The organism is Streptomyces thermodiastaticus (assembly GCF_014656135.1).
GTDB classification, from domain to species: Bacteria; Actinomycetota; Actinomycetes; order Streptomycetales; family Streptomycetaceae; genus Streptomyces; species Streptomyces thermodiastaticus.
Genome location: NZ_BNBV01000009.1, coordinates 1 through 215,942 on the forward strand (window position 1 = coordinate 1; position 215,942 = coordinate 215,942).

Annotated in this window: 188 protein-coding genes, 1 tRNA gene, 1 rRNA gene, 3 pseudogenes and 1 riboswitch; of the genes and pseudogenes, 95 read left to right on the plus strand and 98 right to left on the minus strand. The window is 72.3% G+C overall.

The genetic code is table 11. The features are described 5' to 3' along the window. From rrf to IE286_RS10995, 3 genes are all read left to right on the plus strand, one after another. Nucleotides 1-75 (plus strand): 5S ribosomal RNA (gene rrf, locus IE286_RS10985); the annotation flags it as partial. Nucleotides 76-189: 114 nt separating this feature from the next. Continuing rightward, nucleotides 190-870, plus strand: a complete 681-nt coding sequence (locus IE286_RS10990) for a DegT/DnrJ/EryC1/StrS family aminotransferase (protein ID WP_189796633.1) — start codon at nt 190-192, stop codon at nt 868-870. A gap of 41 nt (nt 871-911) precedes the next feature. Next, nucleotides 912-987, plus strand: a tRNA-Thr gene (locus tag IE286_RS10995). Nucleotides 988-1,090: 103 nt separating this feature from the next. Here IE286_RS10995 and IE286_RS11000 read toward each other — a convergent pair. After that, nucleotides 1,091-3,826, minus strand: a complete 2,736-nt coding sequence (locus IE286_RS11000) for a SpoIIE family protein phosphatase (protein ID WP_189796468.1) — start codon at nt 3,824-3,826, stop codon at nt 1,091-1,093. Between the two features lie 372 nt (nt 3,827-4,198). Here IE286_RS11000 and IE286_RS11005 point away from each other — a divergent pair, with 372 nt between their 5' ends. From IE286_RS11005 to IE286_RS11045, 9 genes are all read left to right on the plus strand, one after another. Further along, the gene (locus IE286_RS11005; RefSeq protein WP_189796469.1) at nt 4,199-9,706 is read left to right on the plus strand and encodes a HAMP domain-containing protein; all 5,508 of its coding nucleotides are present in this window, start codon (nt 4,199-4,201) and stop codon (nt 9,704-9,706) included. A 325-nt stretch (nt 9,707-10,031) separates the two neighbouring features. Beyond that, complete coding sequence (locus tag IE286_RS11010) at nt 10,032-10,709, plus strand: response regulator (protein ID WP_189796470.1); 678 nt, start codon at nt 10,032-10,034, stop codon at nt 10,707-10,709. Nucleotides 10,710-10,913: 204 nt separating this feature from the next. Beyond that, nucleotides 10,914-13,802 carry a DNA translocase FtsK gene (locus IE286_RS11015; RefSeq protein WP_189796471.1) on the plus strand — a complete coding sequence of 963 codons (2,889 nt, stop codon included), beginning with the start codon at nt 10,914-10,916 and terminating at the stop codon, nt 13,800-13,802. Nucleotides 13,803-14,128: 326 nt separating this feature from the next. Continuing rightward, nucleotides 14,129-14,974 (plus strand): helix-turn-helix domain-containing protein, encoded by an 846-nt coding sequence (locus IE286_RS11020; protein ID WP_189796472.1) that lies wholly within the window; start codon nt 14,129-14,131, stop codon nt 14,972-14,974. A 102-nt stretch (nt 14,975-15,076) separates the two neighbouring features. Next, a complete protein-coding gene (gene rimO, locus IE286_RS11025; protein ID WP_189796473.1) occupies nt 15,077-16,546 on the plus strand; it encodes a 30S ribosomal protein S12 methylthiotransferase RimO in 1,470 nt (489 codons plus the stop codon). After that, nucleotides 16,543-17,310 (plus strand): CDP-diacylglycerol--glycerol-3-phosphate 3-phosphatidyltransferase, encoded by a 768-nt coding sequence (gene pgsA, locus IE286_RS11030; protein WP_189796474.1) that lies wholly within the window; start codon nt 16,543-16,545, stop codon nt 17,308-17,310. The genes rimO and pgsA overlap by 4 nt, the downstream gene beginning before the upstream one ends. Beyond that, nucleotides 17,307-17,852 (plus strand): CinA family protein, encoded by a 546-nt coding sequence (locus tag IE286_RS11035; RefSeq protein ID WP_189796475.1) that lies wholly within the window; start codon nt 17,307-17,309, stop codon nt 17,850-17,852. The genes pgsA and IE286_RS11035 overlap by 4 nt, the downstream gene beginning before the upstream one ends. 109 nt (nt 17,853-17,961) lie before the next feature. Further along, nucleotides 17,962-18,342 (plus strand): helix-turn-helix domain-containing protein, encoded by a 381-nt coding sequence (locus tag IE286_RS11040; protein WP_189796476.1) that lies wholly within the window; start codon nt 17,962-17,964, stop codon nt 18,340-18,342. A gap of 341 nt (nt 18,343-18,683) precedes the next feature. Beyond that, entirely contained in the window at nt 18,684-19,193 is a 510-nt protein-coding gene (locus tag IE286_RS11045; protein ID WP_189796646.1) for a hypothetical protein, read from the plus strand. A 19-nt stretch (nt 19,194-19,212) separates the two neighbouring features. Here IE286_RS11045 and IE286_RS11050 read toward each other — a convergent pair whose 3' ends face one another. Beyond that, nucleotides 19,213-20,058, minus strand: coding sequence for a DNA-formamidopyrimidine glycosylase family protein (locus IE286_RS11050; RefSeq protein WP_189796477.1), 846 nt, complete (start codon nt 20,056-20,058; stop codon nt 19,213-19,215). Nucleotides 20,059-20,097: 39 nt separating this feature from the next. Continuing rightward, nucleotides 20,098-25,032 carry an ATP-dependent helicase gene (locus tag IE286_RS11055; protein ID WP_189796478.1) on the minus strand — a complete coding sequence of 1,645 codons (4,935 nt, stop codon included), beginning with the start codon at nt 25,030-25,032 and terminating at the stop codon, nt 20,098-20,100. Nucleotides 25,033-25,175: 143 nt separating this feature from the next. Here IE286_RS11055 and IE286_RS11060 point away from each other — a divergent pair, with 143 nt between their 5' ends. From IE286_RS11060 to IE286_RS11070, 3 genes are read left to right on the plus strand one after another with little or no spacing between them, the layout of a single operon-like run. Further along, nucleotides 25,176-26,045 (plus strand): AraC family transcriptional regulator, encoded by an 870-nt coding sequence (locus IE286_RS11060; RefSeq protein ID WP_189796479.1) that lies wholly within the window; start codon nt 25,176-25,178, stop codon nt 26,043-26,045. Continuing rightward, nucleotides 26,042-26,875: an AzlC family ABC transporter permease gene (locus IE286_RS11065; RefSeq protein WP_229862336.1), complete on the plus strand. Its 834-nt coding sequence runs from the start codon at nt 26,042-26,044 to the stop codon at nt 26,873-26,875. Before IE286_RS11060 ends, IE286_RS11065 begins: the two co-directional genes overlap by 4 nt. Continuing rightward, nucleotides 26,872-27,180, plus strand: a complete 309-nt coding sequence (locus tag IE286_RS11070) for an AzlD domain-containing protein (RefSeq protein ID WP_189796480.1) — start codon at nt 26,872-26,874, stop codon at nt 27,178-27,180. The genes IE286_RS11065 and IE286_RS11070 overlap by 4 nt, the downstream gene beginning before the upstream one ends. Nucleotides 27,181-27,380: 200 nt before the next feature. Here IE286_RS11070 and IE286_RS11075 read toward each other — a convergent pair whose 3' ends face one another. After that, nucleotides 27,381-28,325 (minus strand): hypothetical protein, encoded by a 945-nt coding sequence (locus IE286_RS11075; RefSeq protein WP_189796481.1) that lies wholly within the window; start codon nt 28,323-28,325, stop codon nt 27,381-27,383. Nucleotides 28,326-28,405: 80 nt separating this feature from the next. Between IE286_RS11075 and IE286_RS11080 the strand changes: the two genes are divergently transcribed. The 4 genes from IE286_RS11080 to recX all read left to right on the plus strand — a co-directional run bounded on the left by IE286_RS11080 (nt 28,406) and on the right by recX (nt 32,370). After that, nucleotides 28,406-28,600, plus strand: a complete 195-nt coding sequence (locus IE286_RS11080) for a DUF3046 domain-containing protein (protein WP_189796482.1) — start codon at nt 28,406-28,408, stop codon at nt 28,598-28,600. Nucleotides 28,601-28,678: 78 nt separating this feature from the next. Then, nucleotides 28,679-30,007 carry an AI-2E family transporter gene (locus IE286_RS11085; RefSeq protein WP_372462528.1) on the plus strand — a complete coding sequence of 443 codons (1,329 nt, stop codon included), beginning with the start codon at nt 28,679-28,681 and terminating at the stop codon, nt 30,005-30,007. 377 nt (nt 30,008-30,384) lie between these two features. After that, a complete protein-coding gene (recA, locus tag IE286_RS11090; protein WP_189796484.1) occupies nt 30,385-31,518 on the plus strand; it encodes a recombinase RecA in 1,134 nt (377 codons plus the stop codon). Between the two features lie 3 nt (nt 31,519-31,521). Beyond that, a complete protein-coding gene (gene recX, locus IE286_RS11095; protein ID WP_189796485.1) occupies nt 31,522-32,370 on the plus strand; it encodes a recombination regulator RecX in 849 nt (282 codons plus the stop codon). Nucleotides 32,371-32,414: 44 nt separating this feature from the next. On the opposite strand, the gene IE286_RS11100 is transcribed toward recX, so the two are convergent. The 8 genes from IE286_RS11100 to IE286_RS11130 all read right to left on the minus strand — a co-directional run bounded on the left by IE286_RS11100 (nt 32,415) and on the right by IE286_RS11130 (nt 39,048). Continuing rightward, complete coding sequence (locus IE286_RS11100) at nt 32,415-32,840, minus strand: rhodanese-like domain-containing protein (RefSeq protein ID WP_372462530.1); 426 nt, start codon at nt 32,838-32,840, stop codon at nt 32,415-32,417. After that, complete coding sequence (locus IE286_RS11105; RefSeq protein WP_189796487.1) at nt 32,831-33,403, minus strand: cupin domain-containing protein; 573 nt, start codon at nt 33,401-33,403, stop codon at nt 32,831-32,833. Before IE286_RS11105 ends, IE286_RS11100 begins: the two co-directional genes overlap by 10 nt. An 88-nt stretch (nt 33,404-33,491) precedes the next feature. Continuing rightward, nucleotides 33,492-33,578 carry a putative leader peptide gene (locus tag IE286_RS27885; protein WP_372462529.1) on the minus strand — a complete coding sequence of 29 codons (87 nt, stop codon included), beginning with the start codon at nt 33,576-33,578 and terminating at the stop codon, nt 33,492-33,494. 187 nt (nt 33,579-33,765) lie between these two features. After that, nucleotides 33,766-35,499, minus strand: coding sequence for an FAD-dependent monooxygenase (locus tag IE286_RS11110; RefSeq protein WP_189796488.1), 1,734 nt, complete (start codon nt 35,497-35,499; stop codon nt 33,766-33,768). A gap of 197 nt (nt 35,500-35,696) precedes the next feature. Further along, nucleotides 35,697-36,587 (minus strand): amino acid ABC transporter permease, encoded by an 891-nt coding sequence (locus tag IE286_RS11115; protein ID WP_189796489.1) that lies wholly within the window; start codon nt 36,585-36,587, stop codon nt 35,697-35,699. Then, on the minus strand, nt 36,584-37,249 hold the full coding sequence (locus IE286_RS11120; RefSeq protein WP_189796490.1) for an amino acid ABC transporter permease: 666 nt from the start codon (nt 37,247-37,249) through the stop codon (nt 36,584-36,586). Before IE286_RS11120 ends, IE286_RS11115 begins: the two co-directional genes overlap by 4 nt. Nucleotides 37,250-37,331: 82 nt before the next feature. After that, nucleotides 37,332-38,168, minus strand: coding sequence for a glutamate ABC transporter substrate-binding protein (locus IE286_RS11125; RefSeq protein WP_189796491.1), 837 nt, complete (start codon nt 38,166-38,168; stop codon nt 37,332-37,334). Nucleotides 38,169-38,271: 103 nt separating this feature from the next. Continuing rightward, nucleotides 38,272-39,048 (minus strand): amino acid ABC transporter ATP-binding protein, encoded by a 777-nt coding sequence (locus IE286_RS11130; RefSeq protein ID WP_189796492.1) that lies wholly within the window; start codon nt 39,046-39,048, stop codon nt 38,272-38,274. A 317-nt stretch (nt 39,049-39,365) separates the two neighbouring features. On the opposite strand from IE286_RS11130, the gene IE286_RS11135 reads away from it, so the two are divergent. Further along, on the plus strand, nt 39,366-40,052 hold the full coding sequence (locus IE286_RS11135; RefSeq protein ID WP_189796493.1) for a response regulator transcription factor: 687 nt from the start codon (nt 39,366-39,368) through the stop codon (nt 40,050-40,052). A 9-nt stretch (nt 40,053-40,061) separates the two neighbouring features. Further along, the gene (locus tag IE286_RS11140) at nt 40,062-41,477 is read left to right on the plus strand and encodes a sensor histidine kinase (protein ID WP_189796494.1); all 1,416 of its coding nucleotides are present in this window, start codon (nt 40,062-40,064) and stop codon (nt 41,475-41,477) included. A 57-nt stretch (nt 41,478-41,534) separates the two neighbouring features. On the opposite strand, the gene IE286_RS11145 is transcribed toward IE286_RS11140, so the two are convergent. Continuing rightward, entirely contained in the window at nt 41,535-42,533 is a 999-nt protein-coding gene (locus tag IE286_RS11145; protein WP_189796495.1) for a TAXI family TRAP transporter solute-binding subunit, read from the minus strand. Between the two features lie 84 nt (nt 42,534-42,617). Here IE286_RS11145 and IE286_RS11150 point away from each other — a divergent pair, with 84 nt between their 5' ends. After that, entirely contained in the window at nt 42,618-43,064 is a 447-nt protein-coding gene (locus tag IE286_RS11150) for a pyrophosphohydrolase domain-containing protein (protein WP_189796496.1), read from the plus strand. 18 nt (nt 43,065-43,082) lie between these two features. Here IE286_RS11150 and IE286_RS11155 read toward each other — a convergent pair whose 3' ends face one another. Further along, nucleotides 43,083-44,309 (minus strand): glycosyltransferase family 87 protein, encoded by a 1,227-nt coding sequence (locus IE286_RS11155; RefSeq protein WP_189796497.1) that lies wholly within the window; start codon nt 44,307-44,309, stop codon nt 43,083-43,085. Nucleotides 44,310-44,572: 263 nt separating this feature from the next. Between IE286_RS11155 and miaB the strand changes: the two genes are divergently transcribed. Continuing rightward, nucleotides 44,573-46,090, plus strand: a complete 1,518-nt coding sequence (gene miaB / locus IE286_RS11160; RefSeq protein WP_189796498.1) for a tRNA (N6-isopentenyl adenosine(37)-C2)-methylthiotransferase MiaB — start codon at nt 44,573-44,575, stop codon at nt 46,088-46,090. 32 nt (nt 46,091-46,122) lie between these two features. Then, nucleotides 46,123-46,839 carry a class III extradiol dioxygenase subunit B-like domain-containing protein gene (locus IE286_RS11165; RefSeq protein ID WP_189796499.1) on the plus strand — a complete coding sequence of 239 codons (717 nt, stop codon included), beginning with the start codon at nt 46,123-46,125 and terminating at the stop codon, nt 46,837-46,839. A gap of 96 nt (nt 46,840-46,935) precedes the next feature. Here IE286_RS11165 and IE286_RS11170 read toward each other — a convergent pair whose 3' ends face one another. Beyond that, a complete protein-coding gene (locus IE286_RS11170) occupies nt 46,936-47,259 on the minus strand; it encodes an antitoxin (RefSeq protein ID WP_189796500.1) in 324 nt (107 codons plus the stop codon). A 510-nt stretch (nt 47,260-47,769) separates the two neighbouring features. Here IE286_RS11170 and miaA point away from each other — a divergent pair. From miaA to hflX, 6 genes are all read left to right on the plus strand, one after another. Beyond that, nucleotides 47,770-48,708 (plus strand): tRNA (adenosine(37)-N6)-dimethylallyltransferase MiaA, encoded by a 939-nt coding sequence (gene miaA / locus IE286_RS11175; protein ID WP_189796501.1) that lies wholly within the window; start codon nt 47,770-47,772, stop codon nt 48,706-48,708. 108 nt (nt 48,709-48,816) lie between these two features. Further along, nucleotides 48,817-49,365 (plus strand): hypothetical protein, encoded by a 549-nt coding sequence (locus IE286_RS11180; protein WP_189796634.1) that lies wholly within the window; start codon nt 48,817-48,819, stop codon nt 49,363-49,365. A gap of 118 nt (nt 49,366-49,483) precedes the next feature. Further along, a complete protein-coding gene (dapF, locus tag IE286_RS11185) occupies nt 49,484-50,353 on the plus strand; it encodes a diaminopimelate epimerase (RefSeq protein ID WP_189796502.1) in 870 nt (289 codons plus the stop codon). A 276-nt stretch (nt 50,354-50,629) separates the two neighbouring features. Then, a complete protein-coding gene (locus IE286_RS11190) occupies nt 50,630-52,864 on the plus strand; it encodes a RelA/SpoT family protein (protein WP_189796503.1) in 2,235 nt (744 codons plus the stop codon). A 131-nt stretch (nt 52,865-52,995) separates the two neighbouring features. Continuing rightward, on the plus strand, nt 52,996-54,588 hold the full coding sequence (locus tag IE286_RS11195; protein WP_189796504.1) for a M1 family metallopeptidase: 1,593 nt from the start codon (nt 52,996-52,998) through the stop codon (nt 54,586-54,588). Between the two features lie 204 nt (nt 54,589-54,792). Beyond that, the gene (hflX, locus tag IE286_RS11200) at nt 54,793-56,283 is read left to right on the plus strand and encodes a GTPase HflX (RefSeq protein WP_189796505.1); all 1,491 of its coding nucleotides are present in this window, start codon (nt 54,793-54,795) and stop codon (nt 56,281-56,283) included. A 142-nt stretch (nt 56,284-56,425) separates the two neighbouring features. On the opposite strand, the gene IE286_RS11205 is transcribed toward hflX, so the two are convergent. Further along, nucleotides 56,426-57,652 carry a trypsin-like serine peptidase gene (locus IE286_RS11205; protein WP_189796506.1) on the minus strand — a complete coding sequence of 409 codons (1,227 nt, stop codon included), beginning with the start codon at nt 57,650-57,652 and terminating at the stop codon, nt 56,426-56,428. Between the two features lie 355 nt (nt 57,653-58,007). Between IE286_RS11205 and IE286_RS11210 the strand changes: the two genes are divergently transcribed. The 4 genes from IE286_RS11210 to IE286_RS11225 all read left to right on the plus strand — a co-directional run bounded on the left by IE286_RS11210 (nt 58,008) and on the right by IE286_RS11225 (nt 64,573). Further along, nucleotides 58,008-59,477: a diaminobutyrate--2-oxoglutarate transaminase family protein gene (locus IE286_RS11210; RefSeq protein WP_189796507.1), complete on the plus strand. Its 1,470-nt coding sequence runs from the start codon at nt 58,008-58,010 to the stop codon at nt 59,475-59,477. Between the two features lie 286 nt (nt 59,478-59,763). Then, a complete protein-coding gene (locus tag IE286_RS11215) occupies nt 59,764-61,707 on the plus strand; it encodes an IucA/IucC family protein (RefSeq protein ID WP_189796508.1) in 1,944 nt (647 codons plus the stop codon). 138 nt (nt 61,708-61,845) lie between these two features. Then, nucleotides 61,846-62,487 carry a GNAT family N-acetyltransferase gene (locus IE286_RS11220; protein WP_189796509.1) on the plus strand — a complete coding sequence of 214 codons (642 nt, stop codon included), beginning with the start codon at nt 61,846-61,848 and terminating at the stop codon, nt 62,485-62,487. A 91-nt stretch (nt 62,488-62,578) separates the two neighbouring features. Then, nucleotides 62,579-64,573 carry an ATP-dependent DNA helicase gene (locus IE286_RS11225; protein ID WP_189796510.1) on the plus strand — a complete coding sequence of 665 codons (1,995 nt, stop codon included), beginning with the start codon at nt 62,579-62,581 and terminating at the stop codon, nt 64,571-64,573. A 250-nt stretch (nt 64,574-64,823) separates the two neighbouring features. Here the strand turns inward: IE286_RS11225 and lexA are convergent, their stop codons facing one another. Further along, entirely contained in the window at nt 64,824-65,600 is a 777-nt protein-coding gene (lexA, locus tag IE286_RS11230; protein WP_189796511.1) for a transcriptional repressor LexA, read from the minus strand. Nucleotides 65,601-66,354: 754 nt separating this feature from the next. Between lexA and nrdR the strand changes: the two genes are divergently transcribed. Together nrdR and IE286_RS11240 are read left to right on the plus strand one after the other, a co-directional pair. Continuing rightward, nucleotides 66,355-66,915: a transcriptional regulator NrdR gene (gene nrdR / locus IE286_RS11235; protein WP_189796512.1), complete on the plus strand. Its 561-nt coding sequence runs from the start codon at nt 66,355-66,357 to the stop codon at nt 66,913-66,915. Between the two features lie 161 nt (nt 66,916-67,076). Beyond that, a complete protein-coding gene (locus IE286_RS11240) occupies nt 67,077-69,959 on the plus strand; it encodes a vitamin B12-dependent ribonucleotide reductase (RefSeq protein ID WP_189796513.1) in 2,883 nt (960 codons plus the stop codon). A 125-nt stretch (nt 69,960-70,084) separates the two neighbouring features. Here the strand turns inward: IE286_RS11240 and IE286_RS11245 are convergent, their stop codons facing one another. Next, complete coding sequence (locus tag IE286_RS11245; protein ID WP_189796514.1) at nt 70,085-70,618, minus strand: TerD family protein; 534 nt, start codon at nt 70,616-70,618, stop codon at nt 70,085-70,087. 154 nt (nt 70,619-70,772) lie between these two features. Here IE286_RS11245 and IE286_RS11250 point away from each other — a divergent pair, with 154 nt between their 5' ends. The 5 genes from IE286_RS11250 (at nt 70,773) to IE286_RS11270 (ending at nt 75,217) form a co-directional block, all read left to right on the plus strand. Next, nucleotides 70,773-71,378, plus strand: a complete 606-nt coding sequence (locus IE286_RS11250; protein ID WP_189796515.1) for a YdbC family protein — start codon at nt 70,773-70,775, stop codon at nt 71,376-71,378. A gap of 135 nt (nt 71,379-71,513) precedes the next feature. Next, on the plus strand, nt 71,514-72,182 hold the full coding sequence (locus IE286_RS11255; protein WP_189796516.1) for a histidine phosphatase family protein: 669 nt from the start codon (nt 71,514-71,516) through the stop codon (nt 72,180-72,182). Nucleotides 72,183-72,184: 2 nt separating this feature from the next. After that, nucleotides 72,185-73,093, plus strand: a complete 909-nt coding sequence (locus tag IE286_RS11260) for an ADP-ribosylglycohydrolase family protein (RefSeq protein WP_189796635.1) — start codon at nt 72,185-72,187, stop codon at nt 73,091-73,093. 727 nt (nt 73,094-73,820) lie between these two features. Continuing rightward, complete coding sequence (gene rnhB / locus IE286_RS11265; protein WP_189796517.1) at nt 73,821-74,522, plus strand: ribonuclease HII; 702 nt, start codon at nt 73,821-73,823, stop codon at nt 74,520-74,522. A 68-nt stretch (nt 74,523-74,590) separates the two neighbouring features. Continuing rightward, nucleotides 74,591-75,217 (plus strand): hypothetical protein, encoded by a 627-nt coding sequence (locus tag IE286_RS11270; RefSeq protein ID WP_189796518.1) that lies wholly within the window; start codon nt 74,591-74,593, stop codon nt 75,215-75,217. Nucleotides 75,218-75,447: 230 nt separating this feature from the next. Here the strand turns inward: IE286_RS11270 and IE286_RS11275 are convergent, their stop codons facing one another. Then, on the minus strand, nt 75,448-76,083 hold the full coding sequence (locus tag IE286_RS11275; RefSeq protein ID WP_308115058.1) for a hypothetical protein: 636 nt from the start codon (nt 76,081-76,083) through the stop codon (nt 75,448-75,450). A gap of 280 nt (nt 76,084-76,363) precedes the next feature. Here IE286_RS11275 and IE286_RS11280 point away from each other — a divergent pair, with 280 nt between their 5' ends. Together IE286_RS11280 and IE286_RS11285 are read left to right on the plus strand one after the other, a co-directional pair. Further along, complete coding sequence (locus IE286_RS11280; RefSeq protein ID WP_189796519.1) at nt 76,364-78,517, plus strand: RecQ family ATP-dependent DNA helicase; 2,154 nt, start codon at nt 76,364-76,366, stop codon at nt 78,515-78,517. Nucleotides 78,518-78,692: 175 nt separating this feature from the next. Then, a pseudogene (locus tag IE286_RS11285) lies at nt 78,693-79,013 on the plus strand (DUF4192 family protein); the annotation flags it as partial. Nucleotides 79,014-79,349: 336 nt separating this feature from the next. On the opposite strand, the gene IE286_RS11290 reads toward IE286_RS11285, so the two are convergent. From IE286_RS11290 to IE286_RS11535, 50 genes are all read right to left on the minus strand, one after another. Further along, on the minus strand, nt 79,350-79,538 hold the full coding sequence (locus IE286_RS11290; protein ID WP_189796647.1) for a hypothetical protein: 189 nt from the start codon (nt 79,536-79,538) through the stop codon (nt 79,350-79,352). Between the two features lie 14 nt (nt 79,539-79,552). Then, nucleotides 79,553-79,960: a hypothetical protein gene (locus tag IE286_RS11295; RefSeq protein WP_189796520.1), complete on the minus strand. Its 408-nt coding sequence runs from the start codon at nt 79,958-79,960 to the stop codon at nt 79,553-79,555. Continuing rightward, nucleotides 79,957-80,409 carry a hypothetical protein gene (locus IE286_RS11300; RefSeq protein WP_189796521.1) on the minus strand — a complete coding sequence of 151 codons (453 nt, stop codon included), beginning with the start codon at nt 80,407-80,409 and terminating at the stop codon, nt 79,957-79,959. Before IE286_RS11300 ends, IE286_RS11295 begins: the two co-directional genes overlap by 4 nt. Before the next feature lie 87 nt (nt 80,410-80,496). Next, nucleotides 80,497-81,336 (minus strand): helix-turn-helix domain-containing protein, encoded by an 840-nt coding sequence (locus tag IE286_RS11305; protein WP_189796522.1) that lies wholly within the window; start codon nt 81,334-81,336, stop codon nt 80,497-80,499. Continuing rightward, nucleotides 81,333-82,076 carry a DUF6879 family protein gene (locus IE286_RS11310; protein WP_189796523.1) on the minus strand — a complete coding sequence of 248 codons (744 nt, stop codon included), beginning with the start codon at nt 82,074-82,076 and terminating at the stop codon, nt 81,333-81,335. Before IE286_RS11310 ends, IE286_RS11305 begins: the two co-directional genes overlap by 4 nt. 120 nt (nt 82,077-82,196) lie before the next feature. Then, on the minus strand, nt 82,197-82,451 hold the full coding sequence (locus tag IE286_RS11315) for a hypothetical protein (protein ID WP_189796524.1): 255 nt from the start codon (nt 82,449-82,451) through the stop codon (nt 82,197-82,199). After that, nucleotides 82,448-82,711 carry a hypothetical protein gene (locus tag IE286_RS11320; RefSeq protein WP_189796525.1) on the minus strand — a complete coding sequence of 88 codons (264 nt, stop codon included), beginning with the start codon at nt 82,709-82,711 and terminating at the stop codon, nt 82,448-82,450. The genes IE286_RS11315 and IE286_RS11320 overlap by 4 nt, the downstream gene beginning before the upstream one ends. 2 nt (nt 82,712-82,713) lie before the next feature. After that, on the minus strand, nt 82,714-83,622 hold the full coding sequence (locus IE286_RS11325; protein ID WP_229862338.1) for a glycoside hydrolase family 25 protein: 909 nt from the start codon (nt 83,620-83,622) through the stop codon (nt 82,714-82,716). Nucleotides 83,623-83,683: 61 nt separating this feature from the next. Then, nucleotides 83,684-84,106: a hypothetical protein gene (locus IE286_RS11330; RefSeq protein ID WP_189796526.1), complete on the minus strand. Its 423-nt coding sequence runs from the start codon at nt 84,104-84,106 to the stop codon at nt 83,684-83,686. 16 nt (nt 84,107-84,122) lie between these two features. Beyond that, on the minus strand, nt 84,123-87,884 hold the full coding sequence (locus IE286_RS11335; protein WP_189796527.1) for a hypothetical protein: 3,762 nt from the start codon (nt 87,882-87,884) through the stop codon (nt 84,123-84,125). Between the two features lie 12 nt (nt 87,885-87,896). Continuing rightward, nucleotides 87,897-90,044, minus strand: coding sequence for a phage tail protein (locus IE286_RS11340; protein ID WP_189796528.1), 2,148 nt, complete (start codon nt 90,042-90,044; stop codon nt 87,897-87,899). A gap of 21 nt (nt 90,045-90,065) precedes the next feature. Continuing rightward, on the minus strand, nt 90,066-90,353 hold the full coding sequence (locus IE286_RS11345; RefSeq protein WP_189796529.1) for a phage tail assembly protein T: 288 nt from the start codon (nt 90,351-90,353) through the stop codon (nt 90,066-90,068). A 50-nt stretch (nt 90,354-90,403) separates the two neighbouring features. After that, nucleotides 90,404-90,781: a phage tail assembly chaperone gene (locus IE286_RS11350; protein WP_229862340.1), complete on the minus strand. Its 378-nt coding sequence runs from the start codon at nt 90,779-90,781 to the stop codon at nt 90,404-90,406. Beyond that, nucleotides 90,778-91,197: a phage tail tube protein gene (locus IE286_RS11355; RefSeq protein WP_189796530.1), complete on the minus strand. Its 420-nt coding sequence runs from the start codon at nt 91,195-91,197 to the stop codon at nt 90,778-90,780. The genes IE286_RS11350 and IE286_RS11355 overlap by 4 nt, the downstream gene beginning before the upstream one ends. A gap of 3 nt (nt 91,198-91,200) precedes the next feature. Further along, on the minus strand, nt 91,201-91,620 hold the full coding sequence (locus IE286_RS11360) for a DUF3168 domain-containing protein (RefSeq protein ID WP_189796531.1): 420 nt from the start codon (nt 91,618-91,620) through the stop codon (nt 91,201-91,203). After that, entirely contained in the window at nt 91,620-91,997 is a 378-nt protein-coding gene (locus tag IE286_RS11365; RefSeq protein ID WP_189796532.1) for an HK97-gp10 family putative phage morphogenesis protein, read from the minus strand. The genes IE286_RS11360 and IE286_RS11365 overlap by 1 nt, the downstream gene beginning before the upstream one ends. Nucleotides 91,998-92,010: 13 nt before the next feature. Next, on the minus strand, nt 92,011-92,352 hold the full coding sequence (locus IE286_RS11370) for a phage head completion protein (RefSeq protein WP_189796533.1): 342 nt from the start codon (nt 92,350-92,352) through the stop codon (nt 92,011-92,013). Then, the gene (locus IE286_RS11375; RefSeq protein ID WP_189796534.1) at nt 92,349-92,945 is read right to left on the minus strand and encodes a head-tail connector protein; all 597 of its coding nucleotides are present in this window, start codon (nt 92,943-92,945) and stop codon (nt 92,349-92,351) included. The genes IE286_RS11370 and IE286_RS11375 overlap by 4 nt, the downstream gene beginning before the upstream one ends. Nucleotides 92,946-92,957: 12 nt before the next feature. Further along, entirely contained in the window at nt 92,958-93,155 is a 198-nt protein-coding gene (locus IE286_RS11380; RefSeq protein ID WP_189796535.1) for a hypothetical protein, read from the minus strand. After that, on the minus strand, nt 93,155-94,012 hold the full coding sequence (locus tag IE286_RS11385) for a phage major capsid protein (RefSeq protein WP_189796536.1): 858 nt from the start codon (nt 94,010-94,012) through the stop codon (nt 93,155-93,157). The genes IE286_RS11380 and IE286_RS11385 overlap by 1 nt, the downstream gene beginning before the upstream one ends. 23 nt (nt 94,013-94,035) lie before the next feature. Further along, complete coding sequence (locus tag IE286_RS11390; protein ID WP_189796537.1) at nt 94,036-94,830, minus strand: hypothetical protein; 795 nt, start codon at nt 94,828-94,830, stop codon at nt 94,036-94,038. A gap of 43 nt (nt 94,831-94,873) precedes the next feature. Beyond that, nucleotides 94,874-95,818, minus strand: coding sequence for a VG15 protein (locus tag IE286_RS11395; protein ID WP_189796538.1), 945 nt, complete (start codon nt 95,816-95,818; stop codon nt 94,874-94,876). Beyond that, entirely contained in the window at nt 95,815-97,287 is a 1,473-nt protein-coding gene (locus IE286_RS11400; RefSeq protein ID WP_189796539.1) for a phage portal protein, read from the minus strand. Before IE286_RS11400 ends, IE286_RS11395 begins: the two co-directional genes overlap by 4 nt. 13 nt (nt 97,288-97,300) lie before the next feature. Then, entirely contained in the window at nt 97,301-98,920 is a 1,620-nt protein-coding gene (locus tag IE286_RS11405; RefSeq protein ID WP_189796540.1) for a terminase large subunit domain-containing protein, read from the minus strand. Continuing rightward, a complete protein-coding gene (locus IE286_RS11410; RefSeq protein WP_229862342.1) occupies nt 98,904-99,380 on the minus strand; it encodes a hypothetical protein in 477 nt (158 codons plus the stop codon). The genes IE286_RS11405 and IE286_RS11410 overlap by 17 nt, the downstream gene beginning before the upstream one ends. A 207-nt stretch (nt 99,381-99,587) precedes the next feature. Continuing rightward, nucleotides 99,588-99,968: an HNH endonuclease gene (locus IE286_RS11415; RefSeq protein ID WP_189796541.1), complete on the minus strand. Its 381-nt coding sequence runs from the start codon at nt 99,966-99,968 to the stop codon at nt 99,588-99,590. 70 nt (nt 99,969-100,038) lie between these two features. After that, nucleotides 100,039-100,218, minus strand: a complete 180-nt coding sequence (locus IE286_RS11420; protein ID WP_189796542.1) for a hypothetical protein — start codon at nt 100,216-100,218, stop codon at nt 100,039-100,041. Between the two features lie 223 nt (nt 100,219-100,441). After that, the gene (locus IE286_RS11425) at nt 100,442-100,642 is read right to left on the minus strand and encodes a hypothetical protein (protein ID WP_189796543.1); all 201 of its coding nucleotides are present in this window, start codon (nt 100,640-100,642) and stop codon (nt 100,442-100,444) included. Nucleotides 100,643-100,737: 95 nt separating this feature from the next. Then, complete coding sequence (locus IE286_RS11430; RefSeq protein ID WP_189796544.1) at nt 100,738-101,064, minus strand: hypothetical protein; 327 nt, start codon at nt 101,062-101,064, stop codon at nt 100,738-100,740. Then, a complete protein-coding gene (locus tag IE286_RS11435; RefSeq protein WP_189796545.1) occupies nt 101,061-101,570 on the minus strand; it encodes a hypothetical protein in 510 nt (169 codons plus the stop codon). The genes IE286_RS11430 and IE286_RS11435 overlap by 4 nt, the downstream gene beginning before the upstream one ends. An 11-nt stretch (nt 101,571-101,581) precedes the next feature. After that, complete coding sequence (locus tag IE286_RS11440; protein ID WP_189796546.1) at nt 101,582-101,737, minus strand: hypothetical protein; 156 nt, start codon at nt 101,735-101,737, stop codon at nt 101,582-101,584. Then, the gene (locus IE286_RS11445) at nt 101,737-102,873 is read right to left on the minus strand and encodes a hypothetical protein (RefSeq protein ID WP_189796547.1); all 1,137 of its coding nucleotides are present in this window, start codon (nt 102,871-102,873) and stop codon (nt 101,737-101,739) included. The genes IE286_RS11440 and IE286_RS11445 overlap by 1 nt, the downstream gene beginning before the upstream one ends. Then, nucleotides 102,870-103,289: a hypothetical protein gene (locus IE286_RS11450; protein WP_189796548.1), complete on the minus strand. Its 420-nt coding sequence runs from the start codon at nt 103,287-103,289 to the stop codon at nt 102,870-102,872. The genes IE286_RS11445 and IE286_RS11450 overlap by 4 nt, the downstream gene beginning before the upstream one ends. Before the next feature lie 99 nt (nt 103,290-103,388). Then, nucleotides 103,389-103,625 carry a hypothetical protein gene (locus IE286_RS11455; protein ID WP_189796549.1) on the minus strand — a complete coding sequence of 79 codons (237 nt, stop codon included), beginning with the start codon at nt 103,623-103,625 and terminating at the stop codon, nt 103,389-103,391. Nucleotides 103,626-103,634: 9 nt separating this feature from the next. After that, on the minus strand, nt 103,635-104,312 hold the full coding sequence (locus IE286_RS11460) for a hypothetical protein (RefSeq protein WP_189796550.1): 678 nt from the start codon (nt 104,310-104,312) through the stop codon (nt 103,635-103,637). 85 nt (nt 104,313-104,397) lie between these two features. Next, nucleotides 104,398-105,066, minus strand: a complete 669-nt coding sequence (locus IE286_RS11465) for a hypothetical protein (RefSeq protein WP_189796551.1) — start codon at nt 105,064-105,066, stop codon at nt 104,398-104,400. Between the two features lie 38 nt (nt 105,067-105,104). After that, nucleotides 105,105-105,248 carry a hypothetical protein gene (locus IE286_RS11470; RefSeq protein ID WP_189796552.1) on the minus strand — a complete coding sequence of 48 codons (144 nt, stop codon included), beginning with the start codon at nt 105,246-105,248 and terminating at the stop codon, nt 105,105-105,107. Then, a complete protein-coding gene (locus tag IE286_RS11475; RefSeq protein ID WP_189796553.1) occupies nt 105,245-105,445 on the minus strand; it encodes a hypothetical protein in 201 nt (66 codons plus the stop codon). The genes IE286_RS11470 and IE286_RS11475 overlap by 4 nt, the downstream gene beginning before the upstream one ends. Further along, complete coding sequence (locus IE286_RS11480; protein WP_229862344.1) at nt 105,442-105,870, minus strand: PDDEXK family nuclease; 429 nt, start codon at nt 105,868-105,870, stop codon at nt 105,442-105,444. Before IE286_RS11480 ends, IE286_RS11475 begins: the two co-directional genes overlap by 4 nt. Next, nucleotides 105,867-106,193, minus strand: a complete 327-nt coding sequence (locus IE286_RS11485; RefSeq protein WP_189796554.1) for a hypothetical protein — start codon at nt 106,191-106,193, stop codon at nt 105,867-105,869. The genes IE286_RS11480 and IE286_RS11485 overlap by 4 nt, the downstream gene beginning before the upstream one ends. Nucleotides 106,194-106,461: 268 nt before the next feature. Further along, the gene (locus IE286_RS11490; RefSeq protein ID WP_189796555.1) at nt 106,462-108,906 is read right to left on the minus strand and encodes a phage/plasmid primase, P4 family; all 2,445 of its coding nucleotides are present in this window, start codon (nt 108,904-108,906) and stop codon (nt 106,462-106,464) included. 173 nt (nt 108,907-109,079) lie between these two features. Further along, on the minus strand, nt 109,080-109,610 hold the full coding sequence (locus IE286_RS11495; protein ID WP_189796556.1) for a hypothetical protein: 531 nt from the start codon (nt 109,608-109,610) through the stop codon (nt 109,080-109,082). Nucleotides 109,611-109,685: 75 nt separating this feature from the next. Next, nucleotides 109,686-110,477 carry a PD-(D/E)XK nuclease family protein gene (locus IE286_RS11500; RefSeq protein ID WP_229862349.1) on the minus strand — a complete coding sequence of 264 codons (792 nt, stop codon included), beginning with the start codon at nt 110,475-110,477 and terminating at the stop codon, nt 109,686-109,688. A gap of 86 nt (nt 110,478-110,563) precedes the next feature. Beyond that, the gene (locus IE286_RS11505; protein WP_189796557.1) at nt 110,564-111,028 is read right to left on the minus strand and encodes a hypothetical protein; all 465 of its coding nucleotides are present in this window, start codon (nt 111,026-111,028) and stop codon (nt 110,564-110,566) included. Next, nucleotides 111,006-111,197 (minus strand): hypothetical protein, encoded by a 192-nt coding sequence (locus IE286_RS11510; protein ID WP_229862352.1) that lies wholly within the window; start codon nt 111,195-111,197, stop codon nt 111,006-111,008. Before IE286_RS11510 ends, IE286_RS11505 begins: the two co-directional genes overlap by 23 nt. Then, complete coding sequence (locus IE286_RS11515) at nt 111,194-111,475, minus strand: hypothetical protein (RefSeq protein ID WP_189796558.1); 282 nt, start codon at nt 111,473-111,475, stop codon at nt 111,194-111,196. Before IE286_RS11515 ends, IE286_RS11510 begins: the two co-directional genes overlap by 4 nt. Then, on the minus strand, nt 111,472-111,828 hold the full coding sequence (locus IE286_RS11520) for a hypothetical protein (protein WP_189796559.1): 357 nt from the start codon (nt 111,826-111,828) through the stop codon (nt 111,472-111,474). Before IE286_RS11520 ends, IE286_RS11515 begins: the two co-directional genes overlap by 4 nt. Continuing rightward, entirely contained in the window at nt 111,828-112,430 is a 603-nt protein-coding gene (locus tag IE286_RS11525; protein ID WP_189796560.1) for a hypothetical protein, read from the minus strand. The genes IE286_RS11520 and IE286_RS11525 overlap by 1 nt, the downstream gene beginning before the upstream one ends. Nucleotides 112,431-112,529: 99 nt before the next feature. Further along, entirely contained in the window at nt 112,530-112,715 is a 186-nt protein-coding gene (locus tag IE286_RS11530; RefSeq protein WP_189796561.1) for a helix-turn-helix domain-containing protein, read from the minus strand. Next, entirely contained in the window at nt 112,672-112,956 is a 285-nt protein-coding gene (locus IE286_RS11535; protein ID WP_189796562.1) for a helix-turn-helix domain-containing protein, read from the minus strand. The genes IE286_RS11530 and IE286_RS11535 overlap by 44 nt, the downstream gene beginning before the upstream one ends. A gap of 215 nt (nt 112,957-113,171) precedes the next feature. On the opposite strand from IE286_RS11535, the gene IE286_RS11540 reads away from it, so the two are divergent. The 9 genes from IE286_RS11540 to IE286_RS11580 all read left to right on the plus strand — a co-directional run bounded on the left by IE286_RS11540 (nt 113,172) and on the right by IE286_RS11580 (nt 126,848). After that, complete coding sequence (locus IE286_RS11540; RefSeq protein WP_189796563.1) at nt 113,172-113,579, plus strand: helix-turn-helix domain-containing protein; 408 nt, start codon at nt 113,172-113,174, stop codon at nt 113,577-113,579. Between the two features lie 429 nt (nt 113,580-114,008). After that, a complete protein-coding gene (locus IE286_RS11545) occupies nt 114,009-115,244 on the plus strand; it encodes a tyrosine-type recombinase/integrase (protein ID WP_189796564.1) in 1,236 nt (411 codons plus the stop codon). A 19-nt stretch (nt 115,245-115,263) separates the two neighbouring features. Then, nucleotides 115,264-116,862: a DUF4192 family protein gene (locus tag IE286_RS27145; protein ID WP_229862355.1), complete on the plus strand. Its 1,599-nt coding sequence runs from the start codon at nt 115,264-115,266 to the stop codon at nt 116,860-116,862. Nucleotides 116,863-117,087: 225 nt separating this feature from the next. Further along, a complete protein-coding gene (locus IE286_RS11555) occupies nt 117,088-119,205 on the plus strand; it encodes a glycogen debranching N-terminal domain-containing protein (protein WP_189796565.1) in 2,118 nt (705 codons plus the stop codon). A 132-nt stretch (nt 119,206-119,337) separates the two neighbouring features. Beyond that, nucleotides 119,338-120,087, plus strand: a complete 750-nt coding sequence (locus IE286_RS11560) for an NUDIX hydrolase (RefSeq protein WP_189796566.1) — start codon at nt 119,338-119,340, stop codon at nt 120,085-120,087. 138 nt (nt 120,088-120,225) lie between these two features. Next, entirely contained in the window at nt 120,226-122,817 is a 2,592-nt protein-coding gene (locus IE286_RS11565) for an ABC transporter ATP-binding protein (RefSeq protein ID WP_189796567.1), read from the plus strand. Nucleotides 122,818-123,002: 185 nt separating this feature from the next. Beyond that, nucleotides 123,003-123,890: a FadR/GntR family transcriptional regulator gene (locus tag IE286_RS11570; protein ID WP_189796568.1), complete on the plus strand. Its 888-nt coding sequence runs from the start codon at nt 123,003-123,005 to the stop codon at nt 123,888-123,890. Nucleotides 123,891-124,338: 448 nt separating this feature from the next. Continuing rightward, complete coding sequence (locus IE286_RS11575; protein WP_189796569.1) at nt 124,339-125,865, plus strand: RNA polymerase sigma factor; 1,527 nt, start codon at nt 124,339-124,341, stop codon at nt 125,863-125,865. A 122-nt stretch (nt 125,866-125,987) separates the two neighbouring features. Then, a complete protein-coding gene (locus IE286_RS11580; protein WP_189796570.1) occupies nt 125,988-126,848 on the plus strand; it encodes a S1 family peptidase in 861 nt (286 codons plus the stop codon). Between the two features lie 120 nt (nt 126,849-126,968). Here IE286_RS11580 and IE286_RS11585 read toward each other — a convergent pair whose 3' ends face one another. Then, nucleotides 126,969-127,196, minus strand: a complete 228-nt coding sequence (locus IE286_RS11585) for a DUF7455 domain-containing protein (protein WP_189796571.1) — start codon at nt 127,194-127,196, stop codon at nt 126,969-126,971. Between the two features lie 443 nt (nt 127,197-127,639). Here IE286_RS11585 and IE286_RS11590 point away from each other — a divergent pair, with 443 nt between their 5' ends. The 6 genes from IE286_RS11590 to IE286_RS11615 all read left to right on the plus strand — a co-directional run bounded on the left by IE286_RS11590 (nt 127,640) and on the right by IE286_RS11615 (nt 134,575). Beyond that, the gene (locus IE286_RS11590; RefSeq protein ID WP_189796572.1) at nt 127,640-129,763 is read left to right on the plus strand and encodes a DNA gyrase/topoisomerase IV subunit B; all 2,124 of its coding nucleotides are present in this window, start codon (nt 127,640-127,642) and stop codon (nt 129,761-129,763) included. A gap of 219 nt (nt 129,764-129,982) precedes the next feature. After that, on the plus strand, nt 129,983-130,510 hold the full coding sequence (locus IE286_RS11595; protein WP_189796573.1) for a CcdC protein domain-containing protein: 528 nt from the start codon (nt 129,983-129,985) through the stop codon (nt 130,508-130,510). Continuing rightward, nucleotides 130,507-131,658: a sensor histidine kinase gene (locus tag IE286_RS11600; RefSeq protein ID WP_189796574.1), complete on the plus strand. Its 1,152-nt coding sequence runs from the start codon at nt 130,507-130,509 to the stop codon at nt 131,656-131,658. The genes IE286_RS11595 and IE286_RS11600 overlap by 4 nt, the downstream gene beginning before the upstream one ends. Continuing rightward, the gene (locus tag IE286_RS11605; RefSeq protein ID WP_189796575.1) at nt 131,655-132,338 is read left to right on the plus strand and encodes a response regulator transcription factor; all 684 of its coding nucleotides are present in this window, start codon (nt 131,655-131,657) and stop codon (nt 132,336-132,338) included. The genes IE286_RS11600 and IE286_RS11605 overlap by 4 nt, the downstream gene beginning before the upstream one ends. Nucleotides 132,339-132,422: 84 nt before the next feature. Then, nucleotides 132,423-132,986: a DUF485 domain-containing protein gene (locus IE286_RS11610; RefSeq protein ID WP_189796576.1), complete on the plus strand. Its 564-nt coding sequence runs from the start codon at nt 132,423-132,425 to the stop codon at nt 132,984-132,986. Beyond that, nucleotides 132,983-134,575, plus strand: a complete 1,593-nt coding sequence (locus IE286_RS11615) for a monocarboxylic acid transporter (protein ID WP_189796577.1) — start codon at nt 132,983-132,985, stop codon at nt 134,573-134,575. Before IE286_RS11610 ends, IE286_RS11615 begins: the two co-directional genes overlap by 4 nt. A 35-nt stretch (nt 134,576-134,610) precedes the next feature. Here the strand turns inward: IE286_RS11615 and IE286_RS11620 are convergent, their stop codons facing one another. After that, entirely contained in the window at nt 134,611-135,303 is a 693-nt protein-coding gene (locus tag IE286_RS11620; protein ID WP_189796578.1) for a response regulator, read from the minus strand. A gap of 160 nt (nt 135,304-135,463) precedes the next feature. Here IE286_RS11620 and IE286_RS11625 point away from each other — a divergent pair, with 160 nt between their 5' ends. From IE286_RS11625 to IE286_RS11635, 3 genes are all read left to right on the plus strand, one after another. Continuing rightward, complete coding sequence (locus IE286_RS11625) at nt 135,464-136,276, plus strand: ABC transporter ATP-binding protein (protein WP_189796579.1); 813 nt, start codon at nt 135,464-135,466, stop codon at nt 136,274-136,276. Next, entirely contained in the window at nt 136,266-137,129 is an 864-nt protein-coding gene (locus IE286_RS11630) for an ABC transporter permease (RefSeq protein WP_189796640.1), read from the plus strand. The genes IE286_RS11625 and IE286_RS11630 overlap by 11 nt, the downstream gene beginning before the upstream one ends. Nucleotides 137,130-137,194: 65 nt before the next feature. After that, on the plus strand, nt 137,195-138,250 hold the full coding sequence (locus IE286_RS11635) for an ABC transporter substrate-binding protein (RefSeq protein WP_189796580.1): 1,056 nt from the start codon (nt 137,195-137,197) through the stop codon (nt 138,248-138,250). Nucleotides 138,251-138,304: 54 nt separating this feature from the next. On the opposite strand, the gene IE286_RS11640 is transcribed toward IE286_RS11635, so the two are convergent. From IE286_RS11640 to IE286_RS11650, 3 genes are all read right to left on the minus strand, one after another. Continuing rightward, nucleotides 138,305-140,056, minus strand: a complete 1,752-nt coding sequence (locus IE286_RS11640) for an ATP-binding protein (protein ID WP_189796581.1) — start codon at nt 140,054-140,056, stop codon at nt 138,305-138,307. A 77-nt stretch (nt 140,057-140,133) separates the two neighbouring features. Further along, entirely contained in the window at nt 140,134-141,066 is a 933-nt protein-coding gene (locus tag IE286_RS11645) for a ferredoxin family protein (protein ID WP_189796582.1), read from the minus strand. Between the two features lie 100 nt (nt 141,067-141,166). After that, nucleotides 141,167-142,426: a citrate synthase gene (locus IE286_RS11650; RefSeq protein ID WP_189796583.1), complete on the minus strand. Its 1,260-nt coding sequence runs from the start codon at nt 142,424-142,426 to the stop codon at nt 141,167-141,169. A gap of 128 nt (nt 142,427-142,554) precedes the next feature. Here IE286_RS11650 and IE286_RS11655 point away from each other — a divergent pair, with 128 nt between their 5' ends. Continuing rightward, entirely contained in the window at nt 142,555-143,721 is a 1,167-nt protein-coding gene (locus IE286_RS11655) for a citrate synthase/methylcitrate synthase (protein ID WP_189796584.1), read from the plus strand. A 76-nt stretch (nt 143,722-143,797) separates the two neighbouring features. Continuing rightward, on the plus strand, nt 143,798-144,991 hold the full coding sequence (locus tag IE286_RS11660) for a CobW family GTP-binding protein (protein WP_189796585.1): 1,194 nt from the start codon (nt 143,798-143,800) through the stop codon (nt 144,989-144,991). On the opposite strand, the gene IE286_RS11665 is transcribed toward IE286_RS11660, so the two are convergent. Continuing rightward, nucleotides 144,988-147,444 (minus strand): DNA gyrase/topoisomerase IV subunit A, encoded by a 2,457-nt coding sequence (locus tag IE286_RS11665; protein WP_189796586.1) that lies wholly within the window; start codon nt 147,442-147,444, stop codon nt 144,988-144,990. The genes IE286_RS11660 and IE286_RS11665 overlap by 4 nt on opposite strands. Before the next feature lie 471 nt (nt 147,445-147,915). On the opposite strand from IE286_RS11665, the gene IE286_RS11670 reads away from it, so the two are divergent. The 4 genes from IE286_RS11670 (at nt 147,916) to IE286_RS11685 (ending at nt 152,755) form a co-directional block, all read left to right on the plus strand. After that, complete coding sequence (locus IE286_RS11670) at nt 147,916-149,286, plus strand: M16 family metallopeptidase (protein ID WP_189796587.1); 1,371 nt, start codon at nt 147,916-147,918, stop codon at nt 149,284-149,286. Next, complete coding sequence (locus tag IE286_RS11675; protein ID WP_189796588.1) at nt 149,283-150,671, plus strand: M16 family metallopeptidase; 1,389 nt, start codon at nt 149,283-149,285, stop codon at nt 150,669-150,671. The genes IE286_RS11670 and IE286_RS11675 overlap by 4 nt, the downstream gene beginning before the upstream one ends. Nucleotides 150,672-150,872: 201 nt before the next feature. After that, a riboswitch (cyclic di-AMP (ydaO/yuaA leader) is annotated at nt 150,873-151,032 on the plus strand. A 12-nt stretch (nt 151,033-151,044) separates the two neighbouring features. After that, nucleotides 151,045-151,803, plus strand: a complete 759-nt coding sequence (locus IE286_RS11680; protein ID WP_189796589.1) for a M23 family metallopeptidase — start codon at nt 151,045-151,047, stop codon at nt 151,801-151,803. A 277-nt stretch (nt 151,804-152,080) separates the two neighbouring features. Continuing rightward, on the plus strand, nt 152,081-152,755 hold the full coding sequence (locus IE286_RS11685) for a GntR family transcriptional regulator (RefSeq protein WP_189796590.1): 675 nt from the start codon (nt 152,081-152,083) through the stop codon (nt 152,753-152,755). A 360-nt stretch (nt 152,756-153,115) separates the two neighbouring features. Here IE286_RS11685 and IE286_RS11690 read toward each other — a convergent pair whose 3' ends face one another. Beyond that, nucleotides 153,116-153,400, minus strand: a complete 285-nt coding sequence (locus IE286_RS11690) for an HPr family phosphocarrier protein (RefSeq protein WP_189796591.1) — start codon at nt 153,398-153,400, stop codon at nt 153,116-153,118. Between the two features lie 185 nt (nt 153,401-153,585). On the opposite strand from IE286_RS11690, the gene IE286_RS11695 reads away from it, so the two are divergent. The 4 genes from IE286_RS11695 to IE286_RS11710 all read left to right on the plus strand — a co-directional run bounded on the left by IE286_RS11695 (nt 153,586) and on the right by IE286_RS11710 (nt 159,136). Continuing rightward, nucleotides 153,586-156,480: a bifunctional acetate--CoA ligase family protein/GNAT family N-acetyltransferase gene (locus tag IE286_RS11695; protein WP_189796592.1), complete on the plus strand. Its 2,895-nt coding sequence runs from the start codon at nt 153,586-153,588 to the stop codon at nt 156,478-156,480. A 131-nt stretch (nt 156,481-156,611) separates the two neighbouring features. After that, complete coding sequence (locus IE286_RS11700) at nt 156,612-157,208, plus strand: DUF5998 family protein (protein ID WP_189796593.1); 597 nt, start codon at nt 156,612-156,614, stop codon at nt 157,206-157,208. Next, nucleotides 157,208-158,398, plus strand: coding sequence for an alkaline phosphatase family protein (locus tag IE286_RS11705; protein WP_189796594.1), 1,191 nt, complete (start codon nt 157,208-157,210; stop codon nt 158,396-158,398). Before IE286_RS11700 ends, IE286_RS11705 begins: the two co-directional genes overlap by 1 nt. 87 nt (nt 158,399-158,485) lie before the next feature. Beyond that, nucleotides 158,486-159,136, plus strand: a complete 651-nt coding sequence (locus IE286_RS11710; protein WP_189796595.1) for a thymidine kinase — start codon at nt 158,486-158,488, stop codon at nt 159,134-159,136. A gap of 92 nt (nt 159,137-159,228) precedes the next feature. On the opposite strand, the gene IE286_RS11715 is transcribed toward IE286_RS11710, so the two are convergent. Both IE286_RS11715 and IE286_RS11720 read right to left on the minus strand, forming a co-directional pair. After that, nucleotides 159,229-159,444, minus strand: a complete 216-nt coding sequence (locus IE286_RS11715) for a DUF397 domain-containing protein (RefSeq protein WP_189796596.1) — start codon at nt 159,442-159,444, stop codon at nt 159,229-159,231. Continuing rightward, nucleotides 159,441-160,322: a helix-turn-helix domain-containing protein gene (locus tag IE286_RS11720; protein ID WP_372462527.1), complete on the minus strand. Its 882-nt coding sequence runs from the start codon at nt 160,320-160,322 to the stop codon at nt 159,441-159,443. Before IE286_RS11720 ends, IE286_RS11715 begins: the two co-directional genes overlap by 4 nt. 143 nt (nt 160,323-160,465) lie before the next feature. On the opposite strand from IE286_RS11720, the gene IE286_RS11725 reads away from it, so the two are divergent. The 4 genes from IE286_RS11725 to IE286_RS11740 all read left to right on the plus strand — a co-directional run bounded on the left by IE286_RS11725 (nt 160,466) and on the right by IE286_RS11740 (nt 165,776). Then, complete coding sequence (locus tag IE286_RS11725; RefSeq protein ID WP_308115057.1) at nt 160,466-161,017, plus strand: ATP-binding protein; 552 nt, start codon at nt 160,466-160,468, stop codon at nt 161,015-161,017. Beyond that, the gene (locus IE286_RS11730) at nt 161,014-161,181 is read left to right on the plus strand and encodes a hypothetical protein (protein WP_189796597.1); all 168 of its coding nucleotides are present in this window, start codon (nt 161,014-161,016) and stop codon (nt 161,179-161,181) included. Before IE286_RS11725 ends, IE286_RS11730 begins: the two co-directional genes overlap by 4 nt. 65 nt (nt 161,182-161,246) lie before the next feature. After that, nucleotides 161,247-164,750: an ATP-binding domain-containing protein gene (locus tag IE286_RS11735; protein WP_189796598.1), complete on the plus strand. Its 3,504-nt coding sequence runs from the start codon at nt 161,247-161,249 to the stop codon at nt 164,748-164,750. A 183-nt stretch (nt 164,751-164,933) separates the two neighbouring features. Continuing rightward, nucleotides 164,934-165,776: a sulfurtransferase gene (locus tag IE286_RS11740; protein ID WP_189796599.1), complete on the plus strand. Its 843-nt coding sequence runs from the start codon at nt 164,934-164,936 to the stop codon at nt 165,774-165,776. An 83-nt stretch (nt 165,777-165,859) separates the two neighbouring features. On the opposite strand, the gene sepH is transcribed toward IE286_RS11740, so the two are convergent. Then, nucleotides 165,860-166,876 (minus strand): septation protein SepH, encoded by a 1,017-nt coding sequence (gene sepH / locus IE286_RS11745; protein ID WP_189796600.1) that lies wholly within the window; start codon nt 166,874-166,876, stop codon nt 165,860-165,862. 581 nt (nt 166,877-167,457) lie between these two features. Between sepH and IE286_RS11750 the strand changes: the two genes are divergently transcribed. Further along, nucleotides 167,458-168,363, plus strand: coding sequence for a hypothetical protein (locus IE286_RS11750; protein ID WP_229862359.1), 906 nt, complete (start codon nt 167,458-167,460; stop codon nt 168,361-168,363). Here the strand turns inward: IE286_RS11750 and IE286_RS11755 are convergent. Both IE286_RS11755 and IE286_RS11760 read right to left on the minus strand, forming a co-directional pair. Next, nucleotides 168,287-169,606 (minus strand): D-arabinono-1,4-lactone oxidase, encoded by a 1,320-nt coding sequence (locus IE286_RS11755; RefSeq protein ID WP_189796601.1) that lies wholly within the window; start codon nt 169,604-169,606, stop codon nt 168,287-168,289. The two genes, IE286_RS11750 and IE286_RS11755, sit on opposite strands and share 77 nt — an antisense overlap. Further along, entirely contained in the window at nt 169,566-170,804 is a 1,239-nt protein-coding gene (locus IE286_RS11760) for an MFS transporter (protein ID WP_189796602.1), read from the minus strand. Before IE286_RS11760 ends, IE286_RS11755 begins: the two co-directional genes overlap by 41 nt. Before the next feature lie 124 nt (nt 170,805-170,928). Here IE286_RS11760 and IE286_RS11765 point away from each other — a divergent pair, with 124 nt between their 5' ends. Further along, a complete protein-coding gene (locus tag IE286_RS11765; protein WP_189796603.1) occupies nt 170,929-172,056 on the plus strand; it encodes a ferrochelatase in 1,128 nt (375 codons plus the stop codon). An 8-nt stretch (nt 172,057-172,064) separates the two neighbouring features. Then, the gene (locus tag IE286_RS11770) at nt 172,065-172,871 is read left to right on the plus strand and encodes an inositol monophosphatase family protein (protein WP_189796604.1); all 807 of its coding nucleotides are present in this window, start codon (nt 172,065-172,067) and stop codon (nt 172,869-172,871) included. Nucleotides 172,872-172,958: 87 nt separating this feature from the next. Here IE286_RS11770 and IE286_RS11775 read toward each other — a convergent pair whose 3' ends face one another. Next, the gene (locus IE286_RS11775) at nt 172,959-173,132 is read right to left on the minus strand and encodes a hypothetical protein (protein ID WP_189796605.1); all 174 of its coding nucleotides are present in this window, start codon (nt 173,130-173,132) and stop codon (nt 172,959-172,961) included. Between the two features lie 444 nt (nt 173,133-173,576). Between IE286_RS11775 and IE286_RS11780 the strand changes: the two genes are divergently transcribed. The 4 genes from IE286_RS11780 (at nt 173,577) to IE286_RS11795 (ending at nt 177,156) form a co-directional block, all read left to right on the plus strand. Then, nucleotides 173,577-174,230, plus strand: a complete 654-nt coding sequence (locus tag IE286_RS11780; protein ID WP_189796606.1) for a response regulator transcription factor — start codon at nt 173,577-173,579, stop codon at nt 174,228-174,230. 6 nt (nt 174,231-174,236) lie between these two features. Next, nucleotides 174,237-175,469, plus strand: coding sequence for a sensor histidine kinase (locus IE286_RS11785; RefSeq protein ID WP_189796607.1), 1,233 nt, complete (start codon nt 174,237-174,239; stop codon nt 175,467-175,469). 399 nt (nt 175,470-175,868) lie between these two features. Beyond that, a complete protein-coding gene (locus tag IE286_RS11790) occupies nt 175,869-176,165 on the plus strand; it encodes a DUF4193 domain-containing protein (RefSeq protein ID WP_125499104.1) in 297 nt (98 codons plus the stop codon). A gap of 13 nt (nt 176,166-176,178) precedes the next feature. Beyond that, nucleotides 176,179-177,156, plus strand: a complete 978-nt coding sequence (locus IE286_RS11795; RefSeq protein ID WP_189796608.1) for a hypothetical protein — start codon at nt 176,179-176,181, stop codon at nt 177,154-177,156. A gap of 157 nt (nt 177,157-177,313) precedes the next feature. Here the strand turns inward: IE286_RS11795 and IE286_RS11800 are convergent, their stop codons facing one another. Beyond that, nucleotides 177,314-177,790, minus strand: a complete 477-nt coding sequence (locus IE286_RS11800) for a DUF3093 domain-containing protein (protein ID WP_189796609.1) — start codon at nt 177,788-177,790, stop codon at nt 177,314-177,316. A 58-nt stretch (nt 177,791-177,848) separates the two neighbouring features. Here IE286_RS11800 and IE286_RS11805 point away from each other — a divergent pair, with 58 nt between their 5' ends. From IE286_RS11805 to IE286_RS11830, 6 genes are all read left to right on the plus strand, one after another. Beyond that, entirely contained in the window at nt 177,849-178,433 is a 585-nt protein-coding gene (locus IE286_RS11805) for a PaaI family thioesterase (protein WP_189796610.1), read from the plus strand. Then, nucleotides 178,430-178,993, plus strand: a complete 564-nt coding sequence (gene dut / locus IE286_RS11810; RefSeq protein WP_189796611.1) for a dUTP diphosphatase — start codon at nt 178,430-178,432, stop codon at nt 178,991-178,993. The genes IE286_RS11805 and dut overlap by 4 nt, the downstream gene beginning before the upstream one ends. Nucleotide 178,994: 1 nt before the next feature. Beyond that, nucleotides 178,995-179,753 carry a DUF3710 domain-containing protein gene (locus IE286_RS11815; RefSeq protein WP_189796612.1) on the plus strand — a complete coding sequence of 253 codons (759 nt, stop codon included), beginning with the start codon at nt 178,995-178,997 and terminating at the stop codon, nt 179,751-179,753. A 272-nt stretch (nt 179,754-180,025) separates the two neighbouring features. After that, entirely contained in the window at nt 180,026-180,718 is a 693-nt protein-coding gene (locus IE286_RS11820; RefSeq protein ID WP_189796613.1) for an ABC transporter ATP-binding protein, read from the plus strand. A 127-nt stretch (nt 180,719-180,845) separates the two neighbouring features. Further along, nucleotides 180,846-181,244 (plus strand): OB-fold nucleic acid binding domain-containing protein, encoded by a 399-nt coding sequence (locus tag IE286_RS11825; RefSeq protein WP_189796614.1) that lies wholly within the window; start codon nt 180,846-180,848, stop codon nt 181,242-181,244. A 3-nt stretch (nt 181,245-181,247) separates the two neighbouring features. Next, on the plus strand, nt 181,248-182,003 hold the full coding sequence (locus IE286_RS11830) for a DUF3159 domain-containing protein (RefSeq protein ID WP_189796615.1): 756 nt from the start codon (nt 181,248-181,250) through the stop codon (nt 182,001-182,003). Between the two features lie 142 nt (nt 182,004-182,145). Here IE286_RS11830 and IE286_RS11835 read toward each other — a convergent pair whose 3' ends face one another. Both IE286_RS11835 and IE286_RS11840 read right to left on the minus strand, forming a co-directional pair. Next, nucleotides 182,146-182,826, minus strand: a complete 681-nt coding sequence (locus IE286_RS11835; RefSeq protein WP_189796616.1) for a potassium channel family protein — start codon at nt 182,824-182,826, stop codon at nt 182,146-182,148. Next, nucleotides 182,826-183,497: a potassium channel family protein gene (locus tag IE286_RS11840; protein WP_189796617.1), complete on the minus strand. Its 672-nt coding sequence runs from the start codon at nt 183,495-183,497 to the stop codon at nt 182,826-182,828. The genes IE286_RS11835 and IE286_RS11840 overlap by 1 nt, the downstream gene beginning before the upstream one ends. A 455-nt stretch (nt 183,498-183,952) precedes the next feature. On the opposite strand from IE286_RS11840, the gene IE286_RS11845 reads away from it, so the two are divergent. Beyond that, nucleotides 183,953-186,004 carry an APC family permease gene (locus tag IE286_RS11845; protein ID WP_189796618.1) on the plus strand — a complete coding sequence of 684 codons (2,052 nt, stop codon included), beginning with the start codon at nt 183,953-183,955 and terminating at the stop codon, nt 186,002-186,004. 151 nt (nt 186,005-186,155) lie between these two features. Next, nucleotides 186,156-187,487, plus strand: coding sequence for a class I SAM-dependent RNA methyltransferase (locus tag IE286_RS11850; RefSeq protein ID WP_189796619.1), 1,332 nt, complete (start codon nt 186,156-186,158; stop codon nt 187,485-187,487). A gap of 205 nt (nt 187,488-187,692) precedes the next feature. Here IE286_RS11850 and IE286_RS27890 read toward each other — a convergent pair. Next, nucleotides 187,693-188,082: pseudogene (locus IE286_RS27890) on the minus strand (helix-turn-helix domain-containing protein); the annotation flags it as partial. Nucleotides 188,083-188,096: 14 nt separating this feature from the next. On the opposite strand from IE286_RS27890, the gene IE286_RS11860 reads away from it, so the two are divergent. After that, nucleotides 188,097-188,519, plus strand: a complete 423-nt coding sequence (locus IE286_RS11860; protein WP_189796620.1) for an alpha/beta fold hydrolase — start codon at nt 188,097-188,099, stop codon at nt 188,517-188,519. Nucleotides 188,520-188,781: 262 nt separating this feature from the next. Here the strand turns inward: IE286_RS11860 and IE286_RS11865 are convergent. From IE286_RS11865 to IE286_RS11880, 5 genes and pseudogenes are all read right to left on the minus strand, one after another. Further along, a pseudogene (locus IE286_RS11865) lies at nt 188,782-189,030 on the minus strand (carboxyl transferase domain-containing protein); the annotation flags it as partial. An 82-nt stretch (nt 189,031-189,112) separates the two neighbouring features. Then, complete coding sequence (locus tag IE286_RS11870; RefSeq protein WP_189796621.1) at nt 189,113-190,108, minus strand: beta-ketoacyl-ACP synthase III; 996 nt, start codon at nt 190,106-190,108, stop codon at nt 189,113-189,115. Next, nucleotides 190,105-191,907, minus strand: coding sequence for a fatty acyl-AMP ligase (locus tag IE286_RS11875; RefSeq protein WP_229862362.1), 1,803 nt, complete (start codon nt 191,905-191,907; stop codon nt 190,105-190,107). Before IE286_RS11875 ends, IE286_RS11870 begins: the two co-directional genes overlap by 4 nt. A 3-nt stretch (nt 191,908-191,910) precedes the next feature. Continuing rightward, on the minus strand, nt 191,911-192,039 hold the full coding sequence (locus tag IE286_RS27615; protein WP_267969588.1) for a hypothetical protein: 129 nt from the start codon (nt 192,037-192,039) through the stop codon (nt 191,911-191,913). Between the two features lie 376 nt (nt 192,040-192,415). Further along, nucleotides 192,416-192,817, minus strand: a complete 402-nt coding sequence (locus tag IE286_RS11880; RefSeq protein WP_189796622.1) for a YybH family protein — start codon at nt 192,815-192,817, stop codon at nt 192,416-192,418. A gap of 975 nt (nt 192,818-193,792) precedes the next feature. On the opposite strand from IE286_RS11880, the gene IE286_RS11885 reads away from it, so the two are divergent. Continuing rightward, nucleotides 193,793-196,012 carry a BTAD domain-containing putative transcriptional regulator gene (locus IE286_RS11885; protein ID WP_229862375.1) on the plus strand — a complete coding sequence of 740 codons (2,220 nt, stop codon included), beginning with the start codon at nt 193,793-193,795 and terminating at the stop codon, nt 196,010-196,012. Between the two features lie 431 nt (nt 196,013-196,443). Here the strand turns inward: IE286_RS11885 and IE286_RS11890 are convergent, their stop codons facing one another. Continuing rightward, complete coding sequence (locus IE286_RS11890) at nt 196,444-196,770, minus strand: winged helix-turn-helix transcriptional regulator (RefSeq protein ID WP_189796624.1); 327 nt, start codon at nt 196,768-196,770, stop codon at nt 196,444-196,446. A gap of 159 nt (nt 196,771-196,929) precedes the next feature. Further along, a complete protein-coding gene (locus tag IE286_RS11895; protein WP_189796625.1) occupies nt 196,930-198,516 on the minus strand; it encodes an aspartate aminotransferase family protein in 1,587 nt (528 codons plus the stop codon). Between the two features lie 398 nt (nt 198,517-198,914). Between IE286_RS11895 and IE286_RS11900 the strand changes: the two genes are divergently transcribed. Beyond that, nucleotides 198,915-199,379 carry a flavin reductase family protein gene (locus IE286_RS11900; RefSeq protein ID WP_229862376.1) on the plus strand — a complete coding sequence of 155 codons (465 nt, stop codon included), beginning with the start codon at nt 198,915-198,917 and terminating at the stop codon, nt 199,377-199,379. Between the two features lie 55 nt (nt 199,380-199,434). On the opposite strand, the gene IE286_RS11905 is transcribed toward IE286_RS11900, so the two are convergent. From IE286_RS11905 to IE286_RS11915, 3 genes are all read right to left on the minus strand, one after another. Further along, nucleotides 199,435-200,880 carry a flavin monoamine oxidase family protein gene (locus IE286_RS11905; RefSeq protein WP_229862379.1) on the minus strand — a complete coding sequence of 482 codons (1,446 nt, stop codon included), beginning with the start codon at nt 200,878-200,880 and terminating at the stop codon, nt 199,435-199,437. 258 nt (nt 200,881-201,138) lie between these two features. Then, complete coding sequence (locus tag IE286_RS11910) at nt 201,139-202,323, minus strand: acyl-CoA dehydrogenase family protein (protein WP_189796627.1); 1,185 nt, start codon at nt 202,321-202,323, stop codon at nt 201,139-201,141. Between the two features lie 272 nt (nt 202,324-202,595). Next, on the minus strand, nt 202,596-203,363 hold the full coding sequence (locus tag IE286_RS11915; RefSeq protein ID WP_189796628.1) for an SDR family NAD(P)-dependent oxidoreductase: 768 nt from the start codon (nt 203,361-203,363) through the stop codon (nt 202,596-202,598). A gap of 340 nt (nt 203,364-203,703) precedes the next feature. Here IE286_RS11915 and IE286_RS11920 point away from each other — a divergent pair, with 340 nt between their 5' ends. Next, the gene (locus IE286_RS11920) at nt 203,704-204,867 is read left to right on the plus strand and encodes a cytochrome P450 family protein (protein ID WP_229862381.1); all 1,164 of its coding nucleotides are present in this window, start codon (nt 203,704-203,706) and stop codon (nt 204,865-204,867) included. A 76-nt stretch (nt 204,868-204,943) separates the two neighbouring features. Here the strand turns inward: IE286_RS11920 and IE286_RS11925 are convergent, their stop codons facing one another. Next, on the minus strand, nt 204,944-206,434 hold the full coding sequence (locus IE286_RS11925; RefSeq protein ID WP_189796630.1) for an aldehyde dehydrogenase family protein: 1,491 nt from the start codon (nt 206,432-206,434) through the stop codon (nt 204,944-204,946). 107 nt (nt 206,435-206,541) lie between these two features. Further along, entirely contained in the window at nt 206,542-206,931 is a 390-nt protein-coding gene (locus tag IE286_RS11930) for a YybH family protein (RefSeq protein ID WP_189796631.1), read from the minus strand. A 227-nt stretch (nt 206,932-207,158) separates the two neighbouring features. On the opposite strand from IE286_RS11930, the gene IE286_RS11935 reads away from it, so the two are divergent. Continuing rightward, nucleotides 207,159-215,942, plus strand: an 8,784-nt coding sequence (locus IE286_RS11935) for a type I polyketide synthase (RefSeq protein WP_189796632.1), incomplete at its 3' end; no start/stop codon positions are given.

A 215,942-nucleotide genomic window follows, 5' to 3' on the forward strand; every position in this document is an offset into this window, starting at 1 on the left:
AACCCGGAAGCTAAGCCTTACAGCGCCGATGGTACTGCAGGGGGGACCCTGTGGGAGAGTAGGACGCCGCCGGACTACACTTCGAAGGGTTGGGCCCGGAACTTCGGTTCTGGGCCCAACCCCTTTTTGCTGTCCGTCACTTGGCGTTCATGTCGTCCGAGCAGCATCCGCGGCATGGAGACTGCAGCCTTGCTGAGGGCCGGCGGTGTCGGGCTCGGTGACGAGGTCGTCGTGCCGGCGTTCGGCAACGTGGACATCGCCGAAGCGGTGGTCCGCATCGGTGCGTTGCCGGTGTTCGCCGACATCGACCCCGTGACGTACTGCCTGGACCCCGTGGCCGTCGAGGCGGCCGTGACACCGCGTACCGCGGCTGTCGTCGTCGTCCACCGTTTCGGACGTACCGCCGACCTGAGGCGGATGCACGAGGTCGGGCAGCGGCACGGCTTGCTCGTACTGGAGTATCACGAAACCGAGGTGCCGCGCGGCGAGCTGGCACAGCGCAGAGAGCGCGCCGCATATCTGGACGCGCGGCTGCGGGGCGTCGTCACGCCCGACGGCGGGGCCGGGCACACCTACCAGCAGTACGTCGTGCGGGTGTTGGGCAATGGCCGGCCCGACCGGGACGCCTTCGCCGCAGCCCTGCGGGCCCGAGGAATCGCGTGCCGGGTGCCGGTCAAGACGCCCGTGCACCGGCTACCGGATTTCCGCCGGTACGTGTCACTGCCGGAGACGGAACGGGCCGCGCAGGAGACACTGGCGCTGCCGGTGGACGCCTCGTTGACGAAACGGGAGATGCGGCGGATCGTCTCCGCGTGCAATGCGCTGGGCGGACCGATGGCGGTTGGGAGCACAGCCGAGTTCGGGGTATGATCTATTCAGTCGCCGCGAGGGAAACCCCGCAGAGGTGACAGGCCCCTATAGCTCAGTCGGCAGAGCGTCTCCATGGTAAGGAGAAGGTCAACGGTTCGATTCCGTTTGGGGGCTCCACGGAAAATGGCCCCGCCCTTGCGCGGGGCCTTTTTCGTCTGCCGTTGTGTCAGGCCGCCGAGGCCGGCGCGGAAGACGGTGGCGAACTCGGCGCCTGCCGGGCCTAGTTCTCCGGAACCCGCATCGCCAGAATCGCCATGTCGTCGGACGGCGCGTCCTGAGCGAAACGCTCCACCGCCCGCATGATGCGTGCGGCGACCGCGCCGGCCGTCAGGCCCGTGCACGTGGTCAGCACATCCGCGAGGCCGTCGTCGCCCAGCATGCGCGTGCCCTCGCGGCGTTCGGTCACCCCGTCCGTGACGCACAGCAGCACGTCGCCCGGATCCAGGACGACGGTCTGCTCGTACAGTTCCAGGTCCTCGATGACGCCCAGCAGCGGCTGCGGCTCGGCGGCCGGTTCGACCGTGCCGTCCTGGCGCAGACGCAGCGGCAGCGGATGGCCGGCGCAGACCACCTTCAGCTCGGCGCTGCCGTTCTCCTGCGGGCGCAACTCGCCGTACAGCAGGGTGAGGAAGCGGCTGCGGGCGCCCTCGTCGATGATCGCGGAGTTCAGGCGCTGCAGGACCGACGGGCCGTCGTAGCCCTCGCGGGCCAGCAGACGCAGGGCGTGCCGGGCCAGGCCGGTGACGGCCGCGGCCTCCGGGCCCGTGCCGCAGACATCGCCGATGGCGAAGCCGTAGGCGCCGTCACGGATGGGGAACAGGTCGTAGAAGTCGCCGCCGACCTCGTTGCCCTCGCCGGCCGCGCGGTAGATGACGTCGACCTCCACCCCGTCGATCTGCGGCAGGCCCGGCGGGAGCAGGCTGCGCTGCAGCGACTGGCTGATGGCCGTGCGTTCCGAGTACAGCCGGGCGTTGTCCAGGGCGAGGGCGGCACGGCGGCTGAGGTCCTCGGCGAGTTCCAGGATCTCCTGGCGGAAGTGCTCGTCGGTGGGTTTGCCGAGGGTCAGCATGCCGATGACGCGGTTGCGGGCGACCAGCGGCAGCACCACCGTCTCGCCGCCGACCGCGGCGGCCGTGGCGAGGGTGGGGCCGATGGACGTGCCGACCTGGTGGTGGGAGTCGCCGAGGCCGAGGCTGCGCATGGAGGAGCGCAGCGCGGCCTGGTGGGCCGCCTCCCCGGGGGCGGTCCACACCCGGGCGCCCGGGGTGGGCACCGGGTCCGGCGGCGGGATCTTCGACAGCAGGGACTTGATGCCGTCGATGAGTTCCTCGTCCTCGTGCAGGACGTAGGACAGATACGGTTCGGAGGCCTGGTCGGCGATGGTGTAGACGGCGCACCAGGTGGCCAGCGTCGGCACGGTCATCTGCGCCATCAGGGCGAGCGTCTGGTCGCGGTCCAGGGTGCCGGCCAGCAGGTCGGATGCCTCGACGAGGAAACTGAGGGAGCCGCGGCGCAGCCGCTCCAGCTCGCCCAGGCGGGCCGACTCGACGGCCAGGGCGATGCGGTCCGCGGCGAACTGCAGGCGCAGCGCCTCCTCGTTGGAGTACCGGCCGGGTGCTTCGGCGGCCACGCCGAGGGAACCGGTCAGGCGGCCCTCGACCTTCAGCGGAACGGTGACGAGGGACCGCATGCCGGTCCCGCGGAGCAGGGGCACGGCGCCGGGCGCGGCCGTGAGGTCGTCGTGGACGGCGGGCATGCGGGCCGAGCCGTAGCGGCCGGGGCCGGCCTCGACAGGGACGCGGGCGAAGCGCTGGCGGGCGGACGGCAGACCCGTGGTGGCGCGGACCTCCAGCTCGGTCTCGTCGTCGGTGGCCAGCAGCAGGAAGGCGGCGTCGCCGTCGAGCATGTCGCGGGCTCGTTCGACGGTGCGCTGCAGCAGGCTGTCGAGGTCGTCGGGGGCGGGTGAGCCGATGAAGACCTCGAAGGGGTCGGCGGTGGCGCTGTCGGAGGAGGTGCCCGTGTCGCCGGTGGCGCGCAACGGGGTCTGCAGAACGGCTCGTTCGTGGTCGCGGACGAGCAGGCACACCGTGGAGGGCTCGCCGCTGGTGTCGCGGACGCGCAGATGCGAGCCGTAGACGGGGATGACGCGGCCGTGGACGCCGCGGATGCCGTAACTGCCCTCCCAGCGGGAGAGTTGGAGCGCCTCGGCGACGCCGGTCCCGGTGCCCGGGGTGTGCGGCCAGGCCGCGAAGTCGGTCAGCGGCTTGCCCACCACCTGGTCGGCGGCGTAGCCGAAGAGGGCCTCCGCGTCCTCGTTCCAGGCGGTGACGGTGCCGTTGCGGTCGACCTGGACGACGGCGACCCGGACCCGTCCTTCGGTCGCCGGGAGGAGTTCGGTGGGCAGGACCGGGCCGGCGGAGCGGGTGCCGACCGGGCGTTCGGGCAGGTCGAGTTGGAACCAGACGGTCTTGTGCGTCGGGGTGTACTCGACGCCCCAGCGGCCGGCGAGGGCCGCGCACAGCTGCAGGCCGCGGCCGCCTTCCTGGTCGGGGCTGCCCATGGAGACCGGGGCGCTCTGCACGGGGACCTCGCGCTCCGGGTAGCGGTCGGAGACCTCGATGCGCACTCCGTGGTCGCTGCGCAGGCAGACCACCTCGGCGGCGGTTCCGGCGTGGACGACGGCGTTGGTGACCAGTTCGCTGGTGAGGACCACCGCGTCGTCCACGACGTCGGCGAAGCCCCACCCCTGGAGGGTGTCGCGGACGAAGGACCGGGCGGTCGCGACGGATCGCCCGAGGGGCTCGAAGCTGGCGGCCGCGCGCGCGGTGATCACAGAACTCCTCGTCCGGTTGTCGACGTCCCCGTGCGGGCCGCGCGGCGCGTGGTGCCGCGTGGGCAGCGGCGCACCCGGCGGCCGAGGCTGCAGGGGCTGTCCCCCGATCACTCCGGTGGTCATAGTGTGCGGCTGCCCTCCGATGCCCGCTCGTACCTGTGCCACCGCCCAGGCCGGACGGACCGGCGTGGCTGGACAGCCGCATGCAAGGTTACTTACCTTCGCCGTCCGTGCGGATGCCGGTCATCGGTGTTTTCGCCCGGAGGGCGTGCGGACGGTGTGCGAAGCTGCCGAACTGTTATGGCCTGGTTCGGCGGGGGTGAAACACTGGGCAGGCTTGTAGTGACGGTGTGAACGGGCGGAGTGGCGAGGCGCCCGGCGGGGCAGCAGCCCCCGGCGGCCCGGTCGCACCGGCGAAGGCAGAGCAGATGCCGGTACACCATGCCGTGATACCGGGGGACAGCAGTAACGGTCGATCCCTGCGGGAGGGACACAGTGGAGTCTGGCGCAGCGACGCGGGGCACGAAGACGCGCGCGAGGAGCGGACCGTCCGGTCAGTCCCCGAGCAGTAGGCGCACGCCGCGCGGCAGCACCACCACGGTGGACACCGCCGCGCTGAACCGGCTGCTGGCCGCCCTGGAGGCGATGCGGGACGGGAACTTCCGCAAGCGGCTGACGGTGTCCGGGGACGGCGTGATGGCGGAGATCGCCGCGGTCTTCAACGAGGTGGCCGACCGGAACCTGCACCTGACCGGTGAGCTGGCGCGGGTGCGGCGCATGGTGGGACGTGACGGAAAGCTCACGGAGCGGCTGGAGACGGGGGCCAGCGAGGGGTCCTGGGCGACGGCGATCGAGGACTGCAACGCCCTCGTCGACGACCTGGTCCGGCCCGTCTCCGAGGTCGGGCGGGTGCTGTCCGCGGTCGCCGAGGGCGATCTGTCCCCGCGGATGGAGCTGCGCACCCCGGGGCCTGCGGGGCATCCGCTGCGCGGGGAGTTCCTGAAGGTCGGGCGGACGGTCAACAACCTGGTCGATCAGCTGTCGGCGTTCACCGACGAGGTCACGCGGGTGGCCAGCGAGGTGGGCACCGAGGGCAAGCTGGGCGGGCAGGCGCGGGTGCGCGGGCTGTCCGGGTCGTGGAAGGACCTCACGGACTCCGTCAACATGATGGCGTCCCGGCTGACGGACCAGGTGCGGGACATCGCGCTGGTGACGACGGCGGTCGCCAAGGGCGATCTGTCGCGGAAGGTGACCGTGCAGGTCGCCGGCGAGATGCTGGAGCTGAAGAACACCGTCAACACGATGGTGGACCAGCTGTCCGCGTTCTCCTCCGAGGTGACCAGGGTCGCCCGGGAGGTGGGCACGGACGGCATCCTGGGCGGTCAGGCGCACGTGCCGGGGGTGGCCGGGACGTGGAAGGAGCTCACCGACTCGGTGAACCTGATGGCCGGCAACCTCACGGCGCAGGTGCGCGGCATCGCCCAGGTCACCACGGCCGTCGCCAACGGTGATCTGTCGCAGAAGGTGACCGTCCCGGCACGCGGCGAGGTCGCGCGGCTGGCCGAGACGATCAACCAGATGACGGAGACGCTGCGGATCTTCGCGGACGAGGTCACGCGGGTGGCCAACGAGGTCGGCGCGGAGGGCCGGCTGGGCGGCCAGGCGAACGTCCCGGGTGTCGCGGGCACCTGGAAGGATCTGACGGACTCCGTGAACACGGTGTTCCGCAACCTGACCACGCAGGTGCGGGACATCGCCGCGGTGACGACGGCGGTGGCCAACGGTGATCTGTCGCAGAAGGTCACCGTGGACGTGGCCGGCGAGATGCTGGAGCTGAAGAACACCGTCAACGGCATGGTGGACCAGCTGTCGGCGTTCGGTGCCGAGGTGACGCGCGTGGCGCGGGAGATCGGGGTCGAGGGCGAGCTGGGCGGCCAGGCGCAGGTGCCGGGTGCGGCCGGCGCGTGGAAGGACCTGACGGACTCGGTCAACACCGCCTTCCGCAACCTGACCGGTCAGGTGAGGAACATCGCCCAGGTGACGACGGCGGTGGCCAACGGTGATCTGTCGCAGAAGGTCACCGTGGACGTCTCCGGCGAGATGCTCCAGCTGAAGAACACCGTGAACACGATGGTGGACCAGCTGTCGTCCTTCGCCGACCAGGTCATCCGGATCTCCCGGGACGTGGGCACCGAGGGCCGGCTGGGCGGTCAGGCCCGGGTGGACGGGGTGTCGGGCACGTGGAAGGAGCTGACCGACTCCGTCAACTTCATGGCGGAGAACCTCACCTCGCAGGTGCGGCAGATCGCCCAGGTGACGACGGCGGTGGCGCGTGGTGATCTGTCGCAGAAGATCGACGTGGACGCGCGCGGGGAGTTCCTGGAGCTGAAGAACACCATCAACACGATGGTCGACCAGCTCTCCGCGTTCGCCGACCAGGTCACCCGGGTGGCCCACGAGGTGGGCACCGAGGGCCGGCTGGGCGGTCAGGCGCAGGTGCCGGGCGTGGCCGGTGTGTGGCGGGACCTGACCGACTCGGTCAACGGCATGGCCGGCAACCTCACCTCGCAGGTGCGCAACATCGCGCAGGTCGCCACGGCGGTGGCGCGCGGTGATCTGTCGCAGAAGATCACCGTGGACGCCCGCGGGGAGATCCTGGAGCTGAAGAACACACTGAACACGATGGTCGACCAGCTGTCGTCGTTCGCCGAGGAGGTCACGCGGGTGGCCCGGGAGGTGGGCACCGAGGGCATCCTGGGCGGCCAGGCGAAGGTCGAGGGAGTCTCGGGCACCTGGAAGGACCTGACCCAGTCGGTCAACGGCATGGCGAACAACCTCACCATGCAGGTGCGCAACATCGCCGAGGTCACCACGGCCGTCGCCAAGGGCGACCTGTCGAAGAAGATCACCGTCGACGCCAAGGGCGAGATCCTGGAGCTGGTGACCACCGTCAACACGATGGTGGACCAGCTGTCGTCGTTCGCCGAGCAGGTCACGCGGGTGGCCCGCGAGGTGGGCACCGAGGGCATCCTGGGCGGTCAGGCGCACGTGCCGGGCGTGGTCGGCATCTGGAAGGACCTCAGCGACAACGTCAACCTGATGGCCAACAACCTGACCATGCAGGTGCGCAACATCTCCCAGGTCGCCGCGGCGGTGGCCAACGGTGATCTGACGCGGACGGTGACGATCGAGGCGCGCGGCGAGGTCGCGCAGCTCGCGGACACCTTCAACACCATGGTCAAGACGCTGAGTTCGTTCGCCGACCAGGTCACCAAGGTGGCCCGTGAGGTGGGCACGGACGGCATCCTCGGCGGGCAGGCCTATGTGCCGGGGGTGGCCGGCACCTGGAAGGACCTGACCGAGTCGGTGAACCAGATGGCGTCCAACCTGACCGGGCAGGTGCGCAACATCGCCATGGTCACCACCGCCATCGCCAAGGGCGACCTGACGAAGAAGATCGACATCGACGCGCGTGGGGAGATCCTGGAGCTGAAGACGACCATCAACACGATGGTCGACCAGCTGTCGTCGTTCGCCGAGGAGGTCACGCGGGTGGCCCGCGAGGTGGGCACCGAGGGCCAGCTCGGCGGGCAGGCGCGGGTGCGGGACGTGGACGGCACCTGGCGGGACCTGACGGAGTCCGTCAACGAGATGGCCGGGAACCTGACCCGGCAGGTGCGTGCCATCGCACGGGTGGCCTCCGCGGTGACGCGCGGAGACCTGGAGCTGCAGATCGACGTCGACGCCTCCGGCGAGATCAAGGAGCTGCAGGACTCCATCAACAAGATGATCTCGAACCTGCGCGACACCACGATCGCCAACAAGGAGCAGGACTGGCTCAAGGGCAACCTGGCCCGTATCTCGGCGCTGATGCAGGGCCGCCGGGACCTGGAGGACGTGGCCTCGCTGATCATGAGCGAGCTGACGCCGGTGGTCTCCGCGCAGCACGGCGCGTTCTTCGTGGCGATGCCGCCGGCCGACGACACCGAGCTGGGCGGCGACGGGGACGCCTACGAGCTGCGGATGCTCGGTTCCTACGGCTACTCGGTGGGCTCGATGCCGACGTCGTTCCGGCCCGGTGAGGGCCTGATCGGGACGGCGGCCAAGGAGAAGCGCACGATCCTGGTGGACAAGGCGCCCAGCGGGTACCTGAAGATCTCCTCCGGGCTCGGCGAGGCGCCGCCCGCACAGGTGATCGTGCTGCCGGTGCTGTTCGAGGGCAAGGTGCTCGGTGTGATCGAGCTGGCCTCGTTCACGCCGTTCACGCAGATCCAGAAGGACTTCCTCAACCAGATCGCGGAGATGATCGCCACCAGCGTCAACACCATCTCCGTCAACACCAAGACCGAGCAGCTGCTCAAGCAGTCGCAGGAGCTGACCGAGCAGCTGCGGCTGCGGTCGGAGGAGCTGGAGCAGCGGCAGCTGGCGCTGCAGGCGTCCAACGCCGAACTGGAGGAGAAGGCCGAGCTGCTGGCCCAGCAGAACCGGGACATCGAGGCGAAGAACTCCGAGATCGAGGAGGCCCGCCAGGTCCTGGAGGAGCGGGCGGAGCAGCTCGCGGTGTCCATGCGGTACCGCAGCGAGTTCCTGGCGAACATGTCGCACGAGCTGAGGACGCCGCTGAACTCGCTGCTGATCCTGGCCAAGCTGCTCGCGGACAACGCCGAGGGGAACCTGTCGCCGAAGCAGGTGGAGTTCGCCGAGACGATCCACGGCGCCGGTTCCGACCTGCTGCAGCTGATCAACGACATCCTGGACCTGTCGAAGGTCGAGGCGGGCAAGATGGACGTCTCCCCGACGCGCATCGCGCTCGTGCAGCTCATCGACTACGTGGAGGCCACCTTCCGGCCACTGACGGCGGAGAAGGGCCTGGATCTGTCGGTGCGGGTGTCGCCGGAGCTGCCCGCCACGCTTCACACCGACGAGCAGCGGCTGCTGCAGGTGCTGCGCAACCTGCTGTCGAACGCGGTGAAGTTCACCGACTCCGGTTCGGTGGAACTGGTCATCCGCCCAGCCCGGGACGATGTGCCGCAGGCCATCAGGGAGCAGTTGCTGGAGGCCGGTTCGCTCACCGACCCGGACGCGGAGATGATCGCGTTCTCGGTCACCGACACCGGCATCGGCATCGCGGCCAGCAAGATGCGGGTGATCTTCGAGGCGTTCAAGCAGGCGGACGGCACCACCAGCCGCAAGTACGGCGGCACGGGCCTCGGGCTGTCCATCTCCCGGGAGATCGCGCAGCTGCTCGGCGGTGAGATCCACGCGCAGAGCGAACCGGGCCGCGGCTCGACCTTCACGCTGTATCTGCCGCTGCACCCGGGCGATCTGCCGCCGCAGGGCTACCAGCAGCCGGGGTCCGCGCTGGAGTCGGACGAACTCGTCACCGCGGAGCCGGAGCAGTCGGAGCTGTCGTCCGGTCAGGTCGAGATGCCGGCCGAGGTCAGGTCGTACCAGGAGGCGCAGTCCGGTGCGGCGGCCCTGTTCCGGCGCCGCCGCCGGTCCCTGTCGGCCGCCGAGCAGGCGGCGGGGCAGGCCGAGGACGGGACGGCCGCGGACCAGCTGCCGGACCGGGCGGACGCGGCGGCCGGCGCCGACAGCCGCGAACAGTGGCACCGGGACGTCCGGTTCGGCGGTGAGAAGGTGCTGATCGTCGACGACGACATCCGCAATGTGTTCGCGCTGACCAGCGTCCTGGAACAGCACGGGCTGTCCGTGCTGTACGCGGAGAACGGCCGCGAGGGCATCGAGGTGCTGGAGCAGCACGACGATGTGGCGGTCGTCCTGATGGACATCATGATGCCCGAGATGGACGGGTACGCGACGACCACCGCGATCCGCAGGATGCCGCAGTTCGCCGAGCTGCCGATCATCGCGCTGACCGCGAAGGCGATGAAGGGCGACCGGGAGAAGGCACTGGAGTCGGGCGCCTCCGACTACGTGACCAAGCCGGTCGACCCCGACCATCTGCTGGGCGTGATGGAGAAGTGGATGCGAGGGGAGTGACGGTGCGGGCCGGGACCGCCGGGGGCCACGGGTTCCGCTGCGGCGGGTCCCGGCCGGTGCGTGACGTGGTGAAGGTGTCGAGGCGAGGTGCACGTTGTCGTGGTCAGGTGCGGGAACGGGGGAACCTTCCGGTCTTCCGCCGCGTTTCTGCTACGTGCACAGTGACATCGCGGTGACAGGGTGTGGCGACAGGCGGGGTGCGGCTACGATGACCGGCACAAGGACGGGCGGCGCAAGGGAGTCGTCCCCTGGGGCGGCACCCGCCGGTGTCACTCCAGGTCCTGCGGACAGGGGAGGCCCCAAGCCGGGGCGAGGAGGGCGGGCCATGGTGCAGAAGGCCAAGATCCTCCTGGTCGATGACCGGCCGGAGAATCTGCTGGCGCTGGAGGCCATCCTCTCTGCGCTCGATCAGACGCTGGTCCGGGCATCGTCCGGGGAGGAAGCGCTCAAAGCACTGCTCACGGACGACTTCGCGGTCATCCTGCTCGACGTCCAGATGCCGGGCATGGACGGTTTCGAGACGGCCGCGCACATCAAACGGCGGGAGAGGACCCGGGACATCCCGATCATCTTCCTCACCGCGATCAACCACGGCCCGCATCACACCTTCCGCGGCTACGCGGCGGGTGCGGTCGACTACATCTCCAAGCCGTTCGACCCGTGGGTGCTGCGGGCGAAGGTGTCGGTCTTCGTCGACCTGTACATGAAGAACTGCCAGTTGAAGGAGCAGGCGGCCCTGCTCCGGCTGCAGCTGGAAGGCGGCAAGGGCGGCGTCGGCGGGGGCAAGGAGTCCGCGGGTCTGCTCGCGGAGCTGTCCGCCCGGCTGGCCGCGGTGGAGGAACAGGCCGAGGCCCTGTCCAAGCAGCTGGGCGAGGAGTCCGCCGACGCGGCGGCGGTCGCCACGGCAGCCCATCTGGAGCGCAAGCTGACGGGACTGCGCCGCGCCCTGGACGCCCTGGAGCCGGGCACCGGGGGCGCCTCGTCGGTGGCCTCCCAGAGCTGACAGCCGCGCAGCGGGCCGGGCGCCCAGGACGAGGGCGTCACGTCCGCTGGCGCGGCTGTTGTCTGCTCGCCCGCGGTGCGAGGGCCGCCTGTGCCGGTCGGCGGCACTGAGGGGGCGTCAGCACCCGTCGGGAGAACACGACACGAACGGGTGAAGCAGTGGGCACACGTGTCCGCTGTGGTCTCCGGCGGTAACCTCACACCCATGGCCTCACGTCCCTCCGCAGCCAAGAAGCCGCCGGCGAAGAAGGCGGCCGCTCCCGCGAAGGCTCCGGCGAAGAAGGCCGCTGCGAAGAAGGCGCCCCCCAGGAAAGCGCCGGCGAAGAAGACCCCCGCGAAGAAGGCGCCCGCCAGGAAGGCCGCGGCGAGCAAGCCCGCGCCGAATCCGACCGGGGGCCTGTTCCGGCTGGTGCGTGCCCTGTGGCTGGGGCTCGCCCACGCCGTCGGCGCGCTGCTGAGGAGCGTGGGCAGGGGCGCCAAGAACCTCGATCCCGCGCACCGCAAGGACGGCATCGCGCTGCTGCTGCTCGCCGCCGCCCTGATCGTCGCCGCCGGCACCTGGGCCGACCTGCGCGGACCGGTGGGGGATCTGGTCGAGATCCTGGTCACCGGAGCCTTCGGGCGGCTGGACCTGCTGGTGCCCGTGCTGCTGGCGGTCATCGCCGTGCGCTACATCCGGCATCCGGAGAAGCCCGAGGCCAACGGCCGGATCGTCATCGGGCTGAGCGCGCTGGTCCTCGGTGTGCTCGGGCAGGTGCACATCGCCTGCGGCTCGCCGGCCCGCAGCGACGGCATGCGGGCGATAAGGGACGCCGGCGGTCTGATCGGCTGGGGTGCGGCGACCCCGCTGACCTTCGCCCTGGGCGAGGTGCTGGCCGTTCCGCTGCTGGTGCTGCTCACCGTCTTCGGGCTGCTGGTCGTCACCGCCACACCGGTCAACGCGATCCCGCAGCGGCTGCGGCAGCTCGGCGTGAAGCTCGGTGTGCTGTCCGGCCCGGAGGAGTCCGAGCCGTACAGCGAGGACGACGCGCGGTACGAGGAACAATGGCGCGAGGCCCTGTCCACGTCCGCGTCCCCGCGTCGGCGCCGGGGCGCCGCGCAGGGCCACGACCCGGACGCCGCCGAGCAGGACGCCCTGGCCAAACGGCGTGGCCGGCCCCGGCGTTCGGCCGTGCCGCAGCCGGAGGTGGGGCGGCAGATGGACGCCGTGGACGTCGCTGCCGCTGCCGCTGCCGCGCTCGACGGCGCGGTGCTGCACGGCATGCCGCCGTCCCCGGTCGTCGCCGACCTCACCCAGGGCGTCGGCGTGGGCGACCGCGCCGCCGCTCCCGTCCCGGCCGCCCGGCCCGAGCGGGACCGTCCCGCCGCGCAGCCCGAGCCCCAGACCGGCGCGCAGCCCGGGACCGAGGCCGAGCCGCAGGCCGTGCCGGCCCGGGCGCAGACCCCGGCGGCGCCCCCCGCGCCCGCACGGCCCGCCGGCGGCACGCCCGAGCGGACCAGGGCGGTCCCCGACCCCGCCCGGCCCGTCCCGGACCTGACGAAACCGGTCCCCGACCTGACCAAGGCCCCGCCCGCCGAGAGCCGCGAACTGCCGCCGCGCGCCGAGCAGCTGCAGCTCTCCGGCGACATCACCTACGCCCTGCCGCCCCTGGACCTGCTGCGCCGGGGCGGCCCGGGCAAGGAGCGCAGCGCCGCCAACGACGCCATCGTGCACGCGCTGACCACCGTCTTCACCGAGTTCAAGGTCGACGCCCGGGTCACCGGCTTCACCCGCGGCCCGACGGTCACGCGCTACGAGGTCGAGCTGGGCCCCGCCGTGAAGGTCGAGCGGATCACCGCGCTGACGAAGAACATCGCCTACGCGGTCGCCAGCCCGGACGTGCGGATCATCAGCCCGATCCCCGGCAAGTCCGCGGTGGGCATCGAGATCCCCAACACCGACCGGGAGATGGTCAACCTCGGGGACGTGCTGCGCCTGGCGGAGGCGGCCGAGGAGGACCACCCGATGCTGGTCGCGCTCGGCAAGGACGTCGAGGGCGGCTATGTGATGGCCAACATCGCGAAGATGCCGCACATCCTCGTCGCCGGCGCCACCGGCTCCGGCAAGTCGTCCTGCATCAACTGCCTGATCACCTCGGTGATGATGCGGGCCACGCCGGAGGACGTGCGCATGGTCCTGGTCGACCCCAAGCGGGTCGAGCTGACCGCCTACGAGGGCATCCCGCACCTGATCACGCCGATCATCACCAACCCCAAGCGGGCCGCCGAGGCGCTGCAGTGGGTGGTGCGCGAGATGGACCTGCGGTACGACGACCTGGCCGCCTACGGGTTCCGGCACATCGACGACTTCAACGCGGCGGTGCGCAGCGGCAAGGTCACGGCGCCCGCGGGCAGCGAGCGGGAGCTCCAGCCCTACCCGTACCTGCTGGTGATCGTGGACGAGCTGGCCGACCTGATGATGGTCGCTCCGCGGGACGTGGAGGACGCCATCGTGCGCATCACGCAGCTGGCGCGTGCGGCCGGCATCCACCTGGTGCTGGCCACGCAGCGGCCGTCGGTGGACGTCGTCACCGGCCTGATCAAGGCGAACGTGCCCTCCCGGCTGGCCTTCGCGACCTCCTCGCTGGCCGACAGCCGGGTCATCCTCGACCAGCCCGGCGCGGAGAAGCTCATCGGCAAGGGCGACGGGCTGTTCCTGCCGATGGGGGCGAACAAGCCGGTGCGCATGCAGGGCGCCTTCGTCACCGAGGAGGAGGTCGCCGCGGTCGTGAGGCACTGCAAGGAGCAGATGGCGCCGGTCTTCCGGGACGACGTGCTGGTCGGCGGCAAGCAGAAGAAGGAGATCGACGAGGACATCGGCGACGACCTCGACCTGCTGTGCCAGGCGGCGGAGCTGGTGGTCTCCACCCAGTTCGGCTCCACCTCCATGCTCCAGCGCAAGCTGCGCGTGGGCTTCGCGAAGGCCGGGCGGCTGATGGACCTGATGGAGTCACGGAACATCGTCGGTCCCAGCGAGGGGTCCAAGGCGCGTGAGGTGCTGGTCAAGCCGGACGACCTGGACAGCGTGCTCGCCATGCTCCGGGGCGAGGCGTAGGGCCCGGCAGACGCTGCGACCGGGACGGGCGGGAAAGCGTGTGCGCCGCCCGCCTGGCGGGCCGTACCGGGCTCCGTCCGGCGGGCGGGTCGTACCGGGCTCCGTCCGGCGGGCGAGGGCGGGCAACCCTTTGCGCCGGCTGTTCGTCAAGGTGGACACAGGGCACGGTGCCGGACTCTCCTCGGGGGTCCGGTGCCTGTCCCACCATCGGATTGTCCGGCCATTCCGATGGCGTACAAAGTGCTACCGCCGGGTCGCTCCATCCTGTGCTCCGCCCCTAGACTGAACCTCCAGCACAGGCGGCTACACGCTCGAAAGGCGCCCCCGTGTCCATCGGCAACTCCCCTGAAGACGAGCGTCCGTTCGAAGACGTTTCCGAGGAAGCCCGCCCCTCCATCGGCCGTGTCCTGAAAGATGCGCGCCTCGCCGCCGGACTGACCGTCGACGAGGTCAGCGCCGCCACCCGGATCCGCAACTCCATCGTGCGCGCCATCGAGGCCGACGACTTCGCCCCCTGCGGCGGCGACGTCTACGCCCGCGGGCACATCCGGACCCTGGCCCGCGCGGTGCGCCTCGATCCCGCCGAGCTGCTCGCGCGGTACGACGCCGAGCACGGCGGCCGCCCGGCCCCGACTCCTGCCGCCCCGCTGTTCGAGGCGGAACGTATCCGCCCGGAACGGCGCGGGCCCAACTGGACCGCGGCCATGGTCGCGGCCATCGTGGTCGTCATCGGCTTCGTCGGCTTCACGGCCGTCAAGGGAACGGGCGGCGGCGACAGCGACGCCCGGACACAGGTCGCCGAGGGCGGCACGCCCTCCGCCGGCGCGTCCGACACGCCGGCGCCGCAGCACAGCAGGTCCGCCGACCACAAGGCCGCTCCCTCCGAGAGCGCCATCGCGGCCGCGCCTCAGGACAAGGTGACCGTCCAGATCAGCGCCCCGAACGGACGCAGCTGGATCTCCGCCAAGGACCACAACGGCCGCATGCTCTTCGACGGGCTGCTGAACAAGGGCGAGTCGAAGACCTTCCAGGACAGCTCCCGGATCGACCTCGTCCTCGGCGACGCCGGCGCGGTCCGGCTCTGGGTCAACGGCAAGAAGATCGAGGACCAGTTCCAGCCGGGTGCCGTCGAACGCCTCACCTACACCAAGGGCGACCCGCAGGCCGGATAAGGACCCGCCCGGGGACGGGCGTACGCGTGACGAAGGGGTTGGCCCTGCTCGGGCCAACCCCTTCGACGTGGGCTGTCGCCGGAACAAAGTAGTCTTGAGCCCATGCCTGAACGCCGTACCGTCGCACTCGTCACTCTCGGCTGCGCCCGCAACGAGGTGGACTCGGAGGAGCTCGCAGGCCGTTTGGAGGCGGACGGCTGGCAGCTCGTCAAGGACGCCGCGGAGGCGGACGTCGCCGTGGTCAACACGTGCGGCTTCGTGGAGGCCGCCAAGAAGGACTCCGTGGACGCCCTGCTGGAGGCCAGCGACCTGAAGGGCAACGGCAGAACGAAAGCCGTCGTCGCGGTCGGCTGCATGGCCGAGCGGTACGGCAAGGAACTCGCCGAGGCGCTGCCCGAGGCGGACGGCGTGCTCGGCTTCGACGACTACGCGGACATCTCCGACCGTCTGCAGACCATCCTCAGCGGCGGCATCCACGCCCCGCACACTCCGCGCGACAGGCGCAAGCTGCTCCCGATCAGCCCGGTGGAGCGGCAGCGGGCCAAGGCGGAGGTGGTCATTCCGGGACATGGCCCGGCCGATCTGCCCGAGGGTGTCGCCCCGGCCTCCGGCCCGCGTGCGCCCCTGCGCCGCCGCCTGGACGGCTCCCCGGTCGCCTCGGTCAAGCTGGCCTCCGGCTGCGACCGGCGCTGCTCGTTCTGCGCCATCCCCTCCTTCCGGGGCTCCTTCGTCTCCCGCCGCCCCTCGGACGTGCTGAACGAGACGAGGTGGCTGGCGGAGCAGGGCGTCAAGGAGATCATGCTGGTCTCCGAGAACAACACCTCCTACGGCAAGGACCTCGGCGACATCCGGCTGCTGGAGTCCCTGCTGCCCGAGCTGGCCGAGGTCGACGGCATCGAGCGGATCCGGGTCAGCTACCTGCAGCCGGCCGAGATGCGGCCCGGCCTCATCGACGTGCTGACCGGCACCGAGAAGGTCGCCCCGTACTTCGACCTGTCCTTCCAGCACTCCGCGCCCGGCGTGCTGCGCGCCATGCGCCGCTTCGGCGACACCGACCGCTTCCTCCAGCTGCTGGACACCATCCGCTCCAAGGCGCCCGAGGCCGGTGTGCGCTCCAACTTCATCGTCGGCTTCCCCGGCGAGACCGAGGACGACCTGGCCGAACTGGAACGGTTCCTCGACGCGGCGCGGCTGGACGCCATCGGTGTCTTCGGCTACTCCGACGAGGAGGGCACCGAGGCAGCCGGATTCGACGGCAAGCTGGACGAGGAGGTCGTCGCCGAGCGGCTGGAGCGTGTGACCCGGCTGGCCGAGGAACTCGTCTCGCAGCGGGCCGAGGAGCGCATCGGGGAGACGGTGCGGGTACTCGTGGAGTCCGTGGACGACGAGGAGGGCGTCGTCGGCCGTGGTGCGCACCAGGCGCCCGAGACGGACGGGCAGGTGCTGCTCACCGGCGCCGAGGGAGTCGGCGTCGGCCGGATGGTCGAGGCGAAGGTGACCGGCGCGCAGGGCGTGGACCTCGTGGCCCAGCCGCTGCCGGGCGCCTTCGGGTGCGAGGAGGCGGGCAGATGACCGGAGTTCCGGCGTCCGCGGCGGGCGGCCCCACCGGCGCGCGAGGGGCGGCCTCGGGCCGCACCGGCGCGGACGGGACCTCCGGTGCCGGGGTGGGCGGAGGCGACCGTACGGCCCAGGAGCCGGCCGTCGGCAGGCCCGCGCGCGGCGGGAAGATCGCGGCGGCGGCCGTGAACCAGGCCGGCGTGTGGAACGTGGCGAATCTGCTGACCATGCTGCGGCTGCTGCTGGTGCCCGCCTTCGTGCTGCTGATGCTGGCGAACGGAGGGTACGACCCGGCGTGGCGCTCGTTCGCCTGGGCGGCCTTCGCCATCGCCATGATCACCGACCTGTTCGACGGCCACCTGGCCAGGACGTACAACCTGGTCACCGACTTCGGCAAGATCGCCGACCCGATCGCCGACAAAGCGATCATGGGGGCGGCCCTCATCTGCCTGTCCGCGCTCGGTGACCTGCCCTGGTGGGTGACGGGCGTGATCCTCGGCCGCGAGCTGGGCATCACGCTGCTGCGCTTCCTGGTGATCCGCTACGGCGTCATCCCCGCCAGCCGCGGCGGCAAGCTGAAGACGCTCACCCAGGGCGTGGCGGTCGGGATGTACGTGCTGGCGCTGACCGGATGGCTGGCGACCCTGCGCTTCTGGGTGATGGCGGTGGCCGTGGTGCTGACCGTGGTGACCGGGCTGGACTATGTGAGACAGGCCATGGTGCTGCGCCGGCGGGGAATCGCCGCGCGCGGGGCCGCGTTGGAGGAGTCGCGAGGGTGAGTGCACCGGCCGCCGAGGTCGTCCGGCTGCTCACGGACAGGGGCGAGACGGTCGCCGTCGCCGAGTCGCTGACCGGCGGCCTGGTCGCGGCCGAGATCACCTCCGTGCCGGGGGCGTCCGCCGTCTTCCGGGGTTCGGTCACCGCCTACGCCACCGATCTCAAGCACCGGCTGCTGGGGGTGGACGCCACTCTCCTGGCCCAGCGCGGGGCGGTGGATCCGCAGGTCGCGGCGCAGATGGCCGCAGGTGTACGCAGGGCGCTGGACGCCGACTGGGGCATCGCGACCACGGGTGTCGCCGGACCCGACCCGCAGGACGGCCAACCCGTCGGGACGGTGTTCGTGGCCGTGGCCGGACCCGCCCGTGTGGGAGAAGGGGACGGCTGTGGCGGGAAAACGACCGCGTTGCGGTTGAACGGTGGTCGGACGGAAATTCGTATGGAGACTGTACGGAGCGTACTCGCACTGCTTCTGGGGCAGATAGCGGGCGAACAGACCAGGAATGAGCGGGCACAGGATACGGAACGGCACGGGGGGTTTTGATGTTTGCAGCCCTGAGTGAACACGACATCGCTCCCCGCACGGCCGCGGCGCGAGGCGGTACGGTGGGGCGTGATGGATGCGGCTACGCGGTCCGAGGAGGGAGCCACCGATGATTCTGCTCCGTCGCCTGCTGGGTGACGTGCTGCGTCGGCAGCGGCAGCGCCAGGGCCGTACTCTGCGCGAAGTCTCCTCGTCCGCCCGGGTTTCGCTCGGCTATCTCTCCGAGGTGGAGCGGGGGCAGAAGGAGGCTTCCTCCGAACTGCTCTCCGCCATCTGCGACGCGCTGGACGTACGGATGTCCGAGCTGATGCGGGAGGTCAGCGACGAGCTGGCACTCGCCGAGCTGGCCCAGTCCGCCGCGGCGGCCGATGCCGTGCCCACGCCGGTGCGTCCGATGCTGGGTTCCGTCTCGGTGACCGGTGTGCCACCGGAACGGGTGACCATCAAGGCTCCCGCCACTGCCGAAGCGGTGGACGTCGTCGCCGCCTGATCCGGCGCGCGCCCACCCGCCTCCGCAGCGGGTGCCGGCGTCGACCGGGCGGCGCGTGGACCGCCTGCCGTACCGCGTGGCCTGTCCTCGCTTGCGTCGACTCGCCCGCAGTCATGATCCGACGAGCCCCGGCCGGGGCTGCTCCTGGAGACCGCAGGAGCCCTGGCCGGGGCTTTCGTTTGTGCCGGCGCTGCGGCAGGGGGATCGTGGAGGCGGGTTGCGTCCCTGGGGCACCCGCGCCAGGAAGCGACCAGTGCGCCTGTGTGTGCACCGGTGCGCCCTCCTGCTGCGCGCGGGCGGCGTTCGGCGTCGGGCAGGAGGTAGGCGTGCGGTTGGGTGCGATGGCAGGGCCGGCAGTGCGCTGGGGGACCGTTGCCGGACTCGGCGCGCTGTGGTGGTGGGCGGTTCTGCGGCTGCTGCTGTCGGACGACGCCGGGGTGCTCGAGGGCGCGGTGGCGGCGGGCGGCTGGGGCGTGAGCGTGCTGCCCGTGCACTGCATGCCCCAGAGCGACGAACGCGGCCGCCCGGGCCGCCGCAGGACAGCGGCGCTGATCCGCCGCCGCACGGGCGGTGTGCCGCCGGGCGGCGACGGCGACCGGACCGGGTCCGCGACGCGGCCGACCGCTCCCCCTGCCGGTGCCGGCCCCGATGCCGGGCCGGAGGTACCGTCCGGCGGGCATGCGGGCGATCTGGTGGCCAAAGAAGGCGGCGGGGCCACGTTCGGGGCGTCCGGGGGATGGCCCTACGGGCACGGCGGGCACACGCTCACCGCCGGGCAGGGCGGATGGCCGTTCGGGACGGGCGGCGACGGGCCGCCCCGTGCGGAGGACGACGGCCCCAGCCCGGTGTGAGCCGCCTGCGGGCGCGCGGTCACCTCGTGCTGCGGCGGTAGCGCTCCCGCCACCGCTGCGCGGACCCCGGCGGCGGCGCCGGGCCGCGCTGGCAGACGGGGCACCAGTACGTGGGGCGCTCCTGGGAGCCGTCGCCCTGGTCGGCCACCCGGAGGGAGGTGCCGCAGCGCAGGCAGGGCCGCGGCGCGCGGCCGTACACGAACAGGCGCGGGGCACGCAGACCCGTGGTCTGCCGTATCGCGCGGTCGCGGTTGGCCTCCAGCAGCTTCTTGGCGAGCCCGGGCAGCTGGGAGGCCTGCTCGGCGGGCAGGGAGCCGACGGCCAGCCACGGGGTCACGCCGAGCAGGAAGCACAGCTCGCTCTTGTACACGTTGCCGATGCCGGCGAGGACGCGCTGGTCGAGCAGTGCCTCGCCGAGCGGGCGGGCGGGGTCGGCCAGCAGGTTGGCCAGCGCCCGCTCAGGGTCCCAGTCGGCACCGAGCAGGTCCGGGCCGAGATGGCCGACGGCCTGCGACTCCTGCGCGGTGGGCAGCAGCTCCAGCACGGGCAGGCGGTAGCCGACGGCACTGCGGCCGGCGGTGGCGAGGACGATGCGGATCTGGTGGGCCGGGCCGCCCTTCCAGCTCTCCCCGCTGCCGTACACCTTCCAGGCGCCGTCCATGCGCAGGTGCGAGTGCAGGGTCAGACCACCTTCGATCCGGGTGAGCAGATGCTTGCCGCGTGCGACGGTGTCCAGCACGGTCCGGCCGGCCAGATCGACCGTGGCGTACGCCGGCACCCGGAAGTCGCTGCGGGTCAGCACCCGGCCCGCGAGGGCGTCGTGCAACCGCCTCGCTGCCTGCCAGACCGTGTCACCTTCGGGCATGCGTCCAGCGTGACACGCGGCCGGGGAGAACCGCTCGTGTCAGGCACGCAGGCGCAGGCCGCGTGGGGTGGCGACGAACCCGGCCTCCTCCAGCAGCCTGCCGAGGGGCGAGGCCAGCGCGGAAACGCCGTTGATCTTCTCCACCGTGACCGTGCCGAGCGACCCGGCGCGGGCCGCGCCCGCGAGCGCCTCCGCGGCCGCGCGCAGCCGGGGGTCGTCGCCGGTGCCGGCGTCCGGTTCGGCGGGCCACGCCAGCAGGGTCTTGCCGCCGCGTTCCATGTACAGGGTCGGCTCGCCGGCCACCAGCACCACCAGGGAGCCCGCCTTGCGGCCCGGTTTGTGCGCGGCGCCGGCCGGCGGTTCGGGCCAGGGCAGGGCGGCGCCGTAGGCGTTGGCGGGGTCGGCCGCGGCCAGCACGACCGCTGGGGAGCCGGCGGGGCCGGGACGGCCGCGGCGGTCGCCAAAGGAGGGGCGGGCGGCGTACGGGAATGCCTCCGCGCCGCCGCCTCGCGGGCCGCCGTAGCCCGGGGAGCCGAGGTCCTGGGCGAGGTCCTGGGAGAAGACACCGCCGCCCGGCGCCGCGCCGTTCAGGAACGTCCCGTCCTGGTCACCGGCGGGCGGTGCGTCGGACAAGCCGGACGCGTCGAAGGGCACGGGGCCGGAGAAGGCCGCCTGCGGGCCGGCACCGGACGGGCCGGCACCGCCGAAGCCGGTGCCGGGCGGGCCCTCCCCGCGTTCCCGGGCCGTGGCCACCGCGCGCAGCCGGTCCACCGCGCCGTCCATCGCGAACTGGGCCGCGCCCAGCCCCTCCACGACATAGCCCCGCCGGGCCTGACCGCTCTCCTCGAAGGCGGACAGGACCCGGTACACGGCCGAGAAACCGCCCTCCACCCCCTCGGCGGCCACCGCGCCACGGGTGACCACCCCGTGCCGGTCGAGGAGGGTACGGGCCAGGGCGTGCGCCCGTACGGTGGTGTCGCCGTCCCGGGCGGGCAGCAGGGACCAGCGGCCGGCGACGGTCGGCGGGCCGTTGCGGGAGCCGCCGCGTGCCGCCGCGGTCAGCGAGCCGTACCGTCCGCGCGGCACGGCGCGTCTGGCCCGGTGCGCCGTGGAACCCGCGGTGCGGCCCGAGCCCAGCAGGGCGCGCAGCGGGGCCAGCGTGTCGTTGGTGAGCCGGCCGGACCAGGCCAGGTCCCACAGTGCGTCGGCGAGTTGCGGGTCGGTGGCCTCGGGGTGGGTCGTGGCCCGGACCTGGTCGGCGATCTGGCGGAAGAACAGCCCGTAGCCGCCGGAGAGCGTGTCCAGCACCGCCCGGTGCAGCGCCGTCAGCTCCAGCGGGAGCGGGGGCGGCAGCAGCAGCGGGGCGGCGTCCGCCAGATACAGCGAGATCCAGCCGTCCTTGCCGGGCAGCGCCCCCGCGCCCGCCCAGACCACCTCGCCGGCCGCGGTGAGTTCGTCCAGCATCGCGGGGGTGTAGTCGGACACCCGGGACGGCAGCACCAGTTTCTCCAGCGCGGAGGCGGGCACGGACGCGCCCTGCAGCTGCTCCACGGCACGCACCAGACCGTCGACTCCCCGCAGGCCGTGCCCCGGGCCGATGTGCTGCCACTGGGGCAGGAACTGGGCGAGCGCGGGCGGCGGCACCGGCTCCAGCTCGTGCCGCAGCGCGGCCAGCGAACGCCGCCGCAGCCGCCGCAGCACCGCCGCGTCGCACCACTCCTGTCCGCTGCCCGCCGGATGGAACTCGCCCTGGACGATGCGTCCGGCGGCCGCGAGGCGCTGCAGCGCGCCCTCGGTGACCGCGACGCCCAGGCCGAACCGGGCCGCCGCAATGGCCGATGTGAACGGCCCGTGGGTGCGGGCGTAGCGAGCCAGAAGGTCGCCCAGGGGGTCCTTGACCGGCTCGGTGAAGGCCTCCGGCACCCCGACCGGCAGGGCTGTGCCGAGCGCGTCGCGCAGCCGGCCCGCGTCCTCGACCGCGGCCCAGTGGCCGGTGCCGGCGATCCGCACCCGGATGGCCCGGCGGGCACCGGCCAGCTCCTCCGCCCAGCCCGCTTCCGCGCCGCGTTCGGCCAGTTCGGCGTCGGTGAGGGGGCCGAGCACCCGCAGCACGTCCGCGACGCCCTCGACGTCCTTGACCCGGCGGTCCTCGGTCAGCCACTGCAGCTCCCGCTCCAGCTCGACCAGCACCTCGGCGTCCAGCAGCTCCCGCAGCTCCGCCTGGCCCAGCAGCTCGGCCAGCAGCCTGGAGTCCAGGGACAGGGCGGCGGCCCGGCGCTCGGCGAGCGGGGAGTCGCCCTCGTACAGGAACTGGGCGACGTATCCGAACAGCAGCGAGCGGGCGAAGGGGGAGGGCTCCGGGGTGGTGACCTCCACCAGGCGGACCTTGCGGGACTGGATGTCCCCCATCAGCTCCACCAGGCCGGGGACGTCGAACACGTCCTGGAGGCACTCGCGGATCGCCTCCAGCACGATCGGGAACGACCCGAACTCGCTCGCCACCTGCAGCAGCTGCGCGGCCCGCTGCCGCTGCTGCCACAGGGGGGTGCGCTTGCCGGGGTTGCGGCGCGGCAGCAGCAGCGCGCGGGCGGCGCACTCGCGGAAACGGGAGGCGAACAGGGCCGAGCCGCCGACCTGGTCGGTGACGATCTGGTCGATCTCCCCCTTGTCGAAGGCGACGTCCGCCGCGCCGACCGGCGCCTGCTCGGCGTCGTACTCGGCGCCGGTGCGCACCGGGTCCTGGTCGAGCAGGTCCAGACCCATCAGGTCGGCGTCGGGCAGCCGCAGCACGATGCCGTCGTCGGCGTGCATGACCTGGGCGTCCATGCCGTACCGCTCCGACAGGCGGGCCCCGAGCGCCAGCGCCCACGGTGCGTGCACCTGGGCGCCGAACGGGGAGTGCACCACGACCCGCCAGTCGCCCAGCTCGTCCCGGAACCGCTCGACCACGATCGTCCGGTCGTCGGGGACATGACCGCAGGCCTCGCGCTGCTCCTCGAGATACGCCAGGACGTTGTCCGCGGCCCACGCGTCCAGGCCGGCCGCCAGCAGCCGCAGCCGGGCGTCGTCCTCGGGCAGCGAGCCGACCTCGCGCAGGAACGCGCCGACCGCGCGGCCCAGCTCCAGCGGGCGGCCCAGCTGGTCGCCCTTCCAGAACGGCAGCCGGCCCGGCACGCCCGGCGCGGGGGAGACCAGCACCCGGTCGCGGGTGATGTCCTCGATCCGCCAGGACGTGGTGCCCAGCGTGAACACGTCCCCGACGCGGGACTCGTAGACCATCTCCTCGTCCAGCTCGCCGACCCGGCCGCCGCCCTTCTTGGGGTCCGAGCCGGCGAGGAAGACACCGAACAGACCGCGGTCGGGGATCGTGCCCCCGGAGGTGACGGCCAGCCGCTGCGCGCCGGGCCGGCCGGTGACCGTGCCCGCCACCCGGTCCCACACCACGCGCGGGCGCAGCTCCGCGAACGCGTCGGAGGGATAGCGCCCGGCGAGCATGTCGAGCACGGCGGTGAACGCCGACTCGGGCAGCGACGCGAAGGGCGCCGCCCGGCGCACCACCGCGAGCAGGTCGTCCACCTGCCAGGTGTCCATGGCCGTCATCGCCACGAGCTGCTGGGCGAGGACGTCCAGCGGGTTGGCGGGCACCTTCAGGGACTCGATGGCACCGGAGCGCATCCGCTCGGTGACCACCGCGGCCTGCACCAGGTCGCCCCGGTACTTGGGGAACACCACGCCGCGGGAGACCGCGCCCACCTGGTGGCCCGCGCGGCCCACGCGCTGCAGGCCGGAGGCCACCGACGGCGGCGACTCCACCTGGACCACCAGGTCCACGGCGCCCATGTCGATGCCGAGCTCCAGGCTGGAGGTGGCCACCACCGCCGGCAGCCGCCCGGCCTTGAGGTCCTCCTCGACCTGGGCGCGCTGCTCCTTGGAGACCGAGCCGTGGTGGGCGCGCGCGATGACCGGGGGCGCGCCGTGCGCCGCGCCCGAGTTGCCCATCAGCTCGGCCGGTGCGTGGTGTTCCGCCGGAAACTCGCCGGCGGCCCGCTCGTAGGCGATCTCGTTGAGCCGGTTGCACAGGCGTTCGGCCAGCCGGCGGGAGTTGGCGAACACGATGGTGGAGCGGTGCGCCTGCACCAGGTCGGTGATGCGCTCCTCCACATGCGGCCAGATCGACGGCCGTTCCGCGCCCTCGCCGCCGTCGGTGGCCGGAGAGCCGCCCAGCTCGCCCAGGTCCTCGACGGGGACGACGACCGACAGATCGAACTCCTTGGCCGACGGCGGCTGGACGATCTCCACCTTGCGGCGCGGCGAGAGGAAGCGGGCGACCTCGTCGACCGGGCGGACGGTCGCGGACAGCCCGATGCGGCGGGCCGGCCGCGGCAGCAGCTCGTCCAGCCGCTCCAGGGACAGCGCCAGATGGGCGCCGCGCTTGGTGCCCGCCACGGCGTGCACCTCGTCCAGGATCACCGTCTCGACACCGGCCAGCGCATCGCGTGCGGCCGAGGTCAGCATGAGGAACAGCGACTCGGGCGTGGTGATCAGGATGTCCGGCGGGCGGGTGGCCAGGGCACGGCGCTCGGCGGCCGGTGTGTCACCGGAGCGGATGCCGACCTTGACGTCCGGCTCGGGCAGGCCCAGGCGGACGGATTCCTGGCGGATGCCGGTCAGGGGGCTGCGCAGGTTCCGCTCCACGTCGACGGCCAGGGCCTTGAGCGGGGAGACGTACAGCACCCGGCAGCGCTTCTTCGGCTCGGCCGGGGGCGGCGTCGAGGCCAGCCGGTCCAGGGCGGCGAGGAAGGCGGCCAGCGTCTTGCCGGAGCCGGTCGGCGCGACCACCAGCACGTCCGAGCCCTCGGCGATGGCCCGCCACGCGCCCGCCTGGGCCGCGGTGGGCGCGGAGAAGGCCCCCGTGAACCAGCCGCGGGTCGCGGGGGAGAAGCCGTCGAGGGCCCGGTGTGCGTCGCTGACCATGCGTCCATCGTGCACCCGGCCACTGACAATCCGGGGCGGAAGGCCCACCACCACCCGGCTGACCCGCACTTTCACCGGCTTCGCCGGACCGGGCCGCCGGGCCGCCTCCCGGTGCCCGCCGAACCGGAGCGGACAATGGGCCCATGGCGGCAGCGCGTCGGGAACACGCACGGCACTGGCGGTACGAAGAACTGCCCGGTGTCGACCTGCTGCGCGCCCGGTACGTCCGCAAGGAGTTCACGCGTCACACCCACGAGCACTTCGTGATCGCCGCCATCGCCGAGGGCGTGGAGGTGTTCGACCACCGCGGAGGCGACCAGTACGCCGGTCCGGGATCGCTGGCGCTGATCAATCCCGACACCCCGCACACGGGCCGGGCGGGAGTGCCCACGGGATGGCGCTACGGGGCCGTCTACCCGGCGCCCGGACTGGTCGCGGAGATCGCCGCCGAGACCACCCGCATACGGGGCACCCCGGGCTTCGTCAGCCCCGTCCTGGACGACCCGTACGCGGCGGCGCTGGTGCACCAGGTGCTGCGGGCCACCGACGAGGGCAACGCGCTCGCCGCCGACACGCTGCTCAGGGTTGCCGTGACGCGGCTGCTGCGACTGAACGGCACAGCGCTGCCCCGGCGCGAGGTGCGCACGGCGGGCGCCCGCACCGCCGCCCGCGCCCGTGCCGTCCTTCAGGAGCGCATGGCCGAGCCGCCGACCCTGCACCAGCTCGCGGCCGACCTGTCGACGAGCCCCTTCGCCCTGCTGCGCGCCTTCCGCAGCGTCTACGGCATGCCCCCGCACACCTGGCTCACCGACGCCCGGGTGCGCCGGGCCCGGCAGCTGCTGGACCGCGGCGTCGCCCCGGCCGAGGCCGCGGCGGCCGTCGGCTTCACCGACCAGTCGCACCTGAGCCGCCACTTCTCCCGGATCGTGGGCGTCCCTCCGGGCGCCTACCAGCGGGAGCGCAAGAACGTACAAGACACCCGGCCGCGGCTGCTCCTACCGTCCGGGGCGTGACGCATCGGACCACTTGCACCGACACGGGCGCGGGTCGCACCGGCACGGGCGCGGGGCAGGCCGGCGCGGGCAAGCCGGACGCCGCCGTCGTCCGGGACGCCCTCGGAGTCGGCATCGCCGTCGGCCTGTCCGGCTTCGCCTTCGGGGTGACCTCCGCGGGCAGCGGCTTGACCGTGACCCAGACCTGCGCGCTCAGCCTGCTGGTGTTCACCGGCGCCTCCCAGTTCGCGCTGGTGGGAGCCCTGGCGGCCGGGAGCGGCCCGTTCACGGCGGCGGCGGGCGCCTTCTTCCTGGGGGTGCGCAACGCCTTCTACGGGCTGCGGTTGTCCCAGCTGCTGGCCCTGTCGCGCGCACTGCGGCCCCTGGCCGCCCAGTGGGTCATCGACGAGACCACCGCGGTGACGCTCGCCCAGCCCTCCCGGCGCGCCGCCCGGATCGGGTTCACCGTGACCGGGGCCTGTCTGTACCTGCTGTGGAACCTGACCACGCTGCTGGGCGCGCTGGGGGCGAGGGCCCTCGGCGACACCGGCGCCTGGGGCCTGGACGCGGCCGGGCCGGCCGTGTTCCTCGCCCTGCTCGCGCCCATGCTGAAGACCGCTGCCGAGCGTGCGGTGGCCGCGCTCGCCGTGCTCCTCGGGCTGGGCCTGCTGCCCGTGCTGCCGGCCGGGGTGCCCGTCCTCGCGGCGGCGTCGGCCGCGCCGGCCGTGCTGTTCCTGGCGGGCCGCCGCACGCGCGGCGCCCCCACGCCCGCGGGCGGGGCGGGAACGGCCGACGGCACGCACGGCATACCGGAGACGACCGGGAGCGGCGCGGGGGAGGACGACCGGTGAACACCTGGATCGCGATCGGCGTGACCTTCGTCGGCTGCTACGCCGTCAAGCTCGCCGGGCTGCTGGTTCCGGCCGGCGTGCTGGAGAAACCCCTGGTCAAGCGGCTCGCCGCACTCCTGCCCGTGGCCCTGCTCGCCGCGCTGACCGCGCAGCAGACCTTCGCCGACGGCCGGCATCTCGTCCTGGACGCGCGGGCCGCCGGGCTCGCGGCCGCGGCCGTGGCACTGCTGCTGCGCGCCCCCTTCCTCCTGGTGGTGGCCGCGGCCGTGGTGGTGACCGCGGGCGTGCGTGCGCTGGGCGGGTGAGCGCAGGCGTGCGCCGGCCGGGTGAGCGGAGGAGGGAGGCACAGGCCCGGGGCGGGCGGCGCCCCAGCACCGGAGCGGATGCGTCCGGGGCGTGCGCCGTATCGCCGGGGCGTCCGTATCGCCGGGGCGTGCCTCAGCATCCTCTCCGCGCTCCGTCGCGCGCCCGGTGATCCGGCGTGCCCCCTGCCGCGCCGTCGTCCTCAGGCGATGGCGCGGCCGTACGCCCGCAGGGTGCACAACGCCTCGATCGTCACCATGGGACGGGCCTCCCGCTCCGTGCCGGGCGCCCACGGGCGCCGGGTGACCGGCCAGCCGCCGTCCTCCTGCTGCCGGCCGGCCAGGAAGTCCAGGGAGCGGTCCATCTCCTCGTCCGTGAACCAGGCGCGCGCCACGGAGTGCGGTGTGGCGGCGAAGTCGTGCGGGAACAGGCGCTCGCCCGGCGCGTGCCCCGGCGCGAGCGGCCACGACTCGCGCAGGTCGGGGTCCAGCACCGCGAGGCGCCGCTCACGCACCAGACGGCCCAGCCGCCCGGCGGCCGCCCGCGCGCGCGGACGGTCGGGAACCCCGTCCAGGAAGGCGACGGCCGCCTGCACCTCGCACGGTCGGGTCGCATCCAGCGTCTCGACCCGCCGCCAGCAGAATTCGGTCGCCCTGAACAGCCACGCGTGCCACACCTGATTGCGGTGCAGCAGGCCCACCACCGGCCCGGTGGTCAGAAGATCGCCCGCCGGAGTCTGCGCCGCGGGTCCAGGGGACGCCGCCGCACCGGGGAGCCCGTCGGGGAGCATGGCGGGCAGCGCGCCGTCCGGGGTGGAGACCGAGGTCAGGTAGCGGCACACCCGCTCGGCTCGCCGGGCGTCGCACCGGCCGATGGCGTCCAGCACCCGCAGCGCGCGGGCGGTGTGCAGCGGATGGCCGGCGGGGCCGCGCAGCTCGGGCTCCAGCGCGTGGCCGTATCCGAAGCCGTCGGTCCGGTAGGCGTCCAGCGCCGTCTCCACCGGGTCGGCGGCGCCGTGCAGGAAGTGGTACGCGAACAGCCGCTGCTCCAGCACGCGCGCGGTCAGCCACACGAAGTGCTCGGCACGTCGCAGCGGAGAGGACGCCGCGGACGGCACCGGCAGGGGGCAGGCTCGAGTTTCGGGCATGCGACAGACCGTAGGGCGGGAAGCGGCCGCCGCAGGAATATCCCGCTCCGGGGCGCACCGGGGGCGGGATACTGGGCTGCATGCGGTTGACGGTCTTCTGGGAGCGGATGGCGGAGCACTTCGGAGCGGGGTACGCCGACACCTTCGCACGCGATCATGTGATGTCGGAGCTGGGCGGGCGCACGGTGCACGAGGCACTGGCGGCCGGCTGGGACGCGAAGGACGTCTGGCGGGTGGTCTGCCAGGTCATGGACGTCCCGCGGGAGAAACGCTGACCTGGCGGAAGCGCAGGACCTGGCGGAAGTGGAACGGGTCCGTGCGGACCTGTCGGCGGCGTGGGCGAGACTGGCACCGTGGTACCCACTGAAGAGTCCGGGCACGCGGCCCGGCAGGCACCCTCGACCGGTACGACGCCGCCCGGCCGGACTGCGGCCGGCAGACCCGACGGGCGGGGCGGCCGTGATCGCATGCCGCACTGGCTGCCGCGCGCCATGGTGCTCGCGCTCGCACTGATCGCCGCCTTCCAGCTGGGCAGCTGGGCCTTCCACCAGGTGACCGGGCTGCTGATCAACATCCTGATCGCGTTCTTCCTGGCCCTGGCGATCGAGCCGGCGGTCAGCCGCATGGCCGCCCACGGCATACGCCGCGGCCTCGCCACCTTCCTGGTCTTCCTGGCCCTGGCGGCCGCGACGACGGGCTTCGTCGTCCTGCTCGGCTCGATACTGGCCGGGCAGATCGTGAAGATGATCGAGGGGCTGCCCGAGTACCTCGACTCCCTCGTCAACTGGGCCAACGCCACCTTCCACACCCAGCTGCGCCGGGTGGACATCCAGGAGGGGCTGCTCCACTCCGACTGGCTGCGCACCTACGCGCAGAACGGCGCGGAGGGCGTGCTCGACGTGTCCACGCAGGTCCTCGGCGGTCTGTTCCAGCTGCTGACGGTCACGCTGTTCTCGTTCTACTTCGCCGCCGACGGGCCGCGGCTGCGCCGGGCGCTGTGCTCCGTGCTGCCGCCCGCCCGCCAGGCGGAGGTGCTGCGCGCCTGGGAGATCGCCGTCGCCAAGACCGGCGGCTATCTGTACTCGCGCGGCCTGATGGCGCTGGTCTCGGGCGTCGCCCACTACATCGTGCTGCAGATCCTCGACGTGCCCTACGCACCTGTGCTCGGCGTCTGGGTGGGGCTGGTCTCGCAGTTCGTGCCCACCATCGGCACCTATCTCGCGGGTGCCCTGCCGATGCTGATCGCGTTCACGGTCGACCCGTGGTACGCGCTGTGGGTTCTGGTGTTCGTGGTGGTCTACCAGCAGTTCGAGAACTACATGCTGCAGCCCAAGCTCACCTCGAAGACGGTCGACGTCCATCCCGCCGTGGCCTTCGGGTCGGTGATCGCGGGCACCGCGCTGCTCGGCGCGGTCGGCGCGCTGATCGCCATCCCCGCCGTGGCCACGCTCCAGGCGTTCCTGAGGGTCTACGTCAAGCGGTACGCGGTCATGGACGACCCCCGTATCCACGGCCACCCGGGCGGCCGGGGCACCGCACCGGGCCTGCTCGCCCGTGCGCGGCAGGTGTGGGCGCGGTCCAGGGGCGAGGACGACGCCGGTGCCGCGGCGGACCACGGGAGGACGGCGGACGCTCCGGCGCAGGAGCCGGAGGCGGCCGGGGAGGGCGTGGCCGGAGGGTGACGCGGTGCTCGGGCGCCGGCCGTCGCGGTCGCCGCCCGGGCCCGTCCGGGAGCGCCCGGGACCGTGGGGGAGTGGCTGCGGCGGCGGTCGGCAGGCCGGGCGTGCGGCCGTATCGGCCCGGCGCGCAGGCGGGGGAGCCGGTATGCGGCGGAGGCGTCACCGGGCGGCCGGGGCGGGGTGGTGAGCTTGACACAAAAATCGAACATCTATTCTTATAAGGGCTCCGGTGAGACAGGACGAAGGGGATTTCGTCCGTGTTTGGGATAGTGTGATCCCTGGTTGTCCACAGGCCGGATGTGCGTCGAGGCGCGTTGTCAGTGGCAGGCGTTAGCGTCTTCGGCGTGAAGCGATCGACTCAAGCAAACCGGGTGGAACCCATGGCAGGAACCGACCGCGAGAAGGCGCTCGACGCCGCGCTCGCGCAGATTGAACGGCAATTCGGCAAGGGCGCGGTCATGCGCATGGGCGAGCGGTCGAAGGAGCCCATCGAGGTCATCCCGACCGGGTCGACCGCGCTCGACGTGGCCCTGGGTGTCGGTGGTCTGCCGCGCGGCCGTGTCGTGGAGATCTACGGACCGGAGTCCTCCGGCAAGACGACCCTGACGCTGCACGCCGTGGCGAACGCGCAGAAGGCCGGCGGCCAGGTCGCCTTCGTGGACGCGGAGCACGCCCTCGACCCCGAGTACGCCAAGAAGCTGGGCGTCGACATCGACCAGCTGATCCTCTCCCAGCCGGACAACGGCGAGCAGGCGCTGGAGATCGTGGACATGCTGGTCCGCTCCGGCGCGCTCGACCTGATCGTCATCGACTCCGTCGCCGCACTCGTCCCGCGCGCGGAGATCGAGGGCGAGATGGGCGACAGCCACGTGGGTCTGCAGGCCCGGCTGATGAGCCAGGCCCTGCGCAAGATCACCGGTGCGCTCAACCAGTCCAAGACCACCGCGATCTTCATCAACCAGCTGCGCGAGAAGGTCGGCGTGATGTTCGGCTCGCCGGAGACCACCACCGGTGGCCGTGCGCTGAAGTTCTACGCCTCGGTGCGCCTGGACATCCGCCGCATCGAGACCCTAAAGGACGGCACGGAGGCGGTCGGCAACCGCACCCGCGTCAAGGTCGTCAAGAACAAGGTCGCCCCGCCCTTCAAGCAGGCCGAGTTCGACATCCTCTACGGCCAGGGCATCAGCCGCGAGGGCGGACTGATCGACATGGGTGTGGAGCACGGCTTCATCCGCAAGGCCGGCGCCTGGTACACCTACGAGGGCGATCAGCTCGGCCAGGGCAAGGAGAACGCGCGCAACTTCCTCAGGGACAACCCCGACCTGGCGAACGAGATCGAGAAGAAGATCAAGGAGAAGCTGGGCGTCGGCGTCCGCTCGGAGGAGCCCGCCGCCGAGCAGGGCGCGGCCGCGGCGTCCGCCGCGGAGGACGCGGCCAAAAGCGTTCCGGCACCGGCACCGGCACCGGCACCGGCCAAGGCCGGCAAGCCCAAGGCCGTCGCGGCCAAGAGCTGATCCGTGACACGGCGAACCGACTGGGCGGAGTACGCGTACGACGAGCACCTCGCTCTCGGTGCCCCGCGGGGGACGGGCACCGGGAACGGCACCGGTCCTCTCGGCACCGGACTCCACGGCCAACAGACGCCGTACGGACCGGACGATGACCACGCGTACGACGACGGCCCGGGACCACAGGACAGCGACGATGCCGTGACCGGCGCGCCGTTGGACGGCTCACGCCGGGGCGGCCTGCGTGACGGCGGGTCGCGCGGCGGGCGCGGACGAGGCCGGCGCGGGACCGGCGCGGCGTCCGCGGCGGGCGGGGGCACCTCTTCCTCGTCGAGGGCCGAGCAGGGGGAGCCTTCGGGGGACCCGGTGGAGCGGGCGCGTGCGATCTGCCTGCGCCTGCTCACCGGGACTCCACGCACCCGCAGACAGCTCGCCGACGCCCTGCGCAAGCGGGAGATCCCGGACGACGTCGCGGAAGCGGTGCTCTCCCGCTTCGAGGAGGTCGGGCTCATCGACGACGGCGCGTTCGCCAACGCCTGGGTGGAGTCCCGGCATCATGGACGCGGCCTCGCCCGGCGTGCGCTCGTCCAGGAACTGCGGACCAAGGGCGTGGACACCGCCCTGATCGACGAGGCCGTCGGCCGGCTCGACGCCGAGCGGGAGGAGGACACCGCACGCGAGCTGGTCGCCCGCAAGCTGCGCGCCACCCGGGGCCTGGACCGCGACCGACGGATACGCCGCCTCGCCGGCATGCTCGCCCGCAAGGGGTACTCCCAGGGCCTGGCCCTGCGGGTGGTCCGCCAGGCGCTGGAGGAGGAAGGCGAGGACACGGCCTTCCTCGACGACGACAGCTGCTGAGGCGGAGCCTGGAGCCCCCGGGAGACGTCCCCGACAGCCGCCGGCTACGGCGCCTGCGGCGGCCGATGCGGCCGCACCGGAAGGCCGGCCGCCCGCCACGCCTGGAACCCGCCGATCACATCGGTCGCCCGGTGCAGACCCAGCTGGTGCAGGGAGGCGACCGCCAGGCTGGAGGCGTATCCCTCGTTGCACACCACGATCACCCGCAGGTCATGGCCGGTGGCCTCGGGGAGGCGGTGGCTGCCCAGCGGATCCAGCCGCCACTCCAGTTCGTTGCGCTCCACCACCACGGCACCGGGAATGAGCCCGTCCCGCTCGCGCAGCGCCGCATACCGGATGTCCACGAGCAGTGCTTCGCCGTCCCGGGCGGCGGTGTGCGCCTCCAGCGGCTCGACACGCCGGTAGGTCCGGCGCACCCGCTCGAGCAGTGCGTCGATGCCGGCCGGCCGACGGTCCTCGCTCACTGCCAGTCCTCCGGGTGCTCGACCTGCTCCAGGCGCAGAATCCGACCGGTGCGGCTGTAGCGGCGGATCCGGGGCAGCGGCGGGTAGTAGGCGTGCACGGAGATCGCGTGCCGCTCGGCGGACTCGTTGAGCACCTCGTGGACGTGGTGCCGTCCGAAGGAGCGGCCCTGCCCGGCCGGCAGCCGCCGTGAACGGTCCACGCCGTCGGTGAGTTCCAGGGTTTTCCAGCCGTCCGTGGGGATGCGGGCGGCGAGCGCGTGCTCGGTCAGTTCACCGGCCGCCGTGACGAAGGCGCCGATCGAGTCGGCGTGGTCGTGCCAGCCGGTGCCGCTGCCGGGCGGCCAGCCGATCAGCCAGGCCTCGCTGCCCCCGGGCCCGTCCAGGCGCACCCAGGTGCGGCCCTGCGGGTCCAGCGGCAGCGAGGCGATCAGTTGGGGATCGGCGGCGGCACGGCGGGCGAAGTCGAGGAGTTCGGCCTGCGTGGGCGGCGCGGCAGGCGCGGCGAAGGCAGCCGAGCCGGAGGAGACAGGCGTGGGGGTGGGCGCGGAGAAGGAAGGCAGGAAAGACACGTGACACCGTCCTGGAGAACGTTCGCGGGACAGCGCGCGGCAGCACACGGGCAGCGACGCGCGCGGAAGAGGTGAGGGGGAATGCCGTTCAGCGGGACGGGCGACACACGCAGCCCGCATAGCGGACGAGGTCCATGTGGACCCTCCGCCACAGGCGCACATCGGTGTCGTTCATGGACCGGAGTACACCATGGCGGTCCGGGCCGGTCAACCGGCGCCCATTCTCCGGACGGAGCACCGACGGCGCACGTCACCGCCCCTCTCGCCCGCCGCCCCTCCGCGCCTGCAGCCGGTGTCGCGTCCGCACCCGGCGCGCCCGCCGCGCGCGGGAGCGGCTCACCGCCCGCCGCGCAGGGTGCCGTTCACCGTGCTGCGGCCTGCTCGCGAGTCGTCGTGCTGGGTGCCGGACCGCCCAGTGTCGCCTCCGCTGCCGCGTACAGATCGGCCGGGCGCACCCCGTTCAGCGCGGTGACCAGGTGCCCGTCCGGCCGGACCAGGAGCACGGTGTGCGGGGCCGCGCCCGGGTAGCGCTCGGCGACCAGCAGTTCGGCGGGGTGCGGCAGCGCGGTCACCGCGGCGGCCAGCCGGGGCATGATCCCGGCGCTCACCCAGTGCCGGCGGTCCCACACCGACGACCCCGGTGCCACCAGCACCACCAGCAGCGCCCTGCGTCCCAGGCGCTCCCGCAGCGGCACGACGGTGCCGTCCTCCGCGGTCACCGGCACGTCGACGACCTGCGCGCCGGGCGGGGTGTCCACCGGGACCTCGGCCTCGCAGGGCGGCGCCGCGAGCGGCGAGGCGGCGTACGACCCCGGCGCGCCGAGCGTTCCGCGCCCCAGGTGACCCTCCATGAGCAGCGTCTGCTGCCCGCGGGCCGCCCCCGGGACGAGCGTGCGCAGGCCGCCCCGGCCGCGCAGTGCGGGCAGCACCCGGTCCGCGGCGCGCAGCCGGGCGGAGACGCAGGCACGCCGTTCGGCCTGGTAGCTGTCCAGCAGGGTCTCGTGCGGTCCGTCGTGCCAGACCGCGGCCAGCTTCCAGGCGAGGTTGTCGGCGTCGCGCAGGCCCTCGTCGAGGCCGTGGGTGCCGCAGGAGCCCAGCAGGTGCGCCGCGTCCCCGGCGAGGAAGACCCGCCCCGCCCGCCAGCGCCGGGCCAGCCGGTGGTGCACCGTGTGCACCCCGGTGTCCAGCAGTTCGTACGACACGGTCGTCTCGCCGGTCCAGCCGCCCAGGGTCTCCCTGATCCAGGTGACCACCAGTTCGGGCGTGATCAGGTCCTTGCCGGGCGGCAGCAGCCAGTCCAGCCTCCACACGCCGTCCGGGAGCGGACGCGCGACGATCTCTCCGGCGAAGGGGTTGGTCGTCCGCCACGGCGGCATCCGGTGCAGGAACGCTTCCCCGGGCCAGGGAAGCTCCGTGCGCAGCGCCGCCACGGCGTACCGTTCCACGGCCGTGCGGCCGGGGAAGCGGATGTCCTGCAGTTTCCGCACGGTCGACCGCGACCCGTCGCAGCCCACCAGATAACTGCCGCGCCGCCAGGTCCCCGAGGGCCCGCGGGTGTGCGCGGTGACGCCCGAGGCCTCCTGTTCCACGGCGTCCAGCCGGCTGTCCACGGCGAGTTCGACCAACGGCTCGCGGGCGGCGGCAGCGCGCAGGATGTCGGTGAGCAGGTGCTGGGCGATGTGCAGCGGCGCCGGTCCGGCCGTGACGACACCGTCGGGGACGGCGTCCTGCGAGCCGCCGGAGCCGGCACCGAACGCCCCGTCGGCGCCGCGTGCCCCGCGGGCGGCGGTCAGCGCACCGCGCACGCCGGGCGGCAGGGCGTCGGAGGCGCCGCTGAAGACGACTTCGTGCGTCACCTGCTTGCGCCGCAGCGCCCGCCATCCCGTCCAGCGCAGCCCGGCCCCGTCGAGGGACGTCCCGGCCAGCCGTTCCACCAGCGCGGCGGTGTCCTCGTGCAGCACCACGGTGCGCGCGGCGCGCGGAGTGTCCCGGCCCGGTGTCTCGTCCAGCACCACGGACGGCACGCCCTGGCGCGCCAGGGCCAGTGCGAGCGTGAGCCCGACGGGCCCCGCGCCGACGACGATCACCGGGTCCACGGCGCGGCGCCCCCTGCCCGCAGCGGTGTCCTGACGGAGGGATGTGAACAGACAGTCGGAGCAGGGTGCACGATCACAGAACGTATGCAACCCATTGCCGCTGCTTGCGTCAAGCGACGGCGGCGGTGGTGATCACTCCACCGCCGTCCGTTCACACGTCTTCACGCCACCTGCCCGCGAGGCGGCATGACGTACCGTCAGACGGTCGCCCCCGCCGACTCGGTGCCGCCCACCGCGGCCGGGGCGAGGACCGCGCCCGTCGACTTCTTGCGGCGCCGCAGCCTCCGCTCCAGCCAGCTCGCGAAGCTGGTGAGGCTGAAATTGAGCAGCACGAAGATCACTGCGACGATCGTGAAACTGGCGATGGTGTTCGCACCGTAGTACGAGCTCATCGGGGAGACCGCGGCCAGCAGCTCGGGGAAGGTGAGGATCGCGCCGCCGAGCGCGGTGTCCTTCACGATCACCACCAGCTGGCTGACGATCGCCGGCAGCATCGCGGTGACCGCCTGCGGCAGCAGGATCGACGTCATGGTCTGGGTCTTGCGCAGGCCGATGGCCTGGGCGGCCTCCGTCTGCCCCTTGGGCAGGGCCAGGATGCCCGCGCGGACGATCTCGGCGAGGACGGAGGAGTTGTACAGGACCAGGCCGGTGACGACGGCGTACAGCGGGCGGTCGTCGGAGCTGACCGAGGTGTACTCGGAGAACAGCGCGTTCCCGAAGATCATCAGGATCAGCACCGGGATGGCCCGGAAGAACTCCACGATCACCGCGGCCGGCACCCGGATCCACACATGGTCGGACAGGCGCGCGATGCCGAACAACGCGCCGAGGGGCAGCGCAATCAGCATCGACACGGCGGCCGCGATCAGTGTGTTCTTCAGACCCGGCAGGATGTACGTGGTCCACGCCTCGGACCCGGAGAAGAACGGCTTCCACTTCTCCCAGTCCAGCTGTCCCTTGTCGCTCAGGCTGCGGTACACCCACCACACCAGGGCCACCAGGGCGAGGACGAACACGACCGTGTAGACGACGTTGCGCAGCCTGGCCCGGGGCCCCTGCGCGTCGTACAGGACCGACGAACCGCTCATCGCTTCACCGCCACCTTCTTGCCCACCCAGCCGAGGATCAGGCCGGTCGGCAGCGTCAGGACCACGAAGCCGAACGCGAAGACCGCGGAGATCAGCAGCAGTTCCGCCTCGTTCTCGATCATCTCCTTCATCAGCAGGGCCGCCTCGGCCACGCCGATCGCGGCGGCCACCGTGGTGTTCTTGGTGAGCGCGATCAGGACGTTGGTCAGCGGGCCGACCACCGAGCGGAACGCCTGCGGCAACACCACCAGGGTCAGCACCTGCGTGAAGTTCAGCCCGAGCGCGCGGGCCGCCTCCGCCTGCCCGACCGGCACCGTGTTGATGCCGGAGCGGATCGCCTCGCAGACGAACGCCGAGGTGTAGGCGACCAGACCGAGCACGGCGAGCCGGAAGTTGATGGTGTCGAAATCCTGCGAGCCGAGACTCACCCCGAGGGTCTGGTTCAGGCCCAGTGAGGTGAAGAGGATGATCACCGTCAGCGGGATGTTCCGCACGATGTTGACGTAGGCGGTGCCGAAACCGCGCATGAGAGGCACCGGACCGACCCGCATGGCGGCCAGCAGGGTGCCCCAGACCAGGGAGCCGACGGCGGCGAGCAGCGTGAGCTGCACGGTCACCCAGAAGGCTCCCAGCAGGTCATAGCCTGAAAGAAAGTCGAACACGATCTCCCGCGCTTCCGCGTGTGAAGGGGCCGGGTCCCGGGTGCGCCGCCCTCACTGAGGACGGCGCACCCGCGGTGCCAGGTCAGGGCTTGACGTCGCCGATCTTCGGGGCAGGGTCGTACTGGTAGTTCGCCGGGCCGAAGTTGGCCTTCACGGCCTTCTCCCAGGAACCGTCCGCGACCATCTCCTCCAGGGCCTTGTTGATCTTGTCCTTGAGGTCGCTGCCCTTCTTGACGCCGATGCCGTAGTTCTCGTTGGTCATCTTGAAGCCGCCCAGCTTGAACTTGCCCTTGAACTGGGCCTGGGAGGCGTATCCGGCGAGGATCGAGTCGTCCGTGGTCAGCGCGTCGACGGCCTTGTTCTGCAGACCGGTCAGACACGCCGAGTACGTCGGGTACTTCAGCAGGTTCGCCTTGGGCGCCAGCTTGTCCTTGATGTTCTGCGCCGAGGTCGAGCCGGTCACCGAGCAGAGCTTCTTGCTGTTGAGGTCGGCCGGCGACTTGATGGAGTCGTCGTCCGCGCGGACCAGGACGTCCTGGTGGGCCAGCAGGTACGGCCCGGCGAAGTCGACCTTCTTCTCGCGCTCCGGGGTGATCGAGTAGGAGGCGGCGATGAACTGCACGTCACCGCGCTGCAGCATGGTCTCGCGGTCGGCGCTCTTGGCCTCCTTCCACTGGATCTGGTCCTCGTCGTAGCCGAGCTTCTTGGCGACGTACTTGGCCACGTCCACGTCGAAGCCGGTGTAGCCCTGCGGGGTCTTCTGGCCGATGCCCGGCTGGTCGAACTTGATGCCGATGGCGATCTTCTTGCCGCCGCCGGACGAACCGGAGTCCTTGTCGTCGTTCGAGCCGCAGGCCGTGGCGGTCACGGCGAGGGCGAGCACGACGGCCGAGGCGGCGGTGACCTTGCGGAGCTTCATGCTGCGTGTCCTTTGCTGAGGTGAGGAGTCGGGGCCCGCACGAGGCGGGTGACGGCGTCGCCGCGGGAGGGGACGGGACGCCGTCCGTGTACCTCGGGAGGCGTCAGTGGTGCAGGATCTTCGACAGGAAGTCCTTGGCACGGTCGCTGCGCGGATTGCTGAAGAACTGGTCCGGTGTCGCCTGTTCGACGATCCGGCCGTCGGCCATGAAGACCACCCGGTTCGCGGCCGACCGGGCGAAGCCCATCTCATGGGTGACGACGATCATCGTCATGCCGTCCCGGGCGAGCTGCTGCATGACCTCCAGCACCTCGTTGATCATCTCCGGGTCCAGCGCGGAGGTCGGCTCGTCGAAGAGCATGACCTTCGGCTCCATGGCCAGGGCCCGAGCGATGGCCACACGCTGCTGCTGGCCACCGGAGAGCTGCGCGGGGTACTTGTCGGCCTGCGCGCCCACACCCACCCGGTCCAGCAGCGCCCGGGCCCGCTCCTCGGCCGTCTTCTTGTCCAGCCGGCGGACCTTGACCTGGCCCAGGGTCACGTTCTCCAGCACGGTCTTGTGCGCGAAGAGATTGAAGGACTGGAAGACCATCCCGACGTCGGCGCGCAACCGGGCCAGCTCCTTGCCCTCCTGGGGCAGCGGCTTGCCGTCGATGGTGATCGAACCGGAGTCGATGGTCTCCAGACGGTTGATGGTGCGGCACAGGGTGGACTTCCCGGACCCCGAGGGCCCGATGACCACGACGACCTCGCCGCGGGAGATCGTCAGGTCGATGTCCTGGAGCACGTGCAACGCGCCGAAGTGCTTGTTGACGCTCTTCAGGACGACCAGATCGTTGCTCGCGGCCACGTCTTCCTTGGCCACCGATACTGCGGTCATCGCTTACAGGCTCCGTCCTCCTCGGTTTCGAGGGACAGTAGCCAGCCGCGCGACCTGCGTCACCACATCTGAGAAAGATCTGAGCATCACGATCCGGTAGCGGGCGGACACGTCGGGTCATGTCTCCGCGCGGGGCGCGTACCGGCTGGATAACGACCGGAAGTGCGCCCCCGGAAGCCTCTTGACGCGGTGCTCGTCCATCGGCGTGACTGCCAGGGTGGGTGCGCGCATGCCCGGTGTACGCGCCCTGCGCGCTTCCTGCGCTTTCGCACCATGCACGTCGTAGGGGAACGACGGGTGAACTGAAGGGGGTCGGAGTGAGACTGCTGCTCGTCGAGGACGACGACCGCGTCGCGGCCGCCCTGTCCGCGGTCCTGACCCGGCATGGTTTCGACGTCACGCACGCCCGCAGCGGCCAGGAGGCCCTGCAGGCACTCGTCCCGGCCGGGGCTCCCTTCGGGGTGATCCTGCTCGACCTCGGCCTGCCCGACCAGGACGGCTACGAGGTCTGCGGCAAGATACGCAAGCGCACCAGCACCCCGGTGATCATGGTCACCGCCCGTTCCGATGTGCGCTCGCGCATCCACGGCCTCAATCTCGGCGCCGACGACTACGTCGTCAAGCCCTACGACACCGGGGAGCTGCTCGCCCGCATCCACGCCGTCAGCCGCCGCACCGCCCACGAGGACACCGGCGGGGGCGCGCAGAGCACACTGCGCTTCGGCCCGGTCCGCATCGAACTGCCCACCCGGCACGTCAGCGTGGACGGCACCGTCGTCCAGCTCACCCGCAAGGAGTTCGACCTGCTCGCACTGCTGGCCCAGCGTCCGGGCGTGGTCTTCCGCCGGGAGCAGATCATCAGCGAGGTGTGGCACACCAGCTGGGAGGGCACCGGCCGCACACTGGAGGTGCACGTCGCCTCCCTGCGCTCCAAACTGCGCGTGCCGGCCCTGATCGAGACCGTCCGCGGCGTCGGCTACCGCCTCGTCGCGCCGGCCGCCTAGCGGGCAGGCGTGCGCGCACGCCTGCTGCCGCTGCTCATCGTGCTGATGGCGGCGGTGCTCCTGGCCCTCGGCGTCCCGCTGGCCCTCAGCATGGCATCCGCCCAGCAGCAGCGGGTCGTCGTCGACCGGATCGACGACACGGCACGCTTCGCCGCGCTCGCCCAGTTCGTCACCGACCGCCCCACCGGCTCCCGGCAGACGGTCCCCGACGAACGCCTGGAGACCCTCCGGCGCGAACTCGCCAGCTACCACGACGTCTACGGCATCCGCGCCGGGGTCTTCTACCGCTCCGGCGCGCCCATGGCCAACGCCCCGGACGACTGGGCCCTGCCCGCCGAGGGCGAGGTGCGCGCCGCCTTCGACGAGGCGCTGCTCAGCCGGCGCAGCCACGACCCCAGCCAGGTCTGGCCCTGGCAGCGCGGACGGCTCGTCGTCGCCTCGCCCGTCATCCGGGACGGCGACGTGGCCGCGGTCGTCGTCACCGACTCGCCCACCGGGCAGATGCGCGCCCGCATTCTGCACGGCTGGCTGATCCTGGGCCTGGGCGAGACGGTGGCGATGCTGGTCGCCGTCGGCGCCGCCATGCGCCTGACCGGCTGGGTGCTGCGCCCCGTGCGCGTGCTCGACGCCACCACCCACGACATCGCCACCGGCCGGCTCAAGTCCCGCGTGGCGGAGGCCGGCGGCCCGCCGGAACTGCGGCGGCTGGCCCGCTCCTTCAACGAGATGGCGGACAACGTCGAGAACGTGCTGGAGCAGCAGCGCGCCTTCGTCGCCGACGCCTCGCACCAGCTGCGCAACCCGCTCGCCGCGCTGCTGCTGCGCATCGACCTGCTCGCGCTCGACCTGCCCGAGGGCCACGAGGAGATCGACTCGGTGCGCGCCGAGGGCAAGCGCCTGGCCCAGGTCCTGGACGATCTGCTGGACCTGGCGCTCGCCGAGCACGCGGAGGCCGACCTGCAGCTCATCGACATCGGTGAGCTGACCGCGGAACGGGTGGCGGCCTGGACGCCCGCCGCCGAGGCCAAGGGCGTACGCCTCATGGGCAGCTGCCCGGCCACCACGGCCTGGGCCGACCCGGTGGCACTGTCCTCCGCGCTGGACGCGGTGATCGACAACGCGGTGAAGTTCACCCCGCGCGGAGAGCGCGTCGAGGTGACGGTCAACGGCAGCGGCAACCGGTCGACCGTCGTCGTCGCCGACCACGGCCCCGGCCTCACCGACGAGGAACTCGCCCGGATCGGCGACCGCTTCTGGCGCAGCAGCCGCCACCAGAACGTCAAGGGATCCGGCCTGGGCCTGTCCATCTGCCGGGCCCTGCTGGCCGCGGGCGGCGGCAGCATCACCTTCGCCCACCACCGTGCGCAGGAGCCGCACGGCCTGAAGGTCACGGTGACGGTGCCGCGCACGGAGCCGGGAACCTGAAGCCGCTGACGGGGCCGGGAACCCGAGGCCGTGTCCGTGACCGGGGACCCGGGGCCCTCACGGCTTGACGGACCGGTAGTACCGGCGCGCCCCCTCGTGCAGCACCAGCGGGTCGGTGTAGATCGCGGTGCGCAGATCGACCAGCTGGGCGGAGTGCACATGCGCTCCGATGCGGTCACGGCTGTCGATCACGGTGCGGGTCACCCACTCGGTGAGCCGCTCGTCCATGTCCGCGCGGGTGATCAGGATGTTGGACACGGCGATGGTCGGCACCGTCGCGCCCTGCTGGATCGTCGGATACGCCGACTCCGGCATGTTGGTGGCGCGGTAGTAGCGCGTCGCGCCGCCCTGCGCGTGCAGCCGGGCCACCACGTCACCCTCGATGGGGACGAACCGGTACGCGAACTTCTTCGCCAGCTGCGTCAGTCCGTCCGTCGGCAGCCCGCCCGACCAGAACAAGGCATCGGCCTCGCCCCGCCGCAGCCGGCTCGGCCCGGTGTCGATGCCGTCCGCCAGCGGCACGATGTCCCGGTCCGGGTCGATCCCGGACACGCGCAGCAGCCGTTCCGCGATCAGCCGCACCCCCGACTCCGGCGGCCCCACCACCACCCGCTTGCCCCGCAGATCGGCGAGCGAGCGGACGGGGGAGTTGCGCGGGACGACGAGGTGCATGTAGTCGTCGTACAGGCGGGCGACGCCGCGCAACGTGTCCGCGCCCGGACCGTGCTCCAGCTCGTAGGTCTCCACCGCGTCGGCCGCCGTGATGGCGAAGTCGGCCTTGCCGGTCGCCACCCGCTCCACGTTCTCCTGCGAGCCGTCACTGGTCAGCAGCCGCACCGTCAGCCCCGGCATGTTCTTGGCGAACGCGGTGCGCAGCCGCTCCCCGTACTCCTGGTACACACCGCGCCGGGTGCCGGTGCTGAGCGTGATCGTCCCGCCGGGCGGCTCCTCGCCCAGCGGCAGCAGCCACCACAGCAGCAGCCCGAGGACCACGGCACCCGCCGCCGCGGCCTGCACCCCGCGGCGGCGGCCGATCGAACGGAACACCGTGGACATGCGCGCGATCCTGCCAGCCGCACACGTCCGCTGACCAGGGTGCGCACGGACGTCCCGGCGGCGGGCCGCGGCTACGATCGCGCCATGAGTGCCTCGCCCGCCGACTACGTCCGTGAGTTCCACCAGGCCTTCGGGCTCGACGTGCGCACCACACCGCAGCAGGTGCCGCCGCAGCTCGCCGCGCACCGGGGCGAGCTGCTCGCCGAGGAGGCGGCCGAGGCCGCCCAGGTCGCCACCGGCCCGCTGGACCGGCTGGCCCACGAACTGGCCGACGTGGTCTACGTCGCCTACGGCACCGCCCTGGTCCACGGCATCGACCTGGACGAGGTGATCGCGGAGATCCACCGCGCCAACATGAGCAAGCTCGGCCCCGACGGCCAGGTCGCGCGCCGCGCCGACGGCAAGGTGCTCAAGGGGGAGCACTACCGGGCGCCGGACGTCGGCGCCGTGCTGCGCCGGCAGGGCTGGGTGCCCGACGGCGCCCCCGCGGCCGCCGGTGCGGGGGAGTCCGGCGCCGCGGACGGCGCCTGACCCGGCAGCCGGGCCCGCTCAGGGCACCGGGGCGGGCAGCTCGGCCGCCGGGTCCCCCTGCCGCCCCGGCGGCGACGGCGCCCGCACACAGTGCAAGGCCAGCACCAGCGCCAGACCGCACAGCGTGACCGCGTCCTTGAACGCCCGCCGCGTCGAGACGTCCAGCAGGGGAACAGCCAGGCCCGGCACCTGCGGCACGAGCGCGGCCCAGAACCACGGTGCGCGCGCCGCCGCCTCGGCCCGCAGCACCCCGGCGGCCAGCAGCGGCACCACGACGACGAGATAGTGCTCGTAGGCGGGCCGGGACACCAGGTACGAGGCCAGCATCAGCATCGCCGCGGTCTCGGCGAGCCGCCCGGGCCCGTCGTCCGCCCGCCGCCAGCGCCGCCACGCGCACACCACCCCGGCCGCCGCCGCGGCCGGCGCCACTGCCATCGCCGCGACCTGCGGCACCCCGAGCCGGGGCAGCACCGCCGGCAGCGAGCAGTCGAACGGCCGCATCAGCGCGTCCCCGCCCCGCAGCAGGAAGGGCAGCGTGCGGGTGAAGAACCCGCCCGGGTCCGGCATCACCAGCGCCGCGCCCGCACACAGCACCGACGGCACCGCCACGGCCCAGGCCAGCGCCCGCCACCGCCGGGCCATCACCAGCAGGAGGACGACCGGCGCCAGCAGCGGCTTGACCGCCACGGACACCCCGAGCACCACCCCGGCCGCCGCCCACCTCCCGCGGTCCGCCAGCATCAACGCCCCGGGCAGCGCGGCGACACCGGCCGCGGTCCAGTTCCCCAGCTCCATCAGGTCCCCGGCCGGCGCCCAGCACAGCACCAGGCCGAGCAGGCCGAGCACCGCGAACCGGCTGCGCGCCGGCACCCGGAACAACCGCAGCGCGCACCACCAGCCGCCCGCGACCAGCCCCACGCACACCACCGGCGCGCCCACCCTCAGCACCGGCGCCGGCAGCACCGCCTGCCCGGCGGCGAACAGCACGGCGCTCGGCAGATACAGAAAGCGCCGGTCGGCGTACGGGGCGCCGCCGTCGAGCCAGACGCGCCCGGCGTGCACGACGAAGGCGTTGTCCATGCCTCCCTGCGCCGAGACGGCCGCCACATGCGCGACGCGCGCCAGCAGGACCACGGCGAGGACGGCCACCGGAACCGCACCGGCCGGGTGCAGCAGCCACGCGCGCAGGGCGCCGTCCGGGCGCTCCTGCCGCGCCGAGGGGCCGAGGGCTTCACGAAGCTGCATCACACGTACCTGTCCGGAAGGCGCCGACGCGACGGGGAACACCAGGATGTTTCGCTCCCTTCGCCCCATTCTGGGGACGTTCGGGTGTCCACCGGGGCCACCGACGGGCCGTGTCGCGACGACCGGAGCCGTCAAGCCGTCAGCCCGTCGGCCGGTGGTGCGGCCACCCTCGAGAGGGTGACGGAAGGCGGTGTGCGGGCCGGTCTCCCGCCGCCCGCCGCCTTCCGTCCGGGAGCACTTCCGCGAACGCCTACCCTTGTGGCATGAGCAGCATCGACCGGAGCCAAGAAGTGGGCGTCACTCGCACCTATGAGATCCGCACCTACGGGTGCCAGATGAACGTCCACGACTCCGAGCGGCTGGCCGGGCTGCTCGAGGAGGCCGGATACGTACGGGCCCCGGAGGGCGCGGACGGCGAGGCCGACGTCGTCGTGTTCAACACCTGTGCCGTCCGCGAGAACGCGGACAACCGGCTCTACGGCAACCTCGGTCACCTCGCGCCGAAGAAGGCCAAGCGCCCCGGGATGCAGATCGCGGTCGGCGGCTGTCTGGCGCAGAAGGACCGGGACACCATCGTGAAGAAGGCGCCCTGGGTGGACGTCGTCTTCGGTACGCACAACATCGGCAAGCTGCCCGTGCTGCTGGAGCGTGCCCGCGTCCAGCAGGAGGCCCAGGTCGAGATCGCCGAGTCGCTGGAGGCGTTCCCCTCGACGCTGCCGACGCGCCGCGAGAGCGCCTACGCCGCCTGGGTGTCCATCTCGGTCGGCTGCAACAACACCTGCACCTTCTGCATCGTGCCGGCGTTGCGCGGCAAGGAGAAGGACCGCCGGCCCGGCGACATCCTGGCCGAGGTCGAGGCCCTGGTCGCCGAGGGCGTCTGTGAGATCACCCTGCTCGGGCAGAACGTCAACGCCTACGGCTCCGACATCGGCGACCGCGAGGCGTTCAGCAAGCTGCTGCGGGCCTGCGGAAAGATCGACGGTCTGGAGCGGGTCCGGTTCACCTCCCCGCACCCGCGCGACTTCACCGACGACGTGATCGCCGCGATGGCCGAGACCCCGAACGTCATGCCGCAGCTGCACATGCCGCTGCAGTCCGGCTCGGACGCGGTCCTCAGGGCGATGCGCCGCTCCTACCGTCAGGAGCGCTACCTGGGGATCATCGAGAAGGTCCGGGCGGCCATCCCGGACGCCGCGATCACCACCGACATCATCGTGGGCTTCCCCGGCGAGACCGACGAGGACTTCGAGCAGACGCTGCACGTGGTGCGCGAGGCCCGGTTCGCGCAGGCCTTCACCTTCCAGTACTCCAAGCGCCCGGGCACCCCGGCCGCCGAGATGGACAACCAGGTCCCCAAGGAGGTCGTCCAGGAGCGCTACGAGCGGCTGGTCGCCCTGCAGGAGCAGATCTCCTGGGAGGAGAACAAGAAGCAGGTCGGCCGGACGCTGGAGCTGATGGTCGCCGAGGGCGAGGGCCGCAAGGACGACACCACCCACCGTCTGTCCGGACGCGCCCCCGACAACCGTCTGGTCCACTTCACCAAGCCGGACCAGCAGGTGCGTCCCGGCGACGTGGTCACCGTCGAGGTCACCTACGCCGCCCCGCACCACCTGCTCGCCGAGGGCCCGGTCCTCGACGTGCGCCGTACCCGCGCGGGCGACGCCTGGGAGAAGCGCAACGCCGCCGATACCGCCAAGCCCGCCGGTGTCATGCTGGGCCTGCCCAAGGTCGGCGTCCCCGAGCCGCTGCCCGTCGTCGCGAGCGGCTGCGGCTGCGACTGAGCCGGGGCCGCGGCTGCGTTACGCTGCCGATCATGCTTGTCGCTGCCGCAGTCTGCCCCTGCCCGCCGCTGCTCGTGCCCGCCGTCGCCGCGGGTGCCGCGCCCGAACTGGACGCGGCCCGGAAGGCGTGCGCGGACGCGCTGGGCGTGCTCGCGGCCGCCCGCCCGGACCGGCTGGTGGTCGTCGGAGTCGCCGACGGGCCCGGGGCCGGGCCCCGGCCGGAGGGCGCCCGCGGTTCCTTCCGCGGTTTCGGCGTGGATCTCGAGGTCCGGCTCGGCCGGGGCGGTACCCCGCAGGCCGCCGCGCGGACGCTGCCGCCCTCGCTCGCGGTCGCGGCCTGGCTGCTGGAGCACAGCGACTGGACCGACGCCCCCGTCGAGGCGCTGGGCGTGGACGAGACGCAGGCACCCGAGCGGTGCCTGGCCGCGGGCCGGGAGCTGGCCGCGGCCCCCGGGCGGACGGCGCTGCTGGTCATGGGCGACGCCAGCGCCTGCCGGTCGGTCAAGGCGCCCGGCTACCTGGACCCGCGGGCCGAACCCTTCGACGCCGAGGTCGCCCGGGCGCTCGGCGCGGCCGACACCGCGGCGCTCGCCGCCCTCGACCCGGAGCTCGCCCGCGAGCTGAAGGCCTCCGGCCGCGCCTGCTGGCAGGTCCTCGCGGGCGCCGCCGAGGGCGCCGGCCTCACCGGCACCCTGCACTACGACGAGGCTCCGTACGGCGTCGGCTACCTGGTCGCCACCTGGTCCTGACCCGGCGCAGGCGGCACGACACGGCGGAACGGCCGGGAGAGACGCTCCCGGCCGTTTCCTCTTGCTCGTCGTGCCTCCACGCCGTCGTGCCGCCGGTCACGACATGGACGGCGGCCCCTGGGGCGGTTCGGGCGGGGTCTGGGTCCGGGTGCCGCCCGGCTCCGTGCCCGTGCCGCTGTCCGGCGTCGTGCCGGTGCCCGGGCCCGTCCCGCCGCGGTGGGCGAGCCGCTCCACGGCCTCCTTCGCCTTGCCCGTGCCCGCGTGGATCCTGTCGCTGTACTTGCCCTTGGTCTTTTCGTCGACCATCCTCGCGGCCTTGTCCAAGCCGTGCTCGATCGAACCCCCGTGCCGCTGCGCGAGGTCCGACACCTTCTCCTTGGCCGGGCCGAGCTTGGCCTTCACGTTGTCCAGCAGACCCATGGTTCACCTTCCCTGGCGGGACCGTCACGTAGGGCGCCCTCGCCGGCCGGATTCCCGGCGGCCGGCTGCTGCCGGGGGACGCCGGGACGGCCGGACCGCTCCCCCGTCGTCACCGGCCGGTGCTGCCACCGCCGGCTCCGTCTCCGGCCCGTCGCCGTCCGCTCCAGCCGCTCCGGTCGATGCCCGGCCGCGGTCGTCGCGCCGCCGCCCGGAGCCGGATGCCGCCGCGCCGGCCGGCTTCTCGAGGGCCGGGGCCTTCGCCACCTGCGGCCTCCGGGAAAGCGACCTCCGGGAAAGCCGTGCAAAAACGCCCATATCATCTCCATACAGTACTCGTGCGGGCAGCATTCCGCGTGACCCCGTGTGTCCGCTCCGTGTCCGTGCGCGCGGTGTCCGAGCCGTCACCCGGCCGGTCACGGCTGCGCGACCCCGTGCCGCGAGAGCGCCCCCGCGACAGCGCCGTCACCTCACTCGTTCGGGGCGCCCTGTGAGGTTTGCGAAACTGGTGCGGTGAGCAGCGCACCTCCCACTCCCCGCGTCATCGCCGTCGTCGGCCCCACCGCGGCCGGAAAGTCCGATCTGGGCGTCTTCCTGGCCCAGAAGCTCGGCGGCGAAGTCGTCAACGCCGACTCCATGCAGCTCTACCGGGGGATGGACATCGGCACCGCGAAGCTGACGCCCGAGGAGCGCGGCGGCGTCCCGCACCACCTGCTGGACATCTGGGAGGTGACCGAGACCGCGTCCGTGGCCGAGTACCAGCGGCTCGCCCGGCAGCGGATCGACGCCCTGCTCGCCGAGGGGCGCTGGCCGATCCTGGTCGGCGGCTCCGGTCTGTACGTGCGCGGCGCCGTCGACAACCTGGAGTTTCCCGGCACCGACCCCGAGGTGCGGGCCCGGCTGGAGGAGGAGCTGGCCCGGCACGGCTCCGGCGTGCTGCACGCCCGCCTGGCCGCCGCCGACCCGGAAGCGGCGCAGGCCATCCTGCCCAGCAACGGCCGCCGCATCGTCCGGGCCCTGGAAGTGATCGAGATCACCGGCCGCCCCTTCACGGCCACCCTTCCCGGGCACAACTCCTTCTACGACACCGTGCAGATCGGCGTGGACGTCTCCCGCCCCGAGCTGGACGAGCGCATCGCGCGCCGGGTGGACCGCATGTGGGAGGCCGGGCTCGTGGACGAGGTGCGCGCCCTGGAGGCGCAGGGCCTGCGCGAGGGGCGCACGGCCTCGCGCGCGCTCGGGTACCAGCAGGTGCTCGCGGCGCTCGCGGGGGAGTGCACCCTGGAGGAGGCGCGCGCCGAGACCGTGCGCGCCACCAAGCGTTTCGCACGCCGTCAGGACTCCTGGTTCCGGCGCGACCGGCGCGTGCACTGGCTCAGCGGAGCGGCCGCGGACCGGGCGGAACTTCCGCGCCTGGCTCTGTCGTTGGTGGAACGACCGGTAACAGCCTGATCACGTGATGGCATCGGGACGCCCAGGCCGTCATCGGCGCCTGCGGGGCCGTGCCATCATCGAGCTTCGATCGACCAAGTGGAGTCCTAGTTGGGAGGGCGCGTGGCGATGGAGGCCGGCCCTCGCGACACCGCACACGGCGCACAGGGCATCGAACGCACCGGCCTGCGGCAGGCCGGCCGGGAGCCGGACGAGGCCCCGCTCGGCGCCGGCGACGTGCCGGATTTCGAGGACTCGCTGACCTCCGACGGCCCGGACGACGACCCGCAGAACGGCGTGACCGCCGACGGCCCGGAGCCCGACGGCGCCTACCACGAACCCGAGGTCGAGGTCGAGCTGCGCCCGCAGCGCCGGCTGCGCATCTGGCAGCTCGCCCCCATCGTGGGCCTGGCCGCCGCCGGCTCGCTGATGTTCGCCTTCCCGCTGGCCTTCGACGGCGACAGCGGCGCGGTGATCGCCATGCTGGGGCTGCTGATCTGCTCCTGCGCGGCCGGCTGGGGCATGATGGCCGCCCGCCGCGTGGGATACACCTGGCCCGGCCTCGCGCCGCGCGGCACCGGCCGCCGCCCCGACTGGCGGGCGATCGGCGCCTACGTCCTGCTCGCCGCCGTCGTCGTGGCGCTGGCGGTGTGGCGGGTCGCCCGGCTGCGCGGCTGACCCACACGCCCGGCAGCGCCGGCACCGCCGTCCCAGGGGGGCGGACGTCCCAGGGGCGGACGTCCCGGAGGGCGGACCGGCGGACGCGGGGCGTCGCCGCGACCCGTACGATCGAGGCATGAGCAGCCGCATCGCCTTCCTCAAGGGGCACGGCACGGAGAACGACTTCGTGATCGTCCCCGACCCGGACAACGCCGTCGACCTGAGCCCGGCCGCCGTCGCGGCCCTGTGCGACCGGCGGGCCGGCATCGGCGGTGACGGCGTGCTGCACGTGGTGCGCTCCGCCGCGCACCCCGAGGCGCGCGACATGGCGGCGCAGGCCGAGTGGTTCATGGACTACCGCAACAGCGACGGCTCGGTCGCGGAGATGTGCGGCAACGGCGTGCGGGTCTTCGCCCGTTACCTCCAGCGCGCCGGGCACGCGACGGCGGGCGACCTCGCGATTGCCACGCGCGGCGGCGTGAAGACCGTGCACCTCGCCAAGGACGGCGACATCACCGTCGGCATGGGCAGGGCCCGGCTGCCCGAGCAAGAGGTCACGGTGCGCGTGGGCGAGCGCAGCTGGCCGGCGCGCGACGTCGACATGGGCAACCCGCACGCGGTCGCCTTCGTCGAGGACCTGGCGCACGCCGGCGACCTGGCCACCCCGCCCGAGTACAGTCCGGCCTCCGCCTACCCGGAGGGCGTGAACGTCGAGTTCGTGGTCGACCGCGGCCCCCGGCACGTCGCGATGCGCGTCCACGAACGCGGCTCCGGCGAGACCCGCTCCTGCGGCACCGGCGCGTGCGCGGTGGCCGTGGCCGCCGCCCGGCGCGACGGCGCCGACCCGGCCGTCACCGGCACCCCGGTGACGTACACGGTGGACGTGCCCGGCGGACGGTTGGTGATCACCGAACGCCCGGACGGCGAGATCGAGATGACCGGCCCCGCGGTGATCGTCGCCGAGGGCGAGTTCGACCCGGCCTGGCTGGACGACGTCGTCCGCTGACACCGGGCACACGGAGGACCGGTGCCGGACGTCACTGGCGCAACAGCCGTGCGTGCGCACGGGAATGACCGGCCGTCAGGCACCGCGCACCTCGTGCACGTGACCGGTCATCGCTCGAACGGGTGATCCGGTTCACGGTCTCCGGGAGGCGGCCGGACGGCCGTGCCGGGCTCGATAGCATCAAGCACCGGCCCGGACGGGGGGACCCGCAGCCGACCCCTGTGCCCCGTACCGCCTGGGGCGCCCGGTCGCCGGTCCACGCAGCCGGAGGTGCCCATGAGTGCGGATGCCACGAACCCCACGCCCCCCGGTCCGGTGGCGGCGGCGCCCCGCAGGAGGACCCGCCCACGGCTCGACCTGCGCCGCCTCGGCCGGGCAGCACTGCTCGGCCCCACCTCCCGCGACCGGCTGCCCGACGCCATCGGGCACGTCGTCGAGGCCCACCGCGCCCACTTCCCCGACGCCGACCTCGAACCGCTGCGCCGCGCCTATGTGCTGGCCGAGTCCTCGCACCGCGGGCAGAAACGCAAAAGCGGCGAGCCGTACATCACGCACCCCCTGGCCGTCACCCTGATCCTGGCCGAACTCGGCGCCGAGACCACGACCCTGACGGCGTCCTTGCTGCACGACACCGTCGAGGACACCGAGGTGACGCTCGACCAGGTCGGCGAGGAGTTCGGCGCGGAGGTGCGCTACCTCGTCGACGGCGTCACCAAACTGGAGAAGGTCGACTACGGCGCCGCCGCCGAGCCCGAGACCTTCCGCAAGATGCTCGTCGCCACCGGCAACGACGTCCGGGTGATGTCGATCAAACTCGCCGACCGGCTGCACAACATGCGCACCCTCGGCGTGATGCGCCCGGAGAAACAGGCCCGCATCGCCAGGGTCACCCGGGACGTCCTCGTCCCGCTCGCCGAACGGCTCGGCGTGCAGGCGCTCAAGACCGAGCTGGAGGACCTGGTCTTCGCGGTCCTGCACCCCGAGGAGTACGCCCGCACCCGCGAGCTGATCGCCGAGAACGCCGCCCGCCCGGACGACCCGCTCGCCGAGGTCGCCGAACAGGTCCGCCAGGTGCTGCGCGAGGCGGACATCGCCGCCGAGGTGCTGGTACGGCCCCGCCATGTGCTGTCCGTGCACCGCGTCGCCCGCAAACGCGGCCGGCTGCGCGGCTGCGACTTCGGCCGGCTGCTGGTGCTGGTGAACGAGGACGCCGACTGCTACGCGGTGCTCGGGGAACTGCACACCTGCATGACCCCGGTCGTCTCCGAGTTCAAGGACTTCATCGCCGTCCCCAAGTTCAACCTCTACCAGTCGCTGCACACCGCCGTCGCCCACCCCCGGGCACGGGACGGGGCGAGCGGGGATGCCGCCACCGACGTCCAGGTCGTCGAAGTCCTCATCCGCACCCACCGGATGCACAAGGTCGCCGAGGCGGGCGTCGTCGCCCTCGGCAACCCGTACGCGGCCGGTGCGGAGGAGCATCCCGGCGGCGACGGCGAACGCGCCGACCCCACCCGCCCCGGCTGGCTCTCCCGCCTCCTCGCCTGGCAACGGGAGGCACCCGACCCCGACACCTTCTGGTCCACGCTGCGCGAGGACCTCGCGCAGGACCGCGAGATCATCGTGTTCCGGCCCGACGGAGCAGCGCTCGGCCTGCCGGAGGGCGCCAGCTGCGTCGACGCCGCCTACGCGCAATACGGGGAGGACGCCCACGCCGCCATCGGCGCCCGCGTCAACGGCCGCCTCGCCGCCCTGGGCACCGTGCTGAGGGACGGCGACACCGTCGAGCTGCTCATGGGACAGGACCCCGCCGCGGCACCCTCCCGGGCCTGGCTGGAACACGCCCGGACGCCCACCGCGCGCATCGCCATCCAGCGGTGGCTGGCGGCCCACCCGGCCGCCGCCGACGACACCCCCCGGAGCAAGGCCGCCGCCCGCACCCCCGGCACTCCCCTGAAGGCCGCCGCCGCGAAACCCGGCGCGCGACCGGCACGTCCCAGGGCCGCCGGCACACCCCCGGCCCACGGCAGGGACCACGGCAGGCCGGCCGCTGCCGACGCCGTCATCGTCGACCGGCCGCACACCGCCGTCCGGCTCGCCGGCTGCTGCACACCCGTGCCGCCCGACCGGATCACCGCCTTCGTGGTCCGCAACGGCGCGGTGACCGTGCACCGCGCCGAGTGCCCCACCGCCGCCCGGATGCAGGCCGCGGGCCGCACCGAGGCCGCAGTGCGCTGGGGCGACGCCGCCGAGTTCCGGGTCAGGCTGCTCGCCGAATCCTTCGGCCGGCCGCGGCTGCTCGCCGACCTCACCGAGGCGATCGCCCGGGAAGGCGTCGAGATCGTCTCCGCCACCGTCGCCCCGCCCGCCCAGCAGCGCGTCCACCACACCTACACACTCCAACTCCCCGACGCCGCCCGGCTGCCCGCCGTGATGCGGGCGATGCGCGGCGTCCCCGGCGTCTACGACGTGCGCCGCGCCCAGGCACCCGCACCGCAGCACGGGAGCTGACCCGGCGCAGCCGGACGACCCACGCGCGGATCGAGCATGTGTGCGCTGTGCCGGGCGCCCAGGAACCCGTTCGGGTGGGGCGAACGCGCGTCGTCGTCGTGGCGCCGTCACGCGCTGATAGCCGTGAGGGCATGCCGCGTAGCCTCCACCAACCCTGGTGCACACCGTTCCCCAGGTCCGCCGCGATCCCGGCCGTGCGCCGGTCGCCGGTTCCGGCCGCCAGGACCGCGCTGCGGCGCCGCCTGCGCACGGCCGTGCTCGCGACCGCCGTCTCGGCCGCGCTGCTCGGGGCGAGCGCCCCGCCCGCCCCGCTCGGCATCGGCGACCGCCTCTACCCGTACCTGGGCAACCCCGGATACGACGTGACGTCGTACGACCTGGCCCTCACCTACCCCGGCGACAACAGCACCCCCCTGCGGGCCGTGACCACGATCGATGCCCGCACGACCGAGGCCCTGGAGCGGGTGAACCTGGACTTCGCCCACGGCACGGTCGACAGCGTCACGGTCGACGGCCGGCCGGCCTCCTTCACCACGGCCGGCGAGGACCTCGTGGTGACCCCGCGCACCCCGCTGCCCGCCCGCCACCGGACCCGGATCACCGTCCGCCACACCAGCGACCCCCGCGACGCCAAGGGCCGGGAAGGCGGCTGGGTGCGCACCGAGGACGGCCTCGCCCTGGCCAACCAGGCCGACGCCGCCCACACGGTCTTCCCGTGCAACGACCACCCCTTCGACAAGGCGCTGTTCACCTTCCGGATCACGGTGCCCCAGGGGTACACCGCCGTGGCCAACGGCCTGCCCGCCGGGACGACCCGCAGCGGCGCGATGCGCACCTGGACCTACCGCACCCGCCACCCCATGGCCACCGAACTGGCCCAGGTCTCCATCGGCCGCTCCGCCGTGCTGCACCGCCCGGGCCCGCACGGGCTTTCCCTGCGCGACGTCGTCCCCGCCGGGGACCGCACGACGCTGGAACCCTGGCTCGCCCGGACACCCGGCCAGATCGCCTGGATGGAGAGCAAGGTCGGCCGCTACCCCTTCGCAACCTACGGCCTGGTCGCGGCCGCCGCCCGAACCGGCTTCGAGCTGGAGACGCAGACCCTCTCCCTGTTCGAGAAGGGCCTGTTCGGCAACCCCGCCTACCCGGCGTGGTACGTCGAGTCGGTCATGGTGCACGAGCTGGCCCACCAGTGGTTCGGCGACAGCGTCACCCCGCGCACCTGGTCCGACCTCTGGCTCAACGAAGGACACGCCACCTGGTACGAGGCCCTGTACGCCGACGAGAAGGCGCACAAGCCGCTGGAGGAGCGGATGAGGGCCGCCTACGGCGTCTCCGACCGCTGGCGGCAGGACGGCGGGCCGCCCGCCCTGCCCAAGCCGCCCGCGCCCGGGAAGAAGGTCGGGATCTTCCGCCCCAACGTCTACGACGGCGCCGCGCTCGTCCTGTACGCCCTGCGCCAGAAGATCGGCCGCCCGGCCTTCGAACGCCTGGAACGCGCCTGGGTCCGCGAGCACCGCGACGCCACCGCCGGCACGGCGGACTTCGTGCGCCTGGCCTCCACGGTCGCCGGACGCGACCTGAGCGGATTCCTCCACGACTGGCTGTACGGGGCGAAGACACCCCCGATGCCCGGCCACCCCGACTGGAAGCAGACACCGGCCGAGAAGCCGGCGACGGCCGCGGGGCACACCGGGCCCACGGAGCGCACCTCGCGCCCGTGACCGGCGGGCCACAGCCGGGACGGGCGATTAACCCGGTGACGAGACGGGCCGTGCCGTGCGACCATCGTCGTGGCGGCGCGGCCCGTCCGGGAATCCTCCGGTACGCGCACGCGTTGTCTTCTATAACGGGAGTCACCGCATCCGGTGCCCTCCCGCACCGCGGCCCCCGGGCCGCAGCCGCACACCGACGACGGTAAGGAACCGATGACCTCCTCTTCCTCCTCTTCCCAGGCCACCAAGCGCCTCGCGCACAGCTATCCCGCAGGTCTTCGGGCCGATGCCCTGATGGAAGAGGACGTCGCCTGGAGCTACGAGATCGACACGGAGCGGGACGGCGACCAGCTCGACCGCTCGGACAGGGCGGCCCTGCGCCGCGTCGCCGGTCTGTCCACCGAACTCGAAGACGTCACCGAGGTCGAGTACCGCCGGCTGCGCCTGGAACGGGTCGTCCTCGTCGGCGTGTGGACCTCGGGAACCGTGCGGGACGCCGAGAACTCCCTGGCCGAGCTGGCCGCGCTGGCCGAGACGGCGGGCGCCGTCGTGCTCGACGGTGTGATCCAGCGCCGCGACAAGCCCGACGCCGCCACCTACATCGGCTCCGGCAAGGCTGACGAGCTGCGCGACATCGTGCTGGAGACCGGCGCCGACACCGTCATCTGCGACGGTGAGCTCAGCCCCGGCCAGCTGATCCACCTCGAAGACGTCGTCAAGGTCAAGGTGATCGACCGGACCGCCCTGATCCTCGACATCTTCGCCCAGCACGCGAAGTCCCGGGAGGGCAAGGCGCAGGTCGCGCTCGCCCAGATGCAGTACATGCTGCCCAGGCTGCGCGGCTGGGGCCAGTCGCTGTCCCGGCAGATGGGCGGCGGCCGCGGCGGCCTCGCCACCCGCGGCCCCGGTGAGACCAAGATCGAGACGGACCGGCGGCGGATCCGCGAGAAGATGGCGAAGATGCGCCGGGAGATCGCGGAGATGAAGACCGGCCGCGAGATCAAGCGCCAGGAGCGGCGCCGCAACAAGGTGCCGTCCGTCGCCATCGCCGGTTACACCAACGCCGGCAAGTCCTCCCTGCTCAACCGGCTCACCGGCGCCGGCGTCCTGGTCGAGAACGCCCTGTTCGCGACCCTGGACCCGACCGTGCGGCGGGCCGAGACCCCGAGCGGGCGGCTGTACACGCTGGCGGACACCGTCGGATTCGTCCGGCACCTGCCGCACCACCTGGTCGAGGCCTTCCGCTCCACCATGGAGGAGGTCGGTGACGCCGACCTGATCCTGCACGTGGTGGACGGCTCCCACCCCGACCCGGAGGAGCAGCTGGCAGCCGTGCGCGAGGTGATCCGCGACGTGGGCGCCGGTGACGTGCCCGAGATCGTCGTGATCAACAAGGCCGACCTGGCGGACCCGCTGACCCTGCAGCGGCTGCTGCGGATCGAGAAGCGGTCCATCGCCGTCTCCGCCCGCACCGGACAGGGCATCGCCGAGCTGCTCGCCCTGGTCGACGCCGAGCTGCCGCGCCCGGCCGTGCAGATCGAGGCGCTCGTGCCGTACACCCACGGCAAGCTGGTCGCCCGCGTCCACACCGAGGGCGAGGTGATCTCCGAGGAGCACACCGCGGAGGGCACCCTGCTCAAGGCCCGGGTGCACGAGGAGCTGGCGGCCGACCTGGCGCCCTACACGCCGACCGCCGCGCTCTGACCAGGCCCGGACACCCGCACACCGAACACACACCGAGCACACGCGAGGACCCGCCCCCGGAAAACCGGGAAGCGGGTCCTCGTCTCGCGCGCGGCGTCAGCGGCCGCCACGCTCACCCGTGCCGGGCCCGGACGTCACTGCCTCACTGCGCGGCGAACTTCTCGCTGACCGAGTCGTACACGCCCTTGGCCACCGTGCCCAGGCGCGGCCCGGCCAGCCAGCCCGACGTCTCCGGGCCGATCGAGGTGTTGGACACCAGGGCGGGCTTGCCGTCCGCGCCGGTCGTCACCCAGCCGCCGCCGGAGGAGCCGCCGGTCATGGTGCAGCCGATCCGGTACATCGTGGGGTCGGAGGCGGTGACCGAGAGCCGGCCCGGCTTGTCCTGGCACTGGTACAGCAGCTGACCGTCGTACGGCGGCGCCGCCGGGTAGCCGGTCGCGGTGATGCTGTTCACCTTCGGCACCGCCGGGGCGTCGAAGTCCACCGGCAGCGCCGAACCCACGGTCTCCTCCAGCGACTTGCCGGTGTCCTTCTCCGGCGTCACATGGATGACCGCGAAGTCGTACGGCGCGCCCTGTCCGCCCGTGGCACCGCCCTGCTCGATCCACTGCTGGGAGGTCTGCGCCCAGTCGCCCCACCACACACCGTACGGAGCGACCTCGTCCCGGCTGGCGCCCTGCAGCTCGTCGGCGCTCCGGCCGGCGTCGTTGTACGACGGCACGAACGCGATGTTCCGGTACCAGCCGCCCTTCTTGCCCGCGTGCACGCAATGCCCCGCGGTCCACACCAGGTTGGACTTGCCCGGGTGCGCCGGGTCCTGCACCACCGTCGCCGAGCACACCATCGTGCCCTCGGGGGAGTCGAAGAACACCTTGCCCGCGGTCGCCGCGTTCACGTGGTACTTCGGCGGCACCGCCTGCGCCTTCACCGGGGCGGGTGTGGGATCGGTGACCCCCTGGTCACCGGCGATGTCGTCGCTGTCGACGGCCCGGTCGGGATCCTTCGCCCGGCGCATGCGGTCCGCGTTCCACAGCCCCTTGATGATCGGGTTGATGAACTCGTCGGCCTCGCGCAGCCAGTCGTCCTTGTCCCAGTTCTTCCAGGCGCCGTTCTTCCACTTGTCGATGTCGATCCCGTGCTCCTTGAGCTTCTCGCGGAGGTTGTCCGGGATCTTCAGGCCGCCGTCGCCCGCCACGGCCGCGGGTGCGGAGGCCTTCGCGTCCGCGCCGTCGTCGCCGGGGCCGCAGGCCGTCGCGGTGAGCGCCAGCGTGGAGACCAGCGCGACGGCGGCCAGCGCGGAGGACGCGGTGCGCGGGCGCCGGGCACCTCCTCGCCGGCGGACGGAGACGGACGGGCGTATGGATCGCATGCGGCTGACTCCCCCTGCGGTGAACGGACTTGCTGGTACCGCCGTGCCACCGGCCCGGCCGGCGGGCCGAGTCGGGGCGCGGCGGCGTACGACAACGGCACCACACCCTATGCGGTCGCTGTGGGGGACCGCTCACCGGACCGCAACGGTTGCGTCACGGCACGCAGTCACGGATCCGCTCGCGACCCGTAACCCGGCGGGCGGTGGGCGGTTGTAGCGGTGGGGGGCCCGCTGTCCGTATCCGGGCCCCGCACCGGAGCGCGGCCGCGCCGCCGGTGGCCTGCGGCACAGGGAGGCCGGATCCACGGGACAGGTGGACGCCGACGCCTTGCGACAGCGGGAGGGACGGGAAGCCGTGACGGTGACGGAACCGGTGTCCGAAGAGCGGGCGTCCGCCGGAACACCCGCCTGGCACGAGGGAATTCTGCGCCGCCAGTCGGCGCGCGAGTCCGCGGCGCGCACCTATGCGCGGGCCCTGCCCATCGTGCCGGTACGGGCCCGCGGCCTGACCGTCGAGGGCGCGGACGGCCGCCGCTACCTGGACTGCCTCTCCGGCGCTGGAACCCTGGCTCTCGGGCACAACCACCCCGTCGTCCTGGAGGCCGTCCGCAAGGTCCTCGACTCCGGCGCACCCCTGCACGCCCTCGACCTGGCCACACCCGTCAAGGACGGCTTCGTCACCGAACTCTTCCGCACCCTGCCGGCCGGGCTGGCCGAGCGGGCCCGCGTGCAGTTCTGCGGACCGGCCGGCACCGACGCGGTGGAGGCCGCGTTCACCCTGGTCCGCGCCGCCACCGGGCGCACCGGGATCGCCGCCTTCACCGGCGCCTGCCACGGCATGACCGCGGGAGTCGCCGCCTCCGGCCACGCCGCGGACACCCGCGTGACCCGGCTGCCCTACCCCCAGGACTACCGGTGCCCCTTCGGGGTCGGCGGCGCCCGCGGGGCCGAACTCGCCGCCCGTTTCACCGAGTCCGTCCTGGACGACCCCGAGTCGGGCGTCCCCCTGCCCGCCGGGATGATCCTGGAGCCGGTGCAGGGCGAGGGCGGGGTGCTCCCCGCACCGGACGGCTGGCTGCGCCGCATCCGGCGGCTCACCGCCGAGCGGTCCGTGCCGCTGATCGCCGACGAGATCCAGACCGGGGTCGGACGCACCGGCGCCTTCTGGGCGGTGCAGCACAGCGGGGTGGTGCCCGACGTCATGGTGCTGTCCAAGGCGATCGGCGGCAGCCTGCCACTGGCCGTCCTCGTCTACCGCGACGATCTGGACGTGTGGGAAGCGGGCGTCCACGCGGGCACCTTCCGCGGCAACCAGCTCGCCATGGCCGCCGGCACCGCCACCCTCGCCTACGTCCGGGAGAACCGCCTCGCCGAACGCGCCGCACACCTCGGCTCCCACATGCTCGCCCGGCTCCGCGACCTGGCGGGGCATCAGCCCTGCATGGGCGAGGTACGCGGCCGCGGCCTGATGATCGGCGTCGAGATGGTGGACCCCGAAGGGGAGACACGCGGCGGCGACCGGGCGGGGGAGCGTCCCGCGGGCGGCAGCGCACCGCTGCCCCCGGCGCCCGCCCTCGCCGCCGCCGTGCAGCGGGAATGCCTGCGCCGCGGACTGATCGTGGAACTCGGCGGCCGCCACGCCTGCGTGGTACGGCTGCTGCCGCCGCTGACGATCAGCGACGAGCAGGCCGAGGCGGTGCTCGACCGGCTGGCCGACGCGATCGAGGCCGCGGCCCGCGACCACCGCGAAGACGGCGGCGCGCGGAACCGGGCCGGACGCCACGACCACCCGCGCACCCCGGAAGGCGGCCGGGCGGCGGGGTGACGCCGCGCGTCGGCAGCGGGACGACGTGACCACCCGACAGGGCACGGCCCGTTGCGCCGTCACCGCACGGCCGGTGCCCTGCGTCACGCAAGGGCGGCCGCCCGTGCCGCACGCACCCCTGCCGAGCCGGGCGTCCCGGCGCCGGCACAGGCCCCAAGCCCTCGGCCCCACCCGCACGCTCCCCCCACACACACCCTCGGCCCCACCCGCACACGATCCCGCGCACGGCCCCACCCGCACACGATCCCGCGCACCAGCACCACGCACCGCACCACGAGGAGCCGTCTTGACCACCACCCCCACACCTCACGGCCCTTCCTCCAGCCCCTCCGCCTCCGGCGACGCGACGGGCACCGTCCCGCACGGGCCCCACAGGACCCCGCCACCCCGGCGGGGGGACACCGAGGCCCCCGACCCGCTCGACCACCCCGACCCGCACACCGCCGCCCAGGCCGCCACCGTGGAGGCCCTGCTGCGCTGCTGGGTGCGCGAGACCGATGCCTGGACGCGCGAGGCGGACCCCGCGGGCCACGGCGTCCTGCGCATCCCGCTGCCGGCCAGCGGCACGACCCTGCTCGTCCCCATCCGCCACTGGTCGCCCACCGGCCGGCACCGTTTCGGGCCGCCCCGGCCGGCCGGCGCCGACGCCGCCACCCCGGTCGACGCCGTCACCCTCGCCGCCCTGCTCACCCGGGAGCACCGCGCGACCGCACGCGTGGCCACCGCGACGGCGATCGCACCGGCCGGTCCCGGCACCCCACAGGCCGCGGAACTCGTCGCGCGGGTCGCCGACTCGGTCCGGCACACCGCCTTCTTCCTCCGCGAGCGGCGCGCCCACCCCGCCGACGGCCCCGACCTGTTCCTCTCCGCCGAACAGGCCCTGCTGCTCGGCCACCCGCTGCACCCCGCCCCCAAGAGCCGCGAAGGCCTGACGGAGAGCGAGGTGCGCCGCTACTCGCCGGAGCTGCGCGGTGCCTTCCCGCTGCACTGGGTGGCGGTGGCGCCGTCCGTGCTCGCCACCGACTCGGCCTGGACCGAGAGCGGCCGGCCCGTGCCCGCCGCCGTGCTCACCGCCCGGCTCGCGGGCGCGGACCTGCCGCTGCCCGACGGGCACGCCGCCCTGCCGCTGCACCCCTGGCAGGCGCGCGAACTGCCGCACCGGCCGGCCGTCGCGGCCCTGCTGGAGACGGGGCGGCTGCGCGACCTCGGCCCGCACGGCCCCGCCTGGCACCCCACCTCCTCTGTGCGGACCGTGCACCGCACCGGCGCACCCGCCATGCTCAAGCTGTCGCTGGCCGTGCGCATCACCAACTCCTGCCGGGAGAACCTGCGCAAGGAACTGCACCGCGGCGTCGAGGTCCACCGGCTGCTGCGCACCGGCCTGTCCCGGCAGTGGCGGGCCGCGCATCCCGGTTTCGACATCGTCCGGGACCCCGCCTGGCTGGGCGTCGACGACCGGGACGGAGCACCCGTGCCAGGCCTGGACGTGGTGATCCGGCACAACCCGTTCGCCCCCATGGACGACGTCGCCTGTGTCGCCGGACTCCTCGCCGAGCGCCCCCGCCCGCCGGCCGGCACCCGCCCCGTCCCGCCGGGATCCGTCCCCGTCCTGCGCTCGCGGCTGGAGGAGATCGTCGCGCATCTATCCGCCCGCACCGGGCGCCCGCGCACGGCCGTGTGCGTCGAGTGGTTCCTGCGCTACCTGGAACACGTGGTGCGCCCCGTGCTGTGGCTGGACGGCGAGGCGGGCATCGCCCTGGAGGCACACCAGCAGAACACCCTGGTCGTGCTGGACGCCGACGGCTGGCCCGCGGGCGGCCGCTACCGCGACAACCAGGGCTACTACTTCCGCTCCTCCCGGCGCGCCGAGCTCGACGCCCGACTGCCCGGCATCGGCGAGCACAGCGACACGTTCGTCGCGGACGAGGTCGCCGACGAACGCTTCGCCTACTACCTCGCGGTCAACAACGTCTTCGGCCTCATCGGCGCCTTCGGCTCCCAGCGGCTCGCCGACGAGCAGCTGCTCCTGGCCGCCTTCCGCCGCTTCCTGCACAGCGCGGCCCGCGGCCCCGCCCGCACCCGCTCCACCCTGCCCGCGCGCCTGCTGGACTCACCCGTCCTGCGCTGCAAGGCGAACCTGCTGACCCGGCTGAGCGGCCTGGACGAACTCGTCGGCCCGGTCGACACCCAGTCCGTGTACGTCACCCTCACCAACCCGCTGCACTCCTGAACGTCAGGAGCACAACGCCTCGGGCACTCCACGCGGACGCCCAGTGCGCCCGGCAGGGCCGCCCAGGACGGCAGCCGGCCCGTGCCGCATCCTCCTGCCCCGTGTCCGCCCTTGCCGCTTTTCCGAGAGGAGTACGCCATGGCTCTTGCCGACGCCGACGCCGTCACCCGGCGCTCACCCGCCGGGACCGGAGGAGCGGACACCGCGCCCGACCTTCTGAACCATGTCGGAGGCTGGGGCGAGCGGCCCACCGCGCTCGGCTGTTTCCGGCTGCTCCCGGTCCGGATCGACCGCGACCTTCCGGTCGTCAGCCGCTGGATGAACGACCCCGCCGTCGCCGAGTACTGGCAGCTCGCCGGAGAGCAGAGCGTGACCGAGGCGCATCTGCGCGCACAGCTCGACGGCGACGGACGCAGCGTCCCCTGCCTCGGACTGCTGAACGGCAGACCGATGAGCTACTGGGAGATCTACCGGGCCGACCTCGATCCGCTCGCCCGCCACTATCCCGCCCGGCCGCACGACACCGGCGTGCACCTCCTCATCGGCAGCGCCGCCGACCGCGCACGGGGGACCGGCAGCGTGCTGCTGCGCGCCGTGGCCGACCTGATCCTGGACGAACGGCCCGCCTGTTCCCGTGTCGTGGCGGAGCCCGACCTGCGCAACACACCCTCCGTGGCCGCGTTTCTGACCGCCGGCTTCCGGTTCGCGGCGGAGATCGATCTGCCGGGCAAGCGGGCGGCCCTGCTGATCCGCGACCGGTTGCTGCGCGCGGTGCTGTGAGAACACGGCCGGGTCACCGAACCGCCGCGCCGGCGCTCACCGCGGGCACGGTCGCCCGTTTGTCAGTCCCGAGCCGTAGGGTGGTCGAGCTATGACGAAGCCCTCTCTCCCCGAACTCCTGCATGCCGCCGTCGCAGCCGTCGGCGGCACGGAGCGCCCCGGCCAGGTGGCCATGGCCCAGGCCGTCGCGGACGCCGTCGACGACGGCTCGCACCTGCTGGTCCAGGCCGGCACCGGCACCGGCAAGTCCCTCGGCTATCTCGTGCCGGCGCTCGCCCACGGAGAGCCGGTCGTGGTGGCGACGGCCACCCTGGCCCTGCAGCGCCAGCTCGTGGAGCGCGATCTGCCGCGCACGGTCGAGGCGTTGCATCCGCTGCTGCGGCGCCGACCGGAGTTCGCGATGCTCAAGGGCCGGTCGAACTACCTGTGCCTCCACCGCCTGCACGAGGGCGTTCCGCAGGACGAGGAGGACGGCCTGTTCGACCCGTTCGAGGCGGCGGCGCCCACCAGCAAGCTGGGCCAGGATCTGCTGCGGCTGCGCGACTGGGCGGACGAGACCGAGACCGGCGACCGCGACGACCTCACCCCCGGGGTGTCCGACCGGGCCTGGTCCCAGGTGTCGGTGTCCTCCCGCGAGTGCCTGGGCGCCACGAAGTGCCCGTACGGCGCCGAGTGCTTCGCCGAGATGGCCCGGGAGCGCGCCAAGCTCGCCGAGGTGATCGTCACCAACCACGCCCTGCTGGCGATCGACGCCATCGAGGGCGCGCCGGTCCTGCCGCCGCACGAGGTGCTGATCGTCGACGAGGCGCACGAGCTGGTCTCCCGGGTGACCGGTGTGGCCACCGGGGAACTCACCCCCGGCCAGGTCAACCGTGCGGTGCGCCGTGCCGCCAAGTTCGTCGACGAGAAGGTCGCCGATCAGCTGCAGACCGCCGCCGAGGGCTTCGAACGGCTGATGGAGCTGGCCCTGCCCGGCCGGCTGGAGGAGATCCCGGAGGATCTCGGGTATGCGCTCATGGCGCTGCGGGACGCCGCCCGCGCCGTGATCTCGGCCCTGACCACCACCCGCGACAGATCGGTGGAGGACGAGGACGCGGTCCGCAGGCAGGCACTGGCCTCCGTGGAGACGGTGCACGACGTCGCGGAGCGCATCAGCAACGGCTCGGAGTGGGACGTCGTCTGGTACGAGCGGCACGACCGGTTCGGCGCCTCGGTGCGGGTGGCGCCGCTGTCCGTGTCCGGGCTGCTGCGGGAGAAGCTGTTCACGGACCGCTCCGTGGTGCTGACGTCGGCCACCCTCAAGCTCGGCGGCGACTTCAACGGTGTCGCCGCCTCGCTCGGGCTGGCACCGGAGGGCACGCAGGGCGACGACGTGCCGCGCTGGAAGGGTGTGGACGTCGGCTCGCCGTTCGACTACCGCAAGCAGGGCATCCTGTATGTCGCCCGGCATCTGTCCCGCCCCGCACGGGACGGGGACCGTGCGGACATGCTGGACGAGCTGACGGAGCTGATCCAGGCCGCGGGCGGGCGGACGCTGGGACTGTTCTCCTCGATGCGGGCGGCGCAGCTCGCCGCGGAGGAGCTGCGCACGCGCATCCCCGAGTACCCGATCCTGCTGCAGGGCGAGGAGACCCTCGGCGAGCTGATCAAGAACTTCGCGGCCGACCCCCGGACGTGTCTGTTCGGCACGCTCTCCCTCTGGCAGGGCGTCGACGTCCCCGGTCCCAGCTGCCAGCTGGTGGTCATGGACAAGATCCCGTTCCCGCGCCCCGACGACCCGCTGATGAGCGCCCGCCAGAAGGCGGTCGAGGAGGCGGGCGGCAACGGTTTCATGGCAGTCGCCGCGACGCAGGCCGCGCTGCTCATGGCCCAGGGCGCGGGGCGTCTGGTCCGGGCGTCGGGCGACCGCGGTGTGGTCGCCGTCCTCGACCCGCGGCTGGCCACGGCACGCTACGGAGGCTTCCTGAAGGCGTCGCTGCCCGACTTCTGGTACACCACCGACCGTCATCAGGTGCGCAAGTCGCTGGCGGCCATCGACGCCGCGGCCCGGCAGGCGGAAGGAGTATCGGCGCAGACGGCACAGTGACCGTGGCCCACCAGGAAGCACCGGTTGCGAAGAAGGCCGGGGCCGGGGCCTGACCGGATTCCGGGACCGTCACGGGCTCTCAAGGTGCCGTCGCGCCCCGTGGGGCACCTGTGAGCATCGGCAGGACCCCGCCGACCCCGCGGCGCGGTCAGCCGTGCCTGTGCGTGCACAGCACAAGGCCCCGGAACCGGCGCAGGGGTTCCGGGGCCCGATCAAGGAGGCGCGTCGGTGAGGCCGACCGAGGCGCTGCTCAGACGCGCCGCAGCACCGCCACCACCTTGCCGAGGATGGTCGCGTCGTCGCCCGGGATCGGGTCGTAGGCCGCGTTGTGCGGCAGGAGCCAGACGTGGCCGTCTTCGCGCTTGAAGCGCTTCACGGTGGCCTCGCCGTCGATCATGGCGGCCACGATGTCGCCGTTCTCGGCGACCTGCTGGCGGCGGACGGTCACCCAGTCACCGTCGCAGATCGCGGCCTCGATCATCGAGTCGCCGACGACCTTCAGCACGAACAGCTCACCGTCGCCGACCAGCTGCCGGGGGAGAGGGAAGACGTCCTCGACCGATTCCTCGGCGAGGATGGGCCCGCCGGCGGCGATGCGGCCGACCAGCGGCACGTACGACGCGGCCGGCTTCCCCACGGTGTCCGTGGGCTGGAGGGGCGCGGTCTGGTCGGAGCCGCGGACCTCGTACGCACGCGGGCGGTGCGGGTCGCGGCGGAGGAAGCCCTTGCGCTCCAGCGCCATGAGCTGGTGCGCCACCGACGAGGTGCTGGACAGGCCGACGGCCTGGCCGATCTCACGCATGGACGGGGGGTAGCCGCGCCGCTGCACCGAATCCCTGATGACTTCGATGACCCGGCGCTGCCGCTCGGTGAGGCCGGAGCTGTCCGCCCGGATGCCTGGAGGTCGGCCCGGAAGGGAGCGCTTGGGCCTTCCTGCGTGCGTGGTGTCGTTCATCGTCTGCACCGACTCGACTCGGCCCTGGCGGTCCTGTGCGGTGATGGTGGCACTCTCTGCGGTCGTGGTCACGTCGGCCCCTCTCGGTGGTCTCCCTCCGGCACAACGGTAGTTGCTTTCGAAAGGTTGCGCCAAACACACGTTCGAGTGAAAAAGTCGCGATTGCCTGACTTGATCTTGTGTTTGGGTGTAATGCTCGCGCGGCGTCCGGCAGGTGGGGAGGCCGCGCTGCTGTTAGTCTTCACCGCCGGGTGCCACCGTTCCCGGTCGCGCCTCAGTCTGCCATCCGCAGGTGTGCCGACCGAGAGGGTGTCCAGGGTCTGTCCTGGAACCGCACGTGTCGTCCGCGCGGTGCTCACGGGATCTCCGTACGGTGGGCTCGTCCGTCCGTGCCATGCCCGGGGCGGGCACGCGCGCCGCGCCCGAGCCGTCCGGGGGTGTGCGGCGCGCCGCCGCGTGCCGGCGGCCCGCGCTCCGGCGGGCGCACCGGGCGCCGCGACGGCGCCCGCGAGGCGCTGCAGGAGGGTCCGGCACCCGGGGTCCCAGGGGGACGTCCAGCTTCTTCCACGCGGCCGTGGAGCGGCCGCCGTGCCGTCGTGCCCGTGTGCCGGCACGGTCCTTCCGGCGCCGTCCGGCGCGACACGCCCCGCTTCGGCCTGTCATCGCACCGATCCCTACATCTAGTGGTTGGATGGCTACCGCGGCCCATAAGTTGTGGTGCCCCGGGTCTTCGGACCCGCGAACATCGCCTATGCTGGGGGTCGCTTCGCGGGGCCTGTGAGCCCCGGCGAGGCGTATGAGTCTGCTGTGAGGAGGGTTGGAGTCCATGCACTGCCCCTTCTGCAGGCACCCCGACAGTCGCGTCGTCGACAGCCGTACGGCCGACGACGGCACGTCGATCCGCAGGCGCCGCCAGTGCCCTGACTGCTCCCGCCGCTTCACCACCGTCGAGACGTGTTCGCTCATGGTGGTCAAGCGGTCCGGGGTCACCGAGCCGTTCAGCCGCACCAAGGTCATCAACGGTGTGCGCAAGGCGTGTCAGGGCCGGCCCGTCACCGAGGACGCGCTGGCCCAGCTCGGCCAGCGGGTCGAGGAGGCGGTGCGGGCCAGCGGCAGCGCCGAGGTGGCCGCCCACGACGTGGGGCTGGCCATACTCGGCCCGCTGAAGGAACTCGATCTCGTCGCCTACCTGCGGTTCGCGTCCGTGTACCGGGCGTTCGAGTCGCTGGAGGACTTCGAGGCCGCCATCGCGGAACTCAGGGAAGGCATGCGCGAGCCCGTCGCACAGCAGGAGGGCGGCGACGGCGCTGTCGCGGGGAGCCAGGAGGACGACGGCGGGCGCACGGGGGCGGCTGAGGACCCCGCGCCCGCACACGCCGCCGACTGATCGGCGGGCCGGTCCGGACCTCGGGTTCGGTCCGGCTCGGCGGCGGCGAGGAAGACGGCTGCGGGCGGCAGCGACCGAGGATGCCCGCAGTATCAGACAGAACACCGTGTCCAGGAACATCGGGACACTTCAGGGCGTTTTCGCCCGTACAGGGAGGCGGCATGACAGAGACGACGAGCGGTCCGGCACGAGGTTCCCGAGCCAAGAGTGCGAAGGCGGGGACCAAGGGACTGCGCATCGAGCGCATCCACACCACCCCGGGTGTGCACCCGTACGACGAGGTGGTGTGGGAGCGCCGTGACGTCGTCATGACCAACTGGCGCGACGGCTCGGTCAACTTCGAGCAGCGTGGCGTCGAGTTCCCCGACTTCTGGTCGGTGAACTCGGTCAACATCGTCACCAGCAAGTACTTCCGGGGCGCCGTCGGCACCCCGCAGCGCGAGACCAGCCTCAAGCAGCTGATCGACCGCATCGTGAAGACGTACCGGAAGGCCGGTGAGGAGAACAAGTACTTCGCCTCGCCCGCCGACGCGGAGATCTTCGAGCACGAGCTGGCCTACGCCCTCCTGCACCAGATCTTCAGCTTCAACAGCCCGGTCTGGTTCAACGTCGGGACCAAGCAGCCGCAGCAGGTCTCCGCCTGCTTCATCCTGTCCGTCGAGGACTCCATGGAGTCGATCCTCGACTGGTACAAGGAAGAGGGCATGATCTTCAAGGGCGGTTCCGGTGCCGGCCTGAACCTCTCCCGGATCCGCTCCTCCAAGGAGCTGCTGTCCTCCGGCGGCAACGCCTCCGGCCCGGTCTCCTTCATGCGCGGCGCCGACGCCTCCGCCGGCACCATCAAGTCCGGCGGTGCCACCCGCCGCGCCGCCAAGATGGTCATCCTCGACGTCGACCACCCCGACATCGAGGACTTCATCGAGACCAAGGTCAAGGAGGAGGAGAAGATCCGCGCCCTGCGCGACGCGGGCTTCGACATGGACCTCGGCGGCGAGGACATCACCTCCGTCCAGTACCAGAACGCCAACAACTCCGTCCGTGTCAACGACGAGTTCATGAAGGCGGTCGAGGAGGGCAAGAAGTTCGGCCTGCGGGCCCGCCTGACCGGCGAGGTCATCGAGGAGGTCGACGCCCGGGCCCTGTTCCGCAAGATGGCCGAGGCCGCCTGGGCCTGCGCCGACCCGGGCATCCAGTACGACGACACGATCAACCACTGGCACACCTGCCCGGAGTCCGGCCGCATCAACGGCTCGAACCCCTGCAGCGAGTACATGCACCTGGACAACACGTCCTGCAACCTGGCCTCGCTGAACCTGATGAAGTTCCTCAAGGACGACGGCAAGGGCAACCAGTCGTTCGACACGGAGCGCTTCCAGAAGGTCGTCGAGCTGGTCATCACCGCGATGGACATCTCGATCTGCTTCGCGGACTTCCCGACCCAGAAGATCGGCGAGAACACCCGCGCCTTCCGCCAGCTCGGCATCGGCTACGCCAACCTCGGCGCCCTGCTGATGGCGACCGGCCACGCCTACGACTCCGACGGCGGCCGCGCCCTCGCCGGCGCCATCACCTCCCTGATGACCGGCACCGCCTACCGGCGCTCCGCCGAGCTGGCCGCGATCGTCGGCCCCTACGACGGCTACGCCCTCAACGCCCAGGCGCACCAGCGGGTCATGCGGCAGCACGCCGACGCCAACGAACGCGCCGTACGCATGGACGACCTGGACACCCCGGTGTGGGCCGCCGCCACGGAGGCCTGGCAGGACGTGCTGCGCCTCGGCGCGAAGAACGGCTTCCGCAACTCCCAGGCGTCCGTGCTGGCCCCGACCGGCACCATCGGCCTCGCGATGGGCTGCGACACCACCGGTGTGGAGCCCGACCTGGCCCTGGTGAAGTTCAAGAAGCTGGTCGGCGGCGGTTCGATGCAGATCGTCAACGGCACCGTCCCGCAGGCCCTGCGCCGCCTGGGCTACCAGGAGGAGCAGATCGAGGCGATCGTCGCCCACATCGCCGAGCACGGCAACGTCATCGACGCGCCGGGCCTGAAGCAGGAGCACTACGAGGTGTTCGACTGCGCGATGGGCGAGCGGGCCATCTCCCCGATGGGCCACGTGCGCATGATGGCCGCCATCCAGCCGTGGATCTCCGGCGCCATCTCCAAGACGGTCAACATGCCGGAGTCGGCGACCGTCGAGGAGGTCGAGGAGATCTACTTCGAGGCCTGGAAGATGGGCGTCAAGGCGCTGGCGATCTACCGCGACAACTGCAAGGTGGGCCAGCCGCTGTCCGCCAAGAAGAAGGAGTCCGCGCAGGACAAGGCCGAGGAGTCGCAGGCCGTGCCCGAGAAGGTGGTCGAGTACCGCCCGGTCCGCCGGCGCCTGCCGAAGGGCCGCCCGGGGATCACCACCTCCTTCACTGTCGGCGGCGCCGAGGGCTACATGACCGCCAATTCCTACCCGGACGACGGTCTGGGCGAGGTCTTCCTGAAGATGTCCAAGCAGGGTTCGACCCTGGCCGGCATGATGGACGCCTTCTCCATCGCCGTCTCGGTGGGTCTGCAGTACGGCGTGCCGCTGGAGACGTATGTCTCGAAGTTCACCAACATGCGCTTCGAGCCGGCCGGCATGACCGACGACCCCGATGTGCGCATGGCGCAGTCGATCGTCGACTACATCTTCCGCCGCCTGGCGCTGGACTTCCTGCCCTTCGAGACCCGCTCGGCGCTCGGCATCCACTCCGCGGAGGAGCGTCAGCGCCACCTGGAGACCGGCTCCTACGAGCCGATCGACGAGGAGGTCGACGTCGAGGCCCTGGCCCAGTCGGCGCCGCGCGAGACCGAGCCGAAGACGGTCGGCACGCCGAAGGCCGAGACCGAGGCGGCCAAGCCCGCCCCGAAGGAGGCGCACACCAACGCCGAGCTGGTGGAGATGCAGCTGGGCATCCAGGCGGACGCCCCGCTGTGCTTCTCCTGCGGCACCAAGATGCAGCGGGCCGGCTCCTGCTACATCTGCGAGGGCTGCGGCTCGACCAGCGGCTGCAGCTGATCACCGGCCGTCCCTGAGCGGACGACGCCCCGGGCGGGGTCGCGCGGAGCACCCCGCCCGGGTGTTCCGGGCACCGGGCGGGCAGTGCGCCCCGCCCGGTGCCCGGTGTATTCGGACGAAAGGCCCTACGGCCGGCGCGTGGCGCCCATGGTCCGGGGGAACGCCTCCGGGTCGCCCTCGAAGCCGTGCACGCCCGCCCTGAAGCCCCAGGCGCCGGTGGTGTCGCGGGTGAACTCCGCGACGACGGCGGCCGTCGCTCGCGGCACACCTCCGAAGTCGTCCTCGGCGAGGACCGTGTAGCCCTCCCGGATGCGCAGCCCCGGGGCCCGCACGTCGCCGAAGGTCAGGCGCCCGCCCTGCTGCTGGATCACCACGCCGACGACCACCCGCGCGTAGCGGGGGTCCAGCCGGTACAGCTCGACGGTCATGACCTCGTCCCAGCCGAAGCCGACGCCGTCCCGGCTGTCCCGGTTGAGATGGATCGTGCCGTCGGGGGACCGGCTGTCGAAGTGCACCAGATAGGCCGGATCACCGTAGGGATCGCTCCGCAGGTAGGTCGCCGCCACGATGTCGAGATCGGCGGGCGGCCTGCCCGCCGGGCTCGGATCCCACTTGACCGCGATCTCGACCGTGCGGATCCCCTTGCTGAGCCCGCTCACAGGAACTCCCCCTTCTCCGTGCCGTTACGCAGTCTCCCGCCCCGTCCTCCCCGGAGCACACGGCGCCTGATGTCATCGTGCCATGCACACGGCAGAACAAGCGCCGTCCTCGGCACTCTGACCGACGCCCGGCCCTGGGCCTTACCATGGCGCGGTGCTGGTCAAGTGGACTCGTTGCACCGTGGTGGACCGCCGGGGGTTCGAGCGGGGGCAGCGGAAGTGGGCGGGGCTTCTGGGAGAGCCGGGATTTCGCGGACAGGGCGGCGGCTGGAGCCGGACGCGGCAGGGCGTGGCCCATGTCTTCGCTTTCTGGGAGAGCCGTGCCTTCTACGACTCCTTCATGGCCCGCTCCCACGACCGGCTCGCCGCCTCCCAGTCCGGCACGTTCCGCGACGCCCAGGTCCGCCTCTTCGACCACCGGTTCGACGTGAAGACCGGGTTCGAGCCGCGTTTCACCGACGCCGACCTGCTGCGCGTGGCCCTGTGCCGGGTGCACGAGGAGCGTGCCGAGCACTTCACCCTCATGCAGGAGAAGGTCTGGAACCCGGCGATGGCGGGCTCGCCCGGCATGGTCCGCGGCCTGTTCGGGGAGGCACCGGGCAGCGAGTTCCTGGTGCTGTCGATGTGGCAGTCGTCCGCGGAGCACGGCAAGTACCGCACGGAGCGCATCGAGCGGCTCGCGCTTCGTGCCCAGCTGGAGGCCGACGTGGCGGCCCTGACCGGCGACATCGTGGACCTGGAGCCCGCCTGGACGGTGTGAGCCCCCGGCCCCGGTGACCGGCCGCGGACCGCACGTGTGCCCGCGGTCGCCGTGCGTGCGCGACACGTGTGAGGCGTGCCGTACCCCGGCCGTTCGAGTCCTCGCCCGGGCCGGATGCGACCTAGTGTTTCTGACATGGCACGACCACGGCGCATCGTTCTGGTCCGGCACGGCGAGTCGGCGGGAAACGTCGACGACACCGTGTACGAGCGCGAACCCGACCACGCGCTGGCCCTGACCGAGCGAGGGTGGCAGCAGGCCGAGGAGACGGGCAAGACATTGCGCGAACTCTTCGGCCGGGAACGTGTCAGCGTGTACGTCTCTCCCTACCGGCGCACGCACGAGACCCTGCGCGCCTTCCGTCTGGACCCCGATCTCGTCCGGGTGCGCGAGGAGCCGCGGCTGCGCGAGCAGGACTGGGGGAACTGGCAGAACCGCGACGACGTACGCCTGCAGAAGGCCTGCCGGGACGCCTACGGGCACTTCTTCTACCGCTTCGCCCAGGGCGAGTCCGGTGCCGACGTCTACGACCGGGTCGGCGGCTTCCTGGAGAGCCTCTTCCGCAGCTTCCAGGACCCGGACCACCCGCCCAACGTGCTCCTGGTGACCCACGGCCTGGCCATGCGGCTGTTCTGCATGCGCTGGTTCCACTGGACGGTCGCCGAGTTCGAGTCGCTGTCGAACCCGGGGAACGGCGAGATGCGGATGCTGTTGCTCGGGGACGACGGCACGTACACCTTGGACCGCCCGTTCGAGCACTGGCGGGATCCGGAACCGTACGGGATCACTGGGGAGAGTGGTTGACCATGGCCTGTGACTTCTCGCCCGGCGCCCGGCTGGACCGCGCACTCGCCGCACTGCGCGGTCTGGCGGTGGGCGACGCGCTCGGCGCGCAGTTCGCCGTGCCGGCCCGCCGCCCGTTGCTGCGGCGCCGCGAACTGCCGCAGGGGCCCTGGCCGTGGACCGACGACACGGAGATGGCCTGCTCCGTGGTGGCCGTCCTGGCCGACCGCCACCGCATCGACCAGGACGCCCTGGCCGCCTCCTTCGCCGAGCACCACGACACCGCCCGCGGGTACGGCAGGACGGTCAGTGCACTGCTGCGCCAGGTCCGGGACGGCGCGGACTGGCGGGAGCCGGCCGCCGCGGTCTTCAGGGGACAGGGCTCCTGGGGCAACGGCGCGGCGATGCGCATCGCACCGCTGGGCGCCTGGTACGCGGACGATCCGGAACAGGCAACCCACCAGGCGGAGATCTCCGCCTACCCCACCCACCAGCACCGTGAGGCGGTCGTGGGCGCCATGGCCGTCGCCGCGGCCGCCGCGCTGGTCGCCGCACCAGGCGGTCCGCGGACGGCCGAGGGGCTGCTCGACGGTGTCGTCGCGCTCGTGCCCGCCCGCAGTGCCGTCGGTGCCGGCCTGCGGCGCGCCCGCGACATGCTGGACTACGACGACGTGGCCACGGTCGCTGCCGTGCTCGGCTGCGGGCGGCGCGGCACCGCCCACGACACGGTGCCGTTCGCGCTGTGGGCGGCCGCCCGCAGCCTGGGTGACTTCGCGGACGCCTTCTGGACGACCGCCCGGGCCGGCGGCGACGTGGACACCACCTGCGCCATCGTGGGGGGCGTGCTGGCCGGCGCGAAGGCGGGAACACCGCCGGCCGAGTGGGACCGGCGCACCGAACCGCTGCCGCCGTGGGTGCCGGCGGTCGGCTGATCCCTTGTCGCCCATCGCTGTCCGACGATCCGTCACCTCCGGCAGGACCGGTGCTGACGGCGGTGCGGGGCGGAGCGGTTCGAGGATGCGCACGCACCGCACGGCGACTTCACGACCGCGACCCCGAGCAAAGCAGGCGCCTGGGGGCGTGCCGGCCGGCGGGCCGGGATCCGGGTCCGCCGGCGGGTTCCTGTCCCGCCGCGTACGGCCCGTGGGTGTCCGGCGGTGAACGAGGACGGGGAGGCTCCCGGCTCTTGATGACACGATCACCACGCAGGCGCCCGCCGCCGCCTCCGCTCACCGTCGCCGCAGCACCGGTCGCGCCCAACTCCCGCACACAACAACCGTGCTGTGCCGCGTGACCGCCGCAGGCGCCGCAGGACGCGCGCGGTGCGAGCACGTCTTCCGGCCGCGACGGCGGCCGGCCCGGCACACCCGGCGGACAGGGCCGTGCACGCCCGCGTCAGGCGTCCGGCCGCCTCCGGGAAGCGGTGATCCCGCACACGCAGGTGTGCGGCGCAGGGCCGGCCGTGACGTGTCGCGGACGGGTGTGCACACGTGAAGAACGGGTGCACACCCGAAGAAGCCGGACGAAGCCGGACGGCCGGCTGACGGCTCCTTCGGCGCACCCGCAGCGGCCGGGCACGCCGGGCGGTGGTGGTGGCACGGGTGTGCCGGGGAACCGGGGTGTCGCGGCCGGAACCGGGCGGCGTACGCTAAGGGCGCCATGCCGTACGAACCACCCACTCACACCGTCGAGCGCTCCCTGCGGGCCACGACCGGAGCGAAGGTCATTGCCGGTGTCGACGAGGTGGGGCGCGGCGCCTGGGCCGGTCCCGTCACTGTCTGCGCGGCGGTCACCGGACTGCGCCGGCCGCCCGTGGGCCTCACCGACTCGAAACTGCTCACCGTCAAGCGGCGCACCGAACTCGCCGCCGAGCTGGAGAAGTGGGTGACGGCCTACGCCCTGGGACACGCATCCCCGCAGGAGATCGACGAGCTGGGGATGACGGCGTCGTTGCGGCTCGCCGCCGTGCGGGCCCTGGAGGCGCTGCCCGTCCGCCCCGACGCGGTGATTCTCGACGGCAAGCACGACTATCTCGGCGCCCCCTGGCGGGTTCGCACGGTCGTCAAGGGCGACCGGTCGTGCGTGGCCGTCGCGGCGGCCTCGGTGATCGCCAAGGTGCACCGCGACACAATGATGGCCGAACTGGGCGTCGACCATGCAGACTTCGATTTCGCGGCCAACGCCGGATACCCGTCACCCGTGCACAAAGCCGCGTTGGAGGAGCGGGGACCCACCCCGCACCACCGGCTGTCGTGGGCGTATCTTGATGCGCTGCCCAAGTGGCGGCACCTCAAGAAGGTCCGCGCCTGGGCGGACGGATCCGTGCCGGAAATCGAGGGTCAGCTCGGCTTCGACTTCTGACCGTGCCGCCTGCCCGCGTGAGGCACCCGCCCATGCGAGCCGTACCAACGTTTGATAAATATCAGCCCATGCCTCTCATTCCCGAGGAGCCTCAGATTCACGAGAGTGCCCAGGGTCCCCGCGCCACTCCGGCCAGCGGCCGCACCGCGCCGACCCCCCGTCCCGTACCCGGCCCCCGTCCCGCGGCTCCGTCCCGCCCCGGTCGTCCCGGCCCCCTGCGGCCGGCGCCGGCCCAACGCACGCCGCGTGATGTGGCCGCGCCCAAGCCGGGGCCGTCGGCTCCGGCGTCCCGTGCCGCCTCGTCGAACCCGCAGATCCAGCTGATCCCGGCCAGTGCCGAGGGTGCGCTGGACGCGGCCGAGGAAGCGGTCGACCTGCTGCTGGAGTCGGGCCGTGCGCCCGGCGACGTGCTGGTCATCACCACCGGTGACCCGCACCCGTGGGCGGAGCACGAGCTGTCCTTCGGGGAGGCCTCCTACTGGGCCCAGCACGACGCGCGAGACGACGTCTTCTACACGGACGCCACCAAGGCCTCGCGTGTCGCCGCCCGGCCGGTGGTCGTGGTCGCCGTCAACGGCGGCACCGACGCTGCCGCCGCCACGGTTCTGCCGCTGGCCCACTCCCGGGCCGAGAACCTGCTGATCGTGTGTGGCGACCCCAAGAAGATCAATTCCGTTCTGGGCGCAGGCGTCTGATCCGGCCCCTGCCCAGGCGGTGAACTCGCGGCCCCAGCAGGCCGTGCAGAACGACAGCCGTCGCTGCGGCACCCCCCGCACGACGGCTGCTTCGGCGTGCCTGCGCAGGGCACCGTCACGGCATGCCTGCGCAGGGCCCCGTCGTCCGGTGCGCCCGCGCCCGGCCCCGCAGCGGGCGGCCGCGCCTGGTGTGGGGGTGCGTGCCCGGCCCGGCGGAGCGGCCGCAGACGTCACCGGTGAGCCGTCGCCCGGTGCAGCCGGTCGTCGGCGGTGTCCCGGGGATGCGGCCGCTGCGACGGGATCCCGGACATCCCGGCTGTCCCGGCGGCCTCGCGGGGTGCGGGGCGCTGGACGGCGTTCGGCCGCCGGCCGCCACGGTCCTCTCCGAGCACCTGCCAGCCGTCCGGGGTCAGCGTGATGTAGGCCCCGCAGCGCAGCCCGTGCAGTGTGCAGGCGTCACGCAGGCCCCACATCCAGGCGCCGTCCTCCTCCGTCCAGCGTGTCTCGCCCTCGCGGCAGTACATCAGCACGGCGGTGCGCACCGGAGTCCGGCGCCGCAGATCGTGGGGTATGACCCGGCGCAGCTGGTCCAGCAGCGCGTTGCGGAGCATCCAGCCGTCGGCGGGCACCGGACGATGACCGAACGAGGCGCTCGCGCGCAGCCGTTGGTCCGGGTCCAGCACCGCCACCACGGCGGTCCCCGGGGCCGGCCGGTGCCGGGCATGCAGCCCGGTGACGACCTCACGGGGGTTGCGCAGCAGGGGGATGCCCGCGGCGGCCCACTCCGCGACTTCGAGCACACGACGGGCGGACGTGGCGGACGCCGAGAACGACGCCGCCGAGGACGGAGCACATCCGAAGGTCACGTTCCTCCCTTCGGCTACGCGCCCGCAGGGCGGGCGGGACCGGATGCGGCAGCGCACCGCGGCGGAGCCCGTCCGGATCACGGCCCAGCCGTGCGGGAGCGGCTACGAGTGTGCCTGTCGCACAGGCATACGACACAGGTATACGGCATCGAGCACGACGACAGCCTGACGTGTTCCTACCCAGCGTGCGGCCGGGCGACGCGCGGCTGTGGCGTTCCGTGCCCACACGTCACCGTGCGTGAAGTGGCCGAAGGAGCCTGCCGTCGGGTTGCATGGGACCATGGAGGATCATCAGCTGCGGGCCGAAGCCGATGCCGTACTCGCCGAACTGGTCGGTGCCCCGGGGGCACGGCTGCGCGAGGACCAGTGGCAGGCGGTGGCGGCTCTGGTGCGCGAGCGCCGGCGTGCCCTGGTGGTGCAGCGCACCGGCTGGGGCAAATCCGCGGTGTACTTCGTCGCCACCGTCCTGCTGCGCCGACGCGGTTGCGGCCCGACCGTGATCGTCTCGCCGCTGCTGGCGCTGATGCGCAACCAGGTCGAGGCGGCCGAACGGGCCGGCATCCGGGCGCGCACCATCAACTCGGCCAACCCGGAGGAGTGGGAGACGATCCACGCGGAGGTCGAGCGCGGTGAGACCGACGTCCTGCTCGTCAGCCCCGAGCGCCTCAACGCCGTCGACTTCCGTGAACACCTGCTCCCGCGGCTGGCGGCCACCACCGGCCTGCTCGTCGTCGACGAGGCGCACTGCATCTCCGACTGGGGCCACGACTTCCGGCCCGACTACCGCAGGCTGCGGTCCATGCTGGCCGGTCTCGCACCGGGTGTGCCGGTGCTGGCCACCACGGCCACCGCCAACGCGCGGGTCACGGCGGACGTGGCCGAGCAGCTGGGAACCGGCGGCGACGAGGCCCTGGTGCTGCGCGGTTCCCTGGAGCGGGAGAGCCTGCGACTCGGCGTCGTGCGGCTGCCGGACGCCGCGCACCGGCTGGCCTGGCTCGCCGAGCACCTGCCCGAGCTGCCGGGCTCCGGGATCGTCTACACCCTCACCGTCGCCGCGGCCGAGGAGGTCACCGCGTTCCTGCGGCAGCGCGGTCACCGGGTGGCCTCCTACACCGGTCGCACGGAGAACGCCGACCGGCAGCAGGCCGAGGCCGACCTGCTGGCCAACCGGGTGAAGGCACTGGTGGCGACCTCGGCACTCGGCATGGGTTTCGACAAACCCGACCTGGGTTTCGTGGTCCACCTCGGGTCGCCGTCCTCACCGATCGCCTATTACCAGCAGGTCGGCCGGGCCGGGCGCGGTGTGGAGCGCGCAGATGTGCTGATGCTGCCCGGCAAGGAGGACGAGGCGATCTGGCGGTACTTCGCCGACACCGCCTTCCCGCCCGAGGCACAGGTGCGGCAGACCCTCGCGGCCCTCGCCGGCGCCGGCCGGCCGCTGTCCGTGCCGGCCCTGGAGGCCATGGTGGATCTGCGCCGCACCCGCCTGGAGACGCTGCTGAAGGTGCTGGACGTGGACGGCGCCGTCGAGCGGGTCAAGGGCGGCTGGACCGCCACCGGCACACCCTGGACCTACGACGCGGAACGCTACGCGCGGGTGGCGCGCCGGCGGGCCGCCGAACAGCGCGCCATGCGCGACTACGTCACCACGACGCAGTGCCGGATGGAGTTTCTGCGCCGCCACCTGGACGACGAGGGCGCGGCCCCGTGCGGCCGCTGCGACAACTGCGCCGGACCCTGGGTCGACTCCGCCGTCTCGCCCGAGGCGCTGACCGGCGCCGTGAAGAAACTCGACCGTCCGGGAACGGAGATCGAGCCGCGCCGCATGTGGCCCACGGGCATGCCCGCGCTCGGCATCGACCTCAAGGGCCGCATCCCCGCGGGCGAGCAGTGCTCCGCCGGGCGCGCCCTGGGACGGCTCTCCGACATCGGCTGGGGCAACCGGCTGCGCCCGCTTCTGGCCGACGGCGCACCCGACGGCCCGGTGCCCGACGACGTCCTGCGGGCCGCCGTGGAGGTGCTCGCCGACTGGGCGCGCTCCCCGGGCGGATGGGCGCCCGGCGTCCCGGACGCCGTCGCCCGGCCGGCCGGAGTCGTCGCCCTGCCCTCCGCCACCCGCCCGCAGCTGATCGGCACGCTCGCCGAGGGCATCGCGGCCGTCGGCCGTCTGCCCTTCCTGGGCACGCTGGCCTACACCCGGCCGGACGGCACCCACGCGGCGGCCCGCAGCAACTCCGCGCAACGTCTCAAGGCCCTGTCCGGTGCCTTCGCCGTTCCCGAGCAGCTGGGCCGGGCCCTGGCCGCCGTGCCCGGCCCCGTCCTGCTCGTGGACGACCGCACCGAGTCCGGCTGGACCCTCGCGGTGGCCGCCCGCCTGCTGCGCCGGGCCGGAGCCGAGCAGGTGTTTCCACTGGTCCTCGCGGCGGGGGGTTGAGCGGGCGGCGTTTGTCTCTGCGGTGGGGCGGGTGGACGGCTGCGGGTTGCGGGCTGCGGGCGGACGGTCCGGACGGACGACGGCGCGGCGTGACCTGGCGTGTGCTTGACGTGTCCTCGATCGGAGTTGTCCACAGGCCGAAGCGGAAGACTCGCTTCCGCGAGATCGTCGTCGCATGACGCATCACAGCCACACGACCGGACCCTTCCTCACCGGCGACATCGCCTACGCCGGTTTCTCCTCCGAACAGCAGGTGACCCTGCGCACCCCGGCCGAACTCGTCGACGCCCTGCCCTACCTCCTCGGCTACCGGCCCGAGGACAGCATGGTCCTGGTCGCACTGCACGACCGGGGCGGGCGCGGCAGGTTCGGCGGCCGGGCCCGGCTCGGCATCCCGCCGAACAGCGAGGACTGGCCCTGGGCAGCGCGCCAGCTGGCGCACGGACTGATCACGGGCAGCGAGCGCAGGGGCGCCAGACCCGAGCGGATGGTCGCCGAGGAGCAGGCATGACCAGGTCAGAGCCCTGTACGAGGTCTGACCTGCATAAACAAGCGTCACAACGTATTCCATGAAGTCTTGTGAGGGCGCGTGATCGTACGGAGAGAACCCGGAATCCGACCGCCCACCGGAAGGATTCCGGAACGCTGAACGCCCTGCGACCTCGTGGAACATCCACCCACGACCCCCCACTTACGGCGAAGCCCCGCCGCCTGCATGGGAGCGCAGACGGCGGGGCGGCATGGAGCGGCCGCCTCCGACGGGGGGCGGAGGCGGCCGCGCTGCCCGCCGCGGCCCGAATCGCCGTCTGGGCCGCGGCGGGAGATCACCGGGTCAGGTGCACCCGTGCCAGGCGTGGCGACGCAGCCGCACATTGCAGTCCGTCGCCCTTGAGTAGTCCTTTGCGGCCTGGGCCTCGGCCCGCTGCCGGGCCAGGTCCGCGCACTCCCGGCAGCCGGGTACGGGCTGCGGCGGATCGAGCGGCAGCCCCAGATGCGGCGCCGGGGACATGAACAGGACCACCGTATCTCCTCTCGTCACATGCGGGTGCCGACGGCGATGCGGTCGTTGCCCGCGATGCGGATCAGCGCGCGCAGCAGGATCAGCAGACGGCGCTCATCCAGGTCGATCGCGGCGCTGAGCGGGGTGTGGCCGATACCGAGGAGGGACAGCACCAGCCGCAGGAAGGCCAGGTCGGCGGGCGGCAGGCCGAGTGTGAAGACGCGGCCGGCTACGCCGTGCCACTGGCACCGCATGCGGCCGTCCTGCCGCGCGACCAAGGCGGTGCGCACGTTGTCCCGGGCGAGAAGCGTCTCATCCTCGACAAGGGCCTGGACGGCGACGCGCTCGCGACGGGTGCGGGCCGAGCGCAGGAGCACGGCCCCGAGCGACAGCTCTTCCTCGGGCTCGGCGTCCGCGGACGAGGGTGGCGTGGTCGTGGTCATGCTCGTACCTCCGCAGGGTGGTAGCCGCCCGGGCTGAACGCGGCACCGAGCAGTACAGGGTCGGTGAGCCGCCCGGAGCCGTCCGGCCGCTCCAGCCAGATCCGGCCGTCGAGGGAGTAGTGCAGCGGCGGGCAGCGCAGGATCCAGCCCGCGGGGTGCACAGTGAGCTGCCGGATGTCGTCCAGCTCGTCCCCGAGGTCGGGCGGCAGCAGCCACCACGCCCGGTCGATCTCCACGTCGGCCAGGACCGGGCCCAGCCCCCGTGCGCGCAGACGCTTCATCGCCTGCACCGAGGGCAGCAGCCGCGCCTCGGCGACGCGCCAGTGAGCGCCGCTGCGCAGCGGGGCAAGCTCCTCGACTTCCCATGCGCGCTGCACGCCGGCGGGGTGCGCGGCACACGACAGGAGCCATGCCTCGCCAGCGCGGGCTCGCTCGGACGTGGTGGCCATGACCAGCACGGTATGGAGGAACGCGAATCGAGGTCCTGCCTGATTCGCGAATATTCGACTGCTGGCCGGGGTGATTCGCGGTGATGCTTACGCGAGGTCAGCGACGTGTGCACGCACGCGGGCGAGCAGGCGCCGGGCTGGCGTGCCGTACAGCGCGGACTTCTCCAGCGTGTCCCAGACGCGGCGGTACAGGGTGACGCTGTCGGCGTCGTCCAGCCACAGCTCGGCGTGCCAGTCCTCGACGATCGCGAGGCGGTCGTCGTACAGCCAGAAGCCAGGGCCTGGAGGGATGGCGACCGAGGCACCGAGCGGCACGATCCCAAGCCGCACGGTGTCCAGGCCGATGACGCTGGCCAGGCGGTCTAGTTGGGCGGCGAGGACCTCGCGCGGCGCCACCGCGGCGTGCAGGGCGGCCTCCCACATGACGATGTGGAAGCTACGGCCGGGCCGGTACAGCAGCTCCTGGCGGCGGACGCGGGCGCGCACGGCGTCCTCGATATCGCGGGGTGACTTGTGGAGGTCGGCGTACCGGGTGAAGACGGCGCGGGCGTAGTCCGGGGTCTGCAGCATGCCGACGACCATGGCGCTCTCCCAGGCGCGCAGCACGGTGGAGCGCTCGTACTCGATGGTGAGGACGTCCTGCACGGGCCGGTGCCCGGCGCGCAGGTGGCGGCGCCAGGAACGGATGTGGGTCTCCAGGCCCTGCAGTCGGGCGACCAGCTCCTCGGTGGCGGCGGCGTGCCCGGTCGCCATGGCCCAGGCCTTCAAGTCCTCGGGGGTGGCGGTCTGCCTGCCTGTCTCCAGCTTGGACACCTTGGCCTGCGGCCAGCCGAGTTGTTCCGCCAGGCCGCGCTGAGTGCGCTGGCCGCGCAGCTCCCGGAGCCGGCGGCCCAGCGCCTCACGGCCCTGCTGGAAGTCGGTGCTCACATGGGCAAGTTACCCGGGGCCTGGTCGTAGGGCACAGCGTGATGCCACGCTGCCTCACGGGCCTGCGCGTAGCGGAGGACCTCGACCGGGTCGGTGATCAGCTCGACGCCGGTCATCTCGTCGTCCTGGTCGAAGTGCAGCAGGGCGACCACGCGGGCGTCGAACAGCCAGAAGTCCTCACGCGGCAGATGCAGCTCGTCGGCCTTGCTGCGGGCCAGGACGCGGATCGTCTCGCCGACAGCGGAGTTGCGGCGGGCGTTGTCGAGCAGGTAACGCTGGCCCTCGGTGGGCGGCTCGTCCAGGATCCGCACCCGCTGGAAGGCCTTGCCGAGGGCGGCCTGCTCTCTGCGCTCCTGGCACCACGGGTCGTCCAGGTCCCAGTCGACACGGCCGTGCTCGAGGAATCTGTGGTACGTGTCCTGCTGTTCGTCCCAGGCGTAGCGGCGGCGCGTCTCCAGCCTCCAGGCGCTGTACTTGAGTGTGGTGAACATGCCGTCGAACTCGTCGAACGAGATGGTCTGTGGCGCGTGTACGGGCTCCTTGGGGCCGAAGTTGGCGAGCAGCTCGCGGGGCACGGTCACCGCGGCCTCGCCGTCGGCCAGGTCCAGCTGGGCCAGCTCGGCGGGATCGGTGACGGGGTCGCCCTGGACGACGTAGGTATCGGAGCCGGGCTCGGTGTACAGGGTCGGGCATCCGTTGTTGCCGCTGGTCGTACCAACTTTCCAGAAGCGACGGGCCATTGCTTCCCCCCCTTCGGTGGACGTCGGCCACACGGTAGCTTGCGAGGCTGCCGTGTGCCCGGTGAACGGCGAAGGCGCCCCCTTGCACGGCCCGCGTGGGGCCGGCAAGGGGGCGCTCGTTCAGCGGATGAGTATTTGTGCGAGGACGCCACCCAGGGCGCCGAGGACGGTGGCCATCCCGGACGCCGTCCACACGCGGCGCTCCAGAGCGCGGATGCGTGCTTCGTGGTCGGCGCGGTCCTCCATCAGGGTTTTCAGGTCGGAGCGGATGCCCTTGACCTCGTCGTGCACCTGGCGCAGCTCCTGGTACATCTGGGTGGTCGTGATGTAGATGCCAGGGTCCGGCCCGGGCGCCGCCGTCGGGGACGCTGTCATGCCTGCTTCCCGTCGTACTGCGGGGGCTTGGCCCAGCCGAGCAGGAGCCCGGCGAGGGTGCGCAGCGGCTCCCAGCCGATCCGGCCGGCGAGTTCCTCGAGGGCGCGCCACAGCGCGTAGTAGGCGGCGGTGACGGCAGCCGTGGTGTAGGCGGTGGCGGTGGCGTCGTTCAGGTGCAGGCCGACACGGGCGGCCAGGGAGATGAGCAGGCCGGCCACGATCGGCACGACCGTGCGCATCAGGCTTGCGAGCAGGTTCATGGTCAGCCCTCCTTCAGGGCGTCGGCCAGCTTGTCGAGCGCGGCCTGCGCGCCGGCCTCGGCCGCGGCCTTGATCTCGGCGGCGTCCAGGCCGCCGCCCTGGGCCAGCTTGCTCACGGTCGCGGTGAGCGCGCCGACCTGCGCGGTGAGCGCCTTCACGGCGGCGTTGGTGCCGCGCAGGTAGGCGTAGGCGTCCTGCTTCTCGTTCTTGCCCTTGTAGGCCCACACGTCGATGGGGTCCATGTCGTCGGTCTCCTTGGTGGTCGGCTCGCCCGCCGCCCAGGCGCGGAACGCTGGGGCGGACATGTAGGCGATGGACTGGTCGATGCGGGCCGGACCGTCGGGGTCCGAGGTGAACTGCCAGATGAGCGGCGTCCGCCCGCTGGGCCGCGGCTGGGCGGCGGCCTCGGCCTCGGCGTAGGTGTCGACGCGCGTGCCCGGGTAGGCCGGGTACCAGAGCGGCACCCCGGCGGGCACGTGGCCGGCGGCCAGGTCCGAGGCGGACGTGTAGACGCCGACGCGCTGGCCGGGGAACGCGGCCTGGACGGCGCCGATCCACGTGGTGACGTAGGCGCGGATCTGGGTGGCCGTGCGCCCGCTGTAGTTCCGCCCGTCGCTGTAGCGCTCCAGGTCCAGCCAGTGAGTGAAGCCCCGCCCGGCGTAGGGCTTCACCGCGGCGATGTAGTTGGCGGCCTCCTTCGCGGCCGACTGGTTCGGCCACGCGAAGTGGTAGGCGCCCGGCACGAGTCCGGCCTTGATGATGCCGGTGATGTGGGTGGCGAACTTCGGGTCGTGCGTCGACTGGCCCTCGCTCGCCTTGGCGAAGGCGAAGACCACGCCTGCGCGCTTGTGGGCGGCCCAGTCCTGGGTGCCCTGGTAGGCGGATACGTCGATGCCCCGGCACGTGGCCATACGTTCTCCAGACATGAGAGGCGCCCCGGCCGGGCGGGCGCGGGGCGGCGATGTGCGGTGGTCAGGTGGGGAGACGACCGGGCGCCGACATGATCTCGAAGTCGTCCAGACGCAGGGCGTTCAGCCCGGCGGACTGCCCGGTGATCCCCCAGTTCCCGGCGGTGCTGAGGAACAGCCGGAAGGGAGGGTTCACCCCGCCGCCGGCCGCCGCCCAGTTCCGTTCGTAGTCAGGCTTGTAGGCGTCGAAGAACGTGAAGAACGTGTACCCAGCCGTGGTGATGTTGGCGAGGTTGATGACGCCCTTGAACTGGCGGATCACCTCGTCACGGACGTATAGGTCGCGGGCCATCGGGAGCGGTGACCCGTCCGAGGCGGTGGTAGATCCGCTGGTCTGGTAGGTGCCGAGCGTGGTGAGCGGCACCCACGGGGAAGCGGCCTGCAGGCGACCAGCGGTGATGATCATGCCAGGCTGCCAGAGCGTCACGTCGGGCCTCCTTCCTCTACAGGGCGACGATCGCCGGGTCGGCCAGCCGGACGGGCGTCCCAGCGGCCTGAGCCTTGCTGACACCGTTGACGGCGCGGGTGACGGTGAACCGTTGCCGGTTGACCAGCCGGACGCGCTGGTAGCGGATCTGTGCGTTGGCGACCGTGCTGCCGGACGCCGCGAACGACCGGGTGCCGATCCCGGCGGCCGCCGTGAGGGACGTGTCCGACGCCACCACATGCCAGGCGTCGGGCTCCGCTGCGCTGGCCGCCCAGACCTTGGCCAGCAGCGTCGACCCCATCACCTGGAACCGCAGCCGATACCAGGTTCCGGCGCTGTGCGTAAGCGTGCTCGTGTACGCGTTGCCCAGCTGCGACTCCGACCCGGCCACGCGCTTGCGGATGGTGAGCACCAGCTGCGCCGCGGTCGTGAACTCCAGCCGTGCCTGGTAGAGGTTGTTGTTGTCGGTCGCCCTGGCCAGGAGCCCGCCGAGCAGCGACCCGCCGGCGGCGAGCGCCGAGGTGGAGATGTCCACGTACAGGTCGACGTCAGGCGTCGGTGACGGCAGCAGCGCCACGTGGCCGATGTTCGTGGCCGGCTGGGCGACGACACCGACACCGCCGGCCACGGAGAAGTCGGCAGTGGTGCCGCCGGGGGCGCTGACAGCCCAGGGCTGCCCGGTGTCCGCGGTCCCCCAGCCGCCGGACACGCTGCGGCCGAAGGTGTCGCGCACGGCGTCCGCGATGGCGGTGACGGTGGCCCGTTCTCCGCCGAGCGTGACGTCGAACGGGAACTCGCCCGCGTACTGCTCCGTCGTGATCCACTGCGGGCCCGCCGTGGTCTGGACGGTGAGGGTGGTGTCGGTGGCGGCGGCCGCGATGGCGAGCTGGCTGCCGTCGGTGTCCACGCGCATCGGCGTCCCCGTGATGAACAGGAGGTCGTCGATCCACACGCCGTCTTCGTCGATTGAGCCGCTGTTGTCCTTGGCGTAGCGGAACGTCACCGTACTTGCGCCGGTCACGTCGATGCTGGCCTGGGTCCAGTAGTTGTAGCCCTGTCGGCGCAGCACCTCCACGCCGTCGACCAGGACCATCAGCCGGTCGCCCTCGTAGCCCGGCCCGGGCGGCTCGGATGAGGTGTAGTACCAGAACGACAACGCCGTGGCCCCAGACGGCACGGTGATCACGACGTCGGAGGTCTGGTTGTTGCTGATCGCGCCCGACTTCAGCGACCTCGTGCCGGAGTTGTAGTGGGCCTGGCTGAGGACCCAGGGTAGGTTCCCGCCGCTGGCCATCGTGACGGCGAAGACGTCGTCCTCGAAGTCCTCGTACACCGCGGTGGCGCCGACCTGCCAGGGCCGGCCCGGGGAGCAGTTGAAGCTGGCCTCCCAGTGCTGCAGGCCCATCTCGTGGTGGATGCCGTCGACGAGCAGATCCACGTACCCGAAGCCGACCTGCGGGGGCAGGTCGGTGATGCGGATCAGGTCGCCCTCGGTCAGGGACAACACCTGCGGAATCAGGCCGGGTGCCTTGTGCAGCAGCACCTTCACCGTCGGGTAGCGGGGGCCGTCGACCGTGCCCAGGTAAAGCCGCCAGTACGCGATCGGCCCGGTCTGGTCATCGCTGTACAGCGACAGGGTGACCTCGTCGTCGTACTGGCCGATCCCGTCCGGGGGGTCCTGCACGGACAGCGGCCCGTCGGTGAGCACGGCCCGGGTCGAGGATCCGCCAGTGCGGGTGACGGTGCGGTCGTTGCGGACCGCGGTGTCGTCGTCGACCGGCTCCAGCGCCGCCAGCCCGGGCGCCTTGTTGTAGGACAGGGTCAGCTTCGGGGTCTGGCCGTACATGCTGGACCGCTCCCGGTACAGCAGCCCGGGCCGGGTGCGGTCCTCCAGCAGCAGCCCGCCGTCGGCGTCGGCCGCGGCCTGCAACAAATTCAGCAGCGTGTCCACGCGCTGCGGGCCAACCTGCTCGGTGGGCACCGGGCCCGGGACGCGGGCCAGCGGCAGGCCCTCCTCGGTGGCCAGGCGCCGCATCCGCGCCCACGCGGTCTCGCCGGTGAACCCGTCGTCGCATCCTTCGAAGATGCTCACCCCGGGCGCCGGCTGGGTGGTGACGGTGCCGCCCACGTCGAACGCCGCCAAGTGGCCGAGCGCCATGCCCTGCCAGTCGGAGCCCCAGGCGCCGCGGACGGCGGTGACGGCTCCCGGTGTGCCGCCGGTGAAGTAGTTGTAGGCGTAGTACCAGCTGTTGGTGAGGACGTTGCGCCACGCCACGATGAAGTAGCAGCGGTCACCGTTCACAGCGGAGAAGATTTGCAAGCGGTTCCAGGCACCGGTGAATGCGGCGATCGCGTTCGCGTCGGAGTAGATGGCCTGCGTGATGATGTTGCCGTCCACGTCGAGGGCCTGGACGCGGATGCCGGCCGTGGAGACGCGGGCCAGCACCTGCGTGACGCCGCCGGTGCCCGGGCGCAGACGCACGCTGAGCATGGTCTGCTCTGTGCTGGGGAGCTTGTCGAGCTTGTAGGCCATCTCGACGTGCCAGCCGCCGGCCTTGGCACCGGGCACGGTGCCGGACAGCGTCGAGGACTCGTCCAGCACGGGCAAGGCGTCGGAGCCGGGCATGGAGTCGTCGGAAGCGAAGGTGAACCCCGTCACGGCGAGCGGGGTGCCGCCGTCGATCGCGGACGCGGCCTGGGTGGCGGTCGCCCCGTCCTCCATCGGCCAGTACGCCAGCGGGCCCCCGGAGGGCACACGGCGCCGCAGCGTCGACTGCAGGGCCTTTCTGCCCTGTCCGAGGCGGCGCAGGATCCCGGACGCCTGCAGTGGCACCCACGAGTCCGAGCCGTCCGGCTGCCACTTCTGCGGCCACTCCGAGACTTCGCCCACGAACAGGTCTGCGCGGTTGCGGATGGAGGCGTTGCCGGCCAGTGTCCAGGTGCGGCCTGCGGAGTCCGTGAAGCTGCTGGTGCCCGCGGCCTGGGCGGTAAAATCGGGGGCCGCGACCACGGTGCCGTCGATGCCGTTGCGGACCTCGGCGCGGTAGCAGCGGCCAGCGACCGGCTGGCCGCCGGACCACGGCGGGGCGACCTGAAGCGGGGCTGATCCGCCTGCCAGAGTGACGGTCCCGGGTCCGGTGAAGGCGAAGACCTCCGTCCACGGCTCGGTGATGGCCGGTGCCCAGTACCAGCGGACAGTAAAGCCGCTGCTGCCGTTGTCGGCATCCAGCGTGGCACGCACCGCTGCACGACGGGGCATGGCGGGCAGCGGCCAGCGGTAGTAGATGCCGCCCGTGGACGTCCGGTAGTACAGCCCCAAAGAGCCGCTTTCGATGCCCAGAGCGTAGGCCCAGGCGTCCGACGTCTCCCCCCACTTGCCGATGAGCATGTGCGTTCCGGGCGCGTACCAGTCGGCTTCGCCTTCCCAGCGCAGGTCCAGGTCGCCGGTAATGTCGAGGGCGCTGGTGTCTGGGGTGGAGGCGTAGTTCGCCGGGTCGCCGTCCAGCTCCAGGTACGAGGTAGTGCCGGGCACGGACAGGCGGATCGGGGTGCCGCGGCCGATCTTCCCGTACAGCGGCGACATGGGGTTGCGCGGCGAGTAGCGCCCGTCGCGATTGTCGATGGTGATCTGCAGGCTGCCCGGGTCGGTCTGGGCGGCCATGTCCGGGCGGCCGGTCTCGATGACGATGGTGTCCCGCTCGTAGGTGCGCACCCGCTGCCACACACCGTCAATCTGCAGCTCGGTGCGGATGTCGAGCGGCGTGTTCGGGAACCCCACGGAACCCTCCTCCTACTGGGTTGCGAAGACGGATGCCGGGTCGCCGCCGCGGCCGTTGGTCTGCACGATGCGGCGGATCAGCCGCTTCATGTCCTCCGGGCCGGCCAGCTCGATGCGCAGCCCGCGGTCCTGGGCGGCGCCGGCCGCACGGGTGACACCGGCCGGGGCTGCCTGCTGGGTGACCTGGGAGGTCATGTCTGGCAGCTGCGCGGTGAGCCCCTGCAGCTGGCGGCGCAGGGCGGGCACCTGCGCGGCGATGCCTTCCTGGAAGCCCTGCAGAACCCAGCGTCCGGACGGGGTCAGGATGCGCTTATCAAGCGTCTCCGGGCCCTTCCACGAGGGCAGGTGCGAGGTGATGCTGCCAAGCGTGGATCGCACCGACCCGATCATCGATCGGATGCCGTTGATGAAGCCGCGGATCAGGGAGGCGCCGGCGTTCCACAGCACGCCGCCGAGCGAGCCGAGTGCGGACTTGGCCCGGCCGGGCAGGCCGCGCACCCAGGAGATCGCGCTGTTGATCTGCGAGCGGATCGCTGACACGAGCCGGGCGCCTGCCGACGACGCGCGGGAGGCCAGGTAGCCGCCGAGGCTGGCCAGAGCGGAGACCGCCCGCCCGGGCATCCCCTTCAGCCACGAGACGGCCTTGTCGATGCCCTGCCCGACCAGGCGGGCCAGCGCCGCCGCGGCCTGGCCGATCAGCTGCTTGGCGTTGTTCACGGCCTGCTTGGCCAGGTCCCACGCCTTGCCGAAGTCCCCGGACAGCAGGGCGACGATCGCCTGCAGGATCGGCATCACGACGCTGGTGATGACCGCGGCAAGGCCGGACGCCAGGATCGCCGCCAGCTGAGCGACCGCGCCGATGATCGGCACCAGGACCGGCAGCACCGCGGACAGCACCTGGAAGATCAGCGGGGTCAGGGCGACGAGCAGCTGCCCGGCTGCGGCCATCACCTGACCGAACGCCTGGCCGATCTGCACCAGGCTGGGCTGGATGGCTACGAGGATCTGCGCCAGGACGGGGAACACCGTCTGGGCCAGCATGCTCAGCAGCGTGGCCAGCGGGGTGATGATCGCGGGCAGCGAGGCGAACACCGGCGCCAGAGCGGCGCTCAGGGTGGTGGCCAGCTGCCGCACGACGGGGGCCAGCTCGTCGAAGACGTCAGCGATCGCGCCGATGACCGGCACCAGCGGCGGCAGCAGGGACGCGATCAGCTGACCGACGACCGGCAGCAGCGGGGCGATCGCGTCGAGCACGGACCCGATGGCGCTGGCCACCGCGCCCAGCACCGGCCCGAGTGCGGACACGATCGGGCGCAGGCCGCTGCCCAGCGCGGCGACCAGGCGCACCAGGGGCGGCCCGAGCTGGGCGAGCGCTGGGCCCAGGGCGCCGGCGAGCTGGGCCACCAGCGGGCCGAGCAGGGTCGTCAACTGCAGCAGCACCGGCCCGCCCGCCTGCGCGAGCGTGCCGACGAATTGGCCGAGTGCAGGCAGGATCGTGCCGACCGCGCCGAGCAGTCCGCCGAGGGCCTGCGAGGCGCCGCCCGCGCCTGTGGCGACGCCCTCGAAGAAGCCGCCCAGTCCCTGACCGACGGCACCGAGTCCGGCGGACAGGGCCTGGATGACCGGCTGTGCGGCCTGCACCACGGACACCAGGCCGGGTAGGACGCCCGCGGCCAGCTTGCCCAGCCCGTCGACCAGCGGACTGATCATCGGGGCGACGCCCTTGAACAGCTGCCCGATCTGCGGGGCCAACTGGTCGAAGACGCTGCGCAGCTGCCGGGCCGCCTGCACGACCGGCGTGACCAGCGGCTGCGCCAGCTTGGCCGTGGTGCTCTTGACATGCTCGGCCATATTCGTGAACGCGGACTTGACCTGGGCGTTCTCAGCGAGCACTTTGGCGCCGAGCCCGGCCACGGCGAGCGGTACCGCGGCGAGCGCGCCCGCACCGGCCACCGCGCCGGCCGACAGCAGCGCTGTCGACTTGGCGGCGATCGGCCCGATCTGGGACAGGGCCGTGCCCGCCGCGCGGGCGCCGCCGGCCAGCCCGTTGCGCATGCTCCGGGCCAGGGTGGAGACCACGGCCTGGGCGCGGCGGGCACCGGCCGCCAGCGGTGTCGTGTCGATGCCCAGGCGCACCGACATGGAGGCGAGGGTGGCCACAGGGCACCACCCCCTCTCTCGCTATGCAGTTGTGCGGTACTCGCCGCCCAGGGCGGCGTTGATCTGGATGACGTCCTGCCAGATCTCCTCTGGCGTGCGCGGCCGCGACGGCTCCCACTCGGGCAGGAAGTCGGCCGGTTTCAGTGCGCCGCCCTTGGCGCGCTGGGAGTTGGCGACGGTGGCGGCGACGATGGCGGCCTGGATGTCGCCACGCAGCCGGCTGTCGAGCGGCCCGGTCAGCCGCTCATACGCCATCCACTCGGCGAGCTCCCGGGACGTGGTGCGGGCCAGCAGCTCGCGGACGGGCATGCCGAGGTGCCCGGCCAGGCGGAAGTAGAACTGCCGCTCTGGCCGGGCCCTCAGCCCCCCAGGAGCTCCTCTTGGTCGGCGTCGGTCAGCCCGGACAGGCGGGAGGCGACGTCACACACCCGCTGCAGGGCCTGCGCGGACTTCTCGCCGAGCCGCTTGATCTCGGCGTCCGACCGGAACATGCGCTGGCCGTTCTCGTCGACGATGCACGCGGCGGCGAGCCGGGCCCGGTACCGCTCCAGCGCGCTCTCCTTGGACACCGACCGCATGTCCTTGGACAGCATCGCCGCCTCGAAGCGGTCGCGGTCGGTGCCGGACATGCCGCGCACGCGGACGGTGCCGCCCCACTCCGGGACCTCGACGTCTTCCCAGGGGAGGTCGTCGGCGTCGAGGATCTGTTCTGCGCTCAGGTAGGCCACGGCGATCACGTCCCCGCGGTGATGACCGGCTTGCCGGACACCTTGAACGTGATCTCCGCCGACAGCTTGTCGTCCACCGGCGCCTCCTGGCTGAACTTCGTGAGGATGAGCTTCAGCTGCCAGGTGCCAAGCCCCTGGGGGAAGACGAGCTTGTAGTTCCGCGGGTCGGCGTCGGCGTAGTCGGCGATGAGGGTGTCGTGCTCGCGCGGGTCGTAGTTGACGGTCAGCGTCACATCGCCGCCGTCCTTCAGGCCGCCGATGAACTCCCTCCACCCGTCCGGGCTGTCGTGGGCGGTGACGTCGTAGGTCTCCCGCTCGATCTCCGGGCCCTTCACGCTGGTCACGTTGGCGATGGCCGCGAAGGTCTCGGTGGACTGCCCGTCACCCCTCTCCAGGGCGATCCCGTATGCGTCCAGACCAGCCATGGGTCAGCTCTCCTTCTCTTCGGTCTGGACGGTCATCCAGACGCGGTACTGCACGTTGATGTGCCGGATGGTGGGGTCGGGATCGCGCATGCTCTGGTGCTGCGCGTGCGCGATCGAGATGTTCGTGAAGCCGTCCACGGCAAGGGGCTTGCGGTCCAGGACCTGGTCCATCGCGGCGAGGATCCGCGCGGCCTCGGCGTAGCCGCGGTACTTCGACCAGACGTGCAGCACGACCTGGGCGGTCAGGCCCTGCCGGTCGTGCGCGTCGTCGGGCAGCTCGGTGATCGAACCGAGCGTCACGTAGGGGAACTCGGCGTCCTCGGGCACCTCGTCGTACACGCCGCTCACCAGACCCATCAGCGTGGCGTCGGCGGTGAGCTTGCCGTACACGGCCTGCTGCAGCGGCCACAGGGCGGTCGCCATCACTGCCCCCTCACGTGCTCGACGACCCGGCGCCGGTAGCCCGGCGCGACCTCGGCCCGGTGGGCCTCGAACGCCGGCACCAGATACGGCTGGTCGGCCATGCTGCTGGTGCCCTTCTCCACGTACAGGGCGTAGTCCAGGGTCTCCTCGTCCCACACGCCGACCTCGGCCACGCCGAGGTCGGCGTTGATGCGGGAGTCGATGGACTCCCACAGGGCACCGGTGCGGCGCGGCACCCGCTCCTCGGCGGTGTCCTGCACGTCCTCGGCCCACTCGCGCAGCGTCTCCTCGCGGGCCTGCCGGGCCGCGCCGGGGATACGGCCGATCGCGCGCAGCACGCCGGCCAGGCCGTCGATGTCAACGGTGACGCCTGCCATCGGCGTCCTCCTCTCAGGTGGTGCCGTCCAGCTGCTGCCGCATGGTGCAGTCGGCCCGCAGGTAGGTGCCGGGCACGGACGGCTCGAAGACGGCGATGACCCGCAGCACCCGGCCGGGCGGGCGCAGCTCGTCGTCGCGGCGCACGTCCGCGCCGGCCGCGAAGTACCAGGTCTCGTCCAGGTCGGAGCCGTCCTGCTGTGCGGCGGTGCGCTCGCGCGCGGTGGGCTGGGACCGGCGGGCCCGCAGGGTTCCGATCTGCGTCCAGGTGGTGGTCTGCCCGCCGCCGCCGTCGTCGGCGAGGACCCGCCGCCACACCGGCACGCTCGTGTTCAGCAGGTGCCCGACGCGGCTCACCGGGACCTCACCACCGCGACGCCACCACCGAAGCGGGCCCGCAGCCGGGCCCGTTCGTAGTCGGGCAGTTCCTGCTCGGACATCAGCGGGCTGTAGGAGTAGGTGCCCGACCAGTCGCCGATGCGTTCCTGGATCAGCGGGCGGCTGCCCAGGTTCTCGCCGGTGGCGCCGCCCGCCCGGTAGGCGATCAGAGCGGCGGCGGCCAGCCGGCACACCAGGTCCACGATGTCCGAGGGCACCGTGGGCAGGCCGTGCGTGTAGGTGACTTCGACCTCGGACGGCTCGCATCGGTCCGACCAGCCGCACGCCCGCCACAGGCGCCCGGAGCGCAGCCGCCAGTCGGTGACCGTCTTGCCGTCCAGCACCACCGAGGTGACCTCGGTGACCGGCGGGCCGGGCAGTGCCAGCCACTGGGAGGCCTCGCCGTCCAGGGTGATGGTGGACGTGGTCTGGCTGATCGGGCAGCCTGCGGCCTCCCGCACCGTGGTGGATGCCACGTCCAGGTAGGTGGCGGCCACCTGCTGCTCGGAGGCGGCGACGGTCAGGCCGCGGGCGGCGAGATCGGCCACCGTTGCCAGCGGGTCCAGTGCCACGGTGGCCTCCCGTCACTCGGTGGGCTTGGGCTTCTTCGCCGCCGTCTTGCGGGGCGCCCCCTTCCGGGGCGGCGACGGCTGCTCGATGGGCGTCCACTCGCCGGAGTCGATGCGCGCACGAATGGTCCGCTGATCGAACGGGGCCCCGACCGTGATGAGGAACTCCGCTCCCGCGGGGCCACGGAAGCGGAGCTTGTCGCCGGCCTTCATCAGCCGCCGATGATGACGTCGGCGGCGGCCAGGCCGGTCGGGCGGATCACCTTGGAGCCGTACAGGTGCAGGCCCTTCACGATGTCCGCGAAGCCCTTCTCCTTGCGGGCCGCCTCGGTGTTGTTGATCTGCTCGGCGTAGGTGACCGCGCCCTGGTAGCCCGCGATGACGAGCTTGCCCGCGCCCGCGCCCGGCCCGTCGGGGGCGTTGTTGGACTTGCGGATGGAGAAGCCGGCCGCCTCGCCGACCATGCCGTTGGTGCGGGTCGCGGCCGCGGTCGCGTCGCCGGATCCGACGAACCGGTCGTCCTTCAGCAGCAGGCCGTAGAACGCCGGCGTGACGATCGCCCAGCGGCCTTCCTCGGGCACGTTGTCCTCGTCGAGGGTGACGCCCAGGTCCACGAGCAGGTCGTAGGCGGCGGACGGCGTGGACAGGGTCTGCTCGGCGAGCAGGTTGCCCGCGTCGACCCCTGCGGCCATGAGCCCGGCCACGTAGGCGTCGGCGACGTCACGCAGCTTGTAGGCGGCCTTGCGGGCCTGCTCGGTCAGGACGGCGCCGCCGTTGCGGGACTGCCGCTTCTCCACGTCGTCGACCTCGAACGCGAAGTACTTCGCCTGGTCGATCAGCAGCGTCTGGTCGCTGTCGTCGACGTCCTCGATGGTGATGTCGGTGTGCGGGGTGTAGGTGCCGATCGTGGGGTCGGCGAGGGTGGTGATGTGGACGGTGTCGCCGTACTGGGAGATGTCGCCCTCGTAGTCGCGGTTCACCACACCGGGGGCCGCGTAGACGAGGGACTTCTCCAGGGTGACCAGAAGATCCGCGGTCCAGACTTCCGGCTTGAAGGCGCTGATGGCCATGGTGGTGTTCTCCTGTCAGGGGGTTACTGGGAGCGCAGGTAGTCCTCGAGGCGGCCCTCCTCGCGGGCCTTGAGGATCTCCGCGTGCTTGCCAGCTGCAGCGAGGCGTTTGACGTCCGCCTCGGTGAGCTGGGGAGGCCGGCCAGTCCCCTTGCGGGCGCCGGAGTCCGCGGTCCCTTGGAACCGCTTGGTGCCGCCTTGCGCGGCGAGATAGGGCTTGGTCTTCAGCAGGTCCTCGATCGCGTCGGCGATCTCGTCGGCGTCGACGTTGCCGTCGGCGTCGACCTCGAACTGGGCCAGGTCCAGGAAGCGGAAGGCGTCCTTGGGGTCGGCCAGCTTCCCCGCGGCCGCCGCCTTCACCTCGGCGCGCACGATCCGCTCGTTCGCCTTGGCCAGCGCGGCGGCCTCGGCCTGGCGGACGATGGCCTCCGGGTCGGGGTTGTCGCCGTCGGCCGGCTTGTCGCGCTCGGCGAGCTGGCGTTCCAGCTCCCGCCGCTTGTCCCGCTCGGCCTTCCACTTGTCCTTCATGGAGGCCAGCGCCTTCTTCCCCGGGTCGCCGAGCTGGTCGGCGCCCTCCGGGTCGTCGTCGCCCTGGCCGTCGCCGTCACCGCCGCCGGCGTCGTCGCCCTGGCCGTCGTCGGCCGCGTCTCCGGTGTCGGTGTCGTCGCCCTGGTCGCCGTCGCCGTCCTCGTCGTCCTCGGCGCCGCCGAGGATCGGCCAGATCGGGTAGGCCTCGGCCGGGTCCTCGCCGGGGCGGGCTTTGCGCCAGCCCAGCGCGCGACGGCCGGTGAGCGGGTGTACGGGCAGGTTGGAGTGCATTCTGTCTCCCGTTGCGGGTTGAGGGACCGGGCGTTGCGCCAGGTCAGGCGATGTAGCCGTACTTCTTCAGCAGGCGGATGGCGTGCTCGCGGTCGCCCTTGGTCAGACGCGCGATCTCCTCGGGCATCAGCCGAGGCGTCTTCGCCCTGGAGTACGTGGCGCCGGGCACCTTCTGGAACTGCGCGGCGCGCGACCCGTAGAAGCCGCGCCGGGTGGTTCCCTCGCGGGTGGCCTGCACCTGCCGGCCGTAGCGGGTCACGGTCGTCATGCCCCGGCGGGCGTTGACGACCTGGGCGATGTCCGCTCCCGCGTCGATGGCCTGCACACCGGCTTCGCCGAAGGCGCGGCGCTGCTCAGCCGGGGTCATCTGCGCGTACACGTCCTCGGGCAGCTGCGGGGTCCAGCCGTCCCCGGGCCGCTTCGGGGCCATCGTGCAGTCACAGTTGGGGTGCCGCAGGAACCCCTCAGAGAAGGGGTATTCACGGCCGGCCAGCAGGATGCACCGCGCGCAGGCGGGCAGCTCCACCACGCGCACGTAGGACACCACCTGGGGGCGGGCGATCATCCCAGCCATGTCCGCGATCCGGCCCGCATCGGCGACCAGGGATCGGGTGGCCATCTCCAGGAACGCGGCCCCGGACAGCATCGACACAGCGATCGACATGCCGCGGCTGATCCGGTTCCAGGCGATCAGCAGCGGATACAGCAGCTGGGGGACCAGGTCGCCGGTCGCCGCGACAGCGGCCTGCGGGTCCAGCCGTCCTGCGCCGGGTCCGACTTCCGCGTCCAGCCAAGATTCCGCAGTGGACGCCGCGCTGAGCTGGCCTCGCCGGATCATCTCCGCCGCCACCGGGGCCCGGGCCAGCCACGAGCGTTCCATGTCGTCCGGGTCGGTACTGTTCCACACCGCGCGCACCGCCGTCGCAGTCGCGGCCGCCTGCGCGGCCCGCTGCTGCTGGTGCTGCTGCGCGGGCGCCGGGACGCTCACGCCGCCGCCTGCCCGTCAGCCTGCCGCGCGCCGTCCGCCGGCCCCGCGTCCTGGCCCATCAGCCGGGCCGCGGCGCCGAGCGGATCGAGCTCGTTCTCCCGCTTGATCATCGCCATCAGGTCGACGATCTCCGCCGGGGTCAGGCCGTACCGCTGGGCGAGGAACTGGAACGGGAACCCGATCTGCTTGAGCTTCAGCAGCGCATCGGCGAGCTGGGCCTGGGAGCGGGACTCCGCGTCGGCCCACAGCATGTAGCCCGACCGCAGCGCCTTTGCCTTGTCCTCGTCGCCCTGGGCCAGGGCGATCAGCGCGAACACCTCGCGCAGCGCCTGCCCGTACCACAGCTGCTTCTCCTCCACCCGCTTGACCAGGCCGGTCTCGGCGGCCAGCAGCGCATCCGCGGACAGGTTGGCCATCTTGCCGATCAGGTAGTGCTGGGGGGTGCGGGTCTGCGCCGCGATGTGGCCGACGGCGACCTCGATGACGTTGGTGTACGCCTCCAGGTTGGCCGCCGTCCACTCGGCGATCTTGGCGTTCTCGCCGGTGATGAAAGCGATGCGGTCCGCGGCCAGCTTCTCCAGATCCAGCGGCTTCTCCCCGACCACGTTGCCCTGCTTGTCGAGGATCGGGATCATCGGCCGCTCGGCCCCCAGCACCACACGCTGCGGAAACGCGGCGTAGTCGGAGGCCGTAAACAGCTGCGCCCACAGCAGATTCACCGCGTCCTGCATGGCCACCACGCCGGACACGTCCGAGATCGGGTCATCGACCAACAACGGTCGGTTCAGCAGCTCCACCACCGGAACCACGCCCATCGGATTGGGCTGCGGATTCGGCTCGTCGCGCATCTCCCGCGGCCGCCAGGCGTCCAGGAGCAGGTCGACCTCGGCCATGTCCTCGGTCTTCGTGCGCCGCTCCACCGGCCGCTCGAACTTCCACACGCTGTCGGGCAGGTAGAGAACGGCCATGTACTTGTCGCCGTCCTGCCAGCGCCGCAGCGCCGCCCGCCGCCGGCGGCGAGAGCCAGGCTCGTAGGCGACGATGCAGCTGGAGGCGTCCTCGAACGTGACGACCGGGGTCTCCTCGTCGTCCGGGTCGCCCCACACCAGAGCGAAAGAGCGCGCGGAGGTGACCGCACCGAGGAACCCCAACTGGCTGTCCGCGTCCAGGCCGTTGGCCTGCCAGACCCGCATGGACTCCGCGTCGGAGTCGTCGTCGCCGTAGGGCTTGATGCCGTTGACGGTCAGCCGCTCCACCGGGGAGTCGGCGACGACCTGAACCCAGTTGTCGGAGAAGTCCTTGTACCGCTGGCCGTGGTACTTGCGGAACTCATCCGAAGCGAACCGCAGCTTCTGCTCGCCCCGGTAGTACGCCTTGTACAGGTCGATGTCCGTGCACCGCGTGACAAGTTCCTTCTCCAGGATCTCCACGAGATTCAGGGCCCTGCTGAGATCCTCCTCATCGGCCATGCCAGGCCCCCTCTCACGCGCCGTAGTAGTAGTTCTTCCTGCGGTTGGCGAGGCCGGCGGCGATGGCGTCACCGGCCGCCTCGTGGGCGAGCACGGAGGTGACACAGGCGTCGATCTTCTGCGCCTCGGACGCCTTGCGCAGCACGTACCGGTCCCCGGGCCGGGCGGCCGCGCGCGCGTTCGCGACGTGGCCGGCGGTGATGGGGCAGCCGTCGTGCGTGAACTTCGTGTCCTTCTTCGTCACGTCGGTCTTCAGCCGCTCGCACGCGGCGTGCATCTGCACCACCCGCCGCGTGTACCAGCGGATCACCTTCCGCTCGCCGTACTTCTCCGCCCAGGCGTCCACCTCGGACTCCCAGTAGGGCGGGTCGGCGTACAGCAGCACCACGTTGTAGGTGCGCATCACCTCGTCCATCGCCGCGTCCACTTCGAGGCGCGGCACCTGGCCGCCGTAGTCGGCCGGGTCCCAGATGGTTGGCTTCCTGTCCGGCCCGTAGACCGGGGTGAACTGGTAGCCGTCCAGGGTCTCCAGACGGATCGCGGTGTGGTCATCGATGTCCGAGCCGTCGAAGCCGCCCACCACCGTGGTGCGCGGCTTCACCAGGCGCGGCTTCGCCCGGGCCTGCCACCTCTCGCCGTCCAGCCACGCCGATGTGCCGCTGACGACACGGTTGCCGTAGAACCGTTCGGCCTGCGCCGGGTCGTGCTCCAGCAGCTCGGCGGCCTCGGCCTCGATCGCGTCCAGGTCGACGTGCGCCGACCCGGCGTAGACGATGGCGTGGATCTTCCGCCGCTGCCGCTTGTCCTTGTACGACAGCGACGCCGGCGCCTGCGGGTGGTACCGGAAGATGTCCTTGCGCTTCGACGCAGCGGTCGTCTGCGCCACCGAGTTCTCCGACGGGTCCCAGGTGTTCGTCGTCTCCATCGACCGGCCGCCCATACCGGCCAGACCGCGGCGCTGCGTCTCCGCCACGCGGCGCAGCTTGTTCGCCGCCGTCCACGTCCCCGTCTCGTCCTGCAACGCGAAGTTGATGGGGTTCCCCAGCCGGGACAGCGCCGACGAGGTCACCACGTCGATGCGGCCCGCGTCGCCGACCCGGATGAACTCCTCGCCGACGCGCAGCTGCTCGCCGAGCGGCCCGAGCTTCACCATGTTCCGCAGCGGCCGGTAAACGTTGGCGACCTGGTCCTCGCTGGACGCCGTGAGCTGGATCAGCGGGGTGGGCCACGGCGTACCCATGGGGTCGCCGGGCTCGTACTCGTACCACCAGCCGCAGTCGCAGCCGTGGTCCGCGCATCGGTACCGCTCGCCGCCCTTGGCCCACCCGGCGAACACCACCGGTCCGACTGCCTCGGCCAGAACGATCGTCGCCGACCACGGGCCCTTGCCGGTCTTCTGCGGTGCCACGATCTGCGAGCGCCGGTAGTGGAACGCCGGCGCGAGCTGCCCGACAGTCGCCTCGGGGCGCACCCGGTAGTGGTTGACCGTGCACCACAGCTGCCACGGGTACAGCTCCAGGTCCTCGCCCGCGCGGAACCCGTCCGGGATCGGGCAGTGGGCTTCGATCCAGTCCGGGACGATCCACAGCGTGGGGAAGTCGACGACGAACCCAGGGTCAGGCGCCTTCGCCACCGGGCACGACCTTCAGCCGGTCACGCGCCGACCGCCTGCGCGGCGCCGGGGCTGCCGCCGCAGCTGGTGCCTGGTCAGCCGTCGCGCGAGCGACCTTCCACCGGTTGCGCAGCATGCCCTGCGTGGACAAGCCGAGGCTGTCTGCGTACTGGCGGACCAGCTTCTTTATGTCGATACGGCCGTCGATCCGCTCGGCCTCCACGAAGCAGCGCACGTACATGGCCACCTCGTCGTGCTGGCCCATGGCCTCCCACATCACGGCCTGCGGCATTGCCCATAGCCGCTCCCACAGGTCCAGCTCCCGCTCGGCCGGCGACACCAGCGGCCAGACGGGCGTCTGCCCTTGGCGGCCTTCAGCGGGCAGCGTCGTCCAGCCGCCCTTCTCGGCGAGCTTCGTCTGCTTCAGCGACCCCGGGTCCGGCGGCGGGCCGGACACCACACGGGCGCCCCCACGAGGCATGTCCATCTCCTCAACGCCGCGTTGCGCAGCATCGGCAGCCGTCACCTTGCGTGACGGCTGAAGTTGATCAAGACCTTTTGAACCCTGCGCACTTCGCAGAGCCCTCCCCGGCGTTCGAGACCCCCTAGTAGGCGGGGGTCACCCCCCACCCGCGTGGCCACGCTCGGTGACTCCAATTCGGCGTTCGTTCGCGGCGTTTCGCCAGGCTCACGAGCTGTGGACCTCGCGGTCGTTCCAGCCTCCCGGCTGCTCCCTGGCCGTATGCCGGCTGTGGTGGGCGTGGGTCATGGCCTGGAGGTTGGCCCAGTCGTGGCCTCGCGGTCCGAGCGGGCCGAGGCCGTCGCGGTGGTTGACCTCCGTGGCGCGGGGCCGCAGCAGGGGCGGTAGGGCCTCGCAGTCGTCGCACTCGCAGTAGGGGTGCGTGCGAAGGTAGGCGCGGCGGGTGCGCTCCCACCGGGCGTCGTAGCCCTTGGCAGCCGCGCTGGGGCGCCGGCGGGCGGCCTTGTTCGCGCAGGCTGCGCAGCGTCCGCCGGTGGTGAGTTCCGGGCAGCCGGGGGTGGGGCAGACCTGCATCGCGCGGCGAGGCATGCGCGCCTCCCAGGGGGGTGTGTGAGGCCCGGCTGCGGAGGGGTGCGGTCGGGCCTCGGCCCTGGGTGGGCTACTGGTACTGGCCGGGCATGGGGCCGGTGTAGCCGTCGGGGACGTGGGTGACGGTGACGCGGCGCCGGCGGGCGGCCAGGTAGACCGGTGTCCACAGGCCCACAGTGCAGACCATCATCGTCCAGTGGAAGCCGATCAGCAGCCAGCCCATCTTCCGCCGGGTCTTGATCTTCGGCATTCGCCCCTCCTCGGTGGTCGGAGCGACCAGCGTGCCGAGTGTGAGGCTGATGTGTGGGTAGCGTGACGGTCATGTAACGGTCCTGGGACGATCCTGCGACATGAGCGCCTGAACACGACGAAGCCCCGACCGGGCCTGTGGGTCGGGGCTTCGTCGTGCGTCTTCGGTGTCCGCTTCGGGGCACAGTTGTTCACCGAGATCGTTGCACGCCTCTGACCTGCGGTCAAGCCGCGCGGTCGGCGCTGCGTTCAGCGGCGAGTGCGGTGACGTCGTCGACGGCGTACCAGGGCTGGCGCGGGGTGCCGCCGGCGCGGGCGAGCTGGCCGCGGTGGACGATGCTGCGGAGGCCGGTGAGGCTGACGCCGAGCACTCGTGCGGTCTGGTGGGCGGTGAGGTAGCCGGGGCGAAGGATCTGCGACTCCATGTCCACCATGATCCGTCAGTGTCCGCAGTGGGGCTTGGTCCACCATCCGCAGATGGCGCAGTACTCGTAGCCGAGGCGGTCCAGCAGGCGCGCGATCATTCGCCGCTCACCTCCTCCCGAACTGGGTGCACGATGCACATAACCCCTTCCGGGGAGTGCACCACTCTCGCCACTTCTCCCGTCTCACCTGCGTAAACATCGCCACGAGAGGGGGGCGCGGTGGGGGAGGGGAGGGGCTGGTCCGTACCCTTCCAGCGGCGCGCGGACCACCAGAGGGCGGCCGCGGCGAGCGCCCATACCGTCAGGACGCCGGCCTCCTCGGAGGCGGCGAACACCGCGGCCAGGGCCCCGCCGCCGAGCGTGACGAGGACGCAGCCGCCGGCCGCCGGGCTGCCGCCCGGCTCCAGCTCCTCGGCGCTCACGCGACGGCCCCGAACACCGTGGTGCCGAACCAGTTCGCGGCCTGCGCGAGCGGGACCGCGGCGAACCCGGCCACGCCCGCGCTCGTGCCGAGGCAGATCCCGCACCAGGCGCCGAGCTTGATGTCCCGGCCGTACCGGGACTTCTTTGTCGCGGCGATGACGGCCACGGACAGGATCAGCACCACGGCGAGGCCGGTCTGCGTGAGCGGCAGGTAGGTGGTGCGGGAGGCCGACTGCCCGGTGTCGCCGCCGACGCCCCAGACGAGGGCGACGTCCCCGAGCCAGTTGGAGATCCAGCGGGCGGCGCGCGCGGTCCAGCCGATCAGGCCGCCCACGCCGAGGATGGTGAGGCAGCCGTAGGCCCAGGCGAGCAGGAAGGGCAGGAGCCTGGCGGCATGGGGGACGGGGTTGCCGCGCAGGGCTTTGGCGCCGGGCCACCAGCCGACGAGGTGGTAGGCGAGGATGCAGATGCCGACGGTGACACCGCCGAGAGTCACATACGTCACGGTGAGGTCCTTCAGTGCAGGACGGCCACGGCGAGCGCGGCGAGGGTGAGGGTGAGGGCGACGGTCCCGGTGATGCGGGGGACGTCGTGGAGCGCGACAGCGCACAGCCCGAAGAAGGCGACTAGCGCGGTACCGGCGAAGAACGCGGCGAGGAACGCGGTGGGCATCAGTTGTAGCCCTGGCCGCCCTGGCCGATCTCGCCGTCGCTCGGCAGCGGGGGCTGCTGCTGGGTCTTCTTCGCCGCCCGGGACAGGGCGGTGCGCACGTAGGGCTCGTCGACGAGCAGCCGCCGGTGCCGGGCGATGTGCTCGACGATGTCCTTGGCCTTGGCGTCCGGGCCGAGGACGCCCGCGGCTTCCTCGACGGCGCCCTGCAGGTTCACGGGCGGCAGGGCGCTGACCTGCTGATGCGTGGGCGCATCATCGCGCCGCACCTCGTACTCGGGAGGCTGCTGTCCGAGGACCAGGGCGACAGCGACCGGGTCCACGTGCAGCCCGTAGGCGCCCAGCACGTCCGCGAGTTCGCCTGGGGCCGCATCAGGGCGCGCATCGGCGGCGAGCCGGATGGCGTCAAGGGGGTCCATCTTGGCGAAGCGCTGGCGCAGGATCTCGGTGGCGGAGGTCGGGCGGCGCCGGGCGGCCGGTTCGTCGAGGGCTGCCGCGGGTGCGGCGCCGTACATGCCGGCCAGGGCGGTGTCGGCGCCGTCGGTGATGCGGCCGCGCTGCACCTCGACGAGGGCGGCGCCGAGGACCTGGTCGCCGACGCCGACGCGGCGGGCGAGCTTCCAGCTCTTGCGCAGCGCCTCTTCGCGCTGGTCCTCGTCGGGGTGCCGGGCGGCGACCGCCTGATGGTAGGCGAGCTGCTGCACCGCGTCGGCGGTGCGCCGCTGCGCTTCGGCGTCCACGCCGGTGCGGTAGACGACGATGCGGCGGGCGATCAGCCCGAGGCCTTCGGCGGCGCCGCTCATCGCCAGGGGGGTGATGGCGTACACCACGGCTTCGGTGACGGTGTGGGCGATGGACAGGCCGGTGCCGCTCGCGGCGGCGGGGGCGAGCCACAGGCCGATGCGGACGGCGGTCGGGGCGGGCTGGCCCAGCATCGTCAGGCCCAGCATGGTGAGGGCGAGGATGAGGGCCAGGCCCTCGCCGGCGGCGACGGCTCCGGCGGCGGTGGCGCCGCGGTGGAACTGGGCCAGGACGTTGGTGTAGGTGCCCCAGGCGCCGAGTCCGCCGACGGCGAGCATGGTGATGGCGGCCGCGCCGAGGATGCTGGCCTGGCCGCGGGTCAGGGCGCGGGTGCTCACCGGTCTTCACCCCGCTCGCTGGCGAGGAAGGCGGCGACGGTCGGGAACTGGGCGTCGACGGACCGGCGCGCGGCCTCGGCCTCGCTGGTCGGCTCGGCGCCGAGGGCGCGCAGGATGATGCGGAGCGACTGGCGGATCGCGCCGCACGCCTGGGCGAGCGCGGCGTGGTCGGTGTAGTCGACCGCACCGTAGGTGTCGAGCATCTGCTGCGCGACGCTGATGGCAACGTCGAGGTCGCCGGGCTCGCGCGGCTCGGTGCGGGTGGGGAGCGTGGCGGCGGGGGTGGCCGGCCAGGTGGGGTTCTGGCGGCGGAGGTGGGCGGTGCTGGCGTAGTCCGCGCGGGCGAGCCGGTGCAGCTCGGCGACGCGGTCCTCCTGGGTTGCGGGCGCGCTGGGGTGCGCGGAATGATCGGTCATGCCGGCTCCTGGTGCAGTCAGGATGTTCGGTAGAGGGTCGGGCGGTGCGATCGCCCCGGGTGCGCCAACACCTGGGAGCTGCTGCCCGGCCCTCGCTGTCTATTCGGTTGTGGTGGCGTCCGACGCCTTCTTGCGCTGGTACTTCTTGATCGCCTTGTCGATGGCGGTCCAGCTTCTGCCGAGGTCGCGGGCGACGTCGGCGATGGTGCCCAGTTCGCGCACGCCGTCGAGCAGCGCCTCGGCGCGTCGGTCGGCGGCGTCGGAGGCGAGTTGGTTGAGCCGCGCCAACAGCTCTTCCTCGTCGCGGATCCGTTCCCGCCAGGGCTTCGGGTCCACACCCACACATTATCCAACCCCCGGGTTGGGCGCAAGGTGGGTAGCCGGCGCCGCGGGCTGCAGCTGCCGCAGCATCAGGTAGTCCTTCGGCTGATACGCGGTCGCGCACCAGCGGCACGTCAGCGTGGCCTCCCCCGGGTAGGCGCGGAGCACGGCGCCGCACACCTCTCCGTCGGGGAGGGCGGCGACGCAGTAGCCGATGCGGGTTCCGTACCGGTGCCGGCGCTCGTCGGGATCCTCGGGGTCCACGATCGTCAGCACGTCGCGCTCCAGGCCGCGGATCTCGTGGGCCATCTGCCCGGCCAGCGGCCAGTCGCTCGCGATCCAGTCCATGTTGATGGCCAGGGCGCGGGCGGCGACGGTGACGCGGCGGCCGACGTCAACGGGGACGGCGGGTGGCCCCCAGCCGCGGTCCGCCTGCATGGCCGCCCGCCAGTCCTCCAGGATCCCGGCGATGCCTCCGGCGGCACGCAGGGTGAGGACGTTCTCGCGGACGGGCAGCGGGGCTTCCGCGGGCCGGGTGCGGCCGGCGAGTGGGCTGCCGCTGCTGCCGGGGGCGAGGAACGCGGCGAGCACGTTCCACAGCGTGGGCATGCGTTCCAGGCGCTGGGTGGTGGCGCGGGTGCAGCCGGGGCACAGGTGGCCGTGCTCCAGCTGCTGCTCGCACAGTCCGCAGAGGTGGGTCATGGGCGTCTCCAAGGCGTGTGGGACCAGTGGGCGAGGGGCAGGCCCGCGGCGATGACAACGAAGACGATGTAGGCGAGAACGGCGATCACGGGCGCGCCTCGCCGGCCATACGGAGCAGCTCGGCGGCGACCTGCGGGGCGGCGACGGGGGCCACAGGGAGGACGGCCAGCACCGCGTCGGCGGCTTCGGTGTGGTGAGCGGCTTGCTCCTCGCGGAGGTCGGTGAGCTGCTGACCGTCGTAGTGCCGGGCGAGGGCGTCGGCGATGCGGCCGCGCAGGGCGGCCCGGTCAGCGGACTGCGCGGCGGCCTGGTCGGGTCCGGCGAGATCTCGGCGCAGGATGGCGGCCCGCTCGGGGTCGAGCTCCAGCCAGTACGGGGCGCCGTTCGGCCCGGACAGGAGGACGGTGATGGTGTCGTCGTCGCCCCACAGGACGTCGTTGAGGCCCCAGCGGAGCATGGTCGGGTTGTCGGTGGCGGCCCGGTCGACGGGCTGCGTTCTGGTGGCGCGCTGCTCCAGCTCGCGGATCGCCGCATCGGCCGCCCGCCGGTGGCGCTGCAGGGCCCGTGTGGTCGCGGTGAGAGACTCGCGGGTCGTGTCGGCGGGGCGCTGCTCGGTGCGCACCAGCTCGGCTAGTGCGATCCCTTCGGTCAGGCTGAGCTTGCCACAGGCGGCGCGGTCGAGCAGCGCGTCAATGCTGATGCGGCGCCGCATGCGGTCGATCTGGTTGGGCTTGGGGGGCCGGGGGGTGCTCACGGTGTCCTCCTGGTGGTGGTGGGTGCCGCGGACGGCAGTCAGGCGGCGGGTCGGGGTGCGGTGATGTGCCAGCCGAGGTCACGCAGCTCGGCGACGATCAGGCGGGCGAGGAGATCCGGGGTGGCGCCGGGGTGCTCCTGCATGACGGCGGCGATGACGGCATGGACGGCGTCGGGGATCACGAGGTCACCTCGCGGCGGTGGGGGCAGTGGCCGGCGTGAGCGCGGGCCAGCAGCTGCTGCACGGCGGTCCGGCCGGTGGCGCGCTCGTGGTGGCCGCAGGAGCACAGCCAGTCGACGACGGGGGTGTCCTCGCGGTCGAGGCCGCGGACGGTGAGGCCGGCGGGGATGCCGGTGACGAGGGTGGGCTGCTCGGTCATGCGGCATCGCCTTCGCCTTCGTGATGTGCTTCCGGGCTACCGCAGCAGTCCGCCGGGTTGCAGCCGCGGGGTACTGCGGCCGGGGTGGGGAGGCCCTGCAGTTCGCGGAGCAGCGCGGCGAACTGGTCGCCGGACATGGTGACGAACCAGTGGCCGGGGTCGGTCGTGCCGCGCCGCTTGTGCCACACCACGCCGAGGCTCGCGCCGTCGTTGTCGCGCTCACGCTCGGCCTCAGCGACCCAGGCGGGCAGCTCCTGGCGGGCGCAGCTCTTCACCTCGATGACGACACCGGGGATACCGGCGATGTCACCGCGGTCCTGAGCGCCGGACAGGGTGCGGCGTTCGGCCTGGGCGAAGCCCTCGGCCCGGAGGAAACGGACCACCGCTGTCTCAGCGGCGGTGCCCTTGGCTTTCGATCGGCTCACAGCAGGGTCTCCTGTACGGGTTGGGGTGGACAGACGTGGTCGGCGAGGATCGGGTGGGTGCACACCTGGGCGTGCCATTGGTCGCGCCAGCGGATGCGGGCGCCGGTGTGCTCGCGGTCGACGAGGCACCACAGGAGCCGCCCGGCCGGCGGGTGGGCGGGGTCGATCGGCTCCGAGTCGGCGCGGACGTCGACGGCAGCGACCCGGTCCGCGGTGCGGGCGACGAGGGTGTCGGCGCCGCACCGCGGGCACGGCTGCCGACGGACGGTCTCGGCGGCGCGGGCGGCCCGCTCGGCGACGACGTGGGCCGGGAGGCGGGTCATGGCCGCCCCTCGAAGGGATGCGAAGGGGTTGCGAAGGGGTTGTCGAAGGGGTGCGCGTAGGGGTTGACCTGCGATGCGAAGGGGTCGAAGGGGTTGCGCGCTGCTCCTCTTACGTAAGGGGCCTGCCGGTTTTTCTTCTCCTTATGCGCGTGGGCGTAGGAAAACCCCTTCGACCCCTTCGACTTGCAGGTCAAAGGCTTCGCAGACCCCTTCGCAAACCCCTTCGCAACCCCTTCGCATCCCTTCGCAGATGCCTTCGCACGGCCGGTCATCGGGCACCGCCGAGGATGGCCAGCGCCAGGCCGCGGGTGACGGACCGGCGGGTGCGGGGGTCTTTGGCCTGGGTGAACCCCTGCTCCTCCAGCCGCGTCACGAACGCTTTCAGCGACATGGGCCGCCGGACGCCGGCACGCTCGGCCCACGCCTTGTAGCTGCCGTACAGCTGGCCGTTCTCGGTGACGGCGTCCGGCACCTGGTCGGTCTCCTCCTCCAGCCAGGTCGCCAGCGGGTTGGACTGGGCGATGTGCTCGCGGGTCTTGGCGGTGACGGCGGTGGGCACGGCCAGGCCGTGCTGCTGCCAGTCGAGGCAGCCGCGGATCGCCCAGTTGAGGACGCCTGCCGCTTCACGGGCGAGGATCTTCTCCGCCAGGCCCTGGACTCGCTTGGCCGCGGGCACGATGACGTCCCAGCCGATGGTCTGCAGGCGGCGGGCCATGCTGGGGCTGCCGGACACATCGGGCAGGTGGTTGGTCGCCAGATGGATCTTCCCGACGGGCTTGAACTCGAAGAACTCGGCGTTCAGGAAGCGAGCGGAGACGTGGTCTTCGCCGGTGAGGCGTTTCACCAGCTCCTCGTCGAGGGGCTTGCCGCGGCCTTCGGCGGTGCGGCCGGTCTCACTGGTGGACAGCAGCCGCTTGCCGACCATGCGGGCGACGTCGTTGGGGATGCCGCCGTCGCCGTGTTTGACCATCAGGGTGGAGGCGGGGACGGCCTGGGCGTACTCGCCGAGGATGCCCATGACGACCCGCATGAACACACCCTTGCCGTTCTGGCCGTCGCCGTGGTGGATGAACATGACCTGCTCGCCGGTGCAGGCGGTGAGGCTGTAGCCGATGACGCGGGCGAGGTAGGCGCGGCGTTCCGGGTCGGGCATGACCTGGTTGAGGAAGGTCTGCCACATGGGGCAGTCTGCGGCCGGGTCGTAGGCGATCGGGGACTGCTGCATGAGGTAGAGGCTGCGGTCGTGGGCGCGCAGCTGGCCGGTGGTGAGGTCGACTATGCCGTTGGCGACGTTGAGGAGCATCTCCGGCTGGTCGAAAACGCCCATGGTGGTGTGTACGGCGGGGTAGGCCTGGAGGACTTCGCGGGCGGCGGCGAGCTTGGGGCGCATGCGCTGCTTGCGGGCCCAGGCGAGGAACTGGTCGCGCTGGCTCTGGCTGGGCCGGTCCTTCTTCGGGTCGCCGGACGGGTCGGGCTCGTTGCTGTAGTTGTCGGCCTCGTCGTCGAGACGGTTGATGGTGTCGACGACGCGGGTCCACACGCCGGTGTTGGCGCCCTTGAGGTTCCAGCGGCCGCCTTCGTAGTAGGCCCAGCGTTCGATGTCGGTGAGCCACCGGATCTCGCTGCCGTACCGGTCGATGACGCGTTCGGCGTTGCCGAGGTCGTCCCATTCGCGGGCGGGCATCGGGGAGGGCAGGGTGATGGGCGGCTCGACGGGCGCGGTCCAGCCGTCGGCGGCCGGGGCCGGGGCGGGGGCCGGGGGTGTCGCGAGGATGGTGAAGTCGTTGCGGCTTGCGGGCGGCCAGGGGGTGCGGGGGTTGGCCATGCCCGCGGTCAAACCGGAGTTGATGGTGGGGATGGCGCGGCCGTCGGGGTGGTTGCCTGCGCGGGCGGCGGCGAGCAGCGCCTGCCGGGCCTCGGCCTCGGTGAGGGCGCCGGCGCCGACCAGGGTGCCGATGTTGAACGCGGCGGTGTTGATGCGGTTGTTCTGGTCGCCGTCGGGTGCTTGCACGATGGCGTCGCACTCGGCCTGCAGGGCCTTGCGGGTGTAGGCGTCGAGCCGGTCGGGGGACAGCGTGAACGTGGCGGCCGGTGCCGGGGCGGGTGTGGGGGTGGGCTTGGTCTGCAGGGCGGTGAGCAGCCAGTCGGGTGCGGCGACCGGCGGCTGGTCGGGGGTGTCGAGTTCATAGATGACGCCGGTGGCGTGTACGGAGCCGGGGCCGATGACGTAGGCGTTCCCGGCGCGGACGTCGCCGTCGAAGCGGCCCTTGAGCGCGCCGAGCCCGTTGCCGAGGCGGGCGTCGGCGGGCGCCCAGTAGTAGTCGTGGTAGCCCTTGGCGGTGCGCACCCGCATCGTGGGGGTGTGCTGTTGGCCGAAGGCGGCGGCCGCGTCCTCGATGGCGCCGGGCCGGTCGGAGTCGACGACGAGCAGCTGCGCGCCGTCTGGGCCCGTGGTGGCGCCGACGGCGACGGCGACGTTGCGGAGTTGGCCGCCGAACAGGGCGCGCACCTGGTGCTCGTCGCGGGCGTAGGTGCGGGTGAAGGCTACGGTGGGGTGCTTGCCTCGGTCGGTGCAGGTTGCGGGGTCGTGGCCGCGGCCGATGCCCGCGCACTGCTCCAGCCCCGGGTGATCGGTGGGGAAGACGGCGAAGCCGTGGCGGGTGAGCCACAGGGCGCCGTCGAGTGCGGTGTGGCCGGCCGTAGCGGTGGTCAAGGTGGGTGCTCCTCGTGGTGGTGCGGGCCCGCCCGCCGCTCGGTATCCGCGTCCGTGGATGTGGACGGTGTGCCGAGGGGAGGGCGGCGGGCGGGCAGTCGGCTTGGCCCGTCCGCCGCCGCGGCCGGTTGGGTGGTCGCGCGGCGGCAGGCGGGGCGTGGCGGGGGCGGGGACTAGAACGGGGGCTCGTCGCCCTGCTGCGGGCCGGCCGGGGCCGGGGTGGCGTGCGGTGCGGCGGGCGCCGGGGCGGGGGCGGCGTACTGCGGGGCGGGCGGCGCGGTCTGCGGAGCCGGTGCGGGCGCCGGGGCCGGGGCCGGGGCAGCGGCCTGGGTGAACGTCGGCTGGTGCGCGGTAACCCAGGCGGCGGCCCGCACGTCGTCGGAGCCCTCGGCGAACGGCAGCAGCGCCCACGCCTGGAAGCCGGAGCTGGTGGCGACCTGGCCGATGCGGCCCAGGACCATGCCGGCGCCTGCGGTGAGGCGGGACACGATGCCCTTGTGGGTGACGTTGATGCGCTCGCGCAGCTCCTGCTCGGGGGTGTCGAGGTCGACGAGGTCGACGACGGCCTGGTCGATCTCCTCGTTGCGGAGCTGGTCGAACCGCTTGGCGATCTCGTGAACGGTGGTGATGAGCACGAGGTGGCCGTTGGCCTCGGCGGGCTTGAAGAAGCCGCCGCTGGCGGAGGGCTGGCTGAACATCGACATGTGGTTTCTCCTGTGTGCGTTGTCCGATTCGGCGGTTGCCGTGCCGGGTGGTGCTTCCTGGCCCGCGGGCGCGGGTCAGGTGGTCTGGTTGCCGGGGCAGCCGGTGGCGAGGTCCGTGGAGCCGGGGCGGCGCCAGGGGCAGAAGAAGCACTTGGCGGCCGGTGAGGTGGGGAAGTCGGACCAGGCGGCCGGGTTGGCCTCGGGGTCGGTGCGCACGATCTGGTCGCGGATGGAGTCGAGGCGGGCGAGCGCGGCCTCGGCGACCTCGGGGCGAAAGTCGTCGACCCAGACGAACGGGTCGAGGATGTGGTGCCGGGGCAGGAAGACGATGGCGACGCGGCGGGGGGTCTCTCCGGCGTTGCGCATGCCGAGGCCGTAGAGGTTGGCCTGGATGCGGTACTGGTCGCCGGGCCCGTTCCGGCGGTACTTGGCCAGGCTTGAGGTGCCGGTGATCTTCCAGTCGAAGACGGTGCCGGTCTGCCGGTCGTACAGGTCTGCGGAGCCGGTGATGTCGGCGGCCTCCGTGAAGCCCTTGCGGACGGTGACCCGCTGCTCGACGAGGTACCGCTCGCCGCCCGGGTCGCGCTTCTCGAACAGGTCGGCCATCCAGGCGTGAACAGCAGTGCCTTGAACACTGGCCCAGGGGTCGCGGTCGGCGCCGGCCACTTCGGGCCAGTCGAGCAGTTTGTAGGCGAGGGCGCGGTCGCAGGGGTTACCGACCTCGGAGGGGCCGATGCGCCGCTGCACCGAGCGGGGTGCGGTGTTGGCGGTGGTGATGATGAGGTCGCGGATCATCTGGGCGAGGCGGGCGCCCGCGCCGGTCTCGGCTGTGGCGTTACTGGGTTGAGCGAAGGTGGGTGTCGCCACGGTGCGGGCCTCCTGGGGGTGGGTTTGGTGGTGCGGGGGGCCGGGCCCGCCTCGGAGTCGTGGGGCGGGCCCGGCCGGTCGGTGGGCTACTCGCTGATGTCCTCGGTGGCCCAGGCGGCGACGGCCTCGCTGGCAGCCACGTAGTGCGCCCACAGCCGCGGGTCCTGAGCGGTGGGAATGGGCAGTCCAGCAAGCAGGATTCGGACGACGTCGACGACGGTGGCCGGGTCCGCCCAGCGGGGCAGCGGCAGGAACTCGGGCTCCTCGGTCAGTACGCCGTGCTGCCCGCGGGGTGCCCACTGCCACTGTTCGGCCGGGTGCTCCCAGACGAGGGCGACACCGTGGTCGTACTCGCCGATGCCGAGCGCCGGGTGGTCGCCGTCCCAGACGAGCAGGCCGGTCAGCATGGTGGTCAGCCCGGCGTCCGGCCCGGAGACGTAGCGGTCGGTCTCGGTGTCGTCGGTCTCCCACTCGGTGGGCTCCAGCCCGGCGGCGGTCAGTGCGTCGACGACGGCCTGGATGTACGGGTCATGCGGCAGCGTGCGGATCATTGGATTCCTTCGAGGTCTGGTGGTTGAGGCCGAGAGCGTCCAGCAGCAGCCGCAGGTCGGCGCGGGATTTGGCGTGGCGGAGGACGACGCGGGACGCCTTGACGCGCTCCTCGCGGGTGTTGGCGCGGTTGAGGGTGGTGAGGTGATCGCTGCCGCGGGAAATGTTCACGGCGTGCCTCCTGTCGTGGCGTGGCCGCAGGTGGTGCAGGTGCGGGCGCCGTTGGGAAAGGCGAGGTGCGGCCGTTGGATCTGCTCGCGCGGGCACTGCTCGTGGACGAGACCCTCCGGCTCGTCGCCGAGCAGGTCGGCGAGCGGCACGAGGACCTCGGCGCGGCGGCGGGGCGCGCGGTGCCGGCCGCTGCGGGCGGGCCAGGTGCGGGCGACGGTGACGGAGCCGACACCGATGGCGGTGAGGTCGGCGCCGAGGGCCGCAGTGAACGCGTTCACGGCGCGGCCTCCAGGTCCGTGTCGAAGTGGGGTCCGCCGGCCGCCATGTAGTCGGCGCGGTCGCGGGCCTCGTTCGCGGCCTGCAGCTCGGCGAGCCGCTGCTCCAAGGCACGCATCTGCGCGCGGGCCCGGAGCAGCTCGGCGGACGGGGTGGCCGGGCGGACGGACGCGCCGTCGAGGGGACGCCGCAGGTCGGTCAGGTCGGCGACCAGGCGGGCGGCGGTCTCGGCCGCGGCCTTGAAGGCGTCGCGCTCGTCGAGCGCCTGGTCGCGTTCGTCGCGGAGCCGGGCGGCGAGGGCGGTGGCCGCGGTGAGCAGCTCGTCGTAGCGGCGGCGGGTGATGATTCCGAACATCAGCAGGCACCGCCCTGCGAGTCCTCGCGCAGCGCCTGCACGGGGGCGATCCGCCGGGTGATGCCGTCGGCCGGCCGCTCGTACTCGGCGATCCGCGCCTCCAGCTCGGCCGTGTAGGCGATGACGTTGCTGAGGACGTGGCGCAGGTCGTCCTTCGTCATGCGGGCGTCGAGGGCGTCACGGGCGCGGTCGAGGATGGTGCGCGCCTGCTGTCCCTGGGGGGCCTGCGGCGCGGACTGCTCGGTGTCGCCCTCCAGCTCGGCGACGCGGTTCAGCAGCCACTCGACGGCCGGGGCCACCCGCTCGTGGATCTCGACCTCCGCCGGGACACGGCGGGGCTGTCCGGTCGGGGACAGCAGGCCGCGCACGTTCAGCAGGTCGGCCTCGGCGGCGACGAGCCGGGCACGGTGCCGCTCACGCTGCGCCTCCAGCTCGGCGACCGTCTCGGGAGACTGCAGCAGCTGCGCGGAGTCGAGGGCCACGGCCAGCGCGGCCGGGAGCGTGCGGCCCTGCTGCATGGCGCGGGAGATGACGTCTGCGGCGGCGTTCACCAGGCGCGTGTGCATGCGACTGCTGACGTGGGAGGTAGTCTCGGTGGTCACGGTGACCTCTGCTTTCTCTGCTGTGTGGAGGCGCCGAGTCGTGGGGTCGCCGGCCGGGCAAGCTGGGCGGCCCTTCGGCGTCTCAGGCGGGGTGTGTGGTCAGGCGGCGCGCTGCGCGAGGGTGTCGGCGGCCTCCAGGGCTGCCAGCCACTCCTCGACGACGGCCCGCCGGTACAGGACCTGCCGGCCGCGGCGGAAGCCCCGCGGGCCGAGGCCGCGGTGCCGCATCATGCGGACGGCGTTAGGTGTGATCCGCAGGATGTCCGCGAGTTCCTTCGTCGTCATGCAGGGCGATACGGTGTTCGTCTCGCTCATCATTGCTCCTCGTTGGGTTTCGTTGTATGTCTGTGATCCGGCAGCCGATGAGTTCGGCTATCCGGGCCATGACCTCGGGTTGCGCGCCACGCTGGCCCCGTTCGATGCGGGAGAGGTGGCTGTGGCTTATCCCGGCGGCTTCGGCGAATCTGCGCAGGCCGTAGCCGCGTTCCTCGCGCTGCCTCCGGATGGCTTGTCCGTTTGGCTGCACATAACGACCGTACCCAACGATGCGCAACGACGCAACACGTAAGCATTACTAAACGTATCGACACCGCACATGTGTTGCTGGCGTGGAGAGGGGGTGGCTGCGGCGCGGAGAGTGGCCGGATGCCTGGTCGCCAGATGCGGGAACAACCTCTAACGTGGTGCCTAACGGTGCCTATCGAGGGGATGGGCGCCCCGAACAGCCCAGGAGAGGCGGCCATGAACCGCGACCCCAAGGCGTGGGCACGGCTCGGCCAGGCACTAGCCGCAGCACGACGCGCTCAAGGCCTCACGCAGGACGAGCTAGCGGCGCGAGCAGGCGTCTCCCTGGGCAGCGTCCAACGCGCAGAATCCGGCGTCGTGCCCAAAACGCGCATGCCGATCACACTGCATCCGATCGCGCGTGCCCTCGGCTGGCCAACCGGCGCAGTCGATGCCATCCTCGCCGGCGCCGAGTCGCCCGGTGACTACGAGAACCACGATGTGCAGCGGAGCGTGAACGCCGAGCGATACGAGACGATCATCTCGGGCGCCATGGTCCGCGCGTTGAAGGGCGTCAGCGTCGACGACATCCGGGCCGCAACGAAGATCGCTCTGGACGCGTTGCGCCGAGAGCACCTGCTTTAGAGACACCTGGCGTGCAACTTCCAACGGAATCCTGCGACTCATAGCGATCGAACGGTCACTCGTCATATGCTCCCGATCCCGGAGGGTCCTGCTCCGGGCCATTTGTAACGGGGGTGCTCTATGTCTGGCTCCGTGGTTCTTGCCGCTCCGCTCGGTCGCGGGATCGCCGCATTCACCTGCCAGCTCCGCAACAAGCCGACCGCGGTCATCAACACGGCGGCAGCCGACGATCCGGTCCTGCGTGCACAGGCCGCACTGGCACTCGTCACCGCCGGCATCGACGTCGGAACAATCCTCGGAGCACTGACTGGGATACGTCGCGGACCGCTGGCACAAGAGCCGTCCCGCGCCTGATGAGGCCGTCCGCCGCGCACGGCAAGAGCAAGCGCTGGCAGGCCTTCTATTCGGAACGATTCTCGGAGCACTGCATTGGGCTACGTCGCAGACCGCTGGCACAAGAGCCGTCCCGCGCCTGATGAGGCGGAGTGCGGCGAACACAAGGGCCTTGTGCCGTCCGCCGCGCATGGTAAGGGCAAACGCTGGCAGGCCCGCTACGACGACCCCTTCGGCAAGGAGCGGACGAGCATGCACCGCACGAAAGCCGAGGCCGAAGCGGAGATCGTCCGGCAGGAGTCGGCCAAACAGACCGGCAGTTGGATTGACCCGAAGGCCGGAACTGTTACCGTCGAGAGATACGCCCTGGAGACGTGGCTGCCCGCGCAGTCCGTCATCGGCCGCAGCGCGCACGAGTACCGTGGCGTGCTCGAGCGGTACCTGATCCCCGAGTGGGGGCCGCGGCAGATGCGGTCCATCCGCCCCTCGGAGGCCGGCGCCTGGCAGCAGCTCCTCACCACCAAATACGGGCTGTCAGGCGGCTACCCGAACCGCGTCGCACGGCACGTGCGGGGTGTTTTCAGACTGGCGGTGACGGACCGCATCATCCCGGTGTCCCCGTTCGACGGGATCAAAGCACCCACCTTGGTCGAGTCGCCCGTGGACCCGCCGGACATTCCTGAGGTGCGGCAGATCATCGCCCACGCCTACAAGCCGCTGTGGGCGGCGATGTTCGAGGTAGCGGCGCAGACGGGGCTGCGCTCTGGCGAGCTGCGCGGCATGCGCGTCGACAAGATCGACTTCCTTCGGAGGGTGTACCGGGTCGAGGAGCAGCTGGTGTACGAGAAGTGCAAGGGCATGTACCTGGACGGTGTGAAGACCGGTGCCGGCCGCCGCGTACTGCCCCTGCACCAGCGGACCGTGGACGTCCTCGCCGCGTGGGTGGCTGAGCATCCGCCGCCCACGGCCGGGAAGTGGGCGGGTCTGCTGTGGCTCATGCCGAGCGGTGAACCGGTCTTGAAAAGCACGATCGACAAGGCGTTGAAGAACGTGTGCCGGAGGGCGGGTTTGCGTCCGCGGCATATGCATGAGCTGCGGCACCACTACGCGTCGGTGCTCATCGCCGGCGGCGAGAACCCGAAGGTTGTGCAGAAGCGGCTCGGGCACAGGGACGTGATGACGACGATGCGGACGTATGCGCATCTGTTCGCGGAGGCGGAGGAGCGGACGCGGTCGGTGCTGGATGCGGCGTGGTCGGAATTTCCGGAGGCGAGCGGAAGGATTCCGGAACCTCGGGCCGCCGGCGTGCGCGTGGTGCAGGTCAGGCGCTGATCTGGGACCTCCCGAGCGGATGGTCGCCTTCCTCTGGCAGGACCCGGCGGCAGGCGAGTCCCCGCAGGAGGTGAGGAACAGGCTGCGCCCCCTCGCCCAGCGACTCCGCACCGAATGCGGGCGCCTCGACGTCCCGGTGATCGAGGCGCTGTGCATCTCCGGAGGGCGCTTCTGGTCGTACTGCTGTCCGACCGACGACTGCTGTCCCGACGAGGGCAGGCCCATGGGACTGCCCGGCACCTCCGTGCTGGCCGCCGCCGCGGCCTACGCCGGCATCCAGGTGCGGGGCAGCCTGCGGGAGGTGCGTGCCAGGCTGCTTCCCTGCCGGAGCGCCGCCGCCGCGCGGCAGCAGGAGCGGGCGCTGGACATCGCGAGCCGGGCCCTGGTGCCCCGGATGCTGGACGAGGCGGACGGCCCGGCGGTGGCGGTCGAGACCCTGCGACTCGCCGAGCGTGTCATGCGGCGCTTCGCCGAGGCACCTGCCGTGCCCGGTGTCGCCGCCGCCGATCTCCGCGACGACCGCTTGCTCGAGGACGAGGAGGCAGCCCGGCTCATCCTCGGCCTGCAGGACCGCACGACCCGTGACCGGGCCGCCGCATGGATGGAGGGCGACGAGGCCGCCCCGGCGCTGCGGCTGTGGCGCGCCCTGGCCCGCCGCTGCGTGGGACCGTACGGCGAACACGCGGCGGCCCCGCTGACGCTCGCGGGCTGGGTCGCCTGGTCGTCCGGTGACGAGCTGGAGGCCCGGGAGGCCCTGGCCATGGCGCTGGGCGCGGACCCCGACTACCTCTTCGCACGCCTGCTGCACCAGGCGTGCAACGAAGGGCTGGATCCGGAATCGGTCCGCCGCTGCCTGCGCGCGGAACGCACCGGCCGGCAGGAGCCCGCCCGGCCGCCGGCGGCCGAGCCGGACGGCACGACGGACGCTCCCCGCACGGCCCGCACGCCGGCGGAGGACGTTCCCGAGACGGCCGAGACGGCGGACGCGTCCGGGACGGACGCTCCGGAAACAGCGGACGCTCGGGCAACGGATGCGCCGACGCCGGATACGCCGACGCCGGATACGCCGACGCCGGACGCTCGGACCAGGGGTGCGGCGGCGGCACCGGACACGCCGGACACGCCGGACACGCCGGCGGCGGACACGCCGGGCACGCCGGACACGCCGGGCACGCCGGACCCGTCGGGCACCCCGCACCCATCGGGCACGCCGGACCTGTCGCGCACAGCAGCGGCCGGCCGGACACCCCAGCCCGCCGCTCAGCCGACGAAGCCCGCCGCTCAGCCGACCGAGGTGGCACCCGGCCGGTCCGACCCCGGGACCTCGCAGGGGCAGGAAGCGGCCGACGGCACCACGCGCACCGGGGGAGCGGCAGGAGCGGGCCGCCGCCGGCGCCGTCCGCGTGCGGGCACCCGTGGTCCGGTCCCGCCCGGCCGGGTTCCCAGCCGTCCCGGATCCCGCACCGACGGGACACGTCCCGGCGTCCGCACCCGCACCCGTTCCGCGACCACGGGCGGCACTAGCCCGCGCCCTGCGGCAGCCGACGCGCAGGACCGCGGCGACACGCCCCGCCCCGCGCCGTCCGCGCCCGGCAGCGAGCCGGAGGACCAGACATGACCTGAGCTTCGCGCACCGCCCTCCGGCTGCCCTCCCGCCGCCGTTCGGCCGTATGCACGGCACCGAGGCGTGACCTGGACCGGCGCCGCCGCGTTCACCTGAGTGGCGGAAACCCGGCCAGGGCGCCCGCCGGACTTCACGCCCCCGCGAGCACCCGCCCGGGCTCCGGCCGGCCGAGACCGGCCGAGCGCCCCGAGGCGCCCAGAGCGCAGAGAAAGCCGCCGCATGCACCAGCCGACGCGACCTGCCGAGACCCCGGCGCCCAGCAGGACCCCGCCCAGCGCCCCGGCTCCCGCGAGGGGTCCCCTGCGGCCGGCACCCGGCCGGGACGAGCGCCGGTCACCGATCCCGCACCGGGCCTGCCGGCCCGCGCCGCAGACGGCCCCCGCCCGTCCGGCCGAGCTGCCCTCCACGCACGACGCCCTGATCTGTGTGGCCCTGCCGGCCCTGACCGTCTCCACGGAACAGGGCCAGCTGACCGGCCGGGGTCTGGAAGGCGTCTACCGGGCGGGCCGGCGCCTGCTCTCCCGCTGCCGGCTCCGTGTCGCCGGGCGCGAGCCGCTGGTCGTGCAGGCGAGGATGACCGCACCGGACCGCGTCCGCTTCGTGGGCACGCTGCGCGCCTCGCCCGACGCGGGCCCCGACCCGGACGTCGTCGTGGAACGCACCCGGGACGCGGAGGGCACCGAGCGGATCGTGCTGCGCAGCACCTCCCCGCGGCCCCTGCGGCTGCCGGTCGAGGTGGCACTCGGCACCGACCTGGCGGAACTCGGCCGGATCGCGGCCGGCCGGGCCGGCGGCGAACGTCCCGCGAGCGTGCGCGGCCCCGGCCTGTGCTGGTCGGCGCCGGACATCAGCGCGTCCGTGACGGCACAGCCGCCCCCGGCGGACGTGCTGGCCTCAGCCGGACTGCTGCGCTGGCAGGTCGACCTGCCCCCGGGCGGCACCGCGAGCCTGGAGCTGCGCGTACGGCAGGACGGCGCCGGACCGGTCCGCTCCGCCGCCCGCACGGCGACGAGCCCCCTCGCCGGAGCCGTTGCCACCGCGGACACACCCGGAGCCCCGGACCTGCTGCGCACCGGCATCCAGGACCTGCGGGCCCTGCTGCTGCGCGACCCGCAGCACCCCGCCGACCTGCATCTCGCGGCGGGCGCGCCGTGGCGGTGCGGTCTCGCCCCGGCCGAGGCGCTCGCCGCGGCCCGGATGGCGCTGCCGCTGGGCACCCGGCTCGCCGCGGGCACCCTGCGCACCCTGGCCCGCACCCAGTACACCGGCCCGGGTTCGCGCTTCGGCATGATCCCCGGTCCCCGCCGGGACGCGGGCCCCCACCTGCCGCCCTGCTGCACCGGGGTGGAGGCCACCCTGCTGTTCCCCGTCCTCCTCGCGGAAGCCCGCCGTTGGGGACTGCCCGCCCACGAGACGGAAGAACTGCTGCCGGCGGCCGAACGCTGCCTGACCTGGCTGCGGGCAACCGCCGACGGCGACACCTACCTGTGCGACCCGCTGCCCGGACGGCCCGTCCGCTGCGAGACCCAGGCCCACGCGCACCGTGCCGCGGTGCTCGGAGCGGACCTGCTCGACGCGTACGGCCGCCCCGGCGCCGAGGCACTGCGCCAGTGGGCCGACGAGCTGCGCACGGCGTTCCGGCGGGAGTTCTGGGCACCGGATCCGGGCGGCGGCAGGCCCGTCGCGGGCCGCGCACCCGGCGGCCGCCCCCTGCTCCACCTAGACGCGGCCGCCGCCCACCTGCTGGACACCGGCCTGCTCGGCGGAGGCCGGCAGGCACCCGGACTGCTCGATGAGGCCCAGACCGGACAACTCGCCCGGCTGCTGGACGGCCCGGCCATGAACTCGGGCTGGGGACTGCGCGGCCTGGCAGCGAACGAGACGGGCTACAACCCGTTCGGTCACCGTGCCGGAGCCGTACGGGTCGCCGAGACCGCCGTCACCGTCGCCGGTCTCGCCGCGGCGGGACACGAGAAACAGGCCGGATCGCTGCTGCGGGGCCTGGTGGCCGCGGCCGAGGCCTTCGGCCACCGGCTGCCCGAGATGTTCTCCGGTGAGCAGCGCACCGAGGGCAGCGCTCCCGTCCACCACCCCGCCGCCTGCCGGCCCTCGGCCACGGCGGCCGCCGCCCCCGTCCTGCTGCTGACCGCCCTCGTGGGCATCCGTCCCGACGCACCGGGCGGGACGGTCACCCTCCGCCCGGTGCGCTCCGCCCCCCTCGGTGAGATCGCCCTGACCGGGCTGCGGCTGGCCGGAGCGCCCTTCTCCGCACGCGTGAGCAGACTCGGCCTCGCCCTCGTCGAGGAAGCGGCCGAGGGCCTGCGACTGGGAGCGTGACCTCGTACGCCGCGGCAGCGGACGCAAGGGGGAAGGCGCGGCGTGCAAGCCTCGGCCGAGCACAGGGGGCCGGCCGCCTCGGCGGCCGGAGACAGGAGTGTTTATCGTCAGGCAGACGACTATGATCGCGGCATGCCCTACGACCCGTCAGCCTTTCCGCCTTTTGCCGTGACCGTGGACCTGGTCGTGCTGACCGTCCGCCGCCATTCCCTGTGCGCGCTGGCGGTGCGCAGGGCGGAACCACCCTTCCAGGGGCGCTGGGCGCTCCCGGGCGGGTTCGTCAAGGCCGACGAGGATCTGGCACAGGCAGCGGCACGCGAGCTGGCCGAGGCGGCGGGCCTGCGCGTGCACGACCCCGCCCAGCCCGCCCAGGGCGGCACCGCCCACCTCGAACAGCTCGCCACCTACGGAGACCCCCACCGAGACCCGAGGATGCGCGTCGTCAGCGTCGCCCACCTCGTCCTGGCCCCGGATCTGCCCGCGCCCCGGCCCGGCGGCGACGCGGACCGGGCCCGGTGGGCACCCGTCGAGGAACTGCTCCAGGGCCACGACCGCGACGGCGAGCCGACGCCCCTCGCCTTCGACCACGCCCGGATCCTCGCCGACGGAGTCGAGCGCGCCCGCTCGAAGATCGAGTACTCGTCGCTGGCCACCGCGTTCTGCCCGCCGGAGTTCACCGTCGGCGAGCTGCGCCGGGTGTACGAAGCCGTGTGGGGCGTGGCACTCGACCCGCGCAACTTCCATCGCAAGGTCACCGGCACCCCGGGCTTCCTGGTGCCGACCGGAGGGACCACCACCCGCCAGGGCGGCCGGCCCGCCCAGCTCTTCCGGGCAGGCGGCGCCACCCTGCTCAACCCGCCGATGCTGCGCCCCGAGGTCTGACGGCGGCGGACACACCGGCCGCGCCGGAAACCGTCCTTTCTTGCGAAAGGCGAACACCGAAGCGGGCGGTGGCGTCCGCCGGTCCGAACGTGCGCCGGGTTCCCGAAAAAACGGACATCAGGCGCTATCTTGCTGCGGGTGATCCAGGCCTTCGGATTGACCAGCGACTCCCGCAAGGGTCTCCCGCCCGCCGTCGACGACGTTTCCTTCGAGGCGCACGCGGGGCGCGTCACCGCGCTCCTGGGAGCGGCGGGAGCGGGCAAGACGACGACGCTGCGCCTCATGCTCGAACTCCAACAAGGCCGCGGCATCACCTACTTCAAGGGCCGTCCGCTGCACCGCATCCCCCACCCCGCGCGCGAGGTCGGTGTGCTGCTGGGCGACGTCCCCGGACATCCCTCCCGCACGGTCCGCGGCCATCTGCGCATGCTCTGCGCCGCCGCGGGACTGCCCGCCCGCAGGGCCGACGACGTGCTGGAGACCGTCGGCCTGGTCAGCTTCCGGGAAGAACGCCTGGGCACCCTCTCACGCGGCCTGGACCGCCGGCTGGGTCTGGCCTGCGCCCTGCTGCCCGGCCCGCACACCCTGGTGCTCGACGACCCGGCACGCGGACTGTCCGCGCGGGAGAGCCGCTGGCTGCACGAGATGCTGCGCGCCCACGCGGCCCAGGGCGGCACCGTGCTGTTCACCACCGCCGACTCGAAGGAGGCGGCGCGCACCGCCGACCGGGTCGTCACCCTCGACCGCGGCAGTGTCGTCGCCGACCAGGAGGCCACCGAGTTCGCCCGCAACCGGCTCCGCCCGCGCGTGGCCGTCCGCACCCCGCACGCCGCGCGCCTGGCCGCCCTGCTGATCAAGGAAGCACGCGTCGCCCGGCGCTCCGTCGAAGTCGTGCACGAGGACGGCAACCGCCTCTCCGTCTACGGCAGCACGTGCGCCGACGTCGGCGAGTCCGCGTTCCGCCACGGCATCCTCATCCACCAACTCGCCGACGAAGTAGGGGACATGGGGCCGGGCGCCGGAGCCGCGTCCCCCGCCGCGTCCCCTGCCTCGACGGCGGAACCGGGTGCTGCGGTGGGCCGTCAGAAGCCGGCACACCCCGAACACCCGGGACACGACCGGCACACCGGCGACGCCCCCGACGACCGGCCGGCGGTCTCCGCCCCGGCCGGCAGGCGCTCCGCCACGCACCCGGCGACCGGCCTACGCGGCCCGGCACGTCGCGCCGCCACGCGTCTCGACGAGGTGCCCACCGCTCTCGCCGGTGACCACCCCGCCGCACAGCGCCCCTCGGCAGCCTCCGGAGGCCGGCCCGACGAGGGCGGCACCGTGCTCACCGGGTCCGGACCACGTCCCGAGGGCGAGAACCTGCGCCCCGCCGCCGCACCCGGCGAACCCCGTCGGACCGCCGCCCGCACGGAAGCTCCCGCACCCACCGCCGGCACCCCGGACCTGCCGGGAACCGCTCAGGCGCCGGAGCAGCGCGAGCCCGCCGTCGCCGGCACCCCCGCGCGGGCCGCTGCGGCGGACGACCACGGCACGCCCTCCGGTGACGCGACCGGGACACCCTCCGCAGCCACGGCGACACGCCCCGGCACGCCCCGCGCGGGCCACCCGGACTCCTCACCGGCGCTCCTCGCGAAGACCCTCTCCACCGACGTCGCCCCCAAAGCCCCCGCTCGCTCCGCCTCCCCGGAAGCACCGGCCTCCGCCGCCCCCGCGGGCCCCCACCGCGCGGCCCCCGCCGCCACCTCCCGCACGGGCACCCGGTCCACCGCGGCCGGCCCGGACCACCCGCCCGCGAACAGCCGCCCGGCCGCCCCCGGCGCACCGGGCGCTCACGGCACCGGCGCCGAGCGGCGGCCCTCCGCCGCACAGCCCTCGATCCCGACCCCCCGCCCGGCGGAGGCACTCCGGCTCGACACCTCCTCCACGCTCCCGCCGCCGATCTGCGTCCGTCCCGGCCCGAGCCCCCTGCGCCCCCTGCGCTACGAACTGCGCCGCGCCTGGGGCATCGGTACGGGCTTCGTCACCTGCGCCGCCGTCCTCGTCGTCTCCGCCCTCACGTCGCTGATCATGGGCGGCCTCGGCCACACCCCGCAGCCGCGGCTGCTGGCCGCCTGGCCCCAGCTGCTCCCGCTCCCGCCGGCGGCGCTGGGCGCCGGACTGCTCGGCGCGCTCGCCTTCGGCGACGAGTTCCGCCACCCCGCGCTCGCCGCCGACCGCGGCACCGTGCCCCGCCGTCTGGGGCTGCTCGCCGCGAAACTCCTCGTCGCCACCGCCACCGCGCTGCTGCTCGCCTTCCTCGCCATCGGCTGCGACGCCGAGGCCCTCTACCTCGTCTTCGGCGGGGGGCTGACCCAGGTGCCCGGCGACTGGCTTGTGCTGGGCGCGAGTTGGGTCTCTCTCGTGGTGGGCTGCGCCTGGACCGGCGTGCTGGCCGCGGGTATCTTCCGCTCCACCGCGGCCGGGCTCGCCACGGTCCTGGCGGTTCCGGTGGTCGTGGCCCCCGCGGTGCACGCGGTGTTCGGCGCCTCGGCCGGCGACCCCGACGGCCTGCCCGCCCGGCTGCGCGAGATGTTCCTGCTGCCCTGGCCCTTCGGCGGCGGCCGCTACCTGTCCGCCGCGGCCCGGCTCACCGCTCAACCGATGGGCGCGGCACTGGTGTTGTCGTTGGCCGCGCTCGCCTGCGGATACGTGGCCATGACCGTGCGGAACCGGACGCGCTGACCGGTGCGCACCCTGCCCGATGACCGGCTTCGACCCTGTTGCGCACGGTCGATGTCTGTAATTCCCCGTAGAAAGCCCATTTCTTTCTGATAAGGCGTCAATTGCGGTGAAGTGAGCGATCACCCTTTCGTGTGCTTTTCACCAAAGACCTCAAGGGAGTTGGAAACGGCGCCGACAAAGGTTCCGTGAGTACCCTTGCGCACACCATGATGACCGCCGCCCGTTCCGCCGACTCCGGCGTGGCCGGTCCGGGCGAACTCGACCGATACCCGTACGCGGAGGCACCCGCCCCCGACCGTGTCGCGGGCCCGTCCTGGGAGGGGGCGGACCCGGAGCTGGGCCGGGTGGGCCGGCGCGCCGCGGGCAGCCGCGGCCGCGGACTGCACGGCCAACTCGTCCAGCAGCTCGGCCAGATGATCGTCTCCGGCGATCTGGGCGCGGACCGGCCGCTGGTGCCCGAGGAGATCGGCCAGCGGTTCGAGGTCTCCCGCACCGTCGTCCGCGAGTCGCTGCGCGTCCTGGAGGCCAAGGGCCTGGTCAGCGCGCGGCCGAACGTCGGCACGCGGGTGCGTCCCGTCAGCGACTGGAACCTGCTCGACCCCGACATCATCGAGTGGCGGGCCTTCGGGCCCCAGCGCGACGACCAGCGCCGTGAGCTGAGCGAGCTGCGCTGGACGATCGAGCCCCTCGCCGCCCGGCTCGCCGCCGGGCACGGACGCGAGGACGTCCAGCAGCGCCTGGCCGACATGGTGGAGATCATGGGTCACGCCCTCGGCCAGGGCGACGCGCTGACCTTCTCCCGTGCCGACGCCGAGTTCCACACGCTGCTGATCCAGGTCGCGGGCAACCGGATGCTGGAGCACCTCTCGGGCATCGTCTCCGCGGCGCTCCAGGTCTCCGGCGGCCCCGTCACGGGATGCGACCGGCCCAGCGAGACGGCCCTGGCGCAGCACGCCCGCATCGTCGACGCGCTCGGGGCGGGCGACGGTGCGGCCGCGGAGGCCGCCATGCGCCAGCTGCTGACGGTGCACCCCGAGATCGAGCGGGTGGTCCCCGCGCCGCGCGAGCACTGAGCCGCGTACGCCGATCCGGGCACGGACGGCATGACAGCCCCGCCGTCCTCCCCTGCCTGCCGCCCGGCCGGTGAACGGGCTCGGCAGGACCCCGCCGGACCCGCCGCCCACGGCGGGGTCCGCGCGGGCCGCGCGGGCGGTGCCCCGACCGGCGCGGCATTCGGCCGGCACAGCGTGGATCATGGATGGGCCGCTTTTTGATCGCGTGTGCCCGCTTTTGAACGCTTACCGGTGTGACTCGGGCCACGTGAAGGGGGCGTAACGCTCGCGGAGACAACGCGATGACCTAAGAGGTGACAGCCGCGGAGGGAATACGGACGCCGTTCACGGCGCTGTGCTCTTCCTCGGCCCGCGCCCGCGCCGTCGGCCCATCCCCAGGCCGGTGGTCGGCCTCCGTCCGCCGTGGACGGGGCCGGAAGCCGTTTTCCAACGTTCCGAGAGGTTGTTCGTGTCGGCCAGCACATCCCGTACGCTCCCGCCGGAGATCGCCGAGTCCGTCTCTGTCATGGCGCTCATCGAGCGGGGAAAGGCTGAGGGGCAGATCGCCGGCGACGATGTGCGTCGGGCCTTCGAAGCTGACCAGATTCCGGCCACTCAGTGGAAAACCGTACTGCGCAGCCTCAACCAGATCCTCGAGGAAGAGGGTGTGACGCTGATGGTCAGTGCCGCGGAGCCCAACAAGCGCACCCGAAAGAGCGTCGCGAAGAGTCCGGCCAAGCGCACCGCCGCCAAGAAGGCGGCGACGAAGACGGTGACCACCCGGAAGGCCACCGCCACCGCCGCTTCGGCGGCCTCCGCCGGCGACGCGTCCGCCGAGGACGAGGCGGCCGCGAAGAAGACGGCGGCCAAGAAGACGACGGCCAAGAAGACGACCGCGAAGAAGACCGCCGCCAAGAAGACGGCGGCCAAGAAGACCGCGGCCAAGAAGGACGACATCGACCTTCTCGACGACGAGGTGCTCGACGACCCGAAGGCCGCCGAGGAGCCCGACGCCGAGAACGCCGGTTTCGTGCTCTCCGACGAGGACGAGGACGACGCTCCCGCCCAGCAGGTCGCCGCGGCCGGCGCCACCGCCGACCCGGTCAAGGACTACCTCAAGCAGATCGGCAAGGTTCCCCTGCTCAACGCCGAGCAGGAGGTCGAGCTGGCCAAGCGCATCGAGGCGGGTCTGTTCGCCGAGGACAAGCTGGCCAACTCCGACAAGCTGGCGCCCAAGCTGAAGCGCGAGCTGGAGATCATCGCCGAGGACGGCCGCCGCGCCAAGAACCACCTGCTGGAGGCCAACCTCCGCCTGGTGGTCTCCCTGGCCAAGCGCTACACCGGCCGCGGCATGCTCTTCCTGGACCTCATCCAGGAGGGCAACCTCGGTCTGATCCGCGCGGTCGAGAAGTTCGACTACACCAAGGGCTACAAGTTCTCCACGTACGCCACCTGGTGGATCCGCCAGGCGATCACCCGCGCCATGGCCGACCAGGCCCGCACCATCCGTATCCCGGTGCACATGGTCGAGGTCATCAACAAGCTCGCGCGGGTGCAGCGCCAGATGCTCCAGGACCTGGGCCGCGAACCCACCCCGGAGGAGCTGGCCAAGGAGCTCGACATGACCCCGGAGAAGGTCATCGAGGTCCAGAAGTACGGCCGCGAGCCGATCTCGCTGCACACCCCGCTGGGCGAGGACGGCGACAGCGAGTTCGGCGACCTCATCGAGGACTCCGAGGCGGTCGTCCCGGCCGACGCGGTCAGCTTCACGCTGCTGCAGGAGCAGCTGCACTCGGTGCTCGACACCCTCTCCGAGCGCGAGGCGGGCGTCGTCTCCATGCGCTTCGGCCTGACCGACGGCCAGCCGAAGACCCTCGACGAGATCGGCAAGGTCTACGGCGTCACGCGTGAGCGGATCCGCCAGATCGAGTCGAAGACCATGTCGAAGCTGCGCCACCCGTCGCGCTCCCAGGTGCTGCGCGACTACCTCGACTGATCGCGGTCGTACCCCCGCGGAAGGTCCGGTCCCCGGGAAGGGACCGGACCTTCGTGCTGCGGACCTGGCCGCGATGCGTGACTCTGGGTGTTCACATGATCATCCCAGAGTGAGGAGAGCGCATGCGAGGCCGTAGCGTCCGGGCCCTGGCCCGGCCCCTGGTCCTGGCGGCCGCGGCGGCCGCGATACCGCTGGTCGCCGGCCCTCCGGCCGCTGCCGGCGGCGTGGTCGTCGGAGGCTTTCCCGTCGATGTCGCGCAGAGTCCCTGGACGGTGGCCCTCTCCAGCCGTGACCGGTTCGGAGGCAGCCGCTCGGGGCAGTTCTGCGGCGGTGTCGCCGTCGGCCGCACCACCGTGCTGACCGCGGCGCACTGTCTGGGCAGAGAGGTCGTCGGCTCGCCGCCGACACCGGATCTGACGGTCATCACCGGCCGCACGGATCTGCTGTCCACGCAGGGCAAGGAGATCCGGGTGCGCTCCGTGTGGGTGAACCCGCGCTACGACACCGCGACCAACGCGGGCGACTTCGCCGTGCTCACCCTGGCCGAACCGGTGTCCGCCCGCGCGGTGATCACCATGGCCGGTCCCGGTGACCGGGCGTACCGGCCGGGCACCGGTGCCGTGGTGTACGGGTGGGGCGACACCACCGGGGTCGCGGCCTACGCGCGCAGCCTGCACGCGGCACGGGTGCGTGTCCTGCCCGACGCGCAGTGCGAGCGGGCCTACCCGGGCGGCGCTCAGGGCCGCTACCGGCCCGGTGTCATGCTGTGCGCCGGAGAGCCCGCAGGGGGCCGTGACGCCTGCCAGGGGGACAGCGGAGGCCCGCTGGTGGCACAGGGACGGCTGATCGGCCTGGTGTCGTGGGGGAGCGGCTGCGGGGAGCCGGGCAGACCGGGTGTCTACACGCGCGTGTCCGAGGTCGTGAAGACCCTCGGCCGCGCCGCTGACACCCCGGTCACCCGGCGCCGGACCGGATCCGGGTGACCCGGCGGAGCCGGGCCGGTGCGCGCGGTGGCCGGAGACGACGAAGGGCGGTCACTTCCGTGAACGGAAGCGACCGCCCTTTCGCCGGTCTGTGCCGGACCTTGCTCGTCGTGCGAGGTGTCAGCGTTCGTCGGACGCGCTTGCCGAAGCAGACGTCAGGCGCGCGGTCTCGTCCTGTATCTCAGCGGCGATCTTCTTGAGTTCCGGCTCGAACTTGCGACCGTGGTGGGCGCAGAAGAGCAGTTCTCCGCCGCTCAGCAGGACGACGCGCAGGTAGGCCTGGGCGCCGCAGCGGTCGCACCGGTCGCCGGCCGTCAGCGGGCTCGCGGGGGTCAGAACAGTAGTCACGTCGCCTCTTCTCTAGCTCGACGAGCTGTCGTACCAGGGTCAACATCCAACCAGCCGCAAACGTTCCCGCTCGTGGCTTTTTCTCGGAAAAATCTTGTCCGAGACGGCTGTCCGTTGCCGGGTGGCGGCGAATGTGCCGTAGTGCGTGTCTATGTGTCGTACGGGTTCGCGCTGTCGGTCATGGTCGGTCCTCCCCGGCGGTGTCACCGGCTTGTGCAAGAGGACGTGCCCGGAGCCTAAATGGTTCATGCCTCGAAGGGAACGTGATGTGTGCTTCACCCCATCGAGGTATCGAACGTACATGCGACTCTCTACTACTCTTGTCTCCTGCCGAGGGTTGCGTTACGAGGCCCCCACCTGGGCTCGGTACCCTCTGGTGCGACAACCGAGACCGCGCCCCAACCTTCCGGGCCCCGTTCGAAATTCAGCGAGGAGCGAACCGCGTGACCGCCGACACGTCCGTGCCGTCCACAGCGCTGCTGGCAGGAGCAGACCGGGACGGCTCCAACTACACCGCGCGGCACCTGCTCGTCCTCGAGGGCCTCGAAGCCGTGCGCAAGCGCCCCGGCATGTACATCGGGTCGACCGACAGCCGTGGCCTGATGCACTGCCTGTGGGAGATCATCGACAACTCCGTGGACGAGGCACTCGCGGGCGTGTGCGACCACATCGAGGTGATCCTGCACGACGACGGGTCCGTCGAGGTGCAGGACAACGGCCGCGGCATCCCGGTCGACGTCGAGCCCAGAACCGGCCTGTCCGGTGTCGAGGTCGTCATGACCAAGCTCCACGCGGGCGGCAAGTTCGGCGGCGGCTCCTACGCGGCCTCCGGCGGTCTGCACGGCGTGGGCGCCTCCGTGGTCAACGCCCTGTCCGCCCGGCTGGACGTCGAGGTGGACCGCGGCGGTCACACCCACGCCATCAGCTTCCGGCGCGGGGTGCCCGGAGCCTTCTCCGGCGCCGGACCGGACGCGAAGTTCGAGCCCAAGGGCGGCCTGCGCAAGACCAAGAAGATCCCCAAGAACCGCACCGGCACCCGGGTGCGGTACTGGGCCGACCGGCAGATCTTCCTCAAGGACGCCAAGCTCTCCCTGGAGACCCTGCACCAGCGCGCCCGCCAGACCGCCTTCCTGGTGCCCGGCCTGACGATCGTCGTCCGCGACGAGCTCGGCCTGGGCGAGGGCGGCAGCAAGGGCGAGGAGTCCTTCCGCTTCGACGGCGGCATCAGCGAGTTCTGCGAGTTCCTCGCGGACGACAAGCCCGTCTGCGACGTGCTGCGGTTCAGCGGGCAGGGCACCTTCAAGGAGACCGTGCCGGTGCTCGACGAGCACGGCCAGATGACGCCCACCGAGGTCACCCGCGAACTCGGCGTGGACGTCGCACTGCGCTGGGGCACCGGGTACGACACGACGGTCCGCTCGTTCGTCAACATCATCGCCACCCCCAAGGGCGGCACCCACGCCGCCGGCTTCGAGCAGGCCGTCACCAAGACGCTGAACGAGGTCCTGCGCGCCAAGAAGCTGCTGCGCGTCGCCGAGGACGACATCGTCAAGGACGACGCCCTGGAGGGCCTGACGGCCGTGGTCACCGTGCGGCTCGCCGAGCCGCAGTTCGAGGGCCAGACCAAGGAGGTGCTCGGTACCTCGGCGGCCCGCCGCATCGTGAACAACGTCGTCTCCAAGCAGCTCAAGACGTTCCTGACCGCCACCAAGCGCGACGCCGCCCAGCAGGCCCGCGTGGTGCTGGAGAAGGTCGTCGCCGCGGCCCGCACCCGCATCGCCGCCCGCCAGCACAAGGACGCCCAGCGCCGCAAGACCGCGCTGGAATCCTCCTCCCTGCCCGCCAAGCTCGCCGACTGCCGCAGCGACGACGTCGAGCGCAGCGAACTGTTCATCGTCGAGGGCGACTCCGCGCTCGGCACCGCCAAGCTCGCCCGCAACTCCGAGTTCCAGGCGCTGCTGCCGATCCGCGGCAAGATCCTCAACGTCCAGAAGTCGTCCGTCACGGACATGCTCAAGAACGCCGAGTGCGGCGCGATCATCCAGGTCATAGGGGCCGGGTCCGGCCGCACCTTCGACCTGGACGCCGCGCGCTACGGCAAGATCATCATGATGACGGACGCCGACGTGGACGGCTCCCACATCCGGACGCTGCTGCTGACCCTGTTCCACCGCTACATGCGGCCCATGGTCGAGGCGGGCCGTGTGTTCGCCGCGGTGCCGCCGCTGCACCGCATCGAGCTGGTCCAGCCGAAGAAGGGCCAGGACAAGTACGTCTACACGTACTCGGACCGGGAGCTGCGGGACAAGCTGCTGGAGTTCCAGAGCAAGAACATCCGGTACAAGGACACGATCCAGCGGTACAAGGGCCTCGGCGAGATGGACGCCGACCAGCTTGCCGAGACCACCATGGACCCGCGCCGCCGCACCCTGCGCCGGATCAACCTCACCGACCTGGAGGCCGCGGAGGCCGTGTTCGAGCTGCTGATGGGCAACGACGTCGCCCCGCGCAAGGAGTTCATCGCCAGCTCGGCGGCCACCCTGGACCGCTCGCGGATCGACGCGTAGGCGCCTTCGCCGCGGCCGGATCCGGGTCCGCAGCGTCCCCGACGCGGACCGGGAACCGGCCGCGGGCCGCTTCTCCACCCACGGGTGGAGAGAGGACGGTGCGCAGGATCCACCCATGATCCATCCGCGCTCCGATCAACCGAACCGCCTCCCTGCGTAGCGTCGAAGACGCCGACGGCACCCCGCCGTCGGCGCTTCGTCGCTGCTCACGGAGGTCTGATGTCCGGGCTCGTCAACGTGCTGGTGATCGTCGCCGTCGCCGCCCTGGTGATCGTGCGGCTGTTCCGGACACGCAGGTTCGACGCCGACCGGCGCTGGTGGCTCGTCCCGGCCGTCCTCACGGTCGTCGCGCTGCGGAAGCCGGCCCTCCTGGACCCCGACCACCATGGCGCGTCCGCCGCCCTGCTGGCCGCCGGACTCCTCATCGGCCTGGGCACCGGAGCCGGCTGGGGCTGGACCACCCGGATCTGGGCCGGCCAGGACGGCACCGTGTGGACCCGGAGCAGCACGGCGAGCGCGGCCGTCTGGATCGGCGGCATCGCGCTGCGGATCGGCCTCGCCGCACTCGGTTCCTCGTTCGGGATACGGCAGGGCAGCGCGGCCGTGCTGCTCACCCTCGCGCTCACGCTGCTGGCCCGCTCCGCGGTCATGGTGCTGCGCGCACGGTCCCTCACCGTCCCGGCGGCCGGCGCAAGCACGGCGTACGGTGACGGCAAGGTCCGACCCGCGTGGAAGGAACGTGTGTGACCGACACCCCTTGGACGCGCTGGCCCTCCCCGGAGGCACTGAGCCGCGCCGGGCTGTCCCGGCCCCGGCGGCTCCTCGGCCGGTCGGTGCGCGCGCTGGCGGGCGTCGCGCTGCTGTGGGGTGCCTTCCGCAGCGGTCACCGCCCGCCCTGGCAAGTCGCGGCGGCGGTGGCCGGCGTCCTCCTCGCCGGCGTCGCCGTCTGGGGCTTCTTCCGCGCCACCCTCGCGCACCGGCTGTGGCCCTCCCTCGGACTGCTGGCGGTGCTCGTCGGCCTGGGCCTCGCCGCGCACGCCGGGCAGCTGACCGTGCCCGCCCTGCTGCTGTGGTGCGCCTGCGCGGTCATGGCCCTGGTGCGGCTGCCCCTGGCGGCCGGGGCGCCCGTCGCGGCGCTCTCGCTCGCCTGCTACGCCCTGTCCCACGACGACAACTGGCTGGCGACCGGGGCCACCGCCGCCGGTCTCGCCCTCGCCGGTTACGTCCTGCGCCTCGACGCGGAGGCCCGCGCCGGAGCGCTGCGCCTGCTCGCCCAGGAGCGGGCCGCTCGGGCGGCCGAGGCGGAGTCGGCGGCGCTGGCCGAGCGCGCCAGGATCGCGCGGGAGATCCACGACGTGCTGGCGCACAGCCTGTCGGCCCAGCTCGTCCACCTCGAGGCCGCGCGGCTGCTCGTGGAGCAGGACGCGGACCGTGAGCAGATCCTCGAACGGATCGTCGCCGCCCGGGGCATGGCCCGCGACGGCCTCGCCGAGACCCGCCAGGCCCTGTCCGCCCTGCGCGGCGAGCTGACCCCGCTGGAGGACTTCCTCAGCGAACTGGTGCGGGAGAACGCGAAGGCCGAGGTCACTTTTTCGGGTGAACGCCGGCCCCTGCCCGCCGAGGCGTCGCAGGCGGTGAGAAGAGTCGCGCAGGAGGCGCTGACGAACGTCCGCAAGCACGCCGCCGGCGCCGCGGTCCATGTCCACCTGGACTACGGAGAGCACGAAGTGACGCTCGACGTGCGGGACTTCGGCGGCACGCCCGGTGAACTGGCGGGCTCCGGAGGCGGGTACGGTCTGCTGGGCATGCGGGAGCGTGCCGAGCTGCTGGGCGGCTCCCTCGACGCCGGACCGCACGAGGAGGGATTCGCCGTGACGCTGAAGGTGCCCGCATGAGCGAGGAGACAGGGGAGAAGCCCGCACGGGTCGTGGTGGCGGACGACCAGACCGTGGTGCGGGAGGGCATCGTGATGCTGCTGGGCCTGCTGCCCGGCATCGAGGTCGTCGGATCGGCCGGGGACGGGGACGAGGCGGTCCGGCTCGTCGCGGAACTCGCCCCGGACGTCGTCCTGATGGACCTGCGCATGCCGCGCTGCGACGGTGTGGAGGCCACCCGCAGGATCCGGGCCGGGCACCCCGGCACCCAGGTCGTGGTCCTCACCACGTTCGACGACGACGAGTCGCTGTTCCCGGCACTCGAAGCGGGCGCGCGCGGCTATCTGACCAAGGACGCCGGCGGCGACGAGATCGTCCGGGCCGTGCGGAACGTCATGTCCGGGGACGCGGGACTCTCGCCCGGCATCCAGCGGCGGTTGCTGGAACGGCTGACCGGGGCCGGGCCGCGTCCCGCCCCCGCCGCCCGGACGCCCGACGGACTGACCACGCGGGAGTGCGAGGTGCTGGCCCTGATCGCGGAGGGCCTGAGCAACCAGGAGATCGCCCGCCGGCTGCATATCTCCACGGCCACGGTGAAGACCCACATCAACAACCTCTTCGCCAAGGCCGGCGTGAAGGACCGTGCCCAGGCCGTGCGGTACGCCTACGCGACGGGAGTGGCCCGGCCGCCCGCACGGTGATCCACGTGAGCGTCCCTCACTTGATGGAGTGAACAAGGCCGGGAAGAGAAGTCACGGATCTTCCCGTTCTGTCCATCCTTGGGCATGCAGTCACGCAACAGCCGCCCCCAGGGGCACGGAGGCGGTCCCGAGCGCGCGCCCGCGCGCAAGGGGGCGCACGACGAGCAGGCCCGGGGCACCGCCGAGACCATGACCTGCCGCGACCCCTGGCACGACGCTCCGGCCCGCGGCCGGGACCGAACAGACCGCTCGGGCGCCGTCGCGTCCGTCCCGGCGGCCCGCCGCGAGGGACAGACCGGCCGGATGCCCGAGACGACGGCCCAGGTCTACCTGGACGTGCAGCGCAGCGCCGCGTTCCAGCAGGTGCGCTCCCGCTACCGCCGCTTCGTGGTGCCCGGGGCGGCGGCCTTCCTCCTGTGGTACGTGGCGTACATCGTGGCCGCCACGGCCGCGCCCGGGTGGATGGCCCGCCCGGTGGCGGGAGCGGTGAACGTGGCCATGCTCGCGGGGCTCGGACAGTTCCTCAGCACCTTCCTGTTCGCCTGGGCCTACGCGCGCCACGCACGGCTGCGGCGCGACCGGGCCGCGCTGGACCTGCGCTGGGACACCCAGGACCGCACGCGGCACGTCGCGGGCGGTGCGTCATGAACGGCAACCACCAGACGCTGACGCTGCTGCTGTGCAGCGTGTTCGTCGCGGTCACGCTGGCGATCACCGCCTGGGTGAGCCGCACCCGGCACGGCTCGGCCGAGGAGTTCTACGCCGGCGGACGGCTGTTCTCCCCCATGGAGAACGGTTTCGCCATCGCGGGCGACTACGCGTCCGCCGCCTCCTTCCTGGGCGTGCCCGGGCTGATCGTGCTCGTCGGCTACGACGGGGTGCTCTACGTGGTGGGTTTCCTCGTGGGCTGGCTGGTGGTGCTGTTCCTGCTCGCCGAACTGGTGCGCAACTGCGGGCGGTTCACCCTCGCCGACGTGGTCGCGGCACGCATGGCCGAGCGCCCGGTGCGGCTCGCGGCGGGCACCTCCTCGGTCACCGTGTCCGTGCTGTACCTGGTGGCGCAGATGGTGGGCGCGGGCGCCCTTGTCGCCCTGCTCCTGGGACGGACCGGCAGCGCTGCACAGATGTGGACGGTGACCGGCGTCGGGGTGCTGATGGTGCTCTATGTGTCTTTGGGCGGCATGCGGGCCACCACCTGGATCCAGATCGTCAAGGCGGTCGTGCTGCTGGCCGGAACCCTCGCCCTGACCGTGCTCGTCCTCCTCCGGTTCCACGGCGATGTGAACCGGCTGCTGCTCACCGCCGCCGCACACAGCGGCCACGGGGACGCCTTCCTGGCGCCCGGCCTGAGGTACGGCGGCGACTGGACCGCACGCCTGGACTTCCTCAGCCTCGGCCTGGCACTGGTGCTCGGCACCGGCGGCCTGCCGCACATCCTGGCGCGCTTCTACACCGTGCCGACCGCGCGGGCCGCCCGCCGCTCGGCCCTGTGGGCCATCGGCCTCATCGGCGTCTTCTACCTGATGACGATCGTCCTCGGGTTCGGTGCCGCCGCGCTCGTCGGACCGGACGCCGTCCGCGGGTCGAACGCGGCGGGGAACACGGCGGTGCCCCTGCTGGCCCTCCACCTGGGCGGCGGCGCAGGCTCCACCGCGGGAGCGGTCCTGGTCGCGGTGGTGGCCGCCGTCGCCCTCGCCACCATCGTCGCGGTGGTCGCCGGGCTCACGCTGTCCTCCTCGGCCGCGGTCGCCCACGACCTGTACGCGGCGCTGCGGCGCCGTGACCGCCGGCCGCGCAGCGAGGTGGCCGTGGCACGGACCGCCGCCGTGGGCATCGGGGCGGCCGCCATCGCCCTGGGCCTGCTCGCCCGCGGACTGAACGTCGCGGTCCTGGTGGGACTCGCCTTCGCGGTCGCGGCCTCCGCGAACCTTCCGGTGCTGCTGTACTCGCTGTTCTGGCGGTCCTTCACCACCCGTGGTGCGGTCTGGGCCGTCTACGGCGGGCTGGTTCCCGCCCTGCTGCTCGTGGTGCTCTCCCCGGTGGTCTCCGGCAACCCCGACGCGCTGTTCCCCGGCGTCGACTTCCACTGCTTCCCGCTGCACAACCCCGGCATCGTCTCCGTCCCGCTGGGCTTCCTCGCCGGTTGGCTCGGCACCGTCACCTTTGCCGAACCCCCGGACGAGGCCCGGCACGCGGAGACCGAGGTGCGGTCCCTGACCGGCGCCGGCGCCGCCTAGTCAGCGTGCGCGGAACAGGCGCGGCCGCGGACGGCCTACGGCGTCACCCACGCATAGCGGTGCTCCGGGCGGCCCGTGTCGCCGTACTTCAAGGACAGCCGCAGCCGGCCGGCCCGCTCCAGGTGGCGCAGATAGCGCTGGGCGGTGGAGCGGCTCAGCCCGGTCCTGGCGGCCACCTCGTGCGCCGACAGCGGCCGTCCGGCGCTGTGCAGGACACCGCAGATCAGGTCGGTCGTCGGCTCCGAATGCCCGCTGGGCAGGCCGGGGGAGGACGGGGTGGACACGGTGCGCAGCGCGGCGAAGATCCGGTCCACCTGCTCCTGCCCGGCCACACCCTGGCCGCCGACCCGGTCCACCGTGCGGCGCAGCGCGGCGTAGGACTCCAGGCGGCTGCGCAGCGCGGCGAAGGTGAACGGCTTGACCAGATAGTGCAGCGCGCCCAGACGCATCGCCTGCTGCACGGTCGTCACATCGCCCGCCGCCGTGATCATGATGACGTCGGTGCCGAGGCCCTGCTGCCGCATCCGGTGGACGAGATCCAGCCCCGAGCGGTCAGGCAGATACTGGTCGAGGAGCACCAGGTCGATGCCGCCGCGCTGCACGGCCGTCAGGGCCTGGTCGGCGTTGTGCGCGCGGGTGATCACCCGGAACCCGGGAACCTTCCCCACGTACGTGGCGTTGATCTCTGCGACACGGAAGTCGTCGTCGACCACCAGGACGTCAATCATCGGGCCTCTTTCCCTCAAGGCCGGGCGAGCGTCGAGCCCGTGTTCCCGCTGTGCTGTTGTAGCGCGAGCAAAACGAGCACAACAGATGTTTGCGAGCGGATGAACGGCTTGTGACGGCAAGACTGCTGTCCCGGCCGGGCCGCCTCTACCGTCCCGGCCCATGAGCGCAGACACCAGCCCCGCCATCGAACTGCGGGGCGCGAGCAAGACGTTCAGGACCCCGTCGGGGGGCCTGCACACCGCGGTGCGCGGCCTCGATCTGACCGTGGAACGCGGCGAGTTCGTGGCCGTGGTGGGCCCCACCGGCTGCGGAAAGTCGACCACGCTGACGCTGGTCAGCGGCCTGGAGGAGCCCACCGAGGGCGAGGTGCTGGTGGCCGGGGAACCGGTTGGCGGCGTCGGCGACAAGGTCGGCTTCGTCTTCCAGCAGGATGCCACCTTCCCCTGGCGCACGGTGCTGTCCAATGTGATGGCCGGCCCCCGCTTCCGGGGGGTGCCGAAGGCGGAGGCGAAGCAGAGGGCACGCGCCTGGCTGGCCCGGGTCGGGCTCGCCGCCTTCGAGGACCGCTACCCGCACCAGCTCTCCGGCGGCCAGCGCAAACGCGTCGCGCTCGCCGCGACCTTCGTCAACGACCCCGAGATCCTGCTGATGGACGAGCCGTTCTCGGCGCTCGACGTGCAGACCCGGGCGCTGATGTCGGACGAGCTGCTGGAGCTGTGGGAGGGCTCGGGCGCCTCGGTCGTGTTCGTCACCCACGACCTGGAGGAGGCCATCGCGCTGGCCGACAAGGTCGTCGTGATGACGGCCGGTCCCGCGACCGTCAAGCAGGTTTTCGACATCGGCCTGCCCCGCCCCCGCAAGGTCGAACAGGTCCGCCTGCAAACCGAGTTCGTCGAGATCTACCGCGAGATCTGGGAGTCCCTCGGCGAAGAGGTCCGCATCACCCGTGAGCGAGGTGCCCATGTCGCCTGAGGTGCTCGGCACACCGGCCGCCGACCTCGCCAAGACCGGTGAGCGATCCCAGTCCCGGGCCCGCGCCGCCCGCCGCCGCAAGGCGGTCGTCACCACCGCGCGCGTGCTGGTCCTGATCGCGGTGCTCGGCCTGTGGGAGGTCCTCTCCCGGACCCGGCTCATCGATCCGTTCAACTTCTCGATGCCGTCGCAGATCTGGGACCAGATCTGGACCTGGATCACGCACGGCACCGCGCTCGGCTCGCTGGGCGAGCAGATCTGGTACACGCTCTACGAGGCGCTGCTCGGCTGGGTGTTCGGCGTGGTGGCCGGTGTGGTGCTCGGTATCGCGCTCGGACGCGTCCGGTTCCTGGCGGACGTCCTGGGCCCCTACATCAAGGTGCTCAACTCCATCCCGAGGATCGTCCTCGCCCCGATCTTCGTGATCTGGTTCGGGCTCGGCCCGGCCTCCAAGGTGGCCTCCGCCGTCGTCCTGGTCTTCTTCCCGGTGTTCTTCAACGCCTTCCAGGGCGCCCGCGAGGTCGACCGGAACCTGGTCGCCAACGCCCGCATCCTCGGCGCCAGCGACCGCCGGGTGACCCTCCAGGTGGTCATCCCGTCCGCGACGTCGTGGATCTTCACCAGCCTGCACGTCAGCTTCGGCTTCGCGCTGATCGGTGCCATCGTCGGCGAGTACATCGGCGCCACCCGCGGCATCGGACTGCTCGTCGCCCAGTCCCAGGGCACCTTCAACGCCGCCGGTGTCTACGCCGCGATGGTCATCCTCGCCGCGGTCGCGCTGATCGCCGAGGGGCTGCTCACCTTCGCCGAACGCCGCATCTTCCGCTGGCGGCCCGCCGGTTCCGGTCAGTGACCGCGGCCCGTCACCTGCCCGCCCCCCTCCTCCCGCACCGCCTCCTCACAAGGACGTGAACCGTCATGCGCACCTCAGCCCGCTACGCGGCCTCGGCCGTGGCCGCCCTGCTCGCCCTGTCCTGTCTGACCGCCTGCGCCGACGACGCGGCCACCTCGACCTCCGCCCCCGGCGGGGGCGGAGGCAAGGGTGAGCATGTGAAGATCATGGTCGGCGGCCTGGACAAGGTCATCTACCTGCCCGCGATGCTCACCCAGCGGCTCGGCTACTTCTCCGCCGAGGGCCTGAACGTGGAACTGCTCAGCGAACCCGCCGGGGTGCAGGCGGAGACCGCGCTCGTCGCCGGGCAGGTCCAGGGAGCCGTCGGCTTCTACGACCACACCCTCGACCTGCAGGTCAAGGGCAAGCAGGTGGAGTCCGTGGTGCAGTTCTCGCACGCGCCCGGCGAGGTGGAGGTCGTCTCCGCGAAGGCCACCGGCAGCATCAAGTCGCCGAAGGACTTCAAGGGCAAGAAGCTGGGCGTGACCGGCCTCGGCTCCTCCACCGACTTCCTGACCAAGTACCTCGCGGTCAAGAACGGCGTCGACGTCAGCGAGTTCACCCCGGTCGCCGTCGGCGCCGGACAGACCTTCATCTCCGCCCTGCAGAAGGGCTCCATCGACGCCGGCATGACCACCGACCCCACGGTCGCCACGCTGCTGGCGAAGAAGGCCGGCACCGTCCTCGTCGACATGCGCACCCCCGAGGGATCGCAGACGGCGCTCGGCGGGCCGTACCCGTCGTCCAGCCTGTACATGCGGACGGACTGGGTGAACAGCCACAAGGACACCGTCCAGAAGCTGGTCAACGCCTTCGTCAAGACGCTCCGGTGGATGCACACCCACAGCGCCGCCGAGATCGCCGCCAAGATGCCCGCCGACTACTCCCAGGGCGACAACGCACTGTACGCCGAGGCCATCAAGGACACGCTGCCGATGTTCACCGAGGACGGCGTCATGCCGGCCAACGGCCCCGAGACCGTCGAGAGGGTCCTCAAGGCGTTCAATCCGAACATCAAGAACGCCACGGTCGATCTCGGCAAGACGTATACGACCGAGTTCGTGGAGAAGGCCGCCGGCTGAGCCGCGCCCTTCGCCGGGAGCCGCGCCGTTCTTCCACGGACCGCGCCCTGACGGTCACCGCGGCTCCTGGGCGACGCTCTCGCCGCCCGGCCCGGCGCCGGTCCCGGTCGCTCCCGCAGTCCCGGAAGAACCTGAACCCGGCGCGGGCCCGAAGGCCACCACGGGCGCGGGCTCCGGCGGGGCGGGTGCCAGACCGGGCTCGGTGAGGGCCTCGGGCAGGACGACCGTGAACTGCGCCCCGCCGCCGGGCGCGTCGGCGACCGTCACACGGCCTCCCTGCCGTTCGGCGAGCCGGCGCACCAGGGACAGGCCGAGGCCGCGCTTGCCGTGCGCCGGAGGCTGCTTGGTGGACCAGCCCTCGGTGAAGATCACCTCGCGCTGGTCGGGCGGGATTCCCGGCCCGGTGTCCCGCACCCGCAGCACCGCGGTGCGGCCCTCGGCGCGCAGTTCCACCTCCACCCGGGCGTGCGACGTGGCCGCGACCGCGTCCAGCGCGTTGTCGACCAGGTTGCCGACGATCGTCACCAGCCCGCGCGGATCGACCAGCCGGTCCGGCAGCCGGGTGGCGTCGGAGATCCACAGCGCCACCCCGCGCTCGGCCGCCACCGTCGCCTTGCCCACCAGCAGCGCGGCGATCAGCGGGTCCTGGATCTTCTCGGTGACCTGCTCGGCGGTGGACCGGTGGCCGCCGACCACCTCCCCGACGAACTCCAGGGCGTCGTCGTACATCTCCAGCTCCAGCAGCCCGAGCAGGGTGTGCATCCGGTTGGCGTGCTCGTGGTCCTGGGCGCGCAGCGCCTCTATCAGGCCGCGCGTGGAGTCCAGTTCCCGGGCGAGCTGCTCCACCTCGGTCCGGTCGCGCAGGGTGGCCACGGCGCCTCCGTCATCGGTGGGCATCCGGTTGGCGACCAGCACCCGCTGCCCTCGCACGGTCAGCAGATCGGTGCCCGTCACCCGTCCGGCCAGGACGTCGGTGGTACGGCCCGCGCCCAGTGTCTCGTCCGGCGACCGGCCGAGCGCCTCGTCGCCGATGCCCAGCAGGCGCCGGGCCTCGTCGTTGAGCAGCCGCACCCGGCCCTCGCGGTCGAGGGCCACGACCCCTTCCCGGATGCCGTGCAGCATCGCCTCGCGCTCGGCGAGCAGCGCCGCGATGTCGGAGAAGGCCAGGTCCCTGGTGCTGCGCTGGACCCGCCGGGAGATCAGCCAGGCCGCCAGGGCGCCGGCGGCCAGGGCACCGCCGGCGTAGGCGAGCAGGCCGGGGACGGCGTGGATCAGCCGGGAGCGGACGCTGTCGTAGGCGATGCCCACCGACACCGCCCCGACGATGCGGTGGTCGCCGTCGTACAGCGGCACCTTGCCGCGGGCCGAACGGCCCAGGGTGCCGGTGTCGATCCCCATGACCTTCCGGCCGGCCAGGGCCGCACCCGGGTCCGTGGAGACGTGCCCGCCGACCCGGCGGGGGTTGCTGTGCGACCAGCGGATGCCATGCCGGTCCATCACCACGACGTACTCGGCGCCGGTCGCCTTGCGGATCCGTTCGGCCTCCCGCTGCACCGGTCCGTCGACGGTCGGTCGTGTGGTCAGCAGGTCCTTGACCACCTGCGGGTTCTCGGCGGTGGTCGCGGCGATGGCGAGCGCCCGGCGCATCGCCTGGTCGTCGAGCTGGTGGCCGAGCGGCGCGAGGAACAGTCCGGTCGCCAGCACGGCGACCCCCGCGGCGATCGCCAGCTGCATCAGCAGCACCTGCGAGAACACCTTGCGGGGCAGACCCAGGCGCCGACGGCGTGCGGGAGCGGTGGTGGACATGCCGACGACGGTACGTCCCGGGGCCGGGGCAGCCCAGGGGTACGGGGCGGCGCAGCGGGCAGGTGTGTGCCGTGATCTCAGCGGGCGACGGCGAGTTCGCGGACCGCCACCACATCCATCCGGGCCGGGGTGCCCAGCACCGAGGCTCCGCAGCTGTCCGGCCGGGGCGGCTCGGCGGCACCCTGGGCGACGGTCACGTGCCACCGGCGCCCGTCCCGGTGGGCGACGGTCACCTCCCAGCGGGGCGCGGCACCGTCGACGCCCGTGACGTCGAGCGCCTCGGCCCGCTCCTCGCCCAGCGCCCCTCGCACGGCCAGCTCTGCCGCCTGCCCGGGACGCTCCCACGCGGTCCGTCCCCGGCATCCGTCGAGGACCACCCGGCCCTCGCGCACGCCGTCGGCCGCCGCGACGACGGTGGACGGCTCGGCCCGCCCGTAGGCGTAGCCGTACGGCAGGAGAAGCACCGTCGGCGAGAAGCGGTGGCCGCCCAGATGCGTCACCTCCCACACGCCCCGCAGCCCGCGTGCGGCCAGACCGGCGGCCAGCGGCCGGCCGAGCAGGGCGCAGCACTGGTCGCGCCGGCCGTTGGTGCAGACGAGCGCGAGCGGGTCGCCGGTGTGCGGGCGCCCGCGCAGCACCGCGTCGAAGGAACGCGCGTCGCCCCGGCCGAGGGCGGCGAAGTCCAGGCCGAGCAGCTGCCGCGGGTCGACCGTCGATGCACCGTGCAGCCAGGCGTTGCCGGGGGCGGTGTGGGCGGCGTACACGTGCCGCGGGGACGGTGCGTGGCAGTCGGCGTGCCGTCCCGGGCGGCGGATGAGCGCGACCCGTACGCCGGTGCCCTGGACGGCCCGTTCCAGCGCCCGCCCCAGCACGGGGTCCAGGTGGCTGGATGTGAGCGCCCTGGCGCCCCAGGGGCCGGGCTGCTCCAGCAGCAGCCATGTCGCCGCCGTGGGCGCGGTGGCGGACAGCGGCTCGTCGAGCTGCCGGGAGAGGCTCGCGCAGGTACTCACAGAGGTGAGCCTAACCTGACTGGGCTCGGGGCGAATCCCGGCCGTCGGAGTGATCCGTTCCGCGGCCGTCGCGCGGCCGACGGCAGGGCGCGGTCAGGCCTCACGCGCGCGGCAGCGGCCGGGGCGGACGCGGCCCGGTGTACCGGCCGCTCGGCCGCATGCGCAGCGGGGGCTCGCCGTACTCCTCCAGGGCGTGGGCGATCCAGCCGGCCGTGCGAGCCACGGCGAAGATGGTTTCGCACGCGGCGGACGCCATGCCGCTGGAGGCCGTCAGCACGGCGAGCGCCAGGTCGACGTTGGGGTGCAGCGGGGTGTGACGGGCGGCGGTGGCCGCGATGTCGCGGGCGGCGGCCAGGGCGGGCGCGGCGTGGGGGATCTCCTCCAGCAGCTCGAACAGCACGCGGGCGCGGGGATCCTCACCGCGGTACAGGCGGTGGCCGAGCCCGGGGATGCGGCGGCCCTCCCGCAGTTCGCCGGCGACCACGGGACCCGCGGTGCCCCGGTTGAGCACCTGAAGGATCAGCCGGTGGGCGAGCCCTCCGGCCGCGCCGTGCAGGGGGCCCTCGATCACGCCGAGCCCGGCGGAGACGGCGGCGTACACATGGGCGCGGGCGGAGGCGGCGACGCGCACGGCGAGCGTGGAGGCGGCCAGGTCGTGGTCGGCGAGCAGGGCGAGGGCCGTGTCCAGTGCGGTCAGTGACGCCTCGTCGGGCTCCCGGTCGGTCAGCCGCGCCCACAGGCGGTGGGCGATCGGCCCCTGCCCGGTGGTGTCCGCTCCCAGCACGGGCAGGGCGGCGACGAGGGTCGGGACGAGGATGCGCGCGGTGCCGAGCACGGCGTCCGGCGACAGGTCGAACCGCAGCGGGTCCGCGGCCGCGGCGGCGACCGCCGCGACTCTCAGCCGGTCGGTGGAACCGGCGTGCTCGGGCAGCGACCCGGCGGCGTGGCGGGCCGCGGCGGCGGACTCCTCGGGCGCGGTGAAGGCGGCCCCCGGGCACAGCCGGCCGGTCCACAGCCACTCGGCGACCTCCTCGTAGGAGTGCCGGCGGGCGAGGTCGGCGGCGTCCACACCGCGGTAGTAGTACCGGTCGTCCTCGATGAGCGTGAGCCGGGTGTGCACGGACAGGTCCGTGGCCCAGCCCGCGGGCGTGCCGTTCTCCCGCCGGTTGCGGCGGGCGAGCGCCTCGACCTGATGCGGGTCGAAGGTGCTGCCGCGGCTTCCCGGTTCCCGTCTGCTGGTCAGCTGGCCGCGGCTGACATAGGCGTACACGGTCTCCGGCTTCACACCGAGCAGTTCGGCGGTCTCCCGGGTGGTCAGTCGCCGCCGGGAGCCAGGGACGGCCCCTTCCTGATCGCTCATGGACTCACCGTATCGACATCGACGCGAACTGGACGCCATACATTGATTATCGATCAACATTGACAAGTGTTGACCATGCATGGACAGTCAATCGCATCCGTCGTCCGTCACCCCTCAAAGGAGATGCGATGTCCAGTCACAGGGCCGCGGCCGCACCCGTCGAGGTCCCGCGAGGGCTCGCCGGTGTCGTCGTCACCGACACCCGGATCGGGGACGTCCGGGGCGCCGAGGGCTTCTACCACTACCGGCAGTACTCCGCCGTCGACCTCGCCCGCACCCGCAGCTTCGAGGACGTCTGGCATCTGCTGATCCACGGCGAGCTGCCGGACGCCCGGCGAGGTGCCGCCTTCGCCGCCGAGACGGCCGCCCTGCGCGCGCTCCCCGGTGAGGTGTGCTCGGCCCTGCCCGCGCTCGCCGAGGCGAGCCGCCGCTCGGGGTCGCTCGCCGGGCTGAGCGCCGCCCTGCCCCTGCTGGGCGCGGCGAGCGGCTTCCGCCCGGTCTACGACACCGATCCCGCCCGGCGCCGCCAGGACACCCTGGTCGCCTGCGCGGCGGTGCCGACCCTGCTCGCCGCGCTGCACCGGCTGAACGAGGGGCTGGAACCGGTGGAACCCCGCCAGGACCTTCCGCACGCGGCCAACTACCTGTACATGGTGACCGGTTCGGAGCCGGACGAGCACCGCGCACGGGCCGTCGAGCAGTACTTGATCTCCACCATGGACCACGGATTCAACGCGTCCACCTTCACCGCGCGGGTCGTCGCCTCCACCGGGGCGGACGTGGCGGCCTGCCTGACGGCCGCGGTGGGGGCGCTCTCCGGGCCGCTGCACGGAGGCGCGCCCAGCAGGGCCCTGGACACCCTGGACGCGATCGGCACCCCGGAGCGGATCGACCCCTGGGTGCGCGCACGGGTCCTCGCCGGCGACCGCATCATGGGCTTCGGTCACGCCGTCTACCGCACCGAGGACCCCCGCTCGCGCATGCTGCGCGCAACGGCCCAGCGGCTCGGCGGCCCCCGGGTCGCCTTCGCCGTCGAGGTGGAACGCCGCGTCGAGGCGATCCTCGCCGAACTGAAGCCCGGACGGGAGCTGCACACCAACGTGGAGTTCTATGCCGGCGTCGTGATGGAGCAGTGCGGCCTGCCCCGCGCCATGTTCACCCCCACCTTCGCCGCGGCCCGTGTGGTCGGCTGGAGCGCCAACATCCTGGAGCAGGCCGAAGACTCCAAGATCATCAGGCCGGCGGCGCGGTACACCGGCCCCGAGGCCCCGGTGCCGGTCCCGCTCGCCGGGTGACGACGGCACCGACCGGAGTCCCTATCCTGGGGCGGCCATCAGTCTTCACCCGTGCACCGGGCGGCCACGCCGGTGCATGCACAGGCGCGAGGAAGGTCGCACAGTGGGTCAGCGTCCGAGCCGGCACCAGGTCCCGGTCGTCGTGCTCGCCGGGTTTCTCGGCTCCGGCAAGACCACCCTGCTCAACCATCTCCTGCACCGCAGCGGCGGCAGCCGGATCGGAGCGATCGTCAACGACTTCGGCGCCATCGAGATCGACGCCATGGCGGTGGCGGGCGCGCTCGGGGACTCCACCGTCTCCCTCGGCAACGGATGCCTGTGCTGTGCCGTGGACCCCGGTGACCTGGACCGCTGTCTCGACCGGCTGCTCCAGCCGTCCCTGGGCGTCGACGTGGTCGTCATCGAGGCCAGCGGGCTGGCCGAACCGCAGGAACTCGTCCGCATGGTGCTGGCCAGCGAACACCCCCGGGTCGTCTACGGCGGCCTGGTGGAGGTCGTGGACGCCGCCGAGTTCGACGACACCCGCCGCCGGCACCCTCGGATCGACCGGCACCTCGCCCTGGCGGACCTGGTCGTCGTGAACAAGCTCGACCGCGCGGACGACGAGGAACGCGTCCTCGGGCTGGTCCGCTCGCTCACCGACGGGGCCGCGGTCGTCCCGGCGACGTACGGCCGGATCGACCCGCGGTTCCTCTTCGACTGCCGGCCGCGCGAGGAGCGCATCGGGCAGCTGTCCTTCGACGACCTGCGCGAGGACGAGCCGGACGCGGCGGACGGCGGGCAGGACGGGCACGGGCACGACGGGCATCTGCACACCGGCTACGACAGTTTGTCCTTCGTCAGTGAGATCCCGCTCGGCCCCCGGCAGCTGATGCGGTTCCTCGACAGCCGGCCCGAGGGCCTGTACCGGATCAAGGGGCACGTGGACTTCGGTGCGTACGATCCGCGCAACCGGTACACCGTGCATGCCGTCGGCCGGTTCCTGCGCTTCTACCCCGAGCCCTGGCCGGCGGGGGAGACGCCCTCGACCCGGCTCGTCCTCATCGGCGCCGGCATCGACACCGCCGGGCTGGCCCGGCAGCTCGACGCGTGCCGGAACGAGAACGCCCCGCACGCCGACGAGCACGGCATGTGGGGCGTTCTGCGCTATGTCGCGGATCCGGAGGGCGACCGGACCGAGGAGCCCCCGGTCACCGAGGAACCCCCGGTGACCGAGGAACCCCCGGAGGTCACCGGAGAACCCACGGTCACCGAAGAATTCCCGGCTTAGGCCGGTCCGGCCACCGCGGCGACCTTCTTCGCGAGCGGCGTGCCGGAGCCGTCACGGCGCGGGTCGATGTCCGGCAGCTCGGCCGGGGAGCCGTTCTTCTGGGCGGCACGTGCCGGGGCGGGACCGGCCCAGGCGAACGACAGGCAGTCCTCGCCCTTCAAAAACCGCTGGCAGCGCACCCCGCCGGTGGCCCGGCCCTTGCGCGGGAACTGGTCGAACGGCGACAGCTTGGCCGTGGTCTGCACCGAGTCGTCCAGCGTGCCACGGGAGCCGGCCACCGTGAGGACGACCGCGTCCGAGGCCGGGTCCACCGCCGTGAACGCGATGACCTTGGCGCCCGTGCCGAGCCGGATGCCGGCCACGCCGCCCGCCGGCCGGCCTTGCGGACGGACCTGGGAGGCCTGGAAGCGCAGCAGCTGGGCGTCGTCCGTGATGAACACCAGGTCCTCCTCGCCGGTGCGCAGCTCCACCGCGCCGACGACCCGGTCGCCCTCCTTGAGGGTGATGACCTCCAGCTCGTCCTTGTTCGCCGGGTAGTCCGGGACGACCCGTTTGACGACACCCTGCTCGGTGCCGAGCGCCAGGCCCGGCGAGGACTCGTCCAGGGTGGTCAGGCACAGCGCCGTCTCGTCGTCCTCCAGGGACACGAACTCCGCCAGCGGCGCACCCCCGGCCAGGTTCGGCGCGGTCGTCGTCTCCGGCAGCTGCGGCAGGTCGACGACGTCGACCCGCAGCAGCCGGCCGGCCGACGTCACCACGCCCACCTCGCCGCGGGCCGTGGCCGGCACCGCCGAGACGATCACGTCGTGCTTCTGCCGCTTGGCGCCCGCCTCGTACGGCGACTGCTCGGCGTTCGCCGTGCGGGCCAGCAGGCCGGTGGAGGACATCAGCACCCGGCAGGGGTCGTCCGCCACCTGCAGCGGCACCGTCGCGGCCGGCACGTCCGACGCCTCCAGCAGCAGCGTGCGTCGCGGGGTGGCGAACTTCTTGGCGACCGCGGCCAGCTCCGACGACACCAGCTTGCGCAGCTCGGCGTCCGACTCCAGGATCCGGGTCAGCTCCTCGATCTCCGCGGTCAGCCGGTCCCGCTCCGCCTCCAGCTCGATGCGGTCGTACTTGGTCAGGCGCCGCAGCGGCGTGTCGAGGATGTACTGCGTCTGCACCTCGCTCAGCGCGAACTGCCGCATCAGGCGCTCCTTGGCCTGCGCGGAGTTCTCGCTGGAGCGGATCAGCCGGATCACCTCGTCGATGTCCACCAGCGCCGTGAGCAGGCCCTCGACCAGGTGCAGCCGGTCGCGCCTCTTGCCGCGGCGGAACTCGCTGCGCCGCCGCACCACGTCGAAGCGGTGGTCGAGGTAGACCTCCAGCAGCTCCTTCAGACCCAGCGTGACGGGCTGGCCGTCGACCAGGGCGACGTTGTTGATGCCGAAGGACTCCTCCATCGGGGTCAGCTTGTACAGCTGCTCCAGGACCGCATCCGGCACGAAGCCGTTCTTGATCTCGATGACCAGGCGCAGGCCGTGCTCGCGGTCGGTGAGGTCCTTGACGTCGGCGATGCCCTGGACCTTCTTCGCCGCGACCAGGTCCTTGATCTTGGCGATGACCTTCTCCGGGCCGACCGCGAACGGCAGCTCGGTGACGACCAGGCCCTTGCGGCGGGCCGTGACGTTCTCCACCGACACCGTGGCGCGCATCTTGAACGTGCCGCGGCCGGTCTCGTAGGCGTCCCGGATCCCGGACAGCCCGACGATCCGCCCGCCGGTGGGCAGGTCGGGGCCCGGGACGTGCCTCATCAGGGCGTCCAGGTCCGCGTTCGGGTGCCGGATCAGGTGCCGGGCGGCCGCGATCACCTCGCCGAGGTTGTGCGGCGGCATGTTGGTGGCCATGCCGACGGCGATACCCGAGGCGCCGTTGACCAGCAGGTTCGGGAAAGCGGCGGGCAGGGCCACCGGCTCCTGCTCCTGGCCGTCGTAGTTCGGCGCGAAGTCGACGGTGTCCTCGTCGATCGACTCGGTCATCAGGCCCGTCGCCGAGGTCATCCGGCACTCGGTGTACCGCATCGCCGCGGGCGGGTCGTCGTTGCCCAGCGAGCCGAAGTTGCCGTGGCCATCGACCAGCGGCACCCGCATCGAGAAGGGCTGGGCCATGCGCACCAGGGCGTCGTAGATCGACGCGTCGCCGTGCGGGTGCAGCTTGCCCATGACCTCGCCGACGACGCGGGCGCACTTGACGTAGCCGCGGTCGGGGCGCAGGCCCATCTCGTTCATCTGGTAGACGATGCGGCGGTGCACCGGCTTCAGACCGTCGCGGGCGTCCGGCAGGGCACGCGAGTAGATGACCGAGTACGCGTACTCGAGGAAGGAGCCCTGCATCTCGTCGACGACGTCGATGTCGAGGATCTTCTCCTCGTACGAGTCGTCGGGCGGCGGGGTCTTCGTGCTGCGGCGGGCCATCGCTGCCGGCTCCTTGCTGAAGCGTGACGGGATCTGACGCGGACCATTGTGGACCGCCGGACCGACAACACCGACCGGACCCCGCCCCGCCCGCCGTCCCCGGGCCACGGTCCGCGCCCCGTTCCGGCCCGTTTCCGCGGACCCGGCGGGCGCGGACCCGGCCGGCACGACCTGGCGAGCGCGGGCGCGCGGATCCGGGGACCGCCGTCACGGGGTCCGCACGGGTCGCGGCGCCCCACGGGCCGCGGCGCCCCACGGCGCGCCGGCCGCCCCGCCCCCTGCCGCATGTGCGCACATGCCCGCCCACGCGCCCCTGTGTCGCTCCCCGAGCCCCCTCCTCACCTCCTTGAGGGTGCTCGCTTACGGCGTACCTCCTCCGGGAACTTCGCCGACGCTGCACGCGCTTGCATACAGTGGCAGGACGGCAGGAAACGGCGGTTCCCGACCGCCTCCGCGATCGAAGGGACGTACATGCCCATGGGTCACACGGCCACAGCCGAGGCAGGCTCCGGCGGCCTGACAGCGACCGAGCACCGCCTGGCCAACGGCCTGCGCGTGGTGCTCTCCGAGGACCACCTGACCCCGGTCGCGGCGGTGTGCCTCTGGTACGACGTCGGCTCCCGTCACGAGGTCAAGGGGCGCACCGGCCTCGCGCACCTCTTCGAACACCTGATGTTCCAGGGCTCCGCCCAGGTCAAGGGCAACGGCCACTTCGAACTGGTGCAGGGCGCCGGCGGCTCCCTCAACGGCACCACCAGCTTCGAGCGCACCAACTACTTCGAGACCATGCCCGCCCACCAGCTGGAGCTGGCCCTGTGGCTGGAGGCCGACCGCATGGGCTCGCTGCTGACCGCGCTCGACGAGGAGTCCCTGAAGAACCAGCGGGACGTCGTCAAGAACGAGCGCCGTCAGCGCTACGACAACGTCCCCTACGGCACCGCCTTCGAGAAGCTGACCGCGCTCGCCTACCCGGAGGGCCACCCCTACCACCACACCCCCATCGGGTCGATGGCGGACCTGGACGCGGCCACCCTGGAGGACGCCCGCGAATTCTTCCGCACCTACTACGCGCCGAACAACGCGGTGCTCTCCGTGGTCGGCGACATCGACCCCGAGCAGACGCTCGCCTGGATCGAGAAGTACTTCGGCTCCATCCCCGCCCACGACGGCAAGCCCGAGCCCCGCGACGGCACCCTGCCCGACATCATCGGCGATCAGCTGCGGGAGATCGTCGAGGAGGACGTGCCCGCCCGCGCCCTGATGGCCGCCTACCGGCTGCCGCACGACGGCACCCGCGCCTGCGACGCGGCCGACCTGGCGCTGACCGTCCTCGGCGGCGGCGAGTCCTCCCGGCTGTACAACCGCCTGGTGCGCCGCGACCGCACCGCCGTCGCGGCCGGCTTCGGCCTGCTGCGGCTGGCCGGGGCGCCCTCGCTGGGCTGGCTGGACGTGAAGACCTCCGGTGACGTGGAGGTCCCCGTGATCGAGGCCGCCATCGACGAGGAGCTGGCCCGGTTCGCCGAGGAGGGCCCGACCGCCGAGGAGATGGAGCGCGCGCAGGCCCAGCTGGAGCGCGAGTGGCTGGACCGGCTCGGCACGGTCGCCGGCCGCGCGGACGAACTGTGCCGCTACGCCGTCCTGTTCGGCGACCCGCAGCTGGCCCTGACCGCCGTCCAGCGCGTCCTCGAGGTCACCCCCGAGGAGGTCCAGGAGATCGCCAAGGCCCGCCTGCGCCCCGACAACCGCGCGGTGCTCGTCTACGAGCCCACCGCCGAAGCCCAGGACGACACCCCGGACGCGGACGCCGCGGCCGCCGACGACACCGAGGAGACGGCGAAGTGACCGAGCTCGCCACGATGGAGTTCCACCCGCGGCCCCAGGCGGGCGAGGCCAAGCCGTGGGCGTTCCCCGCCCCCGAGCGCGGCACGCTGGACAACGGCCTGACCGTGCTGCGCTGCCACCGCCCCGGCCAGCAGATCGTTGCCGTCGAGGTGCTGCTCGACGCGCCGCTGGACGCCGAGCCGGCCGGTCTGGACGGCGTCGCCACGATCATGGCGCGGGCCTTCTCCGAGGGCACCGACCGGCTCTCCGCCGAGGAGTACGCCGCCGAGCTGGAGCGCGCCGGCGCCACCCTGGACACGCACGCCGACCACCCCGGCGTCCGCCTCAGCCTGGAGGTCCCCGCCTCCCGCCTGACCAAGGGCCTCGGCCTGCTCGCCGACGCGCTGCGGGCGCCCGCGTTCGCCGAGTCCGAGATCGAGCGCCTGGTGCGCAACCGGCTCGACGAGATCCCGCACGAGCTGGCCAACCCCTCCCGCCGCGCCGCCAAGGAGCTGTCCAAGGAGCTGTTCCCGGCCGGCTCGCGCATGTCGCGGCCGCGGCAGGGCACCGAGGAGACCGTCGCCGCGATCGACGCGGCGGCCGTCCGCGCCTTCTACGACCGCCATGTGCGCCCCTCCACCGCCACGGTCGTGGTGGTCGGCGACCTGACCGGCATCGACCTCGACGAGGTGCTCGGCGACACCCTGGGCGCCTGGACCGGCGCGCCCGCCACGCCGCGCCCGGTGCCGCCGGTGACCGCCGACGACACCGGCCGGGTGGTCATCGTGGACCGTCCCGGCGCCGTCCAGACGCAGCTGCTGATCGGCCGCGTCGGACCGGACCGGCACGACCGCGTGTGGCCCGCCCAGGTGCTCGGCACCTACTGCCTGGGCGGCACCCTCACCTCCCGCCTCGACCGGGTCCTGCGCGAGGAGAAGGGCTACACCTACGGGGTGCGGGCCTTCGGCCAGGTGCTGCGCTCCGCGCCGGACGGCTCGGGCGCCGCGATGCTCGCGATCAGCGGCTCGGTCGACACCCCGAACACCGGCCCCGCCCTGGACGACCTGTTCACGGTGCTGCGCACCCTGGCCGCCGAGGGCCTGACCGACGCCGAGCGGGACAACGCCGTGCAGAACCTCGTCGGGGTCGCGCCGCTGAAGTACGAGACGGCGGCCGCCGTGGCGAGCACCCTCGCCGACCAGGTCGAGCAGCACCTGCCGGACGACTACCAGGCGACGCTGTATCAGCAGCTCGCCGCCACCGGCACGGTGGAGGCCACCGCGGCCGTGGTCAGCGCCTTCCCGGTGGACCGGCTGGTGACGGTCCTCGTCGGTGACGCCTCGCGGATCGAGGAGCCCGTGGCGGCCCTGGGCATCGGCCCGGTCACCGTCGTCGCGGCCGAGTGACGGCCTGGCGGAGCGCCGAGCGAACGGGGCCCTGGTGACCGTCGTGTCACCAGGGCCCCGTGGTGTCCCAAATGCGCCGGAGGCTGCCTTTCTGCCCTGTGGTCTGTGCTACAAACTCCCGCTTCGGTTTGGGAATTGACGTGCGCCCCCTTTAGCGTCTCTCCGGCTGTTCGTCGGGCATCAGGCCGCACCCGCGGCACCGGACAGCCATCGCCGAGTCCCCGTACGGCGTGAGCCAGGGGAGCCGGGGACCCACGTCCCGGGGTGAATCGGACGCCCGCGCGGGCCGCGCGGGTGACCGTAGGAGACCTTCCTGCTCCGAACCCGTCAGCTAACCCGGCAGGCGACAGGGAAGGAAAGGACCAGCGTCTGCATGGCGTTCACGCGCGCCACCGGCAAGCACCGCCGTCCCGGATCGATCCACCGCACCACCGCCCGCGCCGCCGGCGTCGCGGCCCTGACCACCACCGGCGTCGTCGGCACCCTGGCCGCCTCGCCGGCCTTCGCCGCCGACACCCCGGCCGCCGAGGAGACCGGCCTCAGCCCGGTGATCTCCCTGACCGACGCCCTCGCGGACAAGATCGACGCGCAGGCCGTCGCCCAGCGCGAGGCGGCCGAGCGCAAGCGGGCCGAGCAGGCCGCCCGCGAGGCGGCCGCCGAGCTGGCGAAGCGGGAGCGCCAGGCCGCCGAGCGTGCCGCCCGGGAGGCCGAGCGCAGGCTGCTCGACACCTTCACGGCGCCGGTCTTCGGCTCCTACGTCTCCACCGGCTATCACAGCGGCGGCTCCCTGTGGTCCTCCGGCACCCACACCGGCATCGACTTCCACGCCGCCGGCGGCACCCCGGTGCACGCCGTCGGCGCCGGCACCGTCGTGCAGACCGGCTGGGGTGGGGCGTACGGCAACCAGATCGTGATCAGGATGGCCGACGGCCGCTACACCCAGTACGGCCACCTGTCGTCCATCGGTGTCTCGGTGGGCGAGCAGGTCGTCCCCGGCCAGCAGATCGGCCTGTCCGGCGCGACCGGCAACGTCACCGGACCGCACCTGCACTTCGAGGTGCGCACCGGCCCCGACTACGGCTCCGACATCGACCCCGTCGCCTACCTCCGCGAGCACGGCGTGGACGTCTGAACGGCACCGACGCCTGCACGGCACCGGCTCCCGGACGGCACCGGCGTCGCACGGACGGCCGAACAGCGTCGAAAAGCCCCGGCCGCACCTGCTCGCCGGGGCTTTTCGACGTTCCGGACGGAGGCTGCGGGCGCGTTGTCCAAAACCCGTCCATGAAAAACAGTTACCCGCCGCAAATAACGGCTTCCTGCCTTAGAGTCGCCCCAGAGTTCATGAACTCGCGCGCCCCCTACGGCGCGAGGCGGAAATGACGACGGTATGCAGGCGGAGGTCGGTCATGCGCATTCCGGCGCATTCGGTGTGCACGGCGATCCGGGACGACATCGTCGCCGGAGTCCACCCGCGCGGCAGCCGGCTCACGGAGGACGTCCTCGCCCGCCGCTACGGCGTCTCCCGCGTCCCCGTGCGCGAGGCCCTGCGCACCCTGGAGGCCGAGGGCTTCGTCGTGACCCGCCGGCACGTGGGCGCGTGCGTGGCGGAGCCCACCGAGCGGGAGGCCGCCGACCTGCTGGAGATGCGCCTGCTGCTGGAACCGCTGGGCGCCGCGCGGGCCGCCCAGCGGCGCACCGAGGCGCATCTGAAGGTGCTGCGCGGCCTGGTCAGGCTGGGCCGGGAGAGGGCCGAGCACGGCGCCGACGAGGAACTGCGCGCGCTGGGCGCCTGGTTCCACGAGACGCTCGTCCAGGCCAGCGGCAGCCCCGCGCTGATCACCGCGCTCACCCGGCTCCGGCTGAAGATCGCCTGGATCTACCAGGTGGGCGCCCCGGCCGACCCCGTGGCCTCGTGGGCCGAGCACGCGGCCGTCGTGGACGCGGTGCGGCGCGGCGACAGCGAGCGCGCGCGGGCGATCGCGGCGCTGCACGCCGAGCGCGCCGTCGCCCGCCACCGGCTGCGCGCGCCCGGCGCCCCCGCCGCCGTCCCGGACGCCTCCGTCAGGACGGCACGCCGCTGAGACGGAGCACCCGGTGCCACGGACGGGCTGCTCGCCGGCGGCCGGCACCTGACGCTCGCCGGCGGCTCAAGGCCGGGCGCCCCGAGGCGCGGCCCGGCGGGCGGTGTGAGAACGTCGCAACCTGCCGTCAACATTCCGCGCCCTTCCCATTAACACGCGTGCCGTAGAAAAAAGAACGGAGAATGTGCCGCGCTGCACCCGCCCGCAGCTCTTGCTCGAAAATACCGGGAAATGCAGAACCGCGCCGCCCCGAAGGGTGACGCGGCCGCTTTCGTTCATCCAGGCGATTCGCCGAACCGCCCTGCCCGACGTCTTGTACCGGACATCGGACCGTCTCGGGAATTCAGGCCGTCCCGGGATTCAGACCGTCTCGGGCAGTTCCTCCAGCCCCTCGGCGACCAGCTTGGCCAGGCGGTCCAGGGCGGCGTCCGCGCCCTCGGCGTCGGAAGCCAGGACGATCTCCTCGCCGCCCTGCGCGCCCAGGCTCAGGACGGCCAGCATGGAAGCCGCGTTGACCGGCTTTCCGTCGGCGGCCTTGGCGATCGTCACGGGGATGCCGGCGGCCGTGGCGGCCCGGACGAAGATGGAGGCGGGGCGGGCGTGGAGTCCCTCGGCCCAGCCGACGTTGACGCGGCGCTCAGCCATGTGATGCTGCCCTTCCGGTGTGGCGAGTTGTCTAGACCAGTGTCGCACGAAGCGCGTCCCGGTGCGGAGCGGTGTGAGCTGTTCCGCATCTGGGCCGGCCCGGACCGCGGCCTCGGTCCGGTGTGTGCGGTGTGTTCACAGACTGCACCGCGTCGTTGCCGGACGCCAGCCGTACTCTGGGGCCCATGCAGACCTCCTCGGACCGGCACGAGTATCCCGCCCACTGGGAGGCGGACGTGGTGCTGCGCGACGGCGGCACCGCGAGGATCCGCCCCATCACCGAGGAGGACGCCGACCGTCTGGTCAGCTTCTACGAACAGGTCTCCGACGAGTCGAAGTACTACCGCTTCTTCGCGCCCTACCCGCGCCTGTCCGCGAAGGACGTCCACCGCTTCACCCACCACGACTTCGTCGACCGGGTGGGCCTCGCGGCCCTGATCGGCGACGAGTTCATCGCGACCGTGCGCTACGACCGCGTCGGCGCCCACGGCCTGCCCGCCTCGCACCCCTCCGACGAGGCCGAGGTCGCCTTCCTCGTGCAGGACGCCCACCAGGGACGCGGCGTCGCCTCCGCCCTCCTGGAGCACATCGCCGCCGTCGCCCGCGAGCGCGGCATCCGCCGCTTCACCGCCGAGGTGCTGCCCGCCAACACCCGGATGATCAAGGTGTTCACGGACGCCGGCTACACCCAGAAGCGCAGCTTCGAGGACGGCGTCGTCCGCCTGGAGTTCGACATCGAGCCCACGGACCGCTCGCTGGCGGTCCAGCGCGCCCGGGAACAGCGCGCCGAGGCCCGCTCGGTACGCCGGCTGCTGGAGCCCGGCTCGGTCGCCGTCGTCGGCGTGGGCCGCGCCCCGCAAGGCGTGGGCCGCAGCATTCTCGGACACCTGCGCGCCGCCGGGTTCCCCGGGCCGCTGTACGCCGTCAACCGGGCCTTCGGCGAGGACCGCGCATGGATCGACGGCGTGCCCGCCCACCGCTCGGTACGCGACATCGGCCGGCCCGTGGACCTCGCGGTGATCGCCGTGCCCGCCGAGCAGGTCCCCGAGGTCGTCGCCGAGTGCGGCGCGCACGGCGTGCAGGGCCTGGTCGTCGTCTCCGCCGGATACGCGGAGAGCGGCCCCGAGGGCCGTGAACGCCAGCGTGCCCTGGTCAGGCAGGCCCGCGCCCACGGCATGCGGATCATCGGACCGAACGCCTTCGGCATCATCAACACCGCGCCCGGCGTCCGGCTCAACGCCTCCCTCGCCCCCGCGATGCCCCGCCCCGGCCGCATCGGCCTGTTCACCCAGTCCGGCGCCATCGGCGTCGCCCTGCTGTCCCGGCTGCACCGGCGCGGCGGCGGCGTCACCGGCGTGACCGGCGTGTCCACCTTCGTCTCGGCCGGCAACCGCGCGGACGTCTCCGGCAACGACGTCCTGCAGTACTGGTACGACGACCCCGACACCGACGTCGTCCTCATGTACCTGGAGACCATAGGCAACCCGCGCAAGTTCACCCGGCTGGCCCGTCGCACCGCCGCGGTCAAACCGCTCGTCGTCGTCCAGGGCGCGGCCCCGCAGGGCCACGCGGTACGCACCACCCGCCTGCCGCACGCCACGGTGTCCGCGCTGCTGCGGCAGGCCGGCGTGATCCGCGTGGACACCATCACCGAACTGGTCGACACCGGGCTGCTGCTCGCCCGGCAGCCGCTGCCGCAGGGACCGCGGGTGGCGATCCTGGGCAACTCCGAGTCGCTGGGCGTCCTCGCCTACGACCGCTGCCTGGCCGAGGGCCTGCGGCCCAAGCCTCCGCACGACCTGACGACGGCCGCGACCGCGGAGGACTTCCGCGCGGCCCTCGCCCAGGCGCTCGCCGACGACACCACCGACGCGGTGATCGTCACCGCCATCCCCGCGGTGGGGGAGGGGGCCGCCGAGGACGCGGCCCTGGCCGAGGCCCTGCGCTCGGCCGCCGAGGCGGTGCCCGGCAAGCCGGTCCTCGTCGTCCACGTCGAGCTGGGCGGCCTCGCCGAGGCCCTCTCCGCCGCCGCCAGCACCGGCCCTGCGGCCGGCGCACCGGCCCCGGCCCCGTCGGACGCCGCCCCCACCCCCTCGACACGCCCGCCCACCCCCGCGCCCGAGCCCCCTCATGTCCCCGCCCCCGGCCTCCCGGCACCCGGCGCCGAGACGCACCCCGGCACGGACACGCACCCCGTCACCGACCCACGCCTCGGCACCCGCCTCATCCCCGCCTATCCCGCCGCCGAGCGGGCCGTACGCGCCCTCGCCGAGGCAGTCCGCTACGGCCAGTGGCGCCGGGACGCCGCCGACCCCGGCAAGGTGCCGGAGTACGACGACATCGACGAACAGGGCGCCGCCGCCCTCATCGACCGGCTCCTGGCCCCCGGCAAGGCCGTCACCCTCGACACCGAGGACACCTGCGCGCTGCTGGCTCACTACGGCGTCCCCGTCCAGCGCGCCCTGCCCGCCCCCACCCCGGACGCCGCCGCCGAGGCCGCCCGCACCCTCGGCTACCCGGTCGCCCTGAAGGCCACCGCCCCCCACCTGCGGCACCGCGCCGACCTCGGCGGTGTCCGCCTCGACCTCGCCGACGAGGACCAACTGCGCCGCGCCTATGCCGAGTTGACCGACCTGTTCGGACAGCCCATGGAGGTGCGCCCGGTGGTCCAGGCCATGGTGCCCCGCGGCGTGGACACCGTCGTCCGGGCGGTGATCGACCCGGCCGCGGGCGCGGTCCTCTCCTTCGGGCTCGCCGGCGCGCCCTCCCAGCTGCTCGACGACATGGCCCACCGGCTCGTGCCGGTCACCGACCGCGAGGCCACTTCCATGATCCGGTCCATTCGGACCGCCCCGCTGCTGTTCGGCTGGCGCGGCTCGGCACCCGTCGACACCGCGGCCCTGGAGGAGCTGCTGCTGCGCGTCTCACGCCTGATCGACGACCACCCCGAGGTCGTCGCGCTCACCCTGGAACCGGTCGTCGTCGCCCCACGGGGCGTGAGCGTCCTCGGCGCGGGCGTGCGCCTCGCGCCCCCGCCCGCCCGCGACGACCTCGGCCCGCGCACGCTCCCGCTGTACTGACCACACTCGTCCCGACACGTCCCGTACGGTGCACGGCCGGGCCCGCCGCGCTACCCCGCCCGTGCACGGGTGACCCCGCCCGTGCACCGTGTGTCCACAGCGGTGCTCGGCAGTCGGCGCGCCCCCGTAGGATGGACGGCATGGCCAAGACCAGTACGACGACCCAGGGGCTGCGGGCGGCGATCGAGCGCAGCGGTTATTACCCGGCTCTCGTGGCCGAGGCGGTGGAGGCCGCCGTGGGCGGTGAGCCCATCCGGTCGTACCTGGTCCACCAGGAGACCACGTTCGACCAGAACGAGGTGCGCCGGCACGTCACGGTGCTCGTGCTGACCGGCACCCGCTTCATCGTCAGCCACACCGACGAGCAGGCCGCCGACAGCACCTCCCCGACGCCGTACGCCACGACGTCCACGGAGTCGGTGAAGCTCGACCGCATCTCCTCGGTCGTGGTGAGCAGGGTGGTGGCCAATCCGGAGCACTACACGCCGGGCACGCTGCCCCGCGAGGTGGTGCTGACCATCGGCTGGGGCGCCGTCTCCCGCATCGACCTCGAACCCGCCGCCTGCGGCGACCCGAACTGCGAGGCCGACCACGGCTACACCGGCAACTCCACGGCGGACGACCTCAGCCTGCGCGTCAGCGAGGCCGGCGACGGACCGGAGACGGTGCGCGACGCCCTGGCCTTCGCCCAGGCGATCTCCGAGGCCACCGCGGACCTGACCCGCTGATGACACAGCCCACCGCCTGGGAGCACCCCGAGCCCTTGGCCGTCTCCTCCGCCCCCGTCCCGGCGTACGGAACCGGCTCGCTCGCCGACCTGCTGCCCACCCTGGCCGCCGGGATGGGCGTGCCGGGCATGACCCCCGTCATCCCCGAGCTGGCACCGGCCGACCGCGTCTGCGTGTTCCTCGTCGACGGCCTCGGCTGGGAGCAGCTCAGGGCACACCCCGAGGACGCGCCCTTCCTCACTTCGCTGCTCGGCAGCTCCCGCGGCGGCACCGGCCGCCCGCTCACCGCCGGCTACCCGGCCACGACCGCGGCCTCCCTCGCCTCGGTCGGCACCGGCCTGCCGCCGGGAGCGCACGGCCTGGCCGGCTACACGGTGCGCAACCCGGACACCGGCGAGCTGATGAACCAGCTCCGCTGGTACCCGTACACCGACCCGGACGCCTGGCAGCCGTACCCCACCGTCTTCCAGCTCGCCGAACAGGCCGGGGTGCACGCCGCCCAGGTGTCCTCCCCGGCCTTCGAGACCACCCCGCTGACCCGGGTCGCCCTCAGCGGCGGTACGTTCCTCGGACGCCTCAGCGGCGAGGACCGGATCGACTGCGCGGCCGAACAGCTCGCCGCCGGCGACCGCAGCCTGGTCTACACGTACTACTCCGAGCTGGACGGCGCCGGGCACCGCTACGGCGTGGACTCCGACACCTGGCGCGGCCAGCTGATGACCGTCGACCGGCTCGCCCAGCGCCTCGCCGACCAGCTGCCGCCGCGCAGCGTGCTGTACGTGACCGCCGACCACGGCATGATCGACGTCCCCTACGACGAACAGCACCGCATCGACTTCGACGCGGACTGGGAACTGCGCGCCGGGGTCGCCCTGCTCGGCGGCGAGGGCCGCGCCCGGCACGTGTACGCGGTGCCGGGCGCCGAGGAGGACGTGCTCGCCTGCTGGCGGGAAGTGCTCGGCGAACAGTTCTGGGTGGCCTCCCGGGAGGAGGCCGTGGCGGCCGGCTGGTTCGGCCCGCACATCGACGACCGCGTGTACGCGCGGATCGGCGACGTGATCGCCGCCGCCCGCGACGACGTGCTGATCATCGCCTCCGAACGGGAGCCGAAGGAATCCACCATGGTGGGCAACCACGGCTCGATGACGCCGGCCGAGCAACTGGTCCCGCTGCTGGAAGTACGGTCCTGACGGCTCCCGGCGCCTGCCCGCGCCCACCGCGACACCCCCACGATCCTCACCGACCCCGCCGACTCCGCCGAAAGGTGCCCCTGCCCCATGCCCGAGCTGGTGTTCTTCTCCGGAACGATGGATTGCGGGAAGTCCACCCTGGCCCTCCAGATCGGGCACAACCGCTCCGCCCGCGGCCTGAAAGGCCTGATCTTCACCCGGGACGACCGCGCGGGCGAGGGCAAGCTGTCCTCCCGGCTCGGCCTGGTGACCGACGCGATCGAGGCCAAGCCGGAAATGGACCTGTACGCCTACGTCGTCGACGAACTGTCGCAGGGCGGCAAGGTCGACTACGTGATCGTCGACGAGGCGCAGTTCCTCACGGTGGAGCAGATCGACCAGCTGGCCCGGGTCGTCGACGACCTGGAACTGGACGTCTACGCCTTCGGCATCACCACCGACTTCCGCACCAAGCTGTTCCCCGGCTCGCAACGGCTGATCGAACTGGCCGACCGCATCGAGACCCTCCAGGTCGAGGCCATGTGCTGGTGCGGCGCCCGCGCCACCCACAACGCCCGCACCGTGGACGGCCGCATGGTGGTCGAGGGCGAACAGGTCGTCGTCGGAGACGTCAACGACCAGGCCGCCGAGGTCGGTTACGAGGTCCTGTGCCGCCGCCACCACCGCCGCCGCATGACGGCGGCGACGGCGCGGGCGGCGGCCCTGTCACCGGACGTCCTGCCGGTCCACGGGAACTGACCGGGCTTCGCCCTGGGGCGGAGACGTCTGCTGGGCCACGCCTCAGCGGCGCATGAGGCGGAAGCCGGCAGGGTCCTTCGTGCACACGAGCGTCAGACGCGCGGATCCGACGCGGCCATTCCGACCAACTTCGCCCACACCTCACGGGAGACGGTGAGGACAGGTCCGGTGGCGGCCTTGGAGTCACGGATGTGCACAACCGCCGTACTCGGGGCGAACTCCACACAATCGCCGCCCTCGGTTCCGCTGTAGCTGCTCTTGAACCAGGCGAGGCCGGAGGCGACGGTCGAGGACTGAGCGTTGTTCATAGCGATCCCAGCAACCCTTCGATGAGCTCCAGTGACTCTCGCGGACTGAGAGCCTGCGATCGGATAATCCCATAGCGAGCAGCCGCCAGAGCCCCTTGCTCCGGGTCTGTCTGCAGGGAGCCGATCCCTTGTGCCTCGGCGTACACAAACTTCTTGCCGTCCTTGCGAGTGACTACGGTGAACGGCCCATTGACACCGGCGTTGTCCTCGCGGTCGACCGGCATGACCTGGATCTCGACATTGCGCCTCTGGCCCATCACCAGCAGATGCTCCAACTGCCCGCGCAGTACGGCCTTACCCCCGTAGGGACGCCGCAGGACTGCCTCGTCCAGCACGAAGCTCAGCAGCGGTGCGGGCCGACGATCGAAGATGTCCTGTCGGGCCAACCGTGCCGCCACTCGCTGCTCGATGACCTCGTCATCCAAGGGAGGACGCCTCATGGCGAGCAGTGCCCTCATGTACTCCTCGGTCTGGAGCAGGCCCTTGACCACGAGGGTGTCGTACGCGACCAGCTCGATGGCCTCCTTCTCCAGCTGGGCCATCCCCTGGAAGAACACCGGATACTGCGCCCGCTCCACCTCCTCCTTCCACACGCACAGCAACCCCTCCGCCCCCAGCACCTCATCGGCCTGGTCGATCGCCCTGGGCGACGGGATCCGGCGCCCCTGCTCGAACGAGGCGATCGTGGAAGCCGAGTACCCGAGCCTCCTGCCGAACTCCTCACGGTCCAGTCCCGCCCGCAGCCGGAGCATCTTCATGGTCTGGCCGAACGCCACCACAACACCCCGCCCCGCGTCGCCCTCGGGACGCCGCCCCGCGACCCGGTCGTCGTTCTCCCGGCCGTCCCGGGCCGCGATCTCTCGCTCCGTCATGTGCATCACCGCCTCCTGGGCGCAACGCTCCCGCAAAGGGAACCGTCACGGTCCGCGCCTCCTACACGCGCCGACAGCGCACGTACAGCCGCCTGCTGTCATAGCGTCACCACTGGTCACGCTACGCGACCGACAGGACCGTGGACGGCATGACGACAAAACCCGCGCACCCCTTCCAACCCATCGAACCCACCGCCTCCTTGGGCATCAGGAACAACACGGACGCCGCCCATTCCCCCTCCCTGCCCCAGACCTCGCCGGCTCACACCTTCGCCATGCGCTTCACCTCCACACCCCGAGGCGCCCGCCTCGCCCGCCGCCTGACCGCCGTCCGGCTGGACGCCTGGGGGATCCCGTACGGCACCGACCCGCACGATGCGATCGTGCTGATCACCGCCGAACTCGCGGCGAACGCCGTGCGCCACGGCCATGTCCCCGGCCGTGATTTCCACCTGCGCCTTCACGATCTCCCCACCGCACCCGGGGGCCGTACCGTCCGTGTCGAGGTCACCGACACCCGCGCCGAACGCACGCCTCGCCGTCGCGCCACGCCGTGCGACCCCGCTGACGCGGAGGAGACCGGTCGCGGGCTGCTCCTCGTCGCTCATCTCGCCGCCCGCTGGGACTGGCACCCGCGCTCGGACGGGCCGGGCAAGACCGTGTGGGCCGAGTACACGTTCCCGCCCGGGTTTCCGTCGTGAGCCCGCCCGAGCGCCGCGCCCCCGGCTGGACAGGTACGTACCCGTACCCGTACCCCTCAAGGGAGGAGGGCACGGCCCGCGCCCAGCAGGCACGCGCCGCTCTGCGGGCGTGGAACGGCTACGACCCGAGCGCGGGCGAACAGGCGGAGCTGGACGCCGAGTGATAATTCTGTGAAATCGGACGCGCCGCGTCCGATGCGGCCCGGGGCCGTGAGGGAGGGAACACCACATGGGCGTGCCCGCGCACGATGACGTCATAGCCTTCGAGCAGAAGAAGGTGGATTTCGCCTACGACTGCTACGAAGCCCGGCTGGCCCAGATGAGCGGCACATCCGTGGCCAAGGCCTCGGCCAGCGGAAAGGACGGCGTCACCAACCGCATCAAAGCCGAGGAACAGGCCGCCGCGTACGACGGCCTGGGCGGCGAAAGCCTGGTCATCGGCCGCGTCGACGCCCGCGATCCGCGCGAAGGGCTCACGACCTGGTACGTCGGGCGGCGCACGGTCTGGGACGAGGCCCACGACCAGGTGGTCGTGAACTGGACGAACGAGCTGGCCAGGAGGTGGTTCGACGCGTCACCGGAAGCACCGGGCGAGGTGGTGCTGCGGCGGCGCCTGATCTGCTCGCAGCGCGTGGTGCAGGACTACACCGACGACATCACGCCCGCCGTTCCGGCCCCGGGCGCGCCCGGTCCGCGAAGCACCGTGCCCGAACCGCGCACCGGCGCGAAGGCGGCGCGGCAGCCGGCGAAAGCGCCTGGCCCGATCACCCACGGCGAGAAGGCCGGGCGCGACACGGCCGGCCGGCCGGTTCCCACTCCCGGCGACATCGTGGACATCCAGCGACGCAAGCCCCAGCAGCCCGACGCGCTGCTTCTTCGGGAGCTCCGGCGCTCGCGCGGCGGCCGCATGCGGGACATCGTCGAGACGATCCAGCGCGACCAGATGGCACTGGTCACCGGCGCTCCCTCCGAGATCCTGGTCATCCAGGGCGGCCCGGGAACCGGTAAGTCCGCGGTCGGTCTGCACCGCGTGACCTGGCTGGTGAACAACGACCACTTCCCCGCGCGGGACATCCTGGTCATCGGTCCCCACCAGAGGTTCCTCGATTACGTGGGTCAGGTCCTGCCCACCCTCGGCACCCGGGACGTCAACGCCGTGCAGCTGTCCCGCCTGTGGGGCGGGGACGTCCGAGGCACCGACAGCACCCGTACACGGCAGGTGAAGTCCGACGAGCGCATGGCCTTTGTCCTGCGGCGGCGCGTCGAGGGCGACTACCGCCCTGCGGCACTCGACGACCTCACCGAGGCCCCCTCCTTCGAGGGGGACGAGCCCGCGTTCGTCGTCACGACCGCCGGCACGACCCTGCGGGTGGCCCGCTCGGAGATCACCGCCGTCCTGGAGGAGGTCCGGCGGGGCGGTGGAGCGTACCGCGAGCGTCGCGACCGGTTCCGGGGCCGGGTCGTCGACCTGCTGCTGCGGGAACTCGTCGCCGTCGCTCCGCGCCGCAGCCGCGACCACACGATCCGCCGTCAACTGGAGCGCAACCGGAGCGTCGAACGCCTGGTCGAGCGCATCTGGCCGTCCCCCAGCCCGGCGGAGGCCCTGCGCACCCTGTACGACTCGCCGCAGCTGCTGCGCGCCTGCGCCGAGGGTGTCCTCGACGAGGCGGAGCAGGCGGCCCTGCACCGCCCCCGCGCGGCCAAGGCGGACGAGGAACCGTGGACGCTGGACGATCGGGTCTGCCTGGAGGAACTCCGTTACCTCATCACCGGCGAGACACTCCGTCACTACGGGCACATCATCATCGACGAGGCCCAGGACCTGACGCCGATGCAGGCGCGGTCGCTTCGGCGTCGTCTGGCGGCGAGTGGTTCCATGACCGTCCTCGGCGACCTGGCCCAGGCCACCGGCCCTCACGCCTACACCGACTGGGACCGTCTCGGCCGGCTGCTCGCGGGCCAGGGTGAGCACCGGGTGGCCGAGCTGACCACCAGCTACCGCGTCCCGGCGGACATCATGGAGTTCGCCGCGCCCCTGGCCCGTGCGGTCGCCCCGACGCTGCCTCGCCCGCGCACGATCCCCCGCGACGCCGGATTCGACGCCGTCCGGGTGATCCGGACCGAACCGGATGCGCTCGTCCGTGAGACGGTCGCCCGGGTCCGCGAGCTGACCGGCACCACCGACGGGAGGACGCTGCGGTCTGTGGCCGTCGTCGTCCCCGACGGCTTCGCGGCCGCCGAGGAGATCACTCGTCGGCTCGCGGAGGCGGACGGCATCACCGCCGAGGAGCACCGGGCCGTCACCGTGCTCGCGGCCTCGGAGGCCAAGGGGCTGGAGTTCGATCACGTCGTCGTGGTCGAACCCGCAGCCCTCGCCGGCGACGAACCCGCCGGCCTGCGCCTGCTCTACATCGCCCTGACCCGCAGCACACAGAGCCTGACGATCATGCACTCCGTTCCCCTGCCACCGCCCCTGACCGCTGACGACGGCCACACCGAGACGACCGCATCCGACGGCGGGCTGCCCGCCCCCGGTACGTGGCTGAGGGTCCGGGTGGTCGCCGAGACCGAGGGCGACTACTGGGCCGAGGCCCTCGATCGCACCGTCGGCCGTCCGCTCCGTGTCGTCGTGCGCAAGGGTGGTGCCACTCCCGCCGTCGGCAAGGAGCTACGGGTCTGGGTGCAGCGTCACCTGCCGGCCGCGACGGACGTCCGTGCGGACGCCTTCGGCCGCCTGCCCATCTCCCCGACCATGCTCGGGCGCTACCTGGACGCACTCGGCGTGGTCGCCGAACTGAGCCGTGGGGAGGTTGCGGACACCACCCGAGAGAGGGTCTCCGAGCTGAAGGGCATGGCCGGCCGCTGTCTCGAATGCGACCGTCACGACTGGCTGGACGTGTGGCAGGTGCTCGGCCGCCCCGAGAGGTCACGCTTGGTGAGGCTGAGGAACCTGGCGATCAGCACCAACCAGGCGCTGAAGTCCGGCACGTTCGATCCGGACGTGTTCCGGGCCGAGCTGGACCGAAGCGGCTGGGCCGGTCCACTTGACGTGGCACGGCGGACGCTGTCGGAGCGACGCGCCGCCGGCATGGAGGACAGCGGGCAGGCTCCCGTGACGCAGGCCCCGGACAGCCGGTCGCAGGCCGCGCACGCCGCCTCGTCACTCCCCGGGGACCGCGCACCGGTCGACGCGCCCGAGCCCTCTCAGCCCACCGAGGAGGATTCCCGGCACCCGCGGCCGGAGGAGTCCGGCAGCCCGGTCGCCGTCCCCGGCCCGGTCCCGTCGGCCGCGGGTCTCGCACGGCATCCGGAGGCGGCCGCGGGTCTCGCACGGCATCTGGAGGCGGCCGCGGCCGCCGACCGCACCTGCAAGACCCATGAGGCGGTGCGGCTGGAGCTGATGGCGGCGTTGCTGCGCGCCGATCTTCAGCCCGAGTCCACCGCGGTCGTGGACGTCAGCTGCGTCACCGCAACCGGTCTTGCGGTGTACGAGATTCTCGGCTCCGGCAGCAGCCGCCATGCCGACCTGCGTGCCGGGGCAGCCCGGCTGCTGGAGATCGCCCACACTCTGCCGGACGAGCCGGAGCGCCTGTATCTCGTGCTCTGCGCACCCCCGGCCGAGCCCTGGTCCGCCGGCTGCGTCCGCGACGTCTTCGGGGTCGAGGTCGTCTGGCGCACTCAGGACGGCGGCTGGGAGGGCGGCGAGGTGACGGCGGCCCTGGGGGCGGGCTGACAAGCACCGGCCGACGGGCGGCATGGGCAGGCTCCGTGTCCGAAGCCCTCTCCGCCGCGCCGGTGCCGTAGCCGCCGTGAGCCAAGCAGCCGGGCCGGGCAGGGCGAGCGGACACCCAGCGGACCGGGACACGCACCCGCCCGACCCGACCCCACACCCCGGCCCGTGCGCCAGGATGGGGCCATGAACGCCATCATCTCCGCATCCGAACTCGCGAGCGTGCTCGCGGGGCCGAATCCTCCGGTGCTGCTCGATGTGCGCTGGCAGCTCACGGTGCCGGGGCAGCCGCCCTTCGACGGGCGGGCCGCCTACGCGTCCGGGCACATCCCCGGAGCCGTCTTCGTCGACCTGGACCGGGAGCTGGCCTCGGCGCCGGGCGTGAACGGCCGGCATCCGCTGCCCGACGCGGCCGAGTTCGGTGCCGCGATGCGCCGGGCCGGGGTGTCCGCATCCCGGCCGGTCGTCGCCTACGACGGCGGGCAGGGCTGGGCGGCGGCCCGTGCGTGGTGGCTGCTGCGCTGGGCCGGGCACCCTGATGTGCGGGTGCTGGACGGCGGCCTGGCGGCCTGGGACGGGCCGCTGGAGACCGAGGTGCCCGAGCCCGCCGAGGGCGACTTCTCACCGGCGCCGGGCGCGCTGCCGCTGCTGGACGCCGACGGGGCCGCGGAGCTGGCGCGGTCGGGGCTGCTGCTGGACGCGCGGGCGGGGGAGCGGTACCGGGGTGAGGTCGAGCCGATCGACCGGGTCGGCGGCCACATCCCGGGGGCGGTCTCCGCGCCCACCACCGACAACGCCGGCGCGGACGGCCGGCTGCTGCCCGCGGCCGAACTGCGGGAGCGGTTCCGGAAGCTGGGCGCCGGCGACGGCACGCCGGTGGGCGTGTACTGCGGCTCGGGCGTGTCCGCCGCGCACGAGGTGCTGGCCCTCGCGGTGGCGGGCATTCCGGCGGCCCTGTACGCCGGTTCCTGGTCGGAGTGGTCCGCGGACCCGTCCCGGCCGGTGGCGGTGGGTCCTGATCCGCGGTAGCGAAGCAGCGGCCTTCCAGCGGCAGCCTCCCGGCCGTGCGGTGTCCGCGGCGGCGGGGAGGCGCTGCCTGAGGCTTCCCGCGACTACTCCTTCTTCTTGCGCCGGGTGCCGAAGACGATCTCGTCCCAGCTCGGGACGGCGGCGCGGCGTCCGGGGCGGACGCCGTCGGCCTCGGCCTGGCGGTCGGTGGCCCCGATGAGCCGCTCGCGGTGCCCGCCGACCGAACGGGGCATCAGGACGTCGGCGTAGGCGGAGCCGGCGGAGGCGGCCGGAGCCGGTGGTTCCGCCACGGCGTCCTTCTCGGCGGCCTCGGAGGAGTCCGCGCGGTCGGGCACCACCAGGTCGCCGCGGAAGCTCGGCACCGCCTCCAGCAGGCTGGTCAGCGAGTCGCGCTCGGCGGCCTCCCCGGGGGACTCGGGCGACTGCGAGGGCAGTGTCGTACGGTCCCGGTCCCGGTCGAAGGCGCGTTCGCGCGGGAGCCGGGCGATGCGCGGCACGAACGGGTAGGGCGGTTCCAGCGAGCCGAGGTCGTCGGACTCGCCGATCAGGGCGCGGGCCTCTTCGTCCACCGCCTGCACCAGGCGGCGCGGCGGGTCGTAGGTCCAGCTCGCCGAGTGCGGCTCGCCCGCGACGCGGTAGACGAGCAGCACCTCCCAGGTGCCGTCGTCGCGGCGCCAGGAGTCCCACTGGACGGTGTCCCGTTCGGCGCCGCGCATCAGCAGCCGTTCCTGGACGACGTCGCCGAGCAGCGGGCCGGAGTTCTCGCCGGGGCGGCGGACGGGGGTCTTGCGGGCGCGTTCGGCCATGAAGGCGCGCTCGGCGAGGACGGGTCCCTCGAAGCGGCGTACGCGATCCACGGGGATGCCGGCCATCTGGGCGACTTCCTCCGCGGTCGCGCCTGCTCGTATCCGCGCCTGGATGTCGCGCGGACGCAGATGGCTCTCGACCTCGATCTCGATCTGGCCGAGGCGGGGCCGGTCGCCGCGCACGGCGGCGCGGAGCCGTTCGTCGATCGGAAGCGTGTACTCCGTCGAGTCCGCAGCCTTCAGCACCAGTCGTGTGCCGTCATTGGAGACGGCCACGACACGCAGTTCGGGCATGGGGACCTCCCGGGTGGTGCCTGCCGACGTCACGTGCGTCGCTGCTTCCGCTCTGTCGAGTGTGGCCTGCCCGGGTGCAGCCTGCCACAACCTTGCCGAGTTGCCCGGCGTGTCGGGCGTGGGCCCTGGATCGCCGTTATGGCACGGTTACCTGTTTACCACGCTCAGTGACCGCAGTCGTCACCCTGTGCAACCATCCCCTCCCGGCGGTCCAGCAAGGCCCGTGCACCCAGGCGGGAGACCGGGCCCAGGGTTCGCAACAGTACTCCATTTGGGCCACGTGCGTGGATTGGCACGCCGCCCAACTTCTGGCAAGGGGTGGGACTTGGCCGTCCCTGACCCCTTTCTTCGATCATGAACGTGGCGTACTTCACGGAATCGCCAGAAATGGAACCAACGGTTTCGTCCGTACGTCCCTTTCTTGCGCGGTCGGGCGAAGAGGTCCCGAAGATCACGACGACGCCGTGAAGATCACCTTCGTGGCCGGAAGGCGCAGAACCCACCCGAAAGGTGATCTCGACCGGAAGGCGGCTATCGTCCGACAGTCACCCGAATGGATGAGAGGCAGGAACGATCCGGTCATGCGCGCAAGGCCCGATACCGGCGAGGCGCCGAGCACGGGGCAGGAGACGGAGCGGCAGGCGCCCAGGCGGCGCATCGATCTGAGCGTGCCCCAGGTCGCGGGCAGTGCCCTGGCGGCGGTCGTGGCCGCCAAACTGGCCTCGTACTTCGGCGTCTACGGCACGATCCTGGGCGCCGGTGTCGTCAGTGTGATCGCCACCTGCGGCGGGCCGGTCTTCCAGCACTTCTTCCGCCGCACCGGGGAGCAGCTGCGCACCGTGACCTCCGCGCGGCCCGCCGTCGCCCCCGCTCCCAGGGACGCGACAGGCCGCTCGGCCGCCCCCACCCGCGTGGCCACCGTCGTGCGGGACCCGGCGGACGGGGCCGCGCCGATACCGGGCGGATACTCGCAGGGCACCGTCTACCGGGCGCGCCGGCGTGGCTGGAAACGACCGGCCGTCGCGGCCCTGCTCGTCTTCGTCGTCACCATGGGCGGCATCACCGTCTACGAACTCGTCTCCGGCGACAGCTTCAGCGGCGGCCGCGGCACGACCGTCGGCAACGCCGTGACCGGTCACCACACCTCCCCGGCGCCCTCCGGGGACGGCACCCCGCGGCCGTCGGACACCCGCACGACCGCGCCCGGCACGGGCGGGACGGCCACCCCGGGCGGCGGCACCGAGCCCGGCACGACTCCGGGCGCGGGGCGGAGCAGCGGTACGACGGCCCCGTCCACGACCGCCCCCGGCGACGGGCCCGCGAGCGGCGGCACCGAGGGCACGGACGGCACCGGCTCCGGCGACGGCACCGGAGAGCAGTCCACGGCGCCGTCGCCCGAGGCGTCGTCCGCTACGAGCCCAGGACCCTCCGCAGATAGTCGTTCTGGAAACGGCGCTCAGGATCCAGGCGGTCCCGCAGCGCGGTGAACTCCTCGAACCGCGGATACACCCCGGAGAGGTACTCCGCGTCTCTGGTGTGGATCTTCCCCCAGTGCGGGCGGCCCTCGTGCGCGGTGAAGATGCGCTCCGCTGCGGTGAAGTACCGGTGGTAGGGGGTGCCGCGGAACATGTGGACGGCGACGTAGGCGCTGTCGCGGCCGCAGGCGGTGGACAGGGGGATGTCGTCCGCGGGCGCGGTGCGCACCTCCACCGGGAAGCTCACCCGCAGCCCGGAGCGGTCGACCACCGCCTTCAGCTCGCGCAGCACCTCCGGCAGGGCCGCGCGCGGGACGGCGTACTCCATCTCCACGAACCGCACCCGGCGCGGAGAGGTGAAGACCTTGTAAGGAATGTCGGTGTAGGTGCGGGCGGACAGCGCCCGGCTGGCGATCCGGGCGATCGCCGGGACCGTGGCGGGCACCGCGCGGCCGACCCGGTTGGCCACCTCGAACACGCCGTTGGACAGGAACTCGTCCTCGAAGAAGCCTGCCCACCGGCCCACCGGGTTCCTCGGACCGGCGCTGCGGTTGTTGCGCTTGGTGTTGGTGTTGCCGGTGTGCGGGAACCAATAGAACTCGAAGTGCTCGTTCTCCGCCCACAGCTCGTCGAACTCGGCGAGCACCCGCTCCAGCGGCATCGGCTCCTCGCGGGCGGTGAGCAGGAACAGCGGCTCCACGGCGAAGGTGACCGCGGTGACGATGCCGAGCGCGCCCAGGCCGATCCGGGCCGCCGCGAAGACGTCCGGGTTCTCGGTCGCGGAGCAGGTCAGCACCGAGCCGTCCGCGGTGACCAGCTCAAGACCCTTGACCTGGGCGGCGATCGAGCCGGAGTCGCGGCCGGTGCCGTGGGTGCCGGTGCTGATCGCCCCGGACACCGTCTGCTCCATGATGTCGCCCATGTTCGCCAGGGACCAACCCTCGCGCGCCAGGGCCGCGTTGAGCACCTTCAGCGGGGTGCCCGCCGCCACGGTGACGGTCATGGCGGAGCGGTCGATGCCGCGGATGCCGGTCAGCAGATCGGGGCGTATCAGCACGCCGTCCGTGGCGGCGATCGAGGTGAAGGAGTGCCCCGTGCCGACCGCCTTCACCCGCAGTCCGTCCTGGGCCGCCCGGCGCACCTGGTCGGCGAGTTCCTCCACCGAGGCCGGCCTGACCTGTCGTGCGGGGCGTGCGCCGACGTTCCCGCCCCAGTTACGCCATGTGCCGTTGTTCCCGCTCGCTGTGCTGCCCAACGGTGCCTCCCCGACGCGGCGCCGGCCTGCTGAGCCGGCGGTACCCGAGGAAACCGACCACGGCCGCGACCGCCCCGGACACCGCCGGGACCCCGTACCCGGCCCGCGCGCCGGCCGCGTCGATCACCGACCCGGCCACCGACGAACCGAGCGCCACCCCGACCGCGAGTCCCGTGCTCACCCAGGTCATGCCCTCGGTCAGGTACGCGCGTGGTACGTGCTCCTCGACGAGGGCCATCGTCGTGATCATGGTGGGGGCGACGGACAGGCCCGCGACGAACAGCGCCACGGCCAGAAACGGCAGGTTTCCGACCAGTAGGAGGGGGATCATACTCACGGCCATCGCACACACGCCCACGAGCCAGCGGCGCGCGGGCGTCCCCGACGGCCGCAGCAGCCCGAAGAGGATGCCCGCGGTGCACGACCCCGTGGCGTACAGGGCGAGCACGACGCTCGCGGCGCCCTTGTGCCCGCGCTCCTCGGCGAAGGCCACCGTCACCACGTCCACCGCGCCGAAGATCGAGCCGGTGGCCACGAACGTCGTCACCAGGACCTGCAGCCCGCGCGAGCGCAGCGCCGACCCGCCGCCGCGGCGCTGCCGCGGATGCGGCACGGGCTCGGTGGCCCGCTGCGCGGTCAGCCAGAACACGCCGACGGCCAGGAAGCACGCGGCCAGCAGGGGACCGGCCTCGGGGAACCAGACCGTGGACAGTCCGATGGAGACGATCGGCCCGAAGATGAAGCACACCTCGTCCACCACCGACTCGAACGAGTAGGCGGTGTGCAGCAGCGGGGTGCCCCGGTACAGGGCCGCCCAGCGGGCCCGGACCATCGCGCCCAGCGAGGGCACCGAGCCGATCCCGGCGGCGCACACGAACAGCGCCCAGTCCGGCCCGCGGAAGTACGCGGTCAGCAGCAGGCCCGCCGCGGCGGTCAGGGCGACCAGGGTGGCCGGGCGCAGCACCCGGCGCTGCCCGTACTGGTCGACCAGCCGGGATATCTGCGGGCCCAGCGCGGCCGCGGCCAGCGCGATGGTCGCCGACAGCGCGCCCGCCAGCCCGTACCGCCCGGTGAGCTGGGAGATCATCGTGACCACGCCGATGCCCATCATCGACAGCGGCATCCGGCCGAGGAACCCCGCGGCGGAGAAGCCCTTGGAGCCGGGGGCGGCGAACAGCGCGCGGTAGGGGGTGGGCACAGGCTCTCCGAGAATCCGGTAAGGCGCCAACAGGGCCGATACAGCTTACGGGCTGCCGTGCCCCCACGCACGCCCGAGGCGGGTCGGTCTCTCGCCTCGCGCAGCAGGGTGGCAGGATCGAGACATGCCAGACGCGCTCGATGTCTCCCCGTACGACGCCCTGCTCCTGCTCTCCTTCGGCGGCCCGGAGGGGCCCGACGACGTGGTCCCGTTCCTGGAGAACGTGACGCGCGGGCGCGGCATCCCGAAGGAACGCCTGAAGGAGGTCGGACAGCACTACTTCCTGTTCGGCGGGGTCAGCCCGATCAACGCCCAGAACCGCTCCCTGCTGGACGCCCTGCGCAAGGACTTCGCCGAACACGGTCTGAACCTGCCGGTCTACTGGGGCAACCGCAACTGGGCCCCGTATCTCACCGACACCCTGCGGGAGATGGTCCGCGACGGCCGGCGCCGCATCCTGGTCCTGGCCACCAGCGCCTACGCCTCCTACTCGGGCTGCCGGCAGTACCGGGAGAACCTCGCCGACGCCCTCGCCGCGCTCGACGCGGAGGGGCTGGAGCTGCCGCGGATCGACAAGCTCCGCCACTACTTCAACCACCCCGGCTTCGTCGAGCCCATGATCGACGGCGTGATCGCCGCCCTGGAGGACCTGCCGGCCGACGTCCGCGACGGCGCGCACATCGCCTTCACCACCCACTCCATCCCGACCTCGGCCGCCGACACCTCCGGTCCCGTCGAGCAGCACGGCGACGGCGGCGCCTACGTCCGCCAGCACCTGGATGTCGCACGGCTCATCGCCGACGCGGTCCGGGAGCGCACCGGCGTCGAGCACCCCTGGCAGCTCGTCTACCAGTCCCGTTCCGGCGCCCCGCACATCCCCTGGCTGGAGCCCGACATCTGCGACCACCTCCAGGAGCGGCACGCCGCCGGCGCCCCCGCGGTGGTCATGGCGCCCATCGGCTTCGTCTCCGACCACATGGAGGTCCTCTACGACCTCGACACCGAGGCCAAGGCCAAGGCCGAGGAGCTGGGCCTGCCGGTGCGCCGCTCGGCCACCGTCGGCGACGACCCCCGGTTCGCCGCCGCGATCCGCGACCTGATCGTGGAGCGCGCCGCCGTCGAACGCGGCGAGCAGGTCACGCCGTGCGCCCTGGGTGCCCTGGGCGCGAGCCACCACGTCTGCCCGGCCGGCTGCTGCCCGGCCCGCAGCCCCCGTCCCGCCGCCGCGGGCGCCGACAGCCCCTACGCCTGAGGAATCCCGTGACCGACGCTCTGCACACCGAACTGCTCCAGCTCGCCCTGCAGGCCGCCCGCCGGGCCGGTGACCTGCTCCGCGACGGCCGTCCCGCCGACCTCGCGGTGGCCGCCACCAAGTCCAGCCCGGTCGACGTCGTCACCGAGATGGACCTCGCCGCCGAGAAGGCGATCACCGACCTGATCGCCGAGCGCCGCCCCGACGACGGCTTCCTCGGCGAGGAAGGCTCCTCCACCGAGGGCGCCAGCGGCATCCGCTGGGTCATCGATCCGCTCGACGGCACGGTGAACTACCTCTACGGCCTGCCCACCTGGGCCGTGTCCATCGCCGCCGAGCAGGACGGCGAGGCCGTCGTCGGTGTCGTGGCCGCCCCGATGCGCGGCGAGGTCTTCCACGCGGTGCGCGGGCGCGGCGCCTGGGCCACCGGTGCCTGGGCCGGCGAGCGCAAGCTGACCTGCCGTCCCACCGCCCCCCTGGACCAGGCCCTGATCGCCACCGGGTTCAACTACGTGACCGAGGTGCGCACGCAGCAGGCCGAGGTCGCCCGCCGGCTGCTGCCGCTGGTGCGCGACATACGGCGTGGCGGCTCGGCCGCGATCGAGCTGTGCGACGTGGCAGCGGGCCGTCTCGACGGCTACTACGAGCGCGGCCTGCACCCCTGGGACTGCACCGCGGGCGACCTGATCGCCCGCGAGGCCGGCGCCCGCACCGGCGGGCTGTCCGGCAGGCCGGTCTCGGGCGACCTGCTGATCGCGGCCACCCCCGGCGTCTTCGCACCGCTCCAGCGGCTCCTGGAGGACTTCGGGGCATGAGGTGACGGCCCCCCGGCCCCCCGCACGTCTCCCGGACGCACACGACCCCGGCAGCGGCCGCTGCCGGGGTCGTGCGCACGCGCCGGGTCAGACGGTGGAGGCACCGACCTCCACACCGTGCTCGGCGGCGAGGCGGCGGAGGTCGTCGAGCTCGCCCAGCTGCGCCTCGACGAGGAAGTCGTCGCCTTCGGCCCTGGCCCGCGTCAGATCGGACTCGGTCGCCCTTATGCGCTGCAGAAGTCCTGCGGTGAAAGCGTCCATGCTGCGCCCCTCGTCCTTGGTCGTGGGTCGGTGGCACGGGGGTGTGCCCTTCGGAAGGGACGATCACGTCTCCGGTAGGTGCCCAGCCGCTGCCCTGGCCGGGTGGCGACGGTGCCGGACACCACGCCCGCTCTGCGGAGCCGGTCGCGGGGTACCGCAAGGTCGTGCGGCACATGCAGAGCGTGATCGCGGGGTGTAACACCCGTCCTCCCCACAGTTCCCGGCGGGGAAACCTCCGACGCGGGCAAAAATTCGGCATCCGACGTGCCGCCCCGTCGGCCGCGGCGTGCCCGGCCGGTTCCGCCCGCTGCCCGCAGGGCTGCCACCTGGCTCTTACTGCCGACTTACGGCCGAAAAGGGCAGGATGGAAGCCACACACCCGAGCAGACCCCTGCCCGCGTGCGCCCGGGCGCCGCGCGGGCGGACACAGGAAGGACATGCGACGTGCGCGTACTCGTCGTCGAGGACGAGCAGCTGCTCGCCGATGCGGTGGCCACCGGACTGCGCCGGGAGGCCATGGCCGTCGACGTCGTGTACGACGGTGCGGCCGCCCTGGAGCGCATCGGCGTCAACGACTATGACGTGGTCGTTCTCGACCGCGACCTGCCGCTGGTGCACGGCGACGACGTCTGCCGCAAGATCGTCGAACTCGGCCTCGCGACCCGCGTGCTGATGCTCACGGCCTCCGGCGACGTCAGCGACCGTGTCGAAGGACTGGAGATAGGCGCCGACGACTATCTGCCCAAGCCGTTCGCGTTCAGCGAGCTGATCGCCCGTGTGCGGGCCCTGGGGCGGCGCACCAGCGTGCCGCTGCCGCCCGTGCTGGAGCGCGCCGGGATCAAGCTCGACCCCAACCGCCGCGAGGTCTTCCGCGACGGCCGGGAGGTGCAGCTGGCGCCGAAGGAGTTCGCCGTGCTGGAGGTCCTCATGCGCAGCGAGGGCGCCGTGGTCTCCGCCGAGCAGCTGCTGGAGAAGGCGTGGGACGAGAACACGGATCCGTTCACCAACGTGGTGCGCGTCACCGTGATGACCCTGCGCCGCAAGCTGGGCGAACCCCCGGTGATCGTGACCGTGCCCGGCTCCGGCTACCGGATCTGATGCCCTGTGACCGCCTCTCCCGCGCCGCCTCAGGCGCCCCCGAAGCCCACCTGGGATCCACGCCGTCCGGAGCCGCCCTTCCCGTGGCTGCGGCCGACCATCCGGATACGGCTGACCCTGCTGTACGGCGGCATGTTCCTGATCGCGGGCATCGTGCTGCTGTCGATCATCTATCTGCTGGCCGCGCAGGCGCTGAACGCCGGCAGCGACCTGCCCTTCAAGATCGTCGAGGGCAAGGTCACCAGCACCATCTGCAACCTGCCGGACCAGGCGTCGCCCAGTGAGTTCAACAGCGCCATGAACGCCTGTGTGAACCAGCAGCGCCAGCACGCCCTGGACGACCTGCTGAGCCGTTCGCTGCTGGCCCTGCTCGGCCTGGCCGTGATCGCCTTCGCTTTCGGCTACGCGATGGCCGGCCGGGTGCTGTCGCCGCTGGGCCGGATCACCCGCACCGCCCGCGCGGTGGCCGGATCCGACCTGTCCCGGCGGATCGAGCTGGACGGGCCGGACGACGAGCTGAAGGAGCTGGCCGACACCTTCGACGAGATGCTGGAGCGGCTGCAGCGCGCCTTCACCGCCCAGCAGCGCTTCGTCGGCAACGCCTCGCACGAGCTGCGCACCCCGCTGGCGATCAACCGGACGCTGCTGGAGGTGCACCTGTCCGATCCGAATGCGCCGGTGGAGCTGCAGCAGCTCGGCAAGACGCTGCTGGCCACCAACGAGCGCAGCGAGCAGCTCGTCGAGGGCCTGCTGCTGCTCGCCCGCAGCGAGAACCAGATCGTCGAGCGCAAGCCCGTCGACCTGGCCGAGGTCGCCGGACAGGCCATCGACCAGGTGCACGCGGAGGCGGAGGCCAAGGGCGTCACGATCCGCGGCACGCGCAAGCCCGCCGTCGTCCAGGGCAACGGCGTGCTGCTGGAGCGGATCGCGCTGAACCTGGTGCAGAACGCGGTGCGCTACAACGTGCCCGAGGACGGCTGGGTGGAGGTCACGACGGACGTCCAGCACGGCCAGGCGGTTCTGGTGGTCACCAACACCGGGCCGGTGGTGCCGGCGTACGAGATCGACAACCTCTTCGAGCCGTTCCGGCGGCTGCGCACCGAGCGCACGGGCAGCGACAAGGGCGTCGGCCTGGGCCTGTCCATCGTGCGCTCGGTGGCCCGGGCGCACGGCGGGCACATCTCGGCCCAGCCGCGCGAGGGCGGTGGGCTGGTGATGCGCGTCACCCTGCCCCTGTGACCCCGCACCGGCCGTGATCGATACGACGGAATGTTCGCTGTACGCGGAATTTCGCACGGCGTGTCGCGAGCCGATCCTGTGTGATCAATCACATGCGCAGATTTCCAGCCGTATACTCTGCGTCACCGAAAGAGGCCGGAAAAGTCTCGGAAGTCCGGGTTTTCAAGGGTCGAGATCACGGGAAGTACACGGGCAGGCCGCTTTGAAGTGCGGCGTTCGATCCGTGTACGGTCCCCGTCGCCATCCGAGCCGATCACTCTTGAGGAGTCGGGTTGGGTGTCGATTGAGTAACAGACCTTGATGTGAGGCAAAATCTCCGCCTCGGGTCGGGCACAAGTCCGGCCTCTCACGCGTTACGTGCGCTGGAGATACCGCAGACACCCAGAGGGGGAGAGCGACATGGCAACCGATTACGACACTCCACGCAAGACCGACGACGACGTCGACTCGGACAGCCTTGAAGAGCTGAAGGCCCGCCGCAACGACAAGGCGGCCTCCTCGGTGGACGTCGACGAGTTCGAAGCCGCTGAGGGCCTGGAACTGCCCGGCGCCGACCTGTCCAACGAGGAACTGGCCGTCCGGGTGCTGCCCAAGCAGCAGGACGAGTTCACCTGCATGAGCTGCTTCCTGGTGCACCACCGCAGTCAGCTGGCCCGGGAGAAGAACGGCCAGCCGATCTGCCGCGACTGCGACTGAGGCAGGGTCGGCCGTGACCGGCTCGACCCCTCCTTGGAAGCGCCGCTTCCCGCGCAGGGGAGCGGACCCGGAGTCGCTCGACGGCTCTCACGGCGCGCGTGACCGCAAGCGGGGCCCGTCCCGGCCGTCCGACAGGACGGATGCGACAGCAGCACCGGGACCGGCCCCGCTCGACCAGCTGCCCGAAGGCGGTGAAGCGGCCGCCTCGGCGGTGCGGCCCGCGTCCGCGGCCCGGCGCCGGGCGGCGGCGATCCGCAGCCGCGCCGCACAGGCCACCCGCGGCGGCGTCCACCGCACCGGTAGCCAGGCCAGGGCCGCCCTCGGCCACCTCACCGACCGGATCATCGACATCGCGCCGAGGATCCCCGTGCGGGATCTCGCCACGCTCCGCCGGCAGTTCCCCGGCCTCGGACCGGAGGAACTCGCGGACAAGCTGGTCGCGGGCGCGGTCGCCGGTACGGCCACGGTCGGAGCGGGTGTCGGCGCCGCCGCGATGCTGCCCGTGCCGCCCGCGATGCCGGCCGAACTCGCCGCCGAGATCACCGGCGTCGCGGCCATCGAGCTGAAGCTGATCGCCGAGCTGCACGAGGTCTACGGCGTACGGCCCCGGGGCCGCCGGACGGCCCGTACCGCCGCGTATCTGTCCGCCTGGTCCGGAGAGCGCGGCATCGACGTGCTCAAGCCGTCGACGCTCGACACCGCCCTCGGCGGACAGCTGAAACGCCGGCTGCGCCAGCAGATCATGAAGCGCATGCTGCGGGACCTGCCGCACCTGATGCCGTTCCTGGTGGGCGCCGCCGTCGGCGCCGCCGTCAACCGGCGCGACACCAAGAAGCTCGCCGCACGCGTCCGCGAGGACCTGCGCAAGATCCAGGTGCCCTGGGACCAGCTGTCCGGGCTGCCCGCCCTCGAGAATCCCGACGAGCCGCTGCCGCTGCCGAAGACGGACACCGACGACGGCCCCCGCGACGACGGCCCCCGCGAACGCTGACCGGCCGGCACCGCGCCGCACGGCAGTGATCCCGGGGCACGGCCCGCACCTCAGCGATCCGGGCTCGGCCCGCACCGCTCGGTCACACACCCCGCACGCACCCGGGCGCCGTCCCCCGGGTACGGTCCGCGGGTGCTCTCGCGCCCTCGGAGCGCCGTCACGCCGCCTCGGAGGCCGCCGCCGTGCGCGCCGCCGCGAGCGCCTCCCGCAGCCCCTGCGGATCCCGCGTCGACAGATACAGATACGGCGTCGGGTCCTCCGGGTCGGTCACCTCCACGCGCAGCGCCGTGGGGACATAAGCCCGCAGCAGCATGAAGGCGCGGGTGTCCGCCTTGTAGGTGCGCCAGGCCCGTGCCTCCTCCGGGTCCAGGACCTCCGCCCGGCCCAGCGCCGTGACCGGCACCTTCGCCTCGCCCGCGACCAGGAAGCCGCCCACGACCCGGATCCGCACCGAGCCGTAGGAACTGGCCACGACGGCCGCGACCGCGGTGCCGCCCACCAGGCCGCCGAGCATCGGCAAAACCCCGAAGGGCAGCAGGATCAGTGCGCACGAGACACCGATCAGGAAGCTGATGAGCCACCAGGAGCGGGGCACGGTGAGCCGTTCTTCGTACGGCTGGGCGGGAAGCTGCATACAGCTAGCTTGGCACGGGCGCCCGCACATCCCCGCGGCGCGGGTAAGGTCTGCGCCTGTGAGTGGTAGTTCCGCACGCCTTCAGCCCCCTGCCGACGCCGTCGCGCCGGTGCGGCACCCCGACGCGCCCGCGCCCGGCGAACTGCTCGGCGCGCACTACGGCGCATGCTTCGGGTGCGGTGACGACCAGCCGCACGGCCTGCATCTGCAAGCGCGGGCCGGGGAAGGCGTGAGCATCACCGCCGAGTTCACCGTGCAGCCCGCCCACCAGGGCGCCCCCGGACTCGCCCACGGCGGTGTCCTCGCCACGGCGCTCGACGAGACCCTGGGCTCGCTGAACTGGCTGCTGCGGACCATCGCCGTCACCGGACGGCTGGAGACGGACTTCCTGCAGCCCGTGCCGGTGGGTACGACCCTGTATCTGGAGGCCGAGGTGAAGGCCGTGGCCGGCCGGAAGATCTACTCCACGGCCACCGGCCGGATAGGCGGCCCCGACGGTCCGGTGGCCGTCCGCGCGGACGCCCTGTTCATCGAGGTCAAGGTCGACCACTTCGTCGAGCACGGCCGCACGGAGGAGATCCAGGCCGCCATGGAGGACCCGGACCAGATCCGCCGCGTCCGTGCCTTCGAGGTGAACCCGTGAGCACGTCCGCCGGCCGCGAACCCCTCGAGGTGCTGATCCGGCGCATCGACCCCGACGTGCCGCTCCCCGAGTACGCACACCCCGGCGACGCGGGCGCCGACCTGCGCACCACCGTCGCCTGCGAGCTGGGCTCCGGAGAGCGGGCCGTTCTGCCCACGGGCGTGTCTGTCGCGCTCCCAGAGGGGTATGCGGCCTTCGTACACCCGCGGTCCGGGCTCGCCGCCCGGTGCGGTGTCGCCCTGGTGAATGCCCCGGGGACGATCGATGCCGGGTACCGTGGAGAGATCAAGGTGATCGTGGTGAATCTCGACCCGCGCGCATCCGTGCGGTTCGAGCGCTTCGACCGGATCGCCCAACTGGTCGTCCAGCAGGTCGAGAGGGTCCGCTTCCGGCAGGTGGCGGAACTTCCCGGCTCGGCGCGGGCCGAGGGGGGCTTCGGGTCCACCGGGGGCCACGCCGCGGTGGACGGCGGGAGCGGCACGGACGGTCGTGCCGCCGACAGCGGCACGACGGGTGGGTATCGATACGCTTCGGTCGTATCCGACCGGGAAGGACAGTGACGTGTTCGGACGTCGCAAGAAGAAGGGTGCCGCCGAGAACGCGGCCGGCGAGGCCGAGCAGGTCGTCGACAGCGTCGACACCGAGGCGGACGACGAGGAGGAGCGCGAGCGGATCAGGCTCGCGCCCGGTCCCCGGCCCGACGGGCCCTGGGACGTGTCCGAGGTGCGCGAGCCGGGCGAGGGCCGGGTCGACCTGGGGGGTCTGTTCGTACCGGGCGTCGACGGCATGGAACTGCGGGTGGAGGTCGCGGGCGACGCGATCGTCGCCGCCACCGTCGTCCTGGGCGACAGCGCGATTCAGCTGCAGGCCTTCGCCGCACCCAAGCACGAGGGCATCTGGGGCGAGGTCCGCGAGGAGATCGCGGCCGGTGTCACCCAGCAGGGCGGCATCGTGGACCAGGTGGAGGGCCCGCTGGGCTGGGAGCTGCGCGCCCAGGTCCCGGTGCAGCTGCCGGACGGCACCGGCGGCTTCCAGGTCGTGCGCTTCGTCGGCGTGGACGGCCCCCGCTGGTTCCTGCGCGGCGTGATCTCCGGGCGGGGCGCGGTGCAGCCGCAGGCGGCCGGGCTGCTGGAGCAGATCTTCCGGGACACGGTCGTGGTCCGCGGCAGCGGCCCGATGGCGCCCCGCGACCCGATCGTCCTCAAGCTGCCCAACGACGCCCAGATGGTGCCCGAGGGCATGCAGCAGGAGGGCCAGTCCCGGTTCGCCGGCGGCCTGGGCCAGCTGCAGCGAGGCCCGGAGATCACCGAGGTCCGCTGAACGCCGAAGGTCCGCCGGAACGCCAGAGGTCCGCTGGAACCAAGCAAGGCACTGCCGAGGCGGTCGCGGCAGGCAGCCGAGGGGCCGCACCCGCCCATGGGGAGCGGCCTCTTCCGTTGCGCGGGCATGTTCGCGTCACGACCCGGCCGGGAGGTCCCGGGCGACGGGACATCGAGGCGAACAGGGAATCGCGGCGACGGGGAATTGAAGCGGACCGGGGCGGTCGTGATACTGGCGCACAGTCCACGGGGGAGTGCAGCGGGGAGGGGCCCATGAGCCGGATCGCGACCGACACGATGGTGCGCGTGGAGGACGTCCACAAGTCCTACGGACAGGGCGCCGCCGCCGTGCACGCCCTGCGCGGGGTGTCCTTCGAGGTGCCGCGCGGCCAGCTGGTCGCCCTCAAGGGCCGCTCCGGATCGGGCAAGACCACGCTGCTCAACATCGTCGGCGGCGTCGACGAGCCGGACCGGGGCCGCGTCCACGTGGACGGCAGGGATCTGTCGGACCTCGGCGAGGACGACCTGCTCGCGCTGCGCCGGGACCGCATCGGGTTCGTCTTCCAGTCCTTCGGGCTCATCCCCGTCCTCACGGCCGCGGAGAACGTCGGCGTGCCGCTGCGGCTGCGCCGCGCCGACCCGCGGGAGCGCGAGGAACGCGTGGAGCTGCTGCTGTCCCTGGTGGGCCTCGCCGCTCACGCCCGGCAGCGCCCCGGCGAGCTGTCCGGCGGCCAGCAGCAGCGCGTCGCCATCGCCCGCGCCCTCGCCAACGACCCGGCGCTGCTGATCGCCGACGAGCCGACCGGCCAGCTGGACGCGGAGACCGGCCTGGCCGTGATGGAGCTGCTGCGCGCCGTCGTCCACAGCCGGCAGGTGACCGCACTGGTCGCCACGCACGACGTGACCTTGCTGGATCTCGCCGACCGGGTCCTGGAACTGCGCGACGGCGAGATCGTCGAACACTGACGGGCCGCCCGCCGTGAGCCTGCGGACGCGTGCGAGACGGGACGCGACCGGGACGGGGGACCGGAACGCCGGCCCGATCCGCGAGCGCGGTTACGTCACCGTCGGTGGCCACGGGTACGCTGCAGATATGAGTGCTGTCCCTCGTTCCGGCAAGCCGGCGGGACGTCTGAGGCGCATGCTCGACCGGCTCTCCTCCTCACAGGAGGACCTGGAGTCCGAGGAGCTGCGCGAGGACGCCGCGCTCACCGGTTGCACGCGGATCGGTGACTGCCAGGATCGGCAGATCGTCACGGTAACTGGTACCTTGCGCACGGTCACCCTGCGGCCGCGTGCCGGAGTCCCCGCCCTGGAGGCCGAACTGTTCGACGGCACGGCCGAACTGGACGTGGTGTGGCTCGGCAGGCGCTCCATCGTCGGGATAGAACCGGGGCGCAAGCTGATCGCATCGGGCCGGATCTCGATGAGCCGGGGCCGCCGGGTGCTGTTCAACCCGAAATACGAACTGCGACCCCTCGGACGGGAGTAGCCCGTGACGTCACTCGACAAGCCGACCGAAGAGACGACCGCCGACGACGGGGCCAGGGCGGTGACGGAGGCCGCGCTTCTCGAGGCGTTCGGCGGGGTGCGGGGCATGGTCGAGACGGTGCTGCCCGGCCTGCTGTTCGTCACCATCTTCACGATCAACAAGAACCTGCACTGGTCGGCGATCGCCGCCCTGGCGGTCGCCCTGGTGCTGGTCGCGGTCCGGCTGGTCATGCGGGACACCGTCAAGCACGCCTTCAGCGGCGTCTTCGGTGTGGCCTTCGGCGTGATCTTCGCGATGATGACCGGCAACGCCAAGGACTTCTACCTGCCGGGCATGCTCTACACCCTCGGGCTGGGCCTCGCCTACATCGTCACCACGCTCGCGGGGGTCCCGCTGATCGGGCTGATCCTGGGCCCGGTGTTCAAGGAGAACCTCTCCTGGCGCACCCGCAACCCGGGCCGCAAGAAGGCCTACGCCAAGGCCAGCTGGGCCTGGGGCCTGATCCTGCTCGGCAAGTGCGCGATCCTCTTCCCGCTGTACTGGTGGGCGGACACCACACAGCTCGGCTGGGTCCTGGTCGCGCTGAAGATCCCGCCGTTCCTGCTGGCGGTCTGGCTGACCTGGGTGTTCCTGGCGAAGGCGCCCGCGCCCATCGACGTCTTCGCGGAGATGGAGGCGCAGGAGCAGGCCGAGCGGGAGAAGGCGGCCGCGGCCGACGCGGCGGACAGGACACCGGGCCGCCACCGCCGCGAGGCCTGACCCGACGGGTGCCCGCCAGCCGCCCGGGGAGTGACTCCGCGAGGCGGGCCGCCCAGGACGTAGATCCGCGAAGGGGCCGGACAGCACCCGGCGACGGCCGGCAGGGTGCTGCGCTCCCCGCGCCGCGACGGCAGGCAGCCGCTCAGCGCCTGCTGTCGTCCTCGCGGCGCACCGACAGCAGCTCCGCCAGCTGGTGCTCCCGGGCCTGGGCGGCCACGAACAGCAGCTCGTCGCCCGCCTCCAGGGAGTCCTCCCGGGACGGCGTGAGCACCCGGGTGCCCCGGATGATGGTGACCAGCGAGGTGTCGTCGGGCCACGACACGTCCCCGACCCGGGTGCCGGCCAGCGCCGACTCCTCCGGCAGGGTCAGCTCCACCAGGTTGGCGTCACCGTGGCTGAAGCGCAGCAGACGCACCAGGTCACCGACGCTGACCGCCTCCTCCACCAGGGCCGACATCAGCCGCGGCGTGGACACCGCGACGTCCACGCCCCACGCCTCGTTGAACAGCCACTCGTTCTTCGGGTTGTTCACCCGGGCCACGACCCGCGGCACGGCGTACTCCGTCTTCGCCAGCAGGGAGACGACCAGGTTCACCTTGTCGTCGCCCGTCGCCGCGATGACGACGTTGCAGCGCTGCAGGGCCGCCTCGTCCAGCGAGGTGATCTCGCAGGCGTCGGCCAGCAGCCACTCGGCCTGCGGAACACGCTCGACCGAGATCGCGGTCGGCGCCTTGTCGATGAGAAGGACCTCGTGGCCGTTCTCCAGCAGCTCACCGGCGATCGAACGGCCGACCGCTCCGGCACCGGCAATGGCGACCCTCATCAGCGACCGCTCTCCTCTTCGGGGCCCTCGGCGAACGCCGCTTCGACCTTCTCCACGTCGTCCGTCCGCATCATCACGTGCACGAGGTCGCCCTCCTGCAGCACCGTCTGCGAAGTCGGCAGGATCGCCTCGCCCAGGCGGGTCAGGAACGCCACCCGGACGCCCGTCTCCTCCTGCAGCCTGCTGATCTTGTGACCGATCCACTTCGGCGAGGTGTGCACCTCGGCGAGCTGGACCCCGCCGGTGGGGTCGCGCCACAGCGGCTCCGCACCCGACGGCAGCAGCCGGCGCAGCATCTGGTCGGCCGTCCACCGGACCGTGGCCACGGTCGGGATGCCCAGGCGCTGGTAGACCTCGGCACGGCGCGGGTCGTAGATCCGGGCCGCGACGTTCTCCACGCCGAACATCTCCCGCGCCACCCGGGCGGAGATGATGTTGGAGTTGTCTCCGCTGGAGACGGCCGCGAACGCACCCGCCTCCTCGATGCCCGCCTCGCGCAGGGTGTCCCGGTCGAAGCCGATCCCGGTGACCCGGCGGCCGCCGAAACCGGGGCCCAGACGGCGGAAGGCGGTGGGGTCCCGGTCGATCACGGCGACCGTGTGCCCCTGTTGCTCCAGGGTCTGGGCGAGAGCGGACCCCACTCTCCCACAGCCCATGATGACGATGTGCACGACCGTCCTTCCGATGTCAACAGCTACTGCTCAGCCCCATCAGGGTCTCAGACAGAGGGACAAGCTACACATGCCCCGTCCGGGCCAGGCACCCCCCTGCCGTATCCCGTCCGCACCGTCCCCCGCCCGGGTGCGGGCGGCCGTCCGCCCGTCGGGCCGGGCCCGCTCCCCGTGGTCCCGCGCACGCCGCACAGGGTCCGCACCCCGCGGCCGGCCGGCACGACGCCGCCGCCGGACGGTACCGTGACCGGGGCACCAGACCCCCTCGGCAGGCCGGCCGACGCGGACAGCGGACACAGATGGCCGGACGGCGCCCGGCGGGAGCGGGCCGGCCGGCCACGGCCACCGGCGCACCCGCAAAATCCGCGGCACCCGCGGGACGCGGATCCACCCGTGAGACAGATCTCGTACGGCAGGTGGGCGGCCCTCAGTGCGAAGGCCTACGATGCTCTGTTGTGTCCAAACTGACCGACGTGCCCAAACGGATTCTGATCGGGCGCGCACTGCGCAGCGACCGGCTGGGGGAAACCCTGCTGCCGAAGCGCATCGCACTCCCCGTCTTCGCCTCCGACCCGCTGTCCTCCGTGGCGTACGCGCCCGGAGAGGTCCTGCTGGTGCTGTCCGTCGCGGGCGTGTCGGCGTACCACTTCAGTCCCTGGATCGCCCTCGCGGTGGTCGTGCTGATGTTCACGGTGGTGGCCTCCTACCGCCAGAACGTGCACGCCTACCCGAGCGGCGGCGGCGACTACGAGGTCGCGACGACCAACCTCGGCGCCAAGGCCGGGCTGACCGTGGCCAGCGCACTGCTGGTCGACTACGTCATGACCGTCGCCGTGTCGATCTCCTCCGGCATCGAGAACCTCGGCTCCGCTATCCCGTTCGTGGTCGAACACAAGGTGCTGTGCGCGGTGCTGGTGATCGTGCTGCTGACCTTGATGAACCTGCGCGGCGTGAAGGAGTCGGGCACGCTGTTCGCGATCCCGACGTACGTGTTCGTCGCCGGTGTGTGCCTGATGATCCTCTGGGGCGCGTTCCGGGGCCTGGTCCTCGGGGAGACGATGCGGGCGCCCACGGCCGGCTACCACATCAAGGCCGAGCACCAGGGACTCGCCGGCCTCGCGCTGATCTTCCTGCTGCTGCGCGCCTTCTCCTCCGGGTGCGCTGCGCTCACCGGCGTCGAGGCGATCTCCAACGGTGTCCCGGCCTTCCGCAAACCGAAGTCGAAGAACGCGGCGACCACCCTCGCCCTCATGGGCCTGCTGGCCGTGACCATGTTCTGCGGCATCATCGTGCTGGCCACGGTGACCAAGGTCCGCATGGCCGAGAACCCGGCCACCGACCTGCTGCGCGGCGGAGTCCCGCTGGGCCCGGACTATGTGCAGAACCCGGTGATCTCCCAGGTCGCCGAGGCCGTCTTCGGCAAGGGCAGCGTCCTGTTCGTCGTCCTCGCCGCGGCCACCGCCCTGGTGCTGTTCCTCGCCGCGAACACCGCCTACAACGGCTTCCCGCTGCTGGGCTCGATCCTCGCCCAGGACCGCTATCTGCCCCGCCAGCTGCACACCCGCGGCGACCGCCTCGCCTTCTCCAACGGCATCGTGCTGCTGGCGGGCGCCGCGACCCTGCTGACCGTGGTCTACGGCGCCGACTCCACCCGGCTGATCCAGCTGTACATCGTCGGCGTGTTCGTGTCGTTCACCCTCAGCCAGATCGGCATGGTCCGGCACTGGAACCGCCACCTGGCCACGGAACGGGACCAGGCCGCCCGGCGCCACATGATCCGCTCGCGGGCCATCAACGCCTTCGGCGCCTGCCTGACCGGCCTGGTGCTGGTCGTCGTGCTGCTCACCAAGTTCACCCACGGCGCCTGGGTGGCCCTGCTGGGCATGTGCATCTTCTTCGCGACGATGACCGCGATCCGGCGGCACTACGACCGCGTCTCCGAGGAGATCGCCGCCCCGGAGGGCCCGAGCGAGGACACCGTCCGCCCCTCCCGCGTCCACTCCGTCGTCCTGGTCTCCAAGATCCACCGCCCCACCCTGCGCGCCCTGACCTACGCCAAGCTGATGCGCTCCGACACCCTGGAGGCGGTCACCGTCAGCGTCGACCCGGCGGAGACCAGAGCGCTGCGCGAGGAGTGGGAACGGCGCGGGATCGACGTGCCGCTGAAGGTCCTCGACTCGCCGTACCGCGAGGTGACCCGCCCGGTCATCGAATACGTCAAGAGCCTGCGCAGCCAGTCCCCGCGCGACGTCGTCTCGGTGATCATCCCCGAGTACGTCGTCGGCCACTGGTACGAGCACCTGCTGCACAACCAGAGCGCGCTGCGCCTCAAGGGCCGCCTGCTGTTCACCCCCGGCGTCATGGTCACCTCGGTGCCCTACCAGCTGGCCTCCTCCGCGGCGGCCGGCGACCGGGCCCGCCGGCGCCAGGAATGGAACGCGCCGGGCTCGGTGCGACGCGGCCCCGCCCAGGTGCGCCCGAAGGAGCCCACGGCACCGAAGTCCTGACCCCCGGGCGATCCGGACCCCGGGCGGTCGGGCGCCCGGCCCTCGTGGCGTAAGGCCGCACGACACCCCCGTAGACTGGTGGGCTGTCGTCCGGCCATCCGGACCCCGACCGTCCCCTTCTCTTCCCCGTCTCGATCTGGAGCAGCTCACCATGCAGGCAGAACCCAAGAAGTCGCTGGTGGGCCAGGAGTACGAGGTCGAGATCGGCCCCGTCGCCCACGGCGGCCACTGCGTCGCCCGCACCGACGGCGGCCAGGTGCTGTTCGTCCGGCACGCCCTGCCCGGCGAACGGGTCGTGGCACGCGTCACGGAGGGCGAGGAGGGCGCCCGCTTCCTGCGTGCCGACGCCGTGGAGATCCTCCAGGCGTCCAAGGACCGCATCGAGGCACCCTGCCCCTACGCCGGCCCCGGCCGCTGCGGCGGCTGCGACTGGCAGCACGTCAAACCCGGCGCCCAGCGCCGCCTCAAGGCCGAAGTGATCGCCGAGCAGCTGAAGCGACTCGTCGGCCTCACCCCCGAGGAGGCCGGCTGGGACGGCACCGTGATGCCGGCCGAGGGCGACAAGCTGCCCGTCGGCCAGGTCCCGCGGTGGCGCACCCGCGTGCAGTACGCCGTCGACCCGGCCACCGGCAAGGCGGGCCTGCGCCGCCACCGCTCCCACGAGGTCGAAGCGGTCGACGACTGCCTGATCGCCGCCGAGGGCGTGAGCGAACTGGGCATCGAGCGGCGCGACTGGACCGGCATGCAGTCCGTGGAGGCCATCGCCGCCACCGGCTCCCAGGACCGCCAGGTCGTCCTCACCCCCCGCCCGGGCGCCCGCCTGCCCCTGGTGGAACTCGACCGCCCGGTCTCCGTGCTCCGGGTCGACGAGAACACCGGCGGCGTCCACCGCGTCCACGGGCGCCCCTTCGTCCGCGAACGCGCCGACGGCCGCACCTACCGCGTCTCAGGCGGCGGCTTCTGGCAGGTCCACCCCAAGGCCGCCGACACCCTGGTCACCGCCGTCATGCAGGGCCTGCTGCCCCGCAAGGGCGACATGGCCCTGGACCTGTACTGCGGCGTGGGCCTCTTCGCCGGCGCCCTCGCCGACCGGGTCGGCGACAAGGGCGCCGTCCTCGGCATCGAGTCCGGCAAGCGCGCGGTGGCGGACGCCCGCCACAACCTCGCCGGATTCCCCCGCGTCCGCATCGAACACGGCAAGGTCGCCTCCGTCCTGCCGCGCACCGGCATCACCGAGGCCGACCTCATCGTCCTCGACCCGCCCCGCTCCGGCGCCGGCCGCTCCACCGTGGCCCACCTGACCACCCTGGGCGCCCGCCGCATCGCCTACGTCGCCTGCGACCCGGCCGCCCTGGCCCGCGACCTGGCCTACTTCCGCGAGGGCGGCTACCGGGTCCGCACCCTGCGGGCGTTCGACCTGTTCCCGATGACACAGCACGTGGAGTGCGTGGCGATCCTGGAGCCGGCCGGGAAGGGCTCCTGACCTGCGGTTTCCCTGTGCGCATGACGTGCGGTGCGGGCGTTACGGGCGATGTCCTGACGCTGAGATGACGCTCGTGAAGCTCATTTGACGCTCGTTCTGACGGGGTGTCAGGCGCCTCGTCGGGCAGCTCAGGCCCTGTCGAGGCGGCGAGCATCGATGGGGCGCCGAGGGCAGGCGACGCACGTTCCTCACCCACAAGACTCAGCCCGAGCGGCTGCTCGGTCGACAGGAAGATCGGCGCTCCGGTCAGCGACTCCAGCCACCGAACATGCCGGCTGACCGTCGGCTGGGACAGGTTCAAGGACTCCGTGGCCCGGCGGAAGCCACCGGTGTCGACGACGGTGAGGCCGGCGATGGCGCGGACCAAGGCGCTGACAGGCCATGCGTCTTCCGTGGCGCTTCCGGTGGCCGTTCCCCCGCCGGCCCGGCCGCCCACAGGCTGACCAGAAGGCTGGCCAGAAACCTCGGTTCGCGGTTGAGGCGCTTTCCCGGGGTCAGTGAAGGTCGGCCTGCGGCGAGGTCGTATGCCATCGGTGGGCGGAGCCGATGGTGACCGGAGCACGTCCGCGCGCGGCCCACCCCCTTGCACCAACACCAAGAGGACCTTCCATGAACGCGGTTTCCGTCGCCGGTACCTCCGTCTCCTGCACCACCGCGGGCAGCGGACGCGGTCTGATGCTGCTGCACGGCACCAGCAGCGACTCCCGGTCGACCTTCGGACACATCGTCGGGGACCTCGCCACCGACCGGCTGGTCATCCCCCCCGACTACGCCGGCTGCGGCCGGTCGACGATCCCCGACGGCGACATTCGCGGTCTGCTGCCGAAGATCAGCGCCCCCACGCTGGTGGTGGCGCTCACCCACGACAGCCTCGTGCCCCTGTACCACTCCCGCCACCTGCACGAGAACATCGCGGGCAGCAGCTACACGGAGATCGCCCGGGGCCACGCCGTACCGATGGAGAAGCCCGACGAGTTCGTGCGCGGCGTCCGGGAGTTCGTCCTCGACGGGGAAGGACCGGCGGCGGCATGAGCGGGCACCTGCCGTCGTGGGCGGCGGCATCACCGGAGCGGCGGCCTTCGACGCCCTCGTCGCATACGGTGCTGCCGAGCGCATCGGCGTCATCGACCCCCCGTCGGCCGGGGCACCGCACCGCCTTCGCCACCAGCGCCCCCTCTGGTCCGCAACACCGCGGTCGACACACTGTCACTGGTGCCCGAGGAGCCGGAGGACTTCCTGCACCACCTGCGGGCCGGCGGTGTCGACGCCCGCTCCGGGGACTTCGTGCCCTCCTCTCGCCGTTCACCTCGCCGAGGCTGCCGCCGAAGACGGTGAAGTCCTGGGCGAACAGCCACACCTGCCGTCCGTCGATGGTTCCGTGGCCTGTGATCACACCGTCGCCGTACGGCCGCTCGCGCTCCATGCCGAATTTGTGGCTGCGGTGCGGGGCCGGCGTGCCGAACCATGCGAACGAAGCGGAGGCGAGCAGGGCGTCGATACGGTCCCTGGCGGTGAGCCTTCTCTCGGCGTGCTGGCGCTCCACCGCCTCGGGGTCGTACGGCCCAGCCGGGACCGCTCGGCGCCGCTCCAGCTCCGCGAGCCGTACCCTGCAGTGGTGATCTCGCTCATGGCAGCGTCACCACTTGGGCGGCGTACGTCAGTCCGGCGCCGAAGCCGACGAGCAGGGCGGGAGCGCCGGAGGCCAGCCGGCCTTGGGCCAGCAGGTCGTCCATGGCCAGCGGGATCGAGGCGGCCGAGGTGTTCCCCGCCCGTACGAGGTCCTTGGCCACGGCGGTGTGGGGAGCGAGCCCCAGCGCCTTGGCGACGGAGTCGATGATCCGGACGTTGGCCTGGTGGGGGATGAAGGCGGCGAGGTCGGTGACATCGAGGCCGGCTGCCTCCAGCGCGCGCCGCGCGATCTCGGGCACGACGCGGGTCGCCCATCGGAACACCTCCGGACCCTGCATGCGCAGGGTCGGCCAGGTCCCGGGCACATGCCGGGCGTCCAGCCAGGAACGGTCGTGGGCGATGAGTCGGTGGCCCTCTCCGTCGGAGCCCCATACGACTGGTCCGATACCGGGTTCGTCGGCGGCGCCGACGACGACGGCGCCCGCTCCGTCCCCGAAGAGGAAGGCACTGCCGCGGTCCTCGGGGTCGATGATGTCGCTCATCTTCTCCGAGCCGATCACCAGGACGTTACGGGCCTCCCCTGTGCGGACGAGGGTGCCGGCCAGCTCCAGGGCGTAGCAGAAGCCCGCGCAGGCGGCGTTGATGTCCAGGGCTCCGGCGCTCATTCCCAGCGACCGGGCGACGCGCGGTGCGGCGGCCGGAGCCTGCTCCAGGAAGGACATCGAGGCGAGCAGCACCATCCCGACGTCGCCCGGGTCGGTGCCGGCCTGGGCCATCGCCTTGCGGGCCGCCTCGGTCGCCATGGTGATGACGGTCTCGTCGGGGCCGGCGAAGTGGCGGGTGACGATGCCGGACCGCCGGCGGATCCATTCGTCGCTCGAATCGATGCGGGCGCAGATCTCGTCATTGCCGACCACCCGTGTCGGCCGGTACACGCCGACACCGAGAATCCGGGAGCCCGTGCGGTGCCGGGGCACACGAAGCCGGGTCACGACGCCTCCCCGCCCGTGCCGACGGCCGCGGGCGCGGCCAGGGCGGCCAGTTCCCCGCGCTCGTAGCGCTGCCTGCACGCCCGGCGCTGCACCTTGCCGCTCGAGGTCTTGGGCAGCGCGCCGCGGCGTACGACGAGGATGTCGTCCGGCGTGAGCCGGTGCTCCTCCCGGACGGCCTCGTGCACGCGCTCGCGCAGCCCCTCGGCGCCCAGCGACTTCAGCACCCGGCCGTCGGCCTCGATGACCACCACCAGACGCTCCTGCTCGCCGTCGTCGAGGGAGAAGGCGGCCGCACAGTTCGGGTGCAGGCCCGCCGCGGCGCGTTCGGCGGACAACTCGATGTCCTGCGGATAGTGGTTGCGCCCTTTGCGGATGATGACGTCCTTCAGCCGTCCGGTGACGTAGAGCTCACCGGCGTGCAGGAAGCCCAGGTCGCCTGTGCGCAGATACGTGTCCTCGGAGACGCCGTGCCCGTGCTCGTCGGCCGCGACGCGGGCACGGAAGACGGTTTCGCTCAGCTCCGGCCTGCCCCGGTAACCGCCCGCCACACAGGGGCCGCTGATCCAGATCTCGCCGACCCGGCCGTCCGGGCAGGAGCGCCGGGTGCCGGGGTCCACGATCCGCACCTTGGTGCCGGAGACCGTGCCACCGCTGCTGACCGCGGCAACCGCGCCTGCGGCGGACTCGCTGACTGGTTCGGCGCGCCCCTCGGACAAGGCGTCGGCGGACAGCCACAGCACCCTGGGCGGCACATGCTGGGAGCTGCCGGTGGCCTTGAGCGTGTTCTCCGCGAGCCCGTAGCCGGGGCACATCGCCTCCGGGGCGAAGCCGTGCTGCGCGAACGCGGCGGTGAAGGCCTGGATGGTCCTCCAGCGCACCGGCTCGGCGCCGTTCGCGGCCACGCGCCAGCGGGACAGATCGCCCACACCGGCGGTCTTGCCCTCCGCGGCGGCCCGCGCGCACAGTTCGTAGGCGAAGCTGGGCGCGGCGGCGTGGGTGCCCCCGAACCGGGAGATGGCCTCCAGCCAGCGGGCCGGGCGGCGGATGAACGAGTCGGGGGCCATCAGGTAGGACGGGATTCCGGCCCACAGCGGCAGCACCACCCCGAACAGCATGCCCATGTCGTGGAAGAGCGGCAGCCAGTTCACGACCGTGCCGTCCGGCTCGCACGGCCACAGCTCGTCGGTCTCGACAACGTTGGCGAGGAAGTTGGCGTGGCTGACCAAGACGCCCTTGGGGTCTCCGGTGGAGCCCGAGGTGTACTGCAGCAGGGCGATGTCCTCCGGGCGCGGGCCCGGAGCGGGTTCAGCCGCGTCGTCGTGGCCGGTCGTCGTCTCCAGGTCGTCAGTGGGCAGCAGCCTGAGTTCGGCGAGCTCCGGGAGGTCGCCGAAGCGCTCTTCCAGGTCGCGCACGACATCGGTCGTCGTCAGGATGGTCGAGGTCCCCGCGTCATCGGCGATCCGGCGCAGCCGCAGCACGCCCTCGCGCCGCCGCGGCACCTGCACCGGGGCGCCGGCCACGCGCCCGTACATGCAGCCCAGAAGGGTCCGTACGAACTCCAGACCCGAGGGGTACAGCAGCACCGCGCTCCCGCCGGTCACTCCGGTGGCAGTGAGCGCCGCGGCCCGCAGACGCGCGGCGGCATCGAGTTCCCGGTAGGTCATCGTCTCCTGCGGTTCCTCACCGTTGCGCAGGAAGACATAGGCCGTCTCGTCGGGCTGTTTTTCGCTGCGCAGTCGCAGGGCGTCGACCAGCGTGCGTACCTCGTGCATGTGCGGATCCAGTCCGGTGGGGGTCACGAATCAGATCTCCTTGTCCAGCCCGGTCCTTGTCTCGGGTCCGTACGGTGTCTCTGCGGAAGAAGCGGGGAGTCTGGAGAACGGCACCAGGGCGGCCAGCAGCAGTTCCTGTCGGGTCGGGATGAGGCGCACGTCCAGTTCCCCGGCAGGAGAGGGGCTGATAGGAGCCGACGGTGGGCTGGATTGATCGCCCGCCGTCCGGTCTCCGATATCCGTTCCGATTCCCAGCTCTAAACCGCCCCTGTCCGCTGGTGCGATCCCAGCTCGGTCGGCCATGGCGCGTCCTCCCTGTGAAGTCGCAGGTGCCATGCGTGCGGCACCGGATTCCAAGCTGCCGCCGAGACGACACCGGCGCTCTTTTCACTTTCCCTGGGAGCAGTCATGCGGCGGTAACCGCTCGCTCTCCTCCGTCCGTGCGTTCTGCGTATTCCGGGGCGACCCAAAAAGAAAGTGCCTCCCTGCCCGGGAGAAATCGCAGCCGGCGGGAGGCGGTTGTTCGAGGTGTGTCTCAGGCGGCGTGTTCCTGGTCCGGGACCGGCCGGTCGATGGCCAGCCGCCAGTCGCCTTTCTCGTCACGGATCAGTACGTCGGTGCATGTGCCGTGCATGTGCACGGTCTGTCCGTCCGGGCCGGGGACGTCGAGTGAGTAGTCCACGATCAGCAGCGAGGTGTCGCTGCTCGTGTACGCCTGGAGCACCCGGGAGTCGATCGTCGGGCCCGAGGCCAGGAACTCCTTGAAAAACGCGGTCCGCTCCTGGCCGGTCAGCGGGGCGCCGGATATGTTCGAGATCGCGTCGGCGGTGTACATGGAGTCGTAGAGTTCCCCGTCGCCCGAGTTGAAGATGCGCACGAACAGTTCGTTCTGTTTGTCGGGGTCCTCGGGAATCTCGAAATCGTTGAGATTGGTCATGGCGCTGATGCTCTCGCTCTCCTTGTGTGTGGGCCGGCAGGTGAATTCAGACTTCAGGAATCCTCGCAGGATTCACACTGTGCGCGGTAACGGGTCGGTAACGAGGTATTCCGTGACGGATGGGTGACCTGACGATTACTCACCGGTGACCGGTGGGGACATGGCTCTGCGAAGGCGCCGGCCTGCGGACCGCTCGCCGGCGTTCCCCATCGCGAACACCACCCCGGTGGCCGGTCGGTCGCTGTCACTTACCTTTAGGTATGCGGTTACCTGAAAGTCAGTACTTACCTTTGGGTCCGCGGCTATCTTAAGGTCGGTCTGGTGATACGAGGGGAAGGGACTGTTGAAGCGGTGTCGATCGTCAGTGCGGCCGGACCGCCCGGACCTGGCGACGCGGGGAGTGGCTCCACGCGGAGGTTCCTGTGATGTAGCGCTCCAGCTGTTCATCCTTCTGTGATCGCCGGACAGAGGAAGAACTGAAAAACCTTTCATCAGGCTGGAATCAAGCAAAGGCGTCGCCAAGGCGCCGAACTCGCCAGCCGATATTGCGTCCGATTCGCCTCCTGGACTCCTGTTGGTCCATTGCGCGACCAGGACGATTCAATGAGAGCGTTTTGACTCCATGGTGTGGAGGCATCCTACCTGATCGTGCCGCGAACGTGACGAGCTGAGGCTTCAGTCGATCAATGCGTCATTTGCCAGCGACTAGGGGGAGTTGTGCAGTTTCGGGTTCTGGGGCCTCTGGAGGCCTCGGACGGCGGTCGGCCTCTGAACTTAGGTGGCACCAAGCAGAGGGCGACGCTCGGTTACCTGCTCATACGGGCCAACCGCGTCGTCCCGACCAGTCAATTACTGGACGCACTGTGGCCGGTTGACGATGCGCCGACATCGGCGCGGAAGATCCTACAGAACGCCGTGTGGGGCCTGCGCAGGGCTCTGACGCCGTTGCAGAGCGGTGCCGCACCGGCGTCGCTCGTGACCCAGCCCCCCGGCTACAGACTGACCGTCGCCCCCGACGCCATCGATCTGTTCCGTTTCCAGGCCAAGGTGGAGAAGGGACGGGAGACGCTCGCCGCAGGAAAACCCGAGGTGGCCGCCCAGCTGTTGCGCGAAGCGCTGGACTTGTGGCGGGGACCCGCCCTCGCGGACCTGGCCGAGGCCGGCATCGCCTGGCCCGAACTGTCCGCGGTACAGAACGCACGCCTGGACGCCATGGAGGACTACTTCGAGGCGGAACTCGCGCTGGGCCGTCACCAGGCGGTGCTTGGAGAGCTGGAGACCATGGTGGAGGACACCGCCCTGCGGGAACGGTCCTGCCGCCAGCTCATGCTCGCCCTCTACCGCAGCGGCCGCCAGGCGGACGCGCTCAACGTATACAGCCGGGTGCGCTCGACGCTGGTCGAGGAACTCGGACTGGAGCCCGGTCGTGAGCTACAGGAGCTCCAGCGGGCCATCTTGAATCACGACCCCGCCCTCAACGCCCTCGACGGCGCAAGGGGCAGTCGGGGCGGTCATCGGCAGACGCCGCTGATCGCCCACGGCAAGGGGCCTTCGCCGCTGACCGCCTCGCGGGAGCTGCCCGTTGCCGACCTGGACGCTCACCGACCGCAGCCGACCACCGGAAAGGCACCGCAGGGGGAGGAGGCCCACCCGGCGCCCGTCGCCGTATCCGACCGTGAGCCGGTGGCGGCCACGGTGTCGGTGGCCCCCAGACGGTACGCCACCGCCAGGACCGCTCCGGAACCCCGCACGACCCGGCGCCGTCTGGTGAGCGTGCTGCTGGTACGCACCCAGCTCCACACCGGCACCGTCGAGGGCGACTCGGGCGCAGTGGACGAGTTGCTGGAGGACATTTCGCGGTGGGTGCACAGGAGGATCGAGCACTTCGGAGGCGTCGTCACAGCCGCGATCGGCTCGGTGTGCATGGCGCTGTTCAGCGCCGGCGACGGCAGGGGAGGCGGAGACGACGCCGAACGGGCCGTGCTCGCCGCACTCGCCGTCCGTGACGGGCTTCAGACCGTGACCTTCCCCGGAACCGGACCGGGCACCAGGGGCACCCTTACCTTCCAGGCCTCCGTCGCCACCGGTGAGGCGCTGCTGCGCTACCAGCCGGACGACCGCGACCAGCCGTGCTCCATCACGGGCAGGTTGCTGAGCACCTGCGACCTGCTGCTCTCGCGCGCGCAGGCCGGTGAGATACGGGCGTGCGACAGCACACGCCGTGCGACCGAGGCCATGATCGAGTACTTCGCCGCGGACGACGGAGGCGACGAACATCACTGGAAGCTGCTCGGTATACGCCGCGACTACTTCGGAAGTCTGAAGGTGCCCACCGTCGAGCGCGAGTACGAGCTTTCGCTGGTGACCGACCTGCTGGAGCGGGCCCGTCACAGGGCGACCCCGCACCTGGTCACCGTCCTGGGCGACGAGGGGAGCGGCAAGACCCGCTTCCTCGCCGAGTTCGGCCGGACGATCGCCACCCGCGCGCAGGTGGCCCGATTGACGATCGACCACGCCCAGGGCTCCACCGAGAACGGCGTCTTCGCTCTCCAGCGACAGTTGGTGCGGGCGCTGTGCCGTGTGGAGCCCTCCGACGCGCCTTCCGTCGCCCGAGAGAAGCTCGTGAACACCGTCACCCGGCTGACCGACGACGAGGAACGTGTACGCCGACTGCTCACCTGCCTCATCAAGTTCGTCGACCCCGAAGCTGCCCAGCACCCCCTCCCCGCCACCGAGGACGAACTCGGCGCCTGGGGCCGGTTCCTCGGCCGTACGACGCTCGAACGGCCGCTCGTCCTGCTCATCGACGACCTTCACCGCGCCGACGACGCCCTGCTCGACTTCGTCTCCGGCCTGTCGGACTTCGCCGGTGTCCCGCTGCTCGTGGTGGCCACCGCCCGCCCGGAACTGCTCCGGCTGCGCCCGGAGTGGGGAGGCGGGAAGCGCCACGTGACCACGCTGACGCTGGAACCGCTGTCGGATGCGGCCGTCGACCAGCTGCTCGACTCGCTGCTGCGGGCCGATCCGGGCGACGACGACACCAAGGTCACCGGTCACGCCAAGTGGTTCCGGAGGGCACTTCGGGTCACCATCGGAGACAGGGAGGGCGACCGGCGGCAGTACCTCCGCTCACTGCTCTCCATGCATCCGCCGCGAACGTTCAACTCCGGCGGCACCTGCTGGGCGGCCGGCTGACCGGAGACGGTGCGGTCTGTACCGGCCGCCCGACCCCGTGCAGCGCTCGGGCACCAGGGCAGAACGCCCCGGGCCCGAGCGCTGTGGTGCGGCGAGTGGGGCCCTGCTCCAGGGGCTTGGGGGAGCGGGGCACGCATGCTCGTTGCCACGTGCCGACGGCAGCGTCCGCCCAGCGGGGTGCGTGGTGTGGCCGACCGGAAGCGTTCCGCGCGGCCCTCAGCAGCAGCGCCGGTTCTGATCGACGGCACACCGGACCTGAAGCGGCCTGCCATTCACCGGTGCGGCGTCACGGTGGGACGGCTAGGGCCTCCTGAGCGCCGGTGCAGACTTCGCGGTCCGCACCGAACCCGGAGGCCCTGCCGGTTTCAAGGACGGCTCAAGGCGTGCCGCCGCTCGTCATCGACGTCCTTGGGAGCTGGTGGCACCTGGCCTCAGACCTTGGCCGGGAGGTGCTCCCTGCCCCAGGCGCCGAGGGGTTCCAGCGCCTCGTTCAGTGCCACGCCCCGGTCGGTCAGGGAGTACTCCACTCTCAGCGGCGCCTCGTTGAACGTCGTGCGCAGGACGATCCCGTCGGCCTCCAGCTCGCGCAGCTGCTGGATCAGCACCTTCTCGCTGACACCGGGCACAAGCCGTTTCAGCGCGCCGAACCGGTGTGACTGGTGGCGGAGAGCCCAGAGGATGAGAATCTTCCACTTACCACTGATGACTTCCATCGCGGCATCCAGGCCGCAGTAACCCGGCCGTGCTCTCACGCTCATTTCCCACCCCTGCCATCGTCCCAGGCGGCCCGTTCGAATGCAGGTAAAACCACCGGCCGTCAGGGTATCGCACAGCAATGCCCGTATGAATGCAGCACCCCTGCAATGGCTGCACAACTGGCCGAAAACCAGCGAGGCCGGTGGTGCGCTCCCGAGCACTCAGCCGCCGAACAGTGCCTGCTCGTTGTCGTCCCGCAGCACGCTGCACAGCGCCCGCAGCGCCGTCCGAAGACGGTCGATCTCCGCCTCGTTCAGGTGGACCGACGGCTCGAAGCGCAGGGTGTTCACCGCGCTGGCGGTCGGGAACGTGCGAATTCGGTGCACGCGGAACAAATAGCCAGAGATGACGTAACCGAGGATGTCGGAGGCGGCCGCGTCCCGGATGCCGGCGGCCGGCGAGCCGGACCGGTCGTGGAACTCGAGCCCCAGCATGAGGCCCTTGCCGCGCACGTCCTTGATCACATCGGGGAACTCCTCGCGCAGCGAGGTGAACAGCGACAGCAGCCGGTCGCCCGCGGTGCGGGCCAGACGGTAGACCTCGCCGTCGCGGGACTCGATGATCTCCAGTGTGCGGTGGGCGATCGCCGTGGAGAAGGGGTCCTTGGCGAAGGTCGAGCTGTGGACGAGCTCGAACTCCCTGCGATACCGGCGCTCCCGCACCAGGGTCACCGCGGCCTTGGCGATCCCGCCGCCGAGCCCTTTGGCGAGGGTGTAGTAGTCGGCCTTCAGCCCGATCAGCGAACTGGCGAAGAAGGCCCCGGTGCGGCCCATCCCGCTCTGGATCTCGTCCACGACGACGGGGCAGTCGACCGCCTCGCAGGCCTGCTGGATCGCGCGGCCCATCTCCTGGGAGACCACCCTGATGCCGCCCTCGCCCTGGATGACCTCGAGAACGAAGGCGGCGAAGACCGGGAACGGGCGCTCGACGACCCGGACCTCGCCGGCCTCGACGACCATGTCGAACACGGTGGCCCGTTCTTCCTCCGTCAGCTTGGCCACGGCCTGCGGTTGCTCGAAGGGCAGGAAGCGGGCCTGCGCCGCCATCGCGGAGAACGGCTGCCGGTAGGAGGCGTTGTGCGTCAACTGAACGCTGCCCGCCAGCTTTCCGTGGAAGGATCCCTCCAGGGTGAGGAAGACCGGTGGCCTGGAAGCCTGCTCCGCGTTGCGGCGCACCAGCTCGGTGACCAGGATCTCGAAGGATTCCGCGGCGTCAGCACCGCTTGGCGCTCCGACCGCGCGAAGGGAGTCGCCGGGTACCGTAGCCTCGCCCGAGCGCACCGCGGACCGGGCGTTGTCGATGTGCGCGGTGATCTCCGCGGTGAGCGCCTGCACCTTCAGCACACGGTCGAACTCCGCATGCTTCAGCGCCACTTCGACGGACTCGGCTCCACTGTTGGAAAATACTGCGTAGTAGGGCTCATCGCCGCCGAACTCTCGTTGGATGATCCGATTCAGAGTGGTGGCGACCCGGCCGGCCCAGGGCTGACGGGACGCCTGTGCCAGCACGGGTGCTCCCGAATCCAAGAATTCCCTGGCGGCGGCAACGATTTCGGGATGGTTGTGGCCGAGTACCAGGGCCCCGTATCCACCCGCGTAGTCGAGCACCGGTACTTCACGGTTGTCCCCGTCGATGAAGTACAGCGTATTGCCTTCGCCGCGGACGTACTCGACGTCGATCCCGAGGAACGACAGGAACTCGAGCATCTGAGGCTCGGCGAGTTCTGTTTCCGATGACGCTGAGTTCATGCGGGCCCCTTTTCATCCGTGAGTGGCATTCTGCTGCGCTCGAACCGTAACGGCGGTCCTGTCCGCATCACTCCGACTCTAGAGGCGGCATAAGAGAGGGCCGTCAATCGGCGGTCACGTCATGGTAACCGGCGCCTCGCCTTCCGGCATTAGCCGGGGATGACCTCCGGATGGGTACTGCCGTTCCGTTCCGCGGATATCTTGTCGTGCGACTCTGTTCGGAATTTCGGGGCGGAACGGCCCGCCATCTGCGGGAAGCCGGACCATGCGTGACCGGGTGGCCTCCCTCCAGGAACTGCGTGCAGGCGATCCGGGAATCCGGGGACTAACGGGAGGATGACATGTCCGACAAGGGGCCCTCGACGCCCATTATGGGGCCCTCTTCACTGCGCGACGTCATGGCACGGTTCGCCACCGGTGTCATAGCGCTGACCGTCGGCGGGGACCATCTGCACGGCATGACCGCCAACGCCTTCAGCTCGGTGTCGCTGGAACCACCGCAGGTGCTCTGCTGCGTGGCGCACAGTGCGGTCATGCACAAGGCGATCAGCGCTGAGCGGCGGTTCGCCGTCTCGATCATGGGAGCCGACCAGGAACATCTGGCGCGCCATTTCGCGGACAAGTCGCGTCCGTTGGGTGCCTCCCAGTTCGAGTCCGTGGACTGGCGGCCGGGCCCGCGGACCGGAGCACCCCTGCTCTCGGGTGCGCTGGCCTGGCTGGAGTGCGAGCTGGCCGACTTCTACGACTCAGGTGACCACTCGATCTTCATCGGCTCCGTCCTGGACTCGAGACGGGGTCCTGGCCGGCAGGGGCTGCTCTTCTTCGACGGCCGGTTCCACGCCGGTGTGACCACGACCCGCTGAAGCGTGACGGAGCCGGTTCCCCTCTGGTCCGGGGAACCGGCTCCTCACTGTCACGTCAGGCCGCGACGCTGTATCCCGTCAGCTTCAGCACCTGCTGCGCGGCTCGCAGCCCCGACTCTATGGCGCCCTCCACGAAACCGACCCAGCCGCTGGCTATGTCCCCGGAGGCGAACGCCACGCGGCCCTGCGGCTGCTGGATGGCGGGCAGCTGGGCGGTCAGCTGCCCCGGGCGCCGAAGCGCCCAACCCCCGAGGGCGTAGGGATCCGCGGCCCAGTCCTGCGCCAGGACCTCCACGACAGTAGCCTCCGGAAGGAAGACACGGACGGCTGCCTCGACGGCGGCGCGGTCGGAGCCGTTCAGCGCGGGCAGGCTGTTGAAGCCGACCATGAGCTGACCGCCCGTCACGCTGTCCTGCGAAAGCAGTGTCGTGAACGCGGTCCCTTCCTGGCCACGCGCCACCACCCGGTCCGAGACGCCGCTGACCTTCATCCACACCTTGGAGGAGTGCGGGACCCCGACGCCCTGGGCCGTGGCCTGCTGGTGCACCTCCGGCAGGCCCGGGGTGAAGCTGATGGTCTTCCACACGTTCACCGGCACGGCGACCACGGCCGCCCGCCCCGTGTATACCTTCCCGGACCGGGTGGTCACACGCACCTGAGAGCCGTCGTCGTTCACCGAGACCACGGGGGAGTTCAGGTGCAGCTCGGCATCCGCGTCACGCAGCATGGCCTGGAGCAGGCCGACCATACCGCCCGATATGCGCTGGGACATGGCGGCGTCGTAGCCGGCCAGGCTGTAGCCCGCCAGCGACCACCAATGGGCCAGGGCGGTGTACGCCCCGATGTCGCTGGACCCTCCCGAGTAGCCGGCGGTCGTGCCGCTGAGCCAGCTCTCATCCTCCGCCGACAACCGCAGCTGATTCAGCCGGTCCCGCAGCGACATCTGGTCGACTGCACTGACCAGGTCCTTGCGGTACAGCGGGTCGGTGGGGTTCGGGAAGAGGTCCTTCGCGTCCTTGAAGAGCTGGTCCATGAGCGCGCCGAACCGCGTGTCGACCTCGTCGGGCGGGAACGCCTTGAAGCCGGTGCTGGACGGCATGATCAGGCGGTTCGGCGGGGTACCGGTGAGCGTGCCGATGTTGTAGCGCTTGAGCTCGGCGTTGACCAGGGGCTGCGCCGGGCCGATCCACTGGGCTCCCAGCTCGACCGGCCGGCCCTGGAAGGTGCTGGTCCAGGTCCGGCCTCCGATGCGGTCACGGGCCTCCAGGATCACCGGATGCAGCCCCTTGGCCTTCAGCTCACGGGCCGCCGTGACACCGGCGTAGCCGGCGCCGATGACGATGACGTCATTCGCCGTCGCCTCGGACGCGGTGTCGTCGGCGAAGGCCGGAACCGTCGCCGTTGTGGCTGCCAGTGCCGTGAGGCCGCCTGCCTTCAGGACGGACCGGCGCGACAACGGTCGCATGTTGGGGAGCTGAGGCAGGCGTCTGTCTCTGTTCACGTTGCTTCCTTCGGTGGTTCACCCTCCGCACCGGGAACAGGAGGGCTCGGATCGGGTCGGGGCTGTCTTGTGGATCAGGTCGGCCGTGACGGACAGCCCTCCTCCGCCCAGCCGGGCGCGGGATCTGTGCGTGCGGATGCACGGCGGGGGAGGGAGCCGGCGACCGATGACAACGCAGTTGGGGTGCTTGCACGCCCTGAGACAGTGGGGGGAAGCGTGTGCCAGGCCCCGCGACGCCGAGCTGATCCGGGACAGGCCTCAGAGCAGTGGGGTATCGGGGTCGAGGCCGAGAAGGACGCGGCCGTGGACTTCGAGGCTGGAGGTGAGCAGGATCATGCCGTGCAGGGCGAGACCCTGGATGTCGCGGTGGAACCGCTGGATCGGGACCCGACGCTGGATGGCGGTGGCACCGCTGGCGTTGTAGAGCACGTCCACCGCTTCCTTGACCAGCTGCACCGCGTAGGCGCTGTGGCCGCGGACGGCTGCTTTCTCCTCCAGCGTGGGCTGTTCGCCGGCGTCGGCGCGTCGCTGGAGGGTCTGGTAGGTCTGCTGCATCAGGGCCTCGGCCGCGGAGATCTTGGCGTCCGCCGTGGCGACCTGGATCTGGGTGAGCGGGTGCTGCTTCTGGTCGGTCCAGGAGGTGTAGGTGATGCCTCGGCCCGGCAGCCGGTCGAGGAAGAGCTCCAGCGCACCGCGGGCGGCGCCGAGGAAGGTGGCCACGCCCTGGGAGATGATGTAGCTGTAGAGGCCGTACTCACGGCCGGTGGGCTGCCGGTCCTCCGGCAGCTGGGCCAGGGCGGCCTCGAACACGGCCGGGTCGGTGGGCACGACGCGGTGGGCCGGCACGAAGACGTCGGCGGCCGTGGAGGTGCAGCTGCCGGTCGCGGCGACGGACGAGGTGTTCCAGTCGTCCTCGATGGTGAACTCCCGCATGGGCACCAGCGCGATGGCCTCTTCGGTCCTGCCGTCCGGGTGCTGCACAAGGGACGTGGCGATGTTCCACTGGGCGCCTCGGCAACCGGAGTTGAACTTCCAGGAGCCGTTGAGGACGAACCCGCCCTCAACCGGGGTCAGCACGCCCGAGGGGGTGAACCCGCCGGAGATGCGCACGTCCGGGGTCGCGAAGATCTCCTTCTGGAGTTCCTCCGGGAACAGAGTGATCATCCAGGCGCTCGAGACCCAGACGCTGGCGATCCAGCTCGTGGAAACGTCGCCACGGGCTATCTCCGCGAACACCGCGGCCTGATCGGCGACCGAGAACTCGAGACCTCCGAAGACCTTCGGCGTGGCCATGCGGAACACGCCGGCCTTTTCCAGCAGCTCGACATTCTCGTCCGGCAGCCAGCGCCGGTCCTCGGCCTCGAGTCCGTTCTCCCGCAGCTTGGGGACTATTTCGCGAACAGCAGCCAGTACGGATGTGACGTCAATTGCTTTCGCGGCCATTTCCGTCTCCTTGTCCGTCGACGCGCCTCCGGATGCGCGAGCAGTGTTCCGCCGCTCATCCGGAGCCCGTCAGGGGTAACGTCTGAAGCCTGGCAGAACGGCGCCCCGAAACGGTCATGGCCCGGTAACCGGAAGTTCTCGGCGACGCGTCGACGCACGTAGCCGTGGTCCTCGGCCGCGCCGGCGTGTCCCGCACGTGAAAACGGCCGTGCGCCCGGAGCGGGTCCGGGCGCACGGCGGGGTGGCTTTTCCGTAGACGGGTGATGTCTGTCCTACTGACCCTGCGGCCGGTTGAGGCGCTGTCCGAGGCCGCCGTCGACGTTCAGTTCCTCACCTGTGGTGAAGGTGGCCTCGAAGGCGAGGAACAGAACGGCCTGGGCGACCTCCTCGGACGAGCCATGGCGGCGCATCGGGGTGATCTGGTCACCCATCTTCTCGAAGGCCTGCAGCATTTCCGGGGTGGCCCCGGTGATACCCGCGGTGGGCGTGTGGATGAAGCCGGGGCTGACAGCGTTGACCCGGATGTTCCGCGGAAGCAGCTCGGCCGCGATGACCTTGGTGAACGCCCGCACCGCGGCCTTGGCGCCGGCGTAGGGGCCCATGCCCGGGTTGCCGGAGTCGTTGGCGATGGAGGTCGTGAAGACGATGGCGCCGCCGTCCTTGACCAGGGGTGCGAGACGCTGGGCCGTGAAGAAGGCGCCCTTGGCGTTGACGTTGAAGGTGGCGTCGAAAAGCTCCTCGGTCACATGACCGAACGGGCCGGGCTGAGCGAAGCCCGCATTGATGAAGAGCAGGTCGATCTGCCCGAGCTTTTCCTCGACAATTCCGCCGAGTTCCTCGATGTCGCTCAGAACGGCCGTGTCCGAGCGTACGGCGTGGCCCCTGGTGCCCAGTTCCGCCTGAGCGGCCTCCAGGTTCTTCTCGTTCCGCCCGGTGACCAGAACCTCGCCGCCGCCGTCGACCAGAGCCTTGGCCGTGGCCAGGCCCATTCCGATGGTTCCGCCGGTGATGACAGCTTTCCTGCCCGCATACGTGCTCATGAAATCCTCTCAAAAACTCTGGTGCGGAACGCGATAAGCCGAGAACTGGCCTCCGGTCGCCACCACAGGCTTACTCATGGAAGCAGGTGGTCACAAGTACGAACATACAAGTCAGTGGTTACCTCGAGGTAAGTGAGTCAAGGCCGAGACCAGGACGTGAGCGGCCGATTACAGGCTCTCCGTAGCCTGAAGCACCCTGCGTAGTACTTGCGTTTCACCGTATGAGTTCGGCTCGCGAGCCTGGGAGACCACCGTGACCAATCCATCCTGCCCGTTCGCCATCGATCCCACCGGGCGTGACATACACGGGGAGGCGGCTCTTCTGCGTGAGAGGGGACCCGTGACCCGGGTCGAGCTGCCCGGCGGAGTTCCCGCCTGGTCGGTCACCGACCAGGCCCTCGCCAAACGGCTGCTGACCGACGCCCGCGTCTCGCGCGACGCCTACCGCCACTGGCCGGCCTGGGAGAACGGTGAGGGAGAACTGGCGCGATCCTGGCCCCTGGCCATCTGGGTGCAGGATCGCAACATGATCACAGCGTACGGGGAGGAGCACACCCGCCTGCGCAGGCTGGTGGCCAAGGCGTTCACGGCACGCCGCACCGCGGCGCTCCGCCCGCGCATCGAGGCTGTCACCGCGGAGCTGCTGGAGAGCATCGCCGCGGCGCCCGGCGACCAACCGCTGGATCTGCGGCGGGAGTTCGCCTACCCGCTGCCCACCCGGGTGATCTCCGAGCTGCTCGGCATACCCGACGACGTACGCGTGAAGCTGACAGACATGATGGCCGCCATCTTCCAGACCGCCTCTTCGGAGGAAGAGGCGCGGGCCAACGAGATGGCGCTCTACACCCTCGCGATGGAGTTCATCGCCCACAAGCGCGAGACGCCGGGAGACGACCTGACCAGCGCCCTGATCGCGGTGCGCGACGACGGGGACGGCGCGGGCCTGTCGGAGCGAGAGCTGCTCGACACCGTGTTCCTGATGTACACCGCCGGGCACGAGACCACGGTGAATCTGCTGGAGCAAGCGGTCTGCGCCCTGCTGACCCACCCCGACCAGCTCGAACTGGTGCGTACGGGCCGGGCCTCGTGGGAGGACGCCATCGAGGAGACGCTGCGTTTCCAGTCTCCCCTGGGCAGCCTGCCGCTGCGGTACGCCGTCGAGCACATCGAGCTCGGGGACGTGACGATTGCGAAGGGCGACGCCATTATCGTCAACTTCGCGGGCATCGGCCGCGATCCTAAGGTCCATGGTGACACGGCGGCCGACTTCGACATCACGCGGCCGACCCGTGGCGATCACCTGTCCTTCGGGCACGGAGTGCACTACTGCCTCGGTGCGCCGCTGGCGCGGCTGGAGGCTCAGGTGGCGCTGCCCGCCCTGTTCGACCGCTTTCCGGACCTGGCGCTGGCCGAGCCGGCGGACAAGCTCCTGCCGTTGGAGTCGTTCGTCTCCAACGGGCATGTGTCGCTGCCGGTGTACACGCGCTCGAAGCCCGCCGTCTGAACCCCGGCGCACGGCCGTGCACGCGAGGACGCCCCCGGTACCGGAATGGCAGGGGGCGTCCTCGCTGCCTCGTCTCTCAGCTTCCCAGCGAGGTCCAGACCGTCTTGGTCTCCAGGTAGGCGTCCAGGTTGGTGCGGCCCATCTCCCGGCCGATACCGGAGGCCTTGACACCGCCGAACGGGGCGCCCGGGTCGCCGGAGGCCCATGAGTTGAGGTAGACCATGCCGGCCTGCAGCCGGGCGGCGAGGGTGTGCGCCTGGCCCAGGCTGCGGGTCCACACACCGGCGGCCAGCCCGTACGGCGTGTCGTTGGAGTACTCCACCACTTCGTCTACCTCGTCGAACGGAGCGGCGACGAGCACGGGCCCGAAAATCTCCTCCCGGGTGATGCGCATCCCTGGTGTGGCACCGGTGAACAGCGCGGGCCTGACGTAGTAGCCGCCTTGGGGCGACGCCGGAGGAACCTCGCCCGCCCGAAGGGAGGCGCCGGCTTCGAGCCCGTCCAGCAGATAACCGCGGACCCGGTCGTACTGTTCGGCGGAGACCAGCGGACCGAACTGCGTGGCACGGTCGAGCGCGGGACCGACCCGGGCCTTGTCGGCGGCTTCGGCCAGCAGGCCGACGACCTCCTCGAACAAGCTCCGGTGCACATACAGCCGGGACGCGGCGATGCAGGACTGGCCGCTGTTGAAGTAGACGCCGTTGAACGCCCCGGCGACCGCGGCCTCGACATCGGCGTCCGCGAGGACGATGTTCGGGTTCTTGCCACCCAGCTCCAGAGTGACCCGTTTGAGTCCGGTTCCGGCCCGGGCGGCGATCTCCCGGCCGACCGCGGTGGATCCGGTGAACGCGATCTTGGCGACGCCCTCGTGGTCGACAAGGGCCCTGCCGGTGTCCGCGTCGCCGGTGATGATGTTCACCGTGCCCGGCGGGAAGCCCGCCTCCTCGATCAGCTCCGCGAGGCGGAGCGCCGACAGCGGAGTCTGCTCGGCGGGCTTGAGCACCACGGTGCAGCCCGCCGCCAGCGCCGGCGCCATCTTCCAGGCGGCCATCATCAGCGGATAGTTGAACGGGATGATCTGGGCGCAGACACCCACCGGCTCCTTGCGCGTGTAGCACAGGGTGTCGGGCAGGTGCACGGGGATCGTCTCGCCCTCGATCTTGGTAGGCCAGCCGCTGTAGTAGCGGAAGTGCTCGATCGCGGCCGGGATGTCCATGACCTCGTTGACCGAAACGGGTTTGCCGCCGTCCAGCGCCTCGATCTCGGCCAGCTCGGCGGCGTTCTCCTCGAGCAGTTCGGCGAGTTTGGTGAGCATCCTGCTGCGCACCAGCGCGGGAAGGGAGCCCCAGGCGCCGTCCAGGGCCGAGCGCGCCGCCGACACCGCGGCATCGACGTCGGCGGGGCCGGCGTAGGGAACGTCGGTGATGCGCCGGCCGGTGGACGGGTCGTACGTCGGGAAGGTGCGGCCGTCCTCGGCAGGGACGAAGGCACCGCCTATGTAGAAACGGTGCGAGCGGTTCACGAATTCCGCGGCCTTCGGGCCGAGCGGGGATCCGGATGACGTCATTGGCTGTCACTCCACGGTGCGATCAGTACGGGAGACGGAACGCGAATGCACGGCAACATGGCCATGGTGCGGGACGCCCGCACCATGGCCGCCGAATGACCAGTGGATTACCGTGTCTCACCGAAGGGATTGTCGATGGCGAATCGCCATTTCCCGTCGGGGCCGAGGCGCAGGACGTCGAGCCCCGTCCCCTCCAGGTGCTCGTCGCCTTCCGGGGTGGAGATGTCGATGGTCCAGTCCACCACGAGCAGTGCCGTGTTGCCGGTGACGTGCGACTCGCGGAGCGTGGCGGTCATCTTCGGCCTCTGCGCGATGAACTCTGCCAGAGAAGCTTCGCGGGCCTTGCCGGTGAGCGGGTTGCCGGGCTCCCAGACCGAGATGGCGTCCTCGGTGTACATCGCCTTCAGGGTGTCGATGTCGCCGGCGTTGAACGCCTCGACGTAGCGCTTGCCGTGCTCTTCGGCGTCACGGGTCAGTTGTTCGAGGGTACTGGACATGTCGAGGTTGCTCCCACTTTCTTTGGTGTCGAAGCCGGGATGTCAGCGTTGCCCGAATCTATCCGGCCGCCTTCACCGCGTTCTCATTTCCGGGCAATGCCGTGCTCATCTTCCCCTCGGGCCGGATTACCGGTGCATTACCGGGCGTTGGAGCCGCTTCGGCGAGACTGTCCAGCGCTTTCAGCATGCGTGTACCCGCTTTTATCGGTTCCTTGGAGGGTCCGGGAATGAAGGAAATCGCTGTCGTCGGGATATCCTGCCGACTGCCGATGGCGTCCGGCCCGGAGGCGTTCTGGGATCTGCTCAGCAGCGGTGCGAGTGCGCTCGGCGAGGGACCGCACGGCAGGCGGGGCGGCCACCTCGACGAGGTCGGGCACTTCGACGCGGCCTTCTTCGGGATCTCCCCGCGCGAAGCCGCCGTGATGGACCCTCAGCAGCGACTCGTGCTCGAACTGGCCTGGGAGGCGCTGGAGGACGCCGGTATCGTGCCGGGGACCCTGCGCGGCAGCCGTACGGGCGTGTTCGTCGGCACCCTCCGCGACGACTACGGCAACCTGCTCTACCAGAGTGGCACCGAGGCCGTCACCCAGCACACGATGACCGGCCTGAACCGCGGGATCATCGCCAACCGGATCTCATATTTCCTGGATCTGCACGGACCGAGCCTCACGGTGGACACCGCCCAGTCGTCCTCCCTGGTCGCCGTGCACCTGGCCTGCGAGAGCCTGCGCAGCGGGGAGGCCGACGCCGCGATCGTGGCCGGGGTGAACCTGAACATCCTGGCCGAGAACACGGTCACCGAGGAGAGGTTCGGTGCTCTCTCACCCGACGGTGAGAGCTACGCTTTCGACGCCCGTGCCAACGGGTTCGTCCCCGGTGAGGGCGGCGGCGTGGTCGTCCTCAAACCTCTGCAGCGGGCGCTCGCTGACGGCGACCGGATCCGCGGCGTCATCCTCGGCAGCGCGGTCAACAACGACGGCTCCACCCCGGGCCTGACCGTACCCAGTGGCACTGCCCAGGAACAGGTGATCCGTCAGGCCTACGAGCGGGCCGGAGTGGACCCGCGCTCGGTGCAGTACGTCGAGGCGCACGGGACCGGAACCCCGGTCGGCGATCCGATCGAGGCCGCGGCGCTCGGCGCGGTCCTCGGCGGCGGACGCGACGCCGAGGACCCGCTGCTGATCGGCTCGGCCAAGACCAACGTCGGGCACCTGGAAGGCGCGGCCGGCATCGTCGGTCTGCTGAAGGTGCTGCTCGGCATCGAGCGGCGCCTGCTGCCGCCCAGCCGCAACTTCTCCACGCCCAACCCGAGGATCCCCTTCGCCGAACTCGGCCTGTCCGTGCAGCGGGAGCTGACCGCGTGGCCCCATCCGGAACGCCGACTGCTCGCCGGCGTCTCCTCGTTCGGCATGGGCGGCACCAACTGCCACGTCGTGGTGGCGGAATCCCCCCGAACCGTCCCCGCCGGCGCCCCAGGTCCCCGCAGGCTGTCCCCCGTCATCCTGCCGTGGGCGGTCTCCGGGCAAGGCGGGGACGCCCTGCGCGCCCAGGCCGGACGACTGCTCGGCTTCGCGTCCGGCGAGCAGGCGCCGGACCCCGTCGACATCGGGTGGTCCCTGGCCACCACCCGTGAGGCGTTCTCCGACCGGGCGGTCGTGATCTCCGAGGGACGCGACGGCCTGCTGGAGGGGCTGCGCGCCCTGGCTGAGGGACGGCCGTCCGCAAGCGTCGTCCGCGGTACCGTGCGGCCTGGGCTTCTGGGCGTCGTCTTCACCGGACAGGGCAGCCAGCGCGCCGGCATGGGCAGGGAACTCTACGAGGCTTTCCCGAGGTTCTCCGAGGCGTTCGACGAGGTGTGCGCCGAGCTGGATCCGCTGCTGCCGCGCCCGCTGCGGGACGTGATCTTCTCCGGGGAGGGCCTCGACGACACGGGATTCACCCAGCCAGCCCTGTTCGCCGTCGAGGTGGCGCTGTACCGGCTGGTCGAGTCGTGGGGCGTGGTGCCCGACCTGCTCGCCGGGCACTCCGTCGGCGAGATAGCCGCTGCCCACGTCGCCGGAGTGCTCTCCTTGGCCGATGCGGCACGACTGGTGGCGGCCCGCGGTCGCCTGATGCAAGCCTTGCCCGCCGGTGGCGCGATGGCAGCCGTCGAGGCCACCGCGGAGGAGGTCACTCCGCTGCTGGCCGGTTTCGCGCACGAGGTGGGTCTCGCCGCGGTCAACGGCCCCGCCGCCGTGGTCGTCTCGGGCACCACCGACGCGGTCGCCGAGATCACCGCCGAAATGGCCTCTCGGGGGCGCAGGACCAAACGGCTGCAGGTCTCGCACGCCTTCCACTCCCCGCTGATGGAGCCGATGCTGGCGCCGTTCCGCGAGGTGGTCCGGACGCTGGAGTTCCGCGAGCCGCGGGTGCCGGTCGTCTCCACCGTCACCGGCGCCGTCGCGACGGCCGAGGAGCTGTGTTCCCCGGACTACTGGGTGGAGCAGGTACGCAGGCCGGTGCAATTCCGGGAAGCGGTCGGCACGCTGGAGTCCGAGGGCGTCACCACGTACCTCGAGCTCGGCCCCGACGGTGTCTGCTCGGCCATGGTGGACGCCTGCGTCCAAGACGGGGAGGCGGCCGTCGCGGTGCCGGCTCTCCGTGCGGGCCGCTCCGAGCCGCGCAGCCTGGTGGCCGCGCTCGCCACGGTGTTCGTGCGCGGCGGCCGGGTGGATCTCGCGGCGGCGTACGAGGGCACGGGCGCGCGCCGCACGGCCCTGCCCACGTACGCCTTCCAGCGCAGGAGGCACTGGTTCGACGGCGTCGGCCGGCTCTCCGCGCCGCTGCCGCAGACCGCCTCCGCCCCCGCCGTCGCGACGCCGCAGGACGAGACCGGCACGCCGGCAGCGACAGGAGCCCCGGGCAAGCGTCCGGACGCGCTGCCGGAGGCCGAGCGCCGCCGCACGGTGACCGACATGGTTCTCGCGCACATCGCCGCGGTGCTGGGCCACGGCGCGGAAACGGATCAGCAGCTTGGACTCGACACCACCTTCAAGGAGCTGGGCTTCGACTCGCTCATGGGGGTGGAGCTGCGCGACGCCCTGTCCGCCGCCACGGGGCTCCGGCTGCCCAGCGGACTGCTGTTCGACTGGCCGACCCCACGTGCCTTGGTCGACCACCTCGTGACCCGACTGGTGGGAACCGGCGACAGCGTCGTGACGGACGATGCGGTGGCGGCGGCCGGTGACGACGAGCCCGTCGCGATCATCGGCATGGCTTGCCGCTACCCCGGCGGCGTCGCCTCCCCCGAGGACCTGTGGCGGCTGGTCGCTGAAGGCGTCGACGCGATCTCGCCGTTCCCCACCGACCGCGGCTGGAACCAGAACCTGTTCGACCCGGACCCCGACCAGCCAGGCGGCAGCTACGTCGGCCAAGGGGGCTTCCTGGACGGCGCGGGCGAGTTCGACGCCGCCTTCTTCGGGATCTCACCCCGTGAAGCGCTGGGCATGGACCCGCAGCAGCGGCTGCTGCTGGAGACCGCGTGGGAGGCGATCGAGCGCGCCGGGCTGGACCCGCGGTCGCTGCACGGCAGCCGCACGGGGGTGTTCGTCGGCGGCACCGTCCTCGACTACGGACCCCGCATGCACGAGGCGGACCACGGCGTGGAGGGCCACGTCCTGACCGGCACCACCGCCAGCGTCATGTCCGGCCGTATCGCCTACCAGCTGGGCCTGACCGGCCCGGCCGTCACCGTGGACACCGCCTGCTCCTCGTCCCTCGTCGCGCTGCACATGGCGGTGCGCTCCCTGCGCTCCAAAGAGACCTCGCTGGCGCTGGCGGGCGGTGTGGCGGTGATGTCGGCGCCGGGGATGTTCGTCGAGTTCTCCCGCCAGCGCGGGCTCGCCTCGGACGGCCGCAGCAAGTCCTTCGCGGCGTCCGCCGACGGCACCTCCTGGGCTGAGGGCGTCGGCCTGCTCCTGCTGGAGCGGCTGTCGGACGCCCGCCGCCACGGGCACCGGGTCCTGGCCGTCATCCGCGGCACGGCGATCAACCAGGACGGCGCGTCGAACGGCCTGACCGCCCCGAACGGCCCCTCGCAGGAACGGGTGATCCGCCAGGCGCTTGCTGACGCCCGTCTCGAGCCGAAGGACATCGACGCGGTCGAGGCGCACGGCACCGGCACCGCCCTCGGCGACCCCATCGAGGCCGAGGCCGTCCTCGCCACGTACGGGCGCGACCGCGGCGGCTCAGAGCCGGTGTTCCTAGGTTCTCTGAAGTCGAACATCGGGCACGCGCAGGCCGCGGCCGGCGTCGGCGGGCTCATCAAGATGGTGCAGGCGATGCGGCACGGCACCCTCCCGCGCACCCTGCACGTGGACGAGCCCACCCCGCACGTCGACTGGTCCTCCGGCGCCGTGGAACTGCTCACCGAGGCACGGCCGTGGCCCCGCGGCGACCGTCCCCGTCGTGCGGCCGTGTCGTCGTTCGGCATCAGCGGCACCAACGCCCATGTGATCGTGGAGGAGGGCGACCCCGACCCGGCTCCGGCCCGGCCCGCATCCGAGCCGGCCACGCCGGTGCCGTGGGTGGTCTCGGGCCGGGACGCCAGGTCGCTGCGCGCCCAGGCCGGACGCCTGCGCGACCGTCTCCGCGACAACCCGGGGGTGGGCCCGCTGGACCTGGGCTTCTCCCTGGCCACGACCCGTACGGCGTTCGAGGAGCGGGCTGTGGTCACCGGCACGCGCGTGGCCGATCTGCTGACCGGACTGGACGCCCTGGTGCGGGGCGAGCACCACCCGCGTCTGGTCCGCGGCAGCGCCGCCCGCGCCGGCCGTACGGCGCTGCTCTTCACCGGGCAGGGGGCACAGCGCCTCGGCATTGGCCGGGAGCTGTACGAGGCGTTCCCCGTCTTCGCTGATGCCCTGGACTCGGTGTGCGCGGAACTGGACCGGTACCTGGACCGGCCGCTGCGCACGGTCCTGTTCGACGACGCGGCCGACCAGGCGTCCGGGCTGCTGCACCGGACCGCCTACGCGCAGCCGGCCCTGTTCGCCGTCGAGGTCGCCCTGTACCGACTGCTCGAACACCACGGTGTGGTCCCCGACCTCGTCGCGGGCCACTCGATCGGCGAGCTGGCCGCCGCCCATGTCGCGGGCCTGTGGTCGGCGGCGGACGCGGCGCGCCTGGTCGCTGCGCGGGGCCGGCTGATGCAGGCCGCCCCGGAGGGCGGCGCCATGGTCGCCGTCCAGGCGAGCGAGGAGGAGATCGCGGCCGCACTCGCCGGGCGTGGCAGCTCCGTCTCCATTGCCGCCGTCAACGGGCCCGACGCCGTGGTCGTCTCCGGTGACGCCGAGGCCGTCTCCGAGATCGCGGCCGAGTGGGAGGCCCGAGGCCGCAGGATCCGGGCGCTCACGGTCAGCCACGCCTTCCACTCTCCGCACATGGACGGTGTGCTGGAGGAGTTCCGGCAGACCGCCGCCGCCCTCACCTACCATGCTCCGGCCATTCCTCTGGTGTCCACCCTCACCGGGCGGCTCGCCCGGGAGGAGGAACTGCGCTCGCCGGACTACTGGACGCGTCAGATCCGGGAGGCCGTACGTTTCGCCGACGCCACCCGCACACTGCGTGAACAGGGCGCGACGGTGTTCATCGAGGCCGGCCCCGACGCGGTCCTGTCCGCCCTGGCCGAACGGACCCTCGCCGACGAGCCGGTCACCGTGGTCCCGCTGCTGCGCCGCGGGCGCTCCGAGGCGGACACCCTCGTCGCCGGGCTCGCCGGGGCCTACGCGGCCGGCGGGCCACTGGACGTGGCCTCCTTCTTCCCCGGCGGCACCACCGTCGAGCTGCCCACGTATCCGTTCCAGCGCGAGCACTTCTGGCTGGCACCGAACACCGGCGGCGACCCGCGCACCCTGGGCCTGGACGCCGCCAGGCACCCGCTGTTCAGTGCGGTGGTCGAGGTGGCCGGACGGGACGAACTCGTGCTCACCGGCAGGCTGTCGGTGAGCGACCACCCCTGGCTGGCCGACCACACGATCGGCGGCACCGTCCTCGTGCCCGCCACCGCATTCCTGGAGCTCGCTGTCGCGGCGGGCGACCGGGCGAAGGCACCCCACGTGGAAGAGCTCACGCTGGAGGCACCGCTCGCCCTGACGGAAAGTCAAGTTCTGCGGGTTCAAGTCGTGGTAGGCGCGCCGGACGCTTCCGGTCTGCGGCCGTTCACCGTGCACGCCTGCCCCGACACCGGCGACGAAGGGTCCCGGGAGTGGACCCGGTGCGCATCCGGCGTGCTCGGCGCCACGACCGCCGCCGGCCCCGTTGAGGGGCTGCGCCAGTGGCCGCCCGCAGGTGCCCGGCCCGAGCCGCTCACCGGCGTCTACGACCGGCTCACCGGCGCCGGGTACGACTACGGGCCCGCCTTTCGGTGCCTGCGCGCCCTGTGGCGGGGCGCCGACGGCGACCTGTACGCGGAAGTGCGGCTGCCCGGTGACCAGCAGGAGGCGGCCACCCGGTTCGCCCTCCACCCCGCCCTGCTCGACTCCGTGCTCCACCCCCTCGTGCTGCACGGGATGGACGGCATGGAGCCAGGCGTGCTCCAACTCCCCTTCGCCTGGTCCGGTGCGACCGTGCATGCCGTGGGGGCCACCGCCCTGCGCGTACGGATCTCCGCCGACCCGCGCACCGGCACCGCCGCGCTCACCCTCGCGGACCCCACCGGCGAGCCGGTCGCCGCCGTGGCCTCGCTGACGCTGCGCCCGGTGGCCCGGGACCGGATCGCCCAAGCGGCCGGCGGTCCGGCACCGCTGTACGTCGTGGACTGGCCCACCGTGCCCGCCCCGGTGTCACTGCCTCCGACACGGATCGAACTCACCGGTGACACACCGGAATTGGCAGAGGCTCAGGGCTGCGACGTCGCCGTGGTACGCGTTGGCACCCAAGCGGCGGACCTCGGCGCCGACACGGCCGGGGAGACGCAGCGCGTCCTGCGGCTGGTGCAGGCATTCCTTCTGGACGAGCGACTGGCCGACGTCCGCCTCGCGGTGGTCACCCAGCGGGCCGTCGCCGTCTTGCCGGGCGAGGACGTGCCCCATCCGGCCGCCGCACCCGTGTGGGGGCTGATTCGCTCGGCGCAGTCTGAGCACCCGGGCCGGCTGACGCTGGTCGACCTCGACGGGACGGCCGACGATGCCTCGCTCGACCGGGCGCTGGCCACCGAAGAGCCGCAGATCGCGGTCCGCAACGGCCGGCTGCACGTGCCTCGCCTGGTCCGTGCCCGGCACCGGCCGGCCGTGCACCCCGCACGGTCCGCGACCGGGACGACGGCACCGGGCCAGCTCGCCTCAGGGACCGTGCTCGTCACCGGGGGCACGGGCGGCCTCGGTGCCCTGGTGGCCAGGCACCTGGTGGCCAGTCACGGCGTACGCCGCCTGCTGCTGTGCAGCCGTCGCGGGCCGAAGGCGCCGGGCGCCCGCGAACTCTTGGACGAACTCACCGCACTGGGCGCCGAGGTGACGGTGGCCGCCGTCGACGTCGCCGACCGCGAGGCGGTCGCCGGCCTCCTGTCGCGCGTACCGGCGAGCCACCCGTTGACGGCCGTCGTGCACACCGCGGGCGTGCTCGACGACGCCACCGTGGCATCCCTCACGCCGGACCGGCTCCGGGCCGTCATGCGGCCCAAGTGGGACGGGGCCTGGCACCTGCACGAGCTCACCAAGGACCTCAGGCTCACCGCGTTCGTCCTGTTCTCCTCCGTCTCCGGACTCATCGGCGCCGCCGGCCAGGCCAACTACGCTGCTGCCAACGCCGCTCTCGACGCCCTCGCCGCCCACCGCCGCGCCCACGGCCTGCCCGCAGTCTCCCTGGCTTGGGGCCTGTGGGACGGCAGCCATGGCATGGGCGCGACCCTCGGCGACGAGGATCTCGCCCGCTGGACCCGCGCCGGTTTCTCCCCGCTCACCCCGGAACAGGGCCTCGGACTGTTCGATCTGGCGCTGGCCGGCGGCGACGATGCCCTGCTCGTGCCGGCGCTCCTGAACCCGACCGGGCCCGGCGCAGAAACGGATGCGATGCCCCCGCTCCTGCGCGGCCCGGTCGGACCCGGCACGTCCCCCGCGCGCCGGACCGCCACCAGTGGCCCCGAGGAGGCCGGCACCGCTTGGGCCCGGGAGCTGGCCGCCCTGCCCGAGGACGAGCGGTCGGGCGAGGTGCTCGAACTGGTCCGCACCGTGGTCGCCGACGTGCTCGGACACGCCACCCCCGCCGGCGTTGACCCGGAACGGGCGTTCAAGGACATCGGCCTGGATTCCCTCGGAGCGGTCGAGCTCCGCAACCGGCTGAGCACTCGGACCGGCGTGCGGCTGCCCGCCACCGCCGTCTTCGACCATCCCTCGCCCGTCGCGCTGGCGGACCACCTCTACGGGCAGGTCTCGGGCCGGACGTCGCTGGCCGTACGGGCCACCGTCGCCTCGACGGAGCCGATCGCGATCGTCGGTATGGCGTGCCGTTTCCCGGGTGGGGTGGGGTCGCCGGAGGATCTGTGGCGGCTGGTGGCCGATGGTGTGGATGCGGTGGGGGAGTTTCCGGACAACCGGGGGTGGGATCTGGAGGGGTTGTACGACCCGGATCCGGAGCGTGTGGGTACGTCGTACACGCGGCAGGGTGGTTTCCTGTATGACGCGGACCGGTTCGATCCGGAGTTCTTCGGGATGTCGCCGCGCGAGGCGGTGGCGACCGATCCGCAGCAGCGGCTCCTGCTCCAGACCGCCTGGGAGACCCTCGAGAACGCGGGCATCGACCCGGCCGGCCTGCGTGGTTCCGCCACCGGCGTGTTCACCGGGGTGATGTACAGCGACTACGGTTCGCGCGCCTTCCTGCCGCCGGACGGCTTCGAGGGCTATCTGTTCAGTGGCAGCGCGGGCAGCATCGCGGCCGGGCGCCTGGCCTACACCTTCGGTTTCGAGGGTCCTGCGGTGACGGTGGACACGGCGTGTTCCTCGTCGTTGGTGGCGCTGCACCTGGCGGCCAACGCGCTC

What these genes read in the sequence shown, in the direction of transcription:
- IE286_RS11505 (WP_189796557.1), bottom strand. Translation starts at nt 111,028, where the DNA reads ATGATCCGCACGCTGCCGCATGACCCGTACATCCAGGCCGTCGTCGAC.
- IE286_RS11775 (WP_189796605.1), bottom strand. Translation starts at nt 173,132, where the DNA reads ATGGACGCTTTCACCGCAGGACTTCTGCAGCGCATAAGGGCGACCGAG.
- pgsA (WP_189796474.1), top strand. Translation starts at nt 16,543, where the DNA reads ATGACCGGAGTTCCGGCGTCCGCGGCGGGCGGCCCCACCGGCGCGCGA.
- IE286_RS11890 (WP_189796624.1), bottom strand. Translation starts at nt 196,770, where the DNA reads ATGAGCGTGAGAGCACGGCCGGGTTACTGCGGCCTGGATGCCGCGATG.
- dapF (WP_189796502.1), top strand. Translation starts at nt 49,484, where the DNA reads ATGAGCAGCCGCATCGCCTTCCTCAAGGGGCACGGCACGGAGAACGAC.
- IE286_RS11425 (WP_189796543.1), bottom strand. Translation starts at nt 100,642, where the DNA reads ATGGAGTCGCAGATCCTTCGCCCCGGCTACCTCACCGCCCACCAGACC.
- rimO (WP_189796473.1), top strand. Translation starts at nt 15,077, where the DNA reads ATGCCTGAACGCCGTACCGTCGCACTCGTCACTCTCGGCTGCGCCCGC.
- IE286_RS11530 (WP_189796561.1), bottom strand. Translation starts at nt 112,715, where the DNA reads ATGACGACGAAGGAACTCGCGGACATCCTGCGGATCACACCTAACGCC.
- IE286_RS11800 (WP_189796609.1), bottom strand. Translation starts at nt 177,790, where the DNA reads ATGCAGCTTCCCGCCCAGCCGTACGAAGAACGGCTCACCGTGCCCCGC.
- IE286_RS27145 (WP_229862355.1), top strand. Translation starts at nt 115,264, where the DNA reads ATGGTCGCCTTCCTCTGGCAGGACCCGGCGGCAGGCGAGTCCCCGCAG.
- IE286_RS11735 (WP_189796598.1), top strand. Translation starts at nt 161,247, where the DNA reads ATGGGCGTGCCCGCGCACGATGACGTCATAGCCTTCGAGCAGAAGAAG.
- IE286_RS11170 (WP_189796500.1), bottom strand. Translation starts at nt 47,259, where the DNA reads ATGGGTCTGCTGGACAACGTGAAGGCCAAGCTCGGCCCGGCCAAGGAG.
- IE286_RS11700 (WP_189796593.1), top strand. Translation starts at nt 156,612, where the DNA reads ATGGACGGCATGGCCAAGACCAGTACGACGACCCAGGGGCTGCGGGCG.
- IE286_RS11040 (WP_189796476.1), top strand. Translation starts at nt 17,962, where the DNA reads ATGATTCTGCTCCGTCGCCTGCTGGGTGACGTGCTGCGTCGGCAGCGG.
- IE286_RS11050 (WP_189796477.1), bottom strand. Translation starts at nt 20,058, where the DNA reads ATGCCCGAAGGTGACACGGTCTGGCAGGCAGCGAGGCGGTTGCACGAC.
- IE286_RS11685 (WP_189796590.1), top strand. Translation starts at nt 152,081, where the DNA reads ATGCGCATTCCGGCGCATTCGGTGTGCACGGCGATCCGGGACGACATC.
- IE286_RS11060 (WP_189796479.1), top strand. Translation starts at nt 25,176, where the DNA reads ATGGCGGCAGCGCGTCGGGAACACGCACGGCACTGGCGGTACGAAGAA.
- miaB (WP_189796498.1), top strand. Translation starts at nt 44,573, where the DNA reads ATGAGCAGCATCGACCGGAGCCAAGAAGTGGGCGTCACTCGCACCTAT.
- IE286_RS11475 (WP_189796553.1), bottom strand. Translation starts at nt 105,445, where the DNA reads ATGACCGAGCAGCCCACCCTCGTCACCGGCATCCCCGCCGGCCTCACC.
- IE286_RS11690 (WP_189796591.1), bottom strand. Translation starts at nt 153,400, where the DNA reads ATGGCTGAGCGCCGCGTCAACGTCGGCTGGGCCGAGGGACTCCACGCC.
- IE286_RS11450 (WP_189796548.1), bottom strand. Translation starts at nt 103,289, where the DNA reads ATGACCGATCATTCCGCGCACCCCAGCGCGCCCGCAACCCAGGAGGAC.
- IE286_RS11740 (WP_189796599.1), top strand. Translation starts at nt 164,934, where the DNA reads ATGAACGCCATCATCTCCGCATCCGAACTCGCGAGCGTGCTCGCGGGG.
- IE286_RS11015 (WP_189796471.1), top strand. Translation starts at nt 10,914, where the DNA reads ATGGCCTCACGTCCCTCCGCAGCCAAGAAGCCGCCGGCGAAGAAGGCG.
- IE286_RS11710 (WP_189796595.1), top strand. Translation starts at nt 158,486, where the DNA reads ATGCCCGAGCTGGTGTTCTTCTCCGGAACGATGGATTGCGGGAAGTCC.
- sepH (WP_189796600.1), bottom strand. Translation starts at nt 166,876, where the DNA reads ATGCCCGAACTGCGTGTCGTGGCCGTCTCCAATGACGGCACACGACTG.
- IE286_RS11180 (WP_189796634.1), top strand. Translation starts at nt 48,817, where the DNA reads ATGGAGGCCGGCCCTCGCGACACCGCACACGGCGCACAGGGCATCGAA.
- IE286_RS11195 (WP_189796504.1), top strand. Translation starts at nt 52,996, where the DNA reads ATGCCGCGTAGCCTCCACCAACCCTGGTGCACACCGTTCCCCAGGTCC.
- IE286_RS11310 (WP_189796523.1), bottom strand. Translation starts at nt 82,076, where the DNA reads ATGGCCCGTCGCTTCTGGAAAGTTGGTACGACCAGCGGCAACAACGGA.
- IE286_RS11790 (WP_125499104.1), top strand. Translation starts at nt 175,869, where the DNA reads ATGGCAACCGATTACGACACTCCACGCAAGACCGACGACGACGTCGAC.
- IE286_RS11880 (WP_189796622.1), bottom strand. Translation starts at nt 192,817, where the DNA reads ATGACCAATCTCAACGATTTCGAGATTCCCGAGGACCCCGACAAACAG.
- IE286_RS11075 (WP_189796481.1), bottom strand. Translation starts at nt 28,325, where the DNA reads ATGCCCGAAACTCGAGCCTGCCCCCTGCCGGTGCCGTCCGCGGCGTCC.
- IE286_RS11190 (WP_189796503.1), top strand. Translation starts at nt 50,630, where the DNA reads ATGAGTGCGGATGCCACGAACCCCACGCCCCCCGGTCCGGTGGCGGCG.
- IE286_RS11750 (WP_229862359.1), top strand. Translation starts at nt 167,458, where the DNA reads ATGCGCGCAAGGCCCGATACCGGCGAGGCGCCGAGCACGGGGCAGGAG.
- IE286_RS11410 (WP_229862342.1), bottom strand. Translation starts at nt 99,380, where the DNA reads ATGCCTCGTGGGGGCGCCCGTGTGGTGTCCGGCCCGCCGCCGGACCCG.
- IE286_RS11155 (WP_189796497.1), bottom strand. Translation starts at nt 44,309, where the DNA reads ATGCAGCTTCGTGAAGCCCTCGGCCCCTCGGCGCGGCAGGAGCGCCCG.
- IE286_RS11560 (WP_189796566.1), top strand. Translation starts at nt 119,338, where the DNA reads ATGCCCTACGACCCGTCAGCCTTTCCGCCTTTTGCCGTGACCGTGGAC.
- IE286_RS11080 (WP_189796482.1), top strand. Translation starts at nt 28,406, where the DNA reads ATGCGGTTGACGGTCTTCTGGGAGCGGATGGCGGAGCACTTCGGAGCG.
- IE286_RS11705 (WP_189796594.1), top strand. Translation starts at nt 157,208, where the DNA reads ATGACACAGCCCACCGCCTGGGAGCACCCCGAGCCCTTGGCCGTCTCC.
- IE286_RS11380 (WP_189796535.1), bottom strand. Translation starts at nt 93,155, where the DNA reads ATGAAGGCCGGCGACAAGCTCCGCTTCCGTGGCCCCGCGGGAGCGGAG.
- IE286_RS11400 (WP_189796539.1), bottom strand. Translation starts at nt 97,287, where the DNA reads ATGGCCGATGAGGAGGATCTCAGCAGGGCCCTGAATCTCGTGGAGATC.
- IE286_RS11930 (WP_189796631.1), bottom strand. Translation starts at nt 206,931, where the DNA reads ATGTCCAGTACCCTCGAACAACTGACCCGTGACGCCGAAGAGCACGGC.
- IE286_RS11125 (WP_189796491.1), bottom strand. Translation starts at nt 38,168, where the DNA reads ATGAAGCTCCGCAAGGTCACCGCCGCCTCGGCCGTCGTGCTCGCCCTC.
- IE286_RS11260 (WP_189796635.1), top strand. Translation starts at nt 72,185, where the DNA reads ATGGCCTGTGACTTCTCGCCCGGCGCCCGGCTGGACCGCGCACTCGCC.
- IE286_RS11580 (WP_189796570.1), top strand. Translation starts at nt 125,988, where the DNA reads ATGCGAGGCCGTAGCGTCCGGGCCCTGGCCCGGCCCCTGGTCCTGGCG.
- IE286_RS11620 (WP_189796578.1), bottom strand. Translation starts at nt 135,303, where the DNA reads ATGATTGACGTCCTGGTGGTCGACGACGACTTCCGTGTCGCAGAGATC.
- IE286_RS11485 (WP_189796554.1), bottom strand. Translation starts at nt 106,193, where the DNA reads ATGACCCGCCTCCCGGCCCACGTCGTCGCCGAGCGGGCCGCCCGCGCC.
- IE286_RS11255 (WP_189796516.1), top strand. Translation starts at nt 71,514, where the DNA reads ATGGCACGACCACGGCGCATCGTTCTGGTCCGGCACGGCGAGTCGGCG.
- recA (WP_189796484.1), top strand. Translation starts at nt 30,385, where the DNA reads ATGGCAGGAACCGACCGCGAGAAGGCGCTCGACGCCGCGCTCGCGCAG.
- IE286_RS11680 (WP_189796589.1), top strand. Translation starts at nt 151,045, where the DNA reads ATGGCGTTCACGCGCGCCACCGGCAAGCACCGCCGTCCCGGATCGATC.
- IE286_RS11910 (WP_189796627.1), bottom strand. Translation starts at nt 202,323, where the DNA reads ATGGCCGCGAAAGCAATTGACGTCACATCCGTACTGGCTGCTGTTCGC.
- IE286_RS11665 (WP_189796586.1), bottom strand. Translation starts at nt 147,444, where the DNA reads ATGGCCCGCCGCAGCACGAAGACCCCGCCGCCCGACGACTCGTACGAG.
- IE286_RS11165 (WP_189796499.1), top strand. Translation starts at nt 46,123, where the DNA reads ATGCTTGTCGCTGCCGCAGTCTGCCCCTGCCCGCCGCTGCTCGTGCCC.
- IE286_RS11610 (WP_189796576.1), top strand. Translation starts at nt 132,423, where the DNA reads ATGCAGTCACGCAACAGCCGCCCCCAGGGGCACGGAGGCGGTCCCGAG.
- IE286_RS27885 (WP_372462529.1), bottom strand. Translation starts at nt 33,578, where the DNA reads ATGAACGACACCGATGTGCGCCTGTGGCGGAGGGTCCACATGGACCTC.
- nrdR (WP_189796512.1), top strand. Translation starts at nt 66,355, where the DNA reads ATGCACTGCCCCTTCTGCAGGCACCCCGACAGTCGCGTCGTCGACAGC.
- rnhB (WP_189796517.1), top strand. Translation starts at nt 73,821, where the DNA reads ATGCCGTACGAACCACCCACTCACACCGTCGAGCGCTCCCTGCGGGCC.
- IE286_RS11130 (WP_189796492.1), bottom strand. Translation starts at nt 39,048, where the DNA reads ATGACCGCAGTATCGGTGGCCAAGGAAGACGTGGCCGCGAGCAACGAT.
- IE286_RS11240 (WP_189796513.1), top strand. Translation starts at nt 67,077, where the DNA reads ATGACAGAGACGACGAGCGGTCCGGCACGAGGTTCCCGAGCCAAGAGT.
- IE286_RS11540 (WP_189796563.1), top strand. Translation starts at nt 113,172, where the DNA reads ATGAACCGCGACCCCAAGGCGTGGGCACGGCTCGGCCAGGCACTAGCC.
- IE286_RS11415 (WP_189796541.1), bottom strand. Translation starts at nt 99,968, where the DNA reads ATGCCTCGCCGCGCGATGCAGGTCTGCCCCACCCCCGGCTGCCCGGAA.
- IE286_RS11825 (WP_189796614.1), top strand. Translation starts at nt 180,846, where the DNA reads ATGAGTGCTGTCCCTCGTTCCGGCAAGCCGGCGGGACGTCTGAGGCGC.
- IE286_RS11280 (WP_189796519.1), top strand. Translation starts at nt 76,364, where the DNA reads ATGGAGGATCATCAGCTGCGGGCCGAAGCCGATGCCGTACTCGCCGAA.
- IE286_RS11650 (WP_189796583.1), bottom strand. Translation starts at nt 142,426, where the DNA reads ATGAGCGATCAGGAAGGGGCCGTCCCTGGCTCCCGGCGGCGACTGACC.
- IE286_RS11835 (WP_189796616.1), bottom strand. Translation starts at nt 182,826, where the DNA reads ATGAGGGTCGCCATTGCCGGTGCCGGAGCGGTCGGCCGTTCGATCGCC.
- IE286_RS11555 (WP_189796565.1), top strand. Translation starts at nt 117,088, where the DNA reads ATGCACCAGCCGACGCGACCTGCCGAGACCCCGGCGCCCAGCAGGACC.
- IE286_RS11315 (WP_189796524.1), bottom strand. Translation starts at nt 82,451, where the DNA reads ATGACAGCGTCCCCGACGGCGGCGCCCGGGCCGGACCCTGGCATCTAC.
- IE286_RS11150 (WP_189796496.1), top strand. Translation starts at nt 42,618, where the DNA reads ATGAGTGCCTCGCCCGCCGACTACGTCCGTGAGTTCCACCAGGCCTTC.
- IE286_RS11390 (WP_189796537.1), bottom strand. Translation starts at nt 94,830, where the DNA reads ATGCACTCCAACCTGCCCGTACACCCGCTCACCGGCCGTCGCGCGCTG.
- IE286_RS11660 (WP_189796585.1), top strand. Translation starts at nt 143,798, where the DNA reads ATGCACAGGCGCGAGGAAGGTCGCACAGTGGGTCAGCGTCCGAGCCGG.
- IE286_RS11695 (WP_189796592.1), top strand. Translation starts at nt 153,586, where the DNA reads ATGCAGACCTCCTCGGACCGGCACGAGTATCCCGCCCACTGGGAGGCG.
- IE286_RS11725 (WP_308115057.1), top strand. Translation starts at nt 160,466, where the DNA reads ATGACGACAAAACCCGCGCACCCCTTCCAACCCATCGAACCCACCGCC.
- IE286_RS11635 (WP_189796580.1), top strand. Translation starts at nt 137,195, where the DNA reads ATGCGCACCTCAGCCCGCTACGCGGCCTCGGCCGTGGCCGCCCTGCTC.
- IE286_RS11300 (WP_189796521.1), bottom strand. Translation starts at nt 80,409, where the DNA reads ATGGCCACCACGTCCGAGCGAGCCCGCGCTGGCGAGGCATGGCTCCTG.
- IE286_RS11630 (WP_189796640.1), top strand. Translation starts at nt 136,266, where the DNA reads ATGTCGCCTGAGGTGCTCGGCACACCGGCCGCCGACCTCGCCAAGACC.
- IE286_RS11640 (WP_189796581.1), bottom strand. Translation starts at nt 140,056, where the DNA reads ATGTCCACCACCGCTCCCGCACGCCGTCGGCGCCTGGGTCTGCCCCGC.
- IE286_RS11820 (WP_189796613.1), top strand. Translation starts at nt 180,026, where the DNA reads ATGAGCCGGATCGCGACCGACACGATGGTGCGCGTGGAGGACGTCCAC.
- IE286_RS11360 (WP_189796531.1), bottom strand. Translation starts at nt 91,620, where the DNA reads ATGGCGACCGCCCTGTGGCCGCTGCAGCAGGCCGTGTACGGCAAGCTC.
- IE286_RS11495 (WP_189796556.1), bottom strand. Translation starts at nt 109,610, where the DNA reads ATGTCGATGTTCAGCCAGCCCTCCGCCAGCGGCGGCTTCTTCAAGCCC.
- IE286_RS11595 (WP_189796573.1), top strand. Translation starts at nt 129,983, where the DNA reads ATGTCCGGGCTCGTCAACGTGCTGGTGATCGTCGCCGTCGCCGCCCTG.
- IE286_RS11715 (WP_189796596.1), bottom strand. Translation starts at nt 159,444, where the DNA reads ATGAACAACGCTCAGTCCTCGACCGTCGCCTCCGGCCTCGCCTGGTTC.
- IE286_RS11440 (WP_189796546.1), bottom strand. Translation starts at nt 101,737, where the DNA reads ATGCCCACCGCGTTCCTCGCCGCGTTCTTCGCCGGTACCGCGCTAGTC.
- IE286_RS11115 (WP_189796489.1), bottom strand. Translation starts at nt 36,587, where the DNA reads ATGAGCGGTTCGTCGGTCCTGTACGACGCGCAGGGGCCCCGGGCCAGG.
- IE286_RS11615 (WP_189796577.1), top strand. Translation starts at nt 132,983, where the DNA reads ATGAACGGCAACCACCAGACGCTGACGCTGCTGCTGTGCAGCGTGTTC.
- IE286_RS11520 (WP_189796559.1), bottom strand. Translation starts at nt 111,828, where the DNA reads ATGTTCGGAATCATCACCCGCCGCCGCTACGACGAGCTGCTCACCGCG.
- IE286_RS11655 (WP_189796584.1), top strand. Translation starts at nt 142,555, where the DNA reads ATGTCCAGTCACAGGGCCGCGGCCGCACCCGTCGAGGTCCCGCGAGGG.
- IE286_RS11220 (WP_189796509.1), top strand. Translation starts at nt 61,846, where the DNA reads ATGGCTCTTGCCGACGCCGACGCCGTCACCCGGCGCTCACCCGCCGGG.
- IE286_RS11225 (WP_189796510.1), top strand. Translation starts at nt 62,579, where the DNA reads ATGACGAAGCCCTCTCTCCCCGAACTCCTGCATGCCGCCGTCGCAGCC.
- IE286_RS11010 (WP_189796470.1), top strand. Translation starts at nt 10,032, where the DNA reads ATGGTGCAGAAGGCCAAGATCCTCCTGGTCGATGACCGGCCGGAGAAT.
- IE286_RS11625 (WP_189796579.1), top strand. Translation starts at nt 135,464, where the DNA reads ATGAGCGCAGACACCAGCCCCGCCATCGAACTGCGGGGCGCGAGCAAG.
- IE286_RS11670 (WP_189796587.1), top strand. Translation starts at nt 147,916, where the DNA reads ATGCCCATGGGTCACACGGCCACAGCCGAGGCAGGCTCCGGCGGCCTG.
- IE286_RS11365 (WP_189796532.1), bottom strand. Translation starts at nt 91,997, where the DNA reads ATGGCAGGCGTCACCGTTGACATCGACGGCCTGGCCGGCGTGCTGCGC.
- IE286_RS11915 (WP_189796628.1), bottom strand. Translation starts at nt 203,363, where the DNA reads ATGAGCACGTATGCGGGCAGGAAAGCTGTCATCACCGGCGGAACCATC.
- IE286_RS11055 (WP_189796478.1), bottom strand. Translation starts at nt 25,032, where the DNA reads ATGGTCAGCGACGCACACCGGGCCCTCGACGGCTTCTCCCCCGCGACC.
- IE286_RS11320 (WP_189796525.1), bottom strand. Translation starts at nt 82,711, where the DNA reads ATGAACCTGCTCGCAAGCCTGATGCGCACGGTCGTGCCGATCGTGGCC.
- IE286_RS11325 (WP_229862338.1), bottom strand. Translation starts at nt 83,622, where the DNA reads ATGGCCACGTGCCGGGGCATCGACGTATCCGCCTACCAGGGCACCCAG.
- IE286_RS11355 (WP_189796530.1), bottom strand. Translation starts at nt 91,197, where the DNA reads ATGGCTGGTCTGGACGCATACGGGATCGCCCTGGAGAGGGGTGACGGG.
- IE286_RS11000 (WP_189796468.1), bottom strand. Translation starts at nt 3,826, where the DNA reads ATGACCACCGGAGTGATCGGGGGACAGCCCCTGCAGCCTCGGCCGCCG.
- IE286_RS11925 (WP_189796630.1), bottom strand. Translation starts at nt 206,434, where the DNA reads ATGACGTCATCCGGATCCCCGCTCGGCCCGAAGGCCGCGGAATTCGTG.
- hflX (WP_189796505.1), top strand. Translation starts at nt 54,793, where the DNA reads ATGACCTCCTCTTCCTCCTCTTCCCAGGCCACCAAGCGCCTCGCGCAC.
- IE286_RS11765 (WP_189796603.1), top strand. Translation starts at nt 170,929, where the DNA reads ATGCCAGACGCGCTCGATGTCTCCCCGTACGACGCCCTGCTCCTGCTC.
- IE286_RS11605 (WP_189796575.1), top strand. Translation starts at nt 131,655, where the DNA reads ATGAGCGAGGAGACAGGGGAGAAGCCCGCACGGGTCGTGGTGGCGGAC.
- IE286_RS11460 (WP_189796550.1), bottom strand. Translation starts at nt 104,312, where the DNA reads ATGACCCACCTCTGCGGACTGTGCGAGCAGCAGCTGGAGCACGGCCAC.
- IE286_RS11045 (WP_189796646.1), top strand. Translation starts at nt 18,684, where the DNA reads ATGGCAGGGCCGGCAGTGCGCTGGGGGACCGTTGCCGGACTCGGCGCG.
- IE286_RS11720 (WP_372462527.1), bottom strand. Translation starts at nt 160,322, where the DNA reads ATGCACATGACGGAGCGAGAGATCGCGGCCCGGGACGGCCGGGAGAAC.
- IE286_RS11420 (WP_189796542.1), bottom strand. Translation starts at nt 100,218, where the DNA reads ATGCCGAAGATCAAGACCCGGCGGAAGATGGGCTGGCTGCTGATCGGC.
- IE286_RS11270 (WP_189796518.1), top strand. Translation starts at nt 74,591, where the DNA reads ATGCCTCTCATTCCCGAGGAGCCTCAGATTCACGAGAGTGCCCAGGGT.
- IE286_RS11850 (WP_189796619.1), top strand. Translation starts at nt 186,156, where the DNA reads ATGCAGGCAGAACCCAAGAAGTCGCTGGTGGGCCAGGAGTACGAGGTC.
- IE286_RS11860 (WP_189796620.1), top strand. Translation starts at nt 188,097, where the DNA reads ATGAACGCGGTTTCCGTCGCCGGTACCTCCGTCTCCTGCACCACCGCG.
- IE286_RS11145 (WP_189796495.1), bottom strand. Translation starts at nt 42,533, where the DNA reads ATGTCCACGGTGTTCCGTTCGATCGGCCGCCGCCGCGGGGTGCAGGCC.
- IE286_RS11895 (WP_189796625.1), bottom strand. Translation starts at nt 198,516, where the DNA reads ATGAACTCAGCGTCATCGGAAACAGAACTCGCCGAGCCTCAGATGCTC.
- IE286_RS11345 (WP_189796529.1), bottom strand. Translation starts at nt 90,353, where the DNA reads ATGCCCGTCCGCGAGCTGCTGGCCCGCACCACGTCCCGGGAGCTCGCC.
- IE286_RS11385 (WP_189796536.1), bottom strand. Translation starts at nt 94,012, where the DNA reads ATGGCCATCAGCGCCTTCAAGCCGGAAGTCTGGACCGCGGATCTTCTG.
- IE286_RS11205 (WP_189796506.1), bottom strand. Translation starts at nt 57,652, where the DNA reads ATGCGATCCATACGCCCGTCCGTCTCCGTCCGCCGGCGAGGAGGTGCC.
- IE286_RS11900 (WP_229862376.1), top strand. Translation starts at nt 198,915, where the DNA reads ATGGCACGGTTCGCCACCGGTGTCATAGCGCTGACCGTCGGCGGGGAC.
- IE286_RS11295 (WP_189796520.1), bottom strand. Translation starts at nt 79,960, where the DNA reads ATGACCACGACCACGCCACCCTCGTCCGCGGACGCCGAGCCCGAGGAA.